The 230,686-nt window shown below is 63.1% G+C and carries 206 protein-coding genes and 2 pseudogenes (1 of these 208 cut by a window edge); 129 read left to right on the top strand and 79 right to left on the bottom strand.

From position 1 onward, the window contains the following. The 6 genes from QOL62_RS11955 to QOL62_RS11930 form a co-directional block, all read left to right on the top strand. A protein-coding gene (locus tag QOL62_RS11955) for a PepSY-associated TM helix domain-containing protein (protein WP_283406410.1) crosses the window boundary here: on the top strand, positions 1-732 show its 3' end. The gene continues 849 nt to the left of window position 1, outside the view; the window shows 732 of its 1,581 coding nt (coding positions 850-1,581); its start codon lies off the left edge, out of view; it ends in the stop codon at positions 730-732. A gap of 135 nt (positions 733-867) precedes the next feature. Beyond that, positions 868-1,239 carry a cupin domain-containing protein gene (locus QOL62_RS11950; RefSeq protein ID WP_283406409.1) on the top strand — a complete coding sequence of 124 codons (372 nt, stop codon included), beginning with the start codon at positions 868-870 and terminating at the stop codon, positions 1,237-1,239. 112 nt (positions 1,240-1,351) lie between these two features. Further along, positions 1,352-2,167, top strand: a complete 816-nt coding sequence (gene xth, locus QOL62_RS11945; protein ID WP_283406408.1) for an exodeoxyribonuclease III — start codon at positions 1,352-1,354, stop codon at positions 2,165-2,167. Further along, complete coding sequence (locus QOL62_RS11940; protein ID WP_283406407.1) at positions 2,164-2,673, top strand: cupin; 510 nt, start codon at positions 2,164-2,166, stop codon at positions 2,671-2,673. Before xth ends, QOL62_RS11940 begins: the two co-directional genes overlap by 4 nt. 165 nt (positions 2,674-2,838) lie before the next feature. After that, complete coding sequence (locus QOL62_RS11935; protein ID WP_283406406.1) at positions 2,839-3,732, top strand: phosphatase PAP2 family protein; 894 nt, start codon at positions 2,839-2,841, stop codon at positions 3,730-3,732. 225 nt (positions 3,733-3,957) lie between these two features. Next, the gene (locus QOL62_RS11930; RefSeq protein ID WP_283406405.1) at positions 3,958-6,006 is read left to right on the top strand and encodes a TonB-dependent receptor domain-containing protein; all 2,049 of its coding nucleotides are present in this window, start codon (positions 3,958-3,960) and stop codon (positions 6,004-6,006) included. Positions 6,007-6,057: 51 nt separating this feature from the next. Here the strand turns inward: QOL62_RS11930 and QOL62_RS11925 are convergent, their stop codons facing one another. After that, complete coding sequence (locus tag QOL62_RS11925; RefSeq protein WP_283406404.1) at positions 6,058-7,044, bottom strand: Tim44 domain-containing protein; 987 nt, start codon at positions 7,042-7,044, stop codon at positions 6,058-6,060. Positions 7,045-7,503: 459 nt separating this feature from the next. On the opposite strand from QOL62_RS11925, the gene QOL62_RS11920 reads away from it, so the two are divergent. Then, positions 7,504-7,755, top strand: a complete 252-nt coding sequence (locus QOL62_RS11920; RefSeq protein ID WP_283406403.1) for a hypothetical protein — start codon at positions 7,504-7,506, stop codon at positions 7,753-7,755. Between the two features lie 86 nt (positions 7,756-7,841). Here QOL62_RS11920 and QOL62_RS11915 read toward each other — a convergent pair whose 3' ends face one another. The 6 genes from QOL62_RS11915 to QOL62_RS11890 all read right to left on the bottom strand — a co-directional run bounded on the left by QOL62_RS11915 (position 7,842) and on the right by QOL62_RS11890 (position 13,466). Continuing rightward, entirely contained in the window at positions 7,842-9,176 is a 1,335-nt protein-coding gene (locus QOL62_RS11915) for an anti-phage deoxyguanosine triphosphatase (RefSeq protein WP_283406402.1), read from the bottom strand. Positions 9,177-9,254: 78 nt separating this feature from the next. After that, positions 9,255-10,841 carry a mechanosensitive ion channel family protein gene (locus tag QOL62_RS11910; RefSeq protein WP_283406401.1) on the bottom strand — a complete coding sequence of 529 codons (1,587 nt, stop codon included), beginning with the start codon at positions 10,839-10,841 and terminating at the stop codon, positions 9,255-9,257. A 295-nt stretch (positions 10,842-11,136) separates the two neighbouring features. After that, positions 11,137-11,517, bottom strand: a complete 381-nt coding sequence (locus tag QOL62_RS11905; protein WP_283406400.1) for a hypothetical protein — start codon at positions 11,515-11,517, stop codon at positions 11,137-11,139. Between the two features lie 369 nt (positions 11,518-11,886). Beyond that, complete coding sequence (locus QOL62_RS11900; RefSeq protein WP_283406399.1) at positions 11,887-12,510, bottom strand: TetR/AcrR family transcriptional regulator; 624 nt, start codon at positions 12,508-12,510, stop codon at positions 11,887-11,889. A gap of 195 nt (positions 12,511-12,705) precedes the next feature. Then, positions 12,706-12,957: a hypothetical protein gene (locus QOL62_RS11895; protein ID WP_103727896.1), complete on the bottom strand. Its 252-nt coding sequence runs from the start codon at positions 12,955-12,957 to the stop codon at positions 12,706-12,708. A gap of 149 nt (positions 12,958-13,106) precedes the next feature. After that, on the bottom strand, positions 13,107-13,466 hold the full coding sequence (locus QOL62_RS11890; RefSeq protein WP_283406398.1) for a DUF4440 domain-containing protein: 360 nt from the start codon (positions 13,464-13,466) through the stop codon (positions 13,107-13,109). Between the two features lie 198 nt (positions 13,467-13,664). Between QOL62_RS11890 and QOL62_RS11885 the strand changes: the two genes are divergently transcribed. The 3 genes from QOL62_RS11885 (at position 13,665) to QOL62_RS11875 (ending at position 18,480) form a co-directional block, all read left to right on the top strand. After that, complete coding sequence (locus QOL62_RS11885) at positions 13,665-14,468, top strand: DUF1206 domain-containing protein (protein WP_283406397.1); 804 nt, start codon at positions 13,665-13,667, stop codon at positions 14,466-14,468. A gap of 112 nt (positions 14,469-14,580) precedes the next feature. Then, the gene (locus QOL62_RS11880; RefSeq protein WP_283406396.1) at positions 14,581-15,579 is read left to right on the top strand and encodes a 2-hydroxyacid dehydrogenase; all 999 of its coding nucleotides are present in this window, start codon (positions 14,581-14,583) and stop codon (positions 15,577-15,579) included. A 105-nt stretch (positions 15,580-15,684) separates the two neighbouring features. Next, on the top strand, positions 15,685-18,480 hold the full coding sequence (locus QOL62_RS11875; RefSeq protein WP_283406395.1) for a bifunctional diguanylate cyclase/phosphodiesterase: 2,796 nt from the start codon (positions 15,685-15,687) through the stop codon (positions 18,478-18,480). A 75-nt stretch (positions 18,481-18,555) separates the two neighbouring features. On the opposite strand, the gene QOL62_RS11870 is transcribed toward QOL62_RS11875, so the two are convergent. Continuing rightward, positions 18,556-18,990 (bottom strand): MgtC/SapB family protein, encoded by a 435-nt coding sequence (locus QOL62_RS11870; RefSeq protein WP_103727891.1) that lies wholly within the window; start codon positions 18,988-18,990, stop codon positions 18,556-18,558. Between the two features lie 239 nt (positions 18,991-19,229). On the opposite strand from QOL62_RS11870, the gene QOL62_RS11865 reads away from it, so the two are divergent. After that, entirely contained in the window at positions 19,230-20,807 is a 1,578-nt protein-coding gene (locus QOL62_RS11865) for a tetratricopeptide repeat-containing sulfotransferase family protein (protein WP_283406394.1), read from the top strand. 36 nt (positions 20,808-20,843) lie between these two features. Here the strand turns inward: QOL62_RS11865 and QOL62_RS11860 are convergent, their stop codons facing one another. Both QOL62_RS11860 and QOL62_RS11855 read right to left on the bottom strand, forming a co-directional pair. After that, on the bottom strand, positions 20,844-23,252 hold the full coding sequence (locus tag QOL62_RS11860) for a TonB-dependent receptor (protein WP_283406393.1): 2,409 nt from the start codon (positions 23,250-23,252) through the stop codon (positions 20,844-20,846). A 184-nt stretch (positions 23,253-23,436) separates the two neighbouring features. Further along, complete coding sequence (locus QOL62_RS11855) at positions 23,437-24,396, bottom strand: sterol desaturase family protein (protein WP_283406392.1); 960 nt, start codon at positions 24,394-24,396, stop codon at positions 23,437-23,439. A gap of 511 nt (positions 24,397-24,907) precedes the next feature. On the opposite strand from QOL62_RS11855, the gene QOL62_RS11850 reads away from it, so the two are divergent. From QOL62_RS11850 to QOL62_RS11785, 14 genes are all read left to right on the top strand, one after another. After that, positions 24,908-25,372, top strand: a complete 465-nt coding sequence (locus QOL62_RS11850) for a CopG family ribbon-helix-helix protein (protein WP_379503084.1) — start codon at positions 24,908-24,910, stop codon at positions 25,370-25,372. Between the two features lie 140 nt (positions 25,373-25,512). Further along, complete coding sequence (locus QOL62_RS11845; RefSeq protein ID WP_283406390.1) at positions 25,513-26,592, top strand: putative urea ABC transporter substrate-binding protein; 1,080 nt, start codon at positions 25,513-25,515, stop codon at positions 26,590-26,592. A gap of 41 nt (positions 26,593-26,633) precedes the next feature. Further along, complete coding sequence (locus QOL62_RS11840; RefSeq protein WP_103727886.1) at positions 26,634-27,449, top strand: ABC transporter permease; 816 nt, start codon at positions 26,634-26,636, stop codon at positions 27,447-27,449. Then, the gene (locus tag QOL62_RS11835; RefSeq protein ID WP_283406389.1) at positions 27,446-28,219 is read left to right on the top strand and encodes an ABC transporter ATP-binding protein; all 774 of its coding nucleotides are present in this window, start codon (positions 27,446-27,448) and stop codon (positions 28,217-28,219) included. The genes QOL62_RS11840 and QOL62_RS11835 overlap by 4 nt, the downstream gene beginning before the upstream one ends. A gap of 12 nt (positions 28,220-28,231) precedes the next feature. Next, positions 28,232-28,711, top strand: coding sequence for a CopG family ribbon-helix-helix protein (locus tag QOL62_RS11830; protein WP_103727884.1), 480 nt, complete (start codon positions 28,232-28,234; stop codon positions 28,709-28,711). Beyond that, positions 28,708-29,532: an urea amidolyase associated protein UAAP1 gene (locus QOL62_RS11825; protein WP_103727883.1), complete on the top strand. Its 825-nt coding sequence runs from the start codon at positions 28,708-28,710 to the stop codon at positions 29,530-29,532. Before QOL62_RS11830 ends, QOL62_RS11825 begins: the two co-directional genes overlap by 4 nt. Before the next feature lie 13 nt (positions 29,533-29,545). Next, entirely contained in the window at positions 29,546-30,181 is a 636-nt protein-coding gene (locus QOL62_RS11820; RefSeq protein ID WP_283406388.1) for an urea amidolyase associated protein UAAP2, read from the top strand. After that, positions 30,178-33,774: an urea carboxylase gene (gene uca, locus QOL62_RS11815; RefSeq protein WP_283406387.1), complete on the top strand. Its 3,597-nt coding sequence runs from the start codon at positions 30,178-30,180 to the stop codon at positions 33,772-33,774. Before QOL62_RS11820 ends, uca begins: the two co-directional genes overlap by 4 nt. Beyond that, on the top strand, positions 33,771-35,552 hold the full coding sequence (gene atzF, locus QOL62_RS11810) for an allophanate hydrolase (protein WP_283406386.1): 1,782 nt from the start codon (positions 33,771-33,773) through the stop codon (positions 35,550-35,552). Before uca ends, atzF begins: the two co-directional genes overlap by 4 nt. 33 nt (positions 35,553-35,585) lie before the next feature. Continuing rightward, positions 35,586-36,521: a Vgb family protein gene (locus QOL62_RS11805; protein WP_283406385.1), complete on the top strand. Its 936-nt coding sequence runs from the start codon at positions 35,586-35,588 to the stop codon at positions 36,519-36,521. Between the two features lie 104 nt (positions 36,522-36,625). Then, positions 36,626-37,564 carry a LysR family transcriptional regulator gene (locus tag QOL62_RS11800; protein ID WP_103727878.1) on the top strand — a complete coding sequence of 313 codons (939 nt, stop codon included), beginning with the start codon at positions 36,626-36,628 and terminating at the stop codon, positions 37,562-37,564. Positions 37,565-38,319: 755 nt separating this feature from the next. Continuing rightward, positions 38,320-38,652 (top strand): UrcA family protein, encoded by a 333-nt coding sequence (locus QOL62_RS11795; protein WP_103727877.1) that lies wholly within the window; start codon positions 38,320-38,322, stop codon positions 38,650-38,652. 471 nt (positions 38,653-39,123) lie between these two features. After that, a complete protein-coding gene (locus QOL62_RS11790) occupies positions 39,124-40,104 on the top strand; it encodes a sterol desaturase family protein (protein WP_103727876.1) in 981 nt (326 codons plus the stop codon). A gap of 102 nt (positions 40,105-40,206) precedes the next feature. Continuing rightward, positions 40,207-40,872, top strand: a complete 666-nt coding sequence (locus QOL62_RS11785; protein WP_283406384.1) for a hypothetical protein — start codon at positions 40,207-40,209, stop codon at positions 40,870-40,872. 110 nt (positions 40,873-40,982) lie between these two features. Here the strand turns inward: QOL62_RS11785 and QOL62_RS11780 are convergent, their stop codons facing one another. The 3 genes from QOL62_RS11780 to QOL62_RS11770 form a co-directional block, all read right to left on the bottom strand. Beyond that, positions 40,983-41,504, bottom strand: coding sequence for a hypothetical protein (locus QOL62_RS11780; protein WP_283406383.1), 522 nt, complete (start codon positions 41,502-41,504; stop codon positions 40,983-40,985). Between the two features lie 348 nt (positions 41,505-41,852). Continuing rightward, on the bottom strand, positions 41,853-42,443 hold the full coding sequence (locus QOL62_RS11775; RefSeq protein WP_103727873.1) for a response regulator transcription factor: 591 nt from the start codon (positions 42,441-42,443) through the stop codon (positions 41,853-41,855). Beyond that, the gene (locus QOL62_RS11770) at positions 42,440-44,044 is read right to left on the bottom strand and encodes a sensor histidine kinase (protein WP_283406382.1); all 1,605 of its coding nucleotides are present in this window, start codon (positions 44,042-44,044) and stop codon (positions 42,440-42,442) included. The genes QOL62_RS11775 and QOL62_RS11770 overlap by 4 nt, the downstream gene beginning before the upstream one ends. A gap of 200 nt (positions 44,045-44,244) precedes the next feature. On the opposite strand from QOL62_RS11770, the gene QOL62_RS11765 reads away from it, so the two are divergent. Then, the gene (locus QOL62_RS11765) at positions 44,245-44,481 is read left to right on the top strand and encodes a DUF6894 family protein (protein ID WP_283406381.1); all 237 of its coding nucleotides are present in this window, start codon (positions 44,245-44,247) and stop codon (positions 44,479-44,481) included. Here the strand turns inward: QOL62_RS11765 and QOL62_RS11760 are convergent. Further along, positions 44,474-45,238 carry a Crp/Fnr family transcriptional regulator gene (locus QOL62_RS11760; RefSeq protein ID WP_283406380.1) on the bottom strand — a complete coding sequence of 255 codons (765 nt, stop codon included), beginning with the start codon at positions 45,236-45,238 and terminating at the stop codon, positions 44,474-44,476. The genes QOL62_RS11765 and QOL62_RS11760 overlap by 8 nt on opposite strands. Before the next feature lie 359 nt (positions 45,239-45,597). Here QOL62_RS11760 and QOL62_RS11755 point away from each other — a divergent pair, with 359 nt between their 5' ends. Further along, positions 45,598-45,930, top strand: a complete 333-nt coding sequence (locus QOL62_RS11755) for a hypothetical protein (protein ID WP_283406379.1) — start codon at positions 45,598-45,600, stop codon at positions 45,928-45,930. Then, the gene (locus QOL62_RS11750; RefSeq protein WP_283406378.1) at positions 45,927-47,186 is read left to right on the top strand and encodes an O-antigen ligase family protein; all 1,260 of its coding nucleotides are present in this window, start codon (positions 45,927-45,929) and stop codon (positions 47,184-47,186) included. The genes QOL62_RS11755 and QOL62_RS11750 overlap by 4 nt, the downstream gene beginning before the upstream one ends. Here the strand turns inward: QOL62_RS11750 and QOL62_RS11745 are convergent. After that, positions 47,175-48,515, bottom strand: coding sequence for an MFS transporter (locus QOL62_RS11745; protein ID WP_283406377.1), 1,341 nt, complete (start codon positions 48,513-48,515; stop codon positions 47,175-47,177). The two genes, QOL62_RS11750 and QOL62_RS11745, sit on opposite strands and share 12 nt — an antisense overlap. A gap of 221 nt (positions 48,516-48,736) precedes the next feature. Here QOL62_RS11745 and QOL62_RS11740 point away from each other — a divergent pair, with 221 nt between their 5' ends. The 3 genes from QOL62_RS11740 (at position 48,737) to QOL62_RS11730 (ending at position 51,289) form a co-directional block, all read left to right on the top strand. Further along, complete coding sequence (locus QOL62_RS11740) at positions 48,737-49,837, top strand: glycosyltransferase family 2 protein (protein ID WP_283406376.1); 1,101 nt, start codon at positions 48,737-48,739, stop codon at positions 49,835-49,837. After that, positions 49,837-50,838, top strand: a complete 1,002-nt coding sequence (locus QOL62_RS11735; protein ID WP_283406375.1) for a glycosyltransferase family 4 protein — start codon at positions 49,837-49,839, stop codon at positions 50,836-50,838. The genes QOL62_RS11740 and QOL62_RS11735 overlap by 1 nt, the downstream gene beginning before the upstream one ends. Positions 50,839-51,061: 223 nt before the next feature. Continuing rightward, entirely contained in the window at positions 51,062-51,289 is a 228-nt protein-coding gene (locus tag QOL62_RS11730; RefSeq protein ID WP_283406374.1) for a hypothetical protein, read from the top strand. Between the two features lie 218 nt (positions 51,290-51,507). Here QOL62_RS11730 and QOL62_RS11725 read toward each other — a convergent pair whose 3' ends face one another. From QOL62_RS11725 to QOL62_RS11695, 7 genes are all read right to left on the bottom strand, one after another. After that, the gene (locus QOL62_RS11725; protein ID WP_283406373.1) at positions 51,508-53,766 is read right to left on the bottom strand and encodes a xanthine dehydrogenase family protein molybdopterin-binding subunit; all 2,259 of its coding nucleotides are present in this window, start codon (positions 53,764-53,766) and stop codon (positions 51,508-51,510) included. 11 nt (positions 53,767-53,777) lie between these two features. Beyond that, positions 53,778-54,794 (bottom strand): FAD binding domain-containing protein, encoded by a 1,017-nt coding sequence (locus QOL62_RS11720; RefSeq protein WP_283406372.1) that lies wholly within the window; start codon positions 54,792-54,794, stop codon positions 53,778-53,780. Beyond that, positions 54,791-55,324 carry a (2Fe-2S)-binding protein gene (locus QOL62_RS11715; RefSeq protein WP_103727860.1) on the bottom strand — a complete coding sequence of 178 codons (534 nt, stop codon included), beginning with the start codon at positions 55,322-55,324 and terminating at the stop codon, positions 54,791-54,793. The genes QOL62_RS11720 and QOL62_RS11715 overlap by 4 nt, the downstream gene beginning before the upstream one ends. After that, positions 55,321-56,403: a catalase family protein gene (locus tag QOL62_RS11710; protein ID WP_283406371.1), complete on the bottom strand. Its 1,083-nt coding sequence runs from the start codon at positions 56,401-56,403 to the stop codon at positions 55,321-55,323. The genes QOL62_RS11715 and QOL62_RS11710 overlap by 4 nt, the downstream gene beginning before the upstream one ends. Next, positions 56,400-57,191: an SDR family NAD(P)-dependent oxidoreductase gene (locus QOL62_RS11705; protein WP_283406370.1), complete on the bottom strand. Its 792-nt coding sequence runs from the start codon at positions 57,189-57,191 to the stop codon at positions 56,400-56,402. Before QOL62_RS11705 ends, QOL62_RS11710 begins: the two co-directional genes overlap by 4 nt. A 22-nt stretch (positions 57,192-57,213) precedes the next feature. Further along, complete coding sequence (locus QOL62_RS11700) at positions 57,214-58,272, bottom strand: L-dopachrome tautomerase-related protein (protein ID WP_283406369.1); 1,059 nt, start codon at positions 58,270-58,272, stop codon at positions 57,214-57,216. A gap of 62 nt (positions 58,273-58,334) precedes the next feature. Further along, complete coding sequence (locus tag QOL62_RS11695; protein ID WP_283406368.1) at positions 58,335-59,453, bottom strand: NAD(P)-dependent alcohol dehydrogenase; 1,119 nt, start codon at positions 59,451-59,453, stop codon at positions 58,335-58,337. Between the two features lie 680 nt (positions 59,454-60,133). Here QOL62_RS11695 and QOL62_RS19900 point away from each other — a divergent pair. The 15 genes and pseudogenes from QOL62_RS19900 to QOL62_RS11620 all read left to right on the top strand — a co-directional run. Next, a pseudogene (locus QOL62_RS19900) lies at positions 60,134-60,472 on the top strand (integrase core domain-containing protein); the annotation flags it as partial. Between the two features lie 223 nt (positions 60,473-60,695). After that, positions 60,696-60,971 (top strand): Rossmann-fold NAD(P)-binding domain-containing protein, encoded by a 276-nt coding sequence (locus QOL62_RS11685; RefSeq protein ID WP_283406367.1) that lies wholly within the window; start codon positions 60,696-60,698, stop codon positions 60,969-60,971. A gap of 9 nt (positions 60,972-60,980) precedes the next feature. After that, positions 60,981-61,370, top strand: a complete 390-nt coding sequence (locus QOL62_RS11680; protein ID WP_283406366.1) for a four-helix bundle copper-binding protein — start codon at positions 60,981-60,983, stop codon at positions 61,368-61,370. A gap of 51 nt (positions 61,371-61,421) precedes the next feature. Further along, entirely contained in the window at positions 61,422-61,796 is a 375-nt protein-coding gene (locus QOL62_RS11675) for a hypothetical protein (protein WP_283406365.1), read from the top strand. A gap of 3 nt (positions 61,797-61,799) precedes the next feature. Continuing rightward, entirely contained in the window at positions 61,800-62,297 is a 498-nt protein-coding gene (locus QOL62_RS11670; RefSeq protein WP_283406364.1) for an HAD family hydrolase, read from the top strand. Positions 62,298-62,555: 258 nt separating this feature from the next. Further along, a complete protein-coding gene (locus QOL62_RS11665) occupies positions 62,556-62,744 on the top strand; it encodes a DUF3008 family protein (RefSeq protein ID WP_103727853.1) in 189 nt (62 codons plus the stop codon). A gap of 4 nt (positions 62,745-62,748) precedes the next feature. After that, positions 62,749-64,743, top strand: a complete 1,995-nt coding sequence (locus QOL62_RS11660; protein WP_283406363.1) for a protein-L-isoaspartate(D-aspartate) O-methyltransferase — start codon at positions 62,749-62,751, stop codon at positions 64,741-64,743. Positions 64,744-65,368: 625 nt separating this feature from the next. Further along, entirely contained in the window at positions 65,369-67,021 is a 1,653-nt protein-coding gene (locus QOL62_RS11655) for a class I adenylate-forming enzyme family protein (protein ID WP_283406362.1), read from the top strand. 217 nt (positions 67,022-67,238) lie between these two features. Next, positions 67,239-68,000, top strand: a complete 762-nt coding sequence (locus tag QOL62_RS11650; protein ID WP_283406361.1) for an SDR family NAD(P)-dependent oxidoreductase — start codon at positions 67,239-67,241, stop codon at positions 67,998-68,000. Beyond that, positions 68,000-69,364, top strand: a complete 1,365-nt coding sequence (locus QOL62_RS11645; RefSeq protein WP_283406360.1) for an aromatic ring-hydroxylating oxygenase subunit alpha — start codon at positions 68,000-68,002, stop codon at positions 69,362-69,364. Before QOL62_RS11650 ends, QOL62_RS11645 begins: the two co-directional genes overlap by 1 nt. Positions 69,365-69,385: 21 nt before the next feature. Then, on the top strand, positions 69,386-70,360 hold the full coding sequence (locus tag QOL62_RS11640) for a thiamine pyrophosphate-dependent dehydrogenase E1 component subunit alpha (protein ID WP_283406359.1): 975 nt from the start codon (positions 69,386-69,388) through the stop codon (positions 70,358-70,360). Between the two features lie 10 nt (positions 70,361-70,370). Then, positions 70,371-71,381 carry an alpha-ketoacid dehydrogenase subunit beta gene (locus tag QOL62_RS11635; protein ID WP_283406358.1) on the top strand — a complete coding sequence of 337 codons (1,011 nt, stop codon included), beginning with the start codon at positions 70,371-70,373 and terminating at the stop codon, positions 71,379-71,381. Positions 71,382-71,393: 12 nt separating this feature from the next. Next, on the top strand, positions 71,394-72,833 hold the full coding sequence (locus tag QOL62_RS11630) for a dihydrolipoamide acetyltransferase family protein (protein ID WP_283406357.1): 1,440 nt from the start codon (positions 71,394-71,396) through the stop codon (positions 72,831-72,833). A gap of 13 nt (positions 72,834-72,846) precedes the next feature. Beyond that, a complete protein-coding gene (locus QOL62_RS11625) occupies positions 72,847-74,010 on the top strand; it encodes an acyl-CoA dehydrogenase family protein (protein ID WP_283406356.1) in 1,164 nt (387 codons plus the stop codon). 186 nt (positions 74,011-74,196) lie between these two features. Beyond that, positions 74,197-74,403, top strand: a pseudogene (locus QOL62_RS11620) (helix-turn-helix domain-containing protein); the annotation flags it as partial. A 516-nt stretch (positions 74,404-74,919) separates the two neighbouring features. Here the strand turns inward: QOL62_RS11620 and QOL62_RS11615 are convergent. The 9 genes from QOL62_RS11615 to QOL62_RS11575 all read right to left on the bottom strand — a co-directional run bounded on the left by QOL62_RS11615 (position 74,920) and on the right by QOL62_RS11575 (position 84,389). Further along, positions 74,920-76,293: an MFS transporter gene (locus QOL62_RS11615; protein WP_283406355.1), complete on the bottom strand. Its 1,374-nt coding sequence runs from the start codon at positions 76,291-76,293 to the stop codon at positions 74,920-74,922. Further along, positions 76,290-77,969 (bottom strand): AMP-binding protein, encoded by a 1,680-nt coding sequence (locus tag QOL62_RS11610; RefSeq protein ID WP_283406354.1) that lies wholly within the window; start codon positions 77,967-77,969, stop codon positions 76,290-76,292. Before QOL62_RS11610 ends, QOL62_RS11615 begins: the two co-directional genes overlap by 4 nt. A gap of 449 nt (positions 77,970-78,418) precedes the next feature. Then, entirely contained in the window at positions 78,419-79,246 is an 828-nt protein-coding gene (locus QOL62_RS11605; protein WP_283406353.1) for a ThuA domain-containing protein, read from the bottom strand. Positions 79,247-79,343: 97 nt separating this feature from the next. Beyond that, complete coding sequence (locus QOL62_RS11600) at positions 79,344-79,841, bottom strand: MaoC/PaaZ C-terminal domain-containing protein (protein ID WP_283406352.1); 498 nt, start codon at positions 79,839-79,841, stop codon at positions 79,344-79,346. Beyond that, complete coding sequence (locus QOL62_RS11595) at positions 79,838-80,749, bottom strand: acyl-CoA thioesterase (protein WP_283406351.1); 912 nt, start codon at positions 80,747-80,749, stop codon at positions 79,838-79,840. Before QOL62_RS11595 ends, QOL62_RS11600 begins: the two co-directional genes overlap by 4 nt. Before the next feature lie 33 nt (positions 80,750-80,782). Next, entirely contained in the window at positions 80,783-81,253 is a 471-nt protein-coding gene (locus QOL62_RS11590; RefSeq protein ID WP_283406350.1) for a VOC family protein, read from the bottom strand. Beyond that, a complete protein-coding gene (locus tag QOL62_RS11585; RefSeq protein WP_283406349.1) occupies positions 81,250-82,056 on the bottom strand; it encodes an SDR family oxidoreductase in 807 nt (268 codons plus the stop codon). The genes QOL62_RS11590 and QOL62_RS11585 overlap by 4 nt, the downstream gene beginning before the upstream one ends. A gap of 55 nt (positions 82,057-82,111) precedes the next feature. Next, positions 82,112-83,338: an aromatic ring-hydroxylating oxygenase subunit alpha gene (locus QOL62_RS11580; RefSeq protein ID WP_283406348.1), complete on the bottom strand. Its 1,227-nt coding sequence runs from the start codon at positions 83,336-83,338 to the stop codon at positions 82,112-82,114. Between the two features lie 169 nt (positions 83,339-83,507). Then, positions 83,508-84,389 carry an enoyl-CoA hydratase/isomerase family protein gene (locus tag QOL62_RS11575; protein ID WP_283406347.1) on the bottom strand — a complete coding sequence of 294 codons (882 nt, stop codon included), beginning with the start codon at positions 84,387-84,389 and terminating at the stop codon, positions 83,508-83,510. Here QOL62_RS11575 and QOL62_RS11570 point away from each other — a divergent pair. Beyond that, on the top strand, positions 84,376-84,834 hold the full coding sequence (locus QOL62_RS11570; RefSeq protein ID WP_283406346.1) for a VOC family protein: 459 nt from the start codon (positions 84,376-84,378) through the stop codon (positions 84,832-84,834). The two genes, QOL62_RS11575 and QOL62_RS11570, sit on opposite strands and share 14 nt — an antisense overlap. Beyond that, entirely contained in the window at positions 84,831-86,192 is a 1,362-nt protein-coding gene (locus tag QOL62_RS11565; protein WP_283406345.1) for a spinster family MFS transporter, read from the top strand. Before QOL62_RS11570 ends, QOL62_RS11565 begins: the two co-directional genes overlap by 4 nt. A 35-nt stretch (positions 86,193-86,227) precedes the next feature. On the opposite strand, the gene QOL62_RS11560 is transcribed toward QOL62_RS11565, so the two are convergent. From QOL62_RS11560 to QOL62_RS11550, 3 genes are read right to left on the bottom strand one after another with little or no spacing between them, the layout of a single operon-like run. Continuing rightward, the gene (locus QOL62_RS11560) at positions 86,228-87,379 is read right to left on the bottom strand and encodes a thiolase (protein WP_283406344.1); all 1,152 of its coding nucleotides are present in this window, start codon (positions 87,377-87,379) and stop codon (positions 86,228-86,230) included. Positions 87,380-87,381: 2 nt separating this feature from the next. Further along, the gene (locus QOL62_RS11555) at positions 87,382-87,741 is read right to left on the bottom strand and encodes a Zn-ribbon domain-containing OB-fold protein (protein WP_283406343.1); all 360 of its coding nucleotides are present in this window, start codon (positions 87,739-87,741) and stop codon (positions 87,382-87,384) included. Beyond that, positions 87,738-88,946 carry a CaiB/BaiF CoA transferase family protein gene (locus QOL62_RS11550; protein WP_283406342.1) on the bottom strand — a complete coding sequence of 403 codons (1,209 nt, stop codon included), beginning with the start codon at positions 88,944-88,946 and terminating at the stop codon, positions 87,738-87,740. The genes QOL62_RS11555 and QOL62_RS11550 overlap by 4 nt, the downstream gene beginning before the upstream one ends. A 116-nt stretch (positions 88,947-89,062) precedes the next feature. On the opposite strand from QOL62_RS11550, the gene QOL62_RS11545 reads away from it, so the two are divergent. Further along, positions 89,063-89,797: a ThuA domain-containing protein gene (locus tag QOL62_RS11545; RefSeq protein ID WP_103730878.1), complete on the top strand. Its 735-nt coding sequence runs from the start codon at positions 89,063-89,065 to the stop codon at positions 89,795-89,797. On the opposite strand, the gene QOL62_RS11540 is transcribed toward QOL62_RS11545, so the two are convergent. Next, entirely contained in the window at positions 89,785-90,384 is a 600-nt protein-coding gene (locus QOL62_RS11540; RefSeq protein ID WP_283406341.1) for a TetR family transcriptional regulator, read from the bottom strand. The two genes, QOL62_RS11545 and QOL62_RS11540, sit on opposite strands and share 13 nt — an antisense overlap. A gap of 118 nt (positions 90,385-90,502) precedes the next feature. Here QOL62_RS11540 and QOL62_RS11535 point away from each other — a divergent pair, with 118 nt between their 5' ends. After that, positions 90,503-91,372 (top strand): sugar phosphate isomerase/epimerase family protein, encoded by an 870-nt coding sequence (locus tag QOL62_RS11535; protein WP_283406340.1) that lies wholly within the window; start codon positions 90,503-90,505, stop codon positions 91,370-91,372. A gap of 41 nt (positions 91,373-91,413) precedes the next feature. Here the strand turns inward: QOL62_RS11535 and QOL62_RS11530 are convergent, their stop codons facing one another. Then, positions 91,414-92,127: a TetR/AcrR family transcriptional regulator gene (locus tag QOL62_RS11530; protein ID WP_283406339.1), complete on the bottom strand. Its 714-nt coding sequence runs from the start codon at positions 92,125-92,127 to the stop codon at positions 91,414-91,416. 109 nt (positions 92,128-92,236) lie between these two features. On the opposite strand from QOL62_RS11530, the gene QOL62_RS11525 reads away from it, so the two are divergent. Genes QOL62_RS11525 through QOL62_RS11515 form a run of 3 tightly spaced genes read left to right on the top strand, consistent with a single transcriptional unit; the run spans position 92,237 to position 94,480 of the window. Beyond that, positions 92,237-92,644, top strand: a complete 408-nt coding sequence (locus QOL62_RS11525; RefSeq protein ID WP_283406338.1) for a hypothetical protein — start codon at positions 92,237-92,239, stop codon at positions 92,642-92,644. Continuing rightward, positions 92,641-93,033, top strand: coding sequence for a hotdog family protein (locus QOL62_RS11520; RefSeq protein WP_283406337.1), 393 nt, complete (start codon positions 92,641-92,643; stop codon positions 93,031-93,033). Before QOL62_RS11525 ends, QOL62_RS11520 begins: the two co-directional genes overlap by 4 nt. Continuing rightward, positions 92,999-94,480 carry a class I adenylate-forming enzyme family protein gene (locus QOL62_RS11515; RefSeq protein ID WP_283406336.1) on the top strand — a complete coding sequence of 494 codons (1,482 nt, stop codon included), beginning with the start codon at positions 92,999-93,001 and terminating at the stop codon, positions 94,478-94,480. The genes QOL62_RS11520 and QOL62_RS11515 overlap by 35 nt, the downstream gene beginning before the upstream one ends. 47 nt (positions 94,481-94,527) lie before the next feature. Here the strand turns inward: QOL62_RS11515 and QOL62_RS11510 are convergent, their stop codons facing one another. From QOL62_RS11510 to QOL62_RS11495, 4 genes are read right to left on the bottom strand one after another with little or no spacing between them, the layout of a single operon-like run. After that, a complete protein-coding gene (locus tag QOL62_RS11510; protein WP_103730872.1) occupies positions 94,528-95,082 on the bottom strand; it encodes a nuclear transport factor 2 family protein in 555 nt (184 codons plus the stop codon). A gap of 13 nt (positions 95,083-95,095) precedes the next feature. After that, positions 95,096-96,700 carry a GMC family oxidoreductase gene (locus tag QOL62_RS11505; RefSeq protein ID WP_283406335.1) on the bottom strand — a complete coding sequence of 535 codons (1,605 nt, stop codon included), beginning with the start codon at positions 96,698-96,700 and terminating at the stop codon, positions 95,096-95,098. Then, the gene (locus QOL62_RS11500) at positions 96,700-98,406 is read right to left on the bottom strand and encodes an FAD-dependent oxidoreductase (RefSeq protein WP_283406334.1); all 1,707 of its coding nucleotides are present in this window, start codon (positions 98,404-98,406) and stop codon (positions 96,700-96,702) included. The genes QOL62_RS11505 and QOL62_RS11500 overlap by 1 nt, the downstream gene beginning before the upstream one ends. Positions 98,407-98,410: 4 nt before the next feature. Then, positions 98,411-99,790 carry an FAD-dependent oxidoreductase gene (locus tag QOL62_RS11495; protein ID WP_283406333.1) on the bottom strand — a complete coding sequence of 460 codons (1,380 nt, stop codon included), beginning with the start codon at positions 99,788-99,790 and terminating at the stop codon, positions 98,411-98,413. Positions 99,791-100,257: 467 nt separating this feature from the next. Here QOL62_RS11495 and QOL62_RS11490 point away from each other — a divergent pair, with 467 nt between their 5' ends. Together QOL62_RS11490 and QOL62_RS11485 are read left to right on the top strand one after the other, a co-directional pair. Then, entirely contained in the window at positions 100,258-102,690 is a 2,433-nt protein-coding gene (locus QOL62_RS11490) for a TonB-dependent receptor (protein WP_283406332.1), read from the top strand. 42 nt (positions 102,691-102,732) lie between these two features. Further along, the gene (locus QOL62_RS11485) at positions 102,733-103,542 is read left to right on the top strand and encodes an SDR family NAD(P)-dependent oxidoreductase (RefSeq protein WP_283406331.1); all 810 of its coding nucleotides are present in this window, start codon (positions 102,733-102,735) and stop codon (positions 103,540-103,542) included. On the opposite strand, the gene QOL62_RS11480 is transcribed toward QOL62_RS11485, so the two are convergent. Continuing rightward, positions 103,543-104,208 carry a TetR/AcrR family transcriptional regulator gene (locus QOL62_RS11480; RefSeq protein ID WP_283406330.1) on the bottom strand — a complete coding sequence of 222 codons (666 nt, stop codon included), beginning with the start codon at positions 104,206-104,208 and terminating at the stop codon, positions 103,543-103,545. A gap of 321 nt (positions 104,209-104,529) precedes the next feature. Between QOL62_RS11480 and QOL62_RS11475 the strand changes: the two genes are divergently transcribed. From QOL62_RS11475 to QOL62_RS11465, 3 genes are all read left to right on the top strand, one after another. After that, the gene (locus QOL62_RS11475) at positions 104,530-104,949 is read left to right on the top strand and encodes a DUF2231 domain-containing protein (protein ID WP_283406329.1); all 420 of its coding nucleotides are present in this window, start codon (positions 104,530-104,532) and stop codon (positions 104,947-104,949) included. After that, the gene (locus QOL62_RS11470; protein ID WP_283406328.1) at positions 104,949-106,280 is read left to right on the top strand and encodes a PQQ-dependent sugar dehydrogenase; all 1,332 of its coding nucleotides are present in this window, start codon (positions 104,949-104,951) and stop codon (positions 106,278-106,280) included. Before QOL62_RS11475 ends, QOL62_RS11470 begins: the two co-directional genes overlap by 1 nt. Positions 106,281-106,460: 180 nt before the next feature. Next, positions 106,461-107,240: a transglutaminase-like domain-containing protein gene (locus tag QOL62_RS11465; RefSeq protein ID WP_103730866.1), complete on the top strand. Its 780-nt coding sequence runs from the start codon at positions 106,461-106,463 to the stop codon at positions 107,238-107,240. Between the two features lie 156 nt (positions 107,241-107,396). On the opposite strand, the gene QOL62_RS11460 is transcribed toward QOL62_RS11465, so the two are convergent. Then, positions 107,397-108,365, bottom strand: coding sequence for a methyltransferase (locus QOL62_RS11460; protein ID WP_283406327.1), 969 nt, complete (start codon positions 108,363-108,365; stop codon positions 107,397-107,399). Between the two features lie 183 nt (positions 108,366-108,548). Here QOL62_RS11460 and QOL62_RS11455 point away from each other — a divergent pair, with 183 nt between their 5' ends. The 3 genes from QOL62_RS11455 to QOL62_RS11445 all read left to right on the top strand — a co-directional run bounded on the left by QOL62_RS11455 (position 108,549) and on the right by QOL62_RS11445 (position 113,859). Further along, positions 108,549-110,144, top strand: coding sequence for an alpha-amylase family glycosyl hydrolase (locus QOL62_RS11455; protein ID WP_283406427.1), 1,596 nt, complete (start codon positions 108,549-108,551; stop codon positions 110,142-110,144). Between the two features lie 13 nt (positions 110,145-110,157). Continuing rightward, complete coding sequence (locus tag QOL62_RS11450) at positions 110,158-111,189, top strand: glycosyltransferase family 4 protein (RefSeq protein WP_283406326.1); 1,032 nt, start codon at positions 110,158-110,160, stop codon at positions 111,187-111,189. A 294-nt stretch (positions 111,190-111,483) separates the two neighbouring features. Further along, entirely contained in the window at positions 111,484-113,859 is a 2,376-nt protein-coding gene (locus tag QOL62_RS11445; protein WP_283406325.1) for a TonB-dependent receptor, read from the top strand. Between the two features lie 281 nt (positions 113,860-114,140). On the opposite strand, the gene QOL62_RS11440 is transcribed toward QOL62_RS11445, so the two are convergent. After that, the gene (locus tag QOL62_RS11440; protein WP_283406324.1) at positions 114,141-114,797 is read right to left on the bottom strand and encodes a GntR family transcriptional regulator; all 657 of its coding nucleotides are present in this window, start codon (positions 114,795-114,797) and stop codon (positions 114,141-114,143) included. A gap of 260 nt (positions 114,798-115,057) precedes the next feature. On the opposite strand from QOL62_RS11440, the gene QOL62_RS11435 reads away from it, so the two are divergent. The 3 genes from QOL62_RS11435 (at position 115,058) to QOL62_RS11425 (ending at position 117,598) form a co-directional block, all read left to right on the top strand. Next, positions 115,058-115,747: a TetR/AcrR family transcriptional regulator gene (locus QOL62_RS11435; RefSeq protein ID WP_283406323.1), complete on the top strand. Its 690-nt coding sequence runs from the start codon at positions 115,058-115,060 to the stop codon at positions 115,745-115,747. A gap of 103 nt (positions 115,748-115,850) precedes the next feature. Continuing rightward, positions 115,851-116,771 (top strand): SDR family oxidoreductase, encoded by a 921-nt coding sequence (locus tag QOL62_RS11430; protein WP_283406322.1) that lies wholly within the window; start codon positions 115,851-115,853, stop codon positions 116,769-116,771. A 68-nt stretch (positions 116,772-116,839) separates the two neighbouring features. Further along, entirely contained in the window at positions 116,840-117,598 is a 759-nt protein-coding gene (locus tag QOL62_RS11425; RefSeq protein WP_283406321.1) for an SDR family oxidoreductase, read from the top strand. A 48-nt stretch (positions 117,599-117,646) separates the two neighbouring features. On the opposite strand, the gene QOL62_RS11420 is transcribed toward QOL62_RS11425, so the two are convergent. The 3 genes from QOL62_RS11420 to QOL62_RS11410 form a co-directional block, all read right to left on the bottom strand. Continuing rightward, the gene (locus tag QOL62_RS11420; protein ID WP_103730891.1) at positions 117,647-118,999 is read right to left on the bottom strand and encodes an aromatic ring-hydroxylating oxygenase subunit alpha; all 1,353 of its coding nucleotides are present in this window, start codon (positions 118,997-118,999) and stop codon (positions 117,647-117,649) included. A gap of 155 nt (positions 119,000-119,154) precedes the next feature. Continuing rightward, a complete protein-coding gene (locus QOL62_RS11415) occupies positions 119,155-121,299 on the bottom strand; it encodes a PQQ-dependent dehydrogenase, methanol/ethanol family (protein ID WP_283406320.1) in 2,145 nt (714 codons plus the stop codon). Between the two features lie 53 nt (positions 121,300-121,352). Further along, positions 121,353-123,830 carry a TonB-dependent receptor gene (locus tag QOL62_RS11410; RefSeq protein WP_283406319.1) on the bottom strand — a complete coding sequence of 826 codons (2,478 nt, stop codon included), beginning with the start codon at positions 123,828-123,830 and terminating at the stop codon, positions 121,353-121,355. A gap of 288 nt (positions 123,831-124,118) precedes the next feature. On the opposite strand from QOL62_RS11410, the gene QOL62_RS11405 reads away from it, so the two are divergent. Together QOL62_RS11405 and QOL62_RS11400 are read left to right on the top strand one after the other, a co-directional pair. Continuing rightward, positions 124,119-124,421, top strand: a complete 303-nt coding sequence (locus tag QOL62_RS11405) for a putative quinol monooxygenase (protein WP_103730856.1) — start codon at positions 124,119-124,121, stop codon at positions 124,419-124,421. Then, positions 124,421-124,723, top strand: a complete 303-nt coding sequence (locus tag QOL62_RS11400; protein ID WP_233204179.1) for a putative quinol monooxygenase — start codon at positions 124,421-124,423, stop codon at positions 124,721-124,723. The genes QOL62_RS11405 and QOL62_RS11400 overlap by 1 nt, the downstream gene beginning before the upstream one ends. Positions 124,724-124,770: 47 nt before the next feature. Here the strand turns inward: QOL62_RS11400 and QOL62_RS11395 are convergent, their stop codons facing one another. Genes QOL62_RS11395 through QOL62_RS11375 form a run of 5 tightly spaced genes read right to left on the bottom strand, consistent with a single transcriptional unit; the run spans position 124,771 to position 129,427 of the window. Beyond that, positions 124,771-125,748, bottom strand: coding sequence for an NADPH:quinone oxidoreductase family protein (locus tag QOL62_RS11395; protein WP_283406318.1), 978 nt, complete (start codon positions 125,746-125,748; stop codon positions 124,771-124,773). A gap of 10 nt (positions 125,749-125,758) precedes the next feature. After that, on the bottom strand, positions 125,759-126,514 hold the full coding sequence (locus QOL62_RS11390; protein WP_283406317.1) for an SDR family NAD(P)-dependent oxidoreductase: 756 nt from the start codon (positions 126,512-126,514) through the stop codon (positions 125,759-125,761). Position 126,515: 1 nt separating this feature from the next. After that, positions 126,516-127,835, bottom strand: coding sequence for an acyl-CoA dehydrogenase family protein (locus tag QOL62_RS11385; RefSeq protein ID WP_283406316.1), 1,320 nt, complete (start codon positions 127,833-127,835; stop codon positions 126,516-126,518). Positions 127,836-127,881: 46 nt separating this feature from the next. Beyond that, complete coding sequence (locus QOL62_RS11380) at positions 127,882-128,949, bottom strand: phosphotransferase family protein (protein ID WP_283406315.1); 1,068 nt, start codon at positions 128,947-128,949, stop codon at positions 127,882-127,884. Beyond that, on the bottom strand, positions 128,939-129,427 hold the full coding sequence (locus QOL62_RS11375; protein WP_103730851.1) for a MarR family winged helix-turn-helix transcriptional regulator: 489 nt from the start codon (positions 129,425-129,427) through the stop codon (positions 128,939-128,941). The genes QOL62_RS11380 and QOL62_RS11375 overlap by 11 nt, the downstream gene beginning before the upstream one ends. A gap of 176 nt (positions 129,428-129,603) precedes the next feature. Here QOL62_RS11375 and QOL62_RS11370 point away from each other — a divergent pair, with 176 nt between their 5' ends. From QOL62_RS11370 to QOL62_RS11355, 4 genes are all read left to right on the top strand, one after another. Further along, positions 129,604-129,885, top strand: a complete 282-nt coding sequence (locus QOL62_RS11370) for a Clp protease/crotonase-like domain-containing protein (RefSeq protein WP_283406314.1) — start codon at positions 129,604-129,606, stop codon at positions 129,883-129,885. Positions 129,886-129,962: 77 nt separating this feature from the next. Further along, positions 129,963-131,093 (top strand): glycoside hydrolase family 130 protein, encoded by a 1,131-nt coding sequence (locus QOL62_RS11365; RefSeq protein ID WP_283406313.1) that lies wholly within the window; start codon positions 129,963-129,965, stop codon positions 131,091-131,093. 177 nt (positions 131,094-131,270) lie between these two features. Further along, on the top strand, positions 131,271-131,687 hold the full coding sequence (locus QOL62_RS11360; RefSeq protein ID WP_103730848.1) for an acyl-CoA thioesterase: 417 nt from the start codon (positions 131,271-131,273) through the stop codon (positions 131,685-131,687). Between the two features lie 136 nt (positions 131,688-131,823). Next, complete coding sequence (locus QOL62_RS11355) at positions 131,824-132,309, top strand: hypothetical protein (protein ID WP_283406312.1); 486 nt, start codon at positions 131,824-131,826, stop codon at positions 132,307-132,309. 33 nt (positions 132,310-132,342) lie between these two features. On the opposite strand, the gene QOL62_RS11350 is transcribed toward QOL62_RS11355, so the two are convergent. Beyond that, on the bottom strand, positions 132,343-133,185 hold the full coding sequence (locus tag QOL62_RS11350) for an exonuclease domain-containing protein (RefSeq protein WP_283406311.1): 843 nt from the start codon (positions 133,183-133,185) through the stop codon (positions 132,343-132,345). Positions 133,186-133,310: 125 nt separating this feature from the next. Between QOL62_RS11350 and QOL62_RS11345 the strand changes: the two genes are divergently transcribed. The 6 genes from QOL62_RS11345 (at position 133,311) to QOL62_RS11320 (ending at position 142,874) form a co-directional block, all read left to right on the top strand. Then, positions 133,311-135,572 carry a S9 family peptidase gene (locus QOL62_RS11345; protein WP_283406310.1) on the top strand — a complete coding sequence of 754 codons (2,262 nt, stop codon included), beginning with the start codon at positions 133,311-133,313 and terminating at the stop codon, positions 135,570-135,572. Between the two features lie 225 nt (positions 135,573-135,797). After that, positions 135,798-136,955 carry a glycosyltransferase gene (locus QOL62_RS11340; RefSeq protein ID WP_283406309.1) on the top strand — a complete coding sequence of 386 codons (1,158 nt, stop codon included), beginning with the start codon at positions 135,798-135,800 and terminating at the stop codon, positions 136,953-136,955. After that, complete coding sequence (locus tag QOL62_RS11335) at positions 136,952-138,088, top strand: glycosyltransferase family 4 protein (RefSeq protein WP_283406308.1); 1,137 nt, start codon at positions 136,952-136,954, stop codon at positions 138,086-138,088. Before QOL62_RS11340 ends, QOL62_RS11335 begins: the two co-directional genes overlap by 4 nt. Before the next feature lie 45 nt (positions 138,089-138,133). Next, positions 138,134-139,486: an O-antigen ligase family protein gene (locus QOL62_RS11330; RefSeq protein ID WP_283406307.1), complete on the top strand. Its 1,353-nt coding sequence runs from the start codon at positions 138,134-138,136 to the stop codon at positions 139,484-139,486. A gap of 60 nt (positions 139,487-139,546) precedes the next feature. Continuing rightward, positions 139,547-140,563 carry a hypothetical protein gene (locus QOL62_RS11325; RefSeq protein WP_283406306.1) on the top strand — a complete coding sequence of 339 codons (1,017 nt, stop codon included), beginning with the start codon at positions 139,547-139,549 and terminating at the stop codon, positions 140,561-140,563. A gap of 133 nt (positions 140,564-140,696) precedes the next feature. Beyond that, positions 140,697-142,874 (top strand): GumC family protein, encoded by a 2,178-nt coding sequence (locus QOL62_RS11320; protein ID WP_283406305.1) that lies wholly within the window; start codon positions 140,697-140,699, stop codon positions 142,872-142,874. Here the strand turns inward: QOL62_RS11320 and QOL62_RS11315 are convergent. From QOL62_RS11315 to QOL62_RS11300, 4 genes are all read right to left on the bottom strand, one after another. Continuing rightward, entirely contained in the window at positions 142,871-143,152 is a 282-nt protein-coding gene (locus QOL62_RS11315) for a hypothetical protein (protein ID WP_283406304.1), read from the bottom strand. The genes QOL62_RS11320 and QOL62_RS11315 overlap by 4 nt on opposite strands. Positions 143,153-143,398: 246 nt before the next feature. Next, complete coding sequence (locus QOL62_RS11310; RefSeq protein ID WP_103730838.1) at positions 143,399-144,082, bottom strand: PIG-L deacetylase family protein; 684 nt, start codon at positions 144,080-144,082, stop codon at positions 143,399-143,401. 3 nt (positions 144,083-144,085) lie between these two features. After that, positions 144,086-145,042, bottom strand: a complete 957-nt coding sequence (locus QOL62_RS11305; RefSeq protein WP_283406303.1) for a methionyl-tRNA formyltransferase — start codon at positions 145,040-145,042, stop codon at positions 144,086-144,088. A 3-nt stretch (positions 145,043-145,045) separates the two neighbouring features. Next, positions 145,046-146,299, bottom strand: a complete 1,254-nt coding sequence (locus QOL62_RS11300; RefSeq protein ID WP_283406302.1) for a glycosyltransferase family 4 protein — start codon at positions 146,297-146,299, stop codon at positions 145,046-145,048. Between the two features lie 366 nt (positions 146,300-146,665). On the opposite strand from QOL62_RS11300, the gene QOL62_RS11295 reads away from it, so the two are divergent. The 5 genes from QOL62_RS11295 to QOL62_RS11275 all read left to right on the top strand — a co-directional run bounded on the left by QOL62_RS11295 (position 146,666) and on the right by QOL62_RS11275 (position 152,853). Next, a complete protein-coding gene (locus QOL62_RS11295; RefSeq protein WP_158250730.1) occupies positions 146,666-148,759 on the top strand; it encodes a polysaccharide biosynthesis protein in 2,094 nt (697 codons plus the stop codon). After that, positions 148,756-149,982 (top strand): DegT/DnrJ/EryC1/StrS family aminotransferase, encoded by a 1,227-nt coding sequence (locus QOL62_RS11290; protein ID WP_283406301.1) that lies wholly within the window; start codon positions 148,756-148,758, stop codon positions 149,980-149,982. Before QOL62_RS11295 ends, QOL62_RS11290 begins: the two co-directional genes overlap by 4 nt. Further along, entirely contained in the window at positions 149,979-150,914 is a 936-nt protein-coding gene (locus QOL62_RS11285; RefSeq protein WP_283406300.1) for a sulfotransferase domain-containing protein, read from the top strand. Before QOL62_RS11290 ends, QOL62_RS11285 begins: the two co-directional genes overlap by 4 nt. A 142-nt stretch (positions 150,915-151,056) precedes the next feature. Continuing rightward, on the top strand, positions 151,057-151,608 hold the full coding sequence (locus QOL62_RS11280) for a polysaccharide biosynthesis/export family protein (protein WP_233204173.1): 552 nt from the start codon (positions 151,057-151,059) through the stop codon (positions 151,606-151,608). A 36-nt stretch (positions 151,609-151,644) separates the two neighbouring features. Continuing rightward, positions 151,645-152,853: an outer membrane beta-barrel protein gene (locus QOL62_RS11275; RefSeq protein ID WP_283406299.1), complete on the top strand. Its 1,209-nt coding sequence runs from the start codon at positions 151,645-151,647 to the stop codon at positions 152,851-152,853. Positions 152,854-152,891: 38 nt separating this feature from the next. Here QOL62_RS11275 and QOL62_RS11270 read toward each other — a convergent pair whose 3' ends face one another. Together QOL62_RS11270 and QOL62_RS11265 are read right to left on the bottom strand one after the other, a co-directional pair. After that, complete coding sequence (locus QOL62_RS11270) at positions 152,892-154,061, bottom strand: glycosyltransferase family 4 protein (RefSeq protein ID WP_283406298.1); 1,170 nt, start codon at positions 154,059-154,061, stop codon at positions 152,892-152,894. Between the two features lie 11 nt (positions 154,062-154,072). Beyond that, the gene (locus QOL62_RS11265; RefSeq protein ID WP_283406297.1) at positions 154,073-155,452 is read right to left on the bottom strand and encodes a pectate lyase family protein; all 1,380 of its coding nucleotides are present in this window, start codon (positions 155,450-155,452) and stop codon (positions 154,073-154,075) included. A gap of 212 nt (positions 155,453-155,664) precedes the next feature. On the opposite strand from QOL62_RS11265, the gene QOL62_RS11260 reads away from it, so the two are divergent. The 5 genes from QOL62_RS11260 (at position 155,665) to QOL62_RS11240 (ending at position 162,592) form a co-directional block, all read left to right on the top strand. Then, positions 155,665-157,014: an O-antigen ligase family protein gene (locus QOL62_RS11260; RefSeq protein ID WP_283406296.1), complete on the top strand. Its 1,350-nt coding sequence runs from the start codon at positions 155,665-155,667 to the stop codon at positions 157,012-157,014. Further along, positions 157,011-158,420, top strand: a complete 1,410-nt coding sequence (locus QOL62_RS11255; RefSeq protein ID WP_283406295.1) for a lipopolysaccharide biosynthesis protein — start codon at positions 157,011-157,013, stop codon at positions 158,418-158,420. Before QOL62_RS11260 ends, QOL62_RS11255 begins: the two co-directional genes overlap by 4 nt. After that, complete coding sequence (locus tag QOL62_RS11250; protein WP_283406294.1) at positions 158,417-159,574, top strand: glycosyltransferase; 1,158 nt, start codon at positions 158,417-158,419, stop codon at positions 159,572-159,574. The genes QOL62_RS11255 and QOL62_RS11250 overlap by 4 nt, the downstream gene beginning before the upstream one ends. 121 nt (positions 159,575-159,695) lie before the next feature. Then, positions 159,696-162,023: a GumC family protein gene (locus tag QOL62_RS11245; RefSeq protein ID WP_103730826.1), complete on the top strand. Its 2,328-nt coding sequence runs from the start codon at positions 159,696-159,698 to the stop codon at positions 162,021-162,023. Further along, a complete protein-coding gene (locus QOL62_RS11240) occupies positions 162,023-162,592 on the top strand; it encodes a sugar transferase (RefSeq protein WP_283406293.1) in 570 nt (189 codons plus the stop codon). Before QOL62_RS11245 ends, QOL62_RS11240 begins: the two co-directional genes overlap by 1 nt. 55 nt (positions 162,593-162,647) lie before the next feature. Here QOL62_RS11240 and QOL62_RS11235 read toward each other — a convergent pair whose 3' ends face one another. The 3 genes from QOL62_RS11235 to QOL62_RS11225 are packed head-to-tail and all read right to left on the bottom strand — an operon-like array spanning position 162,648 to position 165,407. Further along, complete coding sequence (locus tag QOL62_RS11235; RefSeq protein WP_283406292.1) at positions 162,648-163,319, bottom strand: HAD family hydrolase; 672 nt, start codon at positions 163,317-163,319, stop codon at positions 162,648-162,650. After that, positions 163,306-164,277 (bottom strand): ATP-grasp domain-containing protein, encoded by a 972-nt coding sequence (locus QOL62_RS11230; protein WP_283406291.1) that lies wholly within the window; start codon positions 164,275-164,277, stop codon positions 163,306-163,308. The genes QOL62_RS11235 and QOL62_RS11230 overlap by 14 nt, the downstream gene beginning before the upstream one ends. A 5-nt stretch (positions 164,278-164,282) precedes the next feature. Beyond that, positions 164,283-165,407, bottom strand: a complete 1,125-nt coding sequence (locus QOL62_RS11225; RefSeq protein ID WP_283406290.1) for a glycosyltransferase family 4 protein — start codon at positions 165,405-165,407, stop codon at positions 164,283-164,285. 236 nt (positions 165,408-165,643) lie between these two features. Between QOL62_RS11225 and QOL62_RS11220 the strand changes: the two genes are divergently transcribed. The 4 genes from QOL62_RS11220 to QOL62_RS11205 all read left to right on the top strand — a co-directional run bounded on the left by QOL62_RS11220 (position 165,644) and on the right by QOL62_RS11205 (position 170,549). Beyond that, entirely contained in the window at positions 165,644-167,248 is a 1,605-nt protein-coding gene (locus QOL62_RS11220) for a hypothetical protein (RefSeq protein ID WP_283406289.1), read from the top strand. A gap of 130 nt (positions 167,249-167,378) precedes the next feature. Beyond that, positions 167,379-168,197: a glucose-1-phosphate cytidylyltransferase gene (rfbF, locus tag QOL62_RS11215; protein WP_103730821.1), complete on the top strand. Its 819-nt coding sequence runs from the start codon at positions 167,379-167,381 to the stop codon at positions 168,195-168,197. Then, on the top strand, positions 168,190-169,338 hold the full coding sequence (rfbG, locus tag QOL62_RS11210) for a CDP-glucose 4,6-dehydratase (RefSeq protein WP_283406288.1): 1,149 nt from the start codon (positions 168,190-168,192) through the stop codon (positions 169,336-169,338). Before rfbF ends, rfbG begins: the two co-directional genes overlap by 8 nt. Continuing rightward, a complete protein-coding gene (locus tag QOL62_RS11205) occupies positions 169,329-170,549 on the top strand; it encodes a DegT/DnrJ/EryC1/StrS family aminotransferase (RefSeq protein ID WP_283406287.1) in 1,221 nt (406 codons plus the stop codon). Before rfbG ends, QOL62_RS11205 begins: the two co-directional genes overlap by 10 nt. Positions 170,550-170,695: 146 nt before the next feature. Here the strand turns inward: QOL62_RS11205 and QOL62_RS11200 are convergent, their stop codons facing one another. Both QOL62_RS11200 and QOL62_RS11195 read right to left on the bottom strand, forming a co-directional pair. After that, the gene (locus QOL62_RS11200) at positions 170,696-171,112 is read right to left on the bottom strand and encodes a GtrA family protein (RefSeq protein WP_283406286.1); all 417 of its coding nucleotides are present in this window, start codon (positions 171,110-171,112) and stop codon (positions 170,696-170,698) included. Between the two features lie 158 nt (positions 171,113-171,270). Beyond that, a complete protein-coding gene (locus tag QOL62_RS11195) occupies positions 171,271-172,086 on the bottom strand; it encodes a LuxR C-terminal-related transcriptional regulator (RefSeq protein ID WP_103730817.1) in 816 nt (271 codons plus the stop codon). 722 nt (positions 172,087-172,808) lie between these two features. Here QOL62_RS11195 and QOL62_RS11190 point away from each other — a divergent pair. The 8 genes from QOL62_RS11190 (at position 172,809) to QOL62_RS11155 (ending at position 182,114) form a co-directional block, all read left to right on the top strand. Further along, a complete protein-coding gene (locus tag QOL62_RS11190) occupies positions 172,809-174,155 on the top strand; it encodes a UDP-glucose dehydrogenase family protein (protein WP_283406285.1) in 1,347 nt (448 codons plus the stop codon). 147 nt (positions 174,156-174,302) lie between these two features. After that, positions 174,303-175,337 carry a hypothetical protein gene (locus QOL62_RS11185; protein WP_283406284.1) on the top strand — a complete coding sequence of 345 codons (1,035 nt, stop codon included), beginning with the start codon at positions 174,303-174,305 and terminating at the stop codon, positions 175,335-175,337. 186 nt (positions 175,338-175,523) lie between these two features. Continuing rightward, positions 175,524-176,987 carry an aspartate aminotransferase family protein gene (locus QOL62_RS11180; protein ID WP_283406283.1) on the top strand — a complete coding sequence of 488 codons (1,464 nt, stop codon included), beginning with the start codon at positions 175,524-175,526 and terminating at the stop codon, positions 176,985-176,987. Further along, positions 176,987-178,558: a glycosyltransferase family 39 protein gene (locus tag QOL62_RS11175; protein WP_283406282.1), complete on the top strand. Its 1,572-nt coding sequence runs from the start codon at positions 176,987-176,989 to the stop codon at positions 178,556-178,558. The genes QOL62_RS11180 and QOL62_RS11175 overlap by 1 nt, the downstream gene beginning before the upstream one ends. Further along, positions 178,555-179,586, top strand: coding sequence for a UbiA family prenyltransferase (locus QOL62_RS11170; protein WP_199183883.1), 1,032 nt, complete (start codon positions 178,555-178,557; stop codon positions 179,584-179,586). Before QOL62_RS11175 ends, QOL62_RS11170 begins: the two co-directional genes overlap by 4 nt. Continuing rightward, positions 179,583-180,302: an HAD family hydrolase gene (locus QOL62_RS11165; protein WP_103730811.1), complete on the top strand. Its 720-nt coding sequence runs from the start codon at positions 179,583-179,585 to the stop codon at positions 180,300-180,302. The genes QOL62_RS11170 and QOL62_RS11165 overlap by 4 nt, the downstream gene beginning before the upstream one ends. Then, a complete protein-coding gene (locus QOL62_RS11160; RefSeq protein ID WP_283406281.1) occupies positions 180,286-180,657 on the top strand; it encodes a hypothetical protein in 372 nt (123 codons plus the stop codon). Before QOL62_RS11165 ends, QOL62_RS11160 begins: the two co-directional genes overlap by 17 nt. Beyond that, positions 180,654-182,114 (top strand): GMC family oxidoreductase N-terminal domain-containing protein, encoded by a 1,461-nt coding sequence (locus QOL62_RS11155; RefSeq protein ID WP_283406280.1) that lies wholly within the window; start codon positions 180,654-180,656, stop codon positions 182,112-182,114. Before QOL62_RS11160 ends, QOL62_RS11155 begins: the two co-directional genes overlap by 4 nt. Here the strand turns inward: QOL62_RS11155 and QOL62_RS11150 are convergent. The 4 genes from QOL62_RS11150 to QOL62_RS11135 all read right to left on the bottom strand — a co-directional run bounded on the left by QOL62_RS11150 (position 182,089) and on the right by QOL62_RS11135 (position 187,600). After that, the gene (locus QOL62_RS11150) at positions 182,089-183,120 is read right to left on the bottom strand and encodes a lysylphosphatidylglycerol synthase transmembrane domain-containing protein (RefSeq protein ID WP_283406279.1); all 1,032 of its coding nucleotides are present in this window, start codon (positions 183,118-183,120) and stop codon (positions 182,089-182,091) included. The genes QOL62_RS11155 and QOL62_RS11150 overlap by 26 nt on opposite strands. After that, positions 183,117-183,752 carry a response regulator gene (locus tag QOL62_RS11145; RefSeq protein WP_283406278.1) on the bottom strand — a complete coding sequence of 212 codons (636 nt, stop codon included), beginning with the start codon at positions 183,750-183,752 and terminating at the stop codon, positions 183,117-183,119. The genes QOL62_RS11150 and QOL62_RS11145 overlap by 4 nt, the downstream gene beginning before the upstream one ends. Continuing rightward, positions 183,749-185,419 (bottom strand): sensor histidine kinase, encoded by a 1,671-nt coding sequence (locus QOL62_RS11140; RefSeq protein WP_283406277.1) that lies wholly within the window; start codon positions 185,417-185,419, stop codon positions 183,749-183,751. Before QOL62_RS11140 ends, QOL62_RS11145 begins: the two co-directional genes overlap by 4 nt. Before the next feature lie 135 nt (positions 185,420-185,554). Continuing rightward, entirely contained in the window at positions 185,555-187,600 is a 2,046-nt protein-coding gene (locus tag QOL62_RS11135; protein WP_283406276.1) for a TonB-dependent receptor, read from the bottom strand. Positions 187,601-187,828: 228 nt separating this feature from the next. On the opposite strand from QOL62_RS11135, the gene QOL62_RS11130 reads away from it, so the two are divergent. From QOL62_RS11130 to QOL62_RS11065, 14 genes are all read left to right on the top strand, one after another. Beyond that, positions 187,829-188,137 carry an alkylphosphonate utilization protein gene (locus QOL62_RS11130; protein WP_283406426.1) on the top strand — a complete coding sequence of 103 codons (309 nt, stop codon included), beginning with the start codon at positions 187,829-187,831 and terminating at the stop codon, positions 188,135-188,137. A 172-nt stretch (positions 188,138-188,309) separates the two neighbouring features. After that, a complete protein-coding gene (locus tag QOL62_RS11125; RefSeq protein WP_379511726.1) occupies positions 188,310-189,008 on the top strand; it encodes a murein L,D-transpeptidase catalytic domain family protein in 699 nt (232 codons plus the stop codon). 79 nt (positions 189,009-189,087) lie between these two features. Beyond that, the gene (locus QOL62_RS11120; RefSeq protein ID WP_103730804.1) at positions 189,088-190,533 is read left to right on the top strand and encodes a L,D-transpeptidase family protein; all 1,446 of its coding nucleotides are present in this window, start codon (positions 189,088-189,090) and stop codon (positions 190,531-190,533) included. Between the two features lie 105 nt (positions 190,534-190,638). Beyond that, positions 190,639-191,553 (top strand): NAD(P)/FAD-dependent oxidoreductase, encoded by a 915-nt coding sequence (locus QOL62_RS11115; protein WP_283406275.1) that lies wholly within the window; start codon positions 190,639-190,641, stop codon positions 191,551-191,553. Between the two features lie 354 nt (positions 191,554-191,907). Next, positions 191,908-193,080 (top strand): HlyD family secretion protein, encoded by a 1,173-nt coding sequence (locus QOL62_RS11110; RefSeq protein WP_103730802.1) that lies wholly within the window; start codon positions 191,908-191,910, stop codon positions 193,078-193,080. A 1-nt stretch (position 193,081) separates the two neighbouring features. Next, on the top strand, positions 193,082-194,650 hold the full coding sequence (locus QOL62_RS11105; protein WP_283406274.1) for an MDR family MFS transporter: 1,569 nt from the start codon (positions 193,082-193,084) through the stop codon (positions 194,648-194,650). Next, a complete protein-coding gene (locus QOL62_RS11100) occupies positions 194,650-196,134 on the top strand; it encodes an efflux transporter outer membrane subunit (RefSeq protein WP_283406273.1) in 1,485 nt (494 codons plus the stop codon). Before QOL62_RS11105 ends, QOL62_RS11100 begins: the two co-directional genes overlap by 1 nt. A gap of 188 nt (positions 196,135-196,322) precedes the next feature. Then, positions 196,323-196,634 (top strand): hypothetical protein, encoded by a 312-nt coding sequence (locus tag QOL62_RS11095; RefSeq protein WP_103730799.1) that lies wholly within the window; start codon positions 196,323-196,325, stop codon positions 196,632-196,634. Between the two features lie 226 nt (positions 196,635-196,860). Beyond that, positions 196,861-199,083 carry a TonB-dependent siderophore receptor gene (locus QOL62_RS11090; protein WP_283406272.1) on the top strand — a complete coding sequence of 741 codons (2,223 nt, stop codon included), beginning with the start codon at positions 196,861-196,863 and terminating at the stop codon, positions 199,081-199,083. A 53-nt stretch (positions 199,084-199,136) separates the two neighbouring features. Further along, entirely contained in the window at positions 199,137-199,400 is a 264-nt protein-coding gene (locus tag QOL62_RS11085) for a hypothetical protein (protein WP_103730798.1), read from the top strand. Further along, the gene (locus QOL62_RS11080; RefSeq protein WP_283406271.1) at positions 199,397-201,007 is read left to right on the top strand and encodes a PepSY-associated TM helix domain-containing protein; all 1,611 of its coding nucleotides are present in this window, start codon (positions 199,397-199,399) and stop codon (positions 201,005-201,007) included. The genes QOL62_RS11085 and QOL62_RS11080 overlap by 4 nt, the downstream gene beginning before the upstream one ends. After that, entirely contained in the window at positions 201,004-201,300 is a 297-nt protein-coding gene (locus QOL62_RS11075; protein ID WP_283406270.1) for a DUF3325 domain-containing protein, read from the top strand. The genes QOL62_RS11080 and QOL62_RS11075 overlap by 4 nt, the downstream gene beginning before the upstream one ends. Further along, a complete protein-coding gene (locus QOL62_RS11070) occupies positions 201,297-201,929 on the top strand; it encodes a carboxypeptidase regulatory-like domain-containing protein (protein ID WP_283406269.1) in 633 nt (210 codons plus the stop codon). The genes QOL62_RS11075 and QOL62_RS11070 overlap by 4 nt, the downstream gene beginning before the upstream one ends. Before the next feature lie 190 nt (positions 201,930-202,119). After that, positions 202,120-202,581 (top strand): tRNA (cytidine(34)-2'-O)-methyltransferase, encoded by a 462-nt coding sequence (locus tag QOL62_RS11065; protein ID WP_283406424.1) that lies wholly within the window; start codon positions 202,120-202,122, stop codon positions 202,579-202,581. A gap of 167 nt (positions 202,582-202,748) precedes the next feature. Here QOL62_RS11065 and QOL62_RS11060 read toward each other — a convergent pair whose 3' ends face one another. The 4 genes from QOL62_RS11060 to QOL62_RS11045 form a co-directional block, all read right to left on the bottom strand. Continuing rightward, a complete protein-coding gene (locus QOL62_RS11060; protein ID WP_283406268.1) occupies positions 202,749-203,960 on the bottom strand; it encodes a CaiB/BaiF CoA transferase family protein in 1,212 nt (403 codons plus the stop codon). A 5-nt stretch (positions 203,961-203,965) separates the two neighbouring features. After that, positions 203,966-204,883 (bottom strand): hydroxymethylglutaryl-CoA lyase, encoded by a 918-nt coding sequence (locus QOL62_RS11055; RefSeq protein WP_283406267.1) that lies wholly within the window; start codon positions 204,881-204,883, stop codon positions 203,966-203,968. 295 nt (positions 204,884-205,178) lie between these two features. After that, positions 205,179-205,808 (bottom strand): 2-dehydro-3-deoxy-6-phosphogalactonate aldolase, encoded by a 630-nt coding sequence (locus QOL62_RS11050; RefSeq protein WP_103729985.1) that lies wholly within the window; start codon positions 205,806-205,808, stop codon positions 205,179-205,181. Then, entirely contained in the window at positions 205,805-206,674 is an 870-nt protein-coding gene (locus tag QOL62_RS11045; RefSeq protein WP_283406266.1) for a 2-dehydro-3-deoxygalactonokinase, read from the bottom strand. Before QOL62_RS11045 ends, QOL62_RS11050 begins: the two co-directional genes overlap by 4 nt. Positions 206,675-207,057: 383 nt before the next feature. Between QOL62_RS11045 and QOL62_RS11040 the strand changes: the two genes are divergently transcribed. Further along, positions 207,058-207,564, top strand: coding sequence for a VOC family protein (locus QOL62_RS11040; RefSeq protein WP_283406265.1), 507 nt, complete (start codon positions 207,058-207,060; stop codon positions 207,562-207,564). A gap of 78 nt (positions 207,565-207,642) precedes the next feature. Here QOL62_RS11040 and QOL62_RS11035 read toward each other — a convergent pair whose 3' ends face one another. Continuing rightward, the gene (locus tag QOL62_RS11035) at positions 207,643-208,680 is read right to left on the bottom strand and encodes an NAD-dependent epimerase/dehydratase family protein (RefSeq protein ID WP_283406264.1); all 1,038 of its coding nucleotides are present in this window, start codon (positions 208,678-208,680) and stop codon (positions 207,643-207,645) included. Positions 208,681-208,823: 143 nt separating this feature from the next. Next, positions 208,824-209,150: an isochorismatase family protein gene (locus QOL62_RS11030; RefSeq protein WP_283406423.1), complete on the bottom strand. Its 327-nt coding sequence runs from the start codon at positions 209,148-209,150 to the stop codon at positions 208,824-208,826. On the opposite strand from QOL62_RS11030, the gene QOL62_RS11025 reads away from it, so the two are divergent. After that, positions 209,109-209,315: an SDR family oxidoreductase gene (locus QOL62_RS11025; protein WP_283406422.1), complete on the top strand. Its 207-nt coding sequence runs from the start codon at positions 209,109-209,111 to the stop codon at positions 209,313-209,315. The genes QOL62_RS11030 and QOL62_RS11025 overlap by 42 nt on opposite strands. Before the next feature lie 91 nt (positions 209,316-209,406). On the opposite strand, the gene QOL62_RS11020 is transcribed toward QOL62_RS11025, so the two are convergent. Further along, entirely contained in the window at positions 209,407-209,907 is a 501-nt protein-coding gene (locus tag QOL62_RS11020; protein WP_103729470.1) for a methylated-DNA--[protein]-cysteine S-methyltransferase, read from the bottom strand. Positions 209,908-210,185: 278 nt separating this feature from the next. Between QOL62_RS11020 and QOL62_RS11015 the strand changes: the two genes are divergently transcribed. From QOL62_RS11015 to QOL62_RS10970, 10 genes are all read left to right on the top strand, one after another. Continuing rightward, a complete protein-coding gene (locus QOL62_RS11015) occupies positions 210,186-211,088 on the top strand; it encodes a glycosyltransferase family protein (protein WP_283406263.1) in 903 nt (300 codons plus the stop codon). A gap of 98 nt (positions 211,089-211,186) precedes the next feature. After that, positions 211,187-212,128 (top strand): glycosyltransferase family 2 protein, encoded by a 942-nt coding sequence (locus tag QOL62_RS11010; RefSeq protein ID WP_283406262.1) that lies wholly within the window; start codon positions 211,187-211,189, stop codon positions 212,126-212,128. Positions 212,129-212,174: 46 nt separating this feature from the next. Then, the gene (locus tag QOL62_RS11005) at positions 212,175-213,143 is read left to right on the top strand and encodes a glycosyltransferase family 4 protein (RefSeq protein ID WP_283406421.1); all 969 of its coding nucleotides are present in this window, start codon (positions 212,175-212,177) and stop codon (positions 213,141-213,143) included. A gap of 10 nt (positions 213,144-213,153) precedes the next feature. After that, positions 213,154-214,146, top strand: coding sequence for a phosphoribosyltransferase (locus tag QOL62_RS11000; protein ID WP_283406261.1), 993 nt, complete (start codon positions 213,154-213,156; stop codon positions 214,144-214,146). 25 nt (positions 214,147-214,171) lie between these two features. Next, on the top strand, positions 214,172-215,134 hold the full coding sequence (locus QOL62_RS10995; protein ID WP_283406260.1) for a glycosyltransferase family 2 protein: 963 nt from the start codon (positions 214,172-214,174) through the stop codon (positions 215,132-215,134). 572 nt (positions 215,135-215,706) lie between these two features. Then, positions 215,707-218,019 carry a TonB-dependent receptor gene (locus QOL62_RS10990; RefSeq protein ID WP_283406259.1) on the top strand — a complete coding sequence of 771 codons (2,313 nt, stop codon included), beginning with the start codon at positions 215,707-215,709 and terminating at the stop codon, positions 218,017-218,019. A gap of 103 nt (positions 218,020-218,122) precedes the next feature. Beyond that, positions 218,123-218,722 (top strand): TetR/AcrR family transcriptional regulator, encoded by a 600-nt coding sequence (locus QOL62_RS10985; RefSeq protein WP_283406258.1) that lies wholly within the window; start codon positions 218,123-218,125, stop codon positions 218,720-218,722. 71 nt (positions 218,723-218,793) lie between these two features. Next, positions 218,794-219,987: an aromatic ring-hydroxylating oxygenase subunit alpha gene (locus tag QOL62_RS10980; protein ID WP_283406257.1), complete on the top strand. Its 1,194-nt coding sequence runs from the start codon at positions 218,794-218,796 to the stop codon at positions 219,985-219,987. Next, positions 219,984-220,352 carry a hypothetical protein gene (locus tag QOL62_RS10975; RefSeq protein WP_283406256.1) on the top strand — a complete coding sequence of 123 codons (369 nt, stop codon included), beginning with the start codon at positions 219,984-219,986 and terminating at the stop codon, positions 220,350-220,352. The genes QOL62_RS10980 and QOL62_RS10975 overlap by 4 nt, the downstream gene beginning before the upstream one ends. Next, positions 220,340-221,164: an SDR family NAD(P)-dependent oxidoreductase gene (locus tag QOL62_RS10970; RefSeq protein WP_283406255.1), complete on the top strand. Its 825-nt coding sequence runs from the start codon at positions 220,340-220,342 to the stop codon at positions 221,162-221,164. The genes QOL62_RS10975 and QOL62_RS10970 overlap by 13 nt, the downstream gene beginning before the upstream one ends. Positions 221,165-221,176: 12 nt before the next feature. Here QOL62_RS10970 and QOL62_RS10965 read toward each other — a convergent pair whose 3' ends face one another. Both QOL62_RS10965 and QOL62_RS10960 read right to left on the bottom strand, forming a co-directional pair. Further along, positions 221,177-221,794 (bottom strand): cysteine hydrolase family protein, encoded by a 618-nt coding sequence (locus QOL62_RS10965; RefSeq protein WP_283406254.1) that lies wholly within the window; start codon positions 221,792-221,794, stop codon positions 221,177-221,179. Beyond that, positions 221,791-222,054, bottom strand: a complete 264-nt coding sequence (locus QOL62_RS10960; RefSeq protein WP_103729480.1) for a hypothetical protein — start codon at positions 222,052-222,054, stop codon at positions 221,791-221,793. The genes QOL62_RS10965 and QOL62_RS10960 overlap by 4 nt, the downstream gene beginning before the upstream one ends. Before the next feature lie 197 nt (positions 222,055-222,251). Between QOL62_RS10960 and QOL62_RS10955 the strand changes: the two genes are divergently transcribed. The 4 genes from QOL62_RS10955 to QOL62_RS10940 all read left to right on the top strand — a co-directional run bounded on the left by QOL62_RS10955 (position 222,252) and on the right by QOL62_RS10940 (position 224,939). After that, positions 222,252-222,464, top strand: a complete 213-nt coding sequence (locus tag QOL62_RS10955) for a hypothetical protein (protein WP_103729481.1) — start codon at positions 222,252-222,254, stop codon at positions 222,462-222,464. A 66-nt stretch (positions 222,465-222,530) separates the two neighbouring features. Continuing rightward, complete coding sequence (locus QOL62_RS10950) at positions 222,531-223,382, top strand: formate/nitrite transporter family protein (RefSeq protein ID WP_283406253.1); 852 nt, start codon at positions 222,531-222,533, stop codon at positions 223,380-223,382. A gap of 100 nt (positions 223,383-223,482) precedes the next feature. Next, positions 223,483-224,235, top strand: coding sequence for a peroxide stress protein YaaA (yaaA, locus tag QOL62_RS10945; protein ID WP_283406252.1), 753 nt, complete (start codon positions 223,483-223,485; stop codon positions 224,233-224,235). Further along, a complete protein-coding gene (locus QOL62_RS10940; protein ID WP_283406251.1) occupies positions 224,232-224,939 on the top strand; it encodes an SDR family NAD(P)-dependent oxidoreductase in 708 nt (235 codons plus the stop codon). The genes yaaA and QOL62_RS10940 overlap by 4 nt, the downstream gene beginning before the upstream one ends. A 115-nt stretch (positions 224,940-225,054) precedes the next feature. On the opposite strand, the gene QOL62_RS10935 is transcribed toward QOL62_RS10940, so the two are convergent. The 3 genes from QOL62_RS10935 to QOL62_RS10925 all read right to left on the bottom strand — a co-directional run bounded on the left by QOL62_RS10935 (position 225,055) and on the right by QOL62_RS10925 (position 229,869). Continuing rightward, the gene (locus tag QOL62_RS10935; protein WP_103729485.1) at positions 225,055-225,330 is read right to left on the bottom strand and encodes an HU family DNA-binding protein; all 276 of its coding nucleotides are present in this window, start codon (positions 225,328-225,330) and stop codon (positions 225,055-225,057) included. A 129-nt stretch (positions 225,331-225,459) separates the two neighbouring features. Beyond that, positions 225,460-226,461, bottom strand: coding sequence for a Ros/MucR family transcriptional regulator (locus QOL62_RS10930; RefSeq protein WP_283406250.1), 1,002 nt, complete (start codon positions 226,459-226,461; stop codon positions 225,460-225,462). Positions 226,462-226,698: 237 nt separating this feature from the next. Then, positions 226,699-229,869, bottom strand: coding sequence for a helicase-related protein (locus QOL62_RS10925; RefSeq protein ID WP_283406249.1), 3,171 nt, complete (start codon positions 229,867-229,869; stop codon positions 226,699-226,701). 110 nt (positions 229,870-229,979) lie between these two features. On the opposite strand from QOL62_RS10925, the gene QOL62_RS10920 reads away from it, so the two are divergent. Then, a complete protein-coding gene (locus QOL62_RS10920; protein ID WP_103729488.1) occupies positions 229,980-230,567 on the top strand; it encodes an exopolysaccharide biosynthesis protein in 588 nt (195 codons plus the stop codon). Positions 230,568-230,686: the final 119 nt, after the last annotated feature.

The following is a 230,686-nucleotide window of genomic DNA, read 5'->3' as shown; positions in this document are numbered from 1 at the left end:
GTGCCGTCCTTGCGGGTACAAGGCAGCGATGCGCGCTACGGCCTGCGCGCGCCGACCTATGGCATGGCGGGCGTCGATCCTGCGACGGGCGATATCATCTCGACCGACTACATGCCGGGGATGCAGGACGGGTGGTCCGCCACGGTGACCAGCTTCTTCGCCCTGCACTTCGGCAACTTCGGCGGGGATGCAATCCGGTGGTCGTACTTCGTTCTTGGCCTTGCAGGCGCTTTCCTGTTCTACACCGGCAACCTGCTTTGGGTGGAATCGCGCCGCAAGAAAGAGCGCAGGGCCGGGGCCGTCGAGCAGACCCGTGCGACAAGGATACTGGCTGCACTGACGGCTGGTGTGCCGCTCGGCTGCATCGCGGGAATCTCGCTTACCCTGGCAGCGTCCAAGCTGCTGGGAGAAAGCGCGACCTACGGCTTGCACAGCGCGATCTACTACACTGTCTTCCTAAGCATGACGGCCTGGGCTCTCGTCCGGGGTGCGGCACGAGCCGGCGTCGAACTGGCGGCTGCCGCTGCACTGGCGATGCTGGCGATACCGGTGGTGAGCTTCCTCGTCGGGTCGGACTGGTTCGACACGGCAGGGCTGATGCTCGTGGACGCTACGGCCGTGGCGCTTGCGATCGCTCTCATGCTGTCCGCCCATGCCTCATGGCGACGCGCACACAATGGCGCGCGGGACAGTGTCTGGTCCTCTTCGGCACGAACCCCGCAAAGCGCCTAGGGGAAGGTCGCAGCGCGAGCGCGGGCGGTGCAGAAACCTTCCTGCCACTCCGATCGTTCGAGCCTTTGGGTCCGCGCGAAGGCTGTTTGCGGGCCCCGCACTGCCACCGGATATCCGCACAAGAGGGAACTGCTCATGGCCATATTCAACAAAGACATGATCGATCTCGCTACCAGGAACAAGAACTTCCAGAAGGAAGTATATTACGACGAAAATTGCCAGATCGTGCTCATGAGCATCGAGCCCGGCGACGATATCGGGGAAGAAACCCACGATGCGGACCAGACGACGTTCTTCGTGAGCGGCGAAGGGCAGGCGGTCGTTGAAGGAAGCCGGGCCAAGGTGACGGCCAACCACATGATCGTCATCCCCAAGGGTTCGAAACACAACATCATCAACAAGGGTGATGAGCCCCTGAAGCTGTTCACCGTCTACTCCCCGCCGGCGGAGGAACAGGGCGTCAATCACAAGACCAAGGAAGAAGCCGAGGAAGCCGAAGAAGGCTGAAGGAGCAGCGGCCCGGTCGCAGGAGCTTTCCTGCGCCGGGTCTGCCCGCCGAGTGTCGGTCCGGGAGGTCCAGGCATGATGGCGGTCGCTCTGACCGAACCTCGTCTGCTCCATGAAGATTGCGACTTACAACGTAAACGGCGTCAACGGGCGACTCGGCGTGCTGGTGCGCTGGCTACAGTTGGCCGAGCCGGATGTCGTCTGTCTTCAGGAGCTGAAGGCACCCGACGAGCGGTTTCCCGAAAAGGCGATCCGCGACCTTGGCTACGAGGCGATCTGGCATGGACAGAAAAGCTGGAACGGCGTTGCCATCCTCAGCCGCGTTGGCGAAATCCATGAGACGCGTCGCGGGCTTCCTGCAGATCCGGACCCCAGCCAGAGCCGCTATATCGAGGCGGCGGTGAATGGCGTGCTGATCGCCGGGCTCTACCTGCCAAACGGCAATCCTCGCCCCGGCCCGAAATTCGACTACAAGCTGCAATGGTTCGAGCGGCTGAACGAGCATCTTACAACACTCGTGGGGCTCGAAGCTCCGGTCGTCATTGCGGGCGACTTCAACGTCATGCCGACCGATCTGGATGTCTATGTGCCGGATCGGTGGCGTGATGATGCGCTGTTCGCACCGGAAGTGCGCTCGGCCTATGCGCGGCTTCTGGAGCAGGGCTGGACCGACGCGGTCAGAAAATGCCACCCGCGCGAGCGCATCTACACCTTCTGGAAGTACTGGCGTCGCTCGTTCGAGCGCGACGCCGGTTTGAGGATCGATCATCTCCTGCTCAATCCAACGGCTGCAAGGCGACTGACCACTGCCGAGGTCGACCGGCGTCCGCGTGCCTGGGAGAAGACAAGCGATCACGCGCCGGTGTGGATCGAACTGGCGGACAAGACTGTTCGCGCCCGGCGCACGCAAGGGAAGGACGGCTCATGAACATAGAGGCGACGCTACTGGCCCGGAACGGCTGGGTACCCAACAACCCGCGGCTGCCGGTTCTACTTTATCGCGCCGTGATCGACGCTACCGAAAAGCAGGCGGCGGAGCGGTTCGAAAGGCTGTTTGCCGGCAATGGCTGGTGCCCGGACTGGCGGGATGGCGTCTACGATTACCATCACTATCACTCGACGGCACACGAAGCGCTCGGCGTGTTCGCCGGCAATGCTACCCTTGAACTGGGCGGCCCGGGCGGCGCATGTGTCGATGTTAGCGTTGGTGACGCTCTGATGCTCCCGGCTGGCACCGGCCACCGCTGCCTTCAAGCAAGTGACGATTTCCGGGTGGTTGGTGCTTACCCAGAAGGGCAGGACTGGGATATCTGCACGGATGCGGACGACACGGCACACAGGCGCATAGAAGGGGTACCGGACCCGAAAAAGGATCCGGCCACGGGATCTCAGTTCCCGCAACTTCCGGATCAGCACCCGCCGATCCTCACCTGAGCGAAGAAGCAAATTTCTGCGAAACCCGCGCCGCTTTGTACATGATGTTGTTAACTAAATTGATCGTATGGCCGACCCGGGGAGGTTGGTATGCGGGGCAATTCTTTGAGCCTGATGTGGGTCGCGGCGTTGGGGGCATTGTTGGTTGCCAACTTTGCCCTTTCGATGACAGGGGTCCATGTTTCTCCCGGTCCTAAGGGGCTGGTGCTCGGCTGGTCGGCCGCATTCTGGTTGAGCCTTTGCTTCATCATCCGTCCGCAATGCCGATGGGCCCGGCGAGTACTTGCTGCGGGCAACGGCTTGCTGCTTCTGTCGGTGATTGGCGTTACCGGAGCTTTGCTGAGCTACTATACGGTGCGGGTCAGTCCTTTCCCATTGGCTGATACCGTTCTTTACCGCGCGGACCTCACCATCGGCCTCGACTGGCTGGCGGTCTACAGGAGTTACGCGGGCTTCTCCCCTGTTCATCTCCTGGCCAATCGGCTTTACCTTACGATATTCGACACCCCTTATGTCATCGTGATCGGACTTGCCGCTGCAGGGCGGGACGACAAACTTCTGACATTTATCGGCGCCTTCGCTATCGGCCTGCTGCTCACGATCCTGGTTTCGTTCTTTCTTCCCGCGGCATCACCTGTCATTCACTTCTTCGGGAGCAGTCCGCCTTATGTTCCTACGACCGGAACGGGGTATTATCCGGTCCTGACCGAACTTCGCTCGCAACGGATCATGCATGTCGCTTCGCACGAACTCTTCGGCTTGCTGACCTTCCCCAGCTTCCACGCGGTCAGCGCAGTCCTTTTCGCTTGGGCGGGATGGTCGCTACGGTACCTTCGGTGGCCGGTGCTCGCCGTGAACGCGGGAATGCTGGTCGTCACTCCTCTGGAAGGCTCGCACTACTTTGTTGACCTGATCGCAGGTTGCCTTGTTGCTCTGGCTGCGATCGTGCTCGTTGAAACCTGTGCCCGACAGGCGAGGCAGCGGCGGTCCCAAGCCTTGCTGCCGGTCCCCACGGCTGCCATGGCAGGTCTCGAGCCTTACCGGGCCTTAGCTGAGTAAAGTCAGCTGCGGGACGTTTCCGGCGCGAGCCTCTTCGTCCCCGAAGCGAAGTCGGATTTTCTCCTTGAAAGGATATGGTATATCATGCAGTGGAGTGCCGTGGCCTGAGCAGGCGGCCTCCTCTCCTGCTGCGGTCACGACAAAACACTCAGGTGCATTAAATGATATGTGGCAACATCTCATTCCTTGCACCGCCGCGGTTAAAGCATGAGGGAATTTCGGGTTATGAAGCGAGCACTACTCCTGGCGTCTGCCGCAGGAGCTTGCCTTGCGGCACCGCACGCGTGGGCGCAATCCAGCATCCATCGCGCGGACGACATCGTCGTCACGGCAAGCGCGCTCCGGCAGCGCGCGGATGAGACGGTTACCCCCGTCCTGACGCTGACGGGTGACGATCTGGTTCACCGCCGGCAGGCGACGCTGGGCGAAACCCTGTCCGGCCAGCCCGGCGTGAACTTCGACAACTTCGGCGGAGGAGCAAGTCGGCCCGTGATCCGTGGCCAGACCGCTCCGCGCGTACTGGTCCTCTCCGATGCCTCGGAGATACAGGACGCCTCGCGCGTCTCGCCCGATCACGCCGTAGTTGCCGAGCCGCTGCTGCTGCGCGGCATCGAAGTGCTGCGCGGACCTGCGACGCTGCTCTACGGCGGCGGCGCCATCGGCGGCGCGGTGAACCTGCTCGACTACAAAGTTCCCACCAGCGTCCCGGCCCGCGGCGTAGAGGGCATGGCCGAAGCCCGGCTGGGCACGGCAGACGATGAGCGCTCGCTCGTCGGCGGCCTGACCGGAGCGATCGGCAACGTCGCCGTTCACGTCGAAGGGGTGGCCCGCAGCAGCAATGATTACCGCGTTCCTTCGCGCTTCGGGGAACGCCATGTCGATGCCTCGTACAACGACACGACCACTTGGTCGGCCGGTGCGTCCTGGATCGGCGCACGCGGGTATCTTGGCCTGGCCTATACGCGGCAAAACAGCGAATACGGGCTGCCCGGCCACAGCCACGAATACGAAGACTGTCATCCGCACGGATCGAGCCTGCACTGCGGCGGCCACGGCCACGAGGATGATCACGATCACGAACACGAACACGAGCACGAGCACGGTGAAGAGGAGGGGCACGATGCACCTTACGTCCGCCTGCGCAGCGAGCGCCTCGACATTCGTGGCGATTATGAAGAGCCGCTCCCCGGAATGGAGCGCGTGCGCCTGCGCGCAGGGCTTACGAAGTACCGTCACGAAGAGCTGGAGCACGACGAAGTCGCCACCACATTCCGCAACAAGGGGCACGACGTGCGTCTGGAATTGACGCACAAGCCGGTGAGCGGCTTACACGGCACCTTCGGCGTGCAGCATGTTCAAAGCGATTTCAGCGCGGTGGGCGAAGAAGCGTTTCTGCCGGAGAGCAAGACGACCAATACCGGGCTCTTCCTCTACGAAACACTGCGATTAGGCCGGGTGCGCCTCGAGGCCGCTGCCCGGCAGGAGTGGCAGACGATCAAGGCCGCAGGCGAGCGCCGGGCCGAGCACAACCCGTTTTCGCTTTCGGGTGCGGCGATGTGGGAAAGCGGCGATGGCTATTCCGTCGCGCTGTCGCTTGCCCGATCGCAGCGCGCGCCGAATGCGCAGGAGCTTTTCGCCCGGGGGGTTCACCTGGCGACCAACACCTACGAGCTTGGCGATGCCACACTTGGCAAGGAAACAGCGCACTCGGTCGACCTGACGCTGCGCAAGTCGTCAGGTAACACCCATTTCACCCTGGGCGCCTACCACCAGGCCTTCGACGGCTACATCTTCGCTGAGACGCTCGACCGGTATGAGGATTTCCGCCTCATCCGCTATGTCGCCCGTGACGCTCGCTTCACCGGCGTGGACGGTGAGATCCATCACCAGTTCTCACCCAACCTGGGACTCGCTGTCTTCGGTGATTACGTGCGCGGTAAGATGAAAGATGAAGGCGGAAATCTGCCTCGGATCCCGGGAGGGCGTCTTGGCGCACGCGGTGATTTCCGCCTCGCCGGGTTTAGCGCCGATGTCGAGTATTTCCGCGTCTTCGAGCAGGACCGGATCGCGGCGTACGAGACCAGCACGCCCGGGTACGATATGGTCAATGCGACGATCGCCTACAAGCTCGAACTCGGGGCGCAGAGCGCCGAACTCTATCTTCGCGGCAGCAATCTGACGAACGCGCTGGCTTTCAACCATACATCCTTCATCAAGGACGCCTCGCCTCTGCGCGGACGAAACGTGGTGTTTGGCTTGCGAACGATGTTCTGATGATCAGGGACAGGACAGCGTGGCCATCGCCACGCTGTCCACCTGTTTGCCTCAGGCCTCCTGGATGGCGGAAAGGCGCCAGTGGCCGTCGAATGCGCGCCGGAAGGTCCACAGTTCAACCGTTCGGCTGGGCTGCTCGGGGTCGCCTTCAAGGACGGCACCACTGTTGCGGTCCAGCATGAGGTCGATGCTTTCGTAGCGCATGGCGATCGTGGCATAGTCGGCACTTTCCTCGCGCCAGGCCTCCGCGACCTCTGCATCGATCAAAGTGGTGCCCGACACGCTGTTGCGACGGCCGGCGGTTGCATTCTGACTCAGTTCCTCGGCGAAGTAGGACATCACCTCGGGCGTCGTGAGTTCGCGAAGGCGGCTGAAATCCTCGTTGGCGTAAGCATTCTGTACTTCGGACAGAAGCCGCTCGAAGTCCTGCCGATCCGCGTTGCCGATCTCGATCTCGATCTCCTCGCCCGCCACAGGCACCGCAGCCGGCGAAAAGGCGCGCGAGAAGGGTTGCTGTGGCGCCGGCCGAGGGGCGAAGCCGCCGAACGGGGAGGCCATCTCACGGTGATGTGCGCCGGCGTGGGCTGTCGCCAACGCGGGCTTGCGGCGGAACATGCGCAGGAGGAGCCAGATCAGGCCACCAATCAGTGCAACCTGGATCAATGCGGTAAGCATGCCCGCGCCGCCGAGCGAGCCCAGCCCACCGCCAAGCAGCGCGCCGATCAGGCCGCCTGCAAGGAGTCCGCCGATCAGGCCCTTCGCCATTCCCCCGGACCGTGCAGGTGCGGTTCTTCCGGCCTGCGTCTGCGTCTGTCCTCTTGTGGCGGACGCTGCCGGCTTCTCGGTCATCGACCGCTGCACCGGGGCCGTGGTTCTGGGGGCCACTGCCGTGGTGGGGGGAGCATTGTAAGTGCGCGCGCCACGGCTGCCGATACTGCCTTTACGGCGTGCCTCGGCGTCGTCGGGTACGGCAACCATCGCGGTGAGGGCAAACGCCGCTACGATCGCGCCCAGTTTACCGCTCTTGAGGGGGGTCATCTCATTTCCTCGTGCTAAAACGTGATAGGCCATGATTCACCAGTGCGCCCGGGATCGTCTTTGATCAGCCGCCAGCGAGCGATCGCAAGGTGCCTGAAAGAAGACGTGCCCGACGGCGGGGGACGTGTGGGACACGGCCAGTGAATAAGCGCTGTTCGATGCAAGGGCTGTACCGGCAGTCATCGCGAACTCCATGTTCGGGTACCGGCTGCAGGATCGTGAGAAATTGCCAGGCCCATTGCACTTGCGGTCCGACATCACACCAGAGGGTGTCAGAGGGGCCCGGCCCGCAGATGGAATGTACGAAGAGCTGGCCCGAGTTTCAAGGCTTACCCTTCAGCGAAGCGAGTTCTGCGGTGGAAAGGGTCTCGGCGCGTCGTTCTTAGAGGAGTATCGAAGCGAGCGGCAGGATTGTCACTCCCGCCTTGCATCTGGATCAGCAAACGATAGGCACGTGTGATGATGAACATTCCCTGGGACCAGCCAGCAACCCTGATCGACCTCGACGGCAAGACACCGATCATCGGGACGATCGCTGACTGTGTGACGCACTTTTCGCTCTTCAAGCCTTTCGCCAAGGCGCAGGCTCGCATCCTCCTGACCCGTCCGGTGTTCCGCGTGGGTCAGAAGACCCGCACGTGGGTTCTCAACCCGGATGAGATCGAGGCGCTGGCGCAACGAAGGGCTGCCGAAGGCGCTGCGGGTCAGTAGCCCAGCGGGCAGGGCTCAACGGCGCGGGACCGGCAGGGCGAGGCGGCCCGGGACCGTACCCGCCGGGTGTCCGCAGGCGCGGCTTATCACAGCTTGTCGAAGACCGACCCCATGCGGGGGCTGAACAGCCGCTCGTAGATCTTGAGAAGGTGTGCGTCCGTCATGCTCGCCACATAGTCGCAGATGGCTCTCGCTCCCCCCTGCGACCTCTGATAGCGGGCCAGGACATCGCGGGGCAGCAGGCGCTCCGGGTCGGACTGCATGGCTTCGAAGACGGCCACCACCATGCCCTGTCCCTTGAGCTCCAGGTGCTGGACTTCGGGCGAGCGGATCACCTCGGTGACCACGAAGTCCTGCAGCGCCTCGAGAAACGCCCGCTGTGTCGGCGCGAGCGTTGCGCGAAAACGGATCAGGGGCTCGTCGAACCCGGTGTGCTCCTCAAAGGTGATCGCCGTGACGAAGTGGTGCACGAGCCGCCCGACATACCGCTTTCGATCGCCGGCACTCCCGAAAAGACCATCGACCATGCGGGAGAAGACGTCGTTGCCGCTTTCGCCGGGGTATTTTTCCTTCAGCGCGTCAAGGAACGAGGGGCAGCGGTTCGTCAGCGCCTGTGCAAAACGATCCTTCGAGACGAGATTGAGCGCGATCGCATCTTCAAGGTCATGGACTCCGTAAGCGATGTCGTCGGCAACATCCATGATGGTGCAGTCCAGTGACTTGTGCCGTGCCTTTCCGTGCCCGTCCGGCTTCGGCGCCACTTCCTGAAAAAGCTGGCGATCGCTGGCAGATAGCAGAGCCAGGATCCAGTCGACCACATCCTGCTCAGAATCCATGTAGCACTTGGGCGGCTTGCACGCCTTCACGTCAAGGAGCTTTACGGAGAGCCCCTCCAGCAGCGCCGGCTTGATCCGGGGGTTCGCCACCTGACCGTAGGCGACCGGATATTTCAGGACGCCGAGCAGGCTGCGCCGTGTCAGATTGGCGCCGGCACCCGCCGAGAAGTTCTCGAGACGCGCAAGGATGCGGAGTGTCTGGCCGTTCCCCTCGAAACCGCCTGCCGCGCGCATGCAGTAGTTGAGGGCGACTTCCCCGCCATGCCCGAAGGGCGGGTGCCCGAGGTCGTGCGTGCAGCCGATCGCCTGGATCATTCCCCGGTCCGGCAGATGCCGCGTGGCGGGATGGTCCGGAAACAGCTTCGCCAGCTGCCGGGCCAGACCGCCTGCGATCTGCGCAACTTCCAGGGAGTGAGTCAGCCTCGTGCGATAGAAGTCGCTGTCGCCCAGGCTGAGGATCTGCGTCTTGCCCTGCAACTGTCGAAAGGAGGCGGAGTGAATGACGCGGGCGTAATCGACGTCGCCGTCCTCCCGGGCATCTTCCGCCTGGGCGGACCACCCCTCCCGTCGCGCAAACCAGCTCATATCGACCCTTGACCGTTGACGCGCCCAGATGCCTCACTTGCCATGCCCCGGCAATAGCCAGACAGCGCCGTATACCCGTCAGGACGGTTCGGTTGCGTTTTCCGGTTCCCTGGCGTCCGAAGACAGCAGGACGTTGCGAACAGGAGTGACGAGGCTGATTGCCGCGGCCTCGAAGCGTTCGACGATCGCCAGAAGCAGTTCTTCCCGGATGATGACACTGTGATCGAAGTCACTCACCGCGATGTAGCTGAAAACCTCGATCTGGAGCGAAGCCTCGCCAAGGGTCGCCAGCCGTGCGCGCGCGCCTTCGGCAATATGGTCATTTTCCGCGAGGACGGTCTGAACGATGGTAATCGCCTCCTTCAGCTTCGCCGATGGCAAGCCCAGGTCGAGGTGAATGACCGGATTGAACAGGAAGCGGTCGCGGCTTGAAAAATTCTCGATCTGTCGGGCCGAGAAGTCGCCGTTGGGTATGGTGACGATCGTGCGGTCGTTGGTCCGGATACGGGTGGAGCGTATCCCGACGTCCTCCACCGTGCCGACGACGTCGCCCACGCGGACGAAGTCGCCCACCTGTGCCGGCCGGTCGGCGATGACGGTGACGCTGCCGACGAGGTTTTCCACGGTCTTCTGAGCGCCAAGAGCCAGCGCGATACCACCGATACCCAGCGCGGCGATACCTGTCGTGACATCGATGCCGAAGGTGTCCAGGATGCCAATGGCCGAGAAGGCAAGCAGCAGGATCTTGGCCCCGCGTCGGATCAGCGTGACGACGGAAACTACCTGCCGGCGCGCCTGTCGGCGCATGCGAGCGATGGCGATGTCGGAAATCGCGTCAACCAGTCGCAAGCCGAGCCATACGAAGCCGACCACGGCGAAGATGCCGATGTAGCGCAGCAGGGTCTGCCGCGCGACGATCGCCACGGGAAGTTTCTCCGCCCAGATATAGAACGCTGCCACGGCGATGATCAGGTTCAGTGGAGGCAGGGCGGCGGACAGGAACCGATACCAGCCGTTGCTGTCGGCCTTGGGGACGAAGCGCCGCCCCCCCGCGAGGATGACGGCCGACAGTATCCAGAGGCCGCCGAAGCTCAGGACGGCAAGACCGGCCAACACCATCCAGTCCTGAACCGGGGCACCCGCAACGGCTATTGCTTCCGCCCCCTCCGTGGCCTGGGTGCCGGGCTGGGGCACTTTCGCAACTGCGAGCACGCGCATGGTCTCGACCGGAACACGCCATACAGTGTGCCCGTCCACTTCCTTCCTGCCGAGAAGCACAGGATTGGGCTTGCCGTTGACCGTGATCGTCCCGACCCGCTCCCGATTGAGCGGCAGATCATCGTCGAGGCTGCCCGGCGTGTCGTTCGACAATCCGCTGAAGGGCGTCAGTGATCCGCCTGAATCAAGCAGCGCCTGCAACCGCCGGGCGAACTCGGCAGCGCTTCGTTGCGCGTGCGGATTGGTCTCGACCGGCAGGTCGAAGTAGAAGGCCGCGCGGTCGTAATCCTGCTGCGCCAGCGCGTTGATCAGACCCGTAATGGTCGAACGCGGGGTTCCACGGCCAAAGGGGTCGACGGGGACTGCTGAGGCCGAGGCTGCCGGCTCGGGGACGAGCTGTGCCCGGGCCGGAGACACGGCGAGGAACAGCGCGGCAAAGAATGCCATCCAGTGAGTTAGAAGCCTTGGGTGCAAAACCTGTCCTCATGCGCAGCTGCGGGAGCGGAGCGGCGGGCCGGTAACCGTGGCGGCCCTCTACGAGCCGTGAGCGGCCGGGGCTGTCCGGACTCAACTCGGCGCTCTTGGCGCAGTTCCATCGTGGCGGCAAGGCGTGGTCCCGCGCCTGGATGACAGGCGCGACAGGCCGGACTCTACGGAAGGCCGGTGTCGCCTGAGACGCAGCCCTCAGGCGCGAAAGAGGTACAATCTATCGGGGCAACGGCTGTGGCTCCGATCCTGACGCTCAGGCGGCGATGCTCCGAAAGGGTTCGCGGCTGCGCCCGATCGCGTCGATGACGGCGCCTATCTTGGCATCGGAGTAGCCGGCCTCGCGAGCCTCTGCCAGCGCGGAGGCGGAGAGGGTGTAGCCGTGATGCCAGGCGCGTACGGCGAGCCGGCGCAGCGCCTCCATCTGCTCGTTCGCCAGCATCGGGGACGGCGGCGTCGGCCCCAGGATGAGGCGGGCGAGCCAGCCACGCTTGCGCACCGGCTTCAGCGATTGCAGGCCATCTGCGCGCGCCAGGGCGACGATCCGCTGCTCCATCTCGGTGAGCGAAGACAAGGGGTAATCGACCGGATTCGGCAGCACCTGGAGCGCGGCATCGGAGAAGTCGATGAAGGCCATGTACGTTGCTCCTGCGTCCTTTGCGTTAGGCATGCCCCGGCGCGCGACCCGGGAAGGGGGAAGGGCGCGCGCCGGGGCGGCCTTCCGGCTCGGGGTAGCCGAAAGGCGAATGGTCAGGGCTCTGGCGCGTACCGGACACAGGAATGTCCTATCGGCGGCAGGAGCCGGATGTGTGCATCACGCCACGACCCGGGCGGGTTCGCAGCCGTAGAGCGGCGGCGGCCGATGAAAGCCGGACAGGTGGAAGATGTTCTGTACTGACCGGTATATATTCGGCCGCACGAGGCGTCAAGCGGGTTTTCTGTACCGCCTGGTAAATTACACGGTCGAAGGGCAGCGCCCGGCAGGATGGCCGGGATCAGGTGCCGTTCAGCGCCCCGGCCACATGGCGAGGAATGTGTCGATGCTGCCTTGCAGCTCTTCCGGTTGCGCACCGCCCTGTGCCTTGACCGCGAGTCCCTGCAGGAGCGTGGTGAGGCAGCTTGCCAACTTTGTGGGACAGACGCTGTCGGGAAGATCGCCATCCCGCCGCGCCTGCTCGAAGCGCTTCACGACGGCGGCCTCGGAGGACGCACGGCGCTTGATCACGTCTGCGCGGATCGAGTCGGCTTCGGCCGCGCAGACGACGGTGCTGATGACGCCGAGGCAACCGTGGGGATCGCTGTCCCCGCAGTGTGTCGCCACCGCCCCGTTGAGCAGGCGTTCGGCCACGCCGCGGGCGGTCGGAGCCTCAAGGGCCTTGCCGATGTAGGCCAGCTTGTCCCGCTCGTAGAGGTCGAGCGCTTTCTTGAAGAGAGCCTCCTTGTTGCCGAAGCAGGCATAGAGGCTGGGCTTCGTGATGCCCATGGCCTCCGTCAGCTCCGCCATGGACGCGCCTTCGTAGCCGCGCGCCCAGAAGACCCGCAGCGCGGCTGCAAGAGCCTCGTCAGGATCGAACTCGCGGGGACGGCCCCGGACGGAAGGGGGTGCCGCAGTGGAAGCGGAGCATTTCATACCAGGCGGTAGATAGGTGCGCGCGCGTGCAGAGTCCAGTGTGACTCGGCTGTCATGGAACCGGCACCGAAGCATGCGGAGTGCTGCCTCACGCGAACCCCGCCGGAGACCTTGCCGCCGACGGGGTCATGCGAAGTCCTGGCTGGAGGACATCGGGATACCTGGTTGCACCTTCTCCCGAAGGGCGCTCCTTCGTCAGGCTTGCGTGCGGGTCGGTTCGGAGGGCCTGCGTGCTGCAGACGCTCTCAGCCTTTCGGCCTCCTTGCGATCCTTGTACGTCTTGTAGGCATAGCCGCCAGCGGCTGCTGCGATCAGGGTCGCCGGGCCAAGCCGACGCAGCAGCGCCGGTGCCGCCATTCCCAGCAGCGCGCCGCCTGGTCCGTCGATGCCGCGCACGTGTTTGGCGGCGTGGCTTCCAGCGACAGCTCCGATAATCTTGCCAATCATTTTGAATTCTCCTTGTACCCTTAACAAGGGCACACCGCCGGGATGGTTCCACTTCGATGTGCCGCACCCCCCCCGGAACCACGATCGTGCCGTTCGACTTGTGTGCGGCACGCGAGGGGGCCCATTCGCCATCGTGGCTCGGAAAGCGCTTACCGGGCGGTGGGGGTCAGGGTCTGTTGATGCTGAACGACCCTCCACTCCTCGTGCGCCAGCCGCCTCAGTGTGGAGGTGCAGTGCGCAACGTAGTCTCCGCGGTCGCTATGCTGCGCGCGCGCAGTGTACCCGATGACGATCAGGCCGTCCTGCGGTCGGCTTACCGTCTGGTCAGAGAAGGCGACTTTCTGCCAGCGTGGCGTGTCGCTCAACCGCTCCTTCGCTCCGCTGCCGGAAAATACATAGGGGGGCTGCGGCAGGACCATGACGCAGCTCTCGTCAACGAGGTCGCGATAGTGAGTTTCGCCTCCCAGCCAGAGACTCCGCTCGAAGTCCCAAATTCGTTCGTCTTCCATGCAGAACTCCTCAAGTTGCCCCTGAAGATTGCGAAGGCGCGCGCGGCGTTCCCGAAATCGCACAGGCGGCCGGCAGAACGGGCGCGATACAGGATGGCAGGACCGCCGTCGGAATACGCAGGCTTCACTCACCGGAGGTTGAGCAAGCAACAGGAACACTCGCGAAATACGCGGGTTGGGGCACTGGAAGGAAATGGCATGATCGCAAGTGATCGATTGACGCTTCTGGCACGGCTCGGCTTCGCCGCCCGGGGCATCGTTTACATCCTGATCGGTGCGCTGGCGGTGAATGCGGCGTGGAAGGGCGGGAACCCCACTGACAACCAGGGCGCGCTCGGGACGATCGCGGACGCGCCGTTCGGCCGTTTCCTTCTGGCGGTGTGCGCGGCCGGCTTCGCCGGTTACGCGATCTGGCGGTTCACGGAGGCCGCTCTCGACCCTGAACGCAGGAGCGAAAGCCTGAAGGGCCGGGTGGAGCGTGCCGGTTATGCTCTGAGTGCGATCGCTCACGCCGTGCTCGCATTTTCCGCAGCACGGATAGCGCTGGGGCAGGCACCCGCCCGCGAAGGCAGCCCCGGGGATGAAAGCGCGCAGAGCTGGTCGGCGTGGCTGATGGAGCAGCCGGGGGGCGTCGCTCTCCTGATTGCGGTGGGCATCGGCCTGTTTGGCGTGGCACTCGCTCAGGGACTGAAGGCCTACAAGGCGGAATTCGACGATCTGGGTGGCGACGTGCCCGCGCCAGATTATGTGCAGTGGCTGGGACGGGCCGGCTATGCCGCTCGCGCCGTGGTCTTTGCGATCACGGGGTGGCTGATCATCTCGGCGGCCCTAACACATGATGGAAGCCGTGCAGGTGGCCTCGGTGAGGCGCTCGACAGGCTGGGCAGCCAGCCGGGAGGAGCGTTGCTGCTGGCCCTGATGGGTATCGGTCTGGGGCTGTTCGGTGCCTTCAGCCTCGTCGAGGCACGGTATCGTGTGCTCACCGTACGTTCGCCCTTCTGATGCCGACTGCCCAGCTGCCCCGGCAGCGGGAAGAGCGGCTCTGATGGTGCAGCCGAAACTTGGGCGCTATAGCGCGTGGCGATCGCGGACATGCCCGAGCAGGGAGTGAACTATGGATGTCGCGGTATTCAGCACGAAGGGTTACGATCGTCAGTTCCTGGACGAAGCCAACGTACGGGCGGGTACGCCGCACACCCTGCGTTACATAGAGGCGCGGCTCACCGCCCAAAGCGCGATGCTGGCCCGTGATGCACCGGCCATATGTGCGTTCGTCAACGACGTGCTGGACCGCCCTGTCCTGCAGGAGCTTGCCGGCGGCAATACCCGGATGATCGCGCTGCGCAGCGCCGGGTACAACAACGTGGATCTGAACGCCGCGGCAGAATTCGGCATGGTTGTAGGCAGGGTCCCCGCCTATTCGCCGGTCTCGGTGGCCGAACATACCGTCGGGCTGATACTCGCACTCAGCCGCAAGATCCACAAGGCGTATGTCCGTGTGCGCGAGGGCAACTTCGCGCTCGACGGCCTGCTGGGCTTCGACCTCAAGGGGCGTACCGTGGGGATCGTGGGGACCGGAAAGATCGGGGTCGCCGTCGCCGGCATCCTCTCGGGGTTCGGCTGTCGTATCCTTGCCCACGACCCGGCGCCCCCACCCGAACTGGCGATGATCGGCGCGGAGCCCTGTCCGCTGGAACAGCTTTTCCGCGAGTCGGACATCATCTCCCTCCATTGCCCTCTTACCGCCGCAACGTATCACCTGATCGACGAAGCCGCCCTGGAGCAGATGAAGAAGGGCGTCATGCTCATCAACACGGGGCGCGGTGCCCTGGTCGACACCCGCGCCCTGATCGACGGGCTCAAGTTCGGGAGGGTCGGGTATCTCGGGCTTGATGTCTACGAGGAGGAGGGCGACCTCTTCTTTGAGAATCATTCCGACCGGATCCTGCACGACGATGTCTTCGCGCGTCTACTGACGTTCCCTAACGTCCTGATTACCGGGCATCAGGCGTTCTTTACCGTGGAAGCGTTAAGCGCCATCGCAAGCACGACGATGGCGAACCTGACGGCTTTCGAGAGGGAGGGCCGTCCGCTCCATCCGGTCGGGCCCTGATCGGTGCCGAAGCGGCTGTCGTTCCGGGGGTGCCGGAGCATGAGCGAGTTAGAACCTGTTAAATGATTGCAGCTAAACACGTGCCATCCTCAGGGAGTATGGCACGTGTTTGAGCTCTATCGCTGCGTCCGGAACGAGCATGATCACTGGCTGGTCCTGTTGGCGGCGTTCATCTGTATCGCCGCTGCAATGACCGTAGTCGCCATGCTCCGTCGCGCACGCGATGCCGAAGGAGGCGAACGCCACCGCTGGCTGGTCGCGGCGGGTTTCTCAAGCGGCTTTGGTATCTGGGCAACGCATTTCACCGCCATGATGGGGTATGACCCCGGCTACACCCTTGGCTATCAGGCGGCGCCGACGCTTCTTTCGCTGGCCACTGCCATCCTCTCGACCATGTTGGGCTTTTCGCTGGCGCTCCGGAAAAGCGCTCTCAAGCACCGTCTTGTCGCCGCAGCCGTCTTCGGCATCGGCCTGGTCTGCATGCACTATATGGGAATGCTGGCCGTCGAGTTTAACGTGCACCTGATCTGGTCTCGCACGTTCGTCCTCGCGTCGATGCTCTTCGCGGTGCTGCCGATCGTGCCGGCCCTTTACCTCATTGTCGACGGGCGGACGACACGCAGCGCCATTGCGGGCGCCGTTCTGATCGTCACGGCTATTTTGCTGACGCACTTCACCGGAATGGCCGGCATGAGCGTCGTCCCGCAGCAGGTCGACGCCTCGGCAACGGCGATCCTTTCTTCGACTCAACTTGGCGTCACGGTCGCCAGTCTGGCCTTCAGCATCATGACGCTCTGTCTCGTCACGGCGTGGATGAGCCAACGCACGCGCGCCGTCATCGACGCCAGCGAGCGCGAGTTCAAGGCGCTCGTTGAAGGCATCAGCGACTGTGCCATCTACATGTTGAGCCAGGACGGGAAGGTGGTCACCTGGAATGCCGGTGCCGCCCGTCTGAAAGGCTACTCGCGCGATGAAGCGATCGGCCTTGATGTCGCCTGCTTCTACTCAGCGGAGGAGCGCGAAGCCGGCGTGCCGGCCAAGGCGATCGAAATGGCGCGGCGGGAAGGCAAGTTCAACGTCGAGGGGTGGCGTCACCGCAAGGACGGCACCCGATTCTGGGCTCACGTCACTGTCGAGGCCATATTCGACGAGCAGGGCGGGTTACAGGGGTTTGCCAAGATCACGCGCGACATGACGCGGATGAAAGAGCATCAGGAGTCGCTCGAGGCGATGTCCCGCAAGCTGAACGCAGCGCTGTCGAACATGCATCAGGGCCTGTGCATGTTCGACGCGGACGAGCGCCTTATCCTTGCCAACGCAAGGGCCGCATCGACCTTCGATTTCGCGACGGAGGAGGACCTGCTCGGGCTCTCCTTCGATGAGTGGGTTCGTCGCGGCGTGCAGCGCAGCACGGCACAGGAGCCGTCGGACGACGCCGTCGACGAGGCTCTGGAGCGTCATCGGGCGTGCATCGCGGAACCAGACGGAGGCATGCTGATCGCGATGATGGCTGATGGCTGCACTCTGGCGATCGCCCACAGTCCGATGCCCGGCGGCGGCTGGGTCACGACCCTGGACGACATAACGGAGCGCCGCGAAGCCGAGCAGCGCATCGCGCACATGGCTCTTCATGATGCCCTTACCGGCCTGCCCAACCGGATCAGCTACACAGAGCGGCTCGACCAGGAACTGACGCGCGCCATGCGGAACAACGCGCAGGTGGCGGTGATCGGCATCGATCTGGACCGCTTCAAGGAAATCAATGACCTTCACGGCCACGCGATGGGTGATGCCGTGCTGACGTCCCTGGCGACGCGCATGAGCCATTCCCTGGAGTCCGGTGAGCTTGTCGCCCGCTTCGGAGGCGACGAATTCGCAGCCTTGAAGTTCTACACTGAGGAGAGCGAGCTTTCCGAATTCGTTGCGCGGCTGGAAAAGGCGCTGGCTGAACCACTGGAATTCGATGACGCCACCATCTTTCCCGGAGCCAGCCTCGGCGTCGCCATCTACCCAATGGATGGAGAGACGCGGGAGCAGATCGTCAACAATGCCGACCTCGCGATGTACCGCGCCAAGGAAAGGGTCGGCAGACAAGTCTGCTATTATGAGCAGGGCATGGACGAACTTGCCCGCACCCGACGGATCATTGCGAACGATCTGCGGGACGCCATCAATCGCAACGAGTTGAGCCTGGCGTTTCAGGTACAGAAGGATGTTCGGACCGAGGCGGTGGTCGGCTACGAAGCCCTGCTGCGCTGGCACCACCCGCGCAACGGCTGGATCTCTCCCGCAGACTTCATTCCAATTGCTGAAGAAAGCGGAGAAATCGTTCGCATCGGCGAATGGGTGCTGAGGACCGCATGCATGGAAGCAGCACGCTGGCCCGAGCAATGCCGCGTCGCCATCAACCTCTCGCCGATCCAGTTGATGCAGGCCGATCTGCTCGACATCGTTGAAAGTTCACTCGAGAATTCGGGCCTGCCCGCGAGCCGGCTGGAACTCGAGATCACCGAAACGGCGTTTATCTCGGATAAGCCCCGCGCCCTGCATGTACTGCGCCAGATCAAGAACCTTGGCGTCTCGATCGCTATCGACGACTTCGGGACGGGGTATTCCTCGCTTGATACCTTGAACTCCTTCCCCTTCGACAAGATCAAGATCGACAGGTCGTTCCTCATGGAATCCGACACGAGCCACCAGGCACGCGCCATCATCAAGGCAGTGCTGGCTCTCGGTCGGAGCCTCAAGGTTCCCGTTCTTGCAGAGGGTCTGGAAAGCGAGGACCAACTGCGGCTCCTGCGCAGCGAAGGGTGCAATGAAGCTCAAGGCTTCCTGTGGGGCAAACCGTCGCGGTCGCTCATTTTCGAGGCGAAGCAGGCAGCGGGGCCGGTGGCGGCGTAGCCGGCACGGCGACGCCGACGCTCTGGCGACCACGCGCCCCGACAGTCGCTCTCGTCGAGGTCTCGGGAGCGGCGGTCATTCGTCCTTCGGATCGGCGTTCGTCAGTTTCTTCAAGGGCGTCAGGAGCCACAAGGTCATCACCGTCGTCGCGCTGAGAACCAGCGCCACGTCGAACGATCCCACGCCCGCAGCGACGCCGATCGCGCCTGTGACCCAGAGGCTGGCCGCCGTTGCCGTCCCCCTGACAGAATCCTTGAGCCGGAGGATCGCGCCACCACCGATGAAGCCCATGCCGGTTATGAGGCCTTCGATGATGCGCGCCATCGCTTCCGGATCGTCGGCCGTCAGCCGCTCCGTCGCCTGAATAAGGCCGCAACTGGCCAGGGCGACAAGCGGGAAGGTCCGGATCCCCGCACTTCGTTCTTCCTTCTCGCGATTCCATCCAATCGGAAGCGCAAGCCCATAGGCCGCCGCGAGCGCGAACATATGAGGAAGCAGATCGACATTCATGACTTAGCCAACTTACGGGACAGGGTTTGGCTCCACAGTGTGCCATGCCGGCGGATAAGAGATGCGCCTTTGGTCATGACAACGCTGCCCCGCTGCACCTGTGCTGCCCGGCGGCGCCTTCTGCGCGGGCTGACAGGCTGGACACATGGCTATGCCTGTGATCTTCTTTGGCCAAGCCTCTGGAGTGATGACGGAACGATGGTAGCTGCTGTGGCGCCCTTGGTGCACCCTTTCCGCTGATGCCTGTACAGGATGCGCGCGCCGCGCTTGTCCAAGGCGATCTTCAGGCCGCTATCAAAGCGGCGGGACGTCTGGTGGAGGCCAGCCCCGATCAGGCGGAGGGCTTCTTCCTGCTCGGCATGGCTGCGGCGGAGGCAGGCCATATCACCAGAGCCATTCCGCTGGTGCAAGCGGCCGTCGATCGGGGCGGTGAATCAGAGCATCTTGCCCAGCTTGCGAAACTGCTTTCGCTAGCGCGCCGGGACGGTGAAGCCGCTGCGGCGGCGCACCGTGCCCTGGCCAACCTGCCGACGGATCCGCTGACCTGTGACACGATTGGCTGCGTCCTGGCGCGGATCGGCGACCATGAAGCGTCACTGACTGCCTTTCGGGCGGCGGTGTCGGGTGATCCGCACAACGTGAGCTTTCGCTACAACCTGGCCGCTGCCTGCGGATTTACCGGAAGGGTGGACGAGGCGCGCAGCCACTACGAAACCATTTTGACCAAGGATCCGATTAACGGGCGCGCGCATTACGCGCTCGCCATCCTGTCTCGCCAATCGGCTGACCGCAATCACGTGGCGAGGCTGGGCTCGGCCCTCGATGCGGCGGTCGCCCCGGACAACGCCCTGCGCATTCGTTATGCGCTGGCTAAGGAACTGGAGGATGTAGGAGATACGGCAGCCTCCTTCCGGCACCTGTCTGTGGCGAATGCAGCGCAGAAATCGGCCCTAGGCTATGACTTCGCGCAGGATGAGGCGATCTTCGACGCCATCGAAGCGGCGTTCGCCGGCAGTCGATCACCCCCGGTCGCCGCTGATGGAGCCGACGGTGCGAACGCGATCTTCATCGTGGGAATGCCGCGGACAGGGACGACCCTGGTCGACCGCATCCTGTCCTCCCATCCGGAGGTCGAGGCCGCCGGTGAGTTGCAGGCGATGCCTCTTGCGGTCAAGGAACTGGCCGCCCGCCACAGCGACGGCGCCTCTTCGCGCCGGGTTCTCGATGCCGCCACGGTCGCAGCAAGCCGCGCCATCGATCACCGCAGTCTTGGCGAGGCGTACCTGGTGCGCGCGGATGCCCATCGCCGGCACACCAGGCCGCGCTTCACGGACAAGCTACCGGCAAACTTCCTCTACATCGGCTACATCGCCCAGGCTCTGCCTGAAGCGCGGATAGTCTGCCTGCGCCGCAATCCGATGGACACGATCTGGAGCAACTACAAAAACCTGTTCGCCAGCCAGTCGGCCTACTACGCCTACTCTTACGACCTGATGGACACTGCCCGCTACTTCGCGCGCTTCGATCGGTTGATGGTCATGTGGGAACGTCTCTGGCCCGGGCGGGTGCTTCAGTTGTCCTACGAGAGTCTTGTCGCCGATCAGGAGAGGGAAACCCGCAGGCTGCTGGCCCACTGCGGCCTCGACTGGAATGAGGCATGCCTCTCGTTTCATGAGAACCGCACGGCCGTTGCCACACCCAGCGCGGCGCAGGTGCGGCGGCCGATGAACAGGGATGGCCTGGAGAAATGGCGCGCTTACGAAGCCGCCCTGGAGCCGGCGCGTTCGTGGCTGGCGGGTCAAGGCATAAGCGGTTAGCAAGCGCCGCCGCCCACCCGGGCGGCGGCGCTGCCTTCAGTACTTGATGCGTGCCTCCACGCCGACGGTGCGTGGATTGACCACCGTCTGACGGTAGAACCGTACCGCCACTCCATCGTTCACGCCGATGCGCGAGCGATCCTGCCCGATGGAGACGACCGCGTACTTGTCAAAGATGTTGTTGGCGAAAAGGCTGACCGTGTACCGGTCCGTCTCATAAGCCAGCGTTGCGCGGTGCAGCACGTAGCTTGGGATCTTGTCCCCGTAGCCCCGATCCCAACCGATACGGGACAACACGTTTCCGCGATATGTCGCCGTCCAGTTCGCGCTCAGGCTGCCTTCGCCCATCGGGACGGTGTACGTCGCGCCCAGACTGCCCGAGTTCTTCGCCGATCCTGGCAGCCGGTCACCGTCAAGGGCATCGAGCTGCGTGAACTTGGGACGCCCATCGTAATTGTTCGGCGTCGTTCGGATGGTGATGATGCCGGGTACGTCTTCGGTGAGCTTCGCATCCGTGTAGGAGTAGCTCCCCTGGATGGTCAGCTCCGGTATCGGACGCAGCTGGAAGGACGTTTCGAAGCCCTGCGATTTCGCCGATCCTCCGTTCACGGTGATGCCGGTCGCACCATTGATGGTGGCGGAATCCACCTGGATCCCGTCCCATTTGATGTGGAAGACGTTGAAATTGAACGAGACCCTGCGCTCGAATAGCTGCATGCGAACGCCGATTTCAGCGTTGCGGGTCTTATCCGGCCCATACATCAGTTCGTTCGGCAGGGCACAGGCGTTCTGCGTGTCTCCAAGTGGTTCCGGACAAGGCGCGACTCTGTTGGGGCCGCCGATGCGATAGCCCTTGCTGTAGGTACCATATACCATCAGGTCGGGAGTGAAGTTGTAGGAGGTGTTGAACTTCCAGACCCATCCATCCTGCTTGGCTCTGCCACCGCCCGGTTCCACATCGTACGGGCTGAGAGGATCGCCGAGCAGCGGCAGCACCAGGGCGCCTTCGATGTTGGAGGTATACTTGAAGTAGCGCGCTCCGCCCGTGACCTGCCATTCGGGCGTGACCTTCAGGGTGCCTTCGCCGAAGAGCGCCTTTTCCGTGATCTTGGAGCGGGTGTAGCTGACGTATTCAAGGTCATCCGGATTATCTGGAACGCCGAGTTCCGCCGAAAGGCCGGGCGTGTGTTCGGCATAATCGCTCTTGTACTTCTGCTCATTGTAGAAGCCGCCGAGCACCCAGCTGAACGGGCCGCCATGCCGCGATACGAGCCGCACCTCCTGGTTGAACTGCTTGCGCCGGGTATCGCTTTCGTTCCAGCTCGAGAAGGCGGGGAAAAGCTCGTAGTCGTAGTCGAGGTCGAGGAGCAGGTCGGTGTTGTCGCTCTGCGACCGGCTGCGGACATCGGTGTATGCGCTCGTGGAGACGAGATCGACGATGTCAGCGATGTTCGCGTTGATCTCCATGCTCGCCAGGTGCGCGCGACGGTTGACCGGCTCCTCGTAGCGGCTGGCGTTCTGGTAGCGGCCGGTTCCGAGCACGCCATAGCTGTTGGACTGCGCACCGTCCGTCTTCGTGCGCTGGAAAGCGTAGGTGAAGATGACCTTCAGATCCTCGCTCGTCTGCGCCATCAGCTGGTTGCGGGTGGTGAACGTCCTCTCGAAGTTGAGATCCTCACGGCGCCGCAGATTCGCGGCATATTCCGACGGGGTCGGGCCATCGAGGCCGCCCGGTTGGGGCAGCGAAACGCCCGGCGTCTGCAAGAGCAGGGGGTAATCGATGAATCCCGGATCGTAGTAGTAGCCCGTTGCGGAGCGGAAGGCGACATGATCGCGTACGATGGGAATGTTGATCATGCCGTCGGCCTGGTAGCCGAAGTTGTCCGAATGGCTCTTGGCGTAAAGGCGGCCATGTGCGTCCGCTTCGAAGGCGTCCACATTCGGTCGGTTCGGGATGTAGCGGATGGCTCCGGCCAGCGTGCCGAGACCGTAGAGCGTCCCTTGCGGGCCAAGCAGCGTTTCCACGCGTGCGATGTCAAGCAGCTTGAAATCGTAGTAGAGTGGCACTTCGCCAAGGTAGATGCCCAGCGAGTCGTCGTAGTTCGCTCCGTCCGAACCGGTGTCGGATGCATTGAGACCGCGTAGTACGATGGACCCGGTCGATCCGGGTCCCGTGTCCGAGATGGTCAGGCCGGGTGTAAAGTCGGCCAGATCACGAACATCGTCAATCCGCTGCCGCGCGAGCTCGTCGGCGCCGATCGCGGAGATGTTGATGGGCGTGTCCATGATGGTCGTGGCGCGGCGTGTGCCCGTGACCACGATGGCGTCGCCCTCCGCAGCGATGGCGTCGGCGCCGTCCTGTGCCACTGCCGGCAGCGCGTTGACGGTGCCTGCGAATACCGTCGCTGACAGCAGCGCCGCCCTCAATTTCGCGCGATGTCTCATGTGCTTCCCTGTCCTTGATTGAGGTTCCGGTTGCCTTGGCCTGCCTGCGCCAATGCTCGCGGCTACCGCTTTCCTGGCATGACGCCCCGGCCATCTTCGCGGATGTTGCGCCGGTTCGCCTCTCGTCCCGACTTCTGGGCGGGGTTGAGTTCTGGTTGAGTGCTATGAGGCTGATCGTGCCGGTTCAGCGCACCATGGGCACCTTTTCGACGCGCCTCGCCCTGATCCAGGCGATGACGGGCTGGAATGGAAACACGAACTGCTCCCGGATGGAAAGGCGCCTGAGATCGTCCTGGCCCACGACGCTCGCTTCACCCTCGCGGTATGTGTCGAACAGGCGGTCCAAGAGGATCAGCGAATTGGCGTAATTGCAGCGGGTGCTTTCGTAGTCGGTGGAGTGATGAAGGCTGTGATGCCGTATCGTCGTGAAGAAGAACGAATAGAACGGCGGCGGGTCGGCACGAACATTGGCATGTGCGAAGGTGGAGATCGCGCCAAGAATGTTGATGCCGCAGAATATTGCAGTCGCGGGTAGATCGAACAGGGCCAGTACGCTGAGGCTGATCAGGAACAACTCGATAGGGTTTCCGACATAGCCCTTCGCGGCATTGAGCTGCGTCAGGTGGTGATGCGGCGCATGGGTCAGCCAAAGCGGTGTGACGTTGTGCATCAGCCGGTGCATCCAGTACTGGCCAAACTCGATGACCAGGACCACCATGGCGACCTGGACCAGGAAGGGCAGTTGCATCGCCCAGGGTGTCGTCAGGCCAAGCGTCTCCTTCAGCGCCTTCAGCGGGCCTTCTGCCAGTTCGGCGTTAGCCCAGGCGATCGCCGTAGCCCCCAGCGCTACGTAAAACATGTCAGTCAGAAATTCGCGGGTGTTCAGGCGCCAGCCGGCATGCCGTTCGTTCACCCACTCCAGCCCCAGCACGCTGAGTGTGATCACCAGCGAGGTCACCGGGAGAGTCCATGCGGCGCCGGTCAACCACGCCGGCGCGAAGGCCCAGAAGCAGGTGATCAGCACCAGGTAAGCGGGCGGCAGCAGGTCGAACACGGTCTGCTTCACACGGCTGACGGTGCGGTCATGCTCGCCCGTCCGCCCGGTCTCGGGAATGGCTGTACAGGAGAGTGGCAGTTGTTCCATCGAAACCCCCATTCAGGCTGGCGCGCCAGCCTGTTGTTTGCAGATGCCCTCCCGATGTCGTCGCTCTGCCAGGCGACTATGTACACGCTATGGATATTACGTTTCTCGTCAAGCGTATTAATCGTGAGCTCTTTCGTTTTGCTGGCTTGTAAGCGGAAGTTGCGGAAAACGGCCATTCAGCGGATCCATTGGTAACACCCGCGGATACGGCACGCAGGCGCCGGCGATGTCAGTAGGCCTGCTGATTCGTCGTTGACGACAAGGTTTGCGGGCGAAGCTGGAGCGGCGCCAGGAGGGCTTCGGCGTCGTGTTGGCGTGGGGCGGCGCATGATCGCCGGGCATGGAAGCGTCCACGGCCTTGACTTCTGTACCCCTCTCCTCCCAGCGTCATCCGGACAGGTCACCCGGCGATTGCCTGCCGGTGAATGGAGATGCCGGACGTGAGGAGTGTGACCGTGGCCAGAGGGAACACAGCGTGAGCGCGGATTCCGCCAGTCTGGCGCGTCTCAGCATGAGCCTTCCTGCCGAATTGTTCCGGCAATTGGATATGATGGTTGAGGAGCGGGGCCTGCCTTCCCGATCGCAGCTCATGGCCGAGCTGATCCGCCATGCGCTGGCTGAACATGAGGCGCTCACCCGGCCGGAGGAGATGCTCGCGGGCACCATCACCCTTGTCTATCGTGGTGATCGCGGGCGCGTGCGCCAACAGCTTGCGGAAAGCCAGGCTGATTATCTGAAGGAAGTGATTTCCTCCCAGCACGTCTTCCTCGAGGATGATCAGTCTCTGGAAGTGCTGCTCGTCCAAGGGCCCGCAGGGCGATTGAAGGCGCTGTGCGACGCCCTCAGAGCCATTCGAGGCGTGCACCAGCTCAAGCTGGTCACGACGACCGCGCTCCTGCCTCCTTTGCACGACCATGCCGCCCCCGGAACACGTGGTCGTGTGCGGTCGCGCAAGCAGGCGGGCGGGGCGCGGTAACCGGCGAGAGAATCGCCCGCCTACTGAACTGCGCGGCCCGATGCATCGCATGGTATTACAAAATTTGGATCGAGTAATATTTTTGTGATGGACAAGGCTTCCTTTCGCAGCAATGCTGCAGTGCGAAAGGGGAATGATTCATGATCGCACCTATCCGTCGGATGGCCGGGGTAGCAGTGGTTGCGGGGGCGCTGCTCACGACCGCCTGCTCGCAGACCGCACAAGCGCCGCAGCCGCGCACCGAGTTCAACATCGGTTGGTCGATCTACGCGGGCTGGATGCCCTGGCCCTACGCTCAGCAGGCGGGTATCGTGAAGAAGTGGGGCGACAAGTACGGCCTCAAGATCAACATCGTTCAGGTCAATGACTATGTCGAGTCAGTGAATCAGTTCACCGCAGGCAAGCTGGACGGCGTGACGGTCGCCAACATGGACGCGCTGACCATTCCCGCAGCCGGCGGCAAGGACACCAGTGCGATCATCGTCGGCGATTACTCCAACGGCAACGACGGCATCGTGATGAAGGGGGCGGGCGACCTTGCGTCCATCAAGGGACAGCCAGTCAACCTCGTCGAGCTTTCGGTGTCGCACTACCTGCTGGCGCGGGCGCTGGATACGGTTCACCTCGCGCCCAATGACGTGAAGACGGTAAACACCGCAGATGCGGACATCGTGGGAGCATTCGCGAGCCCGGACGTGAAGGTCGCCGTTGCTTGGAATCCGCAGCTTACCGCCATAAAGGGCCAGCCAGGGGCCAAGCAGGTCTTCAGTTCCGCCGATATCCCCGGTGAGATCCTGGATCTTCTTTGCGTCGACACCGCCACTCTCAAGACCAACCCGAAGCTGGGCAAGGCGCTTGCGGGCATATGGTACGAGACTACGGCCCTGATGACGCGACAGGACGAACAGGGCCGGCAGGCGCGGGCGGCGATGGCAAAGCTTGCGGGCGCTACACCGGAGGCTTTCGACCGGCAGCTGAGCACCACGCACCTCTACGCGGATCCAAAGGCAGCCGTGACGGCCACCGCTTCCCCCGCGCTGGTGACCACGATGACGCGCGTCCGGGACTTCAGCTTTTCGAAGGGCCTGTTCAAGGGGGCCGCAACCGCAGACGCAGTGGGCATCGCGTTCCCGGGCGGCAAAACGCTTGGCGACCCTGCGCGCGTCACACTGCGCTTCGACGAAAGCTTCATGAAGATGGCAGCCGAAGGCAAGCTCTGACTCCGCTACTGCGGCTCCCATCCGATAGGGGATACATGACAATGCGTTGGGTAAATCGTCAAGTTCGGCGAGGGGACCGGCTGCTCCTTGGCGCCGCACCGATCGTGGTCCTGGCCCTGGTCTACCTCGTGATGGCAGCCAATCGCCACGCGGCCAATCCTCTAGACAAGATCCTGCCGCTGCCCGGCAGCATGGTGGAGAGTATGTCCGTCCTGCTGTTTCAGCCGGATCCTCTCTCCGGCCAGCTGGTCTTCTGGGCGGACACGCTCGCCAGCCTGCAGCGGCTTGGCATCGGGCTGGGCATTTCCACGCTCTGCACACTAGTCGTCGGGATCGCTCTTGGCGCCCTGCCGCCGGTGCGCGCGACACTCGGGCCGCTCGTCACGGGCATCGCCGTTATTCCGCCGATCGCCTTGCTGCCCATCCTCTTCATCGCCCTGGGCCTGGGCGAGACCGCCAAGGTTGCCCTTATCGTCATCGGCGTTGCTCCGGTGATGATCCGGGACATAGCGGCTCATGTCGCTTCGCTGCCGCGTGAGCAGATCATCAAGGCGCAGACGCTTGGCGCCAGCAGCTGGCAGGTCATCATCCGCGTTGCACTGCCGCAGGCCATGCCGCGCCTGATCCACGCCATTCGCCTGGCGCTGGGACCGGCATGGGTGTTCCTGATCTCGGCCGAAGCGATCGCCTCGGATGTAGGGCTCGGCTACCGCATCTTTCTCGTGCGACGCTATCTCTCGATGGATGTCATCATCCCTTATGTCGCATGGATCGCACTTCTTGCGATCCTCATGGATGTCGCGCTCACCGTGCTGAGCCGGCGACTGTTCCCCTGGGCACATGGAGAACGCCATTGAGCACGCTCCTCAGCTTCCGCGACGTCTGGGTCGAATATGGCGACCGGATCATCATCGAAAAACTCGACCTCGACATAGCCGCAGGCTCCTTCGTGTCGGTGGTCGGCCCCTCGGGAGCGGGCAAGAGCAGTTTCCTGCGCCTGATCCTGGGCCAGGAAGCCCCCACCCGAGGCAGCATCCTGCTCGATGGTGTTCCGTTGAAGCCGGAGTGCGGACCCGACCGCGGGGTGGTGTTCCAACGCTATTCCGTGTTCCCTCACCTCTCTGCGCTGCGCAACACCATGCTGGGCCTCGAATGCGCGCAATCACCGTTCACCGCGCGTCTGTTCGGCCGGTCGCGGCGCAAGGCCGAGGAAGAGGCAACCGCCATGCTCGAGGCAGTGGGGCTGGGGCACAGCCTCCATCTCTACCCCGCCCAGATGTCAGGCGGAATGCAGCAACGACTGGCGATCGCGCAGGCTCTCGTGAAGCGGCCGCGCATCCTGCTGCTGGACGAGCCGTTCGGCGCGCTCGATCCCGGCATCCGGGCTGACATGCACGCGCTCATACGCGGTCTGTGGCAGGAGTATGCGCTGACCATCGTGATGGTGACGCACGACATCCGGGAGGCCTTCACGCTGGGGACGCGCGTCCTCGCCCTCGACAAGCGCCGGCACGATCCGCACGCGCCGCACCGCTTCGGCGCTACGGCGATCTACGACCTTCCGCTGCGCAACCGAACCGAGCCCACCCCTCCAAGTATTACTATTGACGCAATAGGTAATAACTGAGAAGAGGTTTCCATGAGCTCCGAATCCGCAGGCCTGGCACGGCTGAGCATGAGCCTCCCCGCCGGCCTTTTCAGACAGTTGGACCTGATGGTTGCGGAACGCGGCCTCCCGTCGCGCTCGCAGCTGATCGCCGAGCTGATCCGGCACGCGCTGGCCGAACATGAATCCCTCATCCGCCCGGATGAGATGCTCGCCGGCACGATCACGCTCGTCTACAGGGGCGAAAGGGGGCGCGTGCGCCACCAGCTGTCGCAGACCCAGGCGAACTACTTGAAGGAAGTCATCTCTTCTCAGCATGTCGTGCTCGAAGATGACCAGTCACTCGAAGTTCTTCTCGTTCAGGGCCCGGCTATACGGCTGAAGGAACTTTGCGATGCCATCCGTCGTGTGCGCGGTGTGCAGCAGCTGGAACTCGTGACCACGACATCGCTGCTACCGCCGCTGCACGACCAGGGCGTCACTCCCTTTCCCTCCATCGGAGCCAATTCATGACCGCAATTCTAGCGAACCCGCTTGCCGCGCGTGATCATGCGCGCGCAATGGAAGGCACCGTGGTCGAAGCCATGCCGGTGCTGCCTCCCCATGCCGACGATCTGCCGCGTGATGTGACTGAGCAGGACCTACTCTGGGAGGAAACCGTGGCCGCCGGTGGATACGCCACACGTCGGCTGTCGCGTGGCACCCGCCTGCGCCTGGTCGATCTGAAGGGTGACGCCTGCGCATCGCTTCTGGTGTTCAATGCCGAAGCGCCTGCAGAGCGGCTCAACGTCGCCGACACGGTAAAGGTGCAATGGAACGCGTACCTTGGACAAGGCAAGCTGCTGCTTTCGGACATGGGGCGAGTGCTGTTCAGTATCCTGCAGGACGATGCGGGTACGCACGACACGTTCTGCGGGACATCGAACGCCGGAACCAACACCGCCAAGTATGGTGAGGGTCGCAACAGCGGCGCCTTTCCGAACGGGCGTGACCGCTTCCTCCTCGGCGCGGCGAAGCATGGTCTGGGGCGGCGCGACGTCCACCCCTGCATAAACCTGTTCAAGGGCACACGGATCGCGGCGGACGGCGCCATAGCGGTTGAAGTCGGCCCATTCGAGGCTGGTCGTACGGTTCTGCTGCGCGCCGAGATGGACGTGATCGTCGTCCTTGCCAACGTACCTCACGTCCTCGATCCGCGGGAGAGCTATTCGGTCACGCCCCTGCGCGTCACCGCCTGGCGTGGACCGGTGACGCGCGAGGATGATCCCGTTCGCACCGCCACGCCAGAGGGCCTGCGCGCCTTCAAGAACGTCGAAGACTATTTCCGCCGCTGAAAGGGCCAAGGCTATGAGCACCGATTCCCACCTTTCCGGTCTCACCGGCACCGTGATCCACGATGCTGTCGTCCCCGCGCGCGCGCCCTGGCTGCATCACATCGACGCAGGGCAGACGCTGCGCATCGTCGACCTGGAAGGTAACCAGGCCGTCGACTTCCTGCTCTATGCGGCGGCGGACGACGCGGAGCGCTATAGCGCGCAAGACACCGTGGCGGCTCAGGGCAATCTGTTTCTTCGGGAAGGCACCACACTGCTGTCAAACGAAGGGCGTCCGATGATGACGATCGCCGCCACGTCCGTGGAGTACCACGACACGATTGGTGGCGCCTGCTCGTGCGAGTCCAACACCTTGCGCTACGGCCATCACACCAAGGCCGAGCACGCCTGCGTCGAGAACTTCCTGGAGGCCAATCTCATGGAAGGACGCGGCAAGCGCGACATCGTCTCCAACATCAACTTCTTCATGAACGTGCCGGTCGAGCCGGATGGCTCGCTTGGCATCGTGGACGGGATTTCCGCGCCGGGCCTCACGGTCGATCTTCGCGCCGAGATGGACGTGATCGTTGTCGTTTCCAACTGCCCGCAGGTGAACAATCCATGCAACGGCTTCAACCCGACCCCCGTGCGCATGATCGTTGCCGCATGAGCTTCGACACCGTCCTCATCGCGAACCGCGGCGCGATCGCCACCCGTATCATCCGCACGTTGCGCACCATGGGGCTGCGCTCTGTCGCCGTCTATTCGGAGGCCGATGAAGGATCGAGCCATGTGACGCTTGCCGATGAGGCGGTATGCATCGGCGGGGCCAAGGCGTCCGACAGCTATCTCAACATCGCGGCGATCCTCGATGCTGCACGCCGGACCGGCGCAGGAGCAATCCACCCGGGCTACGGGTTCCTGGCAGAAAACGTGGAGTTCGCCGAAGCCTGCGCCGAAGCCGGCATCGTCTTTATCGGACCCACGACGCAGAACATCCGCACATTCGGGCTGAAGCACAGCGCCAGAGCGCTGGCGGCGGCCCATGACGTTCCCCTCGCGCCGGGCACCGGCCTTCTCAGCGACGAGGAAGCAGCGGTTCGCGCAGCGGTGGAAGTGGGATACCCGGTCATGCTGAAGGCCACTGCAGGTGGCGGCGGCATCGGCATGCGGGTCTGCGAGGACGAGGTGGCGCTGCGCGATGCCTTCGAAGCGGTGGCGCGCCAGGGCCTCAGCAACTTCGGCGATGCCAGCGTCTTCCTTGAACGCTACATCCGCAGGGCCCGCCATATCGAGGTGCAACTGTTCGGCGACGGGCAGGGCCGGGTCATGGCGCTGGGAGAGCGGGACTGCTCGTTGCAGCGACGGAACCAGAAAGTGGTCGAGGAGGCACCTGCACCGTCGCTGCCCGCCAGCGTCCGCGCCGAGCTGATTGCCTCTGCCATCCGCCTGGGTGAAGCGGCGCAGTATCGTTCCGCCGGCACGGTCGAGTACCTCTACGACGCCGACCGCGAGGAATTCTTCTTCCTTGAGATGAACACGCGCCTCCAGGTGGAGCACGGCGTCACCGAAGCGGTGATGGGCATCGACTTGGTCGAATGGATGGTGCGTGGAGCGGCGGGAGACTATGGCTTCCTCGATGTCGGTACGCCCGAACCGCAGGGCCATTCGGTCCAGATGCGGCTCTATGCCGAAGACCCGTCGCTGGATTACCGTCCCACCTCGGGAACACTGACCTGCCTCGAGTTTCCGGCCGACATTCGTGTGGAAACCTGGTGCACGGCCGGTACCACCGTCAGCGCCTGGTACGATCCGATGCTGGCCAAGCTGATCGTTCATGCCCCTACCCGGGCCGAAGCGGTGGAGGCGGCGCAGCGCGCACTTGACGCCAGTCGTGCCGACGGGATGGAGACCAACCTGCGCTGGCTGCGCGAGGTGGTGCGTTCGCCCGCCTTCGTAAGCGGTGAGGTGTCCACACGCGTGCTGGACACGATTTTGTACGAGCCCCGGGCCTTCCGTGTAGTGAGCGGCGGCACTTCGACGACCGTGCAGGACTGGCCTGGGCGCCAGAAGCTCTGGGCCGTCGGAGTCCCTCCGTCCGGGCCGATGGATGACCAGTCTTTCCGATTAGGCAATCGCCTGCTCGGCAACCCGGAAGGGCTGGCGGGTCTTGAGGTCACCGTCACCGGGCCCACACTGGCATTCATCGCCCCGGCTCGGGTGTGCCTGATGGGCGCCGACTTTGAGGCGACGCTTGACGGCGTTCCCGTCGAACGCGGCGCGCCCTTTGACATCGGTTCGGGTCAGACGCTGGCCCTCGGGCGTGCGTCCCGAGGCGGGATGCGGGGCTATATCCTCTTCGCCGGCGGTCTCGATATCGCACCGTATCTGGACAGTTGCAGCACCTTCGAGCTGGGTCAGTTCGGCGGACACGCAGCGCGGCGGCTGCTTGCAGGGGATACGGTGCATCTCGGCAGTCAGCCGGTGGGTTCGGAGCTGCCCCCGGTCGCGCTGCCTCCGGTCAGTAACGACTGGACACTGCGCGTGCTCTACGGCCCGCACGGCGCGCCCGACTTCTTCACTCCCGACGACGTGGAGACATTCTTGGGGGCGGAATGGAAGGTCCATTACAATTCCAACCGCACCGGCGTGCGTCTCGTCGGCCCCAAGCCGCGATGGGCGCGCACCGACGGCGGTGAGGCAGGGCTTCACCCGTCGAACATCCATGACAATCCGTATGCCATCGGGGCCGTCGACTTCACAGGCGACATGCCGATCATCCTCGGTCCGGACGGGCCGTCACTTGGCGGCTTTGTATGCCCCTTCGTGGTGATTGCGGCGGATCGCTGGAAGATCGGCCAACTCGCGCCCGGGGATACCTTGCGCTTCGCGCCCGTGACCATCGCGGACGCGGCAACGGCCGACGCAATGCAGCGCCGTCTCGTGGCGGACGGCACACTACCGCTGCCCACGCCGGAACGGGCGCTGAAGACGTTGTCGCCGGTGCTGGCTGAGATCGCGGAAACGCCCGGTCGTCCCCGCACGGTCTACCGGCAGCAGGGCGATCGCAACATCCTGGTCGAGTATGGCCCGATCGTCCTCGATATCGAGCTTCGCATCCGCGTTCACGCGCTGATGACCGAACTCGAGCGACAGAACTTGTCGGGGATCGTCGATATCGTACCCGGCATCCGGTCGCTCCAGTTGCACTTCGACGGTGTGGCGATGGACCAGGAGGCGGCCCTCGCCGTGCTGATCGCCGCCGAGGAGCGGCTGGGGGATCTGGAGGATTTCACGATCCCCTCGCGTATCGTCCACCTGCCTCTCAGCTGGCGGGATCCCGCGACGATCGAGACGATCGAGAAGTACATGGCGACGGTGCGCGACGACGCGCCCTGGTGCCCCGACAACATCGAGTTCATTCGCCGCATCAACGGCATGCCCGACCAGGCCGCTGTCGAAAACCTGATTTTCGAGGCCAACTACCTCGTCATGGGGCTTGGCGACGTCTATCTGGGCGCCCCGGTGGCGACACCGGTAGATCCGCGCCATCGTCTGGTCACCACCAAGTACAACCCCGCAAGAACCTGGACGCCGCCTAACGTGGTGGGCATCGGCGGGGCTTACATGTGCATCTACGGCATGGAAGGGCCGGGCGGTTACCAGTTGTTCGGGCGTACCGTGCAGGTTTGGAACACCTATCGGCAGACCGAGGCCTTCACCGAGGGCAAGCCCTGGCTGTTGCGCTTCTTCGACCAGATCCGCTTCTATCCGGTCAGTGCGGATGAACTGGCGGACTGGCGAAGGGAGTTTCCGGCGGGTCGGCAAGCGCTGCGTATCGAGCCTTCGGAGTTCCGGCTCGCGGACTACCGCGCGTTCCTTGCTGAAAATGCGCAGGGAATTGCCGAGTTCGAGGCGCGCCGACAAACGGCGTTCGACGAGGAGCGCGCCGACTGGCAGCGCCGGGGCGAGTTCGACCAGGCGGAGGCCGCGGGGCAGGCCGACATTCCTGCCGACGACGCAATCCTCCTGCCGGAGGGCTCCGACCTGGTGGAAGCGCCATACGGTGGAAGCGTGACCCGGCTGCTGGTCGGCGCCGGAGACCTTGTAGAAGCCGGCGACAGGATCGCCGTCATAGAGGCAATGAAAATGGAATGTTCGGTGGAAAGCCCGGGGGCGGGCACCGTTGAGGCGCTCTACATCAGGGAAGGCCAGGCTTTACACCCCGGCGCCCCCATGCTGGCCCTGAGGCGGAACGCATGAGTGCGGCCGTTGCATCCCCCATGCGCCTGAGCGCGAAGGGCATCGCCGCTGCGGTGAACGCGGGTGACACGACGGCCGTGGCCGTCGCCGCGGAGACGCTCGCCCGGATCGAGGCGTACGACGCCGTCCAGCCTCAGATCTGGATCAGCCGCGCGGACAGGGATACGCTTCTCGCAGCGGCTCGCGCGGTCGATGCGCGCCTCGCAGCCGGGGAGAGCTTGCCGCTGGCGGGTGTTCCCTTCGCAGTGAAGGACAACATCGACGTGGCCGGGTTCGAGACAACGGCGGCCTGTCCCGCGTTCGCCTATGAGCCCGAAGCCGACGCCGGGGTGATCGAACGCCTGCTCGCGGCAGGCGCCGTGTGTGTCGGCAAGACCAACCTCGACCAGTTTGCCACCGGGCTGAACGGCTCGCGCAGCCCCTACGGCATTCCCCGCAATACGTCGAACTTGGCGTACGTCAGCGGGGGATCAAGCTCGGGCTCCTCGGTCGCGGTGGCGGCGGGTCTCGTGGCTTTCGCGCTCGGAACGGACACGGCGGGCTCCGGCCGGGTGCCGGCGGCATTCAACCATCTTGTGGGGTTCAAGCCCACGAAGGGACGCTGGAGCACGCGGGGCCTCGTCCCGGCATGCCGCACCATCGACTGCATCACTGTGTTCACCGACGACACCGCCGATGCTCGTCTGGTGGATCAGGTGGTGGCAGCCTTCGATGTCGCGGACCCCTATTCCAAGGCCCTGGCGGACCGTCCCGTCACGGCGAAACGCATCGGCGTGCCCCGGCGGGATCAGCGGGTGTGGTTCGGCGATCCGGAATCCGAGTTTCTCTACGACGAAGCTCTACGAAATCTCGCGACGCTGGGAGAGATCGTCGAGATCGATCTGGCGCCGCTGCTGGAAGCCGCTCAACTGCTCTACGGCGGGCCGTGGGTGGCCGAGCGGACAGCAGCCATGGCCGAAATCCTTGCGACCAACCCTCTCGCGGTTGATCCCACGGTCCGGGCCGTCGTCGAACCGGGTGCCGACATGAGCGCAGTGGATCTCTTCAACGGCATTTACCGCATGGCCGAACTGAAACGCCATGCGGACCTGATGTGGCACTCCGTCGACATTCTCGCATTCCCCACGACCGGTACGACGTACCGGGTCGCCGAGATGCTGGCGGCTCCTGTGGCGCTGAACAGCAATCTCGGGCTCTACACCAATTTCGTCAATCTGCTGGACATGGCGGCTCTTGCCGTTCCTGCGGGCGTTCGCAGCAACGGCACCGGCTTCGGGATCACCTTGATCGGACCAGCGGATACCGACCGCGCGCTGCTGGACGCAGCCGACGCTTACCTTGGGGTTGCGGATCTACCCGCGCCGCCGCCACTCGACCTGGAGGGAAAGATGCAGACCGTTAAGCTCGCCGTCGTCGGCGCCCATCTCAAGGACATGCCGCTTCACTGGCAGCTGACCTCGCGCGACGCCGAATTCGTCGGTGCCTTCGAAACAGCGCCGACTTACCGCCTCTACGCGATGGCGGACAGCGTGCCGGCGAAGCCGGCGCTCGTCCACAGTGAGGACGGCGCCGCTATCGCGGTCGAGGTCTATGAACTGGGCGTGGCGGAATTCGGCAGCTTCGTCGCCGAAGTACCGGCGCCCCTGGCAATCGGTACGGTCACTCTGGCAGACGGCAGCAGCGTGAAAGGCTTCGTGGCCGAACCGCGCGCTGTGAACGGGGCGGAGGACATCACCAGCCTGGGTGGCTGGCGGGCCTTCATGGCACGTGCGGCCTGAGGAGCAGCTCGACATCTCGCAAAGGGGGAAATCATGCGCAAGTGGATGGTGATTGCAGCCTTGGCCGGTTCAGCAGCGACGGGAGCTGTCGCCGCTCACGCCGAGCAGGTCATCGATGTGCCCGGATATGCCGACTTTCTCGCGGTAGACGGCGAAACCGTCTGGTCCACGAACCAAGGTCGGGTCGAGCGGTGGTCTCGCGATGGCAAGCTGGCGGAAGTGCCGATGGCGCGGCCTTGTGGCGTCATGGCGCTTGCGGATGGGTCTCTCTGGGTGGCGGACTGCAAGGAAGGGGCCGTCAAGCGCGTCGATACCCGCTCCGCGAAAGTCATCGCCGCTGTTCCTACCGGGATCGCCAACCCGCAAGGTGAGCTCAACGTAGTGGCGGGGGCCGGTTCGGTCTGGGTGGCCAGCGATGACAAGGGCGTGGTCTCGCGTATCGACCCGGCAACCAACAAGGTGATCGCCAAGGTCGCGGTGGATCCGGGCACCTGGTACCTTGCCTTCGGCCAGGGAGCGTTGTGGGCGGTGAGTTCTGAGAGGCAGTCGCTCCAGCGTATTGACCCCGGAAGCAACCGCGTCGTTGGCCGCGTGGCGCTGGGTGCGCAGCCCGGCTTCCTTGCCGCTGGCGAGGGAGCGGTCTGGGTCCAGGAGCAGGGTGACGGCACCGTGGCCCGGGTGGATCCGAAAACGCTCGCGATCATGGGACGCGTGAAGGTCGGTGCGAACCTGAAGTGGGGGGACATCGATACCGGTGATGGCAAGGTCTGGTTACGAACCACGGACGACCAGGAATTCGCCGTCATCGATGCCCGGACCTCTGCAGTAGAGGGGCGCTTCGGCAAGGCCGCAGGCAGCGGCGCCCTGCGATACACGCCAGCTGGCGTGTGGACTACGGCGCATGATGCCCACAGGCTTACCTGGTGGCCGCAGGGCGAACTGAAGAAGGCAGGGCAGCCAAACCCCTGACTCGAAAAGCAGGTGCATCGCCGCATCGCAATGAGGTGATACTCTCTCGCTATGCGGCAGCACTCTGTTCTATCACGCCGGCGAAGCCGATGGACAGAAGACGAATGAGCGACCGCACACCGCCGACCGACCGGAAATTCGCAAGCCGGGTGGACTGGAACCTGATGCGCACGTTCGTCGATATCGTGCGGGCAGGGGGCATCGGCGCGGCTGCGCGGCAGCTCAACAAGCAGCAGCCAAGCATCAGCGCCGCGCTCAAGCGGCTTGAGGACCATGTCGGGGCCACCCTGCTCCATCGCTCGGCGAGCGGTGTCGAGATGACGGCCGCCGGCAAGGCCATGATGGCTCTGTGCGAGGATATGCTCGAATCCGCGCGCCTGATGCCTCATCAGGTGGCCCAGGCCATCAAGCGGGTGGAGGGACTGGTCCGCATCCAGATCGTCTCCGCGATAGTTTCCCCCGAGTTCGACGAGGCGATAGCGAGCTTTCATCGGCGCAATCCGGACATTCAGATCGAAATTCGCGTGTCCGCATGGCGCCAGGTGCTGGAGGCGCTCGAAGCGGGCGAGGTCGAAGTCGGGATCGGCTATGACAACAGCGTGCGCGGAAGTCTCGTCTACGAGCCTCTTTTCGTGGAACGTCAGCAGCTCTACTGCGCGCGCAGCCACCCGCTGTTCGGGTATCGCATCACGCAGCCCAAAGAACTGGCCGACGAGCCTTTCGTTCTCATGGGCGACGATGAAATAGAAGCCGTGACGCAGTTGCGTCGAAGATACCGACTCGGCACTCGCGTGGCCGGCTTGGCCGGAGACATGAACGAGGCGCGGCGGCTTATCCTGTGCGGTGTCGGCATGGGTTTCCTGCCCACGCCGGTCGTAAGCGCCGAGATCGAGCGTGGCGCTCTCTGGCCGCTGCTGCACACCGACTTTGAGCCGTCCTACGACATCTTTCTTCTGGCTCGTGCGGAGCCCGAGCGGAATACGGCAACCCAGCTGTTCATCGATGAAGTCTTCCGTCGCATCCGGGCACAGCCCAGATCATAGACCGCAGCTATGGGCGGCATCGACATTTTGCCTCTGCCTTGATGACCCTCCAGGGTTCAGTCTCCTCATCAAGACGCAAGGTGAGGGCCGCAATGAGTGTCAGGACTGTTTTTCCCAACACATCGTCCGGGCGCCACGGCTTAGCCAGGCGGCTTGCAACGATGATGCTGCAGGTGCTCCGTGCGGGCTTGGAAGTTCGCGCAGAAGCAATCCGCAGCGTCAGCGCAAACGGCGCGAGGGGGCGGTAATGCGCTGTGGCTCGAGGCGCTGGAACGGCTCCGCACGCGTCCTCGTTGCAGCGAGCGCGGTCGTAGCCTTTTCCGCGACGGGGGCAGTCGCTGCGCCTCGCCAGAACGCACGGCTGGTGTCTTGCGCACCGACCGACTGCCTCCTCGTTTCCGGGCGCCGTGCTGATGCGGACCTGCCGGTGTTCATCAACGGGCATCTCGTGCAGGTGCAGGGCGGGCGGCATTGGAAGGTTCTTCTCCCGGTCGAGACTGTGCGCGCATGGTCGATGCCGGGAGCCCGGAGTATCGACGTCACGACGTCGGCTGAAGTTGCCGTAAATTCGGTGACTAGCGCAGTGAAACTTCCCGTCGGCATGTTGGGAAGTATTACGGAGCTAGCATCCCTGGTAATACTAGTACGATAGAGGATTTTCTCATGACGTGATCGATTGTCAATTCTCCACGTAAGCGCTATATGAGTGGCAGTCACCTTAGAGTGGCGGCTCTACTTGCGCTTAGGAGACGATGATGAAGATTGGCGTCCTTGCACTGGCGTCGCTGGCTTTTGCCACGTCCGCCACTGCAGCCACCGGCGATAACCCGTTCGCGCAGGACAAGGCCGTCCTGCAATTAAAGGGGCTTGATCTTGCAACAGCGGAGGGACAGCAGCGGCTTGCCATTCGCATGGACCGGGCGGCGCGCTCAGTCTGTGGCGATCGGGTGGCGAGCCTGCACCTTGCCGCCGAACGCAAGGCGCAGGATTGTCGCACCGCTGTGCTTGCCGACATCCGAAGCCAGATCGAAACCCGGCGGGCCGACGCGACACGCTCTTCGACGGTACAGTTGGCGCTCGCGCGCTAAGCTAGCTGCGGCTACATGCCTCGCGGTGCCGTCGTTCCTGTCCGAACGGCGGTGCCGCCGAAAGGCTACTTTGACGGCGGCCGTGCCGTCTTCCCGGTTCCATGGACCGGCTTGGCCTGCCAGGCCAACATTTCCCTCCTTTGCAAGGGCCGTCAAAAGCGGCCGTCCCCGCTGGCGACGTGATTTTGCCACGATGATGCTCGCTGGCGCCGTCGCTGCGCTTCGTATCGCGTCGATCGCGATCTCGCGAACAGCCATAGGCGCAGCCGGACGGGGTCTCCGGCAAGCGGACGATGCTTCCCATTACACGACAGTACGCGGAACTCCGCAGGAACAGCGGATGTCGCGGGGGGCGCCGAACGCCTTATGGATGCGGCCGCAAGTGGCCGAAGGCGCCACGTTGAAGTCCCATCGCGTCGCAGAACATGCGTATCACTTAGACTACGGGTCAGATATTACGAGGGCAGTCGTATGAACGGAGTGCGGGTCGGTAACAGGATAATCGGGTCTCAATCACCCGTAACGGTGGGGTGGGAGAACATACCGCGCGTCGAAGGCGGTCCGGTTAAGCAGTTCATCTTCACCTGGTTTCAGCCGACGGTGCTCTTTGCGCTGATTGCGTTCTGGTACTACGCGCCGGATTCCATCGCCAAGGCTTCGACGGCGATCGGGATCGGCATCGCCTTCAAGGTCTTCCTGCTGGCGCTTGAGTGGTTCTTTCCGCGCCATGAGAGCTGGCGTCTGACCTGGAAGGAGCTGACTACGGACCTCTTCTATGTCGGGCTGGGCTACACGATCCTTCGCGCCGTCGAGCATTACATCGGCGACGGCGCCATGATCGAGGCGATCCAGGGTTACTTCGATCTGGACAAGTTCACCTGGTTCCTGAGCATGCCCTTACTGCTGCAGGCTTTCCTGATCTCGTTCATCTTCGATTTCGGTCAGTACTGGATGCATCGCGGGATGCACAACTGGTACCCGCTGTGGCTCACGCATTCGGTTCACCACTACATCACGCAGTTGAACATCAACAAGGGCGCTGTTGGTAATCCGGTCGAACTTTTCCTGATTGGGCTCGGCATCGGTGGCTTCTTCGACTTCCTGCCCCGCGCGGCTCTTCTTGCAGGCGCAATCGGCATGGCGGTCGGAACGTATCAGCACATCAACGTGCGCTTCAACACGCCGCGCTGGTGGCGCTATGTGTTCAACACGACGGAACACCACAGCGTGCATCATTCCCAAGACTTCGAGGCGAGCCGGAGCAACTATTCCGGAACTTACATCTTCATCGATCGCATGTTCGGTACGTGCGTCGATGGTGAGGCGGAGTTGCTCGGTATGGAAGGCGGTCGGCGCATGTCCATCTCCGAGCAGATGACATTCCCCTTCACCGAAGGCTGGAAGACTCTCAAGGAGCGCTTTGGTCGAGCGATGCCGGTGCCGGCCGAGTGATAGAGGCGGCCTGAACCGCCACATTCCCCAAGCCCGGGCGACTTCGCCCGGGCGACCCGAGGCAGCATTGCCTCCGGCAAGCTGCGTCGGACAGGAGATCTTATGAACTCGCGTCTTTTCGAGTGGATCTGGCACATCAAGGGAAGCCTGACGCTTTCTCCCGGTCAAACGAGCGAGGAGGCTCTCGACAGGCTCGCCCCGTTGTTTCGTCAGACCGGCACCAGTCATGAGCGTGGTCACGGTACACTGACATTTCGCAAGAAGGATCCGGTCGCGCAGGACAAGATGTCGATCTTCGACGGCGGCGTTCTGGAAATCGAACGGGGGACGGGCGGACTGGTGCTCCGCTATCATCTTGTAAGTCGCGCCCTCTTGTATTGCTTCCTTGCACCGCTGCTGTTCCTCGGCTTTGCGCAACTCAGCGTCATGCTCGGACAATGGGAAAAGTCCTCGGCCAGCGCGGCGAAAGAAGCTGCGAAGTCGAAGGACGAGGACGCCAAGAAGTCGGCCGATGTCCCAATGCACTGGATAGACAAGGCTCTTGGTGCGCCCGAGCCCGAGAAGAAAAAGGATGCCAAGGACAAGAGCGAAAGCAAGGGGCCATCGCCGAAGCCGGGCTATGTCTTTGCCGGTATCTTCGCCGCTCTCTACGTGGCCGGAAGAATACTTGAAGAGAGACTGGTAAAGTCGCTTTTCAGGAAGACACTCTCCGCCGAGGACACAATCGAAGCGACGCGCGGACCAGAGCAGTTCTCGGCATCGACCTGACGCGGACCTCAAGTGGAGGTTGGCAAGTGAGGAACCGGACTACGCGCGCCCCCTCGATTGTTGCGTTTATCTATGGCCGGCGCTCCTGGAGGGCCGGCCATAGTAGCACGTCAGGGGGTTGTACCGTCGGACATGCCCGTCCCGGACCCGGTGCCCGACCCGCTCATGCCCGTTCCGCCGCCGCTGGTGCCGCCGGAGGTCGAGGAAGAGCCGGTCGAACCTGCCGTTCCCGGGGGCGCATCGCCCGTGCCCCAGGTCCCGGTGTCCGTGCCTGCGCCAGTGGTGCCGCTTCCGATACCGCCCTCAGCCCCCGTGCTCATGCCAGTGCTGTCGGAGCCCGGCCGGCCGGTGGTCGTGGTGCTGCTGCCGGTTTGCGGACCGGTCCGGCGAGGAGACGTTGTTGTGTTCTGATTGCGCGAGCGCGTGCTGGTGGTGGAGCGCTCAGTACTGCCACGCTGCGCCGCCGTGCCGTCGTTCTGACCGCCTGTACGGGAGCCGCGAGTGGTTGTATCGGTCCCGGTGGTCGAGCCCGACGTGGTTCCCGATCCGGCAGTTCCTGTCCCAACCTGCGCCTGAGCCGCTAATGGCAGGGTCAATGCCGATATCGCCATGATGATCTTGAATTTTCGCATGTTCCTCTCCTTGAGCAATCCTTTGTGCAAGGACGACGATCATTAGGCGACGAGCAGGGGCTCAAGTTCCGCGCCTCAAGCTAGGTTAGCACGTTTGCGCTCAGGCGGGCGCCGTGAACGATGCTTCGGGGCCAGGCGAACCGGGATGAAAAAGGAGCCGGCGGGAGAACGTAGCTCCCGCCGGCAGGTCTCAGGACATGTCCAGAAATGCGGACAGCCCTTCGGGTCGCCTGGTGAAGATCGATGGAGCCATGGCTCCGGAAACTCGTGAAGCGGCGCAAATTTTCGCGCTTTATGGTGCTGAGGGACGAGCTAGTCCATCCGGGTAATTCCCGGTATTGACGGTCACTATGGCTCACCCCGGCTGAGGGCGACAAGCTGTGCCAATCCGTTCGTGCGAGTTTTGGTTACGATCGAGGCCCTGTGATCCTCCACAGTGCGGGCCGAAATCGCCAGCCTCTCGGCGATCTCCTTGTTCGAGTGACCACGGACGAGCAGGTCGAACACATGTCGTTCTCGTCGGGTGAAGGAGGCGGTGACGCTGGCGATACGCCGTTCCCGCACGGACCACGCCACGCCTTCCTCGACGGCTGCGAGCAGCCGCTGCTCGTCGATCGGTTTCTCCAGGTAGTCTAGCCCGCCGTGCCGCCGAACGGCATCTACGGCGTGAGCCGTGGTCGGCCAAGCCGTCATGAAGACCAGAGCAACACCTGGATCCCTGCTGCGTAATGCATCGGCAAACGCGAAACCATCCATCTCCCCCATCTGGATGTCACTGATGACGCATCCGAAGGAGCATGACGCCAGATCGTTCAGCAAGGCTGCCGGGCTATCGAACGGGCGGGCTTCAAGGCCATGGCGTCGCAGCAGCCGCGCGACGGTCGCCGCGAGGTCCCCGTCGTCGTCAAGAACGCCTACGACAGGCTTCTCGGTGGTCATGGCAGCACTCCGGAAAGTGGCAGGGACAGAACGAAGCGGGTCTCTGCTGCGTCATCGTCCCTCACGATGGTCCCTCCGTGCGCCTCGACGATGGTTCGAGCGATGATGAGGCCGACGCCCATGCCAGCACCTTGCGTTCGTCTGACAGGACGCGGATTTGCGATGATGATCTTGACGAACTCGCCTGCTGTTGCAGCCGCCACGCTGGCGGTTCCCTGCGGGCTTGCGGCAAGGGCATTGCGCAGGAGATTTACGAGCGCCTGGATGAGTTCGATTTCCTGAACCTGTACAACAAGATCAGGCGGAAGAGCAGCAAGGTCAACTGTTCGGCCCTGACTGCCGGCTTCCGCGGCCACGATCTGGCAGGCAGTCTTTACCAGCATCGCCAGGGGAACAAGGGATGGCTCGTCGACGTCCCGCCCTCCGAACCGACGAAGCCGGCGCACCATTTCGGACAAAGCCTGTGCCTTCCGATCGATCAGTGCCGCGCTTTCTGCGAGATCTGTATCCTGCCCCTCCGTCAGCTTTCGCAGGTGTGCCGCCTCGATGGCAAGCGTTGAAAGGGGCTGGCTGACCTCATGGATCACGGCCACGGACATTGCCCGCAGGGTTTTCAGGCGTTCAGCTTGGAAAAGAAGGCGGTTGCGCCTGTCCAGCAGGGCCTGCGAGGCGGTCTGTGTGTCGGCGAAGCTGCCCGCCAGCCATGTGACCAGCACCACGGCTGCAAGTCCGATGTGCAATTCGAGACGATCCGCTGCAGTCATGGAACCGGCGGAAGCGGAGTAGGTGAGAAACACGAAGGCCTGTGCCGAAATGGCAAGCCATGCCGCTGCCCGGCCGTGACGCAGACCGATCCATGCCCCTCCGAGAAGGGAAGGCGCAGCCTGAACTCCAAGCCCCGCGCGCGCGAGTGCGGCGGTAAGAAGAAGGCTGGCGACCAGCGGCAGGGCATCGGCCAGCAGACGGCCGCGGGGTAGCCTGGGCTTCGTGAGCGTGCCACCGTCGATCGCTCCTGCAAGCCAGAGGATCGGCGGCGCGAGGATCAGGATGCCCAGGACGTCGCCCACCGCCAGCCCCGTGAGAGAGATGACAACATCGACCCCGCTGCGATACGACGATGTTTTCCAGAAGAGAAATTCGAGTGGCGGCACCGCCAGCGCGTTGAATATGGGAGCGGCAATGGCGGCAAGCCCCAGCGGCATGGGGGGTTGTGTCAGAACACCGGCCTTTCCGCGCAGGAGGGCGCCAGTGGCCGCAAGGGCCACGCCGCATGTCACTCCGGGACGCGCTGCACCTATGACGCTTGACAGGGTCGCTGACCCCGTCAGGGGGATGGCACCGGTGACACAGTCTGTAACCAGTTCGGTGACGATCAGCCACGGGGTGAGGCGTAAGCCGCAGTGCCACAGTACTGCCAAGCGCAGACCGGCTGCGGGATACCAAAGCGAAAAGAACCCGGGGCCGCCCCAAAGATGAGCCGCCCAGTTGAGCAATCCGAAGGCGAACCCGTAGACGAGCAGCAGTGGCAGGTCCTTGGCGCGCGGCGCAAGAGACAGCTGCCGCCTGGGGGCAGCGCGGGCAGGCATAGCGGGCGCGCTCATCGGCGCCGCTGTGGCTCGTCAGGGACCGAAGTGGAAGCCGGAAAATTCATGGAGAACCATTTCCCTCGCGCAACAGGGAGGTGCAGACGTTCGGAACCCAGATCATGCGTCAGACGTTCGGCGGAACCTCAAGCGCGCGTGACGCATTGAATCATCGGTGATTTCTGGTTCCCCTAATCGGGCAGGTATGGAGGGCAGCTATGCCAACCTACTATTTCGATATCTACAATGGCGAGGCTGCTCCCGATCTCACGGGCACTGAACTGGGCAACGTTCAAGAAGCCAGGGTGATGGCGGTTCGCTTCCTGGGGCAGGTCCTGCTGGAGAAGGCGGACGTCATCGAGCGCAACTCATGCTGGCGCGTCGAAGTCAGCAGGGAGGATCGGCAGCTACTCTTTTCCGTGACCTTGGCCGTGGAGGATCGGCCCGTCAGCTGATGGAAGCCCACTCCTGCGCAGCGGCATCCTTGTCGAGCATAAGATAGCCATCATCGTAAGCACCAATATGAGCCAGTGCGGGCCAATTGTCGACCTGGACCCTGCCGCCGGCAAACGAAAGGCCGACAAGACCTTTCAGCGCCATGACCGTACGGTTCACATGCACCGTGGTAAGCCCAAGCGTGTCAGCGAGTTGCGCCTGGGTTAGACCGAGGGAGAAATCATCCCGTCCGCCTACGCCGGCAACTTCCATTCGCGTTCCGATCTCGCACAGAAGATGAGCTAGACGCGTGGCGGCGTCAGCCCGGCCCAAATTGGCGGTCCACTTGGCGAGAATGGAGGCATCAACAACCGTATCGCGCCAGAAGGCGAATGCCAGCGCTGGAAACTTCACGGCGGCCGCACGTATATCGTCATGGCTTATCAGGGCGATAGTGGAATTGGCTGCAGCTTCTATACCCCACGCGGGAACCGGGACCGGTACGGAATGAAGATCTGACACATCGCCCGCGATGTGGAGCGCGGTTATTTGCCGGCGGCCGTCATTCATCTGGTCAAAGCGGGCAATCAGACCCTCGATCACAAGGATTGCCTGCTCCACCGGCCGCTCCGGCAGGACCAGTTCGCGCCCGCGCGGCACTTCCGCGACCCGCCCGCGCAGACGAAGGATGGCGTCGCGCTCCGCCACCGACAGTTCCGAACGCAGGAGCAACCTGGCAAGGAAGCGGTTCAGACCCTCATCAAGCAAGCGCGACAAACAACAAGCCTTTCGTTCAACATACGGCGGCCAGAACAGAGCCGCCCTCAGGTGGAAAACGAATAACCGCATAGATCGTTGCCGCCGAGACGAGCGGTGGCGGCGCGGTTGTGCGGCGGCAGCAATCGCTGCGAAACATTGCTCCATATCAGAGGTTGTCAGGAGTGCGCAGGCATCGACCTCCGAGAGCCTGACGTGTATTCGGAGCAGGTTCAATCCGATCTTCGATCTAGAGGCCGTTGCATGCCGCTCAACATACAGGCTCTGCGTGCAGTAGCAGCCTTGCTGGTGGCGTTTGCCCGTCTTCAGGTGCTTTGTGTCGCACCCGGGCCGCTCCTTTCGCTCTTGCGTTGCCACTTATGACTGCCGTCCATCAACGGGCAATGTCGGGTGGCTGGTCGCTGTCGATGTTCACGGCTACCATAGCGGTGGGTGCATCTCTGGTGGCGGAAAAAGGCGGCCTGCCTGTTACGCAGGCCGCGATCTTGAGTTCGATCAAACTGGACCTGACTGACCTCTGCAGTGCAGCAGCTGTGGGAATTGATGTGATCGGCGGTTTCATTGCGGCGGCCTGGCTCATCCATCCTTGGGTTGGAAAGCCACTCGGAACGATGGACCATGACACATTGTGGCTTTCAGAAGGCATATGTTCTTCGGCGGAACCGGTGTCCTTGAAGGAGGAACGGGGATGAATTCGGCTGCCATGGGCACGACGTCGCCCGGCTCCAGTCGCCTGGGCGCATTGTTCCAGCGTCGCGATGTGCAGGACGGGGGCTTCGTCGCGTTGATCCTGATGGCGCGTATCCCCGCTAACGCCGGGACTGCGGGAGCAACTATCGGGGTCGCACTGATGTGTCTCTACCTCGGCCTGCGCCTTGATCAATGCAGGGACGTGTTCCAGCGGTGCCGACCGCAGCTTGCATATCCATTGTTCGCGCTGCTTTCCACTATCTGGGCAATCCATCCGGAAGTCACCTCCCGCGCCGCGGTACAGATGATACTGACAGCGTTTACCGGGCTGGTCTTTTCTCAAGCGGATCGACCCAGAGCGGTGCTGGTGGCCCTCTTTATTGTCTACAGTGGCTACACAGTGCTTTCACTTATGGTGGGCAACACACAGCTTGATGGCATCGAAGGCATACCGGCGCTGGTTGGAATCGGCGGGGAGGCAAAAAACTACTTCTCGAATAGCGCTGCCACGGGCGTGCTACTGGCCCTTATCATGGCAGTTGCCTGCCTTGAAAAGCGGGCCAGAGGACTAGCTCTTGTCTCCCTCTCCATAGCGAGCGCCTGCCTCGTCGCGACAGTCCGGGCGCACTCTGCCGGGGCTGTGGCTTCCCTTGCGCTCGCAGTGGCGCTGCTTCTGCCCCTTCTGGCCTTACGCAGGCGAACGCCAGGCTTGAAGGCAGGGCTCACCATCGCCATGCTCATTGTGCTGATCCTCGGCGCGGCTTTTTTCCAGCCTCTCCTGACCCTTGTACAAGAGCTCTCCGCCAAGGATGCAGGCCTGACGGGGAGGGGCTATCTGTGGTATCGCGCTGCCTTCATCATCGAGGACAGCCCATGGCTTGGAACCGGATATTTCGGTTTCTGGATACCCGAAAATCCTGATGCCGTCGGGTTCTGGCGGTACTTTCAAATCCGCCAGGAAGGCACCGCCTTCTCGTTCCACAACAGCTACATACAGACCATCGTTGAAACCGGATATCTGGGCCTGGCGGTTCTTGTGATGAGTTGGGGCGTGGGAATCATCGGTCTGCTGCGGCGCTTCGTCCTGACGCCGTCCTTGCCGACTTGCTTTTGGCTTTCCTATCTTGCCCTTCAGTTGAGCAAGTCTCCGGTGGAACTCGTTCGTCCTGCGGCGCTTGTCCCAACAACCATCATGCTGTTCACCGGATTGGGGTTTGCGGGCTTTCCTGTAGTTGGGCAGCGCCTCTCAAGAGGATGAACCCAACCGGCGCTCATCCTCACGGTCGATGGCAATCAGGGAAACGCCCTTCGTCTCTCTCATGGCCAAGGCGGAAATCAGGCTTATTGCACCCCCTATCATCACGTAATATGCAATCGGCCGCCAGTCGTTGTACTCGCGCAGCAAGCTCGTTCCAATCAGAGGCGCCCAAGATCCCGCAACGATTGCCGTGACCTGATAGCCAAGCGAAACACCCGAATAGCGCATTCTGGTGGGGAACATTTCAGCCATGATTGCCGGCTGTGACGCATACATCAGGGCATGTACGAACATCCCGATCAAAATTCCCCCAAGTACGACCTCCGTATGCGCACTTCCGAACATGGGAAACGCCGCAAAAGGCCAGACCATCGCCAGCGCTGCACCCAGGATATAGACCGGCTTTCGCCCCACCCTATCAGCTGCCGCTCCAAACAGCGGAATAAGCGCTGCCTGCAGAATATGGGCGCAGAACAGCAGTGTCAGAATACGAGTGGTGTCCACACCGATGTGGGCGAGGTATGTGATCGAGAACGTGACCACCATGTAATACAGGATGTTTTCGCCCACCCTCAGGCCCATTGCGGTAAACACGCTGCGCGGATAGCGACGGAACACCTCGACGAGGCCGTAACTGTCGTCGGCCCGCTGCTCCGCCTCAGCTTTAGCTGCCTCGAAAATGGGCGAGTCCGCGATTTGAGTGCGTATGTAGTACCCGATGCCTACGATCACTGCAGAGAGCCAGAAGCCGATTCGCCAGCCCCACGCCAGGAATTCAGTCTCCGACAGAATGGCGGAGAGGATAAGCAGGACGACGGTCGCCAGCAGATTGCCCAGCGGGACACCCGCTTGAGGGAAGCTCCCCCAGAACGCCCGGCTTCTATTGGGGCTATGTTCGGCCACGAGCAACACCGCGCCCCCCCACTCGCCACCCAATGCAAAACCTTGGATAAACCGCAGCAGTACCAGAAGAACCGGAGCCCAATATCCAATGGAACGAAAATCCGGAAGACAGCCCATGAGGAACGTGGATGCGCCGATGAGCACAAGGCTGAACTGCAGCAGAGACTTGCGGCCCACCTTGTCACCGATGTGGCCAAAAATAATCCCGCCCAACGGCCGCGCGATGAAACCGACCGCGTACGTCGCAAAGGCAGCGATCACCCCATCCAGTTCATTGCCGGTGGCGGGGAAAAACAGCTTGCCGAATATAAGCGTGGCTGCCGTTCCGTACAGGAAAAACTCGTACCATTCCACCACCGTTCCCGCCATCGAAGCGCCTACGACCTTGCGCAGGTAAGGCAGATTGGCTGCTTCCTCGTGCTGCATCTCTCAATCCCTTCACTGCCGGACTTATTTCGCAAGCGCATGCATCCGGCAAATTCCCTGTATTGCAGCGCATTCCCGCCGAGAGCTCAAGTGGAGACTCCGTAGAACTGCGGCCGCTGTGGAAAAACCAGGCTCAAGGACCTGGAAGAGGCGCGGCAAGTTTTACCTCCAGAATGGAGATCATTGAGTTTCGTCGGCTTACCTCAAGCAGCTAAGGGTGCATGCGCATCTTCGATGGACCTGATATCTGCATGTGTGTGTCTACGAACCAGCGGCCGCAACCGCTCGTCTCCGTCCTGATGGTGGCCCAAAACACCGCCTCCTTCATTCACTCAGCCTTGCTTTCTGCACGCAGGCAGACAGTGGAGGATATCGAAATTCTGATTGTCGACGACGGATCGACGGACGGGACAGCCAGAATAGCCCAAGAGCACGCCATCGCAGACAGCAGGGTGCGGGTGCTCCCTGGACCCCGGCGAGGACTGGCCGCCGTCCGCAATGTCAGCCTCGCTGAGGCGCGGGGCCGCTTCGTGGCGATACTTGATAGCGACGATTTGCTGCAAGCCGATCATCTGGAGAGGTTACTGGCTTCTCAGCAGCGAAGCGGTGCAGAAATCTGCTCTTCCAACATGATCATGTTCAGTGATGATCAAGGCCTTCAGGTCCGTCTGTTCGCGTCTGGAAGGGAGTGGCGTAAGGCTCGCTATATCACGGTGGAGGAATTCGCCCGGGGCGGCATGATCGGGGGAAAGAATGTCTCTTTGGGCTATTTCAAGCCTCTCTTTGAGGTCGATTTTCTGCGTCGGAAATGCATAGCCTATGACCCACGCCTTCGTATCGGTGAAGACTTCGATCTTGTCATGCGGGCGATGCTGGCTGGTGCCCGGCTACATTTCACTCCAGAAGCAAGTTACTACTACCGACGCCATGATTTTTCGACCTCGTATCGACTAGCCGCCTCGGATCTTGAAGGCCTCGCTCAAGCTACCCGGGATTATTGTACAAGTGGTACAGCCTTGGACAATCTATTTGCAAGAAGGTTGCGCAATCTTGAAGGAGCACGGCGCCAGGTTCTGGCGCTGGAGGCCCTAAGGCGTCACCGTGTCTTGGAAGTCTTCAAACTGATTGCTCCTCATCCGGAAGCGATCAGGCTCCTGATGTCGAGCCTGCACGAAAGTATGCGCAAACGTACTGGCCTTCCCTCTAGACGAGAGCTCGAGCCGGTCGACGGCAAGCGCCGGAAAAGTCTATTCAATGCCCTCCAGCTACGGCAACTGGCCGAAGATCTTGCCGCGTCAAAGCGTAGTCCCGAGATTAGCTGATGAAGCGACCTTTGGTATTCCTATTTCCGAACAACCGCATGGACATCGGTGGCAATTCTGCTCAAATGCGCTTCATGGAAGCATGTGGCCATTCCCGTGCCGTTACAGCCGTACAGTACAGCGTCGATCGCCGCGGCAAGATCAACTCTCAGGATTTCGTCCGTTCCAATGGGAGTGAACCAATCTACGTCATTCACTGGGGGCCGGACGTACCGCAACTCTTGGCGGCGCTGAATGGCAAGGACGTCATCTACTTTGCGCACAGCACGGGCTGGCGTATGCGGCTTCCGTCCTACGTTCCCATCCTTTGCGTAAGTCGACACACAATGGCGTATTGGGGGCGTTACGCCCCGAACTCCTACATTGCCCATGTTCCGAACATAGTCGAAGTTAAAAAAGTTTCCACAGCATCGGCGCGGGATATCGATGTTCTGGTTCAGGTTCGTAAGTCGTCCCGTTATCTTCTTGAGCAATTGGTTCCGGCTCTTCAGGACCGTTGCCGTGTCACCGTGATCGACGGCTGGGTTGATGACCTGACAGCCTGGTTTCAGCGTTCCAAGGTTTATCTCTACGACTCACTTGAGCATTGGATTGACGTGGGCGCGACTGAAGGTTTCGGGCTCCCGCCTCTGGAAGCGCTTGCTAACGGCTGTATGGTGTTTTCCGGTGTTAACGATGCGCTCGCGGACTACCTCGACCCCGGCTTCAACTGCCGCAAACTTCGGGTGCATTCCCTTCAATGGGACGTCGCTGCGATACTAGACGCGATCCGAAACGGCGGCCCATGTTCGCCGGATAGTTTGTTTCACCCCTACACCACTCAACAAGTGACAGGCCGTCTTTCCATTCTCTTGTCGGAGATACAACGCTTCTTCGAAGTGGCAGGCCCAGCGGAAAGAGATATAGAAGACCTGTGGGAGGGGCGAAGACCGTCGGCCTTGCAGCGCTTGAAGGGTGCTGCCAAAGTTCTTTGTGGCGCGTCCCATCCGGTGCCTCGTTGAAAACCGCACGGTGTGGACTGTGGCCGTTCTGAGTCGCCGCTAATTTTTTAGGGGGGATGTGTGGGTGCGGTCCTCGCGCCTTGAGCGACGAGAAGAAGCTCGCGGCAACAGCGTTATCAATGTCGGAGTCAGATGCAAATGCTGGCGAGTTGGGCTGATGCGAGGAAGTTGTCGTTGCGCTTGTGGTATCAAGCGGCTAGACGTGCGGCGGTGGAGGCATGCCATGGTTCGGCCGACGCCCCATTTTCCGGCGATCCTGCGCGGCTTGGCGCGCGCCTCGGCGATGCCAGTTCTGTTCTCCCACTCTGAGCTGTCGGGCCTGTCGCTGTTCGTAGAACCGCATTATCACGGTATGATCGCGGCGGAGACGGCACTGGCGCATCTGCGCCATGCACATGACAGCCCGGCCGCGCCATGCCTCATAAAGCCGGAACAAGCGTTCACCTCCTAGCGGATCTTGCCGAGTGTTGGGGGCTGGACGACCTACCGCTCGTGGACGCGCGGCTGACGGTGCTGGACGTTCGGCTCCACCACTTCGGCCCCGGCAAGGGCACAGCCGGCGCCGCGCCGTTTGCGGAAAAATGGCTGCTCCCGAGAGCGCCTTGACGGTCATCTGCAGGCATTTTGGAGGGCGGGTGATTAGGGCCTCACTTGTGATTGGGGGTAGCATCAGGGAGGCAACAGTTTGTCGATGGTGACAGGCAGCTGCCGGACACGCTTGCCCGTCGCATGATAGATTGCGTTGGCGACGGCGGCGGCAGTGCCGACGATGCCGATCTCGCCCAGGCCCTTCACACCCAGCGGCGTAACCTCGGGATCAGGCTCGTCGACGAAGATGACGTCGATATCCTCGATATCGGCGTGCGCAGGCACGTGATATTCGGCATAGTTGTGGTTCATCCAGCGGCCCAGCGCTTTGTCCGCGAAGGTCTCCTCGTGCAACGCCATCCCGATCCCCATTACCACGCCGCCCAGGATCTGGCTGCGCGCCGTCTTGGGGTTGATGATACGGCCGGCTGCAACCGCGCTAACCACGCGAGTGACGCGGACCTGGTTGAGCTCTTCGTCGACCCGCACCTCGCAGAAGATCGCGCTGTGAGTGTTGCGCGATTTTTGTGCCATGGAGATCATGCCGCCGATTCCGGGGGAGGCGGTTTCCTCTACCTCGATCCGGTCGAGCCCGGCTGCGGTCATAACCTCGGTGATCGCTACGCGGCGTGAAGGATCGCTCTTCAGTGCCATGGCACCATCGGCGAACACGAGATCGTCGATCGATTTGGCGCCGTGGAGCGGCTTGTCCTCCATCTTCTCGGCCGCCTTCAGCAGCCGCTTCGCGACTGATTGGCAGGCGAGCTGCACCGCCGCGCCGGTCGACGCTGCTGCCCAGGATCCGCCCTCCACGGGAGCGGTTGGCAGATCGCTGTCGCCAAGTCGGGCCGTGATCTGTTCGGGCGCAAGCCCGAGCGTGTCAGCGGCGACCAGCGTCATCACCGTGTAGGTGCCCGTGCCGATGTCGGATGTGGCTGATGCTACTTCCAGCCTGCCGTCCGCGGTGAGCACCGCGCGGGCCGCCGTCTTGGAGAATTGCGCGTCCCACATGCCGGTCGCGACACCCCAGCCGATCAGCTCGCGTCCTTCCCGCATGGAGCGCGGCTGGGGGGAACGTTTTTCCCAGCCGAAGCGCTCGGCGCCTTCCCGATACGCTTCGCGCAGAGCCTTGGAGGTGAACGGCGTCTCGTTCATCGAGTCCACCTCCGAATAGTTGATGAGGCGGAATTCGAGCGGATCGACCTTGGCCTTGTACGCCATCTCGTCGATGGCGATTTCGAACAGGGTCATGCCGGTGGCGGCGCCCGGCGCGCGCATGTCTGCGGACGTGTAGGTATCGCGCGGGGCGATCGTGTACTCGCCCGAGGCGTTGGGGCAATCGTAATTCATCATGCCCCAGACGACGATGTCCTCCATGTTGTTCTCGAAGCGTGACGTGGAGGTCGTGGCATCGTTGATCATCGCGCTGAGCTTGCCGGTGTGCTCGGCGCCCAGCCTGATCGAATAGGTGCATTCCGGGCGGTGTACGTGAGTGAACATCTGCGCACGGGTCATCACCACACGCACCGAGCGCTCGAGGTGGATCGCGGCCATCACCGCGACCTGCACCTGCCACTGCGGCCTGAGACCCGATCCGAAGCCGCCGCCCACGTAGGCGTTGACCACGCGGACGTTCTTCTTGCCGAGCCCGAACGCGCTGGCGAGATAGGCCTGGTCGCCCTGCGAGCCTTGGATCTTGTCATAGACGGTGATGCTGCCGTCGCCGTGCCACTCGACGGTGGAGGCATGCATTTCCATCGGGTTGTGGTGCTCGGTGGCGAGATGATACTCGGCCTCAAGCTTGAGGGTGGCATTGGCAAAGGCAGTGTCGGGATCGCCGCGCTTCTTTGGCGGATGGTAGGTGTTGCGGCGCTTGAAATAGGACGGCGTGAATTTCTCGGCCAGCGAGGCGGTGAAATCGATGTTGTGCGGCTCCTCCTCGTAAGCCACCTCAACCAAGCTGGCGGCGAAGCGGGCGGCCTCGAACGTCTCGGCGATGACAACGGCGATTGGTTGCCCTGCGAACAGGATACGATCGTCGTGAAATGCCTTGAACGGTTCGCCGGGAATGCCGAGCTCGTCTTTCCAGCTGTGGTCGAGCCACGCCTGCTTCGGCCGGTTCAGGTGGCTGACGATGTCGACCACGCCCGGCACGGCGCGCGCGGCGTTCTCTTCGAGGTGCGTGATGCGCCCCTTGGCGATCCGAGCAGACACCGTCACGCCGTAAAGCAGGCCAGGGACATTGTACTCGGCAGCATATTTCGCCTTGCCCGTCACCTTCTCGGCGCCGTCGACGCGGGAAAGGGACGTGCCGATGCCGATCTTCGTGGTTGCGGTCATGGTATGGCTCCTCAGGCGATGCGCTTGTCGGTCTGGGACTGCGGCGTGCCGGCGGCAGCCTGTCCAAGCGCCCGCACGACAGCCCGACGGGCGAGCTCGATCTTGAAACTGTTCTGGCCTTGGCCGATGGCGCCTTCGGTGATGGCATGGGTCGCGGCCTGGAAGACGCGCTCGCCCGGCTGTTCGCCCTGCAGCAGGCTTTCAGCAGCCGGCACGCGCCACGGCTTGTGCGCCACGCCGCCTAAAGCGATGCGAGCCGCCTCGATCCGCCCGTCCTCGCCCAGGCGCAGGGCGACTGCGACCGAGACCAGTGCGAAGGCGTAGGAAAGACGGTCCCGGAGCTTGAGATAGGTGTAGTGCGTGGAGAAATTCTCCGCCGGCAGATCGATCGCGGTGACGAGCTCGCCGGAGCGCAGCGTGTTGTCGCGCCAGGGCTCGTCGCCGGGTAGCCGGTGGTAGTCGGAAAAGGCGATCGCGCGATCGCCGTCCGGCCCTGTCACTTGCACATGCGCCTCGAGGGCCGCGAGCGCCACGCACATATCCGACGGATGCGTCGCGATGCACTGGTCGCTCGCGCCGAGGATCGCGTGGATGCGATTGACCCCACCGATCGCGCCGCAGCCCTCACCTGGATTCCGCTTGTTACACGGCGTGTCGACGTCATAGAAATAGTAACAGCGGGTCCGCTGGTTGAGGTTGCCACCGTTGGTCGCGGCATTGCGCAGTTGCGGTGAGGCGCCGGCGAGGATCGCCGAGGCGAGCAGCGGGTAGCGTTGCTGGACACGCAGGTCATAGGCAGTGGCGGCATTGGTCACGAGTGCGCCAAGCCGAAGGCCGCCGTCCTCCCGGGCCTCGATGTCCGTGAGCGGGAGGCGATTGATGTCGACGACCTGCAGCGGCCGCGCCACGTTTTCCTTCATCAGATCGACAAGGTTCGTGCCCCCGGCAAGAAAGGCGGCGTGCTCGCCGCTGCCGGCGCGAACCGCCTCGCTTACATCTGCCGGCCGGGCATAGTCGAAGCGGATCATGGCTGCTTCCCCTGTTCGAGCACCTCAAGCACGGCGTCGGCGATGTTGGTATAAGCGCCGCAACGGCAGATATTGCCGCTCATCTGTTCACGCACGTCGGCGCGGTTACGGGCATGCCCCTCATTGATCAGTCCCTGTGCCGAGCAGATCTGTCCCGGCGTGCAATAGCCGCACTGGAACGCATCGTGTTCGATGAACGCCGCTTGGAGCGGATGGAGGTTCCCCGGCTGCCCCAGCCCCTCGATCGTCGTGACCTCCTGGCCCTCCAGCGTCACTGCGAGCTTCAGGCAGGCGTTAATCCGCCTGCCGTCTATTAGTACGGTGCAGGCGCCGCATTGGCCATGATCGCAACCCTTTTTCGTGCCGGTCAGGTCGAGCTTGTCGCGCAGAAGGTCGAGCAATGTGGTCCAGGGCTCCACCTGAAGCACCCGCTCCTCGCCGTTGACCGTGAGCCGCAGCGTGAGCGAGGCGATGGGCTCGGCGGCGACCCGGCGGCCGGAGGTGCGGTCGAGCGTGACGGCAGGGTTCATGCCGGTATCTCCTCAATGCTGACGGGGTTGGCTTCGGCGACACCGTTCTCGCGATGCCGAAATGCGCTGAGCGCCTGATAGACCTGGAGCCGCGCCCGCATCACCGATCCGAGTGGACGATGCGCAGCGAGGCTGTGCGCCGGCCGGAAGGTCATCACCTCGTCGAAATAGCGCACTCGCTCGGGCGAATAGGCCCGCTGGCGCGGCAGGCGGAGCGTGGCGACGGTGCGGTACTGGCTGTCCTGCGCCGGCCATTCGACGGAGGCATCCTCGATGGGTTGGGTTTCGGCATTGGCCCGGAGCTGCACCTTGAGGTCGAACAGCACGTCGTGCTGGTCGAAGAAGGCGACGGCCGCGTGTCGGAAGCCGTCCTCGTCTGCATGGGGATCGAGCTGCCAGTCGCGAAGCTGGTCCTGGTAGACCGACGAGGGAAAGGCCGCGACCTTGGCGATGTAATCGCCCCAGCGCATCGGCGCCTGGCTGAAATAGCTGTCGCCGAGCGGATGGCTGAACGGATGACCGAAGAAGTCGGCCACGGCGCTCGGCTTGCCGACGGTGTTCAGCACCTTGTTGAGGTTGCGGGCCAGGCTGGAGACTGCGCTCTTGGCCCTTTCCGGCAAGCCCGCCGACTTGCCGATCAGGCTTCCGTCCCTTAAAAAGCCCTTGGCCGTGCCGGACGGGAAGGTCGGCCCGGTCGCCAGCACGAAGTCCTGCGTGGGCGCATGATGCCCCGGCAGCTTCTCCCCCTCCACGCCGAAGACCTTGATCGCCATGCCGCGATGGGTCGAAACGCGGTCGCCGAGCGTCTCACCGGGGCCTTGCGCGAAGCGGACCGCGACCGGATAAGTGCCGGACCTGGCGAACAGCCCCTGGGCAAGCTCTTCCGGCAGATCATCGGGGATGACCAATTCGCCGGTCACGCAGGCCGTGCTCTTGGCGTGGCTGGCGCGGACCGCATGCTGCTCGCGCGTTTCGACCGTCTCGCTCTGCCGGGTCATGGCCTGAATGATATTGTCGATCGTGGCTTGCTCGTCGGCCTCCGGCTGCTCGACGCCGGGACTGTAGCGCAGATAGGTCATTGGCCGGAACCCGGCTCTGACAGGCCGCGATGAACCTGCGCGGCCACCTTGTCGGGCAGCGCGTCGGCGATTGCTCCCATCACCTTGTTCTTGAACGTGGGCACGACCTTGTCGTCGCCGGCCATCAAGGCATCGAACCCCGCCTTGGCGACGACGGCCGGATCGTCCTTGTTCGCCTGACCGGCGCGGGTGTCGTCCATGTCGGCTCGGTGGAAGAAGTTGGTCTCGGTCATGCTCGGCATCAGCACGGTGACGGTCACGCCGGTGTCCTTCAGTTCGTTACGCAGCGCTTCGCCGAACCAGCGCAGGAAGACCTTGGTGCCGCCATAGACCGCTTCAAAGGGGTCGGGCATGGTCGCGGAAATCGAAGAGGTGAAGAGGATCTTGCCGCTGTTGCGCGCGACCATGTCCTTGAGCACCAGCTTGGTCAGCTGCACCGCGCCGCGGACATTAAGATCGATCATCTGCAGTTCGGTCGCGAGATCGGTCTCGACGAAAGGTCCGCCAAGACCAATCCCGGCGTTGACGCACAAAGCATCGACCGGTCGCCCCGCGATGGCGCGGTAGAGCCCGTCCACGCCCTCCGCCTGGCCGAGGTCGGCGGCATAGGTGTCCACCTGCACGCCACCGGCACTCAGCGTCAGCGCCGCGTCGCGCAGGTGCTGCTCGTCCTGGGCAGCAATAAGGAGGTCGTAGCCGTGATCGGCGAATTGTCGGGCAAGCTCGAGCCCGATGCCGTTGGAGCCGCCGGTGATGACGGCGAAGGGGCGATGGATAGGGTCGGTCATGGGATGATCCTTGTCGTGCCGGTCAGCGAACGGGCGGGAAGGAGAAGAGCTGTGTCTTGATCGAGGGCGGCGCGCCTGGCGTGAACCATTGCGTATCCTGAATGTGGCTGGCGGTGACATACATCCGGCCATCCGGCCCTTCGCTGAAGGTGTCGGGCCAGCGCAGGCGACGATCAGTCAGCACGGTCTCGATCGCCGCGCCGTTCAGCCGCTTGATCGAGTAATCCGTGGGCGAGGTGAGATAGAGCACGCCCGTCCTGCTCATCCACAAGCCATCCGCGACATGCGTCTGCGCGACTGTCTTCACGGCTGCGGCGCGCTGGTTCTCCGGCACGTCCGGCCGCAGCAGGTCGGTATTGATCGAGTACAGCGTCTTTCCGGTCAGCGCCTGGTAGAAGAGCGTCTTACCGTCCTGCGAAATGGCGATGCCGTCGGATGCGAACATCGGCTGTCGGCCATCGGGGCGGCGCAGCGGCTTGCCATCCAGCACAACGTTGACAGTCTTGTCGACCTGCGTCGAGGGATGACCATCAAGCGTCCGCCAGCTCTTGCCGCTTTCCAGATCGACGACGATGATCGCGCCGCGCGTGCCGCTGTCGGTGATGTAACCGAGCTTCCCATCGGGCGAGAAGCGGATGTCGTTGAGATAGGTACCCTGTAGCGCGACATCCTCAGGCACGGGGATGATCTTGGCGACGGCATTGGTCTTCAGATCGATCTTCACAAGCTTCGGCGCGCCCGGCAGGATCTTCTCGTTTCCCGGCGCGCCGGGATCCAGCGCCCAGAGATTCCCGCGGCCATCGGCGACGACGGACTGGACGCAGACGAAATGGTCAGCGACTGACAATTCGTTCGCCCGCGCGTTGCGCCATTCGTTCCACTTGGCATCGGGATAGGGCCGCAGCGAGCCGTCCTTCATCACCTCCGCCACAGATATCGGCGCATCGTCAGTCCAGCGAGGGAAGTTGACGAAGCGCCGTCCGTCCGGCGTCACGGCAACTCCGGTGACCTGATGGTCGAACTGAGCCACCTGCGTGAGGGCCGATCCGGAACGCTGCGCGAGCGCGGCGGTACCTGCCAATGCGGCGACCGCCGTCACGGCGCCAATTCCGAGCAAAATGGGGTTTTTCCTCATGGATCCTCTCACATCATCAGGATGGGCTTGATCGTGGTGCCCGCATCGCTGTCGTCGATCGCCTGGTTGATCTCGGCGAAGGGATAGCGGCGGACGAGCCGCTCGAGCGGGAAACGGCCGTCTGCGTGAAGACGCATGAGCGCCAAGTGGAAGTCGGGCGTAGTGCCGCCGCCGCCCAGCACGCCCTTGATCGTCTTTCCGGTGGTAAGAACGCCGGTGTGGTTGAACGACACCGACGCGCTCGCCTTCGCGCCGCCGACCATCGCGCAGACACCGAGCTGGCCCAGGCTCTCAACCGCCTCGGACACGAGGTTGGAGCCGTCGGTCGCCTCGATTGCGTAGTCGAGCGCGCCGTCGGTGAGATCCCGCACGGCTTGTACCGTGTCGCGCCCATGTTCGATCACGTCGGTCGCGCCGAGTTCACGCGCCAGAGCGAGCCGGCTCTGTTCGGTGTCGATGGCGATGATGCGGGTCGCCGGGGAGAGCTTCGCCGCCATGATCGCCGCCAGCCCGACATTGCCTGCGCCGAACACCGCGATGGAGCTGTCCGGCCGAGGCTTCAACTCGTTGAACACCGTTCCCGCGCCGGTCGTGATCGAACAACCGAGCGGCCCCATCAGGTCGGCGTCGATGCCGTCCGGCACCTTCACCACCTGACGCGCGAGCGCGACGGTATGGGTAGCCCAGGAAGATTGCTGGAAGAACCGTCCGGCGAGCGGCGTGCCGTCCGCTTTCTGCATTGGCGAGGAGCCATCGAGTCGGTGGCCGGAGAACATCAGCGCCCCGCCATGTATGCAATAGCGCTGCTGGCCGCGCCGACAGCTCCTGCAGGTTCCGCAGAAAGGAAAGCCCATCATCACGCGATCGCCGACGCGAACATTGTCGACCAGCCTGCCAACCGCCTCGATGGTGCCAGCGCCCTCGTGGCCGAGCACGCCGGGTGTGGGATATGGCTCCTGCCCGTGCAGGCAGCCGCGGTCGGTGCCGCATACCCCGCAGCTGGTGACGCGCACCAGCACCTCGTCCTCGCGCGGTCCCTCGAGTTCGACCTCTTCGAGCGCGATCAAGCGGCGGGTTACGAGTCCGTCTGCCTTCTCCATCACGGCGGCAGTGATCTTCACGAGCATTCTCCCTCCAGAAGGGCGCGCAGATGGATCGCGGGCGCTTCACTCGTCTGCCGAGGGCAGGCAATAACCGGTGCCTTGGCGTGAACGCTGCGGACCGCGTGAACATAAGTCCTTCGACGTCGTCTCGGCGATCAGCGCAACGTGTCGATCAGATCACAGTGGACCTGCTCCTCATTTTTGATCGGCTTTTCGATAGTATCGCTATTGCGCACGATGGTGCTGGCATGAATTTCTCCCGAAAGGTGATGAACCCTGAAAAGGCTGCAAGCCGGCCCGTGGGTCACAAGCGGACAGTTCATAATGTTTGCAGGCGCAATGCTGTTCCCGCGGCGTCTGATGATTGATGCAAATCACCTCGACAGCGTTTTGGACCTCGACCGGGTGAGCTAAATTCTTAGAAGCCGGTCGTCCTCCTGGGGCATGACCTAAGGGTTCTCACACCAGCAATGGTTGCACGTTCCCGCAGGCTTACGCTTGTCAAAGATTTCATGCAGATTAGAGAAGCGGACAGTCGAACGGCAGCTTCTGTCGATATCTGACATTCGATGGTAGCCTGACCGGCATCGCAGAATGATAGAAGGCGGATCGGGAGCCGATTGGCAGGTTTTCGGCTGGAGTGTCGAAGTAGCCGATCGTTCAGCCAGCTTGTAAAGACGAAAACCACTCAATGGCCGGTGGAGCGGCCGCTGCCTTCGCGCAGGGATAAGATCTGGACGATGGACTCTGTGTCCGGTGCCCTGTTCGACAGCAAGCGATTCCGCGCCCTGACGTCGATGCATATACGCGCCAGTGCCTGGCGATCCGCATTGCTCAGGGGGTCAAAGGCGAACAGGTGGTTGATGTCGTGGATTGGCTCGGAAGTCGACGGACAATGCTTATGTGAAAGCTTCAACGGACGGCCGCGCGATGAATGCCTGAACACGCACTGGTTCTTGTCTTCAGACGACGCCAGGAGCAAGATCAAGGCGTGGCGGACGGACTTCAACAAGGCCCGACTTCACACATCTCCAGGGTCATGACACCGGCCGAACTTGCTTCATGGCCGGAAGTCCACTTCCGGCCGGTGACAATTACGGGGCAAGGTCGCCAGACGAGCGTCCTACTGATCCATGTGATCCAGTAGCGTCAATGATCACGTAAGGGGCACGGTTCGGCTGCAATCAATCTGTCTGAGCTCCTTCCGAGGGAACTGAGCCGCTCGAGAGCCGCTTCTTCGCAGAGCGTCCAAGGAGTATCCTGGCCATGAGCGATGCAGCCTGCAAAGCGGTAGAATCTCCTCTTCCGGAGCAGCAACATCGGATTGTGGGCCAAGGCGCGATTCAGAACTTCACCGGCGGCTTGGCGCAGCTGCTCGGCGTGAAGAAGATCCGCGTCAACTGTGGCGCCCCCCGGCTGGTCTGGACCCCGCTGCTTCCGCCCACCCTGTCGCCAGACCAGGTGGAGGAGTTCGGAAAGAACGCGCCGTTCGGGCGGCCAGGGCAGCTCAAGGAGCCTGCGGCGGCAAAGCCGCTCATCTAGGAGATTGCCATGTCCATTCACAAAATGATCTCTCTTCATCCCGATGTGGGCGACGACTTCAACGAAGCGCTCGCGACTGCGGCGCGTCACGCAATGTTATGCGCGGAGATGTGCACCTCCTGTGCCGACGCTTGCGTTGCCGAGAAGATGGACATGGCACAGTGCATCCGCTCATGCCTCGATTGCGCAGATGTGTGTGCGGCGACGGGTCGGCTAGCGATCCGGCGCACCGCGCAAAATGTCGAGATGTTGCGGCTGATGCTCGAGACTTGCGCCAGGGCATGCGAACTGTGCGCGGAAGAATGCGGACGCCACGAGCACGAGCATTGCCGGCTCTGCGCTGAGATGTGCCGCGAATGCGCCAGCGATTGCCGGAAGGCTCTTCCCACCGTGCAGTGACAGAACAAAGGAGACGACTTGCGGCCATTGTCTCCTTGCTTGAAGGTCTGAATGATGCCTGTGATAGGATGGAAACTGAAGCCCGATGAGCGGGCGCAGTTGCTCGACCAATTTCCGCCGAACTGGCCTGACGTAATCGCCGATCATGTCACGCTCAAGGCACATGCTTCGTCCAAAGAGCCGCTGCCCCTGCAGAAGGCTGCCGAAATCGTCGGGAGCGTCGACGACGGCGAAGGCCTGCAGGCGTTGATCGTCTCAATCGGGGGCAGCACGGACCGGCCCGATGGCAGCACCTACCACATCACCTGGTCGCTTGACCGAAGCCGCGGCCGCAAGGCTGTTCAAAGCAATGACGTGATCGCTGACCGGGGTTGGGAGCCATTGCCTGTGCCGATCCAGGTCGAAATCGAGCCGGCAAGGTTCTAGCCGATGCAGCTCTATCTCGACTGCGACGGCGTACTGGCCGACTTCGATCACGGCGCAACCGAGCTGCTCGGCATGCCGCCGCGTGTGTTCGAGAAACGGCGTGGCCTCCCGGCCTTTTGGCGGGAGATCGCCCGCCATCCTGACTTCTACGGTACTCTGCCGCTGATGGATGACGCGATGGTCCTGTTCGAGGCGGTGCGGCACCTCGATCCCATCATTTTGACTGGCCTGCCGCGAGGCCAATGGGCCGCCCCGCAGAAGGTGCGCTGGGCGGCCGAGCATTTTCCGGGCACCCGCATCCTGACGGTAATGGCGGTCGACAAGCGCAACCACTGCCAGTCCGGCGACATCCTGGTCGACGATCAACTGAAGCACGCCCATCTCTGGCAGGGCGCTGGCGGCACTTTCGTTCATCACCGCAGCGCCGAGCAGACCCTCTTCGAACTGAGCGCGCTCGGCGTGCCGGCGAGGGTTCCACCGGAGGAGGCGACCCATGGCTGATTTTGCGGAACAGTGGGCCGGGAGGTCGAAGTCCAGCTTGCCCGGCGCGGCAGGGCGATCATGTCGGTCATACCTGCTCGTTCCCGGATCCAAGGTGGCACTTTGCGCGGCGTCGATCGCTTCTAGGCAGCACCCGGCAAATCCGTTGTCCGGACGCCTGGACGGATCTCCGAAGCTTTCGCGAATTGATCTACCTGGATCAGCCCCGGGCACCGCCTTGCCACTGACGCGTTGCCTTTAAGGAGAGGAGAAGCCAAGATGCCTGCCAAATCCGCCGCGCAACAGAAGGCCGCCGGCGCCGCGCTCAGCGCGAAGCGTGGCGATCAACCCAAGGCGAAGCTCAAGGGCGCGTCCAAGAGCATGGAGAAATCCATGAGCGAGAAGCAGCTCGAGGAGCTTGCTCACACCAAGCGCAAGGACAAGCCGGAGCACAAGTCGAAGAGTTAGCGTCGTGACCGACTATCAGGAGACGCGACGACGGATGGTCGACGTCCAGATCGCCCGACGCGGCGTACGCGACGCCGCGTTGCTCGATGCAATGCGCACGGTGCCGCGAGAGCGGTTTGTGCCCGACGGCCTCGCAGAGTTCGCGTATGAGGATGGCCCGCTGCCGATCGAGGCGGGGCAGACCATCTCCCAACCCTATATCGTTGCTGCCATGGTCGAGGCTGCCGAGATCGAACCGGGAAGCCATGTGCTTGAGGTCGGCGCCGGGTCCGGTTACGCGGCAGCGGTGCTGGGGCAGGTGGCCGGTCGTGTCGTCGCAATTGAGCGGCACCGAGAGTTGGCGCGATCTGCGTGTGCGCGGATGTCCGATCTCGGCTACGACAATGTCGATGTGCGCGAGGGGGACGGAACGCTCGGGCTGCCGGAAGAGGCACCGTTCGACGCGATTCTCGTCGCGGCCGGCGGATTGGAAGTGCCGGACGCGCTTCAGCGGCAGCTTAAGATCGGCGGGCGGCTTGTCATGCCGGTCGGAGGGCCGGACGTTCAGACGCTTTGCAAGGTGACGCGCGTGGCGAAAGATCGCTTTGAGCAGGAGAGCCTCGGTGCGGTCAAATTCGTGCCGCTGATAGGCGCGCAGGGTTGGCCCGAAGACGGCCGCCGCGCGGCGAGCGACCACCGTCCCGGCGCATCGCGCAAGCTCACGTTGCCGGAGATGATCGGCGAGGCGGCGGAGCCTCTGCCCGACTTCGACGATCCTGCCTTCGGTCGCCTGTTCGACCGCTACGCCGATCGGCGCGTCGTGCTGCTTGGTGAGGCGAGTCACGGGACGAGCGAGTTCTACCGGGCGCGCGCGGCGATCACCCGCCATCTCGTCGCGCATCATGGCTTTACCATCGTGGCGGTTGAAGCGGACTGGCCCGATGCGGCGACGGTGGACCGCTATGTCCGCCACCGCGAGCCGCGCGCGGGCGCCGAGAAGCCGTTCGAGCGCTTTCCGACCTGGATGTGGCGCAACACCGATGTTCAGGCACTGATCCACTGGATGCGCGAGCACAACGCGGGCGTCGCCGAAATGAGCCGCCGCGTCGGCTTCTACGGGCTCGACATCTACAACATGTCGGCGTCGATTGGTGCCGTGCTCGACTATCTCGACCGGGTCGATCCGGAAGCGGCAAAGGTCGCCCGTGAGCGCTACGGCTGTCTGACCCCGTGGCAAAAGAACCCCGCCACTTACGGCCGCTCCGCGCTGAACCGAGGCTATGCCGAGTGCGAGCAAGCGGTGATCGAGCAATGCCAGGCGCTGCTTCAGAAGCGGCTCGAATATGCAGAGCGCGACGGTGAGGCCTTCCTCGACGCGGCGCAGAACGCCCGGCTGATCGCGTCGGCCGAGCGCTATTACCGAATCATGTATTACGGCGGCGCGGAGAGCTGGAATCTGCGCGATACGCACATGTTCGAGACCCTTCAGCATCTGCTTGACGCTATGGGACCAAACGCCAAAGCGATTGTCTGGGCGCACAACAGCCACATCGGCGATGCGCGCGCGACAGACATGGGGCAAACCCGCGACGAACTGAATATCGGCCAGCTCTGCCGCGAGACGTTCGGCGACCAAGCGGGCCTGATCGGATTTGGTACCCACACCGGGACGGTCGCGGCCGCCACCGATTGGGATGGCGACATGGAAGTGAAGCGCGTCAATCCGTCACGGCGCGACAGCTATGAGCGACTTTGCCACGACAGCGGCGTCGCGCACTTCCTGCTCGATCTTGGGCCGGGCAAGCACGAAGCGCTGCGTCGCGCACTGATGGAGCCGCGGCTGGAGCGGTTCATCGGCGTGATTTATCGTCCAGAAACAGAGCGCTGGAGCCACTACAGCGAAGCGATCCTGCCTGAGCAGCTCGATGCCTACGTGTGGTTCGACGAGACTGAGGCAGTGACGCCACTCGGCCCGGAGCATCACCGCGGTGTGCCCGAGACCTATCCCTTCGGGCAATGAGCGTGCCGGAACTCACGGCAGGAGACTGGTACGCGATTGCCGCATGCCTCGGATTTGCTGAGTTTCGAACGCGAGTGCCGGGGGGCATCATGCGGGGCTGAGCACGCACGCGCTGGTTGCCCTAAGTTCAGCCGCCAGTACAATCTCGGCCTTGTTGATCGCGCAAGACCACGCGTTCGAGCGCAATGCCGCCATTACGGCCGGCCCCGTCCAGATCGCCTGCTCGTGCTTGCATCCGGTATTGCGCTGTTCGTGCTTTCCGTCGCAAGCTTGGGCGAACACCTTAGTCGAAATCGTTCACCGCGAGGCGAGGCATCAGGAGAGATCGGATTGCCCAAACGGGCGCGGCGTCCCAGACGATCCTCGTTGAGAGACTGCCGAGTCGGCTGAACGCCTGCCGTCGAACGCGAGGGCCCGGCCCTTTGCGCCGTCGGCGCGGCACCCGGCCTACCCGGAAGCACCGGAAACCTGGTGTTCGGGTAGATTGCACCTTTTAAAACAAAAAACAGACATGACTGATTGTAATTATTCTTTCGCTTGGTAAGCTGCCCTCAAATACAGTTCGCAGGCTCAGGGTGCTCCGGCACTGAGGGCGGAAGAGAACACAGGGCATGGGAGAGCGGGAATGGGCAAAGAGCCAATCCTGACGATGGGAGAGATGGTGCGTTCCTCGGCCGCCAGGTTCAAGGAGCGCGATGCTATCGTGCTGCCTGATCGGCGATTGAGCTATGACGGGTTGAACGAAATTGCGAGGAATTGGGCTCGGTCGCTTATTGCCATGGGGGTAAAGCCCGGAGACAACGTCGGTCTGCTGCTTCCGACCTGCGTGGATTTCATAACCGCGTTCTACGGTATCACTATGACAGGCGCGGTGGCCGTACCCGTCAACGCGCGCTATCAGGCGAACGAACTCGGCTTCGTTGCAGCCGATGCCGATCTCGTGACGATCATCACTATCGGCAAGGTCGCGGATGATCTTGATTTCAGTGCACGCCTCGAAGCGGCACTGCCCTCGCTGAAGCAGGCGTCGGACCCCTGGGCACTCTCCTTGCCCGAGGCTCCCCGCCTGCGCAGCATCGTCTGCCTGGACGATCGCTGCGCGCCTTATCTCGTCCCGGCCAAAGCGGCGCTGGCCGCTGGTCTCAGCGTCGCGAACGAAGATGTGGACGCACGGATCGATGCGGTGTCGCCGCAGGATACGGCGATGATCCTCTATACGTCCGGCACCACTGCAAACCCGAAGGGCGCGATGATCAGCCACCGTGCCCAGGTGGCGAACAGCCGGAACCTGGGTGTACGGTACCAGTGTACTGGCGAGGACAAGGTGTGGTCGCCGCTGCCGATTTTCCACATCGCGGGCATCCTGCCGATGACTATGATACTTGATCTTGGCGGGGTCTACATGACGATCCCGCGCTTCGATGCCGGCGTTGGGCTGGAGATGCTCGGCCGCGAGGGGGCGACGATCGCCTATCCTAGCTTCGTTACGATCATGCAGGATCTCATCACGCATCCGACCTTCAAGGACACTGACCTTTCCAGACTGCGTGTGATGAATTCCAACTTTGCGGTTCAGCCTGAGTGGATCAAGCTCGCCGTGGCCGAGGCCATGCCGCACACCATTCAGGTCGGTACCTATGGGCTGACGGAGGGCGCGGGCACCGTGTCGACCAGCCGACTCTCGGACAGCTATGAAGTCCGCACCGGTCGCTGCGGTGTCCCGCTCGACGAATGGCAGATCCGCATCGTCGATCCTGAAACCGGTGAGGACTGCGCGCCGGGCCAGCAGGGTGAGATCGTGCTGGGTGGGCCCAATATTCTCAAGGGCTATTACAACGCTCCGGACAAGACGGCCGAAGCCATCCGTGACGGCTGGTTCTTCTCTGGCGACATCGGCTCCATCGACATCGACGGCAATGTCATGTTCCACGGGCGAACCAAGGATATGCTCAAGGTCGGTGGCGAAAACGTGGCCGCCGCCGAAATAGAGGCCATGCTGCAGACCCATACGGCGGTAAAGCTTGCGCAGGTCGTGAGCTTGCCGGACGATCGTTACTGCGAAGTGCCTGCGGCCTTTGTCGAACTGAATGAGGGTGAAAGCGCCACCGAGCAGGATCTCATCCATCATTGCCGCGGCCGGATCGCCAGCTTCAAGATTCCGCGTCACGTGCGCTTTGTCACCGCATGGCCTATGTCGACGTCAAAGATTCAGAAATTCAGACTGCGTCAGGAGTTGATGGCAGAACTTGAGTCTGTCTCGAAGCTTGAGAAGACGTAATGACACCCGAGCGGCGGTTTACCGCGTTTGTCCGCCGGGGCCGGGCTGCGGGAGGGCTCGGCTGCGGCGGAGCGGGCAAGCGGCTTCAAACCTCCGAAGAAAAAAGGCAGTCGTGCTTGTCTTTTTTGTTGCATCTTCGGGAAGTTGAGGCGTACAGTCCCTTCAAGACCTAAGGCCGCCCACAAGTCGGCAGCGGCGTGTAGCAAGGAATACGGGAATGGATCTGGGACTGGCGGGCAAGAAGGCGATACTGGTCGGCGCAGCGCGCGGCATCGGCTATTCGGTTGCTGAAGTTCTGGCGCGGGAAGGATGCGATATCGCGCTCACCGCGCGCAGCGAGGACAGCGTCAAGGACGCGGTTGCGGAACTGTCCAAGTATGGAACCCGTATCGTTGGCAAACCGATCAACGCCAAGTCCGCCGAGGACTACAAAGCGTGGATCCAGTGGGCCATCGACGAACTTGACGGCGTTGACATACTGGTTCCCTTCACCTCCGCCGGCAGCGGCATGGGCAGCGAAAAGTACTGGTACAACGCGTTCGAGACGGACGTGATGGGCGCGGTCCGTGCCGTCGAAGGCGTGGTGGAACGGATGACCGAGCAGCAACGCGGCTCGATCGTCCTCATCGCCACCACCTCCGTCCTGGAAGCGATGGGCGGTCCGCAGCCCTACAACGCGATGAAAGCCAGCCTTGTAACCTGGGGCAAGCAACTGGCGCTGTGGCACGGCAAGAACGGAATCCGCGTCAACGTCGTCTCCCCCGGGCCCATCGAATTCGAGGGCGGCAACTGGGACATGATCAAGGGCACGATGGAGAAGTTCTACAACTCTCAGTTGCGCCAGCAGCCCATGGGGCGCCTCGGCAGGCCGGAAGAGGTGGCGAAGGCCATCGCCTTCCTCGCCAGTGATGCAGCCAGCTGGTGCAACGGCTCGCACCTCGTCGTGGACGGGGGTTTCACCAACAGGACGCACTTCTGATGAAACCGCATGTCATGGGCTGGGACCGGGCGTCGATGGACGTCAAGCGCGTCGTCGACGTGTTCCGCGTCGATCCCGAGTCCGTTGGCAACGGCACCCCGGTAGAGCGTGCGCCGGATCCCGCGCTGGGCACCGATCTCATTCCGGCGGCACGGTACTACTCCCCCGAGTTCATGAAGCTGGAGTGGGAGCGGGTCTGGACGAAGGTCTGGCTGCTTGGCGGCCGGAGCGACGACATCAAGGAACCGGGCGACTACATCTGCACTGACATCGGCAAGGAATCGGTGCTGATCGTGCGGCAGGCTGACGGATCGATCCGTGCTTTTCCGAACCTGTGCCTTCATCGCGGTAACCGCCTGCGCCCGGAAGGACTGGGCAACGCGGAGAAGTTCCAGTGCATGTACCATCACTGGACTTACGGCCTAGACGGCAGGCTGGACCACATCCCGGACCTGTGCACCTTCCCCCAGGGCGGGCCCCCGGGAATGGCGCTGACGGCGCTGCCCTGTGTCGAATGGAACAGCTTTGTCTGGTACTCGCTGGATCCCGGCGTCGAACCGTTCGAGGACTTCATCGACCCTCTGAAGCAGCACCTTGAGCCCTATCACCCCGAGCGGATGGCGTGGAAGCGCGACATCACCGTTGAATGGGATTGCAACTGGAAGGCTTCGGTCGACGCCTTCAGCGAGACCTATCATGTCCAGGGCATCCATCCGCAGCTGAAGTGGTACCTTGATGACGTTAACGTTCAGATCGACTGCTACGATAAGCACAACCGATACCTGATCCCCTTCGCGGCGATCTCCCCGCGCGTCGCCATGCCAAGCCAGATCCCGCCGGCGATCCACGAGATCATGGTGAACGCCGGCATGGATCCCGCCGAGTACGAAGGCCGTGTTTCGGACATTCGCCGCGATGTTCAGTTGTTCAAGCGCGAACACGGACCTGCGCAGGGGAAAGACTACTCGGAACTGAATGATGAACAGCTGACAGATGACTATCATTACACGATTTTTCCGAATGTGTCGGTGAACGTGCATGCGGACGATGTCATGCTGTTCCGCCAGCGTCCGCACGCCACCGATCCGAACAGGATGTACTACGACATCTGGATGTTCGAGCTGGTCCCGCAGGGCGAGGAGTGGCCGGAGCGGGTACGTCACCAAAGATTCAGGCACGGCGACAAGACCATCGGCCAAGTGCTTGATCAGGATGCATTTAATCTGCCTCTTGTACAGAAAGGTATGCAGTCCGACTATTTCCCCGGCCTCTGGATCGGGGACCAGGAACTGCGCATCCGGCACTTCCACAAGGTTCTGGACGACTACATCTACGGCGACGGCAAGCAGCCGGGCGACCTGTAAAACGATCACGGGAGAGCGACCTTGCAACTGAACCGCGACGAACTGCTCGGCGCCTACCGGCGGATGAAAACGATTCGCGCATTCGAAGAGCGACTGCACGACGAGATCAAGACGGGCGAGATCGGCGGGTTCACGCACCTCTATGCCGGTCAGGAGGCCGTCGCCGTCGGTATCTGTGATCAGCTGACGGTGGAGGACAAGATCGTGTCCACTCACCGTGGCCATGGTCACTGCATCGCCAAGGGTTGCGATGTGAAGGGCATGATGAAGGAGATCTACGGCCGGGCTGGGGGGCTCTGCAAGGGCCGGGCGGGATCGATGCATATCGCGGACCTGGACGTGGGCATGCTGGGCGCGAACGGCATCGTCGGGGGCGGTGCCCCTCAGGCCGTTGGTGCCGCGATCGCCGCCCGCATCGACGGCAAGGGCCGGGTCGGGATTGCCTTCTCCGGCGACGGCGCTTGCAACCAGGGAACCACGTTTGAAGCGATGAACCTTGCCGTCGTGACCAAGGTCCCGGCGATCTTCGTGTTCGAGAACAATCATTATTCGGAGCACACCGGCGTCGAATACGCTGTCGGAACGAGCAAGGACATCGCGAGCCGCGCGGAAGGCTTCGGGATGAAAGCTTGGCGGGCAAATGGTTGCGATTTCTTCGATACTTACTCGGCTTTTGCAGAACTCCTCGAATATGTCCGGGCCGGCAATGGCCCCGCAGCCATCGAGCTCGACACCGAGCGTTACTACGGCCATTTCGAAGGTGACCCGCAGCGCTACAGGGGGGAGGGAGAACTGGAGCGAATCCGGGCGGAGCGCGACTGCCTCAAGGCCTTCCGTGCGCGTGTGACCGGAGCTGCGCTCCTGACGCATGAGGACCTCGATGCGGTGGATGCCGAAGTCATGGCCCTCATCGACGAGGCAGTAGCGGTAGCTCGGGAGGACGAGCAGCCGGATGCGGCCACGGTCGCAGACGACGTCTACGTCGAATACTATTGAGGGAGCGGGCATGGCCATCATGAACATCCGTGAGGCGATCGTCTCCACGCTGCACGCCGAGATGGAACGGGATGCCGACATCATCCTCCTTGGCGAGGATGTCGTCGGCGGCAACGGGACGGCGGGCGGTCCTGAAGCGATCGGCGGGATTTGGGGCACCAGTCCGGGTCTGTGGAAGAAGTTCGGGCCCGATCGTGTCATCGACACGCCCATCTCGGAGAGCGCCATCATCGGAGCGGCGGCGGGTGCGGCGCTTTCGGGCAAGCGACCGGTGGCTGAACTCATGTTTGCCGACTTCGTCGGGGTCAGTCTGGATCAGATCTGGAACCAGATGGCAAAGTTCCGGTACATGTTCGGCGGCAAGACCAGGTGCCCGGCCGTCGTTCGTCTCGTCTACGGAGCAGGGATGCAGACGGCGGCCCAGCACAGCCAGTCCGTCTATGCGATGCTCACCGCCATGCCCGGCCTCAAGGTAGTGCTTCCCACGACGCCGGCCGACGCCAAGGGCCTCCTGACGGAAGCGTTGCGTGGCGACGATCCCGTCATGTTCTTCGAACACAAAACCTTGTACGGCGTGAAGGGCGAAGTGCCCGAGGGCGACTATCGCCAGCGCTTCGGAGAGGCGCGGATGGTGCGGGAAGGTGGCGATGTCACCGTAGTCGCCTGCGGGCGCATGGTGAACTTCTCGGAGAAGGCTGCGGACAAGCTGGCGGCGGACGGGATCGGCATGGACCTGCTGGACCTGCGCACGACGAGCCCGCTTGACGAGGACGCGATCCTGGATTCAGTCGAGCAGACCGGCCGTCTCGTCGTCGTGGATGAAAGCCCGCCGCGTTGCAGCCTTGCTGCCGACATCGCGGCGGTGGTGAGCGAGCGCGCGTTCACCAGCCTCAAGGCTCCGCCGGCGATGGTGACTGCACCGCACAGCCCCATCCCCTTCGCTCGCACTCTCGAGCGTGCCTGGGTTCCCTCTCCACAGAAGATCGAGGATGCCGTGCGCCGTGTCCTCGCCTTCCGCTGAAGAGGGGCAGGCATGGCAAAGCTCACCCCTTTCACGATGCCCAAGTGGGGCATCGAAATGGCCGAGGGCACGATTGCCGAATGGATGGTCACGGAGAACGTGCCATTTGAACGCGGCGCCGTTCTTACCCTCATAGAAACCGACAAGATCACCAACGAAGTCGAGGCCGAGAAGGATGGCCGCTTCGTGCGGATACTGGCCGAACCGGGTTCGACGTACCCGGTGGGCGCCTTACTGGCGGTTCTCAGCGACGGAGGCGAAGCCAGCGCTGCGGAGATCGATGCGGTGATCGCCAGTTTCACGCCTTCCGAGAGCGGCTTCGATCCGGACGGTGGCGACGATGCGCCGTCAGCCAGCGCAGCCCCTCCGGAAATGCCGGTTGCGGCTGCCGCTCCTGCGGCTCCGGAGGGCCTGGCCATCAGCCCCGCTGCGCTGGCGGAAGCGGGGCGCCTTGGCCTTGACCCGGCAGCGCTTCAGGGGTCGGGCCGCAACGGCCGTGTCTCGGTGCAGGATGTGCATCAGGCCGCGCGCCCTCAGGCGGCACCGCAGCTTGTGGGTGTCTATTCAGCAACGCCGGACAGCCCGATCCTGTCGACGCCGGTCGCCCGTCGTCTCTGCGCTCTGCATGGCCTGGATCTAGCCGCCGTCCAGGGCAGTGGACCACGAGGCAAGGTACGTCGGGACGATGTGCTGGCGCTCGTGAGCCGGAACGCCGTGCAGCCTTCCCCCGTCCCGGTCGCATCTTCGGGAACTCTCACGGCGTCACCGTCGCAGCGCCTTGAGAGCGGGAACGTCAACGTCACGCCTATGTCCGCGATGCGCCGCACGATAGCGCGGCGGCTGACCGAAGCCAAGCAGCAGATCCCCCACTTCTATGTGCGTCGCCGTGTTCGTGCTGACCGGCTGCTGGCGCTGCGTGCCTCGCAAGGCACGGATAAGCCCAGCGTCAACGACTACATTGTGCGGGCCGCGGCTTTGGCTCTGATGGAAGTGCCGGCCGTGAACGTTCAGGTACACGGCACGGACATCCACCAGTACGCGTCAGCTGATGTTTCCGTGGCGGTGGCGACGGACAAAGGTCTCGTCACACCGATCGTGTTCGGCGCTGACGACCTTTCCGTCGCCGAGATTGGCCGGGTGATGAAGGGCCTTGCCCAGCGGGCGCGCAGCGGCAAGCTGAGACCGGAGGAGTTCACGGGCGGCAGCTTTTCGATCTCCAATCTCGGCGGCTTCGGTGTCGAACAGTTCGACGCTATCATCAACCCGCCACAAGGCGCCATCCTTGCCGTCGGCACGGCGCGACCCGAGCCCATCGACGATGACGGCGCGATCCGCATCGTCCCCGTGCTTCACCTTTCGCTGTCGTGCGACCACCGCGCCATCGACGGGGCTGACGGCGGCCGCTTCATGGCGGCGCTCGCCAACCTCATCGAACAGCCCTATTTGCTCTGACGGAACAAGAACGATGAACTTCAAGCTGACCGAAGACCAGCTGCAGCTGCAGGATGCTGCGCGCGAATTCGCCAGAGCCGAACTGCCTGCCATTGCTGCCGAGCTGGAGCGGGACAACAAGCCGCCGAGCCGTGATCTTGTGAAACGCTACGCGGAACTGGGCTTCCTGGGCATCAACGTGTCGAGCGAATATGGGGGCCTAGGCCTCGGCAACATCGAGGCGTTGATCGTGCTGGAGGAGTTCGGCAAGATCTCCTCGGCTGTGGGTTTTCCCATCTTCGAAAGCTCGGTTGGCCCCGTCCGTGCCATCGAGCACTTCGCGTCGGACGCGCTGAGGCAGCGGATCGTACCCGCCGTCTGCTCGGGGGACATGGTGGTCGCCGTCTCCATGTCCGAACCGGACGCAGGCAGCGCGTTGACCGACCTTAAGACCAGGGGCGTCGTGAAGGGCGACCGGCTTGTCATCAACGGCACCAAGCGTTGGTGCTCGGGAGGGGGGCATGCGGACGCTTACGTGGTCTACTGCCGCCTGTCGGACGATCCGGGGGCAAAGGGCATCGGCGCGGTTCTGGTGGAGAAGGACGCTCCCGGCCTCTCCTTCGGACCTAACGAGCAGCTGATGGGCTTCCGCGGCATTCCATCGTCCGACCTCAATTTCGACGATTGCGAGGTGCCGCTGGACAATGTGATCGTACAGGCGGGCGGCGGTTTCAAGAAGCTGATGGAGGCTTTCGACCTCGAACGCTGCGGCAACGCCACGATGTCGCTGGCACAGGCCTCCGGCGCGCTGGAGGACGTCAGCGCCTACGTTCAGGAGCGCAAGCAGTTCGGCAAGCCCATTGCCGAATTCCAGGCCGTGCAGCTCAAGCTGGCGGAAATGCAGATGAAGGTCGAAGCAGCCCGCCTGCTGATCTGGCGCGCCGCCTCTCTTGCCGAGGATGGCCTGCCTTCGGTCCTGCACAGTTCCACCGGCAAGTGCTTCGCCAACACCATCGCACGCGAAGTCACCGGCGATGCCATGCAGTTGATGGGTGCCTACGGGTATTCCAAGGAATTTCCGATGGAACGACGGCTGCGCGACAGCTGGGGGTGGGGCATCGCCGGCGGCGCTATCGATATCCAGAAGGTCAACATCGCAGGGGCCATGCTGGGACGGCGCTTCGACCAGAGGCGGTGAAGGTTACGCTGGCCCCGCAGCCGTTCTTCTGCGCGGCGCTTGTCAACTCCGGAGGCCGGCCTCGTTCATGACATACCTTCAGACGGCCGAGACTGAGTGCTGTTGACCCTGCGAGGGCGCGATGCCGCAGATCCCCGCGAGTAACGGCTTGCGTAAGGTGGCCTGGCGGGACAGGAAGGCTATCGTATGCACGACCTCACCCCCGATACCGCTCCGCAACGGGGCAGGCGGCGTCACGTCACATCGATCGCGACGCGCATCAAGATCATTGAGGCGGCGGAAAAGCTGTTTGCCGATCACGGTATCGACGGCGTTGCGCTGCGTGAGATCGCGGTCGCTGCGGAACAGGGCAACAACACCGCCGTCCAGTATCACTTCGGCACCAAGGAGGCGCTGGTCTACGCGATTTTCGAGTACCGGACCAACATGTTCGAGCCGTTGCGCGGCGCCATGCTGGATCGGGCGCAGGAAGCCGGGATGCTGGGCGATGCGCGGACTCTACTCGAGATCTTGTGCCTGCCACACCTGACGATCAGCGACGAAAACGGCCGTCATCCCTATTCGGCGTTTCTGGCGCAATACCTGACCCGTTCGCGAGCCGAAGGCATCCGCCATCCCTACGATGATCCCGAAGTACCCGTTCCGGCCTTGCGCCGTGTGCGCCGCCTGATCTCGGAGCGCGTGAACTACATACCGCCTGTGGAGCTTCGCCTGCGGGTGGGCCTGTGCAAGCTCATGTTTCTCAACATGCTGATGCGCCGGGACAGCGGTTTTCCCGACTTCGATCAGGGGATCAGCCTCGATGCCCTGGTCGATGACACTTTGGCGCAAATGACCGTGGCGCTGACCGCGCCCTACAACCACCGCCGGGCTCCACTCTTTCCCGACCTGATAAAACCGGCGGTTTGGTCAGCCCGCGTCGAGCATGCGACGGTAGGTGGGCAGGGCGCGAGCCAGGAAGAACGTCGCCCCGGCTGCGGCGACGGCGCAGGTGATAGCCAGCGAATCTCCGACCCGGCGCTCGTCTCCAAAGACGTGATCGGTGATGAGGGCCACGAAGGTCGGCGCGAGGGCAAGACCGGCTACGCTGACGACGAAAACGTAGATCGAAGACGCAAGGCCGCGCATCCGGTTGGGGGTGACCATCTGCAGGGCGGATGAGGAAAGGGCTTGCGGCAGGCTGTAGAGCACACTGGCGGCCGTGGCGATGGCGAACGCGGTCCAGTAGTCGCTGGCCCAGATAAGGGCGAGGCTGAGCGGAACCATCGCGACCGCCGCGACCAGTGCGACCACCAGCAGGCTGTCCCGCCGTCCCATCCGCTCGACAGCGCGGGCAACCCAGGGGCTGGCGAGCACGCTGAGTGATCCGGTGATGAGAACGGCGATGCCGTACTGCACGCCTACCTGGCCGGCCGAAACTCCGAACTTTCGGATGAGCACTGTCGGCATCCAGGCAGGGAAGGCGTAGAGCGGAATGATGAACAGCGGCATCCCCACGTAGAAGTTGCCGTAGAACCCGCGCCACCTGCGGAAGATGGCCCGAATCTCGGCCGGGGACATCCTGTGAGTGCCGCCACTGGCCGTTGCCGCCGCCCGGCGGGCGGGCTCCTTCACGAACATTAGCATGAGCGCGATCAGGATGCCCGGCAGGCCGGCGAGGAAGAACACCAGCTGCCAGGGCTTCATCGCACCCAGCAGGGGCAGCGCAGACAGGCTCCCTCCTTGCGCCCCCTGCAGCAGCAGCCCGCCGAAGATCAACGCCAGGCCGCCACCGAGATAAGGGCCCATCATGTACACGCTGAAGGCGCGCGGGATCATGCGGGCGGGGAAAGCGTCGGCGATGATCGACCAGGCGGCCGGGGTGAGGCAGGCCTCTGCCCCGCCGACACCGAAGCGCGCCGCGAAAAGCTGCCAGTAGCTGCGGGCAAGGCCGCAGGCGCTGGTGCCGATGCTCCACAAGGCGATCCCGAACACGAGAACGCCCTTGCGGCTGCCCACATCCGCTATGCGGCCGAAGACCGGGCTCATGATGATATAGGCGGATGTGAAGGCAAGGCCCTGCAACAAGCTGAGGCGAGTGTCGTCAAGGCCGAAGTCGGCCTTGATCGGGCCGACCAGCAAATTCAGCACCTGTCTGTCAACGAAGCTGCAGGTGTACGCCAGGGTCAAGACGAAGATCAGGTACCAGGCTGCGGCCGTGCCACCGGGTTGCTGTTCGTCCGCGCGCGTATCGGAATGCGCCGGCTGGTCCTCAGCCGCACGGATCTGACCAAGCGCCGTCATGGCCGGGCGCCGGACAGGGGGGCGGGATCGATCTTGCGCTCGGGCCTGAAGCCGCGCAGCAGTTCGAACTTCTGGACCTTGGTGGCGCTCATCGGCCAGCTATCGACGAAGCGAACATAGCGGGGCACCTTGTAGCTGGCGATGCGACCGGCGCAGTGCCGGGCGACGTCCTCCTCACTCATGCTTTCTCCCGGGTTCAGCTCAACAAAGGCGGCGGCCACCTCCATCAGCCTCTCGTCCGGGACGCCGATCACCTGCGCCATGCGGATGGCGGGGTGCGTGGCGAGGAAGCTCTCCAGTTCCACAGCCGCCACGTTCTCGCCCCCGATCTTCAGCATGTCCTTGAGGCGCCCTTCATAAACGACGCGCCCCTTGGCACCGATACGGCCGAGGTCTCCGGTGCGCAGCCAGCCTTGCGCATCGAAAGCGGCGGCAGTGGCGTCCTCGTCGTCGAAGTAGCCGGCGAACACCCCGAACCCGCGAAGGCGGATTTCTCCCGGCTCCCCCTCTGGAACGATCGCGTCATCCTCCCCGAAGATCGCTAATTCCATCCCGTCGCAGATCGGACCCGAAGTCGTGAAGAGAACTTCGTCCGGGTCGTCCACGTCGCTGTAGCAGGGTACGCCCGTCGCCTCTGTCAGGCCGTAGCTGTTCACGTAAGTGGCGCCCGGGAACAGCGTCGCGTAGCGGCGCATGAGATCGACGGGGCCGACCACGTGATTGATGCGCAGGGCCGACTGGTCGTAGCGCTCAAACGCCGGGTGCGTGACGAGGGCGGAGATGATCGTGGGAAAGCCGGCGTATTGCACGGTCGGTCGCCGCTCGATCAGCAGCTTCATCGCTTCGTCGGCAGAGAAGTGGCGCATGCCGATGAAGCAGGCGCCCGTCGCCCGGCATCCCGCCATGGGCAGGATTGTCGACATGTGGAACAGCGGCAGGGGATCCCAAACCCGGTCATGCTCGGTCAGCCGGAAGCTGTGCGCCATGGCCTCGCCCATCCGGCTCAGTGACAGATGCGTCAACATGCAGGCCTTGGGGCGCGAGGTAGTGCCCGAACTGAAGATGATGAGGCCGACATCCTCGGCGCGTACTGCGACAGCACGCTCGGTCACCGCATCCACGGGAACGTCCCGCGCGGCGGCCATCAGAACATCTTCCGCAGGCCAGAGGCCCGGGCGGTCATCTCCCAGCTCGACCACCATTCGCAGCGCGGGTGCAGCCGCCACGTGCAAGTCTCCGCCGGCCCAGCTCGCCAGCTCCGGAAAAACCTCGGTCAACATGGGGCGGTAGTCGCAGAACTGCCATGCGTGGCCGCCCACGAACAGCAGGCTGATGCGCGCCTTGGGGACGACGTAGCCGAGATCGTCCGGCCGGTAGCGGGCGTTTAGCAGCACCGCGCAGCCGCCCACCATCTCAATCGCATAATAGAGCACGACGTAGTCCCAGCCGTTGGGAGCAAGGATGCCGACATGATCTCCGGGCCTGACTCCGAGCCCGATCAGCCCCCGCGCCCGTTCCACTACCTGCTCGAGAAGTTGGGTGTACGTGGCCTCTGAGCCATCGTAGATCAGTGCAGGGCGATCCGCGAAACGGTCGGCCGCGACCATGAGGGTGCCGCCAACCGTCATTGGGTCGACAGTTGCGGTGGCCAAGGCGAGGGGGGCGGTGTGAGGCAAAGGTTGTCTCCGTCGGAAGAAGGCGCTTCACGCGCCGGTCAGGCTATGGCGCGCGATGTTCTGAGCCGAAGTGCAGTGACGATGTCGGGCAGCCCCTTGGGCCATTGCCGCACAGCGCTCTGCGGGAACGAGGATGCCGTTTGGTCGCTCTTTTCCGTAGCGAACCGCTGCCGCATTCCAGGCTGCAACTTCCTCTGCCTCTTGGGGGAGGAACAGCCGCGTGCTCCTATCGAGAGGGCGAGGCACGATAATGGCGTCGGTGCGTCGAACATTTCAGGATCCCCTCGACCATGCTTGTTTTTGCGTGCCTGCTTGGTTCGAGCCGCTGATTTTTATCTTGGTGCGGCACGCTTAACTTACCGGAGCCTCAAGTTAAGGCAAATGCCTTTTTTGCTGCGCAGCATTTTGCTTCGGAGTGATGGTGTGCGGCAGCCGGCCAATACGACGATCTACCTGCCGCACGCCCACTCACGCGCCTCGGCGCTCGCCACCCATCGAAGAGCATTACCAACAAGCCGACGGTAATGCGGATTCTCGTACGTGCGTGGCGAGTCGCCGGGTTGTATGTAGACCAGCGGGGAGTTGCCCGCTGGCTTGGCCCAGGCAAGGAGCGGGTTCAGCGCAGCAGGTCGCCATGCTTGCCCTTCCCCATCGGCCAGCCTCTGAACCGCCCGGCGAGCGGACTGGAAGCGGTTTCGGTCGATTTCGTCGGCAAGATAGAGCAGGGGGTGGAGCCCTGGTTCATCGAACACGTGCTGGATATAGAGTTCATCGACAAGATCGAAGTGCGGCGGCAGTCCCGCCGTCACCGGATGGTCCGCGTCAGCGATCCGCGCCGCATAGGTCACGTCCCTCAGATAACCGGAATCCGGCTGCTTCACGCCGTCGATCACTGCATCCCTGTAAAGGAACCGCCCTCCGATCGCCTTCGCATAAGCACCCCACGCCGGCCATCCCGCGATGGCGTGGTGCAGCATGACCATGCCCTTGCCTTCAGCCATCAGCGCTTTGAACCCCTCCTTGAAGACGGTTGGCGGTTCGATGAAGCCCGGTCGCTCGGCGGCAGGTGCGCGGAAGTCCAGTCCCGGCATGTCGTAGAAGAGTACGGCATCGTACCGGCGCAAATTCTCGGGATTGAGCAGGACCGCGGCGGCGGGCTGGTCAACGAATGTCGGCTCGCAGCCGATGGCCCGCAGCATCGTCTCCAGTCCATCGCGGGAGAAAGCATGGCCCTTGACGGCGACGAACAGTTCGATCCGGTCCTTGCTCCCCGTCATCGCTCCACGCTCTCTCCCGGACTGATCTTATATTTGGATCATCCGCCTTAAGAACCGAAAGTCAATGCCTCATGAACCGGTGAGGCAAAGGCCCGCGCTATTGCGCGCTACAAGCCATCTGCTCCCTCGCTCCGCGCGTATAGACGAGATTGATGCTGGTGAACGTGACCGCTTCCGTTCCGTCGTTAAGCATGACTGCATAGCGGGTTATCGCCGTACCGCGATCCTCGCGCGTCCTGGACGGTTCGAGACCAACGATCTCACTGGTGACGTGGATTGTGTCTCCAGCGCGGACCGCCCGCTTCAGGCGCAGTTCGTCCCAGCCTACGCCGCAGATCCAGTCAATGTCCCAGTTGATCTCGTGGTCCATCTGGCGCCACAGCGCCAGGACATGAATCCCGCTCGCCACCACCTCGCCAAAGACGGACTGTGTGGCGCTTTCCGGGTCGGTGTGGAACCATTGGGGATCGTACTTGCGCGCGAACTCGAGGATTTCTTCCTGAGTTACCGTGCGCGGGGAGGAACGGCGGAACTCACCCAGGACGAGATCCTCGAACGTACGGTGCGGTTTCGCGGGGACGAACGGTTTGGTCACAGCTTTCCTTCGCGTTTCTCTTCCAGCATCCGTGCGAGACCCTGCTGGCTGACGGTGGCGACAAGCGTACCATCGCGGCGATAGATGGTGCCCCGCCCCAGCGCCAGGGCGTCGGTGGCGGCGGGACTGTCGAGGACGTAGAGCATCCACTCGTCCACGCGAAACGTGTCATGAAACCATATCGCGTGGTCAAGGCTGCTGCTCTGCAGGAAATCGTTCGCCCATCCGATCCCCAGCGGCCCGAGCGCGGTATGGAAGATGTGGAGGTCGGAGGCGTAGGCCAGCAGGCGTTGCTGGACATGGAGGGGGCCATCGACGGAACCGTGGAAGCGGAACCAGAACATGCGGGTGGCGGAACGAACTTCGCGCTCGTCGAAAGGAAAGAAGCCGATGGGCCGCCAATCCACCTGCTGGCGGCGTCCCCAGAAGGGACGGTGCCGTTCCGGAAGGCGATCGCCGTACTCGGCTACGAGTTGGGCAAGGCTGGCGAGGCTTTCCGGAGGCGGAGCGTCCGGCATCGGCAAACCATGGCGACGCGAAGGCTCGGGCGTCTTGAACGACGCCATGAGGTTGAGGATTGGCGCGCCGTCCTGCGTCATGCGCACGGTGCGATTGGAGAAGGAGCGCCCGTCGCTCTCACGCGTGACGGCGAACTCGACGGCCCGGTCAGTCAAACCGGGCTGGAGAAAGTAGGCGTGGAGGCTGTGCGCCACCTTGTCTTGCCCCACAGTCAGGCGCGCGGCAGCAAGGCACTGGGAAAGCGCCATGCCGCCATAGAGTCGCAGCAGCCCGCTCGGTACCGGGCGGACGCGGTAACGATCGGAGGCGATCTGCTCGAATTCGTACGCACGACGGCGTTCCAGCTCCGGATCGTCGATATAAGGGTTCGTAGCGAGCAAGACGTTCATCCACTTTCGTCGTCCCGGTCTGGAGGGGATCTCTCAGGTCACCGCCAGTGCTTCAAACCGGAACTCGCATTGCGGGTCCACGATCTGCAGCAGTTCGACTACATTGCCGTCGCAGTCCCGGCCATAGGTCGCGCGCGTCGCCGCCGAGCCACCGGGCGGACAATTGAACTTCATGCCGAGGGCGGTGAGGCGGTCATACTCGGCGAAGACATCCTCGCAGTAGAGGCACAGGTGCGTGATGCCGTGATCGCACATGCGCGGGTGCACGGTTCGCGGATCGTTGCTCGTGTACTCGAAGACTTCGATGTGCAGATTGCCCAGCCGGATCATCTCGTAGCGGGCACTGCTGTCCTCAAGGCCGACCATCGTATCGATGCGGGTATTTCCCGCCTCCCATGCCCCCGTCTTGCCTGCGCGTTCGAAGCCGAACCAACGCTGGTAGTGATCCACGAACCGCTCGAGGTCAGGGGTCGAGATGGCGAGGTGATGAACACCGCGGATCATGCTGCTTGCCCTGTGGAGGCCTTTGCCGCCTTCACCGCGCTGACGATCTCGGCGTTGGTCGGGTTGCGACGCAGGGTGAGACCGCCGTTCACCTGCAGAACCTGGCCGGTCATGAAGCACGCGTCGCTTGCCAGCCACGACACGGCCTCGGCGATGTCTTCGCTGGTTCCGACCCGTCCGAGCGGATACTCCTTCGCAAACGTGTTTATTATAGCATTGTTTCGGGCGGCTTTCTCCGTCATCGGCGTGGCCGTAAAGCCCGGCGCGACCGAGTTGGCCCGAATGCCGCGATGGCCGAATTCATTGGCGACGCAGCGGATCACATGGTCGGCGCCCGCCTTCGTACCCATGTACGCCGCGTGGTCCTCCAGCATGATGGAGGCGGTCGCCGAAGAAATCTGGATCAACGAACCTCCATCACGCATCGCCCGGAGCATCGCCTGATAGAACAGGATGGCGCCGGTGAACTGCAGTGCGGTGATCCGCTCGATTTCTGCCTTGGTGGTGTCGAGGAACGGCTTGAGCAGCCCCCAGCCGGTCGCGTTCACGGCGATGTCGATGCCGCCATAGGCGCTGCTGGCGGTGTCACCGAGGCGGGCGAGATCGTCCTCGCTGGTAAGGTCGCAGCCGGAGACGGCAAGGCCGCCGATCTCCGCGGCAAGCCGCTCCAGTTCGTCGGGCTTGCGCCCGGCGACGATCACCATCGCGCCGTCGGCGGCGAGCCGACGTGCAATGACTTGCGCCATGTTGTCCCGGTTGGCCGCGCCAACGACGACGGCGATCTTTCCAGCCAGATCGGCCATGGGTGTTCTCCCGCTTTGTTGTGTTCTACGCGTTGAAATCAGGCGCAGGTGCGCCTCAGTCGCGCTGCACCCAATCGCCCAGCACCTGTTCCACACGCGCGTGTTCGGGAACCCTGTTGAGACCGATGCGGCGGTCGAGCTCCTCATGCCAGTGGTAGATCCGGCGCTCCTGATAGTTGAGCGGCATGCCCTTGAAGCCCGGACTTTCGAGCGATTCCTGGATCTGCGGTGCGTATTGCAGGTCTTCGTAAAGGATCCGCTCCCAGTTGCTGAGACGGGTGGGCCAGAGCGGGTGCGGGTTTTCCGGGTCATGGTCGGGTGCCAGCCAGCTCGAGACGACGCGGGTGCGCCTGGTGCCGATCGGCCAGAACTGCAGGATGGGAATGCCGGTGGGCGCGGGCGGCATGATGAAGTTGGGGTAGATCTGGTAGCTGACGTTGTTCTTGGCTGGAAACTCCGTGATCGAGGGAATCTCCGGCATGCCCACCGTTCCGGGATCCACCCAGTCTGGCCGGCGGTTCGGCGTGGCCATCCGGCTGTGCCCGCCCGGCCACAGGGTAACGATCATCGACCGGTGATCGAGGAAGCGGTCCACGGTATTTATGTGAATCGACTTGAGGTGATAAACCTCCAGAAAAGCATCGAGCAAGACTTTGACATTGCAGTCAACTTCGTAGCTACGACTGTCGACAAGGCGAAGCTTGTCGAGCTCGAACTGTTCGAGCTGCGCGGCCATTGGGCCGATGTGCTCCATCAGCGGCTGCGCATCGGAGTCACGATTGATGAAGATGAGCGATCCCAGGAGTTCACAACGGACCTGAACCAGCGAGCGACAGGACATGTCAAATTCGACAAAGTCCCGCTTATCGCGGACCGCCGTAAGCTTACCGTCGAGGGTGTAGCTCCAGCCGTGATAGCCGCAGACGAAGCCGCGCGCTTCCCCCGCATCTTCCGTGACCAACGGGGCGCCGCGATGCTGGCAGGTGTTGTAGAAGGCCTTCACCTCGCCCGCGAGGTTGCGGGTAACGATAATCGGCACGCCTGAGTTGCGGGTGAGAAACCATGAACCCGGCTTTGAAACCTGATCGGTGTGTCCGGCGTAGAGCCACGCCTTGTCCCACATCATCTCCTTCTCGAGCCGCAGGAACTCGGCGTCGGTATAGCGAGTGCCGGGGATGTCCGGGAGCTTCGGGAAACCTTCAGGCGGGCCCTTGCGATCGCGCTCGTAATCCATGCGCGCGAAATCGTTTTCAGGTCTTTGATCGGCGACCAGATCAAGCATCGGCCTTCTCTCCCTTGCCTTTCACTCCGCTCGGGCGGAATGGGCTGCAACGGAATCAAAAACAGACATGTCTGATTGATTCCGGCGATGTGTTGCTTGCGATCCTAACTGCCTCGCGATAAAACAGTCAACAGTGATTGTAATTTCATCGCCTCGACCGCCGGCCCAGTCAGCCTCGATCGAATTGAGCATCCCGCTTCTGCACATAGGCGGCGATGCCTTCACGGCTGTCCGGGCGGCTGAGCGTTGCCTTGCCCCAGGCATTACCAACGGCGAGCGCCTGCGTGGTGTCCATGCCGTTCGACAGTTCGTAAAGTTCGCGGCCGTTGTTGATCGCCTCCCAGCTGTTGGCGAGCATCGCCTGCGTCACTTCCAGTGTGCGGTCGAGCAGGCGTTCGCCGGGGACCACTTCCGTAATGATGCCGAGGTCGTAAAGGCGGCGTGCGGGCAGCAGGTCGCCTGTCATGATCATCGCCAGCGCCGTCGCACGCGGGACTTGAGCGGCAAGACGCTGGATGCCACCGGCGAAGGCGAAAAGGCCCCGTTTCACTTCGCTCAACCCCATCATCGCGTGTTCGGCGGCGAAGACCATGTCGCAAGCCATCATGATTTCGAATCCGCCCGCGACGGCGGTTCCGTTGATAGCGGCGATGAGCGGCTTGGTGCGGCGGCGCTCGGTGATACCGCCGAAGCCACGGCCGGGTATGAGGCCGTGGCCGGCGCCGATGCGCTGCGCTTCCTTGAGGTCCATCCCTGCGCAGAAGGCGCGGCTGCCGGTGCCGGTCACGACGATGGCGCCCACCGCCGAGTCGATTTCAGCATTGGTAATCGCCTCGTCCAGAGCGCGGGATGTCGCCGCGTCGAGTGCGTTACGCGCCTCCTCTCGGTCGATCGTCAGCAGGCAGACAGCGCCAAGGCGTTCCACGATCAAGCCTGTCATTTCGTCATTCTCCCGATTTCCGCACCACGCGCAGGTAAGATCAGAATTTTTAATAAATAACAAAGATAATGCATTCACAATATAGGGTGAGGATAAATTGAGATTCTTCAACAAACTTCATCATCATGGATTTATTGTCGATGACATCTACAGGTCTATGAACGATCTGCAGGATGGTCTTGCTTTGAAGTGGGGCCCTGTTCGTAAATTCGATCCCCTAAGGGTTTGGCTGCCTGATAAGGGCTGGTCGGAGGCCCATCTTACCGTCACCTATTCACGGCAGGGCCCGATTCACGTCGAACTGATCCAGGCGGCACCGGGAGGCGCCTACGATGCTCTTCGGGCCGTTTCGGCAGCGCATGTTGGGGCGTGGGTGGACGATGTTGGCGCGGAGGTGGAGACCTTGCTGGCCGAGGGCTGGCGCATCGTCGCCGCAGGCGCGTCTCCCAACCATGGATACGGGCAGATGGCGTACATGGTTTGTGGAGACGGCCCGGTGCTGGAGCTCGTGGGCGAAACCATCCGGCCGATGATCGAAGAATGGATCGGCGCGTGAGTGGGGCGACGATCGCTTTGGCCGAACCCGAAGAGCAGGCCGCAACATCGGTGGCCGAGATCGAGCCCGCGCCCCGTGCGGCGGCGTGGTATCTGATCTTCGTGCTAACGCTGGCCTACACCGTCAGCTTCGTCGACAGGCAGGTGCTGAACCTGCTGGTCGCGCCATTGAAGGCAGACTTCGGGCTTTCTGACACCCGTCTGAGTCTGCTCCAGGGACTGGCCTTCACGACCGCCTACATCCTTTTCAGTCCGCTGTTCGGCAGGCTCGCGGATACGGGAAGCCGGCGACGCATCCTGATCGGGGGCGTTGGCCTGTGGAGCCTCGGCACGAGCCTGTGCGGTTTGGCGCGCGGCTATTGGCAGCTGTTCTTCGCGCGGGCAGCCGTGGGCGGCGCGGAGGCGAGCCTTACTCCGGCCGCCTGGTCGATCATTGCCGATAGCTTCCCCACCCGGATGATCCCACGCGCCTTCAGCATTTTCCTGATGGGGCCGTACATCGGCGGGGGGCTGGCGCTCATTTTCGGCGGCCTGCTGCTCGAGGCGGCCGACGGGTGGGACCTGAGCGCGGTGCCGTACCTCGGCGCCCTGCAGCCTTGGCAGGTTGTGTTTCTCGTTGCCGGCTTGCCTGGCTTCGCGATCATGCTGATGATGCTGAGCATCCGCGAACCGGCGCGGAAGCTGGCTGCCAAGGACAGTGGTCAACGCATGCCACTTGCGCAGGTCTGGCAAACGTTTCGGGATCGCCGGGACTTCTACGGCAACTTCTATGCCGGGATGGCTTCGCTGGTGATCGTGCTCTATGCATTTCCGGCCTGGATGCCGGCACTGCTGATGCGCCGCTTCGGAGCGAGTGCTTCGACCGTAGGCGTTCAATACGGCGTCGCCGTACTCATCACCGGATCGATCGGCGTCCTTGCAGGGCCGGTGATAGCGGGCTGGCTGCAGAGGCGCGGGCGGATCGATGCACTGATGCGCGTGCCCTTCTTCGCTGCGCTGGCGCTGGTGCCGATCTCGCTAGCCCTGGCCTTCGCCCCCAGCTACGAGTTTGCAATGGTGGTGGCGACACTTGCAAGCTTCACCTATTCGCTACCGCAGGCGCTCGCATCCTCCGGCCTTCAGATGGCGACGCCCAACCGCATGCGTGGAATATCCTCCTCCGTCTATGTCTTCGTGGCGAGCGTGATGGGGCTTGGCGCCGCCCCGACCATTGTCGCGCTGTTGACTGATCACGTCTTCGCGGACGAGCGCAGCGTCGGGCTTTCGCTTTCACTGACGTGCGCGGTGGCGGGCGCGGTTTCGGCCTTCTTTGTGGGGCGAGCGCTCAGGGGCTACCGCCGGGTGCTGACGCTGCAGTGATGCAGCGTCGGTCCGGCCAAGCCGAGAGGACCGCGCTATAGCGTTGCCGGACTGCCCAGCACCACCGTCGCCTGGCTGGAAAGCGTGCCTCCGTTGCCGTGGGCCAGAGCCACATCGACGTCGGCCAGCTGGTTCGCGGCTTCGCCCCGGATCTGCCGAGCCGCCTCGATCACAGCGAAGAGGCCGTACATTCCCGGATGGCAACACGAGAGACCGCCACCGTTGGTGTTTACTGGAAGGCTGCCGCCCGGCGCGATGGCGCCGCTGCTTACGAAACGGCCGCCTTCGCCCTTGGGGCAGAAGCCGAGGTCTTCGAGGAAAAGGATCGTATTGATCGTGAAGGCATCGTAAAGCTGCGCCGTGCGGATGTCCCTGGGTACGACGCCGGCCATCGCCATCGCCCGCGCGCCCGATTCGCTGGCGGCGGTCACGGTCACGTCCGGAGCCTGCGCAATCGAGTTCCACCAGGTCGCGGCCGCTGCTCCCAGCACCGGCACGACGCGCTTCGCCAGATCCCGCGCGCGGGTCGTGCGGGTCAGGACGATCGCTGCCGCTCCATCGGTGACAAGGCAGCAGTCGCGCACTGAAATCGGCGTGCTCACCATGCGGGCGGAGAGGCAATCTTCCAGCGTCAGTGGCCCCTTGGCGAAGGCCTCCGGATTTGTGTTCGCCCAAGCCCGCGCGGACAAGGCCACGGCGGCGAGGTCCTCCCGCGTCGTGCCGAATTCGTGCATGTGGCGCGCCGTCGCCAGCGCATAGGAGGTGAGGGGGAACAGCGGCGCATACGGCGCGTCCCACTGATTGCTGCTGATCCTCGTCGCCAGCTTGCCGCCGTTGCTGCGCTGGTTCGAGCCGTAGGCAATGAGCGCGCAGTCGATGTAGCCCGCGTCAAGCATCATGGCCGCCACCGCAATGTGGCTCATGAAAGCAGAGCCGCCCGTGCGGTTGTTGTCGGTATAACGTGGCTGCAGGCCGAGGTATTCGGCGAAAGACAGGCCTGAGAAGAAGTCGTCCGGCTGGCAGATGAAGAGCGCGTCGACTTCGGGCAATGTCAGCCCGGCATCCCTGACGGCAAGAAGTGCAGCCTGCGCCGTCAGCTCCATGGAAGTGAAGCCCGGCATCTCACCGATGCCAAAGGTGGCGAGGCCGGCGATCGCTGTCCCGCCGCGGGGGAAGGTGTCGCCCACAGTCAGTCCTCCACCGGCTGAAACAGCAGCAGTGGCGCGCCTTCCGCCTGATCCACGAAGGCGTCGACCCGCATCCCGATTGCGAGTGTTGCGGGTGTCACACCCTCCACCCGACTCATCAGGCGCGCACCTTCGTCCAGATCTATCAGGGCGACATTGTAGGGTTCCGCCGGCGGCTTCCGGTTGACCCATGAGAGGGTATAGACGGTGCCGCGTCCCGACGCCTCGAACCATTCGAGCACGTCTCCAGTGCCCGGGGCGGCGAGGCGGGGCGGGAACACCACGCGCCCGTCAGGAGCCCGCTGGAGCAGCAGTCGGCCTTCGGCAAGCGCCGCCCGCCAGTGTGCTTCGGGGCTGCTCATGCGGCGGTCCGCACTGCGCCGATGGCCTGCAGATCGGCAATCTCCTCGGCCGAAAACCCCGCCTCGCGCAGCACATCCAGGCTTTCACCGCCGAGCGCCGGGCCGGCGTCGCCGATCGCGCCCGGTGTTTCGGAGAACGTGGTGGGAATGCCGGGGAAGCGCAGGATGCCCGCAGGCGTCTCGCGCTCCTGCCAGAAGCCGGTCTCGACGAGATGCGGATCGTGCAGCAGGTCGGTGAGGCTCTTGATCGGGGTGGCGGGAATGTGGGCCTTGCGGAAAAGTTCGACCCAGTCTCCGGTCGACCGTGTTTCAATGACTTCAGCCACTTTCGCCAGCACCGCGCCGATGTTCTGCGTGCGCGAGCGCATCGAGGCGAACATCGGATCCTGCGACCACTCCGGATCGCCCAGCGCCTCGAAGAAGGCGCGCCAGTGCTTGTCGTTGTAGATCATCACGCCGATGTAGCCGTCCGCAGTACGGTAAGGGCGCCGGGCCTCCGAGGTGGCGCGGGGGTACTCCGGCGGGCCTTCGGGCGGCACGAAAAGCGAGCCGCACAGATGTTCGACCATCGCAAAGGACACCAGCGTCTCGAACATCGGCACTTCGATCTCTTGCCCGACGCCGCTTCTCTCTCGCGCATAGAGCGCCGCGATCACGGAATAAGCACCGGTGAGGCCGGCCACCTTGTCCGCGATGACCGTGGCGGCATAAGTGGGCTGGCCACCGGACAGGCGCGCCTGCAAGTCGACGATGCCGGACGCGGCTTGCACGATGTCGTCGTAGGCGGGATAATCGCGATAGGGGCCGCTCCGGGCGAAGCCATAGAGGTTGGCGTAGATGATTTTCGGGTTTGCCGATTTCAGAGCCGCATAGTCGAGTCCCAAGCGCCCGATCGCGCTGGAGCGCATGGAGTGGATGAACACGTCCGCGCCTTGCGCCATCCTGAGCAGCGCGGACCGCGCCTCTGGCTGCTTGAGGTCGAGAACGATCGAACGCTTGCCGCGATTGACATTGAGGAACATCGCCCCGCGCGAAGCATCGGGTCCCGGCGGAATGAAGCGGGTGGTGTCGCCCTGAGGGCTCTCGACTTTGATGACGTCCGCGCCCAGATCAGCGAAGATCTGAGTCGCATAAGGTCCCATCAGCACGCTGGTGAGATCGAGAACCCTTACGCCCGCGAGGGGGCCCTGGCCCTTGCCGCTCATTCGTATCCTCCGATGACGAGGCCGCTTCCCGGCCGAAAATTCAACGCTTGGAGCCCTCGCCGGCGGGTCTTACGCTCGGGCGCATACACGCACACACGTGAGGGGAGTTTGCCGTAATGAAGGTTCACCTGATCGCCGCGGGGAAATTCCACGACATCGACTACGCGCGACTCGAGCTGCTCAAGCTGCTGGCGGAAACGCCGCGCATCCGCACCTCGGTCGCGTCCGACTACGCCGACTTGGCGAGCCTCGAAGCGGCGAACCTGCTGATCACCTACACCTGCGATCTCGTGCCTACGCGCGATGAGGAAGTCGCCGCTCTGGAGGGGTTCCTGACCCGCGGCGGCCGCTGGCTGGCGCTGCATGGCACCAACGCGATCCTCCGTTTCGGCGCGGACGGTGTGGTCGACACACCCGACGAGGTGCCTGCCTTCACGGGCCTGCTCGGCACCCGCTTTGCGGGCCATCCGCCGATTGCACCGTTCAAGGTCTCCGTCACCCGCGACGACCACGAGATGACGAGCGGACTGCGTGACTTCCGGGTGGAGGACGAACTCTACCTCACCCATCGCACCGCTGACATCGAGGTGCTGATGCACACCAGCTTTACAGGCCGATGCGACGAGTTCCGCGATGCGGAATGGGACGAGGCGCAGGTGCCCGTGCTTTACGAGCGAGCGGTTGGCGAAGGCGCGATTCTCTACCTCACGCTCGGCCACTGTCGGGGGCATTATGATCTTCTGCCGGTCAGCCCGTTCTGGCCCCATCCGCAGCGTTGCGCGTGGAATTACCCGGTCTTTCACGAGTTGCTGCGGCGGGGCATAAGGTGGGGCCTGGCTCATGCGCATTGATCCCCCGGTAAGGCAGGCCTGAGCGCATGGAGCTGGTTCTCCAGTGACTGCAGTACCGGCTCGACCAGGCTGGCGTCCATTGCGCCGGTCAGCAGGTTGACCGCCATGCCTTCCATCGTTGCCTGCGAGACCGCCATGGCCAGCGCGAACGTGCCGGGTGCTGCCTGCCACTCGGGATAAAGCTGAACCGCGAGCTGGTTGTAGCGCTGCCGGAATTCCACTTGCAGTGGCATCAGCACGGTGGCCAGGTCGGAATTAGTACGCGCTGCCACTGCCAGTTCGTGGAAGGCGATGAAGGCGGGTTTCTGGATCTGCTTCCAGTACGTGCGCACCATGGCCCCCTGATCTTGCGCACTGCGTTCGGCGGCGCGCCGAAATGCGCGCAGACGGCGTTCATGCAGATGCATGATGGTCGCCTTGATGAGTGAGACGCCGTTGTCGAAGTGGTGCAGCATCGCTCCGCGCGAAAGGCCGGCCTCGCTCGCCACCTGAGGAGTGGTTGTGCGCGAGTAGCCGCTGCGCACCAGTACCCGTATGGTTGCGTCTATCAGCCGCGCGCGGGTCTGGGCGCTCTTGAGCGCCTGCATCGTCGGCTCATCCCCACCGGCTCGTTCCACTGGATCGTGCTCTCCCACGTGCCGGACCTTAGCTCCGGTCTCGCAAGCACCACAGGTAGCGCAATCACCGACACAAAAAAAGACATTCATGACCGCTTTTTATGTTTATACTGCGGCGAATCATCTGGGAGAGGTGGTCATAAGCAGAGAAACCCCCTTCGTGCTGTCGCTGCACCAGCTAACGGCGCTGGATGCGTCTCCCGTCCGTCTCGTGGAACTGGCGGGCGACGCGGGCTGCCGCCATGTCTGCATCTTCACCTTCGTTCCCGAAGCGGCCCAGGGCCGCTATCCCCTGGTGACCGCAGGGGATGCGCCGGAACTTCGGCGGCGCATGGCGGACGCAGGCGTGTCGCTGTGCAACCTTGAGGTGTTCCCTCTTGATGGAAAAGAGGATCATGATGCCTTTGCGCGGGCGCTCGACGTCGGCGCGGCTCTCGGCGCGACGAAGGCCACCGCGCATGTCCACGATGTGACAGGACTGGCTGAGGCGGCAGATCGCTTCGGCGCCTTCTGCGACCTTGCGGCCGACCGGGGGATTGTGGCCGGGCTGGAGTTCATGGGGTTTTCCGCCATCCGTGACATCGCTGCGGCGGCACAGGTCGTGCGATCGGCGGGGCGGGGAAACCTTGCCTGCGACGTGTTACATCTGTTCCGCAACGGCGGCGGCGTGGCCGATGTTGCCGCCAATGCCGACCTGATCGGCTACGTCCAGCTCTGCGATGGCCCGATGCTGCGACCGCCGGAGGAATGGTGGGCGGAGGCGGTGCGAATGCGCCAGTTGCCGGGCGACGGCGAGCTGCCTCTGGTGGATCTGGTCAGCGCCGTGCGGAAAGATACCGTGATCGAAATTGAGGTCCCGCGCTTCGACGACGCCAAGGCCGGCGTTTCCGATGCCGAGCGTGTCGCCCGTGCCGTCGAAGCCACCCGCGCGGTACTCCGGCAGGCCCCCGTCAGGTGATGAGCGGGCCGAAGCGGTATGACGGCCTTGCCGCCCCGGTTTCAGCTGGCGGGGTTCGCCGCCAACGCCGCCTCCATGCGGTCGATCAGCGCCGACAGCCGCGCCGTCTCGGACGGTCCGCGCGGTTCGCCAGGTTCCGCCAGAACGCCGGAAAGCAGTACGTCTACGTAGCGCCTGGCTTCGGCATCGATATCGAGCGGGCGCCCGATGAAGCTGGTGCGCATGGCCACGTGCTCCAGCCCCCCGAACATCATATCGCGGATCATCACCGGATCGACGTCAGGGCGGATCTTGCCCTCGTTCCTCGCCTGCTGCACGGCTTCCACGACGGTATGTGCGAAGACGTGGTTGAGCCGGTGCAGCGCCGTTCCGCGATAATCTTCCCAGCGCAGTTCCTGGTAGAACACCCGGTGAAAACGCGGTGTCTCTTCGATGGAACGCATGAACCGCGCCGCTATCAGCGTCAGCTGGGAACGAAGGTCGGTAATGTGCCGCAGCTCTCCGGTAAGGCGCTCGACGAAGGGTGTGGCCCAGTCGACCAGCACTTGGTTTACCAGCTCCTGCTTGCTCTCATAGTACTTGTAGACCGTGGCTTCGGATACGCCCGCCAGCTTCGCGATCTTGGCCATCGACGTCGCCTTGGTGCCTTCCTCCTCGATCAACTGGCGGGCGGCGGCCAGGATTTCCTGCGGGCGAAAGTCCTTTCGACGCTTCCAGGCAAGGGGCTCGTCAGCGCTTTTCACAGGGTTCGCCATGGCAAGTGAAGCATCCTCATTTGTGGTTGACTCTGCAAAAGCCGAAGGTCAGCCTTACCCCCAAATCCGTGACTTGCAACAAGCAGGAATGGACTTACCAAGGAGTGCCATGAGCGACTTCGCGATACCGCAGGGGCGGTTCCACCTAAGCGCAGGACTCGACGATGCCATCCGTCGCTCCTGTGCCGCTCCGATCCGCGTAGGACGTGAGGCACACCCAGTTTTCGGCTTCGTCGCCGCGCTTGGCGGCATGGGGGCAAAAGTGGGGGATGTGTGCCGTGGGCTGGGCCTCGCCTTTGACAGGGGAGCTGTGCTGGGACGCTGTCGGATCGATTATGACGCGCCGCTCACCGTCGACACGCAGTACGACGTGAGGGCCGAGGTCGTTTTGCTGGAACGCAAGGCCAGCCGCCGGTTCGGCGCGGCCGACCACCTCACGCTGGCGATGACCGTCAGCGCTGCCGGCTCGCCTCATGCCCGCCTCAGGCTCACCACCATCATGCCGGCAGCCCTATGAGCGAGTGGAAGCTCGACTCCGTGCCCGCCGAGGCGATGGCGCTCTGGTGCCAAGCCTTGGGAGACGACAACGCCATTCACGTCGACGCTGCGGCTGCGGAGGCCCTGGGTTTTGGGCCGCGTACCGTCAATCCAGGGCCGACCAACCTGGCTTACCTGCTGAACATGGTGATGGAGGCCCGGCCTGATCGACTGGTGCGATCGGTCGAGGCGGCGATGCTTGGCAACGTGCTGGCCGGCGATGCCGTCCTCGCTCATGGCACTTGGAATGGCGATATCTGCGATGCGCAGCTTGCGGTTCCGTCGGGCGGGGTCGTGCTGAAAGCAAGAATAGAAACGAACGGGAGAGACAGTTATGATGGAGAAGGCCTTCGCAGCCAGCGTCTATGATCTGTTCGCCATGCGCGCGAAGGCCGCTCCGGAGGCCTTGGCGATAGTCGATGGCGAGGTTCGCCTGTCCTATGCCGAGATGCGCGCAAGGGTGGATGCGGTCGCTGCTGATTTCGCTGCGCGCAGGCTCGCCCGTGGCGAGCGCATCGCGATCCTGTCCGAGAACCGTTTAGAATATACCGCCGTCCAGCTCGCCTGCGCGAAGTTGGGGCTCATCGCAGCCTGCCTCAACTGGCGGCTCTCCGATCCCGAAATGCGCCACTGCATCGAATTGGTGGATCCCTCGCTTCTGGTCGCCTCGCCCCGGCACATGGAACGTGCAGCCGGAGCGGCGAACGGCCGTCCGCTCTCGGCCATAGACGGGCTTGGCGCTTCGGGCGACAGCGCAAGCGTGGCCCAGCCGGAGGACGGCCTTCTCATCATCTACACAAGCGGAACCACCGGGCTCCCGAAGGCCGCCGTGATCAGCCACCGGGCCGAAGTGGCGCGTATGTGCGCCATGCGGCTCGACATGGGAGTGGCCATGAGCGATGCCTATATCTCCTGGGCGCCGATGTTCCACATGGGCGGGACCGAGCACCTGCTCGCAACGCTCATGTGCGGCGGGACGGGAGTGATCATCGACGGGTTTGACGCCGATGCGCTCGTCGATGCTCTGGAGGAGTTCTCCGTGGGCTGGCTGATGCTGGTTCCCGCGACCATCGAGCCGCTGCTCGAACGGCTGGACGCGCGGCAGGCCAAGGTGCGCGGGGTGAAGGCGGTGGGCTGCATGGCCGACCTTGTTCCTTCCGCCACCATCGCGGCAGTCACGCAGGCACTCAAAGCCCCTTACCTCAACTCCTTCGGCGCCACGGAAACCGGAATGCCACCGCTTTCGGCCGACCTCATCCCTGTCGGAGCCACGCCTTCGGCTTTTCCGAAGCGACTGAGCCTTTTATGCGAACTGCGTCTCCTGGGCGCTGACGGCAACGACGTGCCCGACAGCGAAACCGGGGAGGCTTGCGTACGGGGCCCGACGCTGTTCAGCGGTTACTGGAACGCCGATGCCACCAACGCCGAGTGCTTCGCGGGCGGATGGTTCCACATGGGCGACCTGTTCCGCCGCAGCCCACAGGGGTACGACTTCGTCGGCCGGTCCAAGTATCTCATCAAGTCGGGGGGCGAGAACATCTATCCCGCAGAAATAGAGCGGGTGCTCTTCGCGGATGCGCGCGTGAACGATGCGATCGTGGTTCGCAAGCTTGACCCTCAGTGGGGCGAGATACCGGTGGCGGTGATCGCCCGGAACGATCCCTCATTGGACGAGGATGGCGTGATGCGCATGTGCCGGGAAGCGCTGGCGGGATACAAGCGGCCGAAGGCGGTGCGCTTCATCGCCATGGACGCCTTTCCGCGAAGCGCCAGCGGAAAGATCATTCGCGAGGAAGTGGAAGCGATGATCTGGTAAGCCCCGCCGGTCCCTCGTGGATAGGGCAGGCGGGGCTGGTGGCCCTCTTACCCCCTCCCGCGCGCCTTTTCATAGGCGATCCAAGTTGGCAGGCGCTCCGGGAAATCCGCGGGCTTTGGCTCGGCATAGGCATGGTTGCGCAGCGGAGTGGCGAGGATATTCGGGTATTCCTCGATGGGCACGTAATAGAGGAAGCCGATGGTCCGCTCGGCGAACTTCCAGCCCGCCTCAGTGTTGCGATACTTATCGTCGTAGCGGATAGCGGTAACCATCATCCTGCCCCCGCGCCACAGTTCCGCATGACCGATCACCCGGCCGGTTGCCTCCTGAGAGCCGTTGTCCACGAAGTCGATCTGCACGTCGTGCATGAAATGATGGCCTGGCCCCAGCACGTCGAAGCGCCCGTCGTACTGTGTCATGATCGCGTCCACGCCGGTCGCGTTCATCACGCCGTCGGCGGACTTCAGCACCGCGTCGGGTGCGAAGAGGGCGCGAATGCCTTCGATGTCACGGTCATCGATGGTGAAGCAGTAGCGGGCGACGAGTTGGCGTATCTGCGATTCCGCTTCCAACCGGGCGATGCGTTCTTCCAGTGTCGGCATGTTTCTCTCCTTCTCAGCGGGCGTCTTCCAGGATCATGTCGGCACATTTTTCGCCGATCATGATCGAGGGGGCGTTGGTGTTGCCTGAGGGCAGGCTCGGCATGATCGAGGCGTCTGCGATGCGCAGGCACGCGATGCCGTGGACGCGCAGGCGCGGGTCGACCACGGCGTCGATGCCAGTTCCCATGCGGCACGAGCCGACCGGGTGCAGGTTGGCGATAGCGGCGGCGCGTACGTAGGCCTCGATCTCATCGTCGGTTCGGGCATCGGCTCCGGGAGAGATTTCGCCGGCGTTATAGGGCGCAAGCGCGGGCCGGGCGGCGACGCCGCGCACCAGCTTCACCGCCGCGATCATGGCTTCCACGTCGAGGCGGTCCGCCAGGAAGTTCTGGCGGATCACCGGGTCGGCGAACGGGTCAGGTCCGCGCAGCCGCACAGATCCGGTGGCGCGCGGATTGAGGTGGACCGGGCTCATGGTGAAGCCGGGGAAGGGGTGGGCCTTCATGCCCGCTGCCGTCCGGCTCTGCACCGTCCAGATGTTGGTGTTGACCTGGAGGTTCGGCCGGTCCTGCCGCTCGTCTGTGCGGGTGAAGATACCCGCATAGATGCCGTTGCTGGCGAGCGGCCCCTTATTGAAAAGGACATAGTCGATACCGGCCTTCAGCTTACGCAGTTGACTGTTCGCCAGTTCGTTGATGGTGATCGGCAGGCTGCAGCGGAACATCAGCGAGATGTAGAAGTGGTCCATCAGATTGGCGCCGACGCCCGGCAGGTCGAGCACAGGCACGATGCCCTGTTCGCACAAGTGTGCGGCCGGTCCGATGCCGGATAGCTGGAGCAATTGCGGCGACCCGAAGGCGCCGCCGCACACCACCACCTCGCGCCGGGCCTTCGCGGTGAAAAGGCCCGCCTTCATCCGGTACTCGAGTCCGGTGGCTCGGCCTGCTTCGATGATGACGCGAGTGGCGTGAGCGCCGGTCTCGATCTTCAGGTTGGCACGGCCTCGCGCCGGGGTGAGGTACGCCTGCGAGGTGTTCCAGCGGCGGTTGTTGCGGGTCGTCGTCTGGAAAAAGCCGGCGCCTTCCTGTTCCGCCCCGTTGAAGTCCGGGTTGTAGGGAATGCCCGCCTGCTGCGCTGCCTCGACGATGGCGACGGCGATTTTGGAACGATCAGGCTGGTCGGAAACCGTCAGCGGCCCGCCGACCCCGTGATAAGCGTCAGCGCCGCGCTGCTGGTCCTCGGCCTTGCGAAAGTAGGGGAGGACATCGGCGTAACTCCAGCCCTTGCAGCCGCGCTGGCGCCAGTCGTCGTAGTCGCGCGCATTCCCCCGGATGTAGAGCATGCCGTTTATCGAGCTGGTCCCGCCCAGCACTTTGCCGCGCGGCTGGTACATGCGACGGCCGCCCAACTGCGCCTCGGGTTCGCTCTCGAACATCCAGTTGACCCGACGATCGGCGAACAGCATGGGGTAGCCCATCGGCGGCCTGATCCAGAACGCCTTGTCCTCCGGCCCGGCTTCCAGCAGCAGCACCGAATAGCGCCCGTTCTCGCTAAGCCGCGCCGCGACGACGCAGCCCGCCGAGCCCGCGCCGCTGACGATGAAGTCGAACTCCTGCATCAGGCCGCCTGCCCCGCAATATGCCTGCCCGCGATATAGGCGAAGGTCATGGCCGGTCCGATCGTTGCGCCTGCGCCCGGATAAGCCCCCGCAAAGACGTTGGCCTGATCGTTGCCCACCGCGTAGAGCCCATGGACCGGCGCGCCTTCGCCATCCAGGACGCGGGCGTGGCGATCGGTCTTCAGCCCGGCGAACGTGCCGATGATCCCTGCCTCCATGCGGATGGCGTAGAACGGGCCCTTGGCCAGCGGGCCGAGGCATGGGTTGGGCCTGTGCTCCGGATCGCCCTGGTAGACGTCATAGACGCGTCCGCCGCGCCCGAACTCGGGATCGACGCCGCCTGCGGCATTGGCGTTGAAGGTCCCGACCGTATGTTCCAGCGTTACGGCGTCGATACCGCAGAGCACGGCGAGTTCCTGCAGGGAGGCCGCGCGTTTGAGATAACCGCTGCGCAAATGATGGCCGTGAGGAATGGGAAAGGGCCGGACCATGCCGATGCCCCACTTCCTCACCGCCGCCGCGTCGCCGATGAGCCAGCACCACGCGCTCCTATCGCCTTCGCTGGCGCGGGTCATCTGGGGGACGAGGTCGTGGTAGGCGCTGGATTCGTCGCCGAAGCGCCGGCCGTCAGGGCGGACCGCGATGAACCCAGGCTTCTGCCGGTCGATCAGGTGCGGCCAGACGCCGGTGAAGTCCTTCGAGCCGGGCAGCACCGAAACCGGCATCCACGGCGCGGGATGAGCGACGTTGCCGTTAAACGCCCCGCCCACGCTCTCCGCCAGGCGAATGCCGTCGCCGGTGTTGCCGGGGTTGGTCGGGTTGCGCTGATCGCGGTTGTTGGCAGGGGCCGGGAATGTGGCGGCGCGCCGCTCCGGGTCGTTAGGATAGCCCCCGCAGGCGAGGACCACGCCACGGCGCGCGGTTATCCGCACCCGGCCTTTTGGCGTGTCGATTTCCGCCCCAGTGACGCGCCCGTCCTTGCGGGTCAGCGCCGCGACGGGGGAGGAAAGCCAGATGGGCACGTCGAGGTCGAACAGCGTGCGCGCAAGCCGCGCCACCAGCGCCCGGCCGCGCACCACCTGCTGACCCTCGCCATAGCGAAGCACGTCGGCGAAGTGCTTCGCCAGCTTCTTCGCCACGAACCCCAGCGCCTTGACCGAGCGCCCCGCCTTCATGAACTGGATCATCTCCACGCCCGAACCTACCGCAAAGCCAAGGAAAAGCGTCTGCGGTAGCTGCTGCTTAAGGTTCTTCAGGTGGGGCCCGAGTTCGCGCGCCTCGTAATCGACGGTGCCGATCGAACGAACGATTGAGCTATGCGCGCTCTCCGAATGATAGTCGGGATAGTCCATGCCGTAGAACCGAACGTGGCTGTTCTCTTCGAGGAAGCGCACCATACGCGGCGCCGTGTCGAGATAGGCTTCGACACGATCAGGTTCGATGTAGTTGCCGGTTTCCTCGATCAGATAGGCGCGGGCGTTCTCGATGTCGTCGCTTTGCCCCGTCGCGCGCTGCATGGCGGCGGAATGGTGGTTTCCAGGCACCCAGAGCACGCCGCCCGATGTTGCAGTCGTGCCGCCGAACACGGCCTCCTTCTCGACCACCAGCACGTCCAGACCGGCGCGGCGCGCGGTGACGGCGGCGGTGAGACCGGCAGCACCGCTTCCCGCAATGAGAACGTCGACGGTTCTGTCTGAATTAGTCATGCGCTCACCTTTCTTTTGCGGCGTTTGCGCCGGCGATGCGGCCGAAGACGACGGCGTTGCCGATGGAGGCGCCGCCTGCCGCATAGCATTGTCCAAACATCCCGCCCGTGGTCTCCCCGGCGGCGTAGAGGCCTGGAACCGGCCGATCGTCGGCGCCCAGCACCCGGGCCTCGGTGTCGATGCGGATCCCTGTTCCGGTCCAGCAGATCACCGCCGGGCGGATATGCGCGGCGTAGAACGGCCCTTGCGAGACAGGCCGCAGCATGGCCGAAGGTTTGAAGTAATCCCGATCCTCACCCGCCTGTACTAGCGCATTGTACCGCTCGGCCGTTGTCGCGAGACGGGCCGCAGGTACGCCGATCTTGCCGGCAAGTTCGTCCAGCGTTGGTGCGCTGACCAGCGTCCCGGCCTCCACGTGGTCCAGCAAACGATCCGCCGTCCAGTTGGGAGCGGGCCGGTACTTGGTGGTTCTGGAGGCAAGGCGTGATGCCTCGTCGAAAATGGCAAAGCAGTCGTGCCCCGGCTGTTCGTCCAGCACCGCCGCGAGGACCGAGTACTCGATCGTCTCGTCGATGAACCGGCGTCCCGCGCGGTTCACCATCATCAGCCAGCCGGGGAGATAGCTTTCAAGATCCTTGACGAAGCCGGGAGTGATCAGGAGCAGACCGCGGTTGATCTGGCTCAGTTGCCCCTCCACCTGCGCGGCAAGGCCGAGCCCATCCCCCCGGCACGTAGGCGCACCGATATACCAGTGGAGGTCGCCATGGCGCGCAGCATCGGGATAGAGCCGCGCCAGCAGCTCGGGATTGGCGCCAAAGCCGCCGGTGGCAATCACGGTTGCCGCGCTGCGCACCGGCTCCCCATCAGCGACGATGCCGTGCACGCGACCCTCCTCGACCAGCAGCCTCTCGACGCGGGTGCCCAGTACGGTGTCGACGTTCTTGTCCGAGAGAAAGCCTTCCAGACCCGCGACGATGCCGGCTCCGCCATCGGTAGCACGATGGCCGCGCCGGACCTTGTCCACGCCCGAGGCGTAGAGGTTTTCGACGGTGAACCCCACGCCCATGCCGCGCAGCCACTCGAAGGCCTCCGCCGCCCTTTCGCAGAAGGTGCGGACGAGCGCGGGCTCCAGCTTGTACTGGTTGAGCGTCATGTAATAGTGGAACATCGCTTGGGCCGTGTCGCCCGCGATTCCAGCTTCTCGCTGAAGTGAGGTTCCGGCTGCGTAGAACACGCCGCCGGAAAGAGCGCTCGACCCGCCTGTGCGGTCTGCAGCCTCAACCATAAGGACGTTGGCTCCGCCTTCTGCCGCAAGGGCGGCGGCGCTGAGCCCCGCTGCTCCGGTGCCGATGACGATGACGTCGTAATCGACGACCCTACTCATCGCCGCCTCGCGTCGACTGCGAAAGACACGACCATCCTGTTAGCCAATCGGTCATCGCCTCCTCCATTTTTCTGGTTATCGCCTGGCCGAACGTAACCGCATGAGCGGCTGCGGACGACCATCCGAAGCATGGCGAGCACACCCTAATAAGTCTAGCTCAATTCTTGGGTTGGGGGCCGGTGGAAAGGTTGGTACTGGCGGAAACCCGCAGAAGAGGGCGGCTGTCCGTCCATTCAGCGCAATAAAAAAGGCAATCATGATCGACTTTTTTATTGTCAGGGGCAGCCCGGCTCGCCATAACGCCTGAACATAAGAGTTGCAGCGCTGCGATCCGAATCGTGGCGCGATGATGAGAACGGGACGAAGACGGGCTTTGCGAACCTTCCGGGCAGCCCGGAAGATCGGCTCCGCTTTCGATTCCTAAAAATAAGTCATCCTTCGCAGCAGGGGATGACAGGGAGACGGCTATGAAGGACCTACAAAGCTTCCGTCGCGCGTGCCTTGCCGGGCTCATGGCATCGTCCTCCGCAATCGGGCTCGTCAGTCCGGCGCTGGCACAGGATACAGCGCCGCAGGTCACCGGAGGCGGACTTGAGGAAATCGTCGTGACAGCGCGTAAGCGCACGGAGTCGCTTCAGGATATTCCCGTCGCGGTCACGGCGTACTCACCGGCCCAGATCGCCCGGCAGGACATTTCGAACATCGAGCGCATCGCTGCCACGACCCCGAACCTGACGGTAGGCCGCGCCACCACGGGTTCAGGCGCGCAGATTTCACTGCGGGGCATCGGCACCCCGGCAAGCGCACTCGGCATCGAGTCCTCTACCGCCATCATCGTGGACGGCATCTATTACGCCAGCGGCCGCATTCTCAACGAGGGGTTCTTCGACCTTTCAGGCATCGAGGTGCTGAAAGGTCCGCAGGCCTTGTTCTTCGGCAAGAACGCTACGGCGGGCGTGATTTCGATCAGCACCGCCGATCCCGGGCCAAGTTTTGAGGGTTCGACCCGCGTGGGTTACGAGTTCAAGGCGGAGCGGCCATACATCGAACAGATGATCTCCGCTCCGTTGACGGACACGCTGGGTGTGCGCGTTGCGCTGCGCGCGTCCAAGATGATGGGCGGCTACTCGCGCAATTACGCGACCGCGCAGCCCTTTACGGTCACGGACCAGGCGGGCGGGCCGGTGCAGAACCTCGTTGCATTGCCCGGCGAACGTCGCGGGCCGAAGGAAAAGGAACTCGTCGGCCGCATCACTCTGAAATGGGAGCCGACCGATGCCATAACCAACACCTTCAAGTTCTCCGCCAACGAGACGACGACGAACGATGGCGCTTGGAACAACATCGTGTTCTCCTGCGCGACGGGGTTCAGCACGCTCCAGCCGGACGTGCCCTGCAAGCGCGACTGGAAGTATTACCATAACCAGATGCCGACTGAGATCGCGGAGAACTTTCCGTTCGCACGTGACGATGGCGAGCTTTACACGAAATATCGTTCTTACCAGGCGACCAACAATCTGGAGTGGAGCCTCGGCGATATCACGCTGACATCGTTGACGAACTATCAGAACCAGAACAACCGCTGGCTGACTGACAGCGACTATCAGCAGCGCGTGACGCAGATCTACGTTGGTTCGCGGGAAAAGTGGTGGGCGTTTTCAGAAGAACTTCGCGCACAGACCAACTACGATGGTCCGGTCAACGTGATGGTTGGCGTGCTTTACCAGAAGACGAAGCTGCAGTCCGACCAGTATGTCTATTCCGGCAATGTACGGGTCAGTACGCAGCGGCCGGAATGGGAATACGTCGCCTTCGGAAAGGACTCCTACACCAAGGGCGAAACGATTTCGCCCTTCGCGCAGGTCACCTGGAAGGTCATTCCCGAAATCGAGCTCTCGTCGGGCATCCGCTACACGCACGAGACCAAGGACAGTTTCTTCGTTCATCCGGTCAATCGCCCCGGACAGATCAATCGTCTGAATGAGCCGATCTACGCGGACCAGACCTTCAACAACTGGAGTCCGGAAATCACGGCTTCGTACAAGCCGGCGCCGAACGTCAACATCTACGGCGGGTTCAAGACCGGCTACAAGTCGGGTGGCTTCTCCAACCAGAGTTCCTACACCATCGCATCTGTCCCGGGCGACCTGGACTTTGAGCCGGAAAAGGCGAAGGGCTTCGAAGGCGGCGTCAAGACGACGCTGTTCAACAACCAGCTTCGTTTCGATGTGGCGCTGTACACGTACGAGTACACAAACCTGCAGGTGGACTTCTTCGAGGCGCAGACCTTCCGCTACATCACCACGAACGCCGGCTCCGCGCGGACCAAAGGCGTCGAGGTTTCGACCGAGTGGGCGCCTATCGGCATGCCGGGGCTGATCGTTCGCGGGGCGCTAAACTATAACAAGGCCCGCTACGTTGACTTCATCGCGCCTTGCGTCACGGGACAGACGCCGGCGCAGGGATGCAACCCGACGGCGTCCAGTCCCTACGGCGGCCTCTTCGTTCAGGACCTGAGCGGAAGGCCGACCGCCAACGCGCCGCGCTGGACCGCAGCGCTCGGCACCAGCTATGAGACGGACCTCACTCCGGACCTCTCGCTCGCGCTATCGGCCGACGCGCGCTACTCGAGCAGCTACAACGCCTCGCCGTTCGACAATCCCATCGCGACGCAGCCCAAGTACGTCAACCTCGATGCATCGATCACGCTCAGTTCGAACATGGGTTGGGATCTGGCGCTCATCGGCAAGAACCTGACCAACCAGTTCGTCATCTCCGGCGCGCTGGATTCGCCGGGCACCGGATCGGGCACCGGCACGGCGGCGGGCCGCCTTGGCGACCAGCGCGGCTACGCCAACATCCCGCGCACGGTGCAGGTGCAGGTCACGTACCACTACTAAGAGCGGAGAGCGTGTGGCCGCCCGGTCGTGAAGGAAACCATGATGACGAGGCTCGAAGGCAGGGTCGCGGTGATCACCGGAGCGGCGAGCGGACTTGGCGCCGCCACCGCCCGGCGCTTCGCCCGCGAAGGAGCCCGGCTGGTTCTGGGCGACATCCGCGAGGAGGCTTTGGCGGACTTGAGCGACGAAGTGGGAGCTGGCTTCCTGCGGTGCGACGTCACCCAGGAGGCCGAGGTGGCCGCTCTTGTCGATCGCGCGGTCGAGGTCCACGGCAGGCTTGATTGCATGATCAACAACGCAGGGCAACTCGGCGCGGTGGGACGCATCGAGGATATCGCGGCCGATGCCTGGCGCGATACTCTCGCGGTGCTCCTCGACAGCGTGTTCCATGGGATGAAACACGCGGCTCGGATCATGCGGCCGCAGGGCGGGGGTGTGATCCTGTCTACCGCGAGCGCGGCGGGACTCGCGCCGCTCGGCCCCCACGCCTATACCGCCGCCAAGCACGCCGTAGTCGGCCTTACCCGGTCGGTCGCTGCCGAACTCGCGGCGGACGGAATACGAGTGAACGCCGTGGCGCCGGGCAACGTCCCCACGCGCATGACGGAGCTTGCCTATGGCGATGCGGAAACCATGCGCACGGCGGCAGAGGCGCGCAATCCCCTGCGCCGCGTGGTGGACGCAGACGAGGTCGCCGCCGCCTTTGCCTACCTCGCCAGCGACGATGCCCTCAACGTCACGGCACAGGTCATCGCAGTGGATGCGGGACTGGTCGACTGCAGGCTGGACGCGCAGTACTACGCCCGCCCGCCCGGCTACTTCGACGCCGATGGCCACCGCCAGACACGATGATCAGGCGGCGGGGCGCATCATACGTATCTTGTCTTCAAGCATCTTGAGAAGGGCCGGAATCATCGCTTCGTCCAGAGCGCCGGTCATCAGGCTCATCGCCATGCCTTCGATGAGAGTCTGGGAGAGCGCCATCGCCTGCGCGAACTGCTCGGGTGCGGACCGCCACTCGGGAAAGAGCGCGAAGGCTTCTGCGTTGAAACGCTCGCGATATTCGACCTGGAGCGGGCGCATGATCTGAGCCAACTCCTCGTCGGTGCGCGCAGCGAGCGCCAGCTCCTGGAAGGCGACGAAGGCGGGCTTCTGCACCTGCTTCCAGTAAGCCGTGATCATCGTGGCGGGTTCGTGTTCCGTCGTTTCGGAAGATCGACGGAATGCACGCAGGCGCCGCTCATGCAGTTCGATGATGGTAGCGCGTATGAGCGTTGCGCTGTTCTCGAAATGGTGGAGCATGGCACCGCGCGAAAGACCCGCTTCCGTCGCCACGAGCGGGGTCGTCGTTCGCGCGTACCCAACCTTCACGAGACACTGGATGGTGGCCTCGATCAGTCGCCCGCGTGTCTGCGCGCTCTTCAGCGACTGGCGCGTCGGGGCACTTTCCGCAGTCTTGAGCTTGGTGGTTCGGATCGAGGCGCGCTCGGCGCGCCGGCGGGCGGGGCTTACGGCCAAACTGAAGGCTCCGGTTTACCATTGCGAAAAGGACGAGGGTAATCCTCCTGCATCCGGGATACCGCGCAAGGCAACAGAAAATATACGAAGGCGCCGCGGCGGATGGTTTTTCAGCGACATGCCGGACACTCGGCAGAGCACCCGACAGCCTGCTTTGCACCGTTGCATTCATTTTGGGACGAACCATCAGCCGCCCCGCGCGTTGGGTCAGGGATAACTGGGTCTCCGATGCTTTGATGAAGTGATGTGCCGGGTCGTGTCCGGAAGGCGCCGGTGTCCGCCAGTTGCAGACGAGCAAGCTCTCAGAGGGAAGCGATCTTGGTGAACAATGCAGCGCTGCGGCGCACCATCCATCCGGTTCACGCCGTTCTGCTGGCGGGCAGTCTGCCATTGTTCCTCGGCGCGTTGCTGAGCGATCTGGCTTACTCGTCCAGCTATCAGGTTCAATGGGCAAACTTCGCGTCCTGGCTCCTCGCCGGGGGATTGGTATTGGAAGGACCGGCGCTCCTGTGGAGCCTTGTCAGGCTGCTGCGTCCCGAAGTCAGGCGGGACCGCAGGTGGCTGTTGTTTGTGGTTTTTCTCGCTGCCACCTTCATTCTGGGCTTCGTTAACTCGCTGGTCCACGCGAAGGATGCGTGGGCCATGATGCCCGAAGCGATTTTCCTGTCCGTCATTGTCTTCCTGCTAGGCTGCGCCGCCACCTGGCTTGGGTTTTCACGTTTCGGGAAGGAGGAAGTATGATGAGAAAGGCAACTTTCTTCACGACCGCCTCGCTCGCTCTGATGGTGGCTGGATGCGGCAGCGACACGCAGGTCCAGCAATACGGTGAAAATCCCGAACTGCCCGGGAAGCAGCGCGGCCTGTTCCCCACGATGACGATCGCGGCTCCCGCTGCCTGGGGGGACAATCGCCCCATCGTTCCAAAGGGCTTCAAAGTCGAACCGATCGCCACCGATCTCAAGATCCCCCGGCAGGCTCTCGTCCTGCCGAATGGCGACATCCTTGTCGCCGAAGGGAAGGGCGGCGGCGACGCCCCGGTGACACGGCCCAAGGACCTCATCGCGGGCTTCATCAAGAAGAAGGGGACCAGTCCCGTCAAGGGCGGCGATCGCCTGACTCTCCTGCGCGATGCGGATGGTGACGGTCGTTACGAGTTCCGAGTCGTCTTCGCCGAACACCTGAATGCGCCTTACGGATTGGCGCTGGCAGGTGATCGTCTGTTCGTGGCCAATCAGGACGCCCTTGTCCGGTTCGATTACCGGATGGGGCAGATCCGGGCCAGCGGTCCCCCGATAACGGTTACCCGTCTACCGGCCGAGATCAACCATCACTGGACCAAGGCACTGGCTGCAAGCCACGACGGCCGCTTCCTTTACGTTGGCATAGGCTCGAACAGCAACATCGGCGAACGCGGCATGGCCGTCGAGGAAGAACGCGCCATGGTGTGGCAGGTCGACGCCGAAACGGGCGCGTCTCGCCGTTTCGCAACCGGGCTTCGCAATCCGACCGCGCTGGCGATGCAACCGGGGATCGGACAGCTCTGGGCCGTCGTCAACGAACGAGATGAACTGGGGCCGAACCTTGTTCCGGACTATCTTACTGCAGTGCGGGCAGGCGCGTTCTATGGCTGGCCGTACGCGTACTGGGGGAACAATCCAGACAAGCGCGTACGCCCCTTCAAGCCGGAAATGGTGAAGAAGGCGATCCGCCCGGACTATGCGCTGGGGTCGCACACCGCACCGCTCGGACTGGCATTCTCGAACGCAGCGATGGGCGCGCGCTTTGGGAGCGGCGTTTTTGTGGGCATGCACGGGAGCTGGAATCGTGAGAGGCCGGTCGGCTACAAGGTAGTCTTCGTACCCTTCCGTGATGGCCGGCCCGCCGGTGCGCCGGTCGATTTCGTCACCGGGTTTCAAAAGGACGGCGCGACATTCGGGCGCCCCGTCGGCGTGGCCGTCGATCCGCGCGGGGCGTTGATCGTGGCGGACGACCTGTCCAACACGGTGTGGCGCATCACGCCCACATCAAACCGCCCGCCGGGCCAGGCCGCTGCAGAGCAGGGCGGTGAATGAGCGTGTGACCTTCGTCGGGCGTCAGGCGGTGCTGAATGGAAAACGACGCCGGACTGTGGCTGCCATCAACTCATGTGCACTTAAGCCCTGAGCCGACCCGCCGGTTAAGCGGCAGACCGATCGCAGGACCGATCCGGGCACCGCGCGAACCCGACAGATGTTTCCGTCAGGAGTGACGAGATGCGCTTGCAAGTAGAAGCCCTGTTGAACTACCGGATGTTGGCACCTGCGGACATCCTGCTTGCAATCGAAGCGGCTCCGACAGCGGAGCAGCGGCTCATCGAGGACAGGCTGACCGTGAATGTCGCCGAACCGCTTCAGACGGTGCCGGGCGACGATGGTGTGGGGCGTCGGACCTGGGTCCATGCCGAAGGGGACTTTCGAGCGGAGTACCGCGGTCTGCTCGCCGTCGAAAGGCAGGCTGTTCCGATCGACGGCCTGAGCGTCACGCCCCGTCGCGCCTTGCCTGCTCACGTCATCCCCTACCTCTGGCCAAGCCGGTTCTGCCAGTCGGACCGCTTTACCTCCTTTGTGGCCCGGGAGTTTGGACCACTGGAGGGCGGGGCGCTGGTCAGCGCGATGGCAGCCTGGATCGCAGAGCATATCGATTATCGCAGCGGAGCCAGCAACCAGATGACGAGCGCGGTCGACACCTTCGTGGCACGTGAAGGCGTATGCCGCGACTTCGCGCATGTCATGGCGGCGTTCAGCCGCGCCGCCGGGATTCCCGCGCGCCTGGTCTCTGCCTATGCCTGGAAGCTGGACCCTCCGGACTTCCACGCCGTCGTCGACGTATGGTTGGACGGATGCTGGCATCTGGTGGATGCAAGCGGACTTGCGCCCACCGAAGGCCTGATTCGGATTGCGGTAGGGCGGGATGCGACGGATATTTCCTTCATGACGATCTTTGGGCAAGCCGAACTGCTATCGCAGACCGTAAGCGTGACCAGGCTGGATTAGGGACGGGTGAAGCTGGCGAAGCGGTCCGTTCTGATCATGCGTGTGGCTATCGCGTTAAGCCTCTGATGCCGAAGGGGCCTTTCTCATCGACGAGCCCGGTCCGCATGCAGGAGCCCCATAGCAAGGCAGGGGGCCACTCGTCGTGATAAGGCGGAACTAGGCTGACGGTCGCCGCATCACGGCGGCAATGGCAGCGATCCGTTCCACTTTTGCGTAGGCGGGGTTCTCGAGCTCTTCCCCGAAGACGTCCGGATCGATTTCCTCGTAGCGCAACGAACAGCCCGCATCCGCAGCGACGGCTTGCAACTCGCGCGCCAGATGATCCTCTCCGTCGACGAAGGCGCTTCCCGTGTAAAGAATGAAGCGGCCGCCCGGCGCCAGGCGAGCGACCGCCATCCGCGCCATCGAAAGGGAAATGCCGCTGCCGTGGTGTCCACCACCATCGCGGTAGTCGCGCGCACTTTCATCGACCATGAAGGGGGGATTGGCGAGGGCAAGGTCAATGGGGTCCACGATGGATTCCAGCGTCGAGCCGAGCACCGCCGTTGCGGCGAATCCGGCCGACGCCAAGTTGATCTCGGCAAATCGCAGCGCCTGCGGATTGATGTCGGTGATCGTCAGCGACGGTTTGGAACAGAGATGGGCGGCCACGATGACTCCGACGCCGGATCCCGTTCCCATGTCGACGACGTGAGCGCCGGCCGGCGGCGGCATAGTCTGAAGCTCGGATGTGATCAGCCGGGCAAACCGGTAGCTGTCCGGCCCGAAGAATACGGCATCCCGGCTCTCGGTGGGATAGGCGGAGTGGAGATAGAGGTCAGGGCCGAGTGAGGAGACCCGCACGGTCGAACGGCAAAGCGCTCCCTCATCCTCGACTATGCCGGCGTCTGTCATAAGCGACAGTAAGGCCGCTGGGATGGCGTCGCGATCAAAGGGCAGGCTCCACCCGAAGATGTCGCGCGTCGTCCGGGCGATGGCACGATCCGGCCGTGCGAGTACCCGCGCATGCGTGGCCGGGGTGGGCGTAACGAAGGAGTAGCCGGCGCCGCGAAGGCCGGTGAGCAACTGGAGTAGCGCGGCGTCGCGGCTCGCGGGTCCTTGTTGATCGCGGGTCGTCACGTACATTCGCCACATCTCCGAAGCCTGACCAGCCCCGATGTAACCGGCGGGTCGCATGGTTGTTGCAGAACGATCCAGCACTCCGGTGTTTGCAACCGGCTAAAGCAGATCAAGAGCTTGCAGCGCCGGTTCGCGGGCGAGCAGCGTGCCTCGGAACTGCCGTCACCCTCGGGCTTTACGCTGCACATGATGCGCGAGAGGCAAATACCCTGGTGGGAACGTGGCGTGATCTACCAGATCTATCCCCGTTCCTTTCAGGATTCCAACGATGACGGAATCGGCGATCTGGCCGGCATCGAAGCGCGCCTCGACTATGTGGCCGCGCTTGGTGTCGATGCCATCTGGCTCTCCCCCATCTATCCCTCGCCGATGGCCGACTTCGGCTACGATGTGGCGGACTACTGCGACATAGACCCCATCTTCGGCGATCTTGAGGCATTCGACCGACTGATTGCGGCCGTGCACGCCCGAGGGCTTAAACTGCTGCTCGATTTCGTGCCGAACCATACCTCCGACCGGCATCCGTGGTTCATCGAAAGCCGCTCCTCCCGAGACAATCCCAAGCGTGACTGGTACATCTGGCGCGATCCTGCGCCGGGTGGCGGCGTTCCCAACAACTGGATCAGCGACTTCGGCGGTTCATCCTGGGAATGGGACGAGGCCACCGGCCAGTACTACCTCCATGCCTTTCTGAAGGAACAGCCGGACCTCAACTGGAGGAATCCGGAGGTCCGCGCCGCCATGAGCGACGTGCTTCACTTCTGGCTCGGTCGCGGCGTTGACGGGTTCCGGATCGACGTACTGTGGCACATCGTGAAACATCAGGCGTTCCCTGACAATCCGCTCAACCCGGACTGGACCCCCGATGTCACGGAACGTGACCGCCTGCTCCAGCACTTCTCGACCGATCAGCCCGAGGCGCATGAGATTTCTGCGGAAATGCGGGCGCTGGCCGAAGATTATGGCGAACGGCTGCTCGTAGGAGAGATCTTCCTGCCTGCCGAACGTCACGCGCGGTGGTACGGCACGCCCGAACGCCCGCAGGTGCATTTGCCTTTCAACTTCCACTTGATTGAAAGCCCGTGGGACGCCGCACACCTGCGTGCCGTTATAGAGGACTACGAAGCCTCTCTCCCGGGCTTCGGATGGCCGAATTGGGTCATCGGCAGCCACGATGCTCCGCGTATCGCCGCGCGGATTGGCGAGGCGCAGGCGCGCGTGGCGGCCATGCTCCTGCTGACGCTGCGCGGTACGCCAACCTTGTACGAAGGCGATGAGCTGGGGATAGGGCACGTGACGATTCCTCCAGAGCGCATGCGCGATCCGCAGCATTTTCGTCAGCCCAGCCTCAACATCGGGCGCGATCGGTCCCGCACGCCTATGCCGTGGGATGCGAGCCCCCACGCTGGCTTCAGCACGTGTGAGCCGTGGCTGCCGCTCAACGACGACTGGCCGACGCGAAACGTCGCAGCGCAGGAGAGGGACCCCGGCTCTATGCTCAACTTCTATCGCCATCTTCTCGCCCTTCGACGGGCGCATCCAGCGCTCTCCGTCGGGTCTTTCACGATGGAGAAGGCAGAGGGCGACGTGCTGTCCTACGTTCGCCAACACGAAGGGGAGCGTTTGCGCGTCCTCCTCAACCTCGGTCCGGAACCTGTCCAGCCTCTGACCCGACAGGCCGAAAGTGTGCGAGACGTTCTTGCGTCGACCCTGCAGGCCAGACCTTACGACGGGACACTTCTGCCCGATGAAGGGCTAATTCTCAGCCTCGCTCCGGAGGCCTGAGGTGCGGATAGCCATGCTTGCGCCGATCGCCTGGCGCACGCCGCCTCGGCACTATGGCCCTTGGGAACTGGTGACGAGCTTGCTGACGGAAGAACTGGTGGCGCGCGGCATCGACGTGACCCTTTTCGCCACGCTGGACAGCAGGACCGCCGGACGCCTTGATGGCGTGGTCCCGGCGCCCTACAGCGAGGACACGTCGATCGATGCGAAGGTCTGGGAATACCGCCATCTCGCGCATGTTTTCGAACGTGCCGGTGAGTTCGACATCATCCACAACCAGGCAGACTTCCCGGCTCACGCCTTTTCCAGGCTGGTCGACACACCGCTTGTGACGACCATCCACGGCTTCTCGTCCGATCGCATCCTGCCCATGTACAAGCCTTTCGAGGACAGAGTGCATTTCGTGGCTATCAGTGCGGCCGACCGCCACCCATCGCTGCGTTACGAAGCGACAATCCATCATGGCATCGATCTGGAGACCTTTCCGCACAACCCGGACGGCTCCGACGACCTGCTCTTCTTCGGTCGCATCCATCCGGACAAGGGAGCCAAGGAGGCGCTCGATGTGGCTCGTGCTTCGGGGCGCTTCCTTGACCTTCATGGCATCGTGCAGGACGAAGGCTACTTCGCGCGCGAGGTAGAGCCTCGCCTGGACCCGCAGCACGCCCGGTTCTGGGGACCGGCCGGAGGTGAGGGCAGGCTCAGGGCCCTCGGCAAGGCCCGGGCGCTTCTGCACCTCGTCAATTTTGACGAGCCGTTCGGCCTCTCCGTGGTGGAAGCAATGGCCTGTGGAACCCCGGTCATCGCTACGAGACGCGGTTCGATGCGGGAGATCATCGAAGATGGCGTCAACGGCTTCCTCGTGGAGACGCCTGAAGAGGCCGTCGCCGCAGTGAAGCGGGTGGACGAGATCGACCGGCTGAAGGTCAGGCGCAGCGTGGAGGAACGCTTCAGCGTCAGGCGGATGGCTGACGATTACATCGCCCTGTATCACGATATCCTGGACAGGGACCGCCGGCGTCCTGCTGGAGCCGTACCGGCGTGATTGTGCCAGCTTGCAGGTGGCGGCCGGCTCAATGCGGACCCGAATCCGCCGGCAGAACGACATCCGCCGGCTAAGCGCTCCCACCTGCGCAATCCCCGATCGGGGACGAAATCGCGGATGAGGGAAAGGTATCAGAATTGGGCCTTCTCATCGTCTTAGCGATCTAGAGAGTGGCTACTATCGGCAAAGCTGAAACTACGTCAGTTTCCCGCGGGAAGATGGCGGGCGTACTGCCCCGCCTATCAACGAAAGCCCGGCGGGAAGACCCTGATCGGGCACGAGGGAGAGTGCCGGATGAGAGTGCAGGCTTTGTTCGTTTCAGGCGTCAGCCTTCTGGCGTTCGCGTCACCTTCGGTGGCGCAGGACCAAGGCGCCTATCTTGATGAAATCGTGGTCGAAGCCCGCCGCCGTGACGAAAGCGCCCAGGAGGTTCCGCTGGTGGTCAATGCGGTGACGTCGGATACGATCGAGAAGCTCAATATCCGAGAATTCAAGGAAATCACCTCTCTCGTTCCCGGCTTGAACATGGCTTCCAACGCTAACGGGATCGGCACCACGTCATCCGTGCGTGGCGTCAACTTCGACGTGAACGCCAGCGGCAACAACGGCACCATCGAATATTATCTCAACGATGCCCCGATGAGCTCCGGGCCGCTGTTCCAGGCCCTGTACGACATCGGCCAGATCGAAGTCCTGCGCGGCCCCCAGGGCACGCTGCGCGGCCGTGCATCGCCTTCCGGCTCCATCACGATCACTTACAGGCGGCCCGACATGCAGGAAGTCGGCGGCTATGTGAACACGACGGTGAACGACATCGGCACGTGGAATGGCAATCTCGCGTTGAATATTCCGGTTGTCGCCGATGTCCTCGCGGTTCGTGTCGCCGGGCTGCTCCAGGATGACGAAGGTAACCGAGTCCGCAGCATCAACAACGACCGCAAGCCGTTCAACCGCGCGCAGTCAGGCCGTGTCACCGTTGCTTTCACGCCGACGGACTTCCTCAGCTTCGATGGGATGTACCAGAACGTCAACACGGAAAGTGCCCAGTTCGCCCAGGTCGCATCGTTCAGCAACTACTCGCTTGGCGCTCCAAGCAGTCCGCGGCCGATCAGCGCACGCGAACGCCTTGGCGTCGCACGCCTCCCGCGCGCGATTGAGCAGAATTACGACATGTTCACGTGGCGGGCCGCGCTGCAGTTCGCCGGACAGAAGCTCACGTATGTCGGCAGTCGTCTTGAGCAGGACATCAACTCGGCAGACCCTAACCTGGGCGATCCGAACGCATTCTTCGATGAGCCCTACGATGGCACTGTGACTCACACCTATACAAAGGGCACCAGTCACGAGGTCCGCCTGCAGAACGAAGCGCGGGTCTTTGACATGTTTGACTACGTTGCAGGCTATTTCCGACAGACGCTGAACTCACCGTCGGATCTCCTTCAGGATACTGCCCTCGGTCTGCCGAACGGTCAGCTTATCCAGGTTATCACGACACCAATCGCACGTCGCGGCTCCAGCAAGGAAGAATCGTTCTTCGGCAACATCACTGTCCATTTGGGGGAAGGGACCGAGTTTTCCGGTGGCGCACGGCACATCAAGTTCAGCAACAAGGCATCGCTGGCCGTCGCTGGTAACATCGTGCCGGCAGCCAACGACGACCGGGAGTTCTCAAAGACGATCTTCGCGGCCTCTGCCAAGCATCGTTTCAACGATTCCATCATGGCTTACGTAAATTTCGGTACTTCGTTCCGCCCGGGCATCAGCGTGACCGGAGACTTCAGCGTTGCGCGATCGCCTTTGGAGAACAGCTTCCTCATCCTTCCGCCCGAGACATCAAAATCCTACGAAGCGGGGGTGAAGCTGGACTTGCTGGATCGGAAGCTGCGGCTCAACCTTGCAGTCTACCAGCAGGACTTCAAGAACTATCCTTATCGCTCTGCTTCCGGCGTCTATTTTGTTCAGTATGATGCCGCCCGCGACGCGTCAGGAGCTGTAACGGTCACGCCAAGCACCCGGTTGTTCAATTTCGTCTCACCGGTACCGGTTCGAGTGCGTGGCTTTGAGGCCGAACTGACGTACAGGCCCGACAACCACTTCAGTCTCAGCGCCAATGTCGCTTATGCGGATGGCAAGATCCGCAACGGCCTGGTGGCGTGTAACGACCTCAACAAGGATGGCATTCCCGACATCGTGACTACCGCTCCCACTGTGGCGGAGCTTCAGGCGGCATACGGGGCGGACAATCTCGCCGCCTGCAACGTTTCCGAGCGATCCGCCAACGCACCGCGGTGGAGCGGGAATATTCAGAGCGAGTACTCGCTGCCGGTTACGGATAGCATGGACGGATATCTGCGGGGTCTGCTCTCGTGGAACGGTAACAGCCAGAATGATCCGGTCAATGCCTTCGACGATTACGGAGCCTATGCTCTCCTGAACCTCTACGCCGGCCTTCGGGCCGCCGATGGAGCCTGGGAAGTATCGGCCTTCGTGAAGAACCTGACGAACAATCGTACGGTGCTTTCGGTAGGCAACGGCCCACTCGCCACGCCGTATCGTAATGCTGCCGCAGGGGGCGCGCCCGCCACCTTCACCGGTACTTACACCAATGTAAGCATGGTAGCACCTCGGGAGTTCGGCATCACAGGCCGCATCGCGTTCGGCTCGCGCTGATCCGACCTGAAAGCGGGCAGTGGCACACAGCGGGTGTGCCACTGCTTTCCCTCGTCAGTAAAGCAACTCCCTGTATGGGATAATATATCTTATGTAAAATAGGATCGGGGCCCTTACTGATGGATCGGCGTGAGGTACTGTCATTTCCGACACTTTCCCGATCTGCCTGGGAAAGTGTCACAGGTGATTCTCAAGCGGCATCTGCTGTCGGAAAGCCTCGCGGTACGCGCGTGCATCTTCGAGTTCGCAGCTTTCGAAACGGCCTCGTCAGCCGGGGCGCATCACCGGTTGCTGCCACGCGCCGAGGCAGCAGGAAGCCGTGCATGCAAGGCGCGGCGGATATGGGCGATCATCAGGGCTTCCGCCCAGTCCGGGTCGCCCTGCTTCAGTGCGGCGGTGATTTCGACATGCTCGCTGTAGCTGCGCAGGAGCTGCTCGCGATCGTATGCGAGCGCGGTTTGTTGGACGACCGGCTGCATCACCAACTTGCCAAGCAAGGACGCCAGCCGGTCGGATGCCGCAGTCTGCAGAATGAGAGAGTGAAACTCCGCGTTGGCCGCAAGGTACGTCTGAACGTCGAAATCCGATGCTTCAATGACGGCCCGCATTGCCTCATTAATCAAAGCGAGCTTCGCCAGCACGCCCTCGTCGCAGCGTGACGCTGCGCGCCGGACGGCGTAGGCTTCAAGCATTCCCCGTAAGGTAAACACCTCTTCTATGTCATCGATGGACCACTGCGCGACAAAGGAACGCTGGCTGTCCGTACGCCGGACGAAGAGCTCGGCCTCGAGCCGACGAATAGCCTCCCGGACCGGGGTGCGCGACACCCCGCAGATGGTGGCAAGCTCTTCTTCCTTGAGCTGTGTGCCAGGCGCGAGGGCACCCGATAAAATCCGGCCACGCAATTCCAGGTAGGCCTGATCGCTTGCTTTGGACACGACACTTTCCCTGAAGAGACGATCTTGCACATCGCTTCGTGCCTCCGCACCAAGCAGACGTTGCGAACGCTTCCATGTGCCACGACTCCTGTCTGTCTTGAAGCGGATTGTATACTAAGGGGGGTATATTCGTTCCAAGAGTCTCCTGAAACGCTCTACGGCCTTCCGGGCTTCAATCAGCGCTCTTGCCCAAGGCAGCCGCGGCGGCGTAAGCGCCTGAAGATACGCCAATAGCGGTGGTAGAATTTCAGGCGGATCATATGGCTCTCTCGCGCACCCGAACTTCCCGTGCGACCAAAGCGGCTCCTGCCAGGAGCAAGGCTCCTGCAAAGGCCGGAGGCGCCAGCCTGCAGGCCACCAAGGCAGCCCAGACCCGGGCCCGATTGATAGATGCGACGGTCCGTTGTCTCGTCAAGCATGGATATGCCAACACCACGACGCCGCGCGTCGCTGCCGAAGCAGGGCTGTCACGCGGCGCAATGATGCATCACTTCGAAAATGGTGCAGCCATGATCAAGGCGACAATCATCGAACTTCACGAGAAGCGCCTTCGGGCCTTCCGTCGCGCGGCCGAGAGGCCGGAGGATCACGACGTCGACACGCTTGTCGAAACCTACTGGGCGCAGGTGCAGAAACCGGCCTTCATCGCCTTCCACGAACTGGCGGTGGCCGCGCGGACTGACAAGGATCTGGGAGCAATCCTGTTTCCGCTACAGGAAGAGTTCCGCGAACGATTCAATGCTCTCGCAGAGACGCTTTTCCCCGAATGGCGGGAGGCGCCCGCAGAGTTTGAACTTGCGATGAGCCTGTCGCAAACCATTCTGGAAGGCATGGCGATTGCCGTTCAGACCGGTGCGATGGACAAGGCCAAAGTGCCGCCCATGCTCACTTATCTGGAGGAACAGATTCGTAAGCTGATGCCGCGCGCCGAGATGAGGTCGCCTGAATAAAAACAGTCCTGTTTGTCTTTTTATGCTGCGGGGGTTAGGGTGCTGTGTGGCAGGAAGACCTGCACTGCCGCAGACCCCGTGGTGATTCGCAAGGACGACAGATTTGAACGCGCCCCGATCTTTCACCCCCAAGACATTCCGCCCTGAAGATGACGGACCGGATCGCCCGGCCCGCGGCCTCGACGAAGAAGCTCTGCGCCAGCAATCCACGATTTATCGTGAGGGTATGCTGGACGGAAAGACCCTGCTGGTCTCCGGTGCGGGAAGCGGCATGGGCAAGGCGGCCGCGTTGCTTGCCGCCAGGCTGGGCGCAAACGTGGCGATCTGCGGCCGTGACCCGGACAAACTGCAGTCAACCGTCGACCTGGTGCGCGATGAAGTTGGAACGGACGTGCTGGCGGTGCCGACGAACATACGTGACCCTGAAGCCATCGAGACCCTGATCGGCACGGTTCACGATCATTTCGGCGGCCTCGATACACTGGTGAACAACGCGGGCGGCCAGTTCCCACAGGACGCCATCGACTTCAGCCGCAAGGGGTGGCTGGCGGTCATCGACACCAATCTCAACGGAACCTGGTGGATGATGCAGGAAGCCGCCAAGCGCTGGCGGGCTGACGGCAAGCCCGGAAACATCGTCAATATCGTTGCGAACGTGGAACGCGGCATGCCGCAGGCCGCGCATACCTGCGCCGCACGGGCCGGTGTCATCTATCTTTCGAAGACCCTCGCCACCGAGTGGGCGCAGTGGAACATACGGGTGAACTGCATAGGTCCAGGTGTGATCGAGACAGAGGGGTTCCGCATGTATCCCGAGGAAGCGCTCGCCCGCTTCCACAAGGCGAACCCCATGAAGATGCGGGGCAACGCCTGGGACGTGGCCGAAGCGATTGCCTATCTCGCCTCCCCGGCGGCCCGCTTCATCAACGGCGACCTCATCATCATGGATGGCGGACAGGCGCAATGGGGCGTGATCTGGCCTGCGGGTATCCCCGATTACTTTAGGGAAGACGGAGCGGCATAGTAGGCCATCAGGGACGGTCGCTTACCGTCCGGCGAAAGGACATTCGACAGGCTGACTGGGAGAGAGCCATGGGACGGGTTGAAGGCAAGATTGCACTGGTCACCGGCGGCGGCTCCGGCCTCGGGGCAGCCGACTGCGAGGCCCTTTCTCGCGAAGGTGCAACCGTGGTGGTTACCGACGTGAAGCTCGAACCGGCGTTGGCCGTGGCCGACCGCATCGGCAATGGCGCTCTCGCAATGGCCCTCGACGTGGCGGACGAGGCCCAGTGGGTCGCGGTCATGGAGGAGATCGAGGCGCGGTTCGGCCACCTCGACATCCTCGTCAACAATGCAGGCGTCGTCCTCAGCGCAGATGTGGAGAACACGACGCTGGAGCAGTTCCGCTGGGTTAACGCCATCATGACCGAAGGGGTGTTCCTCGGCTGCAAGCACGCCATCCCGCTGATGAACAAGGGTAATGGTGGATCCATCATCAATATGAGTTCGACGGGCGCCTTGCTTGGGTATCCCATCTTCTTCGCCTATTCGGCGGCCAAAGGCGCGGTGCGGTCCATGACCAAGTCGGTCGCGGTGATGTGTCAGGAAAAAGGATACAAGATTCGCTGCAATTCCGTGCACCCCGGGTCGATAGAAACGGCCATGGTGCAAATGGCGGAGGGACGTGTGAATCAGCCGAAGGACATACCCGACGGCGTGCTGCCACCGGGCATGCCGGGTCATCCGAAGGACGTGGCGGCGCTCGTGCTGTTCCTTGCATCGGACGAGTCGCGCTTCATTACCGGGGCGGAGCTTGTGGTGGATAACGGCGTTACTATCCGGCCATTCTAAACGCAGGCCTTGCCGGGAAGCGACGGCTTCCCGGCAAGGTGCCGGCTATCAGGGAGCCGTCATGCGTCGATCGAGTTCGGCGTGGAAGTGCCGCAAGCGACCTTCCTGTTCGCTCCACAAGGGTCCGCGAAAGCCCCTTGATCGTGCGCCCGCCTGGACGATGGGGAGAAGATCGGAGTCCTGATCAAGGACTTCCCCCAGTCCCGGCGGTGCTCCCAAAGGCGTGTGCACGACCTCAGGCCTTGTACCGCCCGACATGTCCGTACCTTCGGCCAGCCCCATCCACGCGGGAGCGCGGTAGCCGGGGGCATCTACATGGCGATAAAGGATACAGGTGTCGTAAGTGAACTGGTTGGGGTCATCGGCGTGCGGCAGGAATCGATGAAGGAAGATCGCCTCCGGATGGCATCCGATCTGCACATTCGGGAACAAGCTGTAGACGACGGAGTCACTGAGCTGGCTGTCGCTGAACCGGTCATATCCGAGCCCCAGTTCGTCTGAGCGGCGGCGCTTCGCCTGCTGCACGGTATGCCGGGCCTCGGCCGCAGTCCCGCGGTATTCATTCGGATCGACGCCGGCATCGCTGAGCATGGACTGGATGCCCGGGTTTACCGTCTCCTGATCGGGATAGCGGGAGGCCGGCTGCGCGAAAGGCACGAACTGGCGCGACAGACCGCCAGGCCAAAGGTCTATCTGCGTACGATCATCCATCAGGCCCTGTGTCTGCGGATGAACGGCATGGAGGTGATAGGTTTCCGCGAAGGCATCGACGCCGCCCTTCCAGTTGGCCCCCCAGTCAGACCGGCGATGCTGAACGACGTACATCTTGTCGATATCGTAAAGCTCCAGCTGCGGGAGAATCGGGGCAAGCCATTGGCTCAGCGGCGCCACATCGGTGTCCATGCAAATGAACACAAGGCCTACCGCCACCTCGCATCGCACCGAAGTGAGGTCATGGCCATGACACAGCACCTCGGGACGGAACGTCTCCTCGTCCGTCACCGCCAGGTTGCGCCCTTCCAGATCGAACTTCCAGGAATGAAACGGGCAGGTAAACCGGTCCATCGATCCGAAATCAGCGGTGACCAGCCGGCTCCCGCGGTGAGGGCAAACATTGTAATGCGCCCGAATGACGCCGTCTTCTCCTCGCACGACGATGAAGCTTTCCGGGCCGATCGTGAACGTGAAGAAGTCGCCAGCCTCAGGGATATCTGAAGCCGGACCCGCTAGCAGCCAGCTACGCGCGAATACCTTGTCCCACTCCTCCCGCATGAAATCCGGGTCGTGGTAGCGGCGCGGATCCGGACGTTCGGTCCCGTTATCAATCTTGGGCACGGCCCGGGCGTTGAAGGGGTGCGGGGCACCGACGTGAATGTTCCAGTCGTCGAAGTCGAGCTTCATCATGGTTCCCTCTCCTCGGGATCAACCCGGCGGCCGCTTCTTGCACGACTCGCTTTTGCGGGTGAGCTTTGATTAGAAAACAGTCATGACTGTTTTTCAAGACGGGAGGGCCGTTTTCCCGACTCCGCAGCGTGAACTGCGGGGCGATCAAAGGCTCACTCGCCGGTCTTGTGCGCGGACCCTGTATCCTCCTCCCCGCGTCCGCTGCGCAGCGCATTGGCACGCGTGCGGATATAGTGGCGCAGGGCCTCAAGCTGGTCGGGCGTGAACTCACCAAACTTGGGCATTCCCGCCGGTACCAGCGCGCCGTTGCGCACGACCTCGGCAAATGCGGTCGGGTCCGCAGGAATGGGAGAGACCCGAAGATCGGGCGCCGTTCCGCCTGCAATCACCGCCGTGCCGTGGCACACCGCGCAACGCCCGCCGAAAATGCCCTCGCCCCTTGCAGCCTTGGGAGCGTCTGGCTTGAAACCCGGATCGTCGAAGGCGACAGCCTTGTAGGGCACGCGCGGCGGCAATTGCTGCTTGCCGCCGATGGCGAATGTGAGGACCCGCCGCGCTTGAGTCCGATAGTCGATATTGTACTGCGCAAACATGGGGCCGAACAGGCCCACGCTTGTACCGATACCCGCGATCACCGTCACGTACTGCCGGCCATTCGCCCGATAGGTGATCGGAGGCGCCACGACCCCTGCCCGCGCGTCGAAATTCCACAATCGCTTGCCCGTGCCGGCATCGTATGCAGAAAAGCCGCCATCCGGCCGGCCCTGGAACACGAGGTTGCCGCCAGTGGCCATGATCCCGCCGTTGCCATGGGTTGGCATCGGCAGCCTCCAACGGGCCTTCTGCGCCACCGGATCCCAGGCGATGAGCCAGCCTGTCACATCCTTACCCCCCGCATCAATCGCGTAGCCGACCCCCGGCGACAACGCCATCCCTTCGGCGAACTTGAAGTTCTCCCGGGTGATGCCGGTATCGTCGAAATGGACCTGAAGGTCGATCGCAGGGATGTACGTCAGCTTTGTCCTGGGGCTGTATGCCATCGGCATCCAGCTATGCGCTCCAAGCGGTGTCGGCCGGAACGTAGCCCTTCCGGTTTCATAGCGTATCCCGGGATTTTCGACCGGTCGTCCCGTCGCCAAATCGATCTTCTTCGCCCAGGTGACGTCTACGAAGGGCTCTGCCGATATGAGCCTGCCGTCCTTCCGGTCAATGACGTAGTAGAAGCCGTTCTTGGGAGCCGTCATGACCACCTGGCGCCGGACGCCCCCAATCGTCAGGTCGGCAAGCTGCATATCCATGGCGGCATTAAAGTCCCAACTTTCGCCGGGATTGATCTGGTAATGCCACTTGTACTTGCCCGTCTGCGCATCCAGAGCCACGATAGAGCAGACGAAGAGGTTGTCACCCTTGCCGAGCGAGCGGATCTTGTGGTTCCATGGCGCTCCGTTCCCGGTGCCCAGCAGAATCTGGTTATTGGCCTTGTCGTAGGTGATGGCGTTCCACACAGAACCGCCGCCCCCATACTTCCACCATTCACCACTCCAGGTCCCGGCGGCCATTTCCTGAGCTTCGTCCTCAAAGCCGTCTGCCGGGTTGCCGGGAACCGTGAAGAATTTCCACAGCTGCCTTCCGCTGTCTGCATCGAAAGCGGTCACGAAGCCACGCACAGCGCTCTCGTCAGAGCCTGCGTTTCCGATGATCACTTTTCCGTCGAATACGCGCGGTGGGCCGGAGATGAACATCGGCGCCCCCTCCTCCAGCGTCTGGACCGTCCAGACGGGTTTGCCGCTCCTCTCGTCAAGGGCAATGAGGCGGCCGTCCTGAGTGGCCGTGATGACCTTCCCGTTCCAGTAGGCGATGCCGCGGCTGCCCCATCCCTGTCGAAGCCGCACGCCGGAAGCCTCTGGCGCTTTGGGATCGTATTCCCACTTTACCTTCCCGGATACCGCGTCAATGGCTCGCACGACGGAGTAGCCGGCCGCCAGGTATACGGTGCCGCCGACTTCAATGGGGCCGGTAGCCGGGTTGCCCGGGGGCAGGTCCACCGCCCAGACAAGGCCCAGATCCGCGACGTTGCCGGTGTTGATGTCCTCCAGAGGGCTATAGTGCTGCTCGCCATAGGTGCGACCGAAGGCCGGCCAGTCTTCCCCGTCGCTGGCGTCGTCGAGTTGTCGCTCCCAGGTTGCGGTGGTGGCCCCTTTCTCCTCTGTGATGCGGCCTTCGGATCCGCATGCTGCAAGCGACCATGCCACTCCGATCACAAGGGCGTGGCTTCGCACATTACGAACACTCCTCACCGACGCTCCTTTCGTTCGCGGGGACGGACCGGATCTTCTTGCCCTGCCGGTTTTCAAAGATGGTCACCGAAAGAGACGCCAAGTTCGACGCCGAAATAGCGAGGCGGCCCGTACTGCGAATTGAGCCAGAGCCCGGCGACGTTCTGAATGCCGACCCGATAACGCTCGTCAGTCAGGTTCCTGCCGATCACGCGCACGTAATAGCGCTCATCAGCCTGCGCGAGCGTGAGCGATGCGTTCACCAGCGTCCGAGCGTTGAGGAAGGTATTGCCGAGCGGGTCATCGATGGCCTGCGTGTTGAGGTTGCGTCCGGTGTAAGCCACGTTGCCGTTGAGCGTGATCTTGTGATCACTGCCAAGCGGAAGCGAGTAGGCACCGTCGATGGTCCACTGCCATTTGGGCGCCCGGTCCAGCGGCGCGGACGCAAGATCGTACCCTGCGTTCTCCGCGGTGTAGCTGTTGTATTTGCCGTCCTGATAACCAAGCACCCCCCGCAGGGTCAGTCCTTCGATCGGAGTGGCGGAGAGCTCGGCCTCGATGCCCTTGACGGTGGCGCTGGCGGCGTTGACGAACAGCGTCACCTGGTTCGGCTGTCCATTCACCTGGATCGGAACGTTAAGCTGCTTCTGCAGATCCTTGTACTTTACGTAGAAACCGGTGAGATTGAAGCGGACCCGGTTGTCCAGGAACTGGGACTTGATGCCCGCCTCAAAACTGTCGGCGGTTTCCGGGCTCGTTGCGCGGGCGGCTTGCCGAAACGCGTCGAGGTCGCTTCCGAAAGCGGCAAACCCGCCGATCTGATCGTTAAAGCCGCCGCCCTTGTAACCCCGTGAATAGCCGCCGAAGATGAAGAGATCATCCGTTGCCTGATAGCTGATGCTGGCCCGATAGGTCGGCTCACGCCACTTGTCCTTCACGGTGACCACGCCCGCTGGGAAGTTGTAGACGCTTGCGTCCAGCGCTTCATCGATGACGATGCTGGGGTCGAAACCGCCATTCAGCGCCGGGATGTACGTTTGCTGCCGTCCCAGCCAGGTCTTGTCGTCCCAGGTGTAGCGCCCGCCCGCCGTTATCGTCAGCTTTTCGCCCAGCTTCAGCGTGCCTTCCAGGAACAGTGCACGCGACTTGGCCCGCTGCGCGTTGCACAGGAGATAGGGAGCGTCGTTGTTGTTGCCGAACGGAAGGGGACCCGCCGTCAGGTCAAGGAAGCCCAGCAGTTGCGCCACGCAGAAGTCGATCTTGTCGCGCTGATAGAAGCCACCCGCGACGAAGTTGAACGGCCCCTCCAGATCGGATGCGAAACGCAGTTCCTGTTGCCAGGTCTTCCGGTTATCGTCGCGCGTGGCATCGAAGAAGGAAAGGTATTGACCATCCGGTGCAATCGCTGTGGCGCCGGCGTAGGAATTGGGAAGGCGGGACCGTTGAGACCGATACCCGGACACCGATGTGATGGTGCCCACATCGGTGTTGTATTCGAGGTTCGCGTAGAAGCCGTCAACTGAAATCCGCTGCCCTTTGTCCATGTACATCAGGCCGTCGTGGCGCCCGGTGTACCCCGCCCGCTTGAGCGGATCCGTACCTTGTGCATCGGGATCGGTCAGCCCCAGAAGATCGGTCAGGAACGGATTGGTGCCCGTATAGAGATAGTTCTCGTTAACCGACGGCACCGAGTCCGAGCGGTCGCGGATCCATTCATACTGGAAAAGCGCGCTGAAGTCCGGCGACGGCTCCACCAGTAACTTCGCGCGGGCCTGCCAGACGTCCTTCCCGCCAAGAGTCTCGCCGCCAAGGCACCCCTGCGCGCCCTGGAACTTGTTGGGCACGAAGCCGGCCACGGGTCCGTAGCAGGCACCGTTCTTGTAGTAACCGTCGGATTTCTCGTAACCACCGACGATCCGCACGGCCGCGATGTCCCCGATGGGCACGTTCATCGCAGCCTGTACCTTCCGCTGACCGAAATCCCCGAATTCGGCACGGGCATCTACGCCCACATACTCCAGTTGCGGCCGCTTGGTCCGTACCGTCACTACACCGCCGGTGGTGTTCTTGCCAAACAGCGTTCCTTGCGGGCCGCGAAGGACTTCGACCTGCGCGATGTCAAAGGTATCCAGCAACTGTGTCTGCACGGAGGGCACGACGAAGTCATCGACCAGCACCGCCACCGGCGGTTCGAAGTACACGATGATCGAGGTCTGGCCGACCCCGCGCATAGCGAAACTCGCCGCGTTGAAGTTCGCGATGGTCGCGGCAGAAAAATTAGGCACGAACGCCGCCAAATCGCCAAGGTCGCGCGGTGCTGCCTGCGCGATCAGCGTACTGTCTACTGCTGAAACGGAGACGGGGGTGGATTGAAGGTCAGTGGCGCGCCGGGTCGCGGTCACGACGATCTCTGCCAATCCGGGGCTGGTTTGCGCGCTGGACTGTGACGCCGCGTCCGCCGGGGCTGTAGCCTGTGCGAACGCGGAAGTGCCTGCAAGTCCGGCGACAAGGGCAAACGCGCAAGACGAGCAGTAAAGCTGCCTGGTGATCATGCCTCTCTCCTAGTGCCCCGCCATTTTTTGCGGGTTCCACCAAGAAGTATCACGCTGACGGCGTTTGGCAATCATTCATGTATGTTTTTTTGTGCCATTCTCCCATAGATGTATCCGCAGGCAATGCAGATGCACTTCGGCTGCTCGAAAGAGCAAGCAAATGCCAAACATTCGTGATTGTTTTCTCAGCCGCATCGCCTATGCTCCCGCCGGTACGCGTCAGAAAAAGGCGCGGCATCGGAGAGACGCTGCGGGCCTTGTGCTCGCCCCTGAGAGGAGAGGCCACACATGGCTTTCAGTTTCCTGTCTCGCTTCCGCGTTCGCGATGACCGGGAGAATGACTTCATTGCCCTTGCACGGCAAATGGAGGAGCTTTCGGCACGGGAGCCGGGAACGTTGCACTACAAGTTCTTCCGCTTGGCCGATCCGGGCATGTACGCCGTTCACGAAAGCTTCGTGGATGAGGCTGCCGACCAGGCGCACATGGCCTACGACCACAACAAGCCCCTGATAGAACAGATCGTCGCCTGCATGGAAGGCACGTACGAGCGCGAGATGCTGTTCGATCTTGCTCCGCACGGGAGGGCATGATGGCCATTGCCGCCAAAAGCTTCATCGCGCGGTTGCGGACCCGTCCTGAAAAACGTGCCGACATGATCGCTCTGCAATCCGAACTCAGGGAGCTGGTCTTCGAGAACGAGCCGGATGCGCTGATCTACGAGCTGTTCCAGTCGGAGACCGATCCGGACCTGTTCCAGATCGTCGCCACCTTCCGCGATGAAGCGGCCTATGAAAAACACATGCATATCGACTTTCACGATCGGCTTGTTCCACCGATCCTCTCCTGCCTGGCCGAGGACATGAAGCTGGATTTCTATCGCGCCTTGCAATGAAGCCGTCCCGCCATCCGGCGCTTCGGGTCAGCGGCGGGGTAGCTCGTTCAGTCCATGGTCAGGACAACGCGGCCTGCCGCTTCCCCGGAAAACGCCGCGTACATAGCCGCAACATGGTCCGAAATCGGACGCCGCTCTGCTATGGCGGGTGAGAATGCGCCTTGTGCCGCAAGCTCCATGACGGCACGGCGCATGGCCTCTGCTTCGGCCGGGCGCTTGAGTGCATGATCCCGCATCTGCACTCCGATCAAGCTCGCGGACTTGAGCAGGGGCAGATTAGTACGAAGAGCCGCGATGCCGGCGGTGAAACCGATGACGAGATGCCGGCCGTCGTAGCCGAGGTTGCGGAAAGCAGGTTCCGTGGCGTCGCCTCCGACCGGGTCGAAGACTACGTCAATCGGCCTGCCGCCGTTTGCGGCAGCGACCTGCTCCCGCCAGTCCTGCGCCCCCGTTACGACGGTGGCGTGAGCGCCTCCCGCTTTGGCGAGTGCCCGCTTTTCCGGCGTTGAAGCGGAAGCGATGACATGCATTCCCAGATGCCGGCCTACCTGTATCGCCGCGTAACCCGTCCCACCGGCCGCGCCCAGCACAAGCAGGGTCTCTCCCGCCTTCGCTCGTCCGCGATCGGTCAGGGCGTACCATGCAGTCTGATAATTCACGGCGAAAACGGCAGCTTCCTCGAAGCTCATGGTGTCAGGCACCCTGGTCATACCGGCCGCCTTGAACCGGTTCGCTTCCGCAAAGACCCCGCCGATACCGCCACAGAAGACCCGGTCCCCCTCCTTCAGGTGAGTGACGCCCGCGCCGACGGCTTCCACCACGCCCGCCGCCTCGCTGCCCGGGATGAAGGGCAAAGGTGGCTTGAACTGGTACCGGCCCATGGCGGTGAGGACATCGACGTAGGACACCCCTGCGGCCTTGATGGCGACGCGGACCTCTCCTTCCTGCGGCGGACCCGGGTCGAACGCTTCCAGGGCATAGGCCTCGGGCGGCCCGAAGCTACGCCCAATGACAGCTGACGGCATGAAACCCTCCCTAATGTTGGCCGCCATCGCAGCGTACCAGCGAACCCGTCACGTTCACCGAAGCCGGGCTGGCAAGAAACAGAGCTGCCGTGATGATTTCTTCGGGGTTGGCAGCGTGGCCGCGGGGAATCGGGATCGGCCCCTGCCCTTTGTCCGGCCAGGCTTCGACAATATCGGTCCGGAAGGCGCCCGGCGAAAGCGTGTTGACGCGCACATGCGGTGCATACTCCCAAGCCAGCGATCGGCTCATCGCGTTCAAGGCGGCCTTGGATGAGCCATACGGCACGACCTGCGGCAGAGGCATCATCGAACCGGAGGAAGTGACATTGATGATGCAGCCGCCGGCGCCACCCGCCTCGGCCCGATCGAACATCCGCTTGCCCACGAGCGAAGACAGGCGGAACGGCCCCTTGAAGTTGAGACCCAGCACGGAATCGAAAAGCTTTTCCGAAACCTCGTGGCTGGGCGTCCGCGGGCTCATACCGGCATTGTTCACGAGAATATCGATCATACCCAACCGCGAACACGCCTCCTCGACAAGACGTTCGCAGTCGTCCCAGCGGCCGACATGGGCGCTGATCGCCAGAGCCTTGCATCCCAGCGCGCGCATCTCCTCGCACACCGCTTCGCAGGCATCCAGCTTTCGGCTTGCGACGATGACGTCGGCGCCGCGTTCCGCGAAAGCCCGCACCATCTGGTAGCCGAGTCCGCGGGAACCGCCCGTCACGAGAGCGACCTTGCCCGTAAAGTCGAACAGTGGGTCCACTTCAGGCCTCCCTTGCATTGGGATATCGCCTCAAGGCCTCGGCCGTACGCGTGGGGATATACTCGGTCGGGAATAGCCCGTCGGCAGGCGTCGTGGTCTTCATATAGGCCCGCGCGAGCTGCGACTTGTGGACGTCCGTCGGGCCATCGGCAAAGGCCAGTGACCAGTGCCCGGCGTACCAGTGTGCCAGCGGCATATCGAGCGAGATGCCGAGCGATCCATGAAGCTCGAGCGAGCGGCCAACCACGTCGTGGTACAGCTTGACGAGGCCGATCTTGCACATGCCGATCCATTTGCGCGCCGAGCCGTGCGGCATCCTGCCCGCTTCAACCTCGTCGATGATCCACGCCGTTTTGAGGACCAGCAGTCGGAACTGCTCGATCTCAAGGATTGAATCGGCAATCTTGGACTGGACCATCTGGTGATCACCCAGGAGTTTCCCGCGCGTCCTGCGCGACACGGCGCGTTCCAGCATCATCTCGAGGGCACGCTGGCACTTGCCGACAGTGCGCATGGCGTGGTGGATGCGCCCGCCGCCGAGGCGCGCCTGCGCAACCTTGAAGCCGCCTCCGAACTCACCCAGCATATGATCGGCAGGGATGCGCACCTTGTCGTAGTGGATATGGGCGTGGTGCCCTTCTTCCGGGTCTGTGTCTCCGACAATCGCCACGTTGCGCAGGATCCTGATGCCGGGCGTGTCGGCCGGCACGATGAACATGCTCATCCGCTCTGTAAGAGGCGCGGCCGGATCGGTGACCGCCATCACCAGCAGAAAAGTCGCGAGCTTCGCGTTGGACGAGAACCACTTCTCGCCTTCAATCTCCCATTCCTCCTCGCCGCTGTTGTTCGTCACCCTTGTCGCGCGGCAGGTGAACTCACCTGGATCAGCACCGCCCTGCGGCTCGGTCATCGAGAAGCAGGAGACGATATCGCCGTCCATGAGCGGCTGCAGGTACTTCTCCTTCTGCTCAGCCGTTCCAAACATAGCCAGGATCTCGGCGTTACCGGTATCCGGCGCTGCCGTGCCGAACACCGTAGGAGCCCAGGAGGAACGGCCGATGATCTCGTTCATCAGGGCCAGCTTGACCTGGCCGTAGCCCGGCCCGCCGAGGTTGGGACCCAGATGGCAGGCCCAAAGCCCCCTGGCCTTCACTTGCTCCTGAAGCGGTTTCAGGTGCCGTCTTGCGTCGCTCCGATGCGTTTCGAAGTTCACCGAATTGCCGGGCCAGAGCAGGTCCATCGTCTCGCATTCCTCGCGGACGAATGTCTCCATCCAATCGAGCTTGGCTTGGAATTCGGGTTCTATGGAAAAGTCTATCATGACATCCTCTCGGCCGCTGCAGGCGGCGGCTACGCTCTTGTTATGACTAGGCCTGCCGCGCGATCTGTGCCGCCGTCTCGCGAAAGCAATTCTCCACGATCCGCGCGAAGAAGCGCCCCGTCTCCTTCGGCAGAATGCCAGCTTCCGCCTGGGCAACCTTGTATTCAAGGAGGCAGCCGGACTTGAACTTGGCAAGGATGGAGAACCATTCGAAGTCCCGGATATCCCTGCCGGTCCCCGCACAATAGTAGCGGGCGAGTTCCTGCTTGGTGGGCAGGTTCGCCGGGTTGTTCAACGCGATCGGGAATTCCTTGTACGGGTCCTCCTCGTCGCGAAGACCTCCCGTGAACCAGCCGAGATCGATCATCGGGTCGCCGATGGTCGACAACTCCCAATCGATCATCGCCGCGAGCCGGGCTGGTGGGCCGTGATGGAACATCATGTTGGGCGTTCCCACGTCGCCATGAATGATGCCGCGCACTTCGTCCGGGAGACGGGCGTAGCGGAGCCATTCCTCTGTTTCGGCGTAGCCTTCGAGTATGCGGCCCTCATACCCGTAGCGCTCCTTGTAAGACGCGAGTTGGCCAGCCCAGCGATTGACCTGCCGCTCCAGGAACTTGCCCGGTTTGCCGAAATCCCCCAGCCCAATCGCTTCATGATCGACATTCGCCAGAGCTATGAGTCCGTCGACGATGGCGAAGGGAATGCCATATTCGTAGGGCATCGCATTGAACGGCGGTTCATTGTGGATCTTCTCGTCCCGCAGATTTGGGGCCCATCCCGCCACCCTCTCCATGACGTAGAAGGGCGCGCCGACGACGGCCGTGTCCGCGCAGGAACCGTAGCAGTGGGGGTGGGGAACCTGCGTTGCCCCCAGGGCCGTGAGGACGCGCGCTTCGCGCAGAACGCCCTTCTCCGCCCCCGGCGGAGGAACGGCCGGAGGACGACGCATCACCATTGGCTTCTCCCCCCGGTCGAGGGTCAGCACCACGTTGGATGTGCCCCCGGAGAGAATCGACGTCCTGAGCGGCCCACGGCCGAGTTCGGGGACGTTCGCGTCCAACCAGTCGGTCAGCGGACCGATGGGCGCAAGTTGATCGAGGTCAGCTTCCATGGTCGTCTCCTCGGGGGTTGCCCGCAGTCCTGAGATGCGCCTCGATCTGTTTGCGCAGCCCGTTCAGTATCGCCGTTGCGTCGCTGACTTGCCCTTCATCCAGAGACGGCATCAACTCAGCCGCTATCGCATCGGCGCGGATGTCTATCCGCCTCTTGAGCTCGAGACCCTCGGCCGTCGGTCCCAGCAGCACCGCACGCTTGTGGTCGGGGTTCGCCACAGCTTCGATCAGTCCCGCCTGCCGCAGGGAATTGGCGGCGCGTTGCACAAGCTGGCGATCATAGCCCATGGAGCGGGCTATCTGGGCGACGGTGAGTGCGCGGTTGTTGGCCCGAGCCGCCTCAACCACCGAGTTGAGGACCATCTGCTCACTGTCGTTCAACCCGCAGCCCTTGCGCGCATCGGCAAAGACGCTGCGCAAGCGGCTGCTCAGGCGAAGTGTCTCGTCGACAAGAGGAACAAGCGGATGTCTGCTCATGACATGATCGTGTCAATTTGACATGATTGCGTCAATGCGAGCCGAATAACATCGCTCCGGTGGTATCCCATACCTTGCCTGACTTCGACTGTTCGGAAAGGGGACTCCTCTCGCCCTTCTTAAAAGCCGGGAACATCGCGTGCGTTGACGCGGTTCTGTGCGGGAGGAGATGCCCCATGCATGACAAGACCACCGCAAACCGAGCCGAAGCCGCGAAGACGAACGCAGCCTCTGCTCCTGTGCTGAACGGCGTCGACGCCCAGCGGGTGAACGAGCAGGAACTGCGTGAAGCCGTGGCCGGCAAGGAAGCGAAACCCTTTGCTCCGGACGGGGATGAAGTCTGGGCCACCGGCGCGGACGACAGCCAGCTTCCAGCCGAAGGCAAGGTGCCCGATCGCGATGCCTTACGTCGGAACGCCGGCCGAGAAGCCGCGAGCGGCGAACCGTCTTCGGAATGATCCATGCTGCCGGGCATACAAGATGAGGGGCGATCGATGATCGGAGCAGCCACACAAATTCCTGAGGATGTGATCCGATGAAATATCCGGTCGATCGCCTCGTCATCACTCCGCAGGACGTCGACCTTTCCCGCTCGCCGCTGGCGGGGCAGCTCGACGCCGAAACGTATGTTCTTGGCGCCTTCAACCCGGGATTGACCCGTCTGGCGAACGGCAACCTTCTTGCCATGGTCCGCATCGCAGAGGCCCTCCGTCACCCGGTGCGGAGCGGCCACGTGCATGCCATCCGCTGGGAATCCGACAGCGCAAGGGGCCGCTACGTGCTCGACGCCTGGCCGTTGGAATACGTTGACACCGCCGATCCGCGCAAGTTCATGCTGCGCGGAGGAGGGTGGCGCATCATGGCGCTGACATCGCTTTCATGGCTGCTTCCAGTGGAGCTTTCGCCGGACGGTCTGGAGATCGTTGCATTCCACTACGACCGTGCGATTGCGCCTGCGTACGACTTCCAGTGCTACGGAGTCGAGGATGCTCGCATCAGCCGGGTCGGCGACCGATATCTCATGACCACGTGTTCGGTCAGCCCGGAGCGGCACTCGACCACGCTCTACAGCTCCGAAGACGGCTTGGACTGGACATTCGAAGCGATCGTCCTGGATCACCAAAACAAGGACATGCTGATCTTCGAAGGCCTGATAGAGGGACAGTACTGGGCACAGACGCGGCCGCTGGGCGATCTGTACTTTGCCTACCCACCCGGGAGCGAGTGGCGGGCGGGTCCCTCCATCAACCTGGCGCATTCTCCCGATGCCCTGTTCTGGAAGCCCTGGCACAAGCCCGGCATTCGTCCGCACGCGGCGACCGTCGCAACGGCCCGCATGGGGGGCGGCACGCCGCCCATTCTCACGGACGAAGGATGGCTGACGCTGTGGCATGGCGTGGAGCCTAAAGAGGTGGTGGGCGTCTACCGCACCTACTGGTCCCTGCTCGACAAGAACGATCCCAGTTGCGTTCTTCGGACAGAGCACGAGCCGCTGCTGGAATCGGACGCCGAGCTGACCCGGCCGCTGGAGGACCTGATGTACCTGCGGGACGTCGTCTTCACCACCGGCATCGCGGACGCGGGGGATCACTATGTGGTCGCTTCCGGGGAGGCCGATCTGGCCTGCCGGATCACTCACATACCAAAGAGCCGATTCGCCGGCTGAACCTGCGGTTTCGATCCGGCAGGTCCGTGACGGGGAAGCGGCCGCTTCCTTCTGCGCGGAATTCGTTGGCACAGGCGTCTCGCTCCTGTGTCGCCAAGAGAAAATCCTATCCATCCGGTGCCCGAAGGGACTCTTTGCGCTACCTTTCGAGCCGCCGGGATGGTACAAGGAGCCATTGTGAGCACCGCCATCCCCCATTTCTACCCTGTTGGAATCGATGCTGAAGACATCGACTTCATGGGGCATGTCAACAACGCAAGCTACCTCAAGTGGGTACAGGCTGCCGTCCTCGATCACTGGCGCGCCCTTGCCCCGTCTGACGCTGTCGCCCGGCACCTCTGGGTGGCGCTCAAGCATGAGATAACCTATCGCCGCCCGGCCTTCATCGACGACGATGTGATCGCTACCGTGCTCCTCGAAAAGGTGCAGGGGGCCCGCGCATTCTACGAAACGGTCATCCGCCGCGGCGAAGAAGTGCTGGCGGAGGTGAAATCAAGCTGGTGCTGCATCGATGCAGACACCCGCCGCCCGGCAAGACTCGCCCGCGATACGATCCAGCGTTTCTTCCAGACGGGCCAGACTGAACCGGCCTGAAGTCGCCACCGGCTGCCGTGGCTGACGAAGCGCGCCGCTCGCAAGCTGGCTCCATTCGTTATCCCAGGAGCCTGCCTTTTCGGAACGGGTTTTGAACCAAAGCGTTGATCTTCCGTAGCTAGACGGGAGAAAGGCGATGCACCTATGGCCGAAAATGCTGCTGGGGACATCCTGCGCCGCTGTCCTGGGACTTGTCGCCTCCAGCCTTGTTCCCACCCGGATGACCGGCCTGGATGAGAGTCCGCTTGATGCTTATGGCATCACCCTCGCACTCACGGGGACGGAAGCGGATGCCGCACCCGAGCCCGTGATCGACGCCGACGTCGCTTCGGGTCCGCCTTACTGGCTTTTCGGCGCGAATGCGAAGGCTGAGGAGGCCGACTATGCCTCTTTCGATGAGCAACTGGCCTTCAGTGACGAGGAAAACCCGTTGCGCCCAGCCACCCACATGATCGGCAACCGTCCCGTGGAGATGGTTGCAGAGGCTGCGGAAGATGCGGCCGCCGATGTGCAGCAGGCCGAATTTGCCGAGCCAGCGGTGATCGGTCCCGCCGTGCTTGTCACCGCGCCCGTTCAGAAGCCTCCGGTCATCATCCTGACACCGCCGCCGACGATCCGCTGACCGGGGGCGGGTGGGACCCGCACTTGTGCAACGTCAGGCGGGAACCGCTTCCGCACAGACCTTCCTGCGTAGCTCTTCTTCGCTGATTATGGTCAGCGGACGCCCCATTTCCTGCAGTTCCTTCGCCCGCCGATAGAGCCGGCTTGTTCCGACCCAGCGGCCATATGGCTGTGCCGTCGCGATCACCAGGATCGTGGTCGTGCTACCGGCGGAGCGTACGACCCGCCCGCCCCTGGACGCAATGAAGGCGGCCAGTCTGCCATCGGCTTCTTCTCCAAGGATGACCACCCGCTCACCCTTCAGCGGCCCTTCGTCTGCCGGCGCCGGTGGCTTGGCGCGCGGGGGCGTGGAGTTCGCCAACCATCCCTGCAGGCCGATCCCTGTATGCTCGATGGCCTTGATGATCACCCACCCTGCGGCGCGCGCGTCGCTGAGCGCGTCGTGGTGCCGGTGCTCGATGCCCAGAAAGCGGGAGAGGACGTTCAGCTTGTGGTTGGCCAGCTGCGGCCAGGCCTGCTTGGCGACCCTGACGCTGTCCAGCCATCGCGCGGCGATCGGCGCGTGGTCCCCAAGACGGCAGGCTGCGGCCAACGCGCCCTTGTCGAACCACGAGTGAGCCACTGTAACGCGGTTACCGAGGTATCCGTCTATCACACCATGGATATCGCCGAAGGTGGGCTTCCCGGCTACATGATCCGGCCTGATCCCATGTATCCCGACGTTGAACGGCGCGAACTCGTCGCGCGGATCCACCAGCGTCTCATAAGCGAAGACCTCCTGCCCGTCCTTGAACCCTACGATGCCGATCTGGCAGATGCTGCTGACCCGGGCGCAGGCGGTTTCCACGTCGACGACCACGAAATCGAGGTTGTCCAAGGATGACCGGGAGTCGTGTGGCTCGAACTTCGGGGAGCATGGGGAGATCGTCATTTCGTGGACATAGCAGACAGATAGGGGCCTCACCACTTTCCCTGTCCTCAGCACGGCTCTAGGGAAAGGACATGAACCGAATCCGTCTGTTGAGCGCCTGCATCCTGGCAGCGCTTCCTGCCGCCATGTGCTTCCCAGCCCTTGCTGCCACCGCCGAACGGAGTGCTCCCGCCGTGTCCTCTACGGATCTGACCTTTGAGCGCGTCTTTGCCAGCCCTTCGCTGGACGGGCCGATGCCGCGCGCCGTGCGCGTTTCACCGGACGGGCGTTACATCACGCTGCTGCGCAATCGCGAGACCGACAAGGACCGCTACGATCTCTGGGCTTTCGACAGAACCGCGCGCGAATGGCGCATGCTCGTCGATTCGCTGAAGCTCGGTTCAGGGCGCGAGTTGAGCGAAGCGGAAAAGATGCAGCGTGAACGCCAGCGGGTCGGCAGCCTGAAAGGTATCATCGCCTACGACTGGACCGAGAACAGCAAGGCCGTGATGGTGCCGCTGGATGGCGACCTGTATCTGGCAGATGTCGACGGCAGTGTCCGCCGCCTGACGAACTCCGCCGAAGACGAACTCAATGCCGCTCTCAGCCCAAAAGGAACTTCGGTGTCGTTCGTCCGGGACGGCCGCCTCTGGGTCGGACCGCTTACGGGCGAGAGCCATAGGCCCATCACGCCCGAGGAAACGTCTCCGACCGTGCACTGGGGCGAGGCCGAGTTCGTGGCCCAGGAGGAAATGGGCCGCATGACGGGGTACTGGTGGTCACCTGACGATGCCTGGATCGCGGTGGAGCGCTACGACGAGGCCGACGTGGGCGTCGTCACCCGCACCGCTATTGGCGCGGAAGGCACCCGCACATACCAGCAGCGCTACCCTGCGGCGGGCACACCCAACGCAGTGGTTTCCCTTCACGTCATGAAGCCCGACGGCAGCCATCGGGTGGATGTGGATCTCGGCACGGACCGCGACATCTACGTCGCCCGCGTCGACTGGGCGCGCGACGGCAAGACCCTCTACGTGCAGCGCCAGAACCGCGAGCAGACCCGGCTGGACATGCTGGCGGTCGATCCGCAGACTGGCCGCAGCCGGGTTCTTTTCACGGAGACCGCCTCGAAGGGCAGCTGGACCAATCTAACGGACAACTACCGGTTCCTGTCCGACGGAAGCCTGCTCTGGTGGTCCGAGCGGGATGGCTATGGCCATCTGTATCACTTCCGCGAGGGCAAGTGGAAACAGATCACGTCCGGGAAGTGGGTCGTCACCAAGCTTGTTTCCGTCGATGAAAAGACCGGACGGGTTCTGTTCGTCGGCAATCGAGACGATGTGCTGGCGCCTCAGCTCTACGCGGTCAACCTGGCCAAGCCCGGAACACCGCAGAGATTAACCGAGATGGGCTGGTCAAACGCTGCCTCCGCCAGCCGTGACGGCGCCACTCTGCTCGTTACCCGCTCCTCCCCGACCCAGCCCTCGCAAACCTACATCGCGGACAAGGAAGGCGAGCGCCTTGCCTGGGTCGAAGAAAACAGGCTGGACGCAGACCACCCCTACGCCCCCTATGTCGCAAGCCACCGCCCCACGACGTTCGGCACGATCAAGGCTGCCGATGGCTCCGACCTGCACTGGATGATGGTGACGCCGCCGCTTAAGCCGGGCACGCGCTATCCGGTGTTCTTCGAGCACTACGGCGGGCCGCACGTCCAGACGGTCAGCCGGGCGTGGGATGGTGCCCTGCCGCAGGCAATCGTCGACAGAGGCTACGTCTACTTCGCCATAGACAACCGCGGCAGCGCCAATCGCGGCGTGGCGTTCGAATCGCAGATCCGCGAAGCGATGGGATCGGTTGAAGTCGAGGACCAGAAAAGCGGCGCCAACTATCTCAAGACGCTCGACTTCGTAGATCCCGACAAGATCGCGACTTACGGTTGGTCCTACGGCGGATACATGACGCTCAAGATGCTGCAGGCGGACCCCGGCCTTTATGCTGCGGGCATCTCCGGTGCTCCGGTCACGAAGTGGGAACTTTACGACACCCATTACACCGAACGCTACATGGGCGACCCGCGCCGCGTCCCGGGCGCCTATCGAAAGGCCAACACACTCGAGAACGCCGGCAAGGTCACGGACCCCTTGCTGCTCATCCACGGCATGTCCGACGACAACGTCGTTCTCGACAACAGCACGACTTTGGTCGCGAAGATGCAGGCCGAGGCCACCCCGTTCGAGATGATGCTCTATCCGGGTCAGACGCACGCGGTTCGCGGCCCACGCATAAGTGTGCATCTGTGGACCTCGATCTTCAACTTCCTCGAACGGAACGGCGTCACGCCGCCGAAATGAACTTTGGTAAGGGATGGGCCGGAGCGTTTGCCACACGTCCGGCCCATCTGCCAAAGCGCATCACTGATTTCTCCAAGAAATCAGGCCCTGCCCCGTCCGGCCAACCTTCTCGAAAATGCAGGGCCGCCACCCCTTTTGACCCTCGGGTCCATCCCTATGGTGGAGTCGTGAAGCTGAACTGACCGCTCTAGCCTGAGACGAACTCAGGAAGGTTGGCAGCAAGCGATGGCAGGACGGGCACCTCTCCAGGCTCTTATGGTCATAAACTCGCTTGCCGGCGGGGGGGCGGAGCGTGTGTTTTCCACTCTCGTCCGCCAGTTGCACAGCCAGTCGCAAGAACTTTCCATCACGGTGGTCCTGCTCGACGAGGAGCCCCACGAGGCTTACACCCTCCCCGATGGTGTCAGCGTGGTGCGCCTCGATACCAAGGGCGGCATCGTCCGCAGTATCGCGGGGCTGTACAAGCTGGTACGCCGCCTGAGACCCGATATCGCCCTTTCGTTCCTGTCGCGGGCCAACATCGCGACGATCGTTGCGATGCAGGCGGTCGGCCGGCCGGCGATCGTCAGTGAGCGCGTCCACACGAGCGCGCATCTGGCGACGAGCCGGCTGGCATTCATCAGCCGTTTCCTGATCCGCAACTGCTATCCCCGGGCGCAGCAGGTTATCGCCGTATCCCAAGGGGTGGCTGATGGGCTGGAGGAAGAGTTCGCCGTCAGCCGTGCAAGAACCTGCGTGATCTACAACCCGGTGGACGTCGCAGGAATACGCGAGCTTGCAGCGCAGGAACCGGAGATCGCGGTGTCCTCCGATGACTTCGTCACGATGGGCCGCCTCGTTCCCAACAAGAACACGGCGATGGCCATTCGCGCGCTCTCCCGCTCCGGCATGGCGGGCAGGCTGCTGGTCCTTGGCGAAGGTCCGCTTCGCGCGGAGTTGGAAGCGTTGGCTCAGGAACTGGGTCTAGGCCCGCGTGTCCACTTCGTGGGGTTCGTGGCCAACCCGCACGCCATACTCGCCCGCGCCGGAGGGTATCTGCTGACCTCCAACGCCGAGGGTTTTCCGAACGCAATGGTCGAAGCGATGGCGACCGGTCTGCCGGTGATCGCCACCGACTGCCCCTCCGGACCTGCCGAGATACTGGGTGTCGAACTTGACTATGGCGACGTGGCGTGGGGCCGGGGCGGCGTGCTCGTGGCAATGAGCGACGACGCGGCGATGGCCAGATGCATGGACCGGTTCCTTGATCCGGGCGTGCGTGAGAAGGTTTCCCGGGAGGCTTCGGACAGGGTGGAGGCCTTCTCGATGGAACATGCCGTCGAGATGTTCCGCCGGCGCATTGTTTCAACGGCACTGGGCGGTCGCGAGGAGGCCTGCGCATGAAGGTCTTCGTCACCGGTCTTCGCGGCATCCCCGGCGTCATGGGCGGCGTCGAGACCCATTGCGAGGAACTGCTGCCGCGCCTGGCCCGGATCAATCCCGACATACGCATCGAAGTTTGCTGCCGCGCGGCCTACGTCGACCCTGCTCTCCGCAGCTTCCGCGGCGTCGGTCTGGCTCCTCTCTATGCCCCGGACACCACCTCCTCCGAGGCTCTCGTCTCCACCTTGATCGGTGTCCTTCACGCGTGGCGCCGAGGGGCAGAAGCGCTGCATATCCATGCCGTGGGGCCGGCACTCCTCGCGCCTCTGGCCAAGGTCTTGGGGATGCGCGTACTGCTTACGCACCATGGCGCGGATTACGACCGGGCGAAATGGGGTGCGCTAGCCCGCCGCATGCTGGTCCTTGGAGAGAAGATGGGAATGCGTTTCGCGGATCGCATCATCTGCGTCTCTCCCTCGCTCGCGCAAAGAATGCAGCAGCGCTACCCTTTCGCCGCGCAAAAGACGGTCTTCATCCCCAACGGCGTCAGCCCGCCCGACCCGCCCGACCGTCCGGCAGCCGAGGTGCTGCGGGAGCTTCAGCTGCAGCCCGGAAGGTTCGTTCTTTGCGTCGCCCGACTGGTGCCGGAGAAAGGGCTCGATTACCTGATCGAGGCATTCCGCAGGAGCGGCGACGAACGAACGCTTGTCATCGCCGGAGCCGGAAAGAAGGGAGACGCTTTCGCGGACCGTCTGCTCAAGGAAGCTGCCCCGGACGTGCGGATGCTTGGCATGCAGACACGCTCGACCCTGGGCGTCCTCTATCGCAACGCCTCATTGTTCGTGCTCCCCTCGTTCCACGAGGGCCTTCCCATAGCGGCGCTGGAGGCGCTTTCCTGCAACTGCCCGGTGCTGCTGAGCGACATTCAGCCCAACCTCGACCTGGACCTGCCGGAGCAGTGCTATTTCCCGGTAGGCGATGTCGAGGAACTGGCGGCACGACTAGGGGATCATGATCCCACGCGTGAGCATGCGGAGGCCGACATCCCTGCCATTCTGATGGGTTGGGACGAAGTGGCGACGCTGACCGCCTCCTGCTACCGTGAAATGGTCCCGCTTCAGGCCTGCGCCACGCGTCTTCGCAATGCCGGCTGACCTCCCGCTCCTCCTGCCCTGCAACCAAGACGACAGACCCAGCGCATGCTTGCTCTGACCGACGGCAGCCCGCCTCTTCCACTTTTCCTCGTCCTGCCGGTATTGCTGGGCTACGCTGTCCTTGTCGTCTTTCTCTGCGTTCGCGTCAGCGCTTCCACATCGTTCCTGGTGTCCGCTTTCGCCCTTCGCCTGGCCATGTCCTCGCAACCGGAATTTTCTTTCGCCGCCTCGCCGGCAGGTCTCAGCTGGAACGCGCTGGTTTCGGTCGCCCTCGTCGCCATCGGAAGTCAGGTTTTGTTGCGTAGCCGTGCGGTACCGCTGGTGCTTGTTCCGCTCGTGCCGCTCGCCTTTCTTGTCGCCATCAGCGCAGCCCTTAACGGAGAAGCGGCGGGAGGCGTGGAGACGCTCGTTAAGTACGCGTATTTCGCGATGATCGCCCTCGCCGCCTATGACGCCTTTCGAGCTGATGGCTACGCGGCCGTGCTGTCGCGCCTGCTTTCAACCTTTTCCCTGCCGCTCACGATGCAGTGCGCCAGTCTGGTCCTGGGCATCAGCAAGGCGAACGAAAGCGATGGATCGGCTTCGTACATCGGCGGCTACAATCATGAGGCCAGTTTTTCGATAATCCTCCTGACGGCGCTCCTCACAGCCATGCTGCACCCGGGATTGAAGGGACGGTACAAGATCCTCGTGGGCGCCATCACCATCTCCGGCATAGCGGCAGCGAATTACAGGACCGCAATCCTGGCGGCAGCCCCTCTGCTGATCGGTCTCCTGATCAGTGCCGCCGCGGCCGCCGTGCCGCCCCGGCAACGCGGTGTTGCCGGGATCCTGATCGTTCTGGCGATGCTGGCGGCGGTCCCTGTTATCCCCGTCATCGCCGGCGAAAGGTTCGAGGCCATCGCCACCCTGGCGGCCAATCCGGAGATCGTGAACAAATCTCCGGACGACTTTCAGGAGGCGGACCGGGAAATGATGTCGGGCCGGCTGTTTCTCTGGAGTCAGTACATCGACGCGTGGCAGCAGGGTGGAAGCCGACAGCACCTGATCGGCTTCGGAGCAAACGCGTGGGAGGGCCGCTATCGATACTATGCGCATAATACGCTGGTATCGACGCTGTACGAGTTAGGCGCGCTTGGCGTGATGGCGATGCTGCTTCTGTGGTCTTGGATGCTGGCCCTCGCGCTGTCTGCCGCAAGAGGCCATCGGCTGACGCTCGTGACCGCTCACCTCGGCTTCTTCGTTCTGAACATGGCAACGATGCCGATCTGGATGATCGAAGGCCTTCTCTTCTACGGCCTTCTGTGCGGCTTCACCATTCACGCCTGGCTGGACCGGAGCCGTGTCGCGCCGGGCCCGTCGCGGAATGAAGGTCGGCCCGTCAGCGTATTTCACTAAAACGGGCAAGGCCGGACCGCATCACCTTCGTAAGTCACGACAAAGCACGGGATAGGGCGCATGAACAGGTTCTACGCTTCGACGGCCTCGCTCCTTCTTTGCGGAACGATTGCGGCGGGTATCGCACTGACGCGGTCGCAATCGCCATCGGCAGCCTTCGCGCAAGGCACCTCGTCCTCGTTCCGGATGCCGGCAATAGCCCCGCCTCAGGCGAACACCTCCGACTGCAGGACGCGCCAGACGATCCGCGCCACCGCAGGCGCGGCGCCGGTGAAGGGCCTGTGCGTTGCCGCTGGCACAATGCTGGTCAATGCCCGCAACGTCACGGGTTTTGTCCTCTCCGATGTCGTCGCGCGGGGCTACGGCCCTCTCCTGCGCGGCGACACCGTTCCAGACCTGCAGGTTGTGCGCGTCAGCGCCACGGCGGCGCGCGCCGACCCCGTCCTGGGGCTCGGCCTCGTCAATGTCAGCAATGGCATCGGAAAAGCCGTCTTCCGGGATCTGGTCTGGATCGGTGACCCGGCCTCACCTGCCGTGAACGATGCGGATGCCTGGGCGGCGATCGCCCTCAAGGGCAAGGATGCCAACGACACCGGAACCTTCGAAATCCGCAACTTCGACTTTCGCAACCTCACCATGGCGAAGGGAAGCAATTACCAGAACGTCGACGGCATATCGACCGAAGGCGGCTATTCAGGGCTCATTGCCGACGGCAGCGTATCGAACGCAAGCGATGCCTGCCTTGACATCAAGGGTGCCGTCAGGGTGGACAACGTACGGCTGGAGGGATGCCGTGAGGGTATGAAGATCTGGAGCGACCAGAAGCACGGTCTCATCGAACTGGGGACCAACAGCTTCGTCGGCATCATCGGCAAGGGTAGCCGCAATCAGCGACGACGGATCGAGATCGACGTGCTGATCGCGACCGGTAACCCGAAGGTGCCCCTGTTCCGCGCAGAGGATGGTCCCGTCACTCTGCATATCCGGCGTCTGGTCGCAAGCAGTAGCCAGATTCTCAACAGCACCAGCAGCTACGCTGGATCGGATGTGACGGTCGACCAACGGGTAAACAACTGATCGCCGTTAATCTTCAGGCCCGCTGACGACCGATCTCGCCTGCCTTCAATTCCGAATTACCCCGTGTTTCTGATGGATCGATAGGCTGTTCCGGCGGCACAGTAACCCCGCCTCTTCCAGGGAGCGTGCGCTTTTGAACCTCGGTGTCCAACACTTCGAAGCCCAGCAGCCTTACGAAGCCAAGCCCTCTCCTACGGGACAGGCGCATGGCGGCGGTGAGAAGTTCATCGATCTCGCTTGGCTGACAGCGCTGATCTGGCGTCACAAGTGGCTCATGCTCGGGCTTGTGGGGGGTATCGTCGCGCTGACGATGATCGCTTACCTGTTTGCCGAAAAGGTTTACGAAGCCAACGTCATTCTGGCGCTGGACCGCAGTGAACAGCAGATCGTCCGCACGGCACAGACCAACCGCGACAACGTCATAGACTCGCCGGCAGTGGACACCGAAGTCCAGGTACTCCTGTCGCCGGAAATCGCGCGCAACGCCGTCATCCGCAGCCGGCTGAACACGGACGCCGCGTTCCTGAAGGCAAAAGTGCCCGACACGACGGCCCCGCTTAGCGTCGAGGCCGCAACCAACCTTGTGCGCTCCGGCCTGAAGGTGGAACGCAAGGGGCTCTCCTACGCCATCAATCTAAGATACAAGTCGAACGATCCCGAAGTTTCGGCCATGGTGGCGAACGCTGTCGCTGACGCCTACGTCGGCGGGCAAGTCCAGGCGGCGCAGACAGCGCGAGGGTCTGATATCCAGATGCTGCGCTCGCGCCTGGACCAGTTGCGGGGCGACGTGCTGAGGGCCGAAGCAGCAGTTGCGCAGTACCGCGCCCGCGCCGACCTTGTCAGCATCAGCGACGACGACACCATCGCCCAGCAGGAGCTTTCCACGCTCAACACCGAACTGGCGGCTGCAAAGGCCGACTTGGCGGCCGCGCAGGGCCGGGCGAGCGCGAACGCCGGTGAGAACGGTTCGGTCGTGAACTCCAGTCCTGTCATCTCCGATCTGCGTCGGCAGGTCGCAACGCTGGAGCAGAAACTGGCGGAACAGACCTCCTCCCTCGGCCCTGCACATCCGGACCGTGTCCGAACCGAAGCCAACCTCGCGGCAGCCCGCACCGCCCTCCAGCGCGAAGTTGCGCGTGCCAGTTCCGGCGTCGGGCAGGATGTACGCGTGGCAAGCCAGCGCGTTGGAGCGATACAGGGCGCCATCGGCGGCGCGCGGGGAAGGCTGCTTGCAGGGAACAACGCTTCGGTACGGCTCGCCGAACTTGAGCGTGTGGCGGAAAGTTCGCGCCAGCTCTACCAAACGTTCCTGGATCGTTATCGCGTCCAGCTGGCGACGCGAGGGACAGAGAAAAGCAAGGCGGACATCATCTCACGCGCGCAGACGCCCCGCCTGCCCTCCTCGCCAGACATCCTGGTCTATATGATCGGCGGGCTTGCCATCGGCATCGTCGCCGCCGTGGGTCTCGCTCTGGCGCTGGAATGGCGGGAGAACGGCATCCGGACACGCACCGAGGCGGAGGAGTTCACGGGTCTGAAGGTCATCAGCAGCCTTCCCGACATCGCCACAATGGACGAGCCCGACTTCCGCAAGGGAGAGCCACTGTCGGTGCCCGACTTCCTGGCCACGCACCGGGAATCGCCTTTTGCTGAAACGGTTCGGTCGATCTGGACGGCGCTGCGGATAGGACAGAAGGGGCAGCTTGCTAAGACGGTGGGGCTGACCTCATCCATCCCCGACGAAGGCAAGACCAGCACCGCAATGGCCCTGGTGCGATCGGCTGCCCTGGCGGGGCGGCGTACCCTCCTCATCGATTGCGACCTGCGGCGCATGGGAACGACGCATGCCTTCGGCCTCGGAGAAGGGCCCGGTCTGGTCGAGGTCCTTTCCGGCCTGTCCACTCTCAAGGAGGCCGTGGTCGTCGATCAATCCTCCGGCGCTCATGTCCTGCCGCTTAACACGACGAACAGCAACAACTTCGATATCGTCCAGTCGGACATGACGGCCGCGCTGCTGGATCACTGCAAGGCTTTCTACGATCTCATCGTGCTCGACATCGCCCCGGCCATCCCGGTCGCGGAAGCTCGGGCGGTCGCGGCCATGGCGGATGTCGTCCTCCTGGTGGTGCGGTGGCGCACGACGCCAAAGCCTTTGCTGAAGACGGCCCTTCGCGAACTGCACCGCGCGGATGCCAACATCTTCGGGCTGGTGCTTACCCAGGTCGACGCCCGATCCGCAGCCGTCCTCGGAGAAGACATGGCGTACTATCAGTACTACTACGCGCGCGACAAGGCACCGCTGCCCGTCTAAATTTCCGGGGCCTTCCCGCAGTCTTCCACGCTTCGGACGCGAAAGATGGTCTCGGTCAAGGGCGAGGTCGTCATCTCCAGCATGAGTGGCGCGGAGTCGACAAGCTTCGCAACGAGGTCAGATCGCAGGCACAGGTCGATTTCGACGCGATCGTCATAGATCCGCCCGGACCCGATGATCGAGTCTTCCTCGAAGTGGGTGCCCGGAGGACTGAGGAACACCTTTGCCTCGGTCCCTTCTCGAAGCAAGGGGCTGGGGCCATCATCATCGGCAACCACGCCACGGAATTCCGACGCTGTGACGCACTTTACGCGTATTCTCAAGCAGCCCGACGCCATTTACGATCCCCCATTTTCCTGGGGCATACAGCGCAAGCCAGGTCGACCGCAATCGTCTTGCCGTGTGGTGAACGGACTGGACCTCAAGCGCTCTTAGGGTGGCGTTACCTGCGGGTGCCATGAGGATCTAGTCGACGCCTCCGGAAAGCATTCGCTTGAACGCGGCGGCTCTCGCCGCACGTCGGCCTATCGCTCGATCATCCGGATGGCCATGAAGGCTTCGGCTGCACGCAGGAAGACCGCCGAGCCGCGCAAGCGCGCCAGAGCTTCGATCGTGAGAAGCGAGCGCTCGTCCGGAAAGGCCTTGACCTGTGTTTCGAACAGAGAAAACGCCTCCAACTTGCGTTCGAGCGTCGACTGTATGTCGATAAAGACGTTGGGAACAAAGGCGGGGGTCGTGGGCGCAGCGTACCAGTTTGTTTCCGACAACGTCTCGTAGGCAAGGATCCGCGCGGGTGCCTTTGGACTGCGAGGACGCGCCGCGACCATCGAGGCGAGGAAGGTCAACTGGTGATCCTGGTGAACGTCCCCGAGGAACGGGATCAGCAGAGTATCCGGGTTGACGTCGTTCACGAGGTTGATCAGCGCTCCGTTGAGCTCGGCGGCTGCCACGGTGTCCAGCGCTGCAGCCGGTAAATCGAGGCGGTGCGTGGCATGAACGCCGATCAACGCATGCGCGCGGCGTGCTTCGTCCTGCACGCGAGCGACCCCTTCGGCGGGAAAGGCAGGCTCGCGCCCGAGGGTGACGATGGCCACATGGACCTCGTGACCCGCTCCTGTGAGCCGGGCCATCGTGCCGCCGCAGCCAAGTATCTCGTCATCGGGATGTGGCGCTATGACAAGCACGCGCCCGAAATGTTCAAGACCCATGCCTCAACCGCGCCCAAGGATGCTGTGGATGGCGGGTGAGCGCCCATCCTCGAAAGTCCAGTCCGTGATCTCCAGAAGACCGTCGCCTGTTTGCACGACAAGACTGTCTCCGATTTTCGCTACGATCTGGCCCGGCATGGCGTGATGACGTTCCGTACCGCTCACGAGCCGCGTCCCACTCACCGTCAGGTGACGCGACCCGAGGGTGGTGAAGGCGCCGGGGTACGGACTTCCGACTGCGCGAACCAAGCGGTGGATTGAAGTGGCACTTTCCTGCCAGTCGATCCGCCCGTCGGCAGGTGTGCGCTTCGTCGCCCAGGTGGCGAACCGATCGTCCTGCGGTGTGCGGGGCTGCTGCCCGCTGGCCAGCTTGGGAAGTACCTCCCGCAGCAGCGCGCCAAGTGCATCCATGTGCTTGTCGTACAGGGATTGCGCCGTTTCGTCCCGCGCCACATGGAAATAGCGTTGCGCCAGGATGTCGCCATCGTCGGTGCCCTCGCCTATCCAGAACAGGCTGGAGGCGGAAATGGGCTCATCCAGGAGAATGGTCCAGGGGATCGCCGCCCGCCCCCGCAGTCGCGGCAGGGGTGCCGGGTGGTAACCGATGGAGCCTCTCGCCGCGATGTTCAGGAACTCGGCGTTCACGATCTGTGACCAGCCCACGACGAAGACGTAATCGGGCTGGGCAGCCCTCACGGCCGACAGTGTTGCAGCATCGTTCGTGCGCGCCACATAAAGCAGTTCCGCTCCCGCCGCAGCGGCGTGCGGCGCCAGATCCACAATGTCAGAATGGCGGCCATGCAGTTCGGGGGGCAGAGTCACCACGAGCGGTACCTGCCAGCCTTCGGCCCTCGACAGCTCCGCGAGAAGGATTTCCGTGCTTCCCACGGCACCGACCACGGCAGCGCGCAACAATGCCGTGGCTTGCTCGGTCGAACGTTCAATATCCGCGATCGGCATGCTCTATCCCGCGATCGGATGTACAGTGGTTTCAGCCTTCGCAAGGCCGGCCGGACAGGCGCCTGCCGCACCCGGAGAGGCTTCCCGATCGTTTGCCGGCTGCCCGGGATCGATCACCTGCGGCTTCCAGGTTTCCACGAGGAGATCCATTTCGTCGAGAAGCTGCCGATTGACCTTCCGCACGTCGTACGTGGCTTCGGCGATGGCTCTTGATCGCGCCCCCATGGCCCCGATGAGTTCGGGATTGTCGATGAAGCGTTGCATGGCGATCGCAAGGGCATCCACATCACGCGGCGGCACCAGGAACCCGTTTTCACCTTCTGTCACCGGTTCGCGGCACCCTGGCGTGTCTGTGGTCACGATCGGTCGCCCGCACGACATCGCCTCGATGATCGTGCGTGGCAGGCCTTCACGGTAGTAGGAGGGCAGCACGAAGACCGAGCAGCCGGCGAGATAGGGTCTCACATCCGTGGTGCCGGGAACGAACCTGACGGGGTACTCCGCCGCAAGCTTGAGGCATTCCGCCTCGTCGATGCCGGTGGGGTTTGCCCGTTCGTAGTGGCCGAGCACCATGAACTCGCAGGTAGGATGATGCCGGCTGATCCGGCGCGCCGCTTCCAGAAACTCGTACACGCCCTTGTCGCGCATGAGCCGGCCCACGAAAAGGAAACGGATGACCGTCCGTGGCAGCGGAACATGGGGAAAGTGTGCGAGGTCGACCCCTGACCCGGGTACCTGTACCACGCGATGGGAGGCGTTCACGATCCCGAAGTCGAGCATGTCCTGGCGGTCGTCGGCATTGAACACGAAGATCGCACGCGTGCGTCGCACAGCTTCCCGATAGAGGAACGAGACCGCCTTGCGCAGCAGCTGTCGCTTGTCGTTATGCGGGCTGTAGACGTAGCCGAGGCCGGACATGAGCGCGAAGAACCGACGACCACCGACAAGACGCGCCGCCAACCCGCCGTAGATGATCGGCTTCTGCGTGTAAGCGAGGATCAGGTCCGGCTTCTCATACATGATCAGCCGGGCGTATCGATAGAGTGACGCCACATCGTGTATCGGGTTGGTGCCGGTTCTCTGCATCGGCACCACGCGAAAACCGATACCGGAACTCTTGAGTTCCTGTGCGACAGCGTCGTTGTGGTCAGGCGCGACGGCCAGAACGGTGTGGCCATTCGCGATCATTTCACGCAGCAACGCGCCCCGGAAATTGGTAAGCGAATAGGCCAGGCTCGAAAGTACCAGGATCTTCATGAGACGGCGTAGCCTTGGCTGCGATGAACGAGCGACCGCTGCATGCCGGAGCCGGGGGGTGAACGAGGAATGCAGAGGTCTGAAGAGATCATGCGTCCGCACGCGCGAAGAGCAAAGGATCATAACGGCTGATAGCCCTTGGAGATCATGCACTCCAATTAAGAACCGGCGCTTCGAATTGTCGCTAAGACCTATGAAGTATCCGGATGAGCGAGAGGATGCGCCGTCTCCTAGGAGAACGGGCGTGGCAATTCGGGCTGATAACACATGCTCAGGTGCGCCGGGGGCAAGGCCGCCGTAAACGGTGCGTTACGACTGCCGCGACGGCAGTCTGATGTATTCCGCCGCTTTGCGAAGGTCGCCTCAATGGACCAGATCGTCTCCGGGAGCCGGCTCCCCTTTGCCACCGGCGCAATGCGCAACCGCCTTGTGAGCGTTCGAAAGATCGGCCCCAGGCGTGCAATCTCCGCCAGCGCTCAGTTCAGCCTGCGGCGCATGATCCGCAGCCTGACACTCATGTCGGTCGATTTCGCGGCTCTTTGCGCAACTCTCGTCATGGCCTTTTCGGTCGTTGGACGCACCGATTTCCCCGACAGCGAAATCGATACGCTTGCCGTCATGATCTTCTCCGCCACCGTCGTCATGATCTTTCTGGGCACGGGACTCTATCGACGCAGCTGGCGCTTCTTCAGCTTCACGCACGCCGTACAGCTTTCCGCGCTTTCCCTGCCCAGCTTCGCGCTGGGCTGGGCGATCCTGTTTCTCTTCCCGGGCGTGCAGCAGGAGCGCGGGTTATGGGCGGAGATCGGCCTGGCCCAGTGGCTGCTCGGCCTTGCCGCGCTGATGTTCATGCGGGGCGTGCGCCGGGTCATCCGCGAGCGGGTGAACAGTCCGGCGCCGGTCAACCGCTTCGATCCGCGTATACAACACCTGCGGCGCGCTATCCTTGTCGGGTCACCGGACTGGGTGCTTTCGGTGATCCAGATGGTTCGGCGCGAGACCACTCCCACACTCGCGATCACCGGCATTCTGCTTCCCACCGTTGATGGCACTCTTCTGCAGATCGCCGATGTGCCCGTGCTGGGCAGCCACGACGACGTGCTGCAGGCCGTGGACGTCCTCGACAGGGAAGACCTGCGCCCGTCCCTCATCATCGCATGTGACGATGGCAACGACCTCAGCAATCGCGAGATGGCACGTCTGGCATCGCGCGCCCGTGGACTGAACATCGAACTGTCGCGGGTGCGCGAGTGCTGGAGCCACATCCTCCAGCGCAACCGGAGCGTCCAGCTTGAGGAACTCTCAGTCAAGGACCTGCTGGGTCGCAACGAACTGACGCTCGAAGGCGAGCAGATCACCAGCCAGATCGCCGGTAAATGCGTTCTGGTGACCGGGGCTGGCGGCACCATCGGCGGTGAACTGTGCTGGCAGCTGGCCAGCTTCCGCCCCTCCCGCCTCGTCCTGCTGGAGCAGAGCGAATTCCACCTCTACGCGATCGAGATGAAGCTGCGCGAGGTCTATCCCGACCTCGATATCCAGCCCGAGCTGTGCAACATCCGGCAGCGCAACGAAGTGCGACGGGTCTTTGAAAAGCACCGTCCGGTGATCGTCTACCACGCGGCGGCGCTGAAGCATGTGCCCATCGTGGAAACGAACCCCTGTGCGGGGGTACACACCAACATCATCGGCACCCGGATCGTCGCGGATGCGGTCTGCGAGTTTTCCGCCAAGGCCATGGTGCAGGTGTCGACCGACAAGGCGGTCAACCCCGTAGGCATGATGGGCGCGACCAAGCGCGTGGGCGAACTCTATAGCCAGGCCCTCGACATGTGCGGGGTCGACGATGCGGACGCCCCGCGGTTCATGACGGTGCGCTTCGGCAATGTGCTCGGATCGAGCGGATCCATCGTGCCGCTCTTCCATCGTCAGTTGCGTGAGGGCAAGTCCCTGACGGTCACGCATCCGGATATCGAGCGGTTCTTCATGACCGTGCGGGAGGCCGTGCAGCTCATCCTCCAGAGCAGTTCCACCGTCCTCAGCGAGGACTCACGTCGCGGCACGATCCTCGTGCTGGATATGGGCAAGCCCATCCGCATCGTCGACTTGGCTTACAGGATGATCCGGCTCTACGGCCTGCAGCCGGAGATCGACGTGCCGGTCGAGTTCGTGGGGCTGCGACCCGGCGAGAAGCTCTACGAGGAGCTGTTCGATATCTGCGAGGAGCAGGTTCCCTCCGCGATCAAGGGCATCTTCGAAGCGCAATCGAAGCCGATACCGCTTCCCTACATCACCCATAGTATCGATCGGCTAAGCCGTGCCGTCGAGCTGGGCGACCACGCGGAGGCTCGTCGCATCACTCACACTCTGGTCAAGATACCGAGTGGAGCCGCCTTGCTGACACCGGTCGAAAACGATCTGCCCGTGCTGTCGGGCCGCAATGGGGAGCCTGTAAACGTATGAATGCTCTGTCCATCGAGAAGATCGAGAGCACCATCGCGCTCATCGAACCCGCAGCACGGCAGGTCCGAAGCCGATGGCCCTGTCACGAAGCCGACGAGATCGAGGCCGTGTGCGAGGTGCTGCAGTCAGGTAGGGTGAACGCGCTCGTTCACGGCACGCATAACATAGCGTTCGCGGCCGAGTTCGCCGACTACGTCGGTATGCCGCACGGCCTGTGCATCGCGAACGGCACCCTCACGCTGGAAGTCGCCTTGCGCGCTCTGGGAATCGGCCCCGGCGACGAGGTGATCGTGCCGGCGCGCAGCTTTTTCGCCTCAGCGAGCTGCGTACTTGCGGTGGGGGCGCTCCCGGTCTTCGCCGACGTGGCAGCCGACAGTCAGAACATCGATCCCGTGTCTGTCGAACGGATGATCGGGCCGCGCACCAGGGCCGTCCTGTGCGTGCACCTTGCCGGGTGGCCCTGCGACATGGATGCCATGGTTGCCCTCTGCCGGGATCATGGGCTTCTCCTGCTTGAAGACTGTGCGCAGGCACACGGCGCGACATGGAAAGGCCGCCGGGTCGGTTCCTTCGGCGCCGCTTCTTCCTTCTCTTTCTGCACGGACAAGATCATGTCCACGGGCGGTGAAGGAGGGGTTCTCCTGCTTCGCGACCAGATGACTTGGGAGGTTGCCTGGTCGATCAAGGATCACGGCAAATCTCACGCGATGATTGCGCCGCAGTCACCGCCATCCGGAGCGTTCCGCTACATCCACGACCTTGCCGGGTCCAATTACCGCATGACCGAGATGCAGGCAGCCATCGGGCGTCGGCAGCTCACGAAGCTTCCCGGATGGCTGGACATACGCCGTCGCAACGCACGCATACTTCTGGATGCGTGGAAGGACCTGGACGGGCTTCTCCTGCCCCGGCTGTCTCCCGACGAGGGGCATGCGTGGTACAAGTTCTACGTCCAGCTTGCTGCTGAAGGGCGCGAGCCGGCCGCGGAGCGGGAGCGAATCCTTCAAAGACTGCTGGCTCGCGGAATTCCCGCCGGGACGGGCTCCTGCCCGGACATGAGCCAGGAAAAGGCCTTCACTCACCTGCCGGTGCGCCGTGATGGCGACTTGCCGAGGGCGCGCGCGCTTGGGCGGCGAACCCTCATGTTCCCCGTCGATCACACCATGGAGACTTCCGACATGAATTACATCGCAGAAGCCGTCCGGGAGGCGTTTGCGGAATGAGCGGTCGGGATTGGTATCCAAGCTTCATCGTCATCGGAGCCGTCAAGGCTGCCACTACCTGGATACAAATGCGGCTTCAGGAGAATCCACGGATCTTTCTGCCGGACTGCGAGCCCCATTTTTTCAGCGCCGGGTTCGAAAGAGGCGAGGAGCACTACCGCACCTTCTTCGAAACTCGGCCCTCCAGCGTGGAGATCGTCGGCGAGAAGTCTGCTGACTACCTTGCGCACCCGCTGGCGGCCCAGCGTGTGGCCAAGATGCTGCCGGACGTGCGGCTGGTCTTGCAACTGCGCAATCCGGTGGAGCGGGCTTATTCCGACTACAAGATGTTCTATCGCCGAGGGACGATTTCCGGCCCGCCCGAGGAGTATCTGTCACGGCCGGACTCGTCCGTCCCCCGATTTCTGGAAGACGGCCTCTATGCGCGTCACTTGCGGCGCTGGCTCGACCTGTTCCCTCGTGAGAACATACTCGTCTATCTCTACGAAGACGTAGACAGGCGACCGGAAGAGATCGTGCATTCGGTCTCTCGCCACATCGGCGTGGAACCCGTCTACGCGCCCGAGCGCGTAAGCCAGCGCGAGAACAACAGCCGGGCGGCAATCCTGCCTCTGCCTCTGCGCAGGGCGCTCGCCCCCTTGAAGGGTGTCGTGCGCCCCTTGCGCGGGAACCCTCTTTTCGAGGGAACGCGTTCGTTGATGGCGCGCGAAATCGCCTACCCTCCTCTGTCTCCGGCTCTGCGCCAGCACCTGATCGATTTCTACGCCCGGGATGTGGAGCAACTTGCATCCTTGTGCGATCTCGACCTGACTTCCTGGAATTTGAGTGGCCTTCAAAAGGTGCACTCCATCACGGCGGCGCCGTCTAGCACGTCGTCGCCCATTCTCGCGCGGAGAGGTAGTGCCGCCAACTCGCGCGAGAGAACCGGATAATCCTTAATTCCCAAGGATTTTCGGAGCTTTACCGCCTACCCTCGTCAAACCGTTGTGAGCGCCCGGAACCAGGGCGCCTATCTCTTCAGGGGAGCGCACCATGCCCTTCAAAAGTCCTGTCTTGGCGCCCGTTCGCGCAGCCATGCTCGCCGCCACCGCCGGAGCCATGCTCCTGGGCGGCTGCGGATCGCCCACCAAGTCGATGCCAGCTCTCTCGGCAGCTCCCGCCGGCGCGTACCGGGTGAACGCTGGTGACAAGCTGCGCATCGTCATTCAGGATCTGGCCGCCGCGAACGGCGAATACACCGTGGAGGACAGCGGCATGATCTCGCTGCCCTACGTCAAGCAGATCGCTGTGGGCGGGATGACGTACCGCGAGATCGAGCAGAGCCTCGCGACCACCCTGCTGCGTCAGGGCATCATGACGGGTGATCCCGTCGTCAACGTCGCCCCTGTCCAGTTGCGCCCGTTCTACATCGTGGGTGAGGTGAACAAGCCCGGTGAGTTCGAATTTCGCCAGGGCATGACCGTACTTTCGGCGCTCTCCGCAGCCGGCGGATATACATACCGGGCAAGCACCGGCGCCGTTTCGATAACTCGGACGGTGAACGGTGCTCCCATGACAGCCCGGGCCGACGAACACACCCCGATCCTGCCTGGTGATCAGATCCGCGTCTACGAACGGTGGTTCTGATCGATGCAGGTTCGCGCCCTTCTCCTTGCAGCCCCGGTGCCGCTTCTCCTTGTGAGCCCGCGCGCCATGGCTCAGTCGCAAGCGCGCGACATCGGCGAAACAGCGCCCGCCGTCTTTGCCAACGATTCCATTTACCGGGAGCGGCCCAGGCGGATCGGCAACATGAGCCTAAGCCTCGGGCTGGAGGCGAAGCTGGAATACGATAGCAACGTCTACGCGGAACCACGCGATCGAAACGACGACATCCGCACCGAGATCATGCCGCGCATGCGGTTGGCGACGGCGCCCGGTCCCTTATCGGCAGAGCTAGGCGCCTCGGGAAACATCCGGCGGTTCGCGGATCTCAAGACCGAAAATGCCGAAGCGTGGAGCATCGACGGCGCACTGCGTTGGGCGCCCACCGATTCCTCGGCAGCGTCCGCCCGCGGCTTTGTGCAGCGAGCGATCGAAGAGCGCGGCGATCCGGAGTCCAACGTCAGCCAGCAGACCGGGCCGCGAAAAATTGACGTTCTCGGCGGAAACCTGCGTTATCGGCGTGACAGCGGGCATATACTAATCGACGTGGAAGGTGCGGCAACGCAATACGACGCGGTGTCGCAGCGCGACGCGGACCGTGACTTCACCAACTACAACGCCCGGGCGACCTTTGGTCTGCGTACGCGCTCCACGGTTTTCCTGACCGCGACGGGATTCGTCACGCGCCGCGACTTCCGCCTTGAAAAAACAGCAGCCGGCACGGGTCGGAACTCGACGACGTTCGGCGGCCGCGTGGGTGTCGACATTCAGCCGGGCGGGCCTCTCGAAGGCAACTTTTCCGCCGGTGTATTCCGTTTCGATCCCAGCGACGGGGGCGTGAAGGGGAGGACGGGCATCTCGATCGCGGGAAGCCTTGTCTACCGGCCACGCCGTCGAACGGCGATCCTGCTGGATGTTTTCCAAGGCGACGTGGCCACTTTCCGCACGGGTGCCCAGCAGCGCACGGACACCTCGTTCCGGCTAGCCGTGCAGCAGGAGATCCGCCACGACCTGTTCGCCACGCCGACGTTCGGTTTTCGACAGACCAAATATAACGGGTCAGGGGACAAGCAGAGAATATTCACTGTTGGTGGAGAGGTCGAGTACGTGATCTCACGCAGCATATCCGTTGTTGCCATGGCCAGCTACGGTGACCGGGATGCCGAGATCGACGCGAGGGACAGGTACAAGCGCTTCAGGGGCGGCGCTTCGGTCCGGATGCGTTTCTGACGAAGCCCGGTGCCCCTTTATCGCCCCTATTCCAACCGTCACGGCGAAGCCAGACGATCGTAGATCCTTGAAATCTGACGTACGTGATGCTCGCTTGAGAAGCGCAGACGTGCCTGCGCGGACGCCACTTCGCGCATGGCCTGCGCCTTGACTCCATCCGCCAGAAGTTCGGCCGCAGCTGCCGCCATCGCGTCCGGATCATCAAGGGGGCAGAGCACGCCGCAGCCGCCATGGAGAGCCTCGGCATTTCCACCGGAATCGGTTGCTACCACCAGGGTGCCCACAAGCATGGCCTCGACGAGCGTGCGTCCCAGCGGTTCGCGCGCAGCCGGCACCAGCAGAAGGTCGCAACCGGCGAGCCATTCATGTCCCGGCGAACAGTAGCCCATCATATGGACGGCGCCCCTGCGCATCGCTTCTATCCGTCGGGGCAGCGCATCGCCCAAGTCTGTATTGCTTTCGTCGCCGAACATGAGGCCTGCCACCGGCCGTTCGCTCCTCTCCGCCAGGCGCTCGACGGCAGCCACAAACTCGAGCGGCCGCTTTCGGCTGATGAAGTTGCCGAAATATCCGCAAAGGACGGTGTCTTCCGAAGCGCCGATGCGCTGCAATATTCGTGCCCGCATACTGGCCCGATCCGCTTGTATCGCCGTGTTGAAGGGGCTGTAGACAACCTGTGCCGTACTTAAGGCTCCCCGCTTCGTCGATGGAAGGGCAAAGCGTGAAACCGTCACCACCTGGCTGGCGAGGACCGGGGCGACGTGACGCAGGCCTTTGGCCTCCGGATCACCCCGGTGGTGCCATAGCAATCGCGCACCTGCGATCCGCGCGGCAAGCGCCCACGAAGCATGAGTCCGTCCGTCGTTGGTATGGACCAGTGCGACGCCCTCGCAACGAAGGAACCGGGCCCGCTTCATGGCACCCGAAAGGGCCTGCACCGCCTTCAGCAGTCCGAAGGGCTCCCCCGGAACGAACGGTCGCGAGGAGCGAGCGGGGTCGGCCTTTTGTTCGTATCCCGCGAAGCTGCGCGCTATCTTCCCGCCGGATACTTCCGGAACGAGGATGATCCGATAGCGCTCATGGTCAAGACCTTCCAACAGACCGCGCACGGAGACGTGACTTCCGCCCAGTTCGTCGCCGGAGAAAGGGAGGCAAATGGTCGGCCGGCCTTCGACCGGCGCCGGCACACGCGGCGCAAGGCCCGTCATGGCAAAAGCGTTCAAAGCCCCATACTCTTTTCGCGGAAGGTCAGGAATTCCTCGAAGTTGGCGATGCCGTCGCCATCCTGGTCGGCCCAAGGATCGGCAGCGGCCGGATTCATGCCCTGCGATCGTTCCCACGTGTCATCCATGCCGTCCTTGTCTGCGTCCGAGTAAGGAGCTGCGGTTGGCTGGCGCGGTATGGCGGGGTTCGGATAGTTGATGCGCCCGGTGCGGTTGCGCACGTCGGCCACCACTTGTGCATCGATCGCGTCTCTCGGAAAGGCCCCGGACTTCAACAGGACATCGGCGTAGGCCACGGTCGCAGCTCGCGGCGGGGCGGTGAGCGGACAGGGCGATGTCGTCACGACAGCGGCTTTGACTTCCGGGCTGATGTGGCTGAACGATCCCACGAATGCATTGTCCCACATGTAGATCTTGGCCATGCCGCGTGTGCCGGTGGTCTCACGCGCGATGCCGCGGCTCCCCGGGTTCGTATCGCCCCCGGCAACGAATGTATTGCCTACGATGGACACAGGTGTCCCTCCGTAACTTTCCCATACCTCCGCAAACTCGGACTGCGCGTTGTAGAGGATGTTGTTGACCACCTCGACACAGGACGCCGGCGGGAAGTTGATGTCTGGATTGCGATCTCCATTGTGCGCGCAGATGTTATTCACGAACGTCATACGCTGCTTGTCCTTCGGATCGCTTGCCAGCAGGGCGCACTTGTCATGCTTGGGAATGCCCCAGGCGAAGATCGAGTTGCTGATCGTCACGTCGTCGTTGTCACCGAAACCGTTGATGACCTCGTCCCTCGCCCAACTGCCGCTGACGTGGTCGATAATGACTCGGGTGCTGTTCTCGATGGTGATGTCGTCTTCGGCGCCCTGGAAGCCGCCTATCCGGTCCGTTCGCACCCGGACGTGGCGGATGATCACGTCGGTCGTATCCTTGATGACCAGCGGCGTCCGACCGTTGTCTCCCCCGCCGTGGGAGAGCGTGATGCCGCCACCTGGCGCCGTTTGCCCGGCGATGGTGATGTACGGGTTCACGATCCACGGAGGCCTGGAGGTGAACCGGATGACGCCGTTCACGCGGAAAACGCAAACGCGCGGGCCCCGGGCTTCGATGCAGGCGCGAAGCGTGCCGGCTCCGCTGTCCGCAAGGCTCGTCACGTGGATTATTCTGCCGTTCCTTCCGCCTGCGGCCAACGCCCCGTAGCCGAGGGCACCGGGGAAAGCCTTCTTCCCCGCAAGATTCTTCACCGCAGGCTGCTGGCCCTGAGCCGGAGCGAAGAGGAAGAGCGCTGCCGATATGGAAAGAGCGGCAAGCGCAACGCTGCGCAGCCTCCTTTCGGGCTGAGGCTTGCGCGCCGCAATGAGCTTCGCCACCGGCATTTCGGCCTCCCTTGTCAGACGATCGCAGCCTCAAGGCGCGAGCGCCTGCCCCAAGCTGAACGACTGAACCTATCCCGCCCCCCCGCACGCGGCCAGCTACCAATAGGGCGTAGCGAACCGGGCCTTCTAACTCGTATGTGCTACCCTCTCTGCACCACCGCCTGACCTCCCTCGCCTTTGCTCCAGAGAGCCGGGCCGCCCATCATAGGGTCATGGCAACAGCAACGTTCAAGGCTTCGCCGGATAGCGCTCCGAGACGATCGCATGGAGTGCCTCGTGGGCAGGAGCGTACGCCCTTCCAGGCATCCAGCATTGCGACCCCGCAGGAACGCGTGGTGGCGCTCCTCCTGCCCGTGGCGGCATTCTTCCTGTCGTGGTGGCAGGTGGGCCGACTGCCCAACCTGAACATTTCGATTTGCGACATTCTGCTGCTTGTCTGCGCGGTCGCGATCCTCACCTCCCGAGGGCTGAACGGCGCTATGTTCGGGCGCATGTCGATCGCCTGGATCATGGGTGTGATCCTGTTGATCGGGGGAATGCTCGTCGGATCGCTGGCCCATGGCGAGTTCCTGCGCTGGCCGGTCGTCGGCGGGCAATACGCCTTTGCGTTCCTGCTTATCCCGATGCTGCTGACTACCTGTTCACGATCCCTGCTGGAGCGTTGCGCCATCGCCTATGTGCTTGGTGTGGCGACGTCTCAAGCGATCGGCGTCGCTCTGACCGGAACGCTCGATTACGAAACGATCACCCGATATGTGAACCGGCACGTCGTGACCGGCAACGGGCGCCTCGGTGCCATGACCGGCGAGCCCAACTCGAACGGTGCAGTCTGCACGTTCGCGCTCATCTTCCTGTTGCACGCGGTCATAAACAACCGAATCCGTCGGGTCTACGCGGCCGGACTGGCGCTGCTGATCATCGCGGGCCTCGTGGCCAGCGCCAGCTTCACCGGAGTGGCTGCGGCCACCATAGCGGTCCTGCTCGTGCTCGTCCTGTCACAGCTTCGTTTGGTGGTCACCCTGGCGATACCCGTTGCTCTTGCGATCACCGCCTATGTCGTTCTCGACGGACCCGTTCCTGCCGCATTCGAACAACGTGTGGGCGAAGCGGTAATGACCGGCGATCCCACAAAGGCGGGCACGTTCGTGGGCCGGACCGTGCTCATAAAGGAAGCCTGGGACATGGCGGACCAGAACCTTGTCATAGGCCTCGGGAGCGACGGATACCGGCGTACCAGCGTCTACGGAATGCCGGTGCACCAGCTCTACCTGCTCGTCCTGAACGAGGGCGGCGTGCTCTCTTTCCTCGGCCTGTGCCTGATCATGGTCGCCATGCTCGTGGAGGCGATCATACTGATGGGGCGAAACAGGGTGGACGGCGTGTGTTGCCTTGCCGGCTTTGCCGTCTTCTTCATTTACACGATGTCCCTTCCGCACATGTTCGGGAGGATGTGGAACGGGCCGCCCCTCCTGCTGTTCGCCCTTGCCAACGCCGGGATCCACGCCCTCGGGCAACGTGTGCCGGCGGGAATACGTGAGCACCATCGGCGGGTCGCGCCTTGAGACAAGCAAACAATCCGGCTGCAGGAGCCGCCTGGACTCGTCGGGCAGGCGGGCTGGCGCAAGTCTGGCTGAAACGCTGGCGCGGCAGCGCGCTGCTGCGTCCGCGCCTGATCAGCGTTGCTCATCTGCTCTCCGGCAACCTTGGCAACGTGACGCTGATGATGGCGAGCCTTGCGATCGCCACGCGTGCGCTTGGTCAGCAGGAATTCGGGGTGATGGCCGTCGTGCTTACGATCGGCCGCGTGTGCGAGCGGTTCGTCCGCTTTGAATCCTGGCAACCGCTCGTCCGCTTTGTAGCGGCTGAAGAAGAGCGCGGCGATCCGGGGCGTCTGGCCTCGCTCTATGCTTATGGCCTTCTGCTGGATATCGCCGGATCGTGTCTTGCCGCCATACTGACGGTAATGGCTGCATGGCTGATAGGGCCGCTGGTGGGGTTGGATCCCAGCCATGTAGATCTGGTCGCGATCTACGCCCTCGCCATCGCTTTCAACATTCGCGGGATGGCCAGTGCAGCCCTGCGGCTCGCCGGCAAGTTTCGCGTTCTCGCATACATCCAGCTGGCGGGATGCCTCTTGCGCCTGGCGCTCTCCGCGATCCTGCTGGCGGGCGGGGCTGGCCTCGTCGGGTTTGTCGTGGTCTGGACAATCACCCAGATCTTCGATGCCTTCCTGTTCAATCTCCTTGGCTTCAGGGCACTTCGGGCGACAGGGGTGCCCAACCCGATCTTCGCGGACAAGAGCGACCTGCCCGGGCGTTTTCCCGGCTTCATGCGGTTTGCGATGTCGACGAACCTGTCGTCGATGATCGGCACCGTCACTCACGAGATGGACACGCTTCTCGTCAGCACTTTCGCGGGGCCGAAGGCGGCGGGGCTCTATTACCTTTCCCGCCGCATCGCACGGGTTGCGCAGACGGCAGGCAACATGATCCAGACGGTAATATACCCTGATCTGGCCCGGCTCTGGACACAGGCCGGCGGGACCGCGTTGCGCCAGCTCGTCACAATGCTCCAAATGACACTGGCAGCCATGGCCCTCACCGCCATCGGGGCCTGCTGGCTGGCCGGCAAACCCGCGCTCGATCTTGCGTTCGGGGCGGGCTACGCGGAGAGCTACCCCATGCTGCTTGCCCAGCTTGTCGCCGTGATGCTGACACTGCACGCCGCACCGGCACGTTCGGCCCTTCTTGCGATGAATCGGCCCACGCACGTGCTTTTCGCCAGCGTGGCGTCCTTGTGCGCCTTCCTTGTCGCAGCATTCATGCTGGTGCCCCGCTACGGTGGCATCGGCGCAAACCTGGCCCATGTCGCAGCCGGCGCCGCCGCCGTGGTGATTACCGACACCATCTTCTGGCGAACCCTGAGACGGAGGGCCGCAGTCGCCGCAGTGGCGGGAGCCGAAGCATGAACGCACAAGCCGCACGGGTGCCGCAAGCCGACGAGCGCCAGTCCGCTCGGATCTGTTCGATACTGACGAGTCTCACGTCCGGAGGCGCAGAAAACCTGGTCACGAACCTAAACGTCGTATTCGCGGCCGAGATCGTGTCGCCCACGGTGCTCACGATGTGCGAGGCAACAACGCTGGGCAACTCCGCCTCGATGGAAGCAACCCTCGGAAGGCGCCTTGCGGACGCAGGATGCCACGTGCGATCACTGTCCCTTGGCGCCGGACGTGGCCTGCTGAAGAGCTCCCTCGTCCTCAGGCGCTTCCTGAAACGGGAGCAGCCGCAGCTTGTTCACGCCCATACCGTGCGGGCGGCGCTCATGCTGGGCCTGGCGGGCTACCGCGGTGCCGTCGTATGCACGCACCACAACAGCCGCTTATCGTTTCCACCCTCCCTCTTCAGGATACTCGACCGTATCGTGGATCATTACGTGGCGATAAGCGCCGACGTGGCGGGTCTCTACCGCAGTCACTCCCGACGCCCGTTCACCGTGATCCCCAACGCGCCGGCACCGAGCCTGCGAGCGACCTCCCCGCGCACGCGAACGGATTCGCGTCCTCGCATCCTGACCGTGGGGGCTATCTCCCAGCAGAAGAACTATACTCTCCTGATCGAGACTGCGCGAGTCATGCAGGCGCGTGCCGGTCCGGGACGGCCCGCGCCTCTCTTTCGCATAGCCGGCGGAGGAGCGGATCTCGCGCGGCTGCAGGCACAGGTTTCATCGCTCGGTCTCACGGATATCATCGAGTTCCTTGGCGAGCGAGCGGACGTGCCGGATCTCCTGGTCGAGAGCGACGTCTACCTGAACACTTCGCTTTACGAGGGATTCTCGATCGCCATACTCGAGGCCCTGTCCAGTGCCGTTCCTGTCGTTGCCACGGACGTGCCAGGCAACAGCGGCCTTGTTCGAACCGGCTATAACGGCCTGCTTTGTGCGGAACGTCCAGAAGCCCTGGCGGCTGCGATAGAGCGAGTGACCTCGGAGTCCACCTTGTACCGCCGCCTTTCGGAAGGCGCCCTTGCTTCAGTGGCCAATTTCACACTGGATGGAGCCGCACGGCGCCACCTCGATCTCTATGACTCGCTTTTGCGCAGGAGGGCTGCTCGAAGGGACTAGTCTCTATTGGAGCGCCATTCTGACGGATGCCCTTTTTGCCGCCTGTACGATCCGAAGCATACTCTCCTCAAACGCGAGCGGTCGAATGCCGCCTCGCACGCCGACTGGGTGGAGAAGCTAAATGTCGAATGCGATTACGGCAGGAGCCGCCGGCAACGTACCGAACCGATACAGAGGCCGGGCCGCTCCGCTTGAACCGACACTGAGCGGCGGGGCCATGAACCAGCAGATCGGGCCGCGCGACCTCATGCGCGTTCTGTATCGCTATCGCGGTCTGATGCTGGGCATCGTCGGCGTCGTTTCGCTGCTTGTTCTTTTTCAGCAGCTGCTTTCCCCCACGCTTTATCGTTCGACGTCCAACCTTCAGATCGAGCTTATCGACGAGGTCGGTACGAACCAGGCGGATGTCAATTCGCGCAACGCGGAGCGCGTCGCCAATGCCGTAAGGCTCCATCGCTCCCGCTCGGCCGCAGAGCAGGTCATCAAGGACCTGAACCTGCTGGAGGACCGCCGCTTCCTCCGCGAGTTGGGCAGCAGCCCGCCCCAGAAGAAGACGCTGTCGCAGGTCGCCACAAACCGGTTGCTGAGCATGATAGCGATCAACGCGCAGGCCGGCTCCGACCTTGTGGAGATCACGGTCACGTCGCGTTCGCCGGAACTGGCCGCCGCGATCGCCAACCAGTTGCCGGCATCGGTCCGCGCGCTTCGCCTCACGATGAGCAACGAACGCCGCGCCAAGCTGCTGAAGTCGCTGCTGAGCGACCTGAAGGTGCGCGATGAGGCGGCGAAGAAGGCCGCCAGCAACGTCGCGGAATTTCGACAGAAGAACCAGATGCTTGTTGGCAGCGGTAGCGAGGAGGATCTTGCCCAGATCAACCGTGTGGCAGCGCAAAGCGCCGTAGCCAGCGCCGCACGCGACGGCGCTCTGGCCCGCGCCGCGGGTGTCGCACGGGCCGCCGGCATGCGCAGCACGGCAAACGCGACTTCGGGATCGCTTGACCAGCTTGATCGTCAACGGGGCGAACTGCTTGGCGAGATATCGCGGCTAGGCACCAGCCTGGGACCCAATCACCCGGACGTGAAGCGTCTCAACGCGCAGCTTTCCGTTGTGGAAGGCACCATCGCGGCCGAACGCAACCGCGTACAGTCGGCCGCTCAGGCGGTAAGCAGCGCCGAGGCATCGCGCATGACGGAACTGGCCCGGAGCGAAGCCGCCAGCGATTCCGCGCAGGCGCTTCGACTCTCCGGTATCGTGGCTAGCCTCAACGGCAAAGCCTTCGCGAATTCGCGCAACATGGTCGAACTCCAGCGCCTCATGCGCGAGGCAAGTCTCACCAACGATGCTTACGAATCGGTTGTTAGCCGCGTCGAACAGGTGCGTGCGCAGATGCAGAACGAGGGTGTGTCCTCGTCGCTGCTTTCGCCCGCCGTGCCAAACTTCGACGCAGTGTCGCCGGCGCCCTTCAAGATGACGCTTACGGCGATGATCAGCTCTGCCGTTCTGGCTTTCCTCATCGCATTCACACGCGACTTCATGGATGATCGCCTTCGTACCATGGTGCAGATCCGCCGTCTGTTCGGTCTGCCCACATTGGGCATGTTGCCGCTCATGGATCGTGATCTTCCTGACGATCCCAACCAGAGCCCCGTCATCCAGGAGCCCCAATCCCTTTTCGCGGAAGTCGCCCGGTCAGCCTACTGCGAAGTGCGTGCGCTTCGTACCCGCCCCGGCGCACAGGTCGTCCTCATCAGTTCGCCGCTACCGGGCGACGGCAAGTCCACGGTGTCGTTGACATTGGCCGCAGCAGGGCTGGCGATGGGGGAACGCACCGTCATTCTCGACCTCGACCTGCGCAAGCGGGGCGTGCTCCAGCAGCTACAGAACGAAACGATGGCACCCGACCTCGTGGACGTGGTCTGCGGGCGAGCGGACCTGGACAGCCTCATCGCAGCGTCCGGCAACAGCGGGTATGACGGAGTGCTTCCACTTCCAGAGGACGAGGGACGACGCCAGATGGTGCTCCTGAGTGCGAAGGAACCCGTGGCGGAACCTGCCGTCCTGCTTTCGTCGCGTCGCCTTCGCGAACTCCTGAGGCAGCTGCGAGAACGGTTTGACCTGGTCATCATCAACGCACCGGCTGCGCTCGCTGTGCGCGACGCGAGGGCCATGTGCCTCTTTGCCGATCACACCATCATGGTGTCCCGCTGGGGCCACACGACGGCGGACCAGATGCGCGCGGCCCTGGAGATGCTCGACAGCAGCGTAAGCGGCGTGATCTTCGATCAGGTCGACTATGCGGAGCACGCAAGGCGGCGCTATGGGGACTCGGTGCAGTTCTACGCGGACAGCGCATCGTATTACCAGGGTCCCGTGCCGATGCGGCCGACCTTCGCGGAGCGGGCCCGCCGCTTTACCCAGCCCCTCTGGCGGCGGACCGCTGAGGCCTGATGCGCACGCCCGCCATGAGGCTCGGCCAGTGGATGGCGCGTGGGGCGGCAGGCATCCTTCTGATGCTCGCCCTCCCGCTTTTGGTCCTGCTCGCCGGGGGAGTGCTCCTTTCGCTGGGGCGGCCGGTTCTCTTCCGGCAGCAGCGGGCGGGGCGGGGCGGCGTTCCCTTCACGTTGCTGAAGCTGCGCTCGATGCGAAACACCTGCGATGCCTCGGGCCGCCCTCTGCCCGACGAGGCGCGTGTCACTCCTTTCGGCCGATTTCTTCGCCGCAGTCGCCTCGACGAGCTGCCGGGCCTGTGGAACGTGGTCGCTGGCGACATGGCCTTTGTGGGGCCCCGCCCGCTCCTGCCGGAGACGATCGCGGCGCTCGCAATGCATGGTGTCCAGCGTGGCGCGGTTCGGCCTGGCCTTACAGGCTGGTCGCAGGTCAACGGCAACACGCTCCTTGCGCTTGAAGAGAAGATTGCCCTCGACTTGTGGTATGTAGCCCATTCCAGCCCATTGCTGGACCTGCGGATACTGCTCCTGACCGTCTGGGTGATGGTCGGCGGCGAGCGACGTGCGTAAGGTGACCTTCTGGCTCGCTGAGCCCGACCGACCCTGATGAGCAGGGTGCGTTGCTTCAGCGCACCCTGATTTCGTCCAGGGACTCAATGGCATAGACGGCGGTGTGAGCCGGAGTCGGCGCGAGCTCGAAGTGTACGCGCTCCGGCCGCTGGATCTGCACCGTTAGCCAGCCACGCCGGCGCGGCTCGACGAAATCCTTGGTCGGGTTATCGGCGATATACACGTGGTCCTCGGGAGCCCGTCTGGACCATTCCTCGACCAGTTCGAAGGCAAGCGGGTGCGGTTTGCCGCAGTCGGGGCCGAGGCTGGCGGTGAGGATGATCCGCTTTAGATAGTTGCCGAGCCGCAAGGCCTCGGTCTTGTTGCGCTGGCAGATGAGCGGGCCGTCGGTGATCAGAGCGCCGGGTACGCCCCGCAGCCGCCGCAGGAGGTGAGCGGCGTCCGGTGCGAGGCGAATCTGCGGCTTGTGCGATCGGTAGACCTCCACAAGCTCATTGACGCTGGGCATTCTGTCAGCTTGCTTCAGATCCGCCAGAGCATGATCAAAGATTGCCCGGCGTATGCCTTTGTCGAACAGATCCTGGCAAGCACCGCCGAAGCCGCGGATGGCGTGGCGTTCCTCGATCCATGCTCCTATTGCCTCGAACCCGCTTCGCGCGTAGTCGCGCTCAAGATAAAGCGTGTCGTCAAGATCCAGTACGATGACACGGCCGCTAAGGTCGATCATGAAAGATCGCACTGTCGTAGCGAAGCATGACCACGTCCTCGCGCCAGTCCATCGTGGCACACTCGCCGCGACCGGCCAGCCTGGCTATAAGGCTTTCAGCGAACCGGCCGCCAGCGCGATCCGCCAGTGGATAACCGCCGCCAAAGCGAGCGTTGATCTCGAACACGCATGGCCCACGGGACGGGTCGTCGATGAGCTGGAAGCACAGGGCGCCTCGCGCACCCGGCAGAGCCTTGGCGACTTTTTCCGCGATCTCGATAAAGCGCGTCTCGCGTACGGTCCGGCCCTTTTCCACCTCGCCAGCCCGGATCGAAAGCCGGCGGTGAGGGACGGCGGAAAGCAGGACGCCATCATCGGAGAGATAGATGTTTACGGTGTACTCATCCCCGCGCAGCAACTCCTGCGCGAGCATGGGCTCTTCGTAATCGTTCCTGATCTGGTGAGGCCCTTCGAGGACAGCAATCCCGCGGCTCGCGCTGCCTGCCACGGGCTTCACGAAGAACGGCCCTTCCCAGCAGCCGTCACCATTCGCCATCTTCTCGATCCTGGAGGTTCTCGGGACGGGAACGCCCATTGCTCGCAAGACTTCGACCGTCAGTTCCTTGTCGCGGACGATGTCGATGGTGGCAGGGGAACTGATGTGGACCTCGGTTCCGATTTGCGCGAACTGAGAACGGGCGTGTGCCAGCTGCTCAAGTTCGGTGTCGATGGTCGGGACCAGAAGATCGATCCGGGCATACGAGCAGTAATCGAGCAAAGACGTCACATAGCCGGGGTCGGTGCAGCGCGGCACCGCGAAACTTATATCGGCGGACAGGCAGGCCGCGCTCAGTTCGGGCATGAGATCGCAGGCATGAATCTCGGCATGGAACCCCTGTTTTTCCGCAGCTTCGCGAAAACAGTTGATCAGCTCCACCCGCCGCCCTGCGGACGTGAAAAGGATGCGTAACGTTCTCATAGGACTTACCTCCCTTTGACGGCTACATGGATCGAAGATCTCGGTGGTGAGGCTGAGGAATAGCGGGGCTCAAGCGCGGCATCCCACAAACGCAGCACGCGTTCAGGCCTGAAGCGGGCGACGGAGGCTCGAGCAGCCTTCCCCAGGCGGTCCCGCAGGCCTGCATTGGCCATGAGACGTGCCAGTGCCCTGGACAGGTCCTGAGCGTCTTCCTCAGGAACAAGGAGGCCGGTGACGCCATGTTCAATGAGATCGGCCGGTCCGAACTCGCAATCCACGGCGGCAACGGGCAATCCTGCCGCCATCGCCTCTCCCAGAGCGTTTGGGAAACCTTCATAGCGGGAGGACAGCACGAACACGTCGGCTTCCGCCGCCCAGGACCGGGGTTGCGGGCTCAACCCACGCAGGTTCGCACGACCGCTCAACCCCAGCGCGTCGATCTGCCTTTCCAACGCCGCCCGGTCCGGCCCTTCCCCCCAGATATCCAGGTTCCACTCCGGATAGCGGTGGGAAATGGCGGCGAAGGCTTCGAGCAGGCGATCGAAACCCTTCTGCCGCGTGAGGCGCCCAACGGCGCAAACGCGGTTTTGCTGCCTGTTTCCCGTTCCAGCTTCTCCTGCAGGGACCGGGTTGGGGATGACAACGATCCGATCCTGCAGCGAAGCACCGAAGCAGCGGCGGACCCCCTGCGTCTGACAGATTATGAGGTCAGCCCTTCTGTAGGCCAGTCGCAAGGCCTGATTCCAGAACGGGTGAGCGTCCTGACGCCGCGGATTGTTCCGTTCCGAGCACACCAGCCGGACGTCCATGCCGAAGGTGGCAAGCGCTGCGATCAGGTTGATCTTGGTCAGGAAGGACACGACGACGTCAGGCTGAATATGCGCGAGCCGTTTGCGCAGCGCCCAAACCCGCTGTGCAGTGCCGGCGACGGAAAGCCGGTGAAGCCCGACCTCGGCGGGGAACACGTGGTAGACCGGGTCCTCCAGATCATCGAAGGAAACGATCTCCACGCGCTTTCCTGCGGAAAGCCAGTGATGCGCCAGCTGCGCGATGACCTGCTCTGCTCCGCCGGCTCCCAAGCCGGACGTGACGATCGCTATGCTCTGAGGTGCGTCACGCGATGGAAGCACGGCTTGGTCCTTGAACTTTGGAGAACAACAAGCTGCAAAATAGCAAACCGCCGCCAGGAAGCGGGCTGGGCATGCGATCTAACTCTTCGTCGCAGCCATGTGTTTTTAAAGAGACGCTACGTCCTGCGAGTTCGCAATGGCGTACTTCGCGTCAGCCTTAGGAGCTAAAACCTAATCGCGCTCGCAAGAACGGCTCGATCCGACATGATCCCGCAATTGATAAGGTGGGAGTTTGCATGCGCGAAGCAGCCTTGAAGCCGGGCGCTCTTTCCAGTCGCGGTGCCTTACGCGCCGTCGGCGCAACAATCCTTGTTCTGGTATTTGCCGGCCTTTGCGGAAGGGTCCTGAACTTCCCCTTGAACCGTGACGAGAATCTCTTCGTGACGGTGTCAGCGATGAGCACGTTTGACAACCTCTACACGGTGCTCGGCTACAACCATCTTCCCTATCTGCCATGGCTCCTTGGCGCCATCTATCGTGTGACGGGCTCGGTTCATTACCTGCTGGTTGGACGCCTCCTCGTTCTCGCTGCATGGCTGGTTGCGATCCTTGGCTTACGCAGCATCGCGCGCCAGCAAGCTGCCGGTGCCGCCGTCTTCTGGGCCGCCACGTCGCTGTTGATCGGAAATATCCTTCTGCTTGGATCACCGGGCACGATGGTGACGAACAACTTCCTGCCCATTCCCGCAGCCATCTGGGCGTTCCGGTTCCTGCTCAAAGGGATGGACGAGGCCGCTCCGAAGCCTGTGTCCTGCGCCGTGGCGGGTGTGCTGGTCTCGGTGGCGGTCGGACTCAAAGCCAATTACATCTTTCTGGCGCCCCTCTTTGCCGCCGCTACCGTTCTCGCCCCTCTGAAGCGACCGCTGACGCAAAGATTGCTGCGCCAGTGCCTGGCACTTGCCATCGGCGGGATTCTCGGCGCGCTGCCTATTCTGATGCTCGTGGCTTCCGGCCCGCAGACGTTCTTCGCTCACACCCTGCGCTACTTCACCGAGATGCAGGCCATCTACTGGTCCGTTTCGACAGAGCCAAAGGTGACGAGCCTGGCCCAAAAGCTTCTCCTGGCGGAGAGCGTATGGGCAAGTGGGGCTAGTCTGCTCGTCCTCGCCGGCCTGTTCGTTCTTCCGGCTCTCCAGCTTGCGCGCGCAGAGCGACCGGGCGGCCGCCTGGTCCTGGGCTGGCCCGTATGGCTTGCTGCCGCGCTTTCTTTATGCGGCATCATCGTCGCATTCGTTCCGACGCCGTCTTTCCCGCAGTATTTCGTCCCGCCTATTCCGTTCCTCCTGATTGGTCTGATCCTCCTTCGCGCGCCCACCCGCCAGGACAATCCCGAGGCGGCGGACGCCATTCTCGTTGCGCTGGGGCTGGTTGCGCTTCTCTGCAGCGCCACGCGGCTCGCCCCCGGCCTCGTCGACTTTGTTCGTCCCGGGAATTGGCGCAGCATCACCATTCACGACGAGATGCGTGGAATGTCCCGGCGCGCGGGTGTACGGGAAGGTGAGCTGGGCGTGACATTGACCCCCGTCCTTGCGCTTGAAGCCGGTCTGAAAGTGCCGCCCCAGTTTGCGGCGGGCCAATTCGTCTACCGCGTCGCCGACTACCTGCCCGCCGACGACAGGCCCTACTACACGACCACCTCGCCTACCCGATTGCAGGAATTTCTGAACGCCTCTCCTCCCGCAACCATCGTGATCAGCGGCGAAGAGGATATCGAGGAGCCCTTCGAACACTACGCCCGCCGCCATGGCTATGTGGAGTTCACCGGCTCCAGACCTGAGGGGCCAAGGCTATTCCGGCGGGCTATTTCGACTGCAGCCGTCAACGCTGATCCCGCACCGTAGCCTTTTGGCACCCGGCACCAGCTAAAGCTGCCTACCCCGGAAGAACACTTCTCGATGCAGGCCCTCTGCTCTTAGGCTTGGACCACAACCGGCGATCGGCAGATGCCGCACCAACTCCGGAGGATAGCACATGAAAGTTGTCTTGCTTGCAGGTGGCCTCGGGTCGCGATTGGCCGAAGAAACCGGACGCATACCCAAGCCCATGGTGGAAGTGGCGGGCAGGCCGATCATGCTCCATGTCATGGACATCTACGATCGCTGGGGCCACAACGACTTCATCATCGCCTGCGGATACAAGGCGATGGCCATGAAGAGCTTCTTCCAGGATCTCCACCTCATGTCCAACGACTTCACCGTTGGCATCGGCAATGGTGAGATGGCGCTGCGTCCGACATCGAAGGTGGACTGGCGCGTATCCGTCGTGGACACCGGCCTTGCGACCATGACCGGCGGGCGCATACGCCGCCTGCGTGACTGGCTTGACGATGAAACCTTCATGGTCACTTATTCGGACGGCGTCGGCAACATCGACATCGATGCGCTGCTCGCCTTTCATCGCGCCCACGGCAAGCTGGCGACAGTGACTGCAGTGCAGCCGCCCGCCCGCTTCGGCAACCTGGAGATCGAGGACGGCCAGGTGACCGACTTCACCGAAAAGGTGATTAAGTACGAGACCTGGATCAATGGGGGCTTCTTCGTCTTCGAACCCGGTGTTCTCGACTATCTCACGGGCGACGAGGAGCCACTGGAGCAAGCCCCGCTTGCTCGCCTTGCACGCGACGGACAGCTGATGGCCTACAAGCACAAGGGCTTCTGGCACCCGATGGACACGGTTCGCGACCGCGACACCCTCGACAAGCTGGGTTCGGCGTCGCTTCCGCCATGGATGGACTTTGCGAACGGCCAACCGGTCCTTTCCACCGACGCCAGGTTGCACCAGCATGCCTGAAGCCTCCCATCTCGCACCATCTCTGACGGACAGCTATCGCGGAAAGCGGGTTCTGGTAACCGGTCACACCGGCTTCAAAGGCGGCTGGCTCGCCTTATGGCTTAAGCGCCTCGGTGCGCACGTCATCGGCGTGTCACTTGAGGAGCCCGCCGCCAAGGACGCCTTTTTCCATGCCACGCGGCTGCGCGATGCGATAGACCATCGGCTGGCCGACATTCGTGATGCCGAGGCTTACGCGGCCGCCACGTCCGACATCGATGCCGACATCGTTTTCCATTTGGCAGCCCAAGCGCTCGTGCGGCCCTCGTATACCGATCCGGTCGGCACCTTTGCTACCAATGTTGCCGGAACAGCGGTCGTCCTTGAAAACGCCAGGCGCATGCCCTCCTTGCGCGCGGTCGTGGTCGTAACCAGTGACAAGTGCTATGAAAATCTGGAGTGGCATTCACCTTACCGGGAGAATGACGCGATGGGCGGATCCGATCCCTACAGCGCGTCCAAGGGCTGTGCGGAACTGCTCACAACCTCCTTCCGCCGCTCCTTCTTCTCGGATCCCGTCGGCTGTCAGCTTGCCACGGCAAGGGCGGGGAACGTCATCGGGGGCGGAGACAGGGCTCTCGATCGCCTCCTGCCGGACATCGTGAAGGCCACGCTTGCGGACGCTTGCGTGAAGATCCGCTACCCCGCCAGCGTGCGCCCCTGGCAACATGTGCTGGAACCGCTTTCCGGCTATCTTCTGCTCGGCGCTCGGCTCCTGGGCGAGCAAGGCCACAGGTTCGCGGAGGCTTGGAACTTCGGGCCGAGCGCCGAAGGATTCATCGACGTGGAAACGCTTGCGCGGTCCTTCCAGCGTGCCTGGGGACAGAACGCAGCTCCCATCACCTTCGACAAGCAAGTGACAGACCCTCACGAAGCGGTCCTCCTGACCCTGGACAGCAGCAAGGCTCGTGCCCGGCTGCACTGGAAGCCTCGCCTGTCCACGGCTTGGGCGGTTGCCATGACGGCGGACTGGTACCGCACCTGCGCGCAAGGCCGCACTGACATGCGCGCCTTCAGCGAGGAGCAGATCGAATTCTATTCCGGCGAAAGCCACGTTGAACTTGATGATAGTGTCGCAAGAAAGGTTCCAGCATGCGCGTAAACTACGGCCAGACTGTACATGGCGAGGAAGAGATCGCGGCGGTGGTCGAAGTCTTGCGAACATCGACGCAAATGGGCCCGAAAGTTCGTGAGATGCAGGAGAAGGTTGCGGCACTCTTCGCCAAGGATCACGGCATCATGGTCAACTCCGGTTCCTCGGCGAATTACCTTGCCGTAGAACTGCTCGACCTGCCGGAGGGTAGTGAGGTCATCACACCGGCGCTGACGTTTGCGACTACTGTCGCGCCCATCGTGCGTTCGCGCCTCGTACCGGCCTTTGTGGATGCTGCACCCGGCACCTACAACATCGACGTGAACAGCATCGAGGAGATGATCGGGCCGAAAACGAAGGCCATGATGATCCCGTCCCTGATCGGCAACCTCCCGGACTGGGATCGCATCCGCGCGATCGCATCGGCACACGGGTTGCTGGTGATCGAGGACAGTGCCGACACTCTCGGAGCGACCCTACGAGGGGAGAGCACCGGCACGCGGTCGGACATTTCGACCACGAGCTTCTATGGCTCGCACGTCATCAACGCGGGCGGCAACGGGGGCATGCTTTGCGTGTCCGATCCGGATCTGGCCCGCCGGGCATTGCTGCTCCGCTCCTGGGGGCGGACAAGTTCGCTGTTCGTGGACTCCGAAAGCATCGAAAAGCGTTTCAATGTTGCCCTTGATGGCATCAGCTATGATGCGAAATTCCTGTTCGATGAACTTGGCTTCAACGTGGAGCCGTCGGAGATGGGTGCGGCGTTCGGACTTGTTCAGTTGCAAAAGCTGCAGAAGAACATCGAAGCTCGGGAATACAACTTCGAGCGCCAGTACCGCTTCTTCAGCCAGTACGAAGACTGGTTCGAGCTTCCGCGCCAGATGCCGGACTCTCGCACCGGTTGGCTGGCCTTCCCGCTGACGATCCGCAAGGACGCTCCGTTCACCCGGCGCCAACTGCAGATATGGCTGGAAGAGAGGGACGTGCAGACCCGTCCGGTGTTCACCGGCAATATACTCCGGCAGCCTGCCATGCAGTCCGTCGTAAGCGCGACATCGCGCAGCGGCTATCCGGTTTCGGACGATGTGATGCGGGGCGGCATTCTCCTGGCCTGTCACCACGGACTCGAGGACGCGCAACTCGACTTCATGCATGAATGCTTCGAGGACTTCGTGAAGACCTTTTCGGTGACAGCGACGCTCGAAAACGCCGGGGCCTGACACCTGCACGTCCGGGTGCCGTCGCTGCGATGGCACCCGTGGAAAGCTGCCCCGCCGAAAGCATCGAATGCAAAGCCAAGCCTCTGACCGAGTTCCGACCGGTCAGAGGCTTTCCTCGTAACAAAACGCGATCGTCGCGGGGGTCGCTATCGTTGCCTGAACACGACGAACCGCGTCAGAATGAAAAGCACGACAGCATAGGAGCCTATCGCCGCACCCTGAACAACGGCGCTGCTCTCGTATCCGATTGCAAGTCCGGCTGTGACTACGGCAAGGTTGGCGAAGAACGCTGTCAGGAATGCGCAGAGATACAGTGACGCCTCCCGAAGCGATCTGCGGGTGCGCGCACGGAACGTCAGCGATCGGTGCAGTAGGTAGGATATGGGTAGACCAAGGACGAACCCCAATATGTTTGCTGCATAGTCCCCCAGGCCTCCTTGAAGTCCGACAAGAATGATCCCATACCCGAGGCCGGTATTGGCCATCCCCACGAGGAGGAAACGTGCCACCTGCCCGACGTCGTCACTCCACTTCGATGCCGGCACCGCATTCCCTTCCTTCATCGATCAACGGGGGCCGGGCGGAAGCACCCTGCATGCCGCAGCAAGCATCTCCCGCCGGGCAAACGCATCATGGGAGCGGCCGATGCCCGACCGCTCCCATGATGTACCTGGGCGTCCTTTTGCGAAATATCAGCGCGCGAGCCCGCCCGGCCTGCGCCTCAGAACGAACTCGCCAGTGCCAGCGACGGGGCCTTGGACGTGATCTGGTCAATGATCGCCGGGCTGAGCACATCTGCACCGACGCGATCACGGTATTCCCGGAACTCACCGGCATTCGTCACCAGGCCCTGATTGACAGCCCAGATCGCGGCCTGCGTACGGTTCTGTACCATGAGCTTGCGCAGGATCGCTTTCACGTGCACCTTGACGGTGGCCTCGCTGATGTCGAGGCGGTAAGCGATGACCTTGTTGGGATAGCCCATTACGAGACAGCGCAGCGTATCAATTTCACGCTCGGACAGAAGTTCGCTTAGCTGAACCTGCACTTCCGCCTGGTTTTCGGAGATCATCTGGGTATTCGGCAGATGCTGCAGGAGAATGCTTGGCAATACCTTTTCACCGTTGTTAACGAGCCGGAGGCAATCGATCAGCGGTCCTGCCCCGATTTCCTTCAACAGATAAGCGTGGATGCCGCAGTGGAATGCTTCCACCATCTGCTTGAAGTCGAAGCTGTCGACCATCAGGACAATGCGAGCGTCCGGAAGCGAGGTCTTGAGCTGCGCCAAATCATGAAGGAACCCTTCCGAGGACTTCACATCCACGATCGCGAGGCCGACTTCAGCCGTCGTGTTGCAAGCTGCTTCATACGTTGAAAAGAAACGGTGATCCTTGAATTCCGATTCACTGAGGATCCGGCAGATGCCTTCCCTGACCAGCGAATTGAACCCAATGATGGAAACTTCGATGCTTTCGTGATGTGCCATCGCCCTACCTCCTTGATCATGGAACCTCATGACGACCCGATTGCTGCCCACTCGAAATCGGCCGCCCGCCTCTTTTGAGGTCTGGACGAAAGTGGTTTTTGATGGAGAAAGCCTGTCGAACGCAGGAGCCGCCGCTCAGGCAGCTCGTCCGAATGACGAGAGACCCCTCCCCACACCTTCAAGGGCCTCCCGCCTTATGCAAATAGACCTAAACACAACGAGGTGTCGGAGTCGATAGATGCACTGCGACACACCGCGGCATGATACAGTCCATTTCGGATCTAATTTGTTCTTAAACAGATAGTTGACGCAAATCGCTGTTCTATTTCAGGTGGGAAAATCCCCCCCCTGTCCTCTCCCGGAATGACCAACAGGTCGAAGTAGGTAGGACGACAACCTGCATCATAGTTTTTCGTACTTAAGAAACTACGGTATTTCAGGGCACTACAGCTGCCGCCCTGCCGAGCGATGACCCCATTCCAGATGGATCGGTACGCCGTCTCGACGAACTCAAATGGAGCTGCCCTCGCTGGCCGCAAGGCGATTCTGCGCTGCCTCAAACGATTCGTTGGCATGAGAGACCGGTCATCCGGCAAGAACGGCGTAACGGGTCCCCATTGGTTGACCTCTAAAGGGACGATTGGCGGGGCTGCGCGGAGCTTTATCATCTCTGGTCGGAGGTGCTCTCGGTGTTGAGGACCAGCCCCTCCTCATAATCCTCGGCCCCGTGGCGGAGGCTCTCCTTCAACACGGTTCAACCGGAGGTCAGACGAATGCGCATCGGAATAGTAGGGACAGGCTACGTCGGGCTCGTTTCGGGCGCTTGCCTTGCCGATTATGGCCACGAAGTCGTTTGCATCGATACCGATCAGGACAAGATCGCAAAGATCGGTCGAGGTATCATGCCGATCTTCGAGCCCGGTCTGGACACCCTCGTTGCCTCCAATGTCGCGGCGGGTCGCCTCTCCTTCGCCACGGATATCCGGCCGGCCCTCACCGACGTCTCCGCTGTGTTCATTGCGGTCGGTACGCCTAGCCGGCGGGGGGACGGTCACGCCGACCTGAGCTACGTCTATGCGGCGGCACGCGAAATCGCGGCGGAGATGAGCGGCCCCGGAGTCATCATCACCAAGTCCACCGTACCCGTCGGCACAGGCGATGAAATCGAGCGCATCGTTGCCGAAGTCGCGCCCGGCAAGAGCATCGCCGTTGCCTCGAACCCGGAATTCCTGCGGGAAGGCGCAGCGATAGAGGACTTCAAGCGCCCGGACCGTATCGTGATTGGATGCGAGGACGAACTTGCCGAAGCCATCCTCACGGAAATCTACCGTCCGTTGTCTCTCAATCAGTCGGCGCCGGTGCTGGTGACGCGGCGGCGGGACGCGGAACTGATCAAGTATGCCGCCAACGCCTTCCTTGCCGTCAAGATAGCCTACATCAATGAAATAGCCGACTTGTGCGAAGCCGTGGGAGGCGATGTGCAACAGGTCGCAAAGGGCATCGGCTTCGATCAACGAATTGGTTCCAAGTTTCTGAACGCCGGCCCCGGCTACGGCGGCTCCTGCTTCCCGAAGGACACCCTTGCCCTTCTCAAGACGGCGGACGACTATCAGGCCCACCTGCGCATCGTCGAGGCGGCGGTGAAGGCCAACGACCTGAGGAAGCGGGCGATGGCCCGAAAGGTGATAGGCGCTCTGGGAGAAGCGCGAGGACGCACGGTGGCGTTGCTGGGCCTCACGTTCAAGCCGAACACGGACGACATGCGCGATGCTCCATCCCTGGCGATCGTGGCAGCCTTGCAGGACGCTGGCGTGAACGTGCGCGCCTACGACCCGGAAGGCATGGACCAGGCGCGGGCAATGCTGCCGGGGGTTGCGTTCTGCACCTCGGCCTACGAGGCCGCAGATGGCGCCGATGCCCTCGTCCTTGTGACGGAGTGGGATGAATTCCGCGCGCTTGATCTCGACCGGATGACTCAGCTGCTGGCGCGCCCGCTGATGGTCGACCTGCGCAACATCTACAAGCCGGAAGAAGCTCGCAGAGCCGGCCTTTACCTGGTGGGCCTTGGCAAACCGAACTCGGGCCCGGTACTCGTCGGTGGCAGCCGGGCAGTCGCGTGAGGCAGGCGCAGCCTGCTCTAAGGGATAGGCTTGGCTCATTGAGCCAAGCCTGATGGCCAGTTGACCCGGAGGCCTTTGTCACATCAGGTGGTTTAAACCTGGAACACACAGAGCGGCGTCCTCAATCACCGCCACCGAAAGACCGCCATGGAATCTCTATCAACGAGCGAGCCTGTCCGCCCGCTCATTCACATCGGCTTCCACAAGACCGCTTCCACCCTCCTGCAGCAGGCGCTGTTCGCCCGCCCAGACCTTGGGTTCGAGCGTCCGTACAACGATCGGAAGTTCATCCAGGCGGATTTCGTCCGTCGCGGGCCCTTCGACGGCGTTCCTATCGAACGACAGGTCGAATATCGCAGGGTCGCGCAGGAAGCGGCCGAGGCCGGACGTACGCTCGTCATCTCGCACGAGCGTCTGTCCGGCTATCCCGGGACCGGGGCCTTTGACGGGCCAATCATCGCACAGCGGCTGAAGGAAACTTTTCCGGACGCGCGCATCCTGGTGTTCGTTCGAGAACAGCTTGAACTGATTGCATCGTACTACCTTCAGTATATCACGGATGGCGGCGCCCTGTCGTTCCGGCGGCTCGTCACGCGGATCCAGCCCGGGATGTATCGCAAGCCGCAGTTCGATCTCGACGTTTTCTCGTTCGTGAAGACGATCAACCACTATCGCTCCCTGTTCGGGTCCGACAATGTACTGGTGGTGCCTTACGAAGCCTTGCGGCGGGATGGTTGGCAACTGGCGCGAACCATAGCGCAGTACGCCGGCCAGGACCCCGCAGGCATACCCGCCAACATATTCGATAGCCGCGCCAATTCCGGCATGCCCCTGGTTATGCAGATGGTCCGGCGTCACCTGAATGGCTGGATCAATCGCAATCAGTTGTCCCTGCAGGCGCCGATTTCTTTCGGTCCGTTCAATCGCTGGTATCAGCGCCTACGTCCGGCGTTTGAATTCACCCGCGCCTTGGAAGGACCTCTGCGGCGAAAGCTTGAGCGGGAGGTGCGAGACTGCGTCGGTAATCGCTATGTGCAGACAAACCGCGAGCTTCAGATCCTGACCCCTTATGACCTCCAGCTGTTCGGCTACCGGATGGCGGATGGCCCGGTCGGCTCGCCCGCAGGCGCGCAGCGGCTAGCCCGGCTTGATCCGACCGGCCGCCTGGTCCCGCTGCCATGACAGTCGGACGGCAGATACACCATCTCTTCGATGACTTCGAGCATCCTGCCCGTTCGAGATCGCACGACTTCGCGACACACAGGAATTCAGGTGTATAAAGGTCTGTAGATACCTTCATCAGCCCCCTCCCGCTAGCATGTGAACAGCTGGTTGGAATAGAAGAAGGGGGTGCTGTCAGTGACAGCTTTGGGAAAGATCGTAGCAGCTCGTCGGGATCGCGAACAGGACCGCAAGCTTCTGACACTGGACGAAAGCCTTGCGCTCGATAACGCAAAGGCGATGGCGCTCTACGGAGCGCACCTCAACCGCTACATGCTGCAGGTCTTCGATGTTCTTGGACTCAAGGACATGGATGTAGCCAGTGCGCAGGGTTCGACGATCACCTTGCGCGATGGGCGTACGATCCTCGACTTTTCCGGGGGCTTCGGCGTGCTGGGCCTTGGCCATAACCATCCCCGCGTGCTCGCTGCGGAACGGCGGTGCCATGAAGAGCGAGTGCTCGACTGCATCAAGATTGCTCCGCACAAGTTGCAGGGGGCCCTGGCCTACAACATCTCCCGCTTCCTTCCCGAACCGCTCGACGTGTCGTTTCTGGCCGTTTCTGGCGCTGAAGCGAACGAAGCAGCGATGAAGCTTTGCGAACGTATTCAGACGCCAAAGGGCAAGACCAAGTTCGTGTGCATGCAGGGGGCTTTTCACGGCAAGACGCATGGCCCGCTCTCCGTCACCACGGCAACGGACGTACAAAGCGGATTCATAATGGGCGTGCCCAAGGAAAACGTGATCCACTGCCGCTACGGCGACATTGATTCCGTCCGCGAAGTCATCGCGCGGGAGAGCGGCGGCGGAAAAAACCCGATCATCGCCGTCATGATCGAGACGCTTCGCGGTACATCCTGTGAATCGCCGCCGCCTGGTTACTTCGAAGAACTTGTGGACCTCTGCCGCAAGGCTGACATTCTGACGATCTTCGACGAAGTTAAGGTAGGAATGGGCCGAACGGGCCGGTTCTGTGCCTTTCAGTTCGAAGACGCGGTGCCGGATGTAGTCACGCTTGCCAAGACGCTGGGCGGCGGCAAACGTGAAGTCGGTGCGATGGTGACGTCACAGGCCTTGTTCGATCAGGCTTATGGCAGTACTCAGACCTGCAACCTGCACAGTTCCAGCTTCTCAGGGATGGGCGGCAGTTGCGCCGTCGCCATCGAGACGCTCAATGTCATCGACGAAGAGCATCTGATCGAGCGCGCGGCGCGAGTTGGTCGGTATCTTCGCAGCGGCCTAGAAAAACTGCAGCAGAAGTACCCGCGTCGTATAGCCTCTCTTCGAGGAAAGGGTTGCTTTCAGGCAATCGAATTCGCGTTCGGGCAGGAGACGGCCGGCAGGTTCCTTGATGTTCGCCGCAACCCTCTGTTCGTTACCTGGGAGACGGTCCTGATCGGCGCACTGACCCGGGAACTGTTTGATCGGCACGGCATCCTCGTCCACTTTCAGCCCGGAGCGCGGGACCTCATCCACCTCATGCCTCCATTCATCGTGGAGGAAACCGAAATCGACCGGCTTCTTGTCGCGCTCGACGACGTACTCGATCGCGGCATAGCCGATGCGACGGTGCGCTTCGTCATCAAGAATATAAAAAGGGTGGTGGGCTGATGGCTTATGCACTCACAGGATCCCCACGGTTCCTCCGGGCCTCGTACGGCGGCTCTTCTCTGGATCTCAGCCTCTCCCGTTCGGCGCTTCTCGCAGCATCCCTCCTCCTCTTCGCGGCCAATACACGCCACGGACTTGCTATTCAGCCGGACTCCACTCGCTACATGGGGATCAGCCCGGTTCCCTACGATGCGCCGGTTTATCATTGGCTGCTTACAGGGGGCCTCAGCCTCGATATTTCCCTGAGCGCGGCAGCGACGGCAATCGCCCTGCTGACCCTCGTTGCTAACGTGCTTCTCATACACGGGCTCGTCCTGCGCGGCAGCGGAGACTGGCGCGTGGCTGCGGTCGGGGCGGGGTTAGCGACGTTGGCGCCCCAGTTCGTCGGCTTGCATGCCTCCGCCATGTCGGAAGCGCCCTTTCTCAGCTTCCTGCTTCTAAGCATCTGGTGCGCTCTCAGCTATCTGCAGAGCTTCCGGCGCACGGATCTCGTCCTCAGCGCCGTGCTGCTCGGCGTTGCCAGCCTGACGCGCTTCACAGCCCCCCCGCTCGGAGCCGCAATCGCGGCAGCCATACTCCTCGACAGGCGCCGCGCTCTCCCTGATCGTCTGAAGGACTGCCTGCTTCTTGCTCTCGTCAGCGGGGGGATTTTCTTCTCCTGGGTAGCCTGGAGCCAGATCAGTTCCGGTCGGTCGATCGGACGAGAGCTCGCGTTCTACGGGAACATGGGAGCAGCCGAATGGCGGGCAAGCCTCGATGCATTCCTGGCCTGGGTGCTGCCCGGACGCTTCGGCCTGACGCTGCGCCTGACGCTGCTTCTGGTGGTTCTGGGCACGGCATTGATGCAGGTCCGACGCGAGGTCGACCACCATCTCGACCGGCAGTCGCTGCCGGAGGGGCAAGCCGGCAACAGGGCAGCTTTGACCATCATTCTGGGGGGCATGTTCGTCGGCTATCTCGGCTTCGTGCTTCTTTCCACCACGATAGAAGCGAACCTTACGTTCGACGGACGCTACGCACTTCCCGCCTATATCTTCCTTGTCATGCTGCTGTCCGTCCAGTTCACGCGGCTTGAGGAAGCGCCAAGTCTAAGGACGTTCCTCCTGGCTATGGCGGTGGTGGTAGGCCTCTCGCACGGCGTGCGAACCGCTGCGCATACGCTGAAGACGGCGCGGGATGGCGGCGGCTACAACGCCGACATATGGCGCAATTCGGCGACCATCGCTGCTGTTCGCAAACTTCCCGCCGACGCGGTGCTCTATGCGAACGGTCCTGACGTGACCGCCCTGAAGACGGGGCGCAAGACCTTTCTCTCGCCCCAGACGAAGCAATACCGCACCGATCGCCCCGAGCCCGGAAACGAGCTGCCCGCCCAGCTTGCCCGCATAGAGCTCCAGGCTAGGACGCGCCCAGTCTTCCTCGTCTTCTACGACCATCTCGACTGGCGGTTCTACCTGGCTTCGGAGCCCGAGCTGGTGCGCCTGCTCTCCCTGCCCCGTCCCGCCCGCTTTGACGATGGCCGCATCTACCAGGTGCCTGACGGCGCAGCCGCACAGCAGGCACAGCCATGACCCGCCTCACCCCGAGCCCGGAGAACGCCGCAATGCAACCGGCCCTGCAAGGAACGAAACCTTCCGCCCGCCTTCTGGATTACCTGACGCTAGCGCGGTTCGATCATGCCACCAAGCATGTCTTCATCATACCGGGCCTCATCCTGGCCTATGCCCTGCGGGAGCCATCGCTTGCCGACGCCCCTCTGCGCATCGGCATCGGCGTCCTCTCCGCGATCGCCATCGCATCGGCTAATTACGTCATCAACGAATGGCTCGATCGGGAGAGCGACGCCCATCACCCGGTGAAGTACCGCCGCACGGCCGTGTCGCTGCAACTCGCGCCCGAGATCGTCTACCTTCAATACGCGATCTTCGCCGTCTTTGGCCTTCTTCTCGCGTCCGTGCTGGGCAGCGCCTTCCTTGTGACCAGCGCCGCCTTCCTGCTGTCCGGCCTCGTCTACAACGTGCGGCCCGTCCGTTCGAAGGATCGACCGTTTCTGGACGTAATCTCGGAATCGGTGAACAATCCGATACGCCTGGGCCTGGGCTGGTTGATGATGGATCCCACCAGCCTTCCCCCCGCCAGCCTCATGCTGGCGTACTGGACCGGAGGCGCGTTCCTGATGGGCTCGAAGCGCCTGTCCGAATACCGCGACATCACCGCGGGTGCGGGAACGGAGGTGCTCCGCCGCTATCGCAAGTCATTCGCCGGTTACACGGCTGAAAGCCTGATCGTGAGCTGCCTTGTCTACGCGATGCTCTCCTCCTTCTTCCTCGCCGTGTTCCTGGTGAAGTACCGCATCGAATTTGTGCTGGCGCTCCCCTTCATTGCCATGCTGTTCGCCTGCTATCTGTGGCTTTCGATGCTGCCGCATTCCATCGCGCAACGCCCCGAACGCATGTTCCGGTCTCGCCGCCTGATGAGCACGCTTGGTCTCGCCCTGACGGTGCTCACCGCCCTGTCGTTCCTCGACATGCCGGGCCTCGATCAGCTGACCAACCGAAGCTTCACGCCGGTGGACATGCAGCGAAAGGCACACCCATGAGCGAGGTTGACTGGCAGGACATCCGTCTCACCATCTTCGATCTTGACGGCACCCTCTACGATCAGCCGCCTCTACGGCGTGCCATGGCCTGGAGCCTTCTTCGGGACGCAGTGCGCAAGCGCAGCCTCCGGACGATCCTTATTCTGCGCTGCTTCCGCAGAGTGCGCGAGCGTCTGGGCGAGCAGACCGCCGGCACCGGCTGCGGCAACTTCCTGCGCGAGCAGTACCTGGAGACGGCCGTCGCCTGCGGGATCGACGAAGGTGAAGTCCGGGCCTGCGTCGAGGAGTGGATGGAGCGGCGTCCTCTCGCGCTCCTGTCGCGCTACAAGGCGGCCGGGATCGATGACCTGTTCGCCGCGATACGCGCGACCGGGCGCGCGGTTGCCGTGTGGTCGGACTATCCCGTCGCGGCCAAACTCGCCGCATTGGGTCTTGAGGCTGATCACGCGATCTGGGCGGGTGACAGCGCCGTGGGGCGTCTGAAGCCGGACCCCAAAGGATTGCGAATACTTCTTTCACGCGCCGGCGTGCCGGCGCGCGAGGCAATCGTCATCGGCGATCGCCGGGACCGGGACGTGGCACCTGCGATCACGGTTGGCGCCAAGGTGCTCCTGCGATCCTCCCGCCGCTTCCGTGCGCTTCCCTCGTTCTGGCGCTTCGACGAAGCGATCTTCTCCGGCCTTCACAAGGAGACAGGCCATGGTTCCGCGATTTGATCGCACGGTCTGCAGCCTCATCGACGTGCTCGTCGGTGAAGTGAACCCGGAAGCGGACCCATTCCAGCGGCGGCAGGTGGCGCACTACGTGCTGGCGACAGTCGCAGCGATGCCTGACCATTTCCGCCTCGGTTTCCGGATTCTCGGCATGATCTTCGAACTGGCGGCGATACCGCTTTGCGGGCATCGGTTCTCAAGCCTGTGGCCAGACGATCAGCGGGCTTATGTGGAGCGCTGGCGCCGCTCCCGCGTGAGCGTGCAGCGCGCCATGATCGCCTTCTACACCGCGTTCGCGACCCATGGCCTCTACCAGTATGTCCAGACTGCCCGCAGCTGCCGGCCGCTGGCGACATGAGCCCCTTGAGGCCGAGGCGGACCGAGACGCTGATCATAGGATCCGGCCCAGGGGGCGCCGTGACAGGCGCCGTCCTCGCCGAGGCGGGCCGGGACGTCCTCATGCTCGAGGAAGGCGCCGATCTGGCGCTTGATGCGGCCGCGCCGTTTTCCTGCGATGAGATGCTGCTGAAATACCGCAACGCCGGGGTGAGCGTGGCCTTGGGCAATAGCAAGCTTGCGTGGGTGGAAGGCCGCTGCGTGGGTGGGGGAAGCGAGATCAATCGAGGCCTCTACCACCGCACGCCCGAATACATCCTGGAGGAGTGGACGCGGCGTTTTCAGGTGAAGGATCTGCAGCCCGCAGTGATGCGGCCGCATTTCGAAGCCTGCGAGACGGTCGCCCGAGTGGAGTACGCGCATCACCGGGCGCCTGAAATCTCCCGGCGCCTGCAATCGGGAGCCGAGGTGCACGGCTGGCATGCAGGGGAAGCCCCCCGGCTGTACACGTACTCGCCGGAAGAGGCTCTTCGCTCTTCCGCACCGCCCGGTGGCAAGCAATCCATGTCCGCCACGTTCGTGCCGCGCTTCCGCCAGGCCGGTGGGCAGCTCCTGTCCTCCACCCGCGTCCGACGCCTGCGCCGGGAGGGATCGTTCTGGATCGCCGAAACCGAGCAGCGGGGTGCCGATGGTGGCCGCCATCGTTCGGAGGTCAGGGCGGACCGCATCGTGGTCGCGTGCGGGGCCGTGCAAACGCCCGCCCTGCTCCGGCGCTCCGGGATGACGCGCAACATCGGCAACACGCTGCGATTTCATCCGATGGTGAAGGTCGTCGCCGACTTTGGTGAGATGGTGAACCGCGCGGGCGACTATGACCCGGTCCACCAGATCCGGGAGTTCGAGCCCCAGATCGGAATGGGCTGTTCCATCAGCACTCCAGCGCAATTGGGGATGGCTCTGGCAGGCCAAAAGGATGCGTGGTCGCTCGTCAGGGAGCACTGGCAGAACATGGGCCTCTACTATGTACAGAGCAGCGGTGGCAGTGCCCGGGTCCGCAACGTGCGGGGCTTCGTTGATCCCATGGTGCGCGTACGGTTCGAAGAGGACGACCTTGCACTTCTGGCCGTGAACCTGGCCCGTCTCGCCACGGCTCTCTTCGCGGCAGGAGCGCGACGCATCTATCCGTGCATACCGGGCTATCCAGTGCTGGAAACCCGTGCAGACATCGCCTCCCTCCCCGACAAGCTTCGGCCCGCAGACGGAAGTCTCACCTCCGTCCATGTCTTCTCGTCCTGCCCGATGGGAGAGGATGAGCGGGTCTGCGCCGTAAACTCGTTCGGAGCGATGTTCGGGACGGAGGGCCTGTACATCAACGACGCTTCGCTTCTTTGTACTCCAACCGGAGTCAATCCGCAGGGCACCGTGATGGCCGTCGCGCGTCGCAACGCCATCGCTATGCTGGAGCGCCGGAGCCGATAGCGTTCGTGCCCCTTCTGAACTCGGCTGGTCGGGTCAGGAGGAGCCAGGCGATCCCGAACAGGACCGTTGGCAACCACAGCAGAAGGTGCGCCAGAAGAACGACCGCTGCTGCCGCTTCAGCCGGGACTCCGAGGACCGTGAACGACAGTACGCCGGCAGCGTCGTAGGATCCGAAATGGCCGGGCAGGGCAGGAACCAGTGTCCCGAGGGTCGCGAGGCCGAAGGCCACCAGAGGCTTCAGCCCATCCTCCATCGTCCCGCCGAGGCTCATCCAGGCTCCGACCATGACCAGGCTTTCGAGCAACCAGAGCGCGACGGATACCGCCAGCAGCGCCGCCATTCGCCCAAAGCCACCCAGTGCCTTCAGCGCCAGAGCCAGGGACCGGGCCGCATCGGCAAGGCGCTGCAGCCACGCACGCTTCGTACGGGCCGCCAGCACAGTGCAGATCCCACTCGTCGCGCGCGGTGCGAGCAACACGATCACGCTGGCTCCTGCGGCGACAGCAAGAACGCCGGCAAGGTCATGCGCAATGCTGGAGGGAAGGTCGCTCCGCGCGAGCCACACAGCGCCCCCGGCGACGACCAGGATCGCCGCCAGATCGAGCAGCCTCTCGACAATCATCGCTCCGATCACGGCGGCCCCCGGCAGGCCAAAGCGCGTGTGGAACCAGTGAATGCGGAACAGGTCTCCGAGGCGAAACGGCAGTATGTCGCTTATGCCGAAGCTGGCGATGAAGGGGGCAACCGTCGGACGAAGCGCAATGCGTTTCGTCTCACCCGGCTCCAGCAGGTACCAGAAGCGCACGGCGCGCAGCACGAAATCCATCGCGTAGGCCAGCAGCGCGAGAAACAGAGGCGCCAGTGTCGCGCGAGCGAGCAACGCACTCACCTGCCCCAGGTCGATCGATGTCCAGAGCAGCACGAGGAAACCGGCACCGAGGACCACTCCGGCTGCGGCCGGGAGGATCGTGCGCGTTCTGGACGCCCCTGCGGCGCGATCGTTCACTCCTGCTCCGCCTGATGCCGGACAAACAGAGTCGCAAGCGTGGTGCGGCTCGAAATTCCCAGTTTCCGGTAGACGTGGTGGAGATGGATGCTGACGGTACCCTCGGTTGATCCCACGGCTGCGGCGATGGCCTTGTTGGAGTATCCCCGGCAGACAAGCTCGCTGATCTCCCGTTCGCGCGGCGTCAGCGTTGCCAGCGCCCGGCCCGGGTCGTTTCCACGCTCCTGCCGGGCCCGCGCAACCATCTCTTCAGGCAACCATCGCTCACCTTTGCCCACCTCGCGAAGGCAATTGACGAGTGTTTCGGCAGCGAAATCCTTCAGCAGGAGGCCGCTGACGCCAAGGCTCAGCGCTTCGGCGACCTGACGGCCGGACATGGTGGCGCTGAGGAATACGACGCGGACCGGCCAGCCCCGCTCCTGCACCGTTCGCAAGATGGCCATGCCGCCGAGATCGGGCATCATCAGGTCAAGCACGGCGATCTCCGGACGCAGATCACGGATCAGGCCAAGCGCCCGGACGCCGCTGCCGGTCACCCCGACCACGTCTATGCCCGGCGTCGCGCCGAGAAGGTCCTCAAGGCCACGGAGCAGCAGGGGATGGTCGTCCGCCACGAGTACGCGCTGGTTCACGCCGCAAGCTCCTCGACAGGCACAACAAGACGCACCGCGAGCCCGGGTGCCTGGTCGGACAGCGACATGGCGCCGCCCAGATGATGCATCCGCGCGCGCAGCGACACGGATCCGGTACCGTCACATCGCGGGTCCAGCCCCGATCCGTCGTCCACCACCGTCAACTCGATTGCCCCGCCACGCATCCGGGCGCTCAGGTGGACGCTGGAGGCAGCGCCGTGACGGACCGCGTTGGACGTCGCTTCCGAGAGAAGCTGCATAAGGTCGTAGACGAGGCGGCGCGGAAGCAGCATGGAACCACCGCGCCAGTCGAAGCGCACCGCCACCTCCCACATTCGTGAAAGCTCGTCGGCATGAGCGCGCAGTTCTTCGGCCACCTCCACCCGTGTATCGACGGCGGTATCGCGATGGTCTTCGACGAACCGCCGGATGCGGCGTTGCTGCTCGAGCACAAGCTTCTCAATTTCCCGCAGCCTTTCGGCATCGGCGGGGGTGACGGCGCCCAGTGCATGAAGCCTGAGACTGGTGGCCGTCAGATCCTGGAGTACGCTGTCGTGGAGATCCTGCGCCAGGCGGTTGCGCTCGGCCGCCCGCACATCGTCCGAATGCCTTGCGATGAGGTCCAGCCGCTCCAGCTCGGCACCGATCCGCGTCGCGATGATCTCGCTCAGCGCGACAGCTTCCTCCCAACGGCAGTTCGGCTCGAGCAGCAGCACCGCCCCTCCCAGGCGCAAACCGGAAAAGCCGGCGGAGACCACGAATGAGGAAGACAGAACCTCCGGAAGCCCCAGTCGGGTGAGTGCGTGCGCCACTGCCTGCACCTCACCGTCCCGGAGCACTCGCGCGGTCGCGCAATCGTAGGCGCCCGAAATAGCGGCATCGATCTCCGCGCTGCTGAGTGCAGCGCTGAGTTCGCGCAGGTCCAAGTCCGGCGTCTGCCAGCTCGCTAGAAACGCCTGGTCGGTCTCGTGTTCATGCCAGACGACGATGATGTGCTTACTTCCGATCACACTGCCGGCGTGAAGGCACAGCTCCTTCAGCCACGTGCGGCGGCTTCCAAGGGCCGGCTCAAGCGGCCAGCGGGCAAGCCGGGTCAGCCTCTGCCGGCTGCTTTCGCGGTACGCGCCGAAATAGCCGAGCATGAGCGTCGCGAGCAGCAGGAAGGCAGAGCGAACAACCAGAAGGTTGACTTCGGATTCTCCGTCCAGAATGTCCGGAATGCCGATGGCATACAGCACGAGCTCCAGAAAGAACGCGCCCAGTATGGCGCCCCCCAGTCCCCAGCGCATCGTCATCGCCATCAGCGTGAACGGGAGAAACACGAAGAACGGACTGGTGAGCTCGTTCGTCAGCAGTGCCAGACAGCCGAAGATGACGGTATCGAACACATGGCTGAACAGATGCGCCGGACTGTCCACCCTTCGCCTGGACGGCGCCAGCAGCATCAGCGCCGAATAGCCGAGATAGAAGGTCAGAAGGTAATGGACTTCGGTGTGGTAGAGGTAAGGCTGCGTGGGATCCAGCCAGATCGCCAAAACCGCGAAGGCCACCGTCATGAACCGGCCGAAGCTGATCAGGCGGTTCGGGTCCGACGCCAGAAGAGTGCTTCGCGCCGTCTCCAGCTGTGACCATAACCAGCGGGGCTGGGCGAAGATCGGTCCCTTCAATGCACGTCTTCTTCGTCAGCCTGCGGCAGCCCGGATCCGCATCATCCGGAACTACCACAAGTCTGTCGAAGGTGCGGGGTGCCCTAAAGTCTTACTTCTCCTGCCCCGTCCGGAGCACCCGAGCCCTTCTATGGCCTAGCGGGCCGGACCGCCGAAATGGAAGCTGGCTTCCAGACCGATGGTGCGCGGGCGCAGCCTTGTCGAGGTGATATCGAAGATGTTGGGGCCAAGGGCCTGAACCTCGCGGAAGCTGGTCGCACCGTTCTCATTGGTGATGTTGTCCGCGAACAGGGCCAGGGTCACGTCCCGGAACTCAAGTCCAATGCGGGCATCCACCCGATCGATCGTATCGCCCGGCAGGAACGCGGCGTAAGACGAGTTGCGCCGCGGTGAGGTGTGCTGCCATCCCACCCGTCCGAACGCCTGAAGCGTGTCGCTGATCGCGCGGGTGTAATCGACCGAGGCATTCGCCGTAAACTTCGCCACGTCATCCACGGCAGCGCCATCAACGATGGCGGTGCCCGGTACTTCGCCAGTGTACTCGGCGTCGACGTAAGCCCCGCTCGCCGCCAGCGAGAGCCCCGGAAGGGGCTGGAGGAGCGCGCTGAGTTCCACACCCTTGGTGCGGGTGCCATTGGAGTTGATCAGCCCGTTGAACGTCGTTCCCGGGATCGGCAGACGAACCGTGACATCCTCCCAGTCACTGTAGAACACAGCTGCCTCGAGCGACAGCCTGCGCTCCCACAGCTCCGCCTTCGCCCCGACCTCGTAAGTCCAGATGGTATCGGGACGCAGCACCGACGGCAGTTCCACACCATAAAGAGGCGCGAGTGCGAGCGGTACGGTTGGCTGAAGCTGGCCGGAGCGGAAGCCCTTCGCGGCGCTGGCGTAGATCGTGGTGTTGGCTTGGGGCCGCCATGCTACGGAGAACCGCGGATTCCACGACTTGTAGGTGTCGCCCGGTTGCAGCGTAATTTCGCCCGAATTCGCTTCCTGGCCGCCCAGCCGGTCCTCGAAATACCGCAGGCCCGCTGTCAGGTCGAGCTGCGTGCCCGGGATCGTGTAGGTTGCCTCCCCGAAGACTGCGCGGGTGCGGTTGCGCAGTTCAGCGTCGTTATCGATGCCGGCCGCCGAGAACTTCACGATGTCGTTGCGCTGTGCGTTGCGCAGATACCCACCGATTGTCCACTTGAGCGGCGCGTCAGTCGTAGACGCGAGCCGCAGTTCATGAGCCTCGACGCCGATATCGATCGAGACATCGATCGTGCCCAGAGGGGAGGCACCCTGCTGGGGAACCGCGAAGTCACTGTGCGAATAGGAATAGAAGAGCTCGGCGCCCCCAACGTCGTAGCGGGCGGTTGCACCATAAAGCTCGAGGCGGCTGCGGCTTGAAGGCACGGTGCCGCGCGTCTGTTCGCCATCGTCCCGGGCGTTGAAGCCACCCGCCGGGAACTCGGACGTGGACAGCCAGTAAGTCCCGGTAATCGACAGCCGCTGCGTGGGGTCGAACCGCAGGCGGGCACGGAAAGTATCATACGTCTGGTCGTTGACGTTCGACAGGCCCGTGGAACTGTTGTCCACCCAGCCTTGATAACGCTCGTGGGTTCCTGCCACGCGGACGGCCAGTACCCCGGGCAGGATGGGAGCGTTGAAGGCGCCCTTCGCACCGGCATTGGTGCCGCCCCCGCGGGTATCCGATACCATCCCGAAGCCCTTGGCTTCCCAGTTGTCCAGATCGGCGCCCTTCGTCAGAATTCGAACCGTGCCGCCCATGGAGCCTTCGCCGAATAGCGTTCCCTGCGGACCGCGCAGCACCTCGATCCGGTCAAGGTCCCATGCCCGCACATCAGGGCTGAGGGGAACCGTGACGCCTGTGAACGGCAGGTCATCCAGGTAATACCCGTTCTCGTTGGCGCCCAACGAGCTGGATATGCCGCGGATGGTGATTTTCGAGCCGAGAGCGGAGCCGCTATCGTAGATGCCGACGCCGGGTACCTCCTGCAGCACGTCCGCAAGGTTGCGCGCGCCGCGACGTTCCAGGCGCTCGCCGCTGATGGCTGCGACGGCGATCGGCACGTCGACAGCCCGCTCTTCACGCTTCCGCGCCGTGACGATGATGTCTCCGCCCTCGAAATCAGCGCTTCCGGCGCTCTCCTGAGCGAACGCGGACGTGCTCGCCATAGCGGAGCAAAGCAGTGCAACGTGACGAGCCAACCGGGTGGGCATAAGCGACCTCATTTTGCAGGCTGCAGCTTCAGAGAACGGGCTTGCAACCTGGATATTCCTGTTTTTGCGACAAGGGCTTCAGCTTCGAGCCCCTTGCCGGTGGCGCTTTGGCGGCGAGTAGTAAATAAAGCCTGAATCCCCGGGGGGCCGACGGGCCCGCTTCGGCTAACAGCGAGTGACATGATGACGAATGGCGATGACGAGTACGTTTATGATGACGCGAGCGGCGAATGGATCACCGCAGCCGAGGCAGCACAGAAATCGACGGACGATGACCGGGTCGAAGTTCGCGACGCGGTGGGGAACCGGCTTGCCGATGGCGACAGCGTGACGCTCATCAAGGATCTGACGGTGAAGGGTGCGAACCAGACGCTGAAGCGCGGCACAGTTATCAAGTCGATCCGGCTGACTGGCGACACGCAGGAAATTGACTGCCGCTTCGAGGGTATCAAGGGACTGGTGCTACGTGCAGAGTTCGTTCGTAAACGCTGATCTACGCCATCTATAAAGATGAGGGCGCTTCCGACCAAGAAGCGTCCGCCTCCCACCGGAGCGGTGATTCAGAGGGTATACTGCCTCACAGCTGCGCTTTCGTGCACAAGTGCACGAAAATAAAGGCAAATTAGCCCCTTCAAATGTCGGGCTATTTGCCCATAATGGCGACATGCACAATTTGCCGATTCAACCCAGCCGTCGTGCGCTGATGATTTCTGGCGTCACGCTTGCAGTGGGCGCGCTTGCCCAGTCCACGAAGACCTTCACCACGCCCGCGCCGGAACGCGTGTCGATAAAGCCTCCGAAAGCACCGGCCGCGCCGCGCATTGCGCGACCGAACTCGCGTTTCGACGTGGAGCCGAAGCTCCTTGAACGCGCTCTCGCGGCGCTGAACCGGCATTCCTCCGCGATCAGGGAGCGGGATCGAATCGCCATTGTCGATTTCGACGCGCCCTCTTCCGAACCGCGCCTTCATTTCCTCGACGTGGTCAGCGGCAAGGCAACACGTATGCTCGTCGCCCATGGTTCGGGGTCTGATCCGGGGCATACCGGCTATCTGAAAACCTTCTCCAACGCGTTCGGTTCCAACGCTTCGAGTGAAGGCGCCTTCCTTACGGATGATTATTACGTCGGCAAGCACGGCCGGTCACAGCGTCTGCTTGGTCTGGACCATACCAACAACAACGCACTGGCCCGTGCGGTGGTGGTTCACAGCGCCTGGTATGCGAATGACGACATGATTTCGGCTCACGGCAAACTTGGACGCAGCCAGGGGTGTTTTGCGGTGGGCGAGGACAAGCTGGATGATGTGTTCGCTTTCCTTGGCAAGGGCCGCATGATCTACGCAGATCGCATGGGAGCAGCCTGAGCCGGACGTCTGCGCCGGTTTCGTGTGCAACCCTGCGCGTCCACCTCCGTTGTAATACGGGTCTTTCAAGGAGATCCGCGTGCGCAGTGGTGCAATTGCTTGTTCGTTGCTGACTTTGGCCTTCGCCCTCAGCGGATGCGATGCCTTCACGGGAGACCGTGAGAGCGCTGCAGCGGTGGCGAGTATAGACCAGGTCGACTGGTCCAGCGACACGGCCGGCCAGCTACGCTCCGCCATCGACGGCCGCGTAGCCCACGGCCTGGACGCGATGAACTTCACAGTCGAAGGCGATCCTGCAAATCAGGACGGCGATCAGGCGCTGACACGCAGCGCTCTGCGATACGCCGCCGCACTGGCCACCGGCGCCAGCGATCCGTCCAAGCTGCACGAAGTCTACACGATCGCGCGGCCGAAGCCTGATCTGGAGCGAGGATTGGCGCAGGCCGTTGCCGACGGCAAGGTGAAGGACTGGCTCGATTCTCTGGCCCCGCAGGACGATGGCTACCGCAGTCTGTCCAAGGCGTACACGGAACTGCGTCGGCAGCGGAACGGTCCTTCCCCCGTGATTCCGGACAAGGGTGAAGCCATCGACCCTGGCGCTACGGATAAGCGCATTCCGGTGATCGCGCGCCAACTGGTGGCCTCCGATTACCTGGCTCCGGAAGCCGCGCAGGGCGATCGTTACACACCCGCGATGGTACAGGCTGTCCGGCGCATGCAGGCGGATTACGGCATCAAGCCCGATGGCGTGATCGGCAGCGATGCGCTGGGCATCCTGAACCTTTCGGACGACGACAGGGCGCGCGAGATGGCCGTCGCGATGGAGCGGATGCGCTGGCTGGAACGGCAGCCAGCGGCAACGCGGATAGATGTGAACATCGCTTCAGGCCGGTTGAGCTACTGGCGCGACGGCAAACTTGCCGACACGCGCAAGGCCATTGTGGGTGAACCCGACCATGAGACGCCCCAGCTTGGATCGCCGATTTACCGGCTTGTCGCGAATCCCACCTGGACTGTCCCTCGTTCCATCCAGAAGAACGAGATCGAGGGTAAGGGAGCGGGCTATCTGCGGCAGAACAACATGGCCTGGGAGGACGGCTGGATCGTTCAGCAGCCCGGGCCCAAGAACTCGCTCGGCCTGGTCAAGTTCGACATGAAGAATGATCACCAGATCTACCTTCACGACACGCCTGCCAAGCAATTGTTCAACGAGGTTCAGAGACAGCGCAGCCATGGCTGCGTGCGTGTGGAAGACGCCCTCGGCTTTGCCGAGATGCTCGCCCGTGACGAGGGTGTGCTTGAGGAATGGCAGCGGGCACGTGCAACAGGCAAGGAAACCTTCGTCCCCCTGCCCCGCGAGATACCGGTGCGGCTGATCTATCAGACGGTGCTGTTTGGGGAGGACGGAGCCCCGATCATCCGATCGGACCCCTATAGCTGGAATGACAAGGTCGCCACGGCACTGGGCTTCGCGTCTCACCAAGGGTACCGCGTCCGCACGGCAAACGGAGACGTCGGCCCTTAAAAAGCCACGTTGGTCCGATTGGCGGGAGATCGTCCGAACTCCCGCCAAGTTGCGATTTTCCGGGGGGCTGCTGGAACCTCTGGCATACCGATGCCTTGCGCCTCCATGGACACACCACTTGATTGCCTCATCATCGGCGCGGGGCCTGCGGGCCTGACCGCCGCGATTTACCTGTCGCGCTTTCACCTTCGGACGGGGCTGGTAGACGCGGGCAAGAGCCGGGCTGCCCTTATCCCGTGCACCCGCAATCACCCCGGCTATCCCGGTGGGATCTCTGGCAAAGACCTGCTGGCGCGGATGCGCGAACAGGCAGCCGAGTTCGGCGCTCATGTGACAGACGCGCTTATCGAAACACTTGAGCGCAATGACGACACCTTCATCGCGCGCGGCGAGGGGCTGGAAGTCGCTGCTCGTACGGTGCTTCTTGCGACCGGCGTCGTCAACAAGCGCCCACCGATCGCACCCGAAGTCCATGACGCGGCGCTCGCTCGTGGGCTCTTGCGCTACTGCCCCATCTGCGACGGTTTCGAGGTGACTGACAAGCGTGTTGGCGTCATCGGCAGCGGCACTCACGGCTTCAAGGAGGCGCTTTTCCTGCGGATGTACACGCACAGCGTCACCCTCATCGCGCCGGATGCGAAGCATGATCTGAGCGAACTTGAACGGGAACAGGTCAGCAGGGTCGGTATACGGCTTATCGATGGGCCCTGTGCGCCCCTGCGTCTTGCCGGAGAGGAAATGCTTGTTCCCACCCCAGCCGGCGACCTCGCATTCGATTCCGTCTACCCGGCGCTTGGGTCGATCATTCGGTCCGAGCTGGCCCTGATGCTTGGCGCAGAAGCGACGGACGACGGCTGCCTGGTGGTCGATGATCATCAGCGCACGTCCATACCGGGGCTCTACGCTGCAGGAGACGTCGTCAAAGGGCTGGATCAGATCAGCCACGCAATGGGGGAAGGCGGAGTAGCCGCAACGACTATCCGCAATGATCTGGCCGAAACCGGGACATTGCTTCGATAAGCATCCCCCGCCTACGCCAACGGGTTCACGTTAGCGCCAGAAGAACTGTCGCGAACAACAGAAACGCCACACAACTCATTCCGCACAACGTGCCGAATGGACAAGCGTGAATGCTTGGATCGTACCTCTCCATACACCCTATCTCCGGATGCGTTTTATTATGATTCGGAGCGTACGCTTCATCGCATCCGCTCGCAAGCCGTGGCAGCGATGCCGCAGAAACAATCGTGCCGGATGCGAAGGGAACCGAAAGGGATCTCCGGCTTTGTCATGGATTGGTGGAAACTGGGGGGGTGTGCTTGCGCGATATAATGATCTTGACGCTTTATTTGCTTGACGTAATGGGCAGCCTCGATGGCTGATGAACGCACTCCCCCTCAACCCGACGATGAACCTCGCGATGAAGCCGCCAACGAAGGCTCCCGCCGGCCGGGTCTGAGCAGACGGACAAAGGGCATCCTGCTGATTGCGGCAGCTGTCGTCCTGCTTGCCGTCGCCATCTGGGTCGTCCGGTACAAGACCTATGGCCAGTACTTCGAAGAAACGGACGACGCGCAGATCCGCGCAGATGCTGTCACGATCGCGCCCAAGGTTAGTGGGTACGTGACCGCAGTGCTCGTGGGAGACGACCAGGATGTCGTCGCCGGACAGCAACTCGTCTGGATTGATCCGGGTAACTACGACGCCCAGGTAGCCCAGGCCCGCGCTCAGATCGCGCAGGCTTCCGCGGGAGCGGAGAACGCGCGCGCGGCCATATCCGAGCAGGAAGCGGCCATCGAGCAAGCGGAGGCCCAGCTCGAGGCTGCGAGGGACAAGGCCGCGCACGACGCCGCCGAAGTGGCACGCTACGCGCCGCTGGCGGCGAGCGGAGCCGAAACCCGGCAGCAACTCGCGCAGCTGCGGCTCGCCGCGGATCAGTCCGCGCAGCAGGTCCGCCAGCAAGCGGCCGCACTTGAAATGCAGCGCCGCCGGGTCTCCGGCATGCGCGCACAGGTCCGACAGGCGGAGGCGCAGGGCGAAGGAGCACGAGCCCAGCTGCAGGCGGCGGGGATCGATCTTTCCTCCACCCGCATGGCCTCCCCGACCGACGGCCGCATCGGTGACCGCACGGTTCGGGTCGGCCAGTTTGTGCAGGCTGGCACCCGGCTCATGACGGTGGTTCCGCTGGACAAGCTCTATGTGGTCGCCAACTTCAAGGAGACCCAGCTGGCACGCATGCGCCCGGGCCAGCCCGCCAAGATCGCCGTGGATGCTCTGGAGGGTACCGAAATTCGTGGCCGCGTGATCAGCGTCTCGCCCGGAACAGGCGCGCAGTTCTCCATCCTGCCGCCGCAGAACGCCACCGGCAATTTCACCAAGATCGTGCAACGCGTACCGGTTCGGCTCGCGATCGAGGCACCGGCCTCGGCGCGCAAGGTTCTGGTCCCGGGTCTCTCCGTAAGGGTCACCGTGGACACCCGGGGCGGAAAGGGAGAAATAGACCGCATCCAGAAGGACCAGGAGCAGCTCGAAAACAAGGCGAATTGACATGGCGTCGTCCGCCGCCACCGCTGCCAACGCCGCGCAGACTCGACCGGCCAATGCGGACCTGAGTGCCTGGCTTGCGGTCGCGGCAGGAACCCTGGGCGCGCTGATGGCGACGCTCGATATCTCGATCGTCAACTCCGCCTTGCCGACCATTCAGGGCGAAATCGGCGCGTCAGGCACGGAAGGCGCCTGGGTGGCGACCTCGTACCTCGTGGCTGAGATCATCATCATCCCGCTTTCGGCCTGGCTTGAACGCGTCCTTGGATTGCGCACGTTCCTGCTGATCTCGGTGACCCTGTTCACCGGCTTCTCCATACTTTGCGGATTTGCCAACTCGCTCACGGTCATGATCATCGGACGAGTCGGCCAGGGAATCACCGGCGGCGCCATGATCCCGACCGCGCAGACGATCATCGCGCAAAGGCTTCCCCGGCATCAGCAATCGGTGGGCACGGCCGCCTTTGGCGTGGTGGCGATTCTGGGGCCGCTCGTGGGGCCCCTGGTCGGTGGCTGGCTGGCAGAGAACGTGAGTTGGCATTACGCCTTCTTTCTGAACGTTCCCCTCTCGATCATCCTCATCGTCCTTCTGCTCGTGGGTCTGCCGCACCAGCCATCCAGGCTGCATCTGTTTCGCGAGGCCGACTGGATCGGCATCATCGGGTTGGCGCTCGGCATGGGTGGCCTGACTGTCTTCCTCGAAGAAGGTGCTCGGGAGGAGTGGTTTGCGTCCGGTCTCATCCAGCAGATGGCGATCCTGACGGTCGTCGGCTTCGTGATGCTGTTCTACGGTCAGTTCACCGCCAAACGGCCCGTGATTAAGCTCTCGCTGCTGCTCGACCGGCAGTTCGGGTCAGTGGCGCTGATGGGTGTTGCACTTGGCGTCGTGCTTTACGGCACATCCTATGCCATCCCGCAGTTCCTTGCGGCCATCGCCGGGTACAACTCCCTGCAGTCGGGCCAAGTCGTGCTTCTTTCGGGCATTCCCAGCATCCTTCTGATGCCCTTCGTGCCCCTGTTGATCCGCTATGTCGACATCCGCATCGCGGTGGCGCTTGGAATGGGAATCATGGGCATTTCCGCCTATCTGGAAACCTCCCTGACCGCAGCCTCCGTCGGCAGCGACTTCACCGAATCCCAGCTCATGCGCGGCGTGGGACAGATCCTGGGGATGCTGTTCCTGAGCCAGGCCGTCGTCCAGTCTGTCCCTCCCGAAGACGCTGGCGATGCCTCCGGCCTGTTCAACGCCATGCGTAACCTGGGCGGCAGCTTCGCGCTAGCGGGCATATCGATCCTTCAGCAGGACCGGCTATGGCTACACTCCCGGCGGATCGAGGAGAGCCTCAACGCCAACTCCGCCGATGTACAGAATTACCTTTCCGGCCTGAGCAACGCGGTCGGCGGTGAGGCAGCGGGCCTGAGGCTTCTCGGCCAGCAAATACAGCAACAGGCGCTTGTCATGACCTACAACGACATCTTCTTCGCAATGAGCCTGGTGACGCTGGCGGTGGTTCCGCTGGTGCTGTTCCTGCGCCCCCTGCCGCGCAACGCTTCGCTGGCGGGGATGCATTGATGCGCCGCGCAACGATCCTCCTTCTCTCTGCCAGCGTTGCCGCGTGCAGCACAGGCCCCGACTATGCCGGCCCTCCGGAAGTCGGCAGCACCGCCATCGCGCGCGGCACTTTCGTGCGCGCGGGCGACCCAGCCCTCAACACGGGCGCCGCCGTGGCGCGGTGGTGGGAAACGCTCGGCGATCCTGTGCTTACCGGCCTCGTCGATGATGCGCTGAGCCAGAGCCCCGACATCTCCATAGCCCAGGCCCGCATCCGGGAGGCGCGCGCGAAGCTTCAGCAAGGACGCGCCCAACTGCTGCCCACGCTGGCCGGAACGGGGATGTTCGTACATGCGCGCCTTCCTGGCACCGGTCTGGGCTCGCTCACCGGTGGAACGGGCGGCGAAGGGCAGGATGGCGGCGCGCAACAGGACGAGCCTTCGGATGGCTCGTCCCTCAACTTCTACAACATCGGCGCCAATGTTTCGTGGGAGCCGGATCTGTTCGGCGGTCGCCGTCGCGAGGTGGAAGCTGCGCAAGCAAACCTTGATCAAAGGTTCGCGGAGCTTGCCGATGCGCAGGTCTCGCTGAGCGCTCAAGTCGCGCAGTCCTACGTCAATCTCCGGGACGTGGAAGAGCGCGCGCGGCTTAACGCCCGGTCGAGCGAGTTGCAGCGCAGATCGCTCGAGCTCATGCGGCAGCGCCTCGCGGCAGGAACCGCCTCCCGCCTTCAGGTGCAGCGTCTGGAGACGGAGCTGGCCTCGACAGACGCTCAGAATATCCCTCTGGACGCGCAGATCGCACTATACAGGGACGCACTGGCCGTTCTCACCGGTCGCACCCCGGGCGAACTGGACGCGCAGCTTGCGGGTGTGGCGCCGGTGCCGCTTCCCCCCGCCGCTGTGCCAATCGGCGATCCTGCGACCCTGCTATCACGGCGGCCCGATGTCCGCACCGGGGAGCGCGCGCTTGCTGCCGGGACCGCACAAATCGGCGCCGCCAAAGCGCGTGCCCTTCCCGGTATCAAGTTCTCCGGCATTCTGGGGCTTGGTGGAACGGAACCGGGCGATGTGCTCGACCCCGGGAATCTGGCGGCGCTGCTGATGCCGCAGCTCAGTTTTCCTGTTATCGACTTCGGCCGCAGCCGGGGAGCCGTGCAGGAAGCGGAGGCGCAAAGGGACGCCGCTGAAGGTCAGTACCGCAAGGCGGTGCTCTCGGCGCTTCAGGACGCTGAAGACAGCCTTGCCCGCTTTGGCGCCACACGGCAACAGCTCGCCCAGCTCATTCAAGCGGAACGCAGCGCTGCCGGCGCGGCACGGCTCAACCGCCAGCGGTTCGAAGCTGGAACCAGCACTCTGATTGACCAGCTGGACATAGAACGCCAGCAACTCTCATCGTCTATCGCGGTAGCGCAGGCGAAAGCGCAACTCACGATCGACTACATCGCAATTCAGAAAGCCCTCGGCCTTGGCTGGAGCGAGCCGGCGGAGCCCGCCACGCGCTAGTCCGAGCGTGGTCGGGCTAGGCCGATGACGCGGATGATCGCGCCCAGCGCTCTCGTTCGCCGGTTTTCATGCCCACCAATGCCGTCGGGCGGTGCCGTGCTGACCGCGCCAAGCTTGTAGCCTGTATCAGAGCGGTGCCGGGCGGCGTTTGCCTTGCTACGGCGCCCTTGAGAGCGCATAATGGTGGAATGGCGCGCAAGGAAACATGTGGCCTGTTGGCGGCAGCAACAGCACTGACTTTCGTCTGTGCCGCTCCTTTGGCTGCTCAGGCTCCTGCGGTTATCAAGGCAGCGCCGGGCAAGACCACCAAACCACACCCGAAGCCACGCTGGCGCGCCTTTGCCGTTCCGGGACAGGGCACAGTTTACGTCGTGCCGGTACAGCCGAAAGACACCCGCTCACCTAAAGAGCGATGCCAGGAAGAGGAAATCGCGCGCGAAGGTGGCTCCCCATCTGTGCTCGCGCAGGGCGCTATCGACCTGAAGTGCAGCCAAAGCTGATCGCGCAGTTCGGCGCAGATATTTCGAATAACTTCCGCAAGCCTTGATCATCTCTCTGCGGCCGCTGCCGCAGGGCGCAATGGCGTGCCAATCTCCCTACGATTACTCTCCGCAACGCGAATATGTCCCAGCGATACAACACACTTCCATACGACTGGGCATGATATTGCGAGTGACTCGCTTTAGCATCAAGTCTAATGCGCTCTTCGAATCAGGGAGCGACAGAGTGAAGGGCAGTCTTTTGAATACCGCAGGCGCCGTGGTAGCGGCGATCTTGGGCATGAGCCCGGCACAGGTTCTGGCGGGGGATGCCGAGGATGCGCCCCGCTCCGGGGACATTGTTGTGCTGGGCAAGAGCTATGGCGTCGATGTGGGCAAGACAGTTACCCCGCTCAAGGATATCCCGAACACCATCACACTGATCGATCGCGAGCAGATTGAGGCGCAAAACCTGTTTACCCTGGAAGATGCGCTGACGGCCACGCCGGGCATCACCGTTACCGGCGTCGGAAGCGAGGATCCTTCCTACATGTCGCGCGGCTTCGCGATCTCCAACTACCTGGTGGACGGCACCCCGACACTTTCGTTCGGGTTCCCTGCCGTCGTCCCGGATCTGTTCTTCTACGAGCGGCTCGAAGTGCTGCGCGGCCCGGCCGGCCTGTTCAGCGGTTCGGGAAACCCGGCGGGCAGCATCAACCTGGTGCGCAAGCGCCCGCTCGACGAGTTCAAGGCACAGGTCGCCCTCGGCTACGGCAGCTACCAGAACTTCCGCGGCGAGGTCGATGTGTCCGCCCCGCTTGCGCCCGGCGTCGCCCTGCGCGCTGGCGCCATGGTTCAGGACCAGGACCAGTTCTTCGACGTAGGGCACCGCAACCGACTGGCGGTATTCGGCGTCGGCAAGATCGACATCGGCGAGCGCACGACGTTCACCGTGGGTGCGAGCTACGACCGCTTCAAGCCGGCGGTCCAGTCCGGCCTCCCTGGCATCGCCGGCGGCTGGGACGGCAGCGACGGCCAACTGCTCGACATTTCGCGCTCCACCTACCTCGGCGCCGACTGGAACCGGTTCCGCTCCGATATCTGGTCGGTCTTCGCCGACCTGACGCACCGGATCAGCGAGCGTTGGACGATCCGGGCAAGTGGCCTCTACAGCGACGTAGAGCGCGTCGACATCTACAGCTACATCGGAAACCAGCCGGTCACCGCGACCAACGGCGTCACCAATCAAATCGCCTATCGCGGCGACAGCTTCATGAAGACGCGTTCGTTCGATTTCAACGCCCTTGGCACCTTCCCGGCATTTGGCCGCGATCAGACACTGATCCTGGGCGTCGATTATCAGGCCAGTTCATATCAGTCCTACTACACGCGCCTGTCCAACTACGCGAAGATCGACGTGTACGATCCTGTTTCGCCACTGGAGCCTCCGCTCAACCCGTATGGCCCCTCTGCCCCCCACCCGGTGCAAGGCGGCACCCCCGGACAGACAGCGACGCAGAACTACGGGGCATCGGACACCCGGATCGAGCAATATGGCGCCTACGGCCAATTGCGCTTCAGCCCGATGGACGGCCTCACCGCGACCGGCGGCGGGCGTCTCACCTGGTGGGAAACGACGACGCAGGCGCTGCTGCCTGCGCCCGGCCCGAAAGGGGGCTACACCGTCGAAGGCCGGTTCACACCGTATGCGGGACTTGTGTGGGACGTGACCGGCGACTGGAACGTCTACGGCTCCTACGCGGACAGCTTCACGCCGCAGGCCGCTCCCGCCGGCCGCTCTCGCCCCGACGGAAAGGACATCGAGCCGCTGGTAGGCGCGCAGTACGAGGTCGGTACCAAGCTCTCCCTCATGGACGACAGGCTGCTGCTGTCCGGCGCTGCCTACCAGATCGAGCAGACCAACCGCCTCTTCAACGATCCGGATGACGCCACTGTGGTGCTCCAGGTCGGCAAGGTGCGCGCGCGCGGCGTCGAGGCCGAGGCGGCCGGCGAGATCCTGCCGGGCTGGCGCATCAACGGTGGGTACAGCTACACCCGAACCAAATACATCGAAGACGCCAATGCGCAGTACGAGGGCCTGCCGTTGGTACCGATCATTCCGAAGCACTCGATCAAGCTGTTCACTAACTACAAGCAGCAGAGCGGCTCTCTTGCCGGGCTGAGCCTGGGCGGAGGCCTGACCTGGTTCAGTTCGACGTACGGCGGCGTGCCCGCTGTCCGCAACGCCGCCGGTGTCGTCACCACCCGCTCCACGATCGTGAGACAGGGCAGCTACGCCGTCGTCGACCTGCGCGCCGGATATGAAATCGACGAGCGCATCTCGCTTTCGGTGAATGTCAACAACCTGCTCGACAAGAGCTACTATGCGCGCATCTCTTCGACCGGCCGCGGCAACTACTACGGCACCCCGCGAACCGTGTTCGCGACGCTGCGGTTCACGTACCCGTGACCGGCCGCGGGAGCAGTTCCGGCGGCGGCGCGGCCTGGCGGCGGCGCGGCGATATGGCGCTGCGCATCATCGCCGCCGTGCCACTCGGCTATGCGGTTGCCAGTCTCTGGGCGATGGCGCTTGCCAGACTGCTCCCCGGCGACCGCGCCGAGGCGACGGCAGCGGCCACCCTCGTCTCCTTCGCGCTGTGCGCCGGCGCCGCTATGTGGGCGTTCGCCGCGCGCAGCGGCTGGCGTGCGGTGTGGACGCTCGCCCTCTGCGGCCTGCTGGCCGGCGGGGCGACCTGGCTTTCGATCATGAGTTCGGGGCGACTATGAGCAAGAGCTTCCGCCAATCGCAATCGTTCCTTCACACCTGGTCGGGGCTGCTGCTCGGCTGGGTGCTGTTTGTCGTGTTCGTTGCCGGAACGGTGGCGTTCTGGCGTGAGGGACTGAACCGCTGGATGCGGCCCGAACTGGACCGGATCGAGCAACCCTACGCGGTGCTGGCGGGGGCGCAGCGGTTCCTTGAAGGCAAGGCACCCGATGCGAAAAGCTGGTACATCACCATGCCCAGCGAACGCACGCCGGGCGCGCAGGTCTACTGGCAACCCCAACCCGAGCCGGGCAAGGAGCGTGGCCGACGCGGCCGGCGGGAGAACCAGGCGCTGATCGGTGCGGATGGTCTACCCGCCGCTTCGCGCGAGACGCGGGGCGGCGAGTTCTTCTACCGCTTCCATTTCGACCTGCACTACATGCCGGTGATATGGGCGCGCTGGCTTGTTGGCGTGGCCGCGCTTGCCATGCTTGTTGCGATCCTGACCGGGATCGTGACGCACAAGAAGATCTTCAAGGACTTCTTCACGCTGCGCCGGCACAAGGGGCAACGGTCGTGGCTGGACGGGCATAACGCCACGGCGGTGCTGGCCCTGCCCTTTCACCTGATGATCACCTACACCGGCCTCGTCACGCTGATGGCGATGCTGATGCCCTGGACGGTCATTGCCAATTACGCCGACAGCCAGACGTTCTACGATCGCCTGTTCCCCACCATGGCGCAGACGCCCCGCAGCGGGACCCCGGTGCATCTGACGAACATCGCACGCGTCGCGCGCGATGCCGAAAGGCGGTTCGGCGGCCCTGTCGGGTATCTGACCATCACCGAGCCGGGCGATGCAACCGCCACCATCACAGTGACCCGGGCACCATCCTCGATGCTGTCTTCCCGCACTCCCTCTCTGACCTACCGCGGCGTGGACGGCTCCCTCGCCTGGCAGTCTCCACCCCCGGGCGGTGCCAACGTAACGGCAGGGGCGATGATCGGTCTGCACGCGGCGCGGTTCGCGGACTACGGCGTGCGCTGGCTCTACTTCCTTTCCGGCGTGGCTGGCTCCCTGATGGTAGCCAGCGGGCTGGTGCTGTGGACTGTCAAACGGCGTGAGAAGCTGCCTGATCCGCAGCGCCCGCACATTGGCTTCCGGATTGTCGCCTGGCTCAACGTGGCCGTCGTAGCCGGCTTTCCGCTGGGTATGGCGGCCATGCTTTGGGCGAACCGCCTGCTTCCCACCGCCATACCGCACCGCGCCGAATGGGAGGTCCATGCGCTGTTCCTCGCGTGGGCGGGAGCGCTGGCAATGGCGACGGTGCTGCGGGAAAAGAAGGCCTGGAGCCTGCTGCTCGGTTCGACCGGGGCACTTCTGGCGGCGCTTCCCGTCTACAACGCCTTCGCCACTTCACGCGGTCTGCCGGTCACCCTCGCGGGCGGCGACTTCATGCTGGCGGGGATCGACGTTGCGCTGATCGTCATGGGCGGCGCCTTTCTTGGGACGGCCTGGCGCGTCCATTGCTACAGCCCTGCCGCCAGAAGGGTGCGGCAGCCCCGTCCGGCCACGGTCCCCGAACCGGTCGTCATGCCCAACCCACCGGTGCTGGAGCCTGCCGAATGACGGCGCTTTGCCTTCTCCTTGCGGTCGTCGCCTTCGTCCTGTTCGGGCTGGCGACGGATCACCATCACCAGCAGCGCCTTGGCCAGCGCCTGACGCGGGGCCGCAAGCGCCACCTGCGCCGGCTGGCCTGGGTCGGCGTAGGGGCCTGCCTCGCCGCTGCCTTCGCCGCGCAAGGCCCAGTCTACGGCGCGGTCGCGGGGCTGGGCGCTCTCAGCTTCGGCGCAGGCGCCGTATTCCTGTTCCTCAACCTGGCGCCCGCAGGTGGGCCCGACACCAAAGGGAAACCGAAATGAAGTTCAGGTATCTCACTCCATTCGTGCTCGCATGCATGGCTGCAGGAGCGCAGGCCCACGAAGTCTGGATCGAGCGCGACGGCACCGGTCCTGCCCGCATCTACCTAGGTGAACCGGCCGAGGTTCTGCCCGCGAACGGCGATCCCGAGTTCCACCACCTGAAAGCACCCAAGGTCCTTGGCGCCGGGACGGTCGCACCGGTACGCAAGGCGGGCTATCTCGAGGTGGCGGTTCCCGCCGGGGATGTACGCGCGCAGGACGACAGCGTGTTCGCGCCTTGGGGTGCGGATGGTCGCAAGGAGGCGGTCGCCTACTTCGCCCGCGCCGGTCGCGCCGAGTCCGCCGCCCGGATGCCGTTCGAGATCACGCCCGTCGCCGCCAACGGTGACCGTTTCGCGCTCGTGCGTGATGGCAAGCCGGTCGCCGGAGCCGAAGTGACTGTCATCGCGCCGGACAAGTGGACCAAAACAGCCATCACCGACAGCGAAGGCCGTTTCACTGCCCCCTCGAAGGGCAAAGGGCGCTACATCCTGACCGCCACGCAAAAGGACGAGGGCGGCGCACAGACCAGCCAGGGACAAGTCGCAGTGCTCCATCGTATCGCGACCACCACCTTCGTGATCGACTAAGTTCTCGGGAAACGGGTGCAGCAGGAATCCGACAACGCGGCCGGTAAACGACGCTGACTGCGATGGGCGCCAGCCCGTCATGCTGCACCACCTGCCGGATCGCTTCACCTGCCGGCAAACCCGCGAGGCAGGCGAACGCGGGCGGGTAAGCGGGCTTGCATGGGGCTTGCTGGCGCTGCATGGAGCACGGATGCGCATTGCTCTTTTTGAACCGGAAATCGCTGGAAACGTGGGCGCCGTTCTTCGCCTGGGGGCGTGCCTTGGCGCAGCGATCGACCTGATCGAGCCGATGGGGTTCACGTGGGACGACCGGCGCGTGCGAAGAGCGGCGATGGACTACATCGACCATGTGACCTTTGTCCGACATTCTGATTTCGATGCTTTCCGATCGGCTATCGGGCCGAGCAGACTTGTGCTGTTCACCACGAAGGCGCGGCAGTCCGCCTACGAATTCGAATTCCGGCCGGACGACGTTCTCCTTTTTGGGAAGGAGAGTGCCGGTGTGCCTGCATACGTCGCCGAGGCGTGCACGGCGGGCGTGCGCCTCCCCATGCGACCCGGCGTCCGCTCGATGAATCTGGCGATGTCGGCCGCGGTGTCGCTCGGTGAAGCGCTGCGGCAAACAGCGTCCCTGCCCGAACACATCGAATAGCCGCCGCTCAGAGTCCGATGGGCGCGCCAGAACCAGGGCGGCGCAGGAAAAAGCCACGCACGGCATGTCGGCGCGACGATCACCTCTGGCAAGAGGGAGGTGCTGGGAGCCGAGTGCGCTACCTCGGGCTACTGTTGTGCCGGAAGAGTCGCCTGCCCAGGCACGGATCAGATTGCCCCGGTGTCCTTGAGAGCACGGATTTCATCGTCGGACATGCCAAGAAGGTTCCCATAGACGTCGGCGTTGTCCTGCCCGATTTCCAGCGGCGCCCGACGGCGGACGGCTGAAGGCGTGTCCGACAGCTTGGGAAACGCGTTCTGCATCTTGAACTTGCCCCATTCCGGATGCTCGACGTCGATGAGGGCTTCGCGTGCTGCGAAATGCGGGTCTGCAAGCATCTCCGGCGCACGGTAAATCTTGCCCGCAGGTATCGAGAACGCGATCATCGTGGCTTCGAGTTCATCAATGGTCAGTGTCCGGGTCCATTCGGCAATAATCCCGTCCAGCTCGCGCAGGTTTTCACCGCGCGCGACGTGGGTGGCATAGCGGGGATTGTCAGCCAGCTCAGGTCGGCCCATCGCCTGGCAGAGGCGGCGGAATACGCCATCTTGATTGGCGCCGATCAGATACTCCCCGTCGCTGGTGGGATAGACGTTGGACGGAGCGATGCCTTCGAGAATTGAACCCGACCTTCTGCGGATGTGGTCCGATACCATGAACTCAGGCACAAGGCTTTCCATCACCTGCAACACCGCCTCATAAAGCGCGCTGTCGACGACCTGGCCTTTACCGGTGCGCTCCCGCGCATGAAGGGCCGCAAGCGCGCCCATGCAGCCATAGGTGGCGGCCAGACTGTCGCCGATGGACACGCCCATGCGGCTTGGCGGACGATCAGGGTCGCCGACGATGTAGCGCCACCCGCCCATGGCCTCACCGATGCCACCGAACCCCGCGCGCGAGGAATAGGGCCCGCTCTGGCCGTATCCGGACACACGCACGATGATGAGGCGCGGATTGATCTTGTGAAGGACGTCCGGACCCAGGCCCCACTTTTCCATCGTTCCCGGTTTGAAGTTCTCGATCAGGATGTCGGCATGCGCGGCAAGCCTGCGAACGATCTCCTGTCCTTCAGGCACACGCAGGTTCGCGCTGACGGATTTCTTGTTGCGGGCCACCACTTCCCACCACAGCTTGGCATCGCCGTGACCCCAGTGACGCATCGGATCGCCGCCGCCTTTGCCATTGAGGTGAGGCGGCTCGATCTTGATGACGTCTGCGCCCATGTCGCCCAGCAGCTGCCCGCAGAACGGGCCGGCGATAAGCTGACCAAGCTCGACGACGCGGACATCCTTCAGGGCGCCATTGTTCGTCATGTCCATGCTGTTCACGCCTCCTGCTTTTGTGTGGGCGGAAAAATGCCGGCGCGGCTAACCAGCGCCGGAAGGGGTTTGTTCATGGTCGCCTCGAGCCATTGCGCCTGTTCGATCGTGCGCGACAGGTCGTATCCCGTTGCAATCCCCGACCGCGCCAGCATGTAAAGAAGATCTTCGGTGGCGATGTTGCCCGTCGCATTCGGAGCGAAGGGACAGCCCCCGATGCCGCCGAGAGCGGCATCCAGTGTCCGCGCCCCGGCCTCGACAGCGGCCCAGGCGTTGGCGATCCCCGTGTTGCGGGTGTTGTGAAGGTGTACGCGGACGGGAATCGCACCGATGACGGCACGCACCCTGCGAACAAGGCGTGATACCTGCGCGGGCACGGCCACTCCGATGGTATCGGCTAACGCGATCTCGCGCGGCGAAGCCTCGCAAAGGCGAGCCGCCATGGCCACCACTCGCTCCTCCGGAACCTCCCCTTCGAAGGGGCACCCGAACGCGGCTGCGATCGTAACCTGCGCGCTCCTTCCAGCACCGATCGCGGCACGAACGATCTGACCTGCGACGGTGACCGAGCCCTCGCATGTCTGGCCCTGGTTGCGCATCGCGAAGCTGTCGGTCGCAACGCAGACGGCGCCAGCTTCATCGATGCCCGCTGCCAGCGCCCGTTCCAGACCGCGCATGTTCATGACCAGCCCGATGTAGGTCACATCCGCACGCCGGGGGAGCAGGCCCAGGAGTTCGTCCGTACCGGCCATCTGCGGCACCTTGCGAGGATTGACAAAGCTGCCGACTTCGAGGCGCCGCGCACCGCAATCGATCAATCGCGTCACAAGTTCAGCCTTCTGCTCCAGGGACAGCAGAATCTTTTCGTTCTGGAGTCCGTCCCGCGGGGCGACCTCGACAATTTCAATCGCGGTGTCCGGCATCACTTTTCTCCGGGAAGACGTGACCTGATGCTATTGCGCGCCGAGGATCGGGACACGGCTTGCCGCCAGCTCCGCCTCAGCGACCTGACCTCTGCATTTAGTATACAGAAGATCGTGGGTCAATCAGTATTGCAAGGCATACCAAACGTCGCCCAACCATTTTGCGTACAAAGATACTGCTAATGGAGGGCGCGGCCACCCTCTGCCGACCTATCAGGCGCGGCATAACAGCCAGGGAGGCTACCCCTGAACACAGAGTATCAATATGCGGTAGAACTGCGATCAGAGCGCGGCACTAAGGCCGCATGTGGGCCCAGCTTTCAGCGAAGGCGCGGGCGTTGCGGCCGATCTCGTCCGCAGTCGCTCCCGCCTTGTAAAGTGCCGAACCCAGCCCGAAGCCGTCCGCCCCGGCATCCAGCCATGGCTGCATATTGGCGGGGGTGATCCCCCCGACGACAAGCAGAGGCACATCCTTCGGCAACACGGCCCGCTGCGCCTTCACAACAGCCGGAGTGGCGGCTTCGGCCGGGAACAGCTTGAGGCCGTTGGCCCCGGCCGCAAGTGCCGCGAAGCCTTCGCTCGGTGTAAAGAACCCTGGCAGGGACACGAGTCCACGGCTGACGCTTTCCCGGATGACCGTGCCGTCGGTATTGGGCGAGACGATCATGCGTCCACCTGCGTCATGAACGCGCCTAAGATCATCGACCGTCAGGACCGTTCCGGCACCGACAAGTGCGTGATCGCCAACCCGCCGCGCCAGCCTTTCGATGCTGTGCAGAGGCTCCGGTGAGTTGAGCGGCACTTCGATGAGCCGGAAACCGGCTTCCACCAAGGCATCGGCGGCGGCTTCGATCTCATCCGGACGGATGCCGCGGAGGATGGCGACCAGCGGGAGTTGCGCGAGTGCGGCGGAAAGGTCGATCATGATAGTGCATCCCAGATGCGGGTGATACCGGCGATGAAAGCGGTTTCGCTGTCGACAGGGATGCAGGTGGCATCCGCCATGGCGATTGCGATTGCGTAGAGCCGCGCCAGGCGACCTTCTGCAAGCAAGTACACCGTCTGCCCCGATTTCAGGCGTGCCCGGCAATCCGTTCCGATCAGGAGACCGCTGACGTAGGCCGCTGCCGTGCCCGCCGCCCTCCTACCAAGAACAGAGCCAGCGCGGACGGCGAAAAGGGAGGACAGCAAGTCTGCGCGCGTACTGTCTTCCACGCCGCGGCGAAACTCAGCGTCAGCCTTTCCCTCTCCCTGCATTTCGCTGCCGATGAGAGAATGGTCCTTCAGCAGGGCGAACATTTCGCCCGTCATGGCGGTGGTGAAATCCGCCAGCTTGCCGTCATGCATGATGGCCCACTTGGCATGGGTGCCGGGCTGGCAAAGCAGCGCATCCGGCGGCGCCAGACCCTCCGCGACTGCGCCAAGGAACTGAACCTCTTCTCCCCGCATGACGTCCGGACGATCCGCAAGGTCACGGCAGACCCCCGGCACGATGAACACATTTTCACACGGCGAGACGAGCCCTGCCGCCAGATCCGCCGCTGATGCCGGGGCGGGAACGTAGCGGGCATCCACCCAGCCCCGGTTCGACCCGACCATCCCCGCCAGCAGCATCGGCAACGGCCCCAGCTCTGCCCGGAGCGCTTCAATTTTCGCGGGAAACGCGTCGCCGGAGACGGACAGAACGCCGAGACTGTCGCGGACGGCGGCCGTCGCCCGCCCATGCTCCACCCGATAGGCACGCCGATTGGTGGTGCCCCAGTCGACCGCTATGAACGCGGCTCCGCTCATGATGGCAGCTCCGGCCGATCGCAGGCGCCGGACCCGACGGCCATAAGTTCGCCGGCGAGAGTCCCGGACGCGCGAGACCGGACAGCGCCCGTGACCCCGGCCACGGCCGAGACTGTGGCAGGGCTGACACTTCGCGCAAAGGCGCTGTCGATCGTCGCGCGTTCCATCGTATTTCTCAAGTCTCATGCCGGGCCGCACCGGCACCCTTCGGTCCGCTTCGTAGGATCATGCCCGCGAAGGCGCAAGCGCCAGGCGGCCGACCCGGCGATGCAGGCAGGCTCTCACCGGGCCCCGACATGTCCGCCAGTCGACCACTGTCCGCCGACAGCTCGCGAGAACCTCGCGAGCCGTGGATGATTTCGCGTCACAAGCAGGGGAAACTCATGAATGAACACCCTTCCTCGGCGCTCATACGCGCGACGATCTTCGTACGTGATCTGGAAAAGGCTACGCAGTTCTATAGCGCCATAGGCCTGACAGAGACGTACTTCGAGGGGCAACTGGATCACCCCTCGGCCACGTCTATCCTGGGCTTCAACGACCCGCGCCCGTTCGAGATACGGATACTGAAGCGACCGGGTCCGAACTACGGAATGGTAGGCCTGTTCAAGCTTGCCAAAGGAACGACGAGCGAAGTGATCCCCGATGCCAGCGGGCCGGCGCGGATCGGTGAGGTGGCGCTCGTCTTCTACGTGCGCGACATGGGCCGAACGATGGACACATTGCGCAGGCTCGGTGCCACCTGGATGCCCGATCCGCAGGTCTTCGCGATGGAGCACCGTGCACAACTGGAAGTGTGCATCCGCGACTGTGACGGTGTGCTCATCAATCTTGTCGAGACGGATCCCGCGCAACAGGAACGGGACCGGCCGGAACTGGACTACGCCTGAAGCCTGCCGGACTCCGCCCCGGCGCGTGTGCGTTGAAGCCCGCTTGCAGTTGCTTGTCGGCCAATGGCCCAGCGACACCTAGGCGGCAAGAGCATCCTCTGCCGATATCGAAGCGCTACCGCCCTCGCGTGCCGCGAACCAGGAAATCGTGTCACGGACCGTATGGCTCAATGGGCGCGGGTGCCAGTTCAGTTCCCGCCGGGCCTTTCCGCTATCCAGTTCCTTGAATACATCGGACAGATACATCGCATCGGTGCTGACGATGTAATCCTTGCGGCGCAGAAGCTTCAGGATGCCCTCGATTACAAGGGCCAGGCCATAGCCGACCTTGTACGGCACTATGCGAGGGGGCTTGTTGCCTAGATACCCGGCCGCCATGGCGTAGAAGGCACGGTTGCGAACATATTCGTTCGCTATGATATACCGTTCGCCCGCCCGCCCGAACTTCTCTGCAAGGAGCGCAGCCTTCGCAGCATCGCGGATGTCCACCGTAGGCTGCCCGACATCGAAGCCGATCGGCGTCTTTCCACTGGCCACCTGCCAAAGCGCATGGTTGTGCGGCGTTGGTTGATAGTCGTCCGGGCCGTAGGTGTTCGCAATGCAGAGCGCGACACCGGGTAAGCCCCTGTCCCTGCAGAACTCCAGAAACCGGTTCTCCGCATCGAGTCGAGCGCGGATGTATGTCGGGGCGCGCTCCATCCAGTTGAACGGTATGTCTTCCGTCACGGGACCATTCGCGTTTATGCCCAACGTTCCCATTGTGCTCGTGAAGATGAAGCGCCGGACGTCGGCCTTCAGCGCGACCTCCATGGCATTGACCAGACCATCGACGTTGTTGCGGTAGATCGGTGCGGGATCGGTGAGCCAGAACCGGGGATCGACAACGCTGTAGAAAACGGTTCCGCAACCCTCCATGGCCCTTTCAAGGGAAGCGGGGTCAAGCACGTCTCCGAAGACGATCTCTACGGGTAGCCCTTTCAGCGCGTCGCGCTTGCTGCTCTGGCGCAACATGACGCGGACCTTGCGCCCTTCGGCAACGAGCTGGCGAACGATATGGCTACCCACGAACCCGCTACCGCCGGTAACGAGAGTGGTGAGGTCTTCACTATAGCTCATATTCGTCCTCGATCCGCCGCGTGCGGTATGGCCTGCTGCGTGAGACGGTAGGGCGAATGCACGTCGGCTCCAACAGGACCCGGCTTCATTTCGCCCCTGCGTTCATTGGTTCGGGACGATTGACCTCTGGTCCGGGGCCGTGATCAGGCCACGTTGCCCATCAGTGCGATGGCCTGGTCTTTGGTGATTACTTCGGCGTATTTCTTGGAGAGGTCGAAGAGGTTTGCCTGGTGTGGGCGTTCGTCGCGCTCGCCGCAGGCGTCTGCGACCACGAGGGGGACGAAGCCGTTCTGCAGGGCGTCGAGGGCGGAGGCTCTGACGCAGCCCGAGGTGGAAAAGCCGGTGATGAAGAGGGTGTCGACGCCCATGCTGGTCAGCGTCGCGGCCAGCGAAGTGCCGAAGAACGCGGAGGCGTACTGCCCGGCGCGGTGCCGACCGAGATGCTCATGGGCAACATGACGGGAGAAGATACCGAGCGGGCGTTCCTCGCACGGATGGAAGCCTACAGCCCGCTCGGTCGCCTCGCCAGTCCCGAGGACATCGCGCGCGCCGTGCTGTTTCTTGCCGATCCTGCCAACGCAGCGATCAGCGGAATCTATGTTCCTGTTGACGGCGGCAACATGCCGGGCGCTTGAGCGCAGGTTTCCAGTGCCTGACGCGGCTGATTTCCGGCGGGAGAGCCGCCCGTCATGTGCAGGATAGCTCCGGCCTCGCGTACCTGCCGCTTCACAGCAGCAATGGCTGGCCCTGTTCCATCGAGAGCAGCCATATCTTCGCTTCAATGCCGCCGGCAAAGCCTGTCAGGTTGCCGCTCTTCCCGATCACGCGGTGACAAGGTGCGATGATGGAGATCGGGTTCCTGCCGTTGGCAGCGCCGACGGCCCGACTGGCGCCCGGACGGCCGAGCGCCTGAGCGATCGCGCCATAGCTTCGCGTCTCCCCGAAGGGGATGCCCAGGAGCGCATGCCAGACGCTGCGCTGGAAGTCGGTGCCTTGGAAATCCAGCAGAAGATCGAACGTGCGGCGCTCGCCTGCGAAATACTCGCGCAACTGAGCCTCCGCCGCGGTCAAGACCGGATGATCTTCGTCTTTTATCACGCACGGCAACGGCACCCGGCCGGACCTGTCGTGTTCCCAGAGCACAGCCTGAAGCCCGGCGTCACTTGCAAGGAGCGTGAGTGCGCCGACAGGCGATGATATTGTCCGACGGGACGAGACCCTTTCCATTGCCCGCCTCTCGCTCGTGAGAGTGGTTCCTGTCAATCATCGGCCGAAGCGGTCGAGGGGTGCGGCTCCTCTGCGGCTCTGTACGAATGTCGGCCTACCCCGACATGAGCTGCGCGGCCTGATGAATAGCCTTTCAATTGGTCAACCACTCATCCGCGCCGGCGCTCTACCCTAAAGAATGCGACCAGCCGGAAAGCATCCCTAAGGTATAATGGCGAGGATGCTCAACCTCGCCTAAGTTCCTGCGCGAGTTTGCAGATATACCAGGAACGATCGTCTTGAGGAATCTTGGGAAGAGCATCACGAACAGGTTGCTGCCTCGGGGCCTCGATACGCGCCTGCGCAGTGAACTGCAGTACCGCCGTCTGGTCCAGGCGTTCCCGACCGCCGCGCGGCGCCACCATGGCCTTGCCGGCGAACTGGTCGTCTCGCTCACCTCCTACCCGGTGCGGTACGCCACGCTCCACCTTACCCTCAAAAGCCTCCTGCGCCAGCAGACCGTGCCTGACAGGATCGTGTTGTGGATCGCGGACGGCGATGTTGCGGCTTTGCCCCGGGCGACGCGCGCGCTGTTTGCCCAGGGCATCGAACTCAGGATCGTGCGCGATGTCCGCAGCTACAAGAAGCTGGTCTTCGCCTTGTCCGCCTTTCCGCGCGCCTTCATCGCCACCGCTGACGATGATGTCTTCTATCCGCCCGAGTGGCTGACCGCACTGGTGGAAGGGCAGTATGGCAGCGAACCGGTAATCAGTTGCCATCGTGCCCACCGCCTCAGAGAGCAGGGACCCGGCGCACTTGTGCCCTACCACGAATGGGAATGGGACGTTCAGGATGCCGAAGCGCGCGACGCCAGCGTCGATCTGATGCCCACCGGCATCGGCGGCGTCCTCTACTCGCCACAAGCCCTGCACCCGGACGCCGCAAATCAGGAACTGTTCGCCCGTTACGCCCCTTCGGCGGATGACCTGTGGTTTTACTGGTGTGCCCGGCGGGCCGGAACCCGCCATCGAAAGGTTGGTGGCCTTTTCGACCAGACCGCATGGCCCTCCTCCCAGAGCGAGCGCCTCTACGATCAAAACCGCACCGACAACGACCTTCAGATCGCCGCCCTCGTGCAGGATTTCGGCAATCCGCTGCGCATGCCGATGGCAGCCCCGCGCGAGGCGCTATCGGTGCTCTGACTTTGCCCGCAAGAGGCGGTGAGATAGCTATTTATGGTCATTGCTTGCCATCAGGCGGTCCGCTTTACCGTGAGTTTGTTCAGGAATGGGATCTTCGTGTGACGTCTGTTTGTGTCGTCATTCCATTGCACAACAAGGGCCGGCATATCGCCCGCGCCCTTGACTCCGTGCAGCGCCAGACGGTCACTCCGGCCGAGGTCATCGTTGTCGACGATGCGTCCACGGACGATGGTCCCCAGATCGCACGCAGCTATCCCGGAGTACAGGTTCTGGAGCGGCAGGCGCCTGGGCCGGGAGGATACGCGGCGCGCAATCTGGCGATCCGCTCTGCGAAATCCGATTACATCGCCTTCCTTGATGCCGATGACGCGTGGGAGGACGGTCACCTTGCCGCCCTGACCGGCATGATTTCGAGCGCACCCGCCGATACCGTGCTGTTCGGAACGGGGTACGACGAGATCCATCCCGGAGACCTCGTGAGCGCCGATGTGTACCGGCGATCAGGCGGCGGAGATCGCCTGCTCCCCTTCGCGGGCTTCGTCCGCGTCTGGTTGGATTGCGGCGAATGCCCGGTCTGGACATCCGCCATCGCTGCAAAACGATCGGCCCTGATCGAGGCGGGCCTCTTTCCAGCGGAACGGTGCCGGCGGGGTGGCGACAAGGATCTCTGGCTGAGACTGGCGCGGCTGGGCACGACGCGGGTGACGCCGGCGCGCTCCGCGATCTACTTCAAGAACTCCCAGAACATGGTGACCTCACTGTCTCACGACAACGTCTGCCACTGCATGGTGCACACCATCCTTGCGATGGTGGACAGCGAACCTCGATCGACGCGAACACTGCTCATGCGCCTCGCCAATCGGGAAACCTTCCAATACGCCCTCCGGACGGCCAAGACGCAGCGGGTGCGACATGCCAGCTGGAAGCACTTCCGGCCGTGGTACAATCCTTTGCAGTTCGCGCTCCTGCTCGGCCTCTCCTCCCCCTTCAGGTACCCGATGGCGCAGGCCGGGGTCCGCCTGAAGAAGCTTCTGGCCTGACCGCATGACACCTGACCGGAGACCAAGGATTCATCTGGTGAATCCAATGCTGAACCCGTCCGGCGGCAGCGAATGGCGAACCGTCAGCCTCTATCGACAGCTTCAGTCCGCCGCCGAAGTGCGGATCTGGCACTTTCGGGGCGCACCTTCAGAGGCCTTCTCCGGGTTCGACCTTACTCGGATCGATACCCTGCGGTTGGCCTTCCCGCGCGGAGGCACCCTGGTATTCGTGGGAGTGTACTTCAACATCAGCCACTGGATCAGGCTGGCTCGACCGGCGCGGGTGATCCTGACCTACAACACGCCCGATGCGGAGCGGCTGACCGCGCGGGTCGATCTCATTCGCCGTACCTGCGGCCTCGAGCCGGAAATAGTGTTCTGCTCGAAGGAACTGGCAAGCCAGGTGCCGTTTCGCGGAACTGTGGAGCCGTCTCTGGTTGACCTCGACGCCTTCACGCCGGCCGATCGCTCGGGAAGGACCACCTTTCGTGTCGGCCGCCTCAGCCGCGATGCTCCGGAGAAGCATCATCCCGAAGACATGCGGCTTTATGAGAGGCTGGCGGAACAAGGCTGCGAAGTGGACGTGCTGGGCGCCACAAGCGAAATGCAGGCGAATGCCCCCGGACCGGGCCTGATCCATATGCGGCCTCTCGGCAGTTGCGCCGCACCGGCGTTTCTGCACGACCTAGACTGCTTTTTTTACCGCACATCTCCGCAGTGGGCTGAACCCTGGGGCCGGGTCATCATCGAAGCAATGGCAAGCGGCCTCCCGGTCGTGACCGATCGCACGTCCGGCGCGTCATCGGTGATCGAGCACGGTCGAAACGGGCTGCTCTTCGACACAACGGAGGAGGCATTCGATCTCATCATGAAACTGGCCCGCGATCCAGCGCTGCGCCGATCGCTTGGGCAGGCGGGGCGGGTCACGGCCGAGGATCTGTTGAGCGCCGATGTCCGCGCCCGCCTAGAGGCCTTCTACCTAGATCCGGCCGCACCGTCCCGATCGCAACCTTGAGGAGCCCGATGTGCAATATCGCTCGTTCGCGGACCTGGCAGAAACCGTGTTCTTCCACGCCGGCGCCATTCCTGATGACGTCGACCTCGTCGTAGGCGTGCCTCGTAGCGGGCTTCTTCCCGCCAATCTGCTGGCGCTGCAGTTGCACAAGCCCCTGCTCGATCTGGAAAGCTACCTGCAAGGGCGAACGCCGACCGTCGGCCGCACGGCACGCCAGACCATACAGACGGCACGGCCCCGCCGCGTGCTGATCGTGGACGACAGCATCGCGTCCGGGGAGTCGATGCGAGCTGTCCGCGACCGCGTCCGAGCGGCTGCTCCCGATGTTCCCGCAGTCTATCTCGCCGTCTACGGGACACGGGCTGCTCACGCCGAAGTCGACCTCGTCTTCGAAGCCGTGGCATCACCCCGCATCTTCGAATGGAACCTGATGCGTCACAAACGCCTTGCGGATTCCTGCTTCGATATCGACGGCGTCCTTTGCCACGATCCCGCCCATGACCAGAACGACGACGGCGAGCGCTACCGCAGCTTCCTGCTGACCGCCAAGCCGCTGCTGCGGGCTAATGTGCCGATCAAGCATCTCGTGACGAGCCGACTCGAGAAGTACCGCCCCGAGACGGAACGCTGGCTGATGGCACACGGCATCCGGTACGAGCATCTCTGGATGCTGGATCTGCCTTCCGCAGAGGAACGCCGGCGACAACGCGCCCATGCTCGCTTCAAAGCCTCGGTCTACATCAGGACAGGCGCGTGCCTATTCGTCGAGAGCGAGGACAGGCAGGCACAGGAAATCGCCGAGTTGAGCAGGCGGCCTGTCCTCAGCATCGAGGGGCAGCGCATGGTCTGGCCGGATCAGGCCTCCGCCGCCCGGCGCAGCTACGTCAGGCGCCACGAGACGAACGGCGCTACCGCCAAACGCCTGGTCCGCAATGTCGTCTCGGGCGTCTTCGGCGAACAGACGATCGCGAGAATCAAACGCACGTTGAACCGCCCCGTGTGAGGGAGGCCTGTTTTCTGGAGATCCCATGCCCCACGTGTCCGTCATCATGCCCTGCTTCAATGCCGCGCCGTTTATGGACCGCGCGATCGGCAGCCTGCGCCAACAGAGTCTGCAGGACTGGGAGTTGCTCGCGGTCGATGACTGTTCCACGGATGATACCCTGGCCCGCCTGCAGGAATGGTCTCGCCGGGATCCACGCATACGGGTTCTGCAAACAAACGAGAACGGCGGCCCCAGCGTTGCACGCAATCTGGGGTGCCTGAAAAGCCGTGGTGACTGGCTGGCGATCCTCGATGCGGACGATGCGTTCAAGCCCGAACGCCTGGCCGTGCTCTCGAGCCTCGGAGACGAGCACGAGGCCGACCTCGTTTTCGATGGTCTGATCTACTACGACGATCAGGGCGGCCGCGAAACAGGATGCTCCTTCGATGAAACGGGGCTTTCTGCCGTAACCATCAGTGATCTTCTTCACGCCGAAAGACCTGGTTCCCCTCTGAAGTTCGGATTTCTCAAGCCGATGATGCGGCGCAGCTTTCTTGCAGCCAAGGGTTTGCGGTATTCCGAGAACCTGCGGTTTGCAGAAGATTTCGATCTCTACGCCCGCTGTCTTCTTGCGGGTGGGCGCGCAATTCTGAACCGGAGGCCCTACTACATCTACACCACGCAGGTTGGCCAGGTGAGCGGCTTGCGCTCGCAGGGCACCCGGACCCGCTTCACGCCCCAAACCCGCGTCGACATCATGGATGGTCTGATCTCGGACTTTGGACCACAGGCCAGCGGGACCACCATGGTTGCCTTGCGTCAGGCGCGGGCGTGGCAGCTTCTCTATGCCGAAGCGCACCGGCTGGGAGAGCTACGGCGCAAGGGGCAATGGCGCCAGTTCGCTTCCCTCTCTGCCCGCCACCCCCAGGCACTGTGGCGCTTCGTATCCCGTTCACGGTGGTTCCGCGTAAAGGGCGGCGGCAACAACTCCGCCGCTGGAATTTAAGGGAAGATGCGCCTTTTCTGATCGCGCAAGGCAGCAGGTCAGACTCCCGCGACGGTCCGCGCAGCCCCCTGGCTCATTCACGGCTTCCTGTACGTTCGCGTCTATCGCTCCTGCGGTGGGCGCGGCGTAGGAGCGGCATGACAGCCATCCGATGGGAACAGCTCACCATCAACATGTCAGATGGTGAAGGCGCCTCTGTGCCCGCTCCCTTCAGCGGCGTTCATGACCGGATGAATTACGCTTGCCGACTGACGCTTTCGCTATTAAGAGGCAGTCGCAACAACAGCCGACATCGTACGGCCGGGGGGAAATATGGCGCAGCACATGACAGAGCTGGCAAGCTCCGCAGGCTTTCTGCGGAACGTCTTTTCGGGCGAGGCTCCGACAACTCCGGACGACTTCAAGCCGCGCCTGCTCACCACCTAGCAAGCATCCATGCGCGTGCATCCCAAGCCTGATTGACAAAACGCGCTTTCCAGCACGCTGCCCAGACAGCTCGCGCAGCGGTCATCAGTACCCGCGTCGAATTCTTCATTCACTTAGCAAGCCAAGCAAAAACAAGGGGGATTCTTGTGCCAAGTAGCCGCAGCCGCCATTCACGTCCCGCAGTCCGTCCAGCTTACCTGGCTCTTGCCTGCGTCGGCTTCGCAGCCTCACCTGTCGCTGCTCAGGACAAGGCCGAGGACCAGACGCCGTCGCTTGGTGGGGTCACAGTATCCGACACCGTGATCGAAGAGCAGCCCTACAAGGTGGATCGAGCCGATTCACCGAAGTATACCGCTCCCCTCCTCGACACTCCGAAGTCAATCGTGGTCCTGCCCTCCGAAGTTATCCGTGAAAGCGGCTCGACCAGCTTCGTGGAAGCGCTTCGCATGGTCCCGGGCATCACCTTCGGCGCCGGCGAAGGGGGCAACCCGCAGGGCGACCGCCCCTTCATCCGCGGCTTCGACGCACAAGGCAGCACCTTCATCGACGGGGTCCGCAGTGTCGGCGGACAGTCGCGAGAGATTTTCGCGATTGAACAGATTGAGGTCGTGAAAGGCAGCGATTCCACCATGGGCGGACGCGGCAGCGCAGGCGGCAGCATAAACCTCGTCAGCAAGATGCCGCACCTCGGCACCGATGCGCGCGCTGACCTGAGCTACGGCACCGATGATTACAAGCGTGCCACTATCGACGCGAACTACCAGGTGAGTGAGGTTGCCGCGATCCGCCTCAACGCAATGTGGCATGATGCGGACGTGGCCGAGCGCGACGTCGTCACTTACAACCGGTGGGGTATCTCCCCGTCCGTCGCTCTTGGCCTTGGGACGTCTACGCGCGCCTATGTCAACTTCTATCACCTTGAAAGCGACGACATTCCGGATCCTGGCATTCCGTTTGAGCGCGCTGCGGGCCAGGTGACATCGACCGACCTGCTGGACATCCATCCTGCCGACGTTCCGCGCGACACCTTCTACGGCCTTGCCGACCGCGACTTCCGCAAAACAAACGTGGACGAACTCCTGCTGCGCGCAGAGCATGATCTTGCTGACACGGTGAAGCTTCGTGGGACAGCAAAGTACGCCAACGTCAAGCAATCCTACATCATCACGCAGCCTGACGACAGCCAGGGTAACGTTCAGAACGGACGTGTCTGGCGGCGCGTGAATACGCGCTGGAGCAACGTCGACTCCATGGTCGGGCAGATCGACCTGTCCGGAACCTTCGCCACCGGCAGCCTTGAACACGCCTTCTCCGTTGGCGCAGAAGCGAGCTGGGAGCAGTCAAAGCGTGGCTCCTACAACGTCAACACCAACGTGACCACCAGCAACGCCCTGCGCTGCGGTGCCGCGAACCAGGCCGCGTACAACTGCACCACGCTCATCAACCCAAATCCGTACGATCCGTGGCAGAATGTCCAGGTGAACGGCAGCATCGTTCCTGTTGCGCGCAACCCGATCAATGCGAAGACCGAGGCGACCACCTACTCCCTCTACGCCCTTGACACGATCACGCTGACCGATTCCCTGCTGCTCAATCTCGGCATCCGGCAGGACTGGTACGAAACCTCCGCAACGACGATCCCGACAACCGCGACCAGCCCGGTGCTGACGCGCAAGGATGACTTCCTCAATTACCAGGCTGGGCTGATCTTCAAGCCCGCCGCGAATGGAAGCATCTACGTCTCCTACGCCAAGTCGACGACGCCTCCGGGCAGCATGGTCGGCGAAGGCAGTGAAGGCAACGCTATCGGACTTGCCACGCTTGACGATCTCAAGGCGGAGAACACCAAATCCTACGAGATCGGAACGAAGTGGGAGTTCCTTGATGCCGCGCTTGGTCTGACCTTTGCGGCCTTCCGCACCGAAACGAAGAACGCGCGCACCAACGGGCCTGACAACATCCCGCTCTATGTCGGTGAGCGGCGGATACAGGGCTTCGAAGCCGGCTTCAATGGCAGGCCGCTTCCGTTCTGGAGCATCTTCGGCGGCTACACCTACATGGATTCCGAAGTCCGCAGCATCGGTACGGTCACTCCGACCACGGCTTTCGGCATCGGCAAGCCGTTCCCCAACACGCCCAAGCACAGCTTCACGGCATGGACGACCTTCGACATCGCCGAGCGATTCCAGATCGGCGGCGGCGCGATCTACAACTCGAAGCAGTACGGCAGCTTCGGCAACGTTAACATCGGTGGCAGCAACTACACGATCGAACGGTCGATTCCGGGCTACTGGCGCTTCGACGCAACCGCGTCCGCAAGGCTGACGGAGAATATCGACGTGCGCGTCAACGTCCAAAACCTGACGAACAAGCGCTATTACGATCGCACCTACACCACTCACTTCGCAACCATAGCGCCCGGCCGCTCGGCGTTCGCAACGGTTTCGCTGAAGTACTGACAGCACCGATGCCGGCTTCCGGCACCGGGACCTGGCGCGGCGCAAGGCGTTGCGCCAGGTTCGCAGCTTTGCATAGCAGCGATGGTCACGCATAAGCCCGTGTATGACATCGCCCGACACGCCGCCCCGCCCCGCACAGTCCCGCCGGAACAAGTCGTTTGAAGCCACACATCAAGCGCTGATCGAAGCCTCGGTACGGCTTATTTCCGAGAAGGGGGTTGAGACGCTCACCGTTGCCGGACTGGCGCGGGCCGTCGGCATGAACCGGGCGACGGTGTACTACCACTTCGCCACCCGCGAAGCCTTGCTGGAGGCCGTGAGCGCATGGTCGTCCCAGCAACTGACTCGTGGCTTCAAAGGCGAGGGCAACCAGCAGGACCGCATCGACTTCGTCGCGCGGTTCGTCCTGGAGAATCCCGATCTCATCAAGCTGTGGATCGAACAGTTCATAGCGCCGGGCAATATTCGGGACCGGTACCCGAAGTGGGACGACTTCATCGCGGCAAACAAGGACATGCTGCGGGACACCGCCGGTCTCGACGTGGAGGTCTATTGCACCTTCCTCCTCGCCGGGGCGATAATTGGCCCCCACGTGTTCCGGAACAGCGTGCGCCCGGACCTTCCGGAAGACGAGATTGTGGTCCGTTTCCGCGCTGAACAGCAACGTATGCTGAAAAGGGACGGCCTGTTCTCGAGCTCCTGACTTCCAACACCACTGTTGGAAGTTTGTCGATGGCGGCTACACTGCCGGCGACACAAGACAGGATTCGCTCCGTGAACGACGTCGCTTCCACTTTCAAACGCATCCCTGCAGAGGATCTTGCCTGGCTCGGCACGAACCCTGTTCCCACAAAACCCTACTATGATCCCGCATACTTCGAACTCGAACGCCAGTCGGTGTTCCTGAAAAGCTGGATCCATGTCGCTCACCTGTGTGAAGTGCCGGAGCCCGGCAGCTTCATCCGGTGCGACCTCGAGTTTGCGCGCGCATCCCTGCTCATTGTCCGCGGACGGGATGATCGGGTTCGTGCGTTTCACAACGTCTGCCCTCATAGAGGCACGCAATTGGTCGACGAGGCGGCGGGCCGACAGTCGAAGTTCAGCTGTCCGTATCACATGTGGACCTTTGGAACCGACGGAGCTCTGCTTTCCGCCCCCGACTTCGACGCCTTCCACGTCGATAAGGCGGACTGCTCGCTCGTAAGCGTTCGACTGGAAGAGTGCGGCGGCCTCCTCTTCGTCAACTTCGACCAGGACTCACCGCCGCTGCGGGACTGGCTTGGCGCCTATGCGGAACGGCTGGAGCAGATGCCCGTCGCCCGGGCAACGACCTTCGCGCAGTACTCCTATGACATCGCCGCCAACTGGAAGCTGACCTACGACAACTTCCAGGAAAACTATCACCTTCGTTTCATTCACCCCCGTTCGGGCGGGGCGGGCATCGGTGGCGACAACCAGTTCGGCTATCCGGCCACCATGGGCTTTGAAGGGCCGCACCGGACTCAGCGGATATGGTCCAATCCCGCGCCCGACCTTAAGCCATTCCAGCGCGCGGCAGCCATGCGCGGCATACCGCCGTTGGCGGAGCAAGGGCTGCTCGACCTTCCCTACGGGCGTGATTACCTGGCCTTCTTCCCGAACCTCTTCCTCATAGGGACGCCGACACAGCCGTTCTCGCACACCGTCTACCCCATCTCCGCCGACCGTTCGCGCGGTGTGGTGCGGGTGTACTGGGTCGGGGAAGACCGCGATGCCAGCCATCGCTTCGCTCGCGAATACTCGGTGGCGCAGATCCGCGACATCCATTGCGAGGATATCGCCATGATCGAACGTGGCCAGAACGGACTGGCAAGCGGCGCGCTGAAGCACATGCACTTCCAGAGCATGGAAGCCCTTTGCCGTCACTTGTTCAACGAAGTGGATTCACGGGTGCAGGAACACGCTCGTAAAATGGGAGACGTGCTGTGAGCGGTGCGCCCCCCCTGCTTCCGGCCGGCTTCGGAGACCTTGAACCTTTCGTTTCCCGATGGGCGGTCGACGGGACCGCAAGGCGTGCCGCGTTGCGCAGCGCGTCCACGGTGGCAGAACGCGAGGCATTCTTTGCGGCTGCCGGCCCACGCCTTGACGACGCCCTTGCCAGCCTGGATGCGAAGGCGTTCGCAGCCTACTCTCCGGCAGACCAGCGCCTGATGGACCTCATGCTTTCGCTGGCACACGTAGCCCTCGCCGTCGAGATACAGGGGCCGGATGAGGTGAGAAGCGCCCCCTGGCGTGATCGCATGCGCATCGATCGCTCCACCGCGGACGAAGGGGTACGCCCATGTTCGAACTGAAGGGCAAGACCGTGCTCATCACGGGCGGGGGCGGCGGCATTGGCGGGGGGATGGCGCACGCTTTTGCGGAACGTGGCGCAAATATCGTGCTCGCCGATATAAATGTTTCCTATGCCCAGGAAGAAGCGGCGAAGCTGCCGGACGGCACGGTGGTGCAGACCGTTTCGCTGGACGTTGCCTCCTTGGACAGCTGGATGAAAGCCTCCGAACACGTTCTCGCCCGGTTCGGAACTGTCGATGTGCTATGCAACAACGCCGGCGTCTCTACCGGTTTCATGCCCCTTGTCGATGTGCCGCCTGAACTGTTCGAGCGGGTCATGGCCGTGAACGTCACAGGCGTGTTCAACGGCATAAAGACGTTTGCACCGTCCATGATCGCGCGGCGACGCGGCTATATCGTGAACACCTCTTCCATGAACGGCCTGAATCCGTTCGGGAGCTTCGCGGCCTACTCCGGAAGCAAGTTTGCCGTGCTCGGCATGTCCGATGCTCTGCGAGAGGAACTGGCTCCTTTCGGCGTAGGGGTGTCGACACTTTTCCCCGGCCTCACACGGAGCCGGATGTCTCAGAATGATGCCGGGAAGGCGGCTGAAGTGGACCCTGCGCGGCTGGCGGCCATCCAGGCGAACATGATGGATCCCGTGTGGCTAGGGCGGGCCGTTGTTCACGCGGTGGAACATGGCGAACCTTACATCGTCACGCATCCAGGCTATCGCGCCACCCTCGCGGAACGCCACGACAGGATCATGGCAGCTTTTGGCGAACCTGCTCAGCCCGGCTACAGCGTCAGCGGATCGGCGACGCTCCGGTAACAGGCGGCAGGTCTACCCGGCCTGAGGCAGCCGCGACAACCAGTCTTGCGGGGAGAGATCGTGCGTAGCGGCTGTCTCGGCGCCCATACTTGCCTCCATGATGCCCAAGGCCCAGTTCTTCCGCTCTTCCGATACCGCGGCAACCACGTCCTTGGGCACCCACAGGTCATACTCGCGCATGTGAGCGTCAGCGGCCGTGAACAGAACGCAGATATCGGCGGCTATTCCGCTGAGTATGAGCCGAGACACCCCGAGCTTCGGCAGAAGCACCGGCAGGTTCGTTGAATAGAACCCGGAAAACTGCGGTTTTATGATGAAGAAATCATCGTCCCGTGGCTGCAGCATTTCTGCAACCGGGTTCTTTCTGGCCATCGCGCGCTCGACGAGGCGGGAGCGTTCGGAGTGCCACTCCCCGAAGTTGTCGTTCACGTATATGACCGGCCAGCCAAGCCGCTCCACCTTCTCGCGCAGCGACAGTATCGCTCGAGCCGCGTCCAGCGCGGGAGGCAGAAGGTCTTCGGCACCTTCGAAATCGAAGCAATTCATCATGTCGATGATGAGGAGCGCAGCCCGGTCCGCCTTTGGAGCGGCCTCGTCGTCCGTCTCGATCAGACCCTCGCCCATCATCATGCGCCCGGGTCGAAGTCGTCGTCATCTTCCACAAGCGACTCAATGGATTCATCATCGTCTTCCGCGTCGATGTATTCCAACGGATTGAGGCCCAGATCAGCCGCGACTTCCAGCTCGGTCGCCACGACCACGACCTCTTCCCCATCTTCCAGTTCGATCACGGTCGTCTCCGGCTCTTCGCCCGCGGAAAGATGCACCACATCCTCGGGATCAATCACGACGTCTTCGCCATCCGGTGTTTCAAATGTCGCCCTGGGCATTCATCTGTTCCTCTGTTGATCTGTTCCCATGGTGGAGAGCCCCTCGAACGCACTTGCCTCGTCACTCGTTCCTGCCCGGCAAACAACATGAGCCACGATGCCGCCAGCGCAGGGCCGGGCTTCTGCTTCATCTCTGTGACTGGAACCGCATCCCCCTCCCTCTCGTTCATTGTCCAGGCAAGACAAAGGAGCGAGCCATGCCAGGCGGCGGTGAATATGAGCCCATGGACTCCCGGAAGGTCACCGGTCAGAAAGGCGATCCTGAAAAATCCTGGAGAGAGCAGGAAGATCCCCGCGACGGACGGGGGGAGTACGAGCCTCGTGACCACCGCAACGTGACCGGCCAGAAAGGGGAAGAAGACGATCGCTGGCGGAAGGCCGATCCTGACCCGCCGAAGGCCGACGAGTAAACCTTAAAGCCCCCAAGATCCGGTTGCCGGGAAGCGGCCACAACATCAACAGCGGAAAGCCCGTGAATGCCTGACAGTGAGGATGAGCGGGCTGCCAGCGCTGCCCTGGACGAGCGTGAGGTCGAAGACGTCGAAACTCGGCGAGCAGGGTCCAGCAAGGTCGTTCATGAAGTGGTTCGCCTGCAGGGCGAGGGGGAGTTGCGCCGCCCGGCGGTGGCTCTTCTCCTTTCCAGCCTTGCGGCCGGCCTTGCCATGTCCCTCTCGCTCATGTGCGAGCTGTTCCTGCGCAGCCACTTGCCCGACACCGACTGGTCCCCCCTCGTCTACTATCTCGGCTATCCGATCGGCTACATCATCGTCATCATGGGCCGGCTCCAGCTCTTCACTGAAAGCACAGTCACGGCCGTCCTGCCGGTCGCCAGTTCACCTTCCTGGGCCGGGCTGTTCCGGCTTGGCCGACTATGGTCCTGCGTGATCCTGGGCAATCTTGTCGGGGTCACCCTGGTAAGCGCACTCATGGCTTCGGAGACGATCATCACACACGAACAACGGGTGGTCGCCCTCGATGTCCTCAGCAAGCTGGAAGTACAACACTGGAGCAGAACACTCACACTGGGCATTCCCGCCGGCTTCATCATGGCCTCCATTGCCTGGCTGCTTCCCAATGCTCGGGAAAGCGAGTTCTGGGTCATTGCCCTGCTCACCTATGTCATCGCCTTGGGCGGTTTTTCCCACGTCGTCACCGGTTCGTCGCAGGCAAGTTTCCTTTGGCTGAGCGGCGTCCTCAGTTTCAAGGAAGCCTGGGCCGAGTTTACCCTCCCTGCTCTAGCCGGCAACGTCATCGGCGGAACGGGCCTGTTTGCCGTGCTCGCGCATGGACAGACGCGGAGCGACTTTGCACCGGACGAACCTGACTGAAGGGCAGATCAACAGCTGCCTGCCCGACCGTCCTGCCGGCCATAGGACGAAGGGCGGGTTCGGTTTGACGGCGAGAAGGACCGCCGCTACCTCCCCGCCGATGATCGCGCTTCTTTCACCTGCAAAAACGCTCGACTTCGAGCGTACGATACCGCCACTCGATGCCACGACGCCGCACTTCGCCGAAGAAGCGTCAAGCCTCGCCAGATCGGCATCTCACCTGAGCCAGAAGCGCTTGGCCGAGTTGATGCACATTTCTCCCAAACTTGCGAAGCTCAATGCCGATCGCTTTCGCGACTTCCCCGATCTGCCTCAACGGCAGGCCCTCTTTGCGTTCGCGGGCGACGTGTACTCGGGGTTCGATGTCGATACTCTGGAGGAGGGCGGCATTCTGTTCGCGCAGAACCATCTGCGCATGCTGTCGGGCCTCTATGGCCTGCTTCGTCCTCTCGACGCCATTCGCCCCTACCGGCTGGAAATGGGCACCCGGTGGGCACCGCGTCACAAGTCGCTGACCGACTGGTGGGGTGACCGCATCGCTGAACGGCTGCGGCTGGAGGTTGCAGCCGAAGGATCCGGAGTCATCCTCAACCTCGCAAGCCAGGAATACTTCGCTGCCGTGAAGGGCAAGCTGAATGGCATACGCGTGATCGAGGTGGAATTCCGCGAGCCGGGGCCAAACGGTCCGCGCTTCGTCAGCTTCAACGCCAAGCGTGCGCGTGGCATGATGGCCCGGTGGTTGTGCGAGCATCATATCAACGATGTAGAGGCCATGCAGGGGTTCGACAGCGATGGCTACCGCTTTGATCCGGTCGAAAGTGAACCCGACCGCTGGCGCTTTCTGCGATCGTGAGCCGGAAGAACCAGGCCGCTGTCATCGTCGGCGCCTCGGGAGGCATCGGCGCCGCCTTGGAGACAGCCTTGATCGAGGAAGGCGCTTTCGACGTGGTTCACGGATTCGCTCGTTCGCGACGGGGCGCCCAGCACCTTGACCTTCTTCAAGAGGACAGCATTGCGGCCGCCGCAGCCCATGTTGCACAGGGACCTCCCGTAACCATGGTAATGGTAGCGACCGGGCTCCTGCACTTGAGCCCCAGGGGGCCGGAGAAAGCCTTACGCGAACTGGATCGGGATTGGATGGCTGAGTGCTATGCAGTGAATGGCATCGGCCCTGCCCTCGTAGCGAAGCATTTTCTTCCGATCATGCCCCAATCGCAGCGAACGGTCTTCGCCGCCCTGTCTGCGCGAGTCGGATCGATCAGCGACAATAGCCTGGGAGGGTGGCACGCTTACCGCGCATCGAAGGCGGCTCTGAACATGCTTATGCGCAATGTCGCTATTGAGGTGAGACGGCGGAACGATCGCGCAATAGTGGTAACGCTACACCCCGGCACAGTCGACACAGCTCTCTCAAAGCCATTTCAGGGCAACGTGCCGGCAGGCCGGCTACTCGATCGCGAAAGAGCGGCGCTGCAACTGCTGGACGTCATCGATGAACTGAAAGTATCCGACAGCGGCAAGCTACTCGATTACGAGGGCAAGGAAATCCAGTTCTAGCCCCGGCGCGCAGCGATACAGAAGTGGCGCGGGCTAAGTTCGTGCTGCCTCGGATCGGAAGCAGAACCGACGTGGGATCTGGCCATACAGCCCATCCCACGTCTCGCGAAGGCGATCAGCCGTTCAGCTTGTCCTTGATTGCCTTGGCGGGCGTGAACGCCAGCTTGCGAGCAGCCTTGATCGTCATCGTCTCACCGGTTGCGGGATTGCGGCCTTCGCGTTCCGGCGTGTCCTTGACCTTGAACTTGCCAAAGCCGTTCAGCGAGATTTCCTCGCCCTTAGCGGCTGCATCACCAATGGCGGTGAACACGGCATCAACCACCTTGCGCGCGTCTGCCTTCGTCAGACCAGCGCCTGCGGCGATGGTGTCTGCCAGATCATTGTTGTTCATGTTTTCTCCTATCCACCTCAATTGATATGCAAAGCCCTACCCCGCCGCACGGTCAAGTGCAAAGGCGCAAAACCCAGCGCGACGGGATAGACGATTTCCTGATCCAGTAAATGCCCCTGAGATTACCGCCTATGCAGATTTCTGGGTCCGGGCCATGCGCCCGGATGCCGAAGAACGCCGCTTCGCCGCTGCCTTCCCGGTCTGCGCCCCTTCGGCATTCTCTCCTGCATCGGTCTCAGCAGCGTCGCTCTGTTCGACAGCAGCGTCTGCGGCTTGATCTTTGCCGCCCTCCCGCCCGAAGATACCCAGCTTTCCGCGCCGCGTTCGGCCGGTGGCTACCCCGCTTTCATCCTGCACAGCGGCATCTTCGGCCTGGCCGGCGTCTGCATCCACGTTCGAAATCTTCGGCTTTGCGTCGGCCTTCTTGCGGGCCTGCGCCTTGCGGGCGGGGGTCTTTGCCGCAGCCTTGGTCGTAACCTCCGCTTCCGAGCTCTCCTGATTCGGAGACACGGCCTCTTCGACCTGGCTGTCGTTCGTCACCGCGGACTTCCCCGAAGATTTCGCCTTGGCCCCACCACGCGACGGTTTCGCCGCTGCCTTCGGCTTCACGGCTGCCGTGCTGCCCGCTTGTGAAGTGTCGCCGTTCTCGCTTTTGCCGGCAGTTGCCGCGTCAGCACCAGCTGTCGCGGCTTCCGGCGCAGGCTGCTCGCTTTGCGTGTTGCGACTGCGCCGACTGCCGAGCCCGATCTTCTCGGCAATTTCACGCCGCTTTGCCGCGAAGCTGGGCGCCACCATCGGATAGGATGCAGGCAGGTTGTAGCGCGCCCTGTAACTGTCCGGCGTTAATCCATGTCCTGCAAGATGCCGCTTCAACGTCTTATAGGGGCGGCCATCGATAAGACTGATGATGTGCTCAGGAGAAGACAGACTTTTCCGAACGGATACAGCAGGAGTATACTCCTGATCTTCGGATTCATTTGCTGGTATTTCAGGCTCTGCCGTCAATGCTTCACGTGTCGACCGAATCAGGCCAGCGAGGTCTTCGGACGCTACAGTGTTGTTGGCGAGATAAGCGCTCAGAAGCTGAACTGTGAGTGCAGTGACATCACTGGATTTCTCGTTTTCGGACATTTCGGGCGCTTCTCCGGAAAGGACTTCCTACGGCAGAGCGGATCAACGATTTCGCTCTGTCTCTACTAAAGCACAGAAGTTGACGTTTATCGAGCGTCTTATAGTCATCGTCAGATTCCGTTTACGGAACAGCCCAAACCGCATCGGTCGATCGCGCTGTTTGCTACTGCGTCTGCTGCGGAGTACTTGCAGCCGCTTGCCAACGACGTCGTTCTCCACGAAGGATTGGACGCACTATCAGGCTATATCTGAGAGAAGCTCCTCGGCCTTCGACAAGCGAGTGTCTGCATCTGCAAAGTCCCCCTTGCAGAGATAACGCTCGCTGGATTTCTCCAGTCCCAGACGCTTGAGCGCCTTTGCCTGGCCCTTGCGCGGCGTCAGAGCGATCGCTGCCGGCCCGGCATCGAGGCGCAGGATCGACGCGGCCCGCGCAAGCACCTTCAGGCGAGCGATCGTCAGCAGCCTGCCGGCATCTTCGGGCATCGTGCCGAAGCGGTCCACAAGCTCACGTTCGAACGCTTCAAGGCTTGCGAGATCAGGGAGTCGGGAAAGCCGCGCGTAGAGGGTGAGCCGAAGATCATCTTCCGCCACCCACTCCGGCGGCAGTCGCCCCTCCACGCCCAGGTTGAGTTCAGGATTCCAGTCGTCCGCCTGCTCTCCTCGAGCACGGGCGATGGCCTTTTCAAGCAGGTGCCGATAGAGATCGACACCGATCAGCTTTGCATGTCCCGCCTGCTCCTCGCCCAGCAGGTCGCCGGCTCCGCGCATGTCGAGATCGCGTGCGCTTATGGCGAAGCCTGCTCCCAGTCTGTCCATCGCGGACAGGGTCTTGAGGCGCGAGAGCGTGCGTGGCGCCACTTGCGCTTCAGGGTCGGTCAGCAACAGGATGTGCCCTCTGCGGCTCCCACGACCCACCCGCCCGCGCAGTTGGTGAAGCTGGGAGAGCCCGAACATGTCAGCGCGCCAGACCAGCATCGTATTGGCGCGAGGAACATCCAGGCCGGCTTCGATGATGTTGGTCGCCAACAGCACGTCGCCCTCCCCATCGGCGAAGCGGACCATCGTCTCGTCCAGTTCGGCCGCAGGAATTTTCCCATGCGCCAGGACCGTATGCAATTCGGGAACCAGGCGACGCAGCCGATCAGCGAGCGGGTCGATGTCCTCGATACGCGGGACGACGACAAAGCTTTGCCCGCCCCGGCTTCGCTCGCGAAGCAAGGCTGCGCGCACGCGAGCTTCGTCGAACGGCTCGACCGTCGTGCGGATCGGCTGGCGGCGGTCCGGCGGCGTGGCGATGACCGTCAACTGCTGAAGCCCTACCAGAGCTGCCTGCAAGGTGCGCGGGATCGGCGTTGCGCTGAGGGTCAGAACGTGATCGGTGCCCAGCGCCGCCAGCTTCTTCTTCTCGGCCACTCCGAAGCGCTGCTCTTCGTCGATGATCACAAGGCCGAGGTCGGCATAGGCGACACCTTTGCCGCCGATGGCGCTTGTCCCGATCACGATATCGATCGACCCGTCGGCCAGACCCGCCTTCACGGCCGTGCGCTCGGCGGTGGTGGAAAGACGTGAAAGGCCCGCGACATTCACTCCCAGCCCCTTGAAACGCCGCCGGAAGGTTTCCAGGTGCTGCCGGACCAGAACCGTCGTAGGGGCTGCCAGAGCAACCTGCTTGCCGGAAAAAACAGCCATGGCCGCAGCGCGAAGGGCGACCTCGGTCTTGCCGTATCCCACATCACCCACGATCAAACGGTCCATTGGATGGCCTGACTGAAGGTCCCCCTGCACGGCCATGATCGCGCGCAACTGATCGGCCGTTTCGGCGAAGGGGAAGCGGTCCGCAAAGCGCTCGTACCGGGTCATGTCCGGCCGCATGACGGCCGCCGTTCTCGTGGCACGCTCAGCGGCGAGGCGGCTCAGATCGCGAGCGGTCTGTGCTACTGCGGTCTCGACCTCCTCGCGCCGCTCCTGCCAGCTCGAACCGTCGAGCCGGTCGAGCGTCACGGCGCTCTCTTCGCCGCCATAACGCCAGATGCGATCCGCCTGAAGGACAGGTACAAGCCGCCGCCCCCCCGCCGCGAAGCGTAGCAACAGCGCGTCTCCGCCTTCCGGGGAGGGCTCGAGGCCCTCGACCACGCAAATGCCGTGGTCGGCGTGAACGACAACGTCGCCCCGCGCCAGCTCACCTGACAGGAAGGGATTGATCTCGCTACGCTGACTACCCGCCTCCTTCCGGTGCGCACGACTTCCCAGAAGATCCGTCGCACTCACCGCGAGCAAGGTTCCGAAGCGAAAGCCACGAACGACAGGCATGGCCAAAGCCATGGCCTTCCCGCCCCCGGGCTCCAGGGCTTCGGCCCAGCTTTGCACCTCGACAATCTCGCACTTCAGAGCCTTTCCCACACGCGGAAGAAGGAATCGGATGTCGCGCTGCGTGCCCAGAAGCAGGAGGTTACCCTCGTCGAGAGCCGCTTTCGCTTCCTGTACGAACGCGCGGACAGGGTGCGCCTTCTCCGTGAACTTCGTCGGCGGAGAACCCAGCGGCCCGGAGGCTTCCAGCACAGCGTGCTGCTCAAGGCTGCGTTGATAGCGCTGCTCTTCGCACATCGACCTCGTGGCTCTGCCGGGAGAGGTGGACGCCATTTCCGCCGCAAGCTCAAGAAGCACGCGTCGACGTTTGTCCGCCCCTGCCTCGATTACGATGCGAGCGCCCGGTACATGGTCGAAAAGAGGAACCCCGTCTTCGCTGACCGGCTCGGAGGCCCGCCCGACTTCAATGCGATCGCATTCCGCAACCGTCAGTTGCGAAACCGGGTCGAAGGTCCGCAGCGAAGCGATCCGGCCGTCCGCGATCTCCATACGGCACGGGTTTTCTGCGTCGGCAGGGTAGACGTCGACGATCTGCCCGTGGACCGCGTATTCTCCAGGTTCGTCCACTCGTTCGTCCGCGATGTAGCCCACGCCCTCCAACGTCTCCGCGAGTGATTGAAGATCGACGACATCACCGCAGGAGAATACGGGCGGGGCGACATCCAGGCAATGAGGCGGCGGGTACAGGCGGGCACAGCCTTCGCCCGTGGTCACCAGGGCGAGAGCGGCCCGGTTGGGCTCTGCCTGAGCAAGTCGAAGCCGTCGCAAGGCACTGGTTCGTTGACCGGCGTTCGCAGCAGAGGCCGGCGCGTTGTCTCCCGGAAGAGCATCGCTGCCTGGGCAGAACAGGACGAGTGAACTGCCGGCTCCCGCCTGAAGCGCGTTGGCGATCTCCCGGGCACGGTGGTCGTTCTTCGCGACGACGATGATGTCGCCGGTCGCCAATTCGCTCAGGAGCACGGCCACGAGTTCCGCTGTGTTTTCCGGCGATCGATGATCAGGGGCGATGGCGCTTGAGCGCGGATTGATGTTGGAGCCCATGCGCCACGAACTCGATCTATGGTCCCTTGTTCCGGGCAGGGCTCCACATCTGCGCGAGTTTAAAGGCATGCAAGGCGGAACACCAAATCGCTGATCGAGTTCTTCCAGCCATGAAAAAGGAAGACAGTGCCCTCGGCAAGTTGCTGGACAACATCGAGAAGCTTGCGAAGGAAGACAGGAAGGTCACCATCGGCCAGATCGTCGAAGTTCTCGGCGGCCGCAGTTATGGTCCCTTTCTCCTCTTCCCCGCGCTGCTCGAAATGTCACCAATCGGAGGGATACCTGGTTTACCGACCGCCTTGGCGGCGATCATTATCGTCTTTGCCGCGCAGATCGCGATCGGCAAGGAACACATGTGGTTGCCGCAGTTCATCAAGAAGCGGCAGATCTCGTGCGACCGCATCCTGAAGGCGTTGCCTTCGCTGCGCAAGATGGCACGGTTTCTCGATCGGTGGTTCCATGGACGGCTTGAGAGCCTGACCAGGGGTATCTGGTTGCGAGTGGCGGCGCTGTGCGTCATTTGCTTGGCTCTTACCGTTCCGCCGCTTGAACTCCTGCCCTTCGCCAGCACGGCGCCCATGGCGGCGATCGCGGCATTCGGGCTTGCGCTGCTGGTTGGCGACGGTCTCCTCATGGCCCTTGCGTTCGTCGCTGCCGGCCTTGCGCTTGCGATCGGCGTGGGCGTGGTCGGGAAATAAGCTCCCCTCCTCCCGCCGACCCTTAGACCCCATGACTGCCAGAGCCTCGGAGGCTCGAATCTGAGATGCTGATGATGGATTTGTCAGCAGCGGAGACGAGTCATGACGGAGACGGTGAA

This window comes from Novosphingobium panipatense (assembly GCF_900182875.1).
Taxonomy (GTDB): domain Bacteria; phylum Pseudomonadota; class Alphaproteobacteria; order Sphingomonadales; family Sphingomonadaceae; genus Novosphingobium; species Novosphingobium panipatense.
The sequence above is the reverse complement of the archived record's forward strand: the minus strand, read 5'-3'. Positions and strand labels throughout refer to the sequence as shown.

Coding starts and splice junctions, on each gene's coding strand:
- QOL62_RS11950 (WP_283406409.1), top strand. CDS start 868: ATGGCCATATTCAACAAAGACATGATCGATCTCGCTACCAGGAACAAG.
- xth (WP_283406408.1), top strand. CDS start 1,352: ATGAAGATTGCGACTTACAACGTAAACGGCGTCAACGGGCGACTCGGC.
- QOL62_RS11940 (WP_283406407.1), top strand. CDS start 2,164: ATGAACATAGAGGCGACGCTACTGGCCCGGAACGGCTGGGTACCCAAC.
- QOL62_RS11935 (WP_283406406.1), top strand. CDS start 2,839: ATGACAGGGGTCCATGTTTCTCCCGGTCCTAAGGGGCTGGTGCTCGGC.
- QOL62_RS11930 (WP_283406405.1), top strand. CDS start 3,958: ATGAAGCGAGCACTACTCCTGGCGTCTGCCGCAGGAGCTTGCCTTGCG.
- QOL62_RS11925 (WP_283406404.1), bottom strand. CDS start 7,044: ATGACCCCCCTCAAGAGCGGTAAACTGGGCGCGATCGTAGCGGCGTTT.
- QOL62_RS11920 (WP_283406403.1), top strand. CDS start 7,504: ATGATGAACATTCCCTGGGACCAGCCAGCAACCCTGATCGACCTCGAC.
- QOL62_RS11915 (WP_283406402.1), bottom strand. CDS start 9,176: ATGAGCTGGTTTGCGCGACGGGAGGGGTGGTCCGCCCAGGCGGAAGAT.
- QOL62_RS11910 (WP_283406401.1), bottom strand. CDS start 10,841: ATGGCATTCTTTGCCGCGCTGTTCCTCGCCGTGTCTCCGGCCCGGGCA.
- QOL62_RS11905 (WP_283406400.1), bottom strand. CDS start 11,517: ATGGCCTTCATCGACTTCTCCGATGCCGCGCTCCAGGTGCTGCCGAAT.
- QOL62_RS11900 (WP_283406399.1), bottom strand. CDS start 12,510: ATGAAATGCTCCGCTTCCACTGCGGCACCCCCTTCCGTCCGGGGCCGT.
- QOL62_RS11895 (WP_103727896.1), bottom strand. CDS start 12,957: ATGATTGGCAAGATTATCGGAGCTGTCGCTGGAAGCCACGCCGCCAAA.
- QOL62_RS11890 (WP_283406398.1), bottom strand. CDS start 13,466: ATGGAAGACGAACGAATTTGGGACTTCGAGCGGAGTCTCTGGCTGGGA.
- QOL62_RS11885 (WP_283406397.1), top strand. CDS start 13,665: ATGATCGCAAGTGATCGATTGACGCTTCTGGCACGGCTCGGCTTCGCC.
- QOL62_RS11880 (WP_283406396.1), top strand. CDS start 14,581: ATGGATGTCGCGGTATTCAGCACGAAGGGTTACGATCGTCAGTTCCTG.
- QOL62_RS11870 (WP_103727891.1), bottom strand. CDS start 18,990: ATGAATGTCGATCTGCTTCCTCATATGTTCGCGCTCGCGGCGGCCTAT.
- QOL62_RS11865 (WP_283406394.1), top strand. CDS start 19,230: ATGCCTGTACAGGATGCGCGCGCCGCGCTTGTCCAAGGCGATCTTCAG.
- QOL62_RS11860 (WP_283406393.1), bottom strand. CDS start 23,252: ATGAGACATCGCGCGAAATTGAGGGCGGCGCTGCTGTCAGCGACGGTA.
- QOL62_RS11855 (WP_283406392.1), bottom strand. CDS start 24,396: ATGGAACAACTGCCACTCTCCTGTACAGCCATTCCCGAGACCGGGCGG.
- QOL62_RS11850 (WP_379503084.1), top strand. CDS start 24,908: ATGAGCCTTCCTGCCGAATTGTTCCGGCAATTGGATATGATGGTTGAG.
- QOL62_RS11845 (WP_283406390.1), top strand. CDS start 25,513: ATGATCGCACCTATCCGTCGGATGGCCGGGGTAGCAGTGGTTGCGGGG.
- QOL62_RS11840 (WP_103727886.1), top strand. CDS start 26,634: ATGCGTTGGGTAAATCGTCAAGTTCGGCGAGGGGACCGGCTGCTCCTT.
- QOL62_RS11830 (WP_103727884.1), top strand. CDS start 28,232: ATGAGCTCCGAATCCGCAGGCCTGGCACGGCTGAGCATGAGCCTCCCC.
- QOL62_RS11825 (WP_103727883.1), top strand. CDS start 28,708: ATGACCGCAATTCTAGCGAACCCGCTTGCCGCGCGTGATCATGCGCGC.
- QOL62_RS11820 (WP_283406388.1), top strand. CDS start 29,546: ATGAGCACCGATTCCCACCTTTCCGGTCTCACCGGCACCGTGATCCAC.
- uca (WP_283406387.1), top strand. CDS start 30,178: ATGAGCTTCGACACCGTCCTCATCGCGAACCGCGGCGCGATCGCCACC.
- atzF (WP_283406386.1), top strand. CDS start 33,771: ATGAGTGCGGCCGTTGCATCCCCCATGCGCCTGAGCGCGAAGGGCATC.
- QOL62_RS11805 (WP_283406385.1), top strand. CDS start 35,586: ATGCGCAAGTGGATGGTGATTGCAGCCTTGGCCGGTTCAGCAGCGACG.
- QOL62_RS11800 (WP_103727878.1), top strand. CDS start 36,626: ATGAGCGACCGCACACCGCCGACCGACCGGAAATTCGCAAGCCGGGTG.
- QOL62_RS11795 (WP_103727877.1), top strand. CDS start 38,320: ATGAAGATTGGCGTCCTTGCACTGGCGTCGCTGGCTTTTGCCACGTCC.
- QOL62_RS11790 (WP_103727876.1), top strand. CDS start 39,124: ATGAACGGAGTGCGGGTCGGTAACAGGATAATCGGGTCTCAATCACCC.
- QOL62_RS11785 (WP_283406384.1), top strand. CDS start 40,207: ATGAACTCGCGTCTTTTCGAGTGGATCTGGCACATCAAGGGAAGCCTG.
- QOL62_RS11780 (WP_283406383.1), bottom strand. CDS start 41,504: ATGCGAAAATTCAAGATCATCATGGCGATATCGGCATTGACCCTGCCA.
- QOL62_RS11775 (WP_103727873.1), bottom strand. CDS start 42,443: ATGACCACCGAGAAGCCTGTCGTAGGCGTTCTTGACGACGACGGGGAC.
- QOL62_RS11770 (WP_283406382.1), bottom strand. CDS start 44,044: ATGAGCGCGCCCGCTATGCCTGCCCGCGCTGCCCCCAGGCGGCAGCTG.
- QOL62_RS11765 (WP_283406381.1), top strand. CDS start 44,245: ATGCCAACCTACTATTTCGATATCTACAATGGCGAGGCTGCTCCCGAT.
- QOL62_RS11755 (WP_283406379.1), top strand. CDS start 45,598: ATGACTGCCGTCCATCAACGGGCAATGTCGGGTGGCTGGTCGCTGTCG.
- QOL62_RS11750 (WP_283406378.1), top strand. CDS start 45,927: ATGAATTCGGCTGCCATGGGCACGACGTCGCCCGGCTCCAGTCGCCTG.
- QOL62_RS11745 (WP_283406377.1), bottom strand. CDS start 48,515: ATGCAGCACGAGGAAGCAGCCAATCTGCCTTACCTGCGCAAGGTCGTA.
- QOL62_RS11740 (WP_283406376.1), top strand. CDS start 48,737: ATGCGCATCTTCGATGGACCTGATATCTGCATGTGTGTGTCTACGAAC.
- QOL62_RS11735 (WP_283406375.1), top strand. CDS start 49,837: ATGAAGCGACCTTTGGTATTCCTATTTCCGAACAACCGCATGGACATC.
- QOL62_RS11730 (WP_283406374.1), top strand. CDS start 51,062: ATGGTTCGGCCGACGCCCCATTTTCCGGCGATCCTGCGCGGCTTGGCG.
- QOL62_RS11725 (WP_283406373.1), bottom strand. CDS start 53,766: ATGACCGCAACCACGAAGATCGGCATCGGCACGTCCCTTTCCCGCGTC.
- QOL62_RS11720 (WP_283406372.1), bottom strand. CDS start 54,794: ATGATCCGCTTCGACTATGCCCGGCCGGCAGATGTAAGCGAGGCGGTT.
- QOL62_RS11715 (WP_103727860.1), bottom strand. CDS start 55,324: ATGAACCCTGCCGTCACGCTCGACCGCACCTCCGGCCGCCGGGTCGCC.
- QOL62_RS11710 (WP_283406371.1), bottom strand. CDS start 56,403: ATGACCTATCTGCGCTACAGTCCCGGCGTCGAGCAGCCGGAGGCCGAC.
- QOL62_RS11705 (WP_283406370.1), bottom strand. CDS start 57,191: ATGACCGACCCTATCCATCGCCCCTTCGCCGTCATCACCGGCGGCTCC.
- QOL62_RS11695 (WP_283406368.1), bottom strand. CDS start 59,453: ATGCTCGTGAAGATCACTGCCGCCGTGATGGAGAAGGCAGACGGACTC.
- QOL62_RS11685 (WP_283406367.1), top strand. CDS start 60,696: ATGAGCGATGCAGCCTGCAAAGCGGTAGAATCTCCTCTTCCGGAGCAG.
- QOL62_RS11680 (WP_283406366.1), top strand. CDS start 60,981: ATGTCCATTCACAAAATGATCTCTCTTCATCCCGATGTGGGCGACGAC.
- QOL62_RS11675 (WP_283406365.1), top strand. CDS start 61,422: ATGATGCCTGTGATAGGATGGAAACTGAAGCCCGATGAGCGGGCGCAG.
- QOL62_RS11670 (WP_283406364.1), top strand. CDS start 61,800: ATGCAGCTCTATCTCGACTGCGACGGCGTACTGGCCGACTTCGATCAC.
- QOL62_RS11665 (WP_103727853.1), top strand. CDS start 62,556: ATGCCTGCCAAATCCGCCGCGCAACAGAAGGCCGCCGGCGCCGCGCTC.
- QOL62_RS11655 (WP_283406362.1), top strand. CDS start 65,369: ATGGGCAAAGAGCCAATCCTGACGATGGGAGAGATGGTGCGTTCCTCG.
- QOL62_RS11650 (WP_283406361.1), top strand. CDS start 67,239: ATGGATCTGGGACTGGCGGGCAAGAAGGCGATACTGGTCGGCGCAGCG.
- QOL62_RS11645 (WP_283406360.1), top strand. CDS start 68,000: ATGAAACCGCATGTCATGGGCTGGGACCGGGCGTCGATGGACGTCAAG.
- QOL62_RS11635 (WP_283406358.1), top strand. CDS start 70,371: ATGGCCATCATGAACATCCGTGAGGCGATCGTCTCCACGCTGCACGCC.
- QOL62_RS11630 (WP_283406357.1), top strand. CDS start 71,394: ATGGCAAAGCTCACCCCTTTCACGATGCCCAAGTGGGGCATCGAAATG.
- QOL62_RS11625 (WP_283406356.1), top strand. CDS start 72,847: ATGAACTTCAAGCTGACCGAAGACCAGCTGCAGCTGCAGGATGCTGCG.
- QOL62_RS11615 (WP_283406355.1), bottom strand. CDS start 76,293: ATGACGGCGCTTGGTCAGATCCGTGCGGCTGAGGACCAGCCGGCGCAT.
- QOL62_RS11605 (WP_283406353.1), bottom strand. CDS start 79,246: ATGACGGGGAGCAAGGACCGGATCGAACTGTTCGTCGCCGTCAAGGGC.
- QOL62_RS11595 (WP_283406351.1), bottom strand. CDS start 80,749: ATGAACGTCTTGCTCGCTACGAACCCTTATATCGACGATCCGGAGCTG.
- QOL62_RS11590 (WP_283406350.1), bottom strand. CDS start 81,253: ATGATCCGCGGTGTTCATCACCTCGCCATCTCGACCCCTGACCTCGAG.
- QOL62_RS11585 (WP_283406349.1), bottom strand. CDS start 82,056: ATGGCCGATCTGGCTGGAAAGATCGCCGTCGTCGTTGGCGCGGCCAAC.
- QOL62_RS11580 (WP_283406348.1), bottom strand. CDS start 83,338: ATGCTTGATCTGGTCGCCGATCAAAGACCTGAAAACGATTTCGCGCGC.
- QOL62_RS11555 (WP_283406343.1), bottom strand. CDS start 87,741: ATGAGCAGCCCCGAAGCACACTGGCGGGCGGCGCTTGCCGAAGGCCGA.
- QOL62_RS11550 (WP_283406342.1), bottom strand. CDS start 88,946: ATGAGCGGCAAGGGCCAGGGCCCCCTCGCGGGCGTAAGGGTTCTCGAT.
- QOL62_RS11545 (WP_103730878.1), top strand. CDS start 89,063: ATGAAGGTTCACCTGATCGCCGCGGGGAAATTCCACGACATCGACTAC.
- QOL62_RS11540 (WP_283406341.1), bottom strand. CDS start 90,384: ATGCAGGCGCTCAAGAGCGCCCAGACCCGCGCGCGGCTGATAGACGCA.
- QOL62_RS11535 (WP_283406340.1), top strand. CDS start 90,503: ATGACCGCTTTTTATGTTTATACTGCGGCGAATCATCTGGGAGAGGTG.
- QOL62_RS11530 (WP_283406339.1), bottom strand. CDS start 92,127: ATGGCGAACCCTGTGAAAAGCGCTGACGAGCCCCTTGCCTGGAAGCGT.
- QOL62_RS11525 (WP_283406338.1), top strand. CDS start 92,237: ATGAGCGACTTCGCGATACCGCAGGGGCGGTTCCACCTAAGCGCAGGA.
- QOL62_RS11520 (WP_283406337.1), top strand. CDS start 92,641: ATGAGCGAGTGGAAGCTCGACTCCGTGCCCGCCGAGGCGATGGCGCTC.
- QOL62_RS11515 (WP_283406336.1), top strand. CDS start 92,999: ATGATGGAGAAGGCCTTCGCAGCCAGCGTCTATGATCTGTTCGCCATG.
- QOL62_RS11510 (WP_103730872.1), bottom strand. CDS start 95,082: ATGCCGACACTGGAAGAACGCATCGCCCGGTTGGAAGCGGAATCGCAG.
- QOL62_RS11505 (WP_283406335.1), bottom strand. CDS start 96,700: ATGCAGGAGTTCGACTTCATCGTCAGCGGCGCGGGCTCGGCGGGCTGC.
- QOL62_RS11500 (WP_283406334.1), bottom strand. CDS start 98,406: ATGACTAATTCAGACAGAACCGTCGACGTTCTCATTGCGGGAAGCGGT.
- QOL62_RS11495 (WP_283406333.1), bottom strand. CDS start 99,790: ATGAGTAGGGTCGTCGATTACGACGTCATCGTCATCGGCACCGGAGCA.
- QOL62_RS11490 (WP_283406332.1), top strand. CDS start 100,258: ATGAAGGACCTACAAAGCTTCCGTCGCGCGTGCCTTGCCGGGCTCATG.
- QOL62_RS11485 (WP_283406331.1), top strand. CDS start 102,733: ATGACGAGGCTCGAAGGCAGGGTCGCGGTGATCACCGGAGCGGCGAGC.
- QOL62_RS11470 (WP_283406328.1), top strand. CDS start 104,949: ATGAGAAAGGCAACTTTCTTCACGACCGCCTCGCTCGCTCTGATGGTG.
- QOL62_RS11465 (WP_103730866.1), top strand. CDS start 106,461: ATGCGCTTGCAAGTAGAAGCCCTGTTGAACTACCGGATGTTGGCACCT.
- QOL62_RS11460 (WP_283406327.1), bottom strand. CDS start 108,365: ATGTACGTGACGACCCGCGATCAACAAGGACCCGCGAGCCGCGACGCC.
- QOL62_RS11455 (WP_283406427.1), top strand. CDS start 108,549: ATGCGCGAGAGGCAAATACCCTGGTGGGAACGTGGCGTGATCTACCAG.
- QOL62_RS11450 (WP_283406326.1), top strand. CDS start 110,158: ATGCTTGCGCCGATCGCCTGGCGCACGCCGCCTCGGCACTATGGCCCT.
- QOL62_RS11445 (WP_283406325.1), top strand. CDS start 111,484: ATGAGAGTGCAGGCTTTGTTCGTTTCAGGCGTCAGCCTTCTGGCGTTC.
- QOL62_RS11435 (WP_283406323.1), top strand. CDS start 115,058: ATGGCTCTCTCGCGCACCCGAACTTCCCGTGCGACCAAAGCGGCTCCT.
- QOL62_RS11425 (WP_283406321.1), top strand. CDS start 116,840: ATGGGACGGGTTGAAGGCAAGATTGCACTGGTCACCGGCGGCGGCTCC.
- QOL62_RS11420 (WP_103730891.1), bottom strand. CDS start 118,999: ATGAAGCTCGACTTCGACGACTGGAACATTCACGTCGGTGCCCCGCAC.
- QOL62_RS11410 (WP_283406319.1), bottom strand. CDS start 123,830: ATGATCACCAGGCAGCTTTACTGCTCGTCTTGCGCGTTTGCCCTTGTC.
- QOL62_RS11405 (WP_103730856.1), top strand. CDS start 124,119: ATGGCTTTCAGTTTCCTGTCTCGCTTCCGCGTTCGCGATGACCGGGAG.
- QOL62_RS11400 (WP_233204179.1), top strand. CDS start 124,421: ATGGCCATTGCCGCCAAAAGCTTCATCGCGCGGTTGCGGACCCGTCCT.
- QOL62_RS11395 (WP_283406318.1), bottom strand. CDS start 125,748: ATGCCGTCAGCTGTCATTGGGCGTAGCTTCGGGCCGCCCGAGGCCTAT.
- QOL62_RS11385 (WP_283406316.1), bottom strand. CDS start 127,835: ATGATAGACTTTTCCATAGAACCCGAATTCCAAGCCAAGCTCGATTGG.
- QOL62_RS11380 (WP_283406315.1), bottom strand. CDS start 128,949: ATGGAAGCTGACCTCGATCAACTTGCGCCCATCGGTCCGCTGACCGAC.
- QOL62_RS11375 (WP_103730851.1), bottom strand. CDS start 129,427: ATGAGCAGACATCCGCTTGTTCCTCTTGTCGACGAGACACTTCGCCTG.
- QOL62_RS11370 (WP_283406314.1), top strand. CDS start 129,604: ATGCATGACAAGACCACCGCAAACCGAGCCGAAGCCGCGAAGACGAAC.
- QOL62_RS11365 (WP_283406313.1), top strand. CDS start 129,963: ATGAAATATCCGGTCGATCGCCTCGTCATCACTCCGCAGGACGTCGAC.
- QOL62_RS11355 (WP_283406312.1), top strand. CDS start 131,824: ATGCACCTATGGCCGAAAATGCTGCTGGGGACATCCTGCGCCGCTGTC.
- QOL62_RS11345 (WP_283406310.1), top strand. CDS start 133,311: ATGAACCGAATCCGTCTGTTGAGCGCCTGCATCCTGGCAGCGCTTCCT.
- QOL62_RS11340 (WP_283406309.1), top strand. CDS start 135,798: ATGGCAGGACGGGCACCTCTCCAGGCTCTTATGGTCATAAACTCGCTT.
- QOL62_RS11335 (WP_283406308.1), top strand. CDS start 136,952: ATGAAGGTCTTCGTCACCGGTCTTCGCGGCATCCCCGGCGTCATGGGC.
- QOL62_RS11330 (WP_283406307.1), top strand. CDS start 138,134: ATGCTTGCTCTGACCGACGGCAGCCCGCCTCTTCCACTTTTCCTCGTC.
- QOL62_RS11325 (WP_283406306.1), top strand. CDS start 139,547: ATGAACAGGTTCTACGCTTCGACGGCCTCGCTCCTTCTTTGCGGAACG.
- QOL62_RS11310 (WP_103730838.1), bottom strand. CDS start 144,082: ATGGGTCTTGAACATTTCGGGCGCGTGCTTGTCATAGCGCCACATCCC.
- QOL62_RS11305 (WP_283406303.1), bottom strand. CDS start 145,042: ATGCCGATCGCGGATATTGAACGTTCGACCGAGCAAGCCACGGCATTG.
- QOL62_RS11300 (WP_283406302.1), bottom strand. CDS start 146,299: ATGAAGATCCTGGTACTTTCGAGCCTGGCCTATTCGCTTACCAATTTC.
- QOL62_RS11295 (WP_158250730.1), top strand. CDS start 146,666: ATGGACCAGATCGTCTCCGGGAGCCGGCTCCCCTTTGCCACCGGCGCA.
- QOL62_RS11290 (WP_283406301.1), top strand. CDS start 148,756: ATGAATGCTCTGTCCATCGAGAAGATCGAGAGCACCATCGCGCTCATC.
- QOL62_RS11285 (WP_283406300.1), top strand. CDS start 149,979: ATGAGCGGTCGGGATTGGTATCCAAGCTTCATCGTCATCGGAGCCGTC.
- QOL62_RS11280 (WP_233204173.1), top strand. CDS start 151,057: ATGCTCGCCGCCACCGCCGGAGCCATGCTCCTGGGCGGCTGCGGATCG.
- QOL62_RS11270 (WP_283406298.1), bottom strand. CDS start 154,061: ATGACGGGCCTTGCGCCGCGTGTGCCGGCGCCGGTCGAAGGCCGGCCG.
- QOL62_RS11265 (WP_283406297.1), bottom strand. CDS start 155,452: ATGCCGGTGGCGAAGCTCATTGCGGCGCGCAAGCCTCAGCCCGAAAGG.
- QOL62_RS11260 (WP_283406296.1), top strand. CDS start 155,665: ATGGCAACAGCAACGTTCAAGGCTTCGCCGGATAGCGCTCCGAGACGA.
- QOL62_RS11250 (WP_283406294.1), top strand. CDS start 158,417: ATGAACGCACAAGCCGCACGGGTGCCGCAAGCCGACGAGCGCCAGTCC.
- QOL62_RS11245 (WP_103730826.1), top strand. CDS start 159,696: ATGTCGAATGCGATTACGGCAGGAGCCGCCGGCAACGTACCGAACCGA.
- QOL62_RS11240 (WP_283406293.1), top strand. CDS start 162,023: ATGCGCACGCCCGCCATGAGGCTCGGCCAGTGGATGGCGCGTGGGGCG.
- QOL62_RS11235 (WP_283406292.1), bottom strand. CDS start 163,319: ATGATCGACCTTAGCGGCCGTGTCATCGTACTGGATCTTGACGACACG.
- QOL62_RS11230 (WP_283406291.1), bottom strand. CDS start 164,277: ATGAGAACGTTACGCATCCTTTTCACGTCCGCAGGGCGGCGGGTGGAG.
- QOL62_RS11220 (WP_283406289.1), top strand. CDS start 165,644: ATGCGCGAAGCAGCCTTGAAGCCGGGCGCTCTTTCCAGTCGCGGTGCC.
- rfbF (WP_103730821.1), top strand. CDS start 167,379: ATGAAAGTTGTCTTGCTTGCAGGTGGCCTCGGGTCGCGATTGGCCGAA.
- rfbG (WP_283406288.1), top strand. CDS start 168,190: ATGCCTGAAGCCTCCCATCTCGCACCATCTCTGACGGACAGCTATCGC.
- QOL62_RS11205 (WP_283406287.1), top strand. CDS start 169,329: ATGCGCGTAAACTACGGCCAGACTGTACATGGCGAGGAAGAGATCGCG.
- QOL62_RS11200 (WP_283406286.1), bottom strand. CDS start 171,112: ATGAAGGAAGGGAATGCGGTGCCGGCATCGAAGTGGAGTGACGACGTC.
- QOL62_RS11190 (WP_283406285.1), top strand. CDS start 172,809: ATGCGCATCGGAATAGTAGGGACAGGCTACGTCGGGCTCGTTTCGGGC.
- QOL62_RS11185 (WP_283406284.1), top strand. CDS start 174,303: ATGGAATCTCTATCAACGAGCGAGCCTGTCCGCCCGCTCATTCACATC.
- QOL62_RS11175 (WP_283406282.1), top strand. CDS start 176,987: ATGGCTTATGCACTCACAGGATCCCCACGGTTCCTCCGGGCCTCGTAC.
- QOL62_RS11170 (WP_199183883.1), top strand. CDS start 178,555: ATGACCCGCCTCACCCCGAGCCCGGAGAACGCCGCAATGCAACCGGCC.
- QOL62_RS11165 (WP_103730811.1), top strand. CDS start 179,583: ATGAGCGAGGTTGACTGGCAGGACATCCGTCTCACCATCTTCGATCTT.
- QOL62_RS11160 (WP_283406281.1), top strand. CDS start 180,286: ATGGTTCCGCGATTTGATCGCACGGTCTGCAGCCTCATCGACGTGCTC.
- QOL62_RS11155 (WP_283406280.1), top strand. CDS start 180,654: ATGAGCCCCTTGAGGCCGAGGCGGACCGAGACGCTGATCATAGGATCC.
- QOL62_RS11135 (WP_283406276.1), bottom strand. CDS start 187,600: ATGGCGAGCACGTCCGCGTTCGCTCAGGAGAGCGCCGGAAGCGCTGAT.
- QOL62_RS11130 (WP_283406426.1), top strand. CDS start 187,829: ATGACGAATGGCGATGACGAGTACGTTTATGATGACGCGAGCGGCGAA.
- QOL62_RS11125 (WP_379511726.1), top strand. CDS start 188,310: ATGCACAATTTGCCGATTCAACCCAGCCGTCGTGCGCTGATGATTTCT.
- QOL62_RS11115 (WP_283406275.1), top strand. CDS start 190,639: ATGGACACACCACTTGATTGCCTCATCATCGGCGCGGGGCCTGCGGGC.
- QOL62_RS11110 (WP_103730802.1), top strand. CDS start 191,908: ATGGCTGATGAACGCACTCCCCCTCAACCCGACGATGAACCTCGCGAT.
- QOL62_RS11105 (WP_283406274.1), top strand. CDS start 193,082: ATGGCGTCGTCCGCCGCCACCGCTGCCAACGCCGCGCAGACTCGACCG.
- QOL62_RS11100 (WP_283406273.1), top strand. CDS start 194,650: ATGCGCCGCGCAACGATCCTCCTTCTCTCTGCCAGCGTTGCCGCGTGC.
- QOL62_RS11095 (WP_103730799.1), top strand. CDS start 196,323: ATGGCGCGCAAGGAAACATGTGGCCTGTTGGCGGCAGCAACAGCACTG.
- QOL62_RS11085 (WP_103730798.1), top strand. CDS start 199,137: ATGGCGCTGCGCATCATCGCCGCCGTGCCACTCGGCTATGCGGTTGCC.
- QOL62_RS11080 (WP_283406271.1), top strand. CDS start 199,397: ATGAGCAAGAGCTTCCGCCAATCGCAATCGTTCCTTCACACCTGGTCG.
- QOL62_RS11075 (WP_283406270.1), top strand. CDS start 201,004: ATGACGGCGCTTTGCCTTCTCCTTGCGGTCGTCGCCTTCGTCCTGTTC.
- QOL62_RS11070 (WP_283406269.1), top strand. CDS start 201,297: ATGAAGTTCAGGTATCTCACTCCATTCGTGCTCGCATGCATGGCTGCA.
- QOL62_RS11065 (WP_283406424.1), top strand. CDS start 202,120: ATGCGCATTGCTCTTTTTGAACCGGAAATCGCTGGAAACGTGGGCGCC.
- QOL62_RS11060 (WP_283406268.1), bottom strand. CDS start 203,960: ATGGACATGACGAACAATGGCGCCCTGAAGGATGTCCGCGTCGTCGAG.
- QOL62_RS11055 (WP_283406267.1), bottom strand. CDS start 204,883: ATGCCGGACACCGCGATTGAAATTGTCGAGGTCGCCCCGCGGGACGGA.
- QOL62_RS11050 (WP_103729985.1), bottom strand. CDS start 205,808: ATGATCGACCTTTCCGCCGCACTCGCGCAACTCCCGCTGGTCGCCATC.
- QOL62_RS11045 (WP_283406266.1), bottom strand. CDS start 206,674: ATGAGCGGAGCCGCGTTCATAGCGGTCGACTGGGGCACCACCAATCGG.
- QOL62_RS11040 (WP_283406265.1), top strand. CDS start 207,058: ATGAATGAACACCCTTCCTCGGCGCTCATACGCGCGACGATCTTCGTA.
- QOL62_RS11035 (WP_283406264.1), bottom strand. CDS start 208,680: ATGAGCTATAGTGAAGACCTCACCACTCTCGTTACCGGCGGTAGCGGG.
- QOL62_RS11020 (WP_103729470.1), bottom strand. CDS start 209,907: ATGGAAAGGGTCTCGTCCCGTCGGACAATATCATCGCCTGTCGGCGCA.
- QOL62_RS11005 (WP_283406421.1), top strand. CDS start 212,175: ATGCTGAACCCGTCCGGCGGCAGCGAATGGCGAACCGTCAGCCTCTAT.
- QOL62_RS10995 (WP_283406260.1), top strand. CDS start 214,172: ATGCCCCACGTGTCCGTCATCATGCCCTGCTTCAATGCCGCGCCGTTT.
- QOL62_RS10985 (WP_283406258.1), top strand. CDS start 218,123: ATGACATCGCCCGACACGCCGCCCCGCCCCGCACAGTCCCGCCGGAAC.
- QOL62_RS10970 (WP_283406255.1), top strand. CDS start 220,340: ATGTTCGAACTGAAGGGCAAGACCGTGCTCATCACGGGCGGGGGCGGC.
- QOL62_RS10965 (WP_283406254.1), bottom strand. CDS start 221,794: ATGATGATGGGCGAGGGTCTGATCGAGACGGACGACGAGGCCGCTCCA.
- QOL62_RS10960 (WP_103729480.1), bottom strand. CDS start 222,054: ATGCCCAGGGCGACATTTGAAACACCGGATGGCGAAGACGTCGTGATT.
- QOL62_RS10955 (WP_103729481.1), top strand. CDS start 222,252: ATGCCAGGCGGCGGTGAATATGAGCCCATGGACTCCCGGAAGGTCACC.
- QOL62_RS10950 (WP_283406253.1), top strand. CDS start 222,531: ATGCCTGACAGTGAGGATGAGCGGGCTGCCAGCGCTGCCCTGGACGAG.
- yaaA (WP_283406252.1), top strand. CDS start 223,483: ATGATCGCGCTTCTTTCACCTGCAAAAACGCTCGACTTCGAGCGTACG.
- QOL62_RS10935 (WP_103729485.1), bottom strand. CDS start 225,330: ATGAACAACAATGATCTGGCAGACACCATCGCCGCAGGCGCTGGTCTG.
- QOL62_RS10930 (WP_283406250.1), bottom strand. CDS start 226,461: ATGTCCGAAAACGAGAAATCCAGTGATGTCACTGCACTCACAGTTCAG.
- QOL62_RS10925 (WP_283406249.1), bottom strand. CDS start 229,869: ATGGGCTCCAACATCAATCCGCGCTCAAGCGCCATCGCCCCTGATCAT.
- QOL62_RS10920 (WP_103729488.1), top strand. CDS start 229,980: ATGAAAAAGGAAGACAGTGCCCTCGGCAAGTTGCTGGACAACATCGAG.